The organism is Chromobacterium sp. IRSSSOUMB001, from assembly GCF_023507765.1.
Classification (GTDB): domain Bacteria; phylum Pseudomonadota; class Gammaproteobacteria; order Burkholderiales; family Chromobacteriaceae; genus Chromobacterium; species Chromobacterium haemolyticum.
In genome coordinates, this window is sequence record NZ_JALCYU010000009.1 from 1 (window position 1) to 225,586 (window position 225,586).

At 63.8% G+C, this 225,586-nt stretch carries 209 protein-coding genes and 1 tRNA gene (1 of these 210 cut by a window edge); 109 read left to right on the plus strand and 101 right to left on the minus strand.

Going from position 1 to position 225,586, the window contains the following annotated elements:
• Positions 1-51 precede the first annotated feature (51 nt).
• Positions 52-606 carry a TetR/AcrR family transcriptional regulator gene (locus MOV80_RS13175; protein ID WP_249605197.1) on the minus strand — a complete coding sequence of 185 codons (555 nt, stop codon included), beginning with the start codon at positions 604-606 and terminating at the stop codon, positions 52-54.
• Between the two features lie 99 nt (positions 607-705).
• Between MOV80_RS13175 and MOV80_RS13180 the strand changes: the two genes are divergently transcribed.
• Together MOV80_RS13180 and MOV80_RS13185 are read left to right on the plus strand one after the other, a co-directional pair.
• Entirely contained in the window at positions 706-1,350 is a 645-nt protein-coding gene (locus MOV80_RS13180; RefSeq protein ID WP_249605198.1) for a DJ-1/PfpI family protein, read from the plus strand.
• Positions 1,340-1,855 (plus strand): DUF2867 domain-containing protein, encoded by a 516-nt coding sequence (locus MOV80_RS13185; RefSeq protein ID WP_249605199.1) that lies wholly within the window; start codon positions 1,340-1,342, stop codon positions 1,853-1,855. Before MOV80_RS13180 ends, MOV80_RS13185 begins: the two co-directional genes overlap by 11 nt.
• A gap of 294 nt (positions 1,856-2,149) precedes the next feature.
• Here the strand turns inward: MOV80_RS13185 and MOV80_RS13190 are convergent, their stop codons facing one another.
• Complete coding sequence (locus MOV80_RS13190) at positions 2,150-2,353, minus strand: cold-shock protein (protein WP_019102093.1); 204 nt, start codon at positions 2,351-2,353, stop codon at positions 2,150-2,152.
• A gap of 472 nt (positions 2,354-2,825) precedes the next feature.
• Between MOV80_RS13190 and MOV80_RS13195 the strand changes: the two genes are divergently transcribed.
• The 7 genes from MOV80_RS13195 to MOV80_RS13225 all read left to right on the plus strand — a co-directional run bounded on the left by MOV80_RS13195 (position 2,826) and on the right by MOV80_RS13225 (position 14,216).
• Entirely contained in the window at positions 2,826-3,422 is a 597-nt protein-coding gene (locus MOV80_RS13195; RefSeq protein WP_019102092.1) for an HD domain-containing protein, read from the plus strand.
• Between the two features lie 356 nt (positions 3,423-3,778).
• Complete coding sequence (locus tag MOV80_RS13200; protein WP_249605200.1) at positions 3,779-4,303, plus strand: hypothetical protein; 525 nt, start codon at positions 3,779-3,781, stop codon at positions 4,301-4,303.
• A 390-nt stretch (positions 4,304-4,693) separates the two neighbouring features.
• The gene (locus MOV80_RS13205) at positions 4,694-5,398 is read left to right on the plus strand and encodes a hypothetical protein (protein ID WP_249605201.1); all 705 of its coding nucleotides are present in this window, start codon (positions 4,694-4,696) and stop codon (positions 5,396-5,398) included.
• Between the two features lie 64 nt (positions 5,399-5,462).
• On the plus strand, positions 5,463-6,158 hold the full coding sequence (locus MOV80_RS13210; protein ID WP_249605202.1) for a fimbria/pilus periplasmic chaperone: 696 nt from the start codon (positions 5,463-5,465) through the stop codon (positions 6,156-6,158).
• A 73-nt stretch (positions 6,159-6,231) separates the two neighbouring features.
• The gene (locus tag MOV80_RS13215) at positions 6,232-8,733 is read left to right on the plus strand and encodes a TcfC E-set like domain-containing protein (protein ID WP_249605203.1); all 2,502 of its coding nucleotides are present in this window, start codon (positions 6,232-6,234) and stop codon (positions 8,731-8,733) included.
• 6 nt (positions 8,734-8,739) lie between these two features.
• Complete coding sequence (locus MOV80_RS13220; protein WP_249605204.1) at positions 8,740-13,482, plus strand: hypothetical protein; 4,743 nt, start codon at positions 8,740-8,742, stop codon at positions 13,480-13,482.
• Between the two features lie 56 nt (positions 13,483-13,538).
• Positions 13,539-14,216 carry a hypothetical protein gene (locus MOV80_RS13225; RefSeq protein ID WP_249605205.1) on the plus strand — a complete coding sequence of 226 codons (678 nt, stop codon included), beginning with the start codon at positions 13,539-13,541 and terminating at the stop codon, positions 14,214-14,216.
• Positions 14,217-14,354: 138 nt separating this feature from the next.
• Here MOV80_RS13225 and MOV80_RS13230 read toward each other — a convergent pair whose 3' ends face one another.
• Positions 14,355-16,829 (minus strand): ATP-binding protein, encoded by a 2,475-nt coding sequence (locus MOV80_RS13230; protein WP_345944382.1) that lies wholly within the window; start codon positions 16,827-16,829, stop codon positions 14,355-14,357.
• Positions 16,830-17,441: 612 nt separating this feature from the next.
• Between MOV80_RS13230 and MOV80_RS13235 the strand changes: the two genes are divergently transcribed.
• Positions 17,442-18,125 (plus strand): response regulator transcription factor, encoded by a 684-nt coding sequence (locus MOV80_RS13235; RefSeq protein WP_043589616.1) that lies wholly within the window; start codon positions 17,442-17,444, stop codon positions 18,123-18,125.
• A 36-nt stretch (positions 18,126-18,161) separates the two neighbouring features.
• Here MOV80_RS13235 and MOV80_RS13240 read toward each other — a convergent pair whose 3' ends face one another.
• The 11 genes from MOV80_RS13240 to MOV80_RS13290 form a co-directional block, all read right to left on the minus strand.
• Positions 18,162-19,043 carry an oxaloacetate decarboxylase gene (locus tag MOV80_RS13240; RefSeq protein ID WP_019104516.1) on the minus strand — a complete coding sequence of 294 codons (882 nt, stop codon included), beginning with the start codon at positions 19,041-19,043 and terminating at the stop codon, positions 18,162-18,164.
• A gap of 19 nt (positions 19,044-19,062) precedes the next feature.
• Positions 19,063-19,254, minus strand: coding sequence for a hypothetical protein (locus tag MOV80_RS13245; RefSeq protein ID WP_118268411.1), 192 nt, complete (start codon positions 19,252-19,254; stop codon positions 19,063-19,065).
• Positions 19,254-19,643, minus strand: coding sequence for a tautomerase family protein (locus tag MOV80_RS13250; RefSeq protein ID WP_118268410.1), 390 nt, complete (start codon positions 19,641-19,643; stop codon positions 19,254-19,256). The genes MOV80_RS13245 and MOV80_RS13250 overlap by 1 nt, the downstream gene beginning before the upstream one ends.
• Positions 19,634-20,710 (minus strand): cell division protein ZapE, encoded by a 1,077-nt coding sequence (gene zapE, locus MOV80_RS13255; protein ID WP_162897146.1) that lies wholly within the window; start codon positions 20,708-20,710, stop codon positions 19,634-19,636. The genes MOV80_RS13250 and zapE overlap by 10 nt, the downstream gene beginning before the upstream one ends.
• Positions 20,703-21,335 (minus strand): FMN-binding negative transcriptional regulator, encoded by a 633-nt coding sequence (locus MOV80_RS13260; protein ID WP_162897145.1) that lies wholly within the window; start codon positions 21,333-21,335, stop codon positions 20,703-20,705. The genes zapE and MOV80_RS13260 overlap by 8 nt, the downstream gene beginning before the upstream one ends.
• Positions 21,332-22,633, minus strand: a complete 1,302-nt coding sequence (locus tag MOV80_RS13265; RefSeq protein ID WP_249605207.1) for an FAD-dependent oxidoreductase — start codon at positions 22,631-22,633, stop codon at positions 21,332-21,334. Before MOV80_RS13265 ends, MOV80_RS13260 begins: the two co-directional genes overlap by 4 nt.
• Positions 22,614-23,930, minus strand: coding sequence for a SidA/IucD/PvdA family monooxygenase (locus tag MOV80_RS13270; protein ID WP_107732068.1), 1,317 nt, complete (start codon positions 23,928-23,930; stop codon positions 22,614-22,616). Before MOV80_RS13270 ends, MOV80_RS13265 begins: the two co-directional genes overlap by 20 nt.
• 15 nt (positions 23,931-23,945) lie before the next feature.
• Positions 23,946-25,319 (minus strand): diaminobutyrate--2-oxoglutarate transaminase family protein, encoded by a 1,374-nt coding sequence (locus tag MOV80_RS13275; RefSeq protein WP_019099912.1) that lies wholly within the window; start codon positions 25,317-25,319, stop codon positions 23,946-23,948.
• Between the two features lie 13 nt (positions 25,320-25,332).
• Positions 25,333-26,379, minus strand: a complete 1,047-nt coding sequence (locus MOV80_RS13280; protein WP_249605208.1) for an aromatic ring-hydroxylating dioxygenase subunit alpha — start codon at positions 26,377-26,379, stop codon at positions 25,333-25,335.
• 23 nt (positions 26,380-26,402) lie between these two features.
• Positions 26,403-27,929, minus strand: coding sequence for a 4-hydroxyphenylacetate 3-hydroxylase N-terminal domain-containing protein (locus MOV80_RS13285; protein ID WP_205422961.1), 1,527 nt, complete (start codon positions 27,927-27,929; stop codon positions 26,403-26,405).
• Between the two features lie 300 nt (positions 27,930-28,229).
• Entirely contained in the window at positions 28,230-28,979 is a 750-nt protein-coding gene (locus MOV80_RS13290; RefSeq protein WP_043589632.1) for a sulfite exporter TauE/SafE family protein, read from the minus strand.
• Between the two features lie 141 nt (positions 28,980-29,120).
• On the opposite strand from MOV80_RS13290, the gene MOV80_RS13295 reads away from it, so the two are divergent.
• Together MOV80_RS13295 and MOV80_RS13300 are read left to right on the plus strand one after the other, a co-directional pair.
• Complete coding sequence (locus tag MOV80_RS13295; RefSeq protein WP_161524382.1) at positions 29,121-29,285, plus strand: hypothetical protein; 165 nt, start codon at positions 29,121-29,123, stop codon at positions 29,283-29,285.
• Entirely contained in the window at positions 29,282-29,623 is a 342-nt protein-coding gene (locus tag MOV80_RS13300) for an FKBP-type peptidyl-prolyl cis-trans isomerase (RefSeq protein ID WP_019101760.1), read from the plus strand. The genes MOV80_RS13295 and MOV80_RS13300 overlap by 4 nt, the downstream gene beginning before the upstream one ends.
• Positions 29,624-29,679: 56 nt before the next feature.
• Here the strand turns inward: MOV80_RS13300 and pyrC are convergent, their stop codons facing one another.
• Together pyrC and MOV80_RS13310 are read right to left on the minus strand one after the other, a co-directional pair.
• Positions 29,680-30,717 carry a dihydroorotase gene (gene pyrC / locus MOV80_RS13305; protein ID WP_161524381.1) on the minus strand — a complete coding sequence of 346 codons (1,038 nt, stop codon included), beginning with the start codon at positions 30,715-30,717 and terminating at the stop codon, positions 29,680-29,682.
• Positions 30,718-30,916: 199 nt separating this feature from the next.
• A complete protein-coding gene (locus MOV80_RS13310) occupies positions 30,917-31,147 on the minus strand; it encodes a sulfurtransferase TusA family protein (protein ID WP_043589636.1) in 231 nt (76 codons plus the stop codon).
• A 189-nt stretch (positions 31,148-31,336) separates the two neighbouring features.
• Here MOV80_RS13310 and MOV80_RS13315 point away from each other — a divergent pair, with 189 nt between their 5' ends.
• A complete protein-coding gene (locus tag MOV80_RS13315; RefSeq protein ID WP_019103133.1) occupies positions 31,337-32,116 on the plus strand; it encodes an NRDE family protein in 780 nt (259 codons plus the stop codon).
• A gap of 15 nt (positions 32,117-32,131) precedes the next feature.
• Positions 32,132-32,629: a CNP1-like family protein gene (locus MOV80_RS13320; RefSeq protein WP_019103134.1), complete on the plus strand. Its 498-nt coding sequence runs from the start codon at positions 32,132-32,134 to the stop codon at positions 32,627-32,629.
• Positions 32,630-32,634: 5 nt separating this feature from the next.
• Here MOV80_RS13320 and MOV80_RS13325 read toward each other — a convergent pair whose 3' ends face one another.
• From MOV80_RS13325 to MOV80_RS13340, 4 genes are all read right to left on the minus strand, one after another.
• Positions 32,635-33,051, minus strand: coding sequence for a type II toxin-antitoxin system VapC family toxin (locus MOV80_RS13325; protein ID WP_019103135.1), 417 nt, complete (start codon positions 33,049-33,051; stop codon positions 32,635-32,637).
• A gap of 3 nt (positions 33,052-33,054) precedes the next feature.
• The gene (locus tag MOV80_RS13330) at positions 33,055-33,267 is read right to left on the minus strand and encodes a hypothetical protein (RefSeq protein ID WP_019103136.1); all 213 of its coding nucleotides are present in this window, start codon (positions 33,265-33,267) and stop codon (positions 33,055-33,057) included.
• A 196-nt stretch (positions 33,268-33,463) separates the two neighbouring features.
• Entirely contained in the window at positions 33,464-36,550 is a 3,087-nt protein-coding gene (locus MOV80_RS13335; RefSeq protein ID WP_081575944.1) for an efflux RND transporter permease subunit, read from the minus strand.
• Positions 36,550-37,683, minus strand: a complete 1,134-nt coding sequence (locus MOV80_RS13340) for an efflux RND transporter periplasmic adaptor subunit (RefSeq protein ID WP_043589639.1) — start codon at positions 37,681-37,683, stop codon at positions 36,550-36,552. Before MOV80_RS13340 ends, MOV80_RS13335 begins: the two co-directional genes overlap by 1 nt.
• A 719-nt stretch (positions 37,684-38,402) precedes the next feature.
• Here MOV80_RS13340 and MOV80_RS13345 point away from each other — a divergent pair.
• From MOV80_RS13345 to MOV80_RS13375, 7 genes are all read left to right on the plus strand, one after another.
• Positions 38,403-40,019: a peptide ABC transporter substrate-binding protein gene (locus tag MOV80_RS13345; RefSeq protein WP_043589641.1), complete on the plus strand. Its 1,617-nt coding sequence runs from the start codon at positions 38,403-38,405 to the stop codon at positions 40,017-40,019.
• Positions 40,020-40,253: 234 nt separating this feature from the next.
• A complete protein-coding gene (oppB, locus tag MOV80_RS13350; protein ID WP_043589643.1) occupies positions 40,254-41,174 on the plus strand; it encodes an oligopeptide ABC transporter permease OppB in 921 nt (306 codons plus the stop codon).
• A 25-nt stretch (positions 41,175-41,199) separates the two neighbouring features.
• Positions 41,200-42,114 carry an ABC transporter permease subunit gene (locus tag MOV80_RS13355; protein ID WP_081575942.1) on the plus strand — a complete coding sequence of 305 codons (915 nt, stop codon included), beginning with the start codon at positions 41,200-41,202 and terminating at the stop codon, positions 42,112-42,114.
• A gap of 18 nt (positions 42,115-42,132) precedes the next feature.
• Complete coding sequence (locus tag MOV80_RS13360) at positions 42,133-43,134, plus strand: oligopeptide/dipeptide ABC transporter ATP-binding protein (RefSeq protein WP_019101722.1); 1,002 nt, start codon at positions 42,133-42,135, stop codon at positions 43,132-43,134.
• Positions 43,127-44,119 (plus strand): murein tripeptide/oligopeptide ABC transporter ATP binding protein OppF, encoded by a 993-nt coding sequence (oppF, locus tag MOV80_RS13365; protein WP_081554480.1) that lies wholly within the window; start codon positions 43,127-43,129, stop codon positions 44,117-44,119. The genes MOV80_RS13360 and oppF overlap by 8 nt, the downstream gene beginning before the upstream one ends.
• Positions 44,120-44,369: 250 nt before the next feature.
• Positions 44,370-45,215 carry a CDP-diacylglycerol diphosphatase gene (locus MOV80_RS13370; RefSeq protein WP_249605209.1) on the plus strand — a complete coding sequence of 282 codons (846 nt, stop codon included), beginning with the start codon at positions 44,370-44,372 and terminating at the stop codon, positions 45,213-45,215.
• A 175-nt stretch (positions 45,216-45,390) separates the two neighbouring features.
• On the plus strand, positions 45,391-46,134 hold the full coding sequence (locus tag MOV80_RS13375; RefSeq protein WP_019101725.1) for a M48 family metallopeptidase: 744 nt from the start codon (positions 45,391-45,393) through the stop codon (positions 46,132-46,134).
• Positions 46,135-46,198: 64 nt separating this feature from the next.
• Here the strand turns inward: MOV80_RS13375 and tcdA are convergent, their stop codons facing one another.
• Positions 46,199-47,002, minus strand: coding sequence for a tRNA cyclic N6-threonylcarbamoyladenosine(37) synthase TcdA (gene tcdA, locus MOV80_RS13380; RefSeq protein WP_161524378.1), 804 nt, complete (start codon positions 47,000-47,002; stop codon positions 46,199-46,201).
• Positions 47,003-47,232: 230 nt separating this feature from the next.
• Between tcdA and MOV80_RS13385 the strand changes: the two genes are divergently transcribed.
• Positions 47,233-47,457, plus strand: coding sequence for a hypothetical protein (locus MOV80_RS13385; protein WP_019101727.1), 225 nt, complete (start codon positions 47,233-47,235; stop codon positions 47,455-47,457).
• Between the two features lie 138 nt (positions 47,458-47,595).
• On the opposite strand, the gene MOV80_RS13390 is transcribed toward MOV80_RS13385, so the two are convergent.
• Positions 47,596-47,934 (minus strand): darcynin family protein, encoded by a 339-nt coding sequence (locus tag MOV80_RS13390; RefSeq protein ID WP_019101728.1) that lies wholly within the window; start codon positions 47,932-47,934, stop codon positions 47,596-47,598.
• Positions 47,935-48,084: 150 nt separating this feature from the next.
• On the opposite strand from MOV80_RS13390, the gene MOV80_RS13395 reads away from it, so the two are divergent.
• From MOV80_RS13395 to MOV80_RS13405, 3 genes are read left to right on the plus strand one after another with little or no spacing between them, the layout of a single operon-like run.
• Positions 48,085-48,699, plus strand: coding sequence for a TetR/AcrR family transcriptional regulator (locus MOV80_RS13395; protein ID WP_249605210.1), 615 nt, complete (start codon positions 48,085-48,087; stop codon positions 48,697-48,699).
• A 14-nt stretch (positions 48,700-48,713) separates the two neighbouring features.
• Positions 48,714-49,742: a low-specificity L-threonine aldolase gene (gene ltaE, locus MOV80_RS13400; protein ID WP_043589648.1), complete on the plus strand. Its 1,029-nt coding sequence runs from the start codon at positions 48,714-48,716 to the stop codon at positions 49,740-49,742.
• Between the two features lie 55 nt (positions 49,743-49,797).
• Positions 49,798-50,502 (plus strand): transporter substrate-binding domain-containing protein, encoded by a 705-nt coding sequence (locus MOV80_RS13405; protein ID WP_019101731.1) that lies wholly within the window; start codon positions 49,798-49,800, stop codon positions 50,500-50,502.
• Here MOV80_RS13405 and MOV80_RS13410 read toward each other — a convergent pair.
• Entirely contained in the window at positions 50,499-51,080 is a 582-nt protein-coding gene (locus MOV80_RS13410) for a TetR family transcriptional regulator (RefSeq protein ID WP_019101732.1), read from the minus strand. The genes MOV80_RS13405 and MOV80_RS13410 overlap by 4 nt on opposite strands.
• Before the next feature lie 106 nt (positions 51,081-51,186).
• Between MOV80_RS13410 and MOV80_RS13415 the strand changes: the two genes are divergently transcribed.
• Both MOV80_RS13415 and MOV80_RS13420 read left to right on the plus strand, forming a co-directional pair.
• Entirely contained in the window at positions 51,187-52,251 is a 1,065-nt protein-coding gene (locus tag MOV80_RS13415) for a saccharopine dehydrogenase NADP-binding domain-containing protein (RefSeq protein ID WP_107732061.1), read from the plus strand.
• 89 nt (positions 52,252-52,340) lie between these two features.
• Positions 52,341-54,380 (plus strand): prolyl oligopeptidase family serine peptidase, encoded by a 2,040-nt coding sequence (locus MOV80_RS13420; RefSeq protein ID WP_081575954.1) that lies wholly within the window; start codon positions 52,341-52,343, stop codon positions 54,378-54,380.
• Here MOV80_RS13420 and blaOXA read toward each other — a convergent pair.
• Both blaOXA and MOV80_RS13430 read right to left on the minus strand, forming a co-directional pair.
• Positions 54,362-55,198 (minus strand): class D beta-lactamase, encoded by an 837-nt coding sequence (gene blaOXA, locus MOV80_RS13425; protein ID WP_052051884.1) that lies wholly within the window; start codon positions 55,196-55,198, stop codon positions 54,362-54,364. The genes MOV80_RS13420 and blaOXA overlap by 19 nt on opposite strands.
• Before the next feature lie 101 nt (positions 55,199-55,299).
• A complete protein-coding gene (locus MOV80_RS13430) occupies positions 55,300-56,127 on the minus strand; it encodes an AraC family transcriptional regulator (RefSeq protein ID WP_043589651.1) in 828 nt (275 codons plus the stop codon).
• A 107-nt stretch (positions 56,128-56,234) separates the two neighbouring features.
• On the opposite strand from MOV80_RS13430, the gene MOV80_RS13435 reads away from it, so the two are divergent.
• Positions 56,235-56,768, plus strand: coding sequence for a carboxymuconolactone decarboxylase family protein (locus MOV80_RS13435; RefSeq protein ID WP_019103488.1), 534 nt, complete (start codon positions 56,235-56,237; stop codon positions 56,766-56,768).
• 247 nt (positions 56,769-57,015) lie between these two features.
• Here MOV80_RS13435 and MOV80_RS13440 read toward each other — a convergent pair whose 3' ends face one another.
• The 3 genes from MOV80_RS13440 to soxR form a co-directional block, all read right to left on the minus strand.
• Entirely contained in the window at positions 57,016-57,450 is a 435-nt protein-coding gene (locus MOV80_RS13440; RefSeq protein WP_176218507.1) for a CesT family type III secretion system chaperone, read from the minus strand.
• A 62-nt stretch (positions 57,451-57,512) separates the two neighbouring features.
• Entirely contained in the window at positions 57,513-58,508 is a 996-nt protein-coding gene (locus tag MOV80_RS13445; protein WP_081575934.1) for a hypothetical protein, read from the minus strand.
• Positions 58,509-58,718: 210 nt separating this feature from the next.
• Positions 58,719-59,213: a redox-sensitive transcriptional activator SoxR gene (gene soxR, locus MOV80_RS13450; protein ID WP_019103485.1), complete on the minus strand. Its 495-nt coding sequence runs from the start codon at positions 59,211-59,213 to the stop codon at positions 58,719-58,721.
• A gap of 72 nt (positions 59,214-59,285) precedes the next feature.
• Here soxR and MOV80_RS13455 point away from each other — a divergent pair, with 72 nt between their 5' ends.
• Positions 59,286-60,296 (plus strand): questin oxidase family protein, encoded by a 1,011-nt coding sequence (locus tag MOV80_RS13455; protein ID WP_081575933.1) that lies wholly within the window; start codon positions 59,286-59,288, stop codon positions 60,294-60,296.
• 1 nt (position 60,297) lies between these two features.
• Here the strand turns inward: MOV80_RS13455 and MOV80_RS13460 are convergent, their stop codons facing one another.
• From MOV80_RS13460 to MOV80_RS13505, 10 genes are all read right to left on the minus strand, one after another.
• Positions 60,298-60,822, minus strand: coding sequence for a hypothetical protein (locus MOV80_RS13460; RefSeq protein ID WP_019103483.1), 525 nt, complete (start codon positions 60,820-60,822; stop codon positions 60,298-60,300).
• Positions 60,819-61,514 (minus strand): oxygen-regulated invasion protein OrgB, encoded by a 696-nt coding sequence (locus MOV80_RS13465; protein WP_141113263.1) that lies wholly within the window; start codon positions 61,512-61,514, stop codon positions 60,819-60,821. Before MOV80_RS13465 ends, MOV80_RS13460 begins: the two co-directional genes overlap by 4 nt.
• On the minus strand, positions 61,471-62,058 hold the full coding sequence (locus MOV80_RS13470) for a type III secretion apparatus protein OrgA/MxiK (RefSeq protein ID WP_043589655.1): 588 nt from the start codon (positions 62,056-62,058) through the stop codon (positions 61,471-61,473). Before MOV80_RS13470 ends, MOV80_RS13465 begins: the two co-directional genes overlap by 44 nt.
• Positions 62,051-62,806, minus strand: coding sequence for an EscJ/YscJ/HrcJ family type III secretion inner membrane ring protein (locus tag MOV80_RS13475; RefSeq protein WP_081575931.1), 756 nt, complete (start codon positions 62,804-62,806; stop codon positions 62,051-62,053). Before MOV80_RS13475 ends, MOV80_RS13470 begins: the two co-directional genes overlap by 8 nt.
• On the minus strand, positions 62,803-63,108 hold the full coding sequence (gene sctI / locus MOV80_RS13480) for a type III secretion system inner rod subunit SctI (protein WP_019101638.1): 306 nt from the start codon (positions 63,106-63,108) through the stop codon (positions 62,803-62,805). The genes MOV80_RS13475 and sctI overlap by 4 nt, the downstream gene beginning before the upstream one ends.
• 42 nt (positions 63,109-63,150) lie before the next feature.
• On the minus strand, positions 63,151-63,399 hold the full coding sequence (locus tag MOV80_RS13485) for a type III secretion system needle complex protein (protein ID WP_107732058.1): 249 nt from the start codon (positions 63,397-63,399) through the stop codon (positions 63,151-63,153).
• 17 nt (positions 63,400-63,416) lie between these two features.
• Complete coding sequence (locus MOV80_RS13490; protein ID WP_249605211.1) at positions 63,417-64,598, minus strand: PrgH/EprH family type III secretion inner membrane ring protein; 1,182 nt, start codon at positions 64,596-64,598, stop codon at positions 63,417-63,419.
• A gap of 192 nt (positions 64,599-64,790) precedes the next feature.
• A complete protein-coding gene (locus MOV80_RS13495; protein ID WP_191186064.1) occupies positions 64,791-65,558 on the minus strand; it encodes a hypothetical protein in 768 nt (255 codons plus the stop codon).
• A complete protein-coding gene (gene iagB, locus MOV80_RS13500) occupies positions 65,555-66,019 on the minus strand; it encodes a type III secretion system invasion protein IagB (protein WP_051002580.1) in 465 nt (154 codons plus the stop codon). The genes MOV80_RS13495 and iagB overlap by 4 nt, the downstream gene beginning before the upstream one ends.
• Positions 66,016-67,710 (minus strand): HilA/EilA family virulence transcriptional regulator, encoded by a 1,695-nt coding sequence (locus MOV80_RS13505; RefSeq protein WP_052051886.1) that lies wholly within the window; start codon positions 67,708-67,710, stop codon positions 66,016-66,018. Before MOV80_RS13505 ends, iagB begins: the two co-directional genes overlap by 4 nt.
• A gap of 614 nt (positions 67,711-68,324) precedes the next feature.
• Between MOV80_RS13505 and MOV80_RS13510 the strand changes: the two genes are divergently transcribed.
• The 6 genes from MOV80_RS13510 (at position 68,325) to MOV80_RS13535 (ending at position 75,261) form a co-directional block, all read left to right on the plus strand.
• On the plus strand, positions 68,325-68,726 hold the full coding sequence (locus MOV80_RS13510) for a hypothetical protein (RefSeq protein WP_019101257.1): 402 nt from the start codon (positions 68,325-68,327) through the stop codon (positions 68,724-68,726).
• 57 nt (positions 68,727-68,783) lie between these two features.
• Positions 68,784-71,387: a hypothetical protein gene (locus MOV80_RS13515; RefSeq protein WP_249605212.1), complete on the plus strand. Its 2,604-nt coding sequence runs from the start codon at positions 68,784-68,786 to the stop codon at positions 71,385-71,387.
• A gap of 34 nt (positions 71,388-71,421) precedes the next feature.
• The gene (locus MOV80_RS13520; RefSeq protein WP_107732054.1) at positions 71,422-72,261 is read left to right on the plus strand and encodes a hypothetical protein; all 840 of its coding nucleotides are present in this window, start codon (positions 71,422-71,424) and stop codon (positions 72,259-72,261) included.
• A 317-nt stretch (positions 72,262-72,578) separates the two neighbouring features.
• Positions 72,579-74,108, plus strand: coding sequence for a hypothetical protein (locus tag MOV80_RS13525; protein WP_249605213.1), 1,530 nt, complete (start codon positions 72,579-72,581; stop codon positions 74,106-74,108).
• 359 nt (positions 74,109-74,467) lie between these two features.
• A complete protein-coding gene (locus MOV80_RS13530; RefSeq protein WP_249605214.1) occupies positions 74,468-74,848 on the plus strand; it encodes a hypothetical protein in 381 nt (126 codons plus the stop codon).
• Between the two features lie 23 nt (positions 74,849-74,871).
• Complete coding sequence (locus MOV80_RS13535) at positions 74,872-75,261, plus strand: hypothetical protein (RefSeq protein ID WP_249605215.1); 390 nt, start codon at positions 74,872-74,874, stop codon at positions 75,259-75,261.
• Between the two features lie 59 nt (positions 75,262-75,320).
• Here the strand turns inward: MOV80_RS13535 and MOV80_RS13540 are convergent, their stop codons facing one another.
• From MOV80_RS13540 to MOV80_RS13550, 3 genes are all read right to left on the minus strand, one after another.
• Entirely contained in the window at positions 75,321-77,957 is a 2,637-nt protein-coding gene (locus MOV80_RS13540; RefSeq protein WP_249605216.1) for a hypothetical protein, read from the minus strand.
• Between the two features lie 406 nt (positions 77,958-78,363).
• Positions 78,364-80,238, minus strand: a complete 1,875-nt coding sequence (locus MOV80_RS13545) for a GMC family oxidoreductase (protein WP_249605217.1) — start codon at positions 80,236-80,238, stop codon at positions 78,364-78,366.
• 10 nt (positions 80,239-80,248) lie between these two features.
• The gene (locus MOV80_RS13550; protein WP_051002535.1) at positions 80,249-82,699 is read right to left on the minus strand and encodes a hypothetical protein; all 2,451 of its coding nucleotides are present in this window, start codon (positions 82,697-82,699) and stop codon (positions 80,249-80,251) included.
• A 403-nt stretch (positions 82,700-83,102) separates the two neighbouring features.
• Here MOV80_RS13550 and invF point away from each other — a divergent pair, with 403 nt between their 5' ends.
• From invF to MOV80_RS13645, 19 genes are all read left to right on the plus strand, one after another.
• Entirely contained in the window at positions 83,103-83,882 is a 780-nt protein-coding gene (gene invF / locus MOV80_RS13555) for an AraC family transcriptional regulator InvF (RefSeq protein ID WP_019100065.1), read from the plus strand.
• Complete coding sequence (gene sctC, locus MOV80_RS13560) at positions 83,879-85,618, plus strand: type III secretion system outer membrane ring subunit SctC (protein ID WP_052051887.1); 1,740 nt, start codon at positions 83,879-83,881, stop codon at positions 85,616-85,618. The genes invF and sctC overlap by 4 nt, the downstream gene beginning before the upstream one ends.
• Positions 85,608-86,741, plus strand: coding sequence for a YopN/LcrE/InvE/MxiC type III secretion system gatekeeper (locus MOV80_RS13565; protein ID WP_345944383.1), 1,134 nt, complete (start codon positions 85,608-85,610; stop codon positions 86,739-86,741). Before sctC ends, MOV80_RS13565 begins: the two co-directional genes overlap by 11 nt.
• A gap of 106 nt (positions 86,742-86,847) precedes the next feature.
• On the plus strand, positions 86,848-88,911 hold the full coding sequence (locus tag MOV80_RS13570) for an EscV/YscV/HrcV family type III secretion system export apparatus protein (RefSeq protein WP_043640875.1): 2,064 nt from the start codon (positions 86,848-86,850) through the stop codon (positions 88,909-88,911).
• A 15-nt stretch (positions 88,912-88,926) separates the two neighbouring features.
• Positions 88,927-89,334 carry an SPI-1 type III secretion system chaperone SpaK gene (gene spaK / locus MOV80_RS13575; RefSeq protein ID WP_043589685.1) on the plus strand — a complete coding sequence of 136 codons (408 nt, stop codon included), beginning with the start codon at positions 88,927-88,929 and terminating at the stop codon, positions 89,332-89,334.
• Positions 89,331-90,620, plus strand: a complete 1,290-nt coding sequence (sctN, locus tag MOV80_RS13580; RefSeq protein WP_043589687.1) for a type III secretion system ATPase SctN — start codon at positions 89,331-89,333, stop codon at positions 90,618-90,620. The genes spaK and sctN overlap by 4 nt, the downstream gene beginning before the upstream one ends.
• Complete coding sequence (locus tag MOV80_RS13585; RefSeq protein WP_019103510.1) at positions 90,604-91,056, plus strand: hypothetical protein; 453 nt, start codon at positions 90,604-90,606, stop codon at positions 91,054-91,056. The genes sctN and MOV80_RS13585 overlap by 17 nt, the downstream gene beginning before the upstream one ends.
• Positions 91,044-92,096: a type III secretion system needle length determinant, SpaN/EivJ family gene (locus tag MOV80_RS13590; protein ID WP_161524362.1), complete on the plus strand. Its 1,053-nt coding sequence runs from the start codon at positions 91,044-91,046 to the stop codon at positions 92,094-92,096. Before MOV80_RS13585 ends, MOV80_RS13590 begins: the two co-directional genes overlap by 13 nt.
• Positions 92,096-92,989 carry a YscQ/HrcQ family type III secretion apparatus protein gene (locus MOV80_RS13595; protein ID WP_249605218.1) on the plus strand — a complete coding sequence of 298 codons (894 nt, stop codon included), beginning with the start codon at positions 92,096-92,098 and terminating at the stop codon, positions 92,987-92,989. The genes MOV80_RS13590 and MOV80_RS13595 overlap by 1 nt, the downstream gene beginning before the upstream one ends.
• Positions 92,979-93,638, plus strand: coding sequence for an EscR/YscR/HrcR family type III secretion system export apparatus protein (locus MOV80_RS13600; RefSeq protein WP_043589695.1), 660 nt, complete (start codon positions 92,979-92,981; stop codon positions 93,636-93,638). The genes MOV80_RS13595 and MOV80_RS13600 overlap by 11 nt, the downstream gene beginning before the upstream one ends.
• Positions 93,639-93,828: 190 nt before the next feature.
• A complete protein-coding gene (locus MOV80_RS13605; protein WP_019104573.1) occupies positions 93,829-94,089 on the plus strand; it encodes an EscS/YscS/HrcS family type III secretion system export apparatus protein in 261 nt (86 codons plus the stop codon).
• A gap of 5 nt (positions 94,090-94,094) precedes the next feature.
• Positions 94,095-94,871, plus strand: a complete 777-nt coding sequence (gene sctT, locus MOV80_RS13610; RefSeq protein WP_107731454.1) for a type III secretion system export apparatus subunit SctT — start codon at positions 94,095-94,097, stop codon at positions 94,869-94,871.
• A gap of 1 nt (position 94,872) precedes the next feature.
• Positions 94,873-96,036 carry an EscU/YscU/HrcU family type III secretion system export apparatus switch protein gene (locus MOV80_RS13615; protein WP_081548837.1) on the plus strand — a complete coding sequence of 388 codons (1,164 nt, stop codon included), beginning with the start codon at positions 94,873-94,875 and terminating at the stop codon, positions 96,034-96,036.
• 269 nt (positions 96,037-96,305) lie between these two features.
• On the plus strand, positions 96,306-96,809 hold the full coding sequence (gene sicA / locus MOV80_RS13620; RefSeq protein WP_019103389.1) for a type III secretion system translocator chaperone SicA: 504 nt from the start codon (positions 96,306-96,308) through the stop codon (positions 96,807-96,809).
• Positions 96,806-98,560 (plus strand): type III secretion system translocon subunit SctE, encoded by a 1,755-nt coding sequence (gene sctE, locus MOV80_RS13625; RefSeq protein ID WP_019103388.1) that lies wholly within the window; start codon positions 96,806-96,808, stop codon positions 98,558-98,560. The genes sicA and sctE overlap by 4 nt, the downstream gene beginning before the upstream one ends.
• Positions 98,561-98,576: 16 nt before the next feature.
• Positions 98,577-99,836 carry an IpaC/SipC family type III secretion system effector gene (locus MOV80_RS13630; RefSeq protein ID WP_118268392.1) on the plus strand — a complete coding sequence of 420 codons (1,260 nt, stop codon included), beginning with the start codon at positions 98,577-98,579 and terminating at the stop codon, positions 99,834-99,836.
• Between the two features lie 140 nt (positions 99,837-99,976).
• Positions 99,977-101,146 carry a type III secretion system needle tip protein SctA gene (gene sctA, locus MOV80_RS13635; RefSeq protein ID WP_118268391.1) on the plus strand — a complete coding sequence of 390 codons (1,170 nt, stop codon included), beginning with the start codon at positions 99,977-99,979 and terminating at the stop codon, positions 101,144-101,146.
• A 129-nt stretch (positions 101,147-101,275) separates the two neighbouring features.
• Positions 101,276-103,945 carry a hypothetical protein gene (locus tag MOV80_RS13640; protein ID WP_118268390.1) on the plus strand — a complete coding sequence of 890 codons (2,670 nt, stop codon included), beginning with the start codon at positions 101,276-101,278 and terminating at the stop codon, positions 103,943-103,945.
• A complete protein-coding gene (locus MOV80_RS13645) occupies positions 103,935-104,231 on the plus strand; it encodes an acyl carrier protein (RefSeq protein WP_162897139.1) in 297 nt (98 codons plus the stop codon). Before MOV80_RS13640 ends, MOV80_RS13645 begins: the two co-directional genes overlap by 11 nt.
• On the opposite strand, the gene MOV80_RS13650 is transcribed toward MOV80_RS13645, so the two are convergent.
• The 3 genes from MOV80_RS13650 to MOV80_RS13660 all read right to left on the minus strand — a co-directional run bounded on the left by MOV80_RS13650 (position 104,183) and on the right by MOV80_RS13660 (position 108,830).
• Positions 104,183-106,546: an ATP-binding protein gene (locus MOV80_RS13650; RefSeq protein ID WP_249605219.1), complete on the minus strand. Its 2,364-nt coding sequence runs from the start codon at positions 106,544-106,546 to the stop codon at positions 104,183-104,185. The two genes, MOV80_RS13645 and MOV80_RS13650, sit on opposite strands and share 49 nt — an antisense overlap.
• Positions 106,547-106,550: 4 nt before the next feature.
• Positions 106,551-107,243, minus strand: a complete 693-nt coding sequence (locus tag MOV80_RS13655; RefSeq protein WP_019102518.1) for a response regulator transcription factor — start codon at positions 107,241-107,243, stop codon at positions 106,551-106,553.
• Between the two features lie 573 nt (positions 107,244-107,816).
• Positions 107,817-108,830, minus strand: coding sequence for a zinc-binding alcohol dehydrogenase family protein (locus MOV80_RS13660; RefSeq protein ID WP_249605220.1), 1,014 nt, complete (start codon positions 108,828-108,830; stop codon positions 107,817-107,819).
• A 124-nt stretch (positions 108,831-108,954) separates the two neighbouring features.
• On the opposite strand from MOV80_RS13660, the gene MOV80_RS13665 reads away from it, so the two are divergent.
• On the plus strand, positions 108,955-109,860 hold the full coding sequence (locus MOV80_RS13665; RefSeq protein WP_019102520.1) for a LysR family transcriptional regulator: 906 nt from the start codon (positions 108,955-108,957) through the stop codon (positions 109,858-109,860).
• A 114-nt stretch (positions 109,861-109,974) separates the two neighbouring features.
• Here MOV80_RS13665 and MOV80_RS13670 read toward each other — a convergent pair whose 3' ends face one another.
• The 4 genes from MOV80_RS13670 to MOV80_RS13685 all read right to left on the minus strand — a co-directional run bounded on the left by MOV80_RS13670 (position 109,975) and on the right by MOV80_RS13685 (position 112,720).
• Positions 109,975-110,424, minus strand: a complete 450-nt coding sequence (locus MOV80_RS13670) for a hypothetical protein (protein ID WP_118268387.1) — start codon at positions 110,422-110,424, stop codon at positions 109,975-109,977.
• Positions 110,425-110,967: 543 nt separating this feature from the next.
• Positions 110,968-111,240, minus strand: coding sequence for a type II toxin-antitoxin system RelE/ParE family toxin (locus tag MOV80_RS13675; protein WP_200122986.1), 273 nt, complete (start codon positions 111,238-111,240; stop codon positions 110,968-110,970).
• Positions 111,237-111,521, minus strand: coding sequence for a hypothetical protein (locus MOV80_RS13680; protein ID WP_019102024.1), 285 nt, complete (start codon positions 111,519-111,521; stop codon positions 111,237-111,239). Before MOV80_RS13680 ends, MOV80_RS13675 begins: the two co-directional genes overlap by 4 nt.
• A gap of 284 nt (positions 111,522-111,805) precedes the next feature.
• Positions 111,806-112,720: a LysR family transcriptional regulator gene (locus tag MOV80_RS13685; RefSeq protein ID WP_043589705.1), complete on the minus strand. Its 915-nt coding sequence runs from the start codon at positions 112,718-112,720 to the stop codon at positions 111,806-111,808.
• A 128-nt stretch (positions 112,721-112,848) separates the two neighbouring features.
• On the opposite strand from MOV80_RS13685, the gene MOV80_RS13690 reads away from it, so the two are divergent.
• From MOV80_RS13690 to MOV80_RS13700, 3 genes are all read left to right on the plus strand, one after another.
• On the plus strand, positions 112,849-113,730 hold the full coding sequence (locus MOV80_RS13690; protein ID WP_043589989.1) for an MBL fold metallo-hydrolase: 882 nt from the start codon (positions 112,849-112,851) through the stop codon (positions 113,728-113,730).
• A 182-nt stretch (positions 113,731-113,912) separates the two neighbouring features.
• Positions 113,913-114,617, plus strand: coding sequence for a DsbA family protein (locus tag MOV80_RS13695; protein ID WP_107733028.1), 705 nt, complete (start codon positions 113,913-113,915; stop codon positions 114,615-114,617).
• Positions 114,618-114,656: 39 nt separating this feature from the next.
• Positions 114,657-115,079, plus strand: a complete 423-nt coding sequence (locus tag MOV80_RS13700) for a nuclear transport factor 2 family protein (RefSeq protein WP_052051917.1) — start codon at positions 114,657-114,659, stop codon at positions 115,077-115,079.
• Between the two features lie 218 nt (positions 115,080-115,297).
• Here MOV80_RS13700 and MOV80_RS13705 read toward each other — a convergent pair whose 3' ends face one another.
• Complete coding sequence (locus tag MOV80_RS13705) at positions 115,298-116,377, minus strand: ionic transporter y4hA (protein WP_019103142.1); 1,080 nt, start codon at positions 116,375-116,377, stop codon at positions 115,298-115,300.
• A gap of 263 nt (positions 116,378-116,640) precedes the next feature.
• The gene (locus MOV80_RS13710) at positions 116,641-118,017 is read right to left on the minus strand and encodes an MATE family efflux transporter (protein ID WP_161524356.1); all 1,377 of its coding nucleotides are present in this window, start codon (positions 118,015-118,017) and stop codon (positions 116,641-116,643) included.
• Between the two features lie 151 nt (positions 118,018-118,168).
• Between MOV80_RS13710 and MOV80_RS13715 the strand changes: the two genes are divergently transcribed.
• From MOV80_RS13715 to MOV80_RS13725, 3 genes are all read left to right on the plus strand, one after another.
• Positions 118,169-118,807 carry a TetR family transcriptional regulator gene (locus tag MOV80_RS13715; protein WP_052051889.1) on the plus strand — a complete coding sequence of 213 codons (639 nt, stop codon included), beginning with the start codon at positions 118,169-118,171 and terminating at the stop codon, positions 118,805-118,807.
• Between the two features lie 88 nt (positions 118,808-118,895).
• The gene (locus MOV80_RS13720; protein ID WP_052051890.1) at positions 118,896-120,293 is read left to right on the plus strand and encodes a cytosine permease; all 1,398 of its coding nucleotides are present in this window, start codon (positions 118,896-118,898) and stop codon (positions 120,291-120,293) included.
• A 1-nt stretch (position 120,294) separates the two neighbouring features.
• The gene (locus MOV80_RS13725; RefSeq protein ID WP_118268384.1) at positions 120,295-121,170 is read left to right on the plus strand and encodes a nitrilase-related carbon-nitrogen hydrolase; all 876 of its coding nucleotides are present in this window, start codon (positions 120,295-120,297) and stop codon (positions 121,168-121,170) included.
• Here the strand turns inward: MOV80_RS13725 and MOV80_RS13730 are convergent.
• Both MOV80_RS13730 and MOV80_RS13735 read right to left on the minus strand, forming a co-directional pair.
• Positions 121,064-121,876 carry an AraC family transcriptional regulator gene (locus MOV80_RS13730; RefSeq protein ID WP_232060433.1) on the minus strand — a complete coding sequence of 271 codons (813 nt, stop codon included), beginning with the start codon at positions 121,874-121,876 and terminating at the stop codon, positions 121,064-121,066. The genes MOV80_RS13725 and MOV80_RS13730 overlap by 107 nt on opposite strands.
• Before the next feature lie 210 nt (positions 121,877-122,086).
• Positions 122,087-124,336 carry a M9 family metallopeptidase gene (locus MOV80_RS13735; RefSeq protein WP_249605221.1) on the minus strand — a complete coding sequence of 750 codons (2,250 nt, stop codon included), beginning with the start codon at positions 124,334-124,336 and terminating at the stop codon, positions 122,087-122,089.
• A gap of 195 nt (positions 124,337-124,531) precedes the next feature.
• Between MOV80_RS13735 and MOV80_RS13740 the strand changes: the two genes are divergently transcribed.
• A tRNA-Tyr gene (locus MOV80_RS13740) sits at positions 124,532-124,616 on the plus strand.
• A 50-nt stretch (positions 124,617-124,666) separates the two neighbouring features.
• Here MOV80_RS13740 and fghA read toward each other — a convergent pair.
• Positions 124,667-125,500, minus strand: a complete 834-nt coding sequence (gene fghA, locus MOV80_RS13745) for an S-formylglutathione hydrolase (protein ID WP_176218463.1) — start codon at positions 125,498-125,500, stop codon at positions 124,667-124,669.
• Positions 125,501-125,519: 19 nt separating this feature from the next.
• On the minus strand, positions 125,520-126,632 hold the full coding sequence (locus MOV80_RS13750; RefSeq protein ID WP_345919927.1) for an S-(hydroxymethyl)glutathione dehydrogenase/class III alcohol dehydrogenase: 1,113 nt from the start codon (positions 126,630-126,632) through the stop codon (positions 125,520-125,522).
• Between the two features lie 142 nt (positions 126,633-126,774).
• Here MOV80_RS13750 and MOV80_RS13755 point away from each other — a divergent pair, with 142 nt between their 5' ends.
• The 5 genes from MOV80_RS13755 (at position 126,775) to MOV80_RS13775 (ending at position 133,998) form a co-directional block, all read left to right on the plus strand.
• A complete protein-coding gene (locus MOV80_RS13755) occupies positions 126,775-127,668 on the plus strand; it encodes a LysR substrate-binding domain-containing protein (RefSeq protein ID WP_019103150.1) in 894 nt (297 codons plus the stop codon).
• Positions 127,669-127,744: 76 nt separating this feature from the next.
• Positions 127,745-128,755, plus strand: coding sequence for a nucleoid-associated protein (locus tag MOV80_RS13760; RefSeq protein WP_232060432.1), 1,011 nt, complete (start codon positions 127,745-127,747; stop codon positions 128,753-128,755).
• Positions 128,756-129,612: 857 nt separating this feature from the next.
• Positions 129,613-130,866: an EAL domain-containing response regulator gene (locus tag MOV80_RS13765; RefSeq protein WP_107731466.1), complete on the plus strand. Its 1,254-nt coding sequence runs from the start codon at positions 129,613-129,615 to the stop codon at positions 130,864-130,866.
• A 94-nt stretch (positions 130,867-130,960) separates the two neighbouring features.
• Positions 130,961-131,617 carry a response regulator transcription factor gene (locus MOV80_RS13770; protein WP_081950253.1) on the plus strand — a complete coding sequence of 219 codons (657 nt, stop codon included), beginning with the start codon at positions 130,961-130,963 and terminating at the stop codon, positions 131,615-131,617.
• 2 nt (positions 131,618-131,619) lie between these two features.
• On the plus strand, positions 131,620-133,998 hold the full coding sequence (locus MOV80_RS13775) for an ATP-binding protein (RefSeq protein ID WP_249605222.1): 2,379 nt from the start codon (positions 131,620-131,622) through the stop codon (positions 133,996-133,998).
• Positions 133,999-134,230: 232 nt separating this feature from the next.
• On the opposite strand, the gene MOV80_RS13780 is transcribed toward MOV80_RS13775, so the two are convergent.
• The 8 genes from MOV80_RS13780 to hemF all read right to left on the minus strand — a co-directional run bounded on the left by MOV80_RS13780 (position 134,231) and on the right by hemF (position 142,510).
• Positions 134,231-135,130: a 4-deoxy-4-formamido-L-arabinose-phosphoundecaprenol deformylase gene (locus tag MOV80_RS13780; protein ID WP_043635256.1), complete on the minus strand. Its 900-nt coding sequence runs from the start codon at positions 135,128-135,130 to the stop codon at positions 134,231-134,233.
• Between the two features lie 163 nt (positions 135,131-135,293).
• Complete coding sequence (locus MOV80_RS13785; RefSeq protein ID WP_052051892.1) at positions 135,294-136,337, minus strand: bifunctional UDP-4-keto-pentose/UDP-xylose synthase; 1,044 nt, start codon at positions 136,335-136,337, stop codon at positions 135,294-135,296.
• A 68-nt stretch (positions 136,338-136,405) separates the two neighbouring features.
• Positions 136,406-137,308 carry a formyltransferase gene (locus tag MOV80_RS13790; RefSeq protein WP_107731469.1) on the minus strand — a complete coding sequence of 301 codons (903 nt, stop codon included), beginning with the start codon at positions 137,306-137,308 and terminating at the stop codon, positions 136,406-136,408.
• Complete coding sequence (locus MOV80_RS13795; RefSeq protein WP_019102860.1) at positions 137,305-138,252, minus strand: glycosyltransferase; 948 nt, start codon at positions 138,250-138,252, stop codon at positions 137,305-137,307. The genes MOV80_RS13790 and MOV80_RS13795 overlap by 4 nt, the downstream gene beginning before the upstream one ends.
• Positions 138,253-138,259: 7 nt before the next feature.
• Entirely contained in the window at positions 138,260-139,387 is a 1,128-nt protein-coding gene (locus tag MOV80_RS13800) for a DegT/DnrJ/EryC1/StrS aminotransferase family protein (RefSeq protein ID WP_043589717.1), read from the minus strand.
• Between the two features lie 14 nt (positions 139,388-139,401).
• Positions 139,402-139,773 carry an SMR family transporter gene (locus MOV80_RS13805; RefSeq protein ID WP_019102862.1) on the minus strand — a complete coding sequence of 124 codons (372 nt, stop codon included), beginning with the start codon at positions 139,771-139,773 and terminating at the stop codon, positions 139,402-139,404.
• 28 nt (positions 139,774-139,801) lie between these two features.
• Positions 139,802-141,472, minus strand: coding sequence for a glycosyltransferase family 39 protein (locus tag MOV80_RS13810; RefSeq protein WP_019102863.1), 1,671 nt, complete (start codon positions 141,470-141,472; stop codon positions 139,802-139,804).
• 126 nt (positions 141,473-141,598) lie between these two features.
• Entirely contained in the window at positions 141,599-142,510 is a 912-nt protein-coding gene (gene hemF, locus MOV80_RS13815; protein ID WP_118268378.1) for an oxygen-dependent coproporphyrinogen oxidase, read from the minus strand.
• Between the two features lie 99 nt (positions 142,511-142,609).
• Between hemF and MOV80_RS13820 the strand changes: the two genes are divergently transcribed.
• Complete coding sequence (locus MOV80_RS13820; protein WP_043589997.1) at positions 142,610-143,230, plus strand: glutathione S-transferase N-terminal domain-containing protein; 621 nt, start codon at positions 142,610-142,612, stop codon at positions 143,228-143,230.
• Between the two features lie 60 nt (positions 143,231-143,290).
• Here MOV80_RS13820 and MOV80_RS13825 read toward each other — a convergent pair whose 3' ends face one another.
• From MOV80_RS13825 to MOV80_RS13840, 4 genes are all read right to left on the minus strand, one after another.
• Positions 143,291-143,881: an outer membrane beta-barrel protein gene (locus MOV80_RS13825; RefSeq protein WP_043589720.1), complete on the minus strand. Its 591-nt coding sequence runs from the start codon at positions 143,879-143,881 to the stop codon at positions 143,291-143,293.
• Positions 143,882-144,340: 459 nt separating this feature from the next.
• The gene (locus tag MOV80_RS13830) at positions 144,341-145,162 is read right to left on the minus strand and encodes an alpha/beta fold hydrolase (RefSeq protein WP_019100922.1); all 822 of its coding nucleotides are present in this window, start codon (positions 145,160-145,162) and stop codon (positions 144,341-144,343) included.
• A gap of 314 nt (positions 145,163-145,476) precedes the next feature.
• The gene (locus MOV80_RS13835) at positions 145,477-146,823 is read right to left on the minus strand and encodes an ATP-binding protein (protein WP_019100921.1); all 1,347 of its coding nucleotides are present in this window, start codon (positions 146,821-146,823) and stop codon (positions 145,477-145,479) included.
• Positions 146,824-146,826: 3 nt separating this feature from the next.
• Positions 146,827-147,546, minus strand: coding sequence for a response regulator (locus MOV80_RS13840; RefSeq protein WP_019100920.1), 720 nt, complete (start codon positions 147,544-147,546; stop codon positions 146,827-146,829).
• 244 nt (positions 147,547-147,790) lie between these two features.
• Between MOV80_RS13840 and MOV80_RS13845 the strand changes: the two genes are divergently transcribed.
• Entirely contained in the window at positions 147,791-149,851 is a 2,061-nt protein-coding gene (locus MOV80_RS13845) for a carbon starvation CstA family protein (RefSeq protein ID WP_043589721.1), read from the plus strand.
• Positions 149,851-150,039, plus strand: a complete 189-nt coding sequence (locus MOV80_RS13850; RefSeq protein ID WP_118268377.1) for a YbdD/YjiX family protein — start codon at positions 149,851-149,853, stop codon at positions 150,037-150,039. The genes MOV80_RS13845 and MOV80_RS13850 overlap by 1 nt, the downstream gene beginning before the upstream one ends.
• A 71-nt stretch (positions 150,040-150,110) precedes the next feature.
• Here the strand turns inward: MOV80_RS13850 and MOV80_RS13855 are convergent, their stop codons facing one another.
• Positions 150,111-151,136, minus strand: coding sequence for a YeiH family putative sulfate export transporter (locus tag MOV80_RS13855; RefSeq protein WP_043589725.1), 1,026 nt, complete (start codon positions 151,134-151,136; stop codon positions 150,111-150,113).
• A 117-nt stretch (positions 151,137-151,253) separates the two neighbouring features.
• Here MOV80_RS13855 and MOV80_RS13860 point away from each other — a divergent pair, with 117 nt between their 5' ends.
• A complete protein-coding gene (locus MOV80_RS13860) occupies positions 151,254-152,138 on the plus strand; it encodes a LysR family transcriptional regulator (RefSeq protein ID WP_081549193.1) in 885 nt (294 codons plus the stop codon).
• Between the two features lie 7 nt (positions 152,139-152,145).
• Here the strand turns inward: MOV80_RS13860 and MOV80_RS13865 are convergent, their stop codons facing one another.
• From MOV80_RS13865 to paaN, 3 genes are read right to left on the minus strand one after another with little or no spacing between them, the layout of a single operon-like run.
• The gene (locus MOV80_RS13865; protein WP_107731473.1) at positions 152,146-153,780 is read right to left on the minus strand and encodes a cation/acetate symporter; all 1,635 of its coding nucleotides are present in this window, start codon (positions 153,778-153,780) and stop codon (positions 152,146-152,148) included.
• On the minus strand, positions 153,777-154,085 hold the full coding sequence (locus MOV80_RS13870; RefSeq protein WP_019101120.1) for a DUF485 domain-containing protein: 309 nt from the start codon (positions 154,083-154,085) through the stop codon (positions 153,777-153,779). Before MOV80_RS13870 ends, MOV80_RS13865 begins: the two co-directional genes overlap by 4 nt.
• A 59-nt stretch (positions 154,086-154,144) precedes the next feature.
• Entirely contained in the window at positions 154,145-155,812 is a 1,668-nt protein-coding gene (gene paaN, locus MOV80_RS13875; protein WP_107731474.1) for a phenylacetic acid degradation protein PaaN, read from the minus strand.
• Between the two features lie 202 nt (positions 155,813-156,014).
• Between paaN and paaG the strand changes: the two genes are divergently transcribed.
• The 13 genes from paaG to MOV80_RS13940 all read left to right on the plus strand — a co-directional run bounded on the left by paaG (position 156,015) and on the right by MOV80_RS13940 (position 167,716).
• Positions 156,015-156,812 carry a 2-(1,2-epoxy-1,2-dihydrophenyl)acetyl-CoA isomerase PaaG gene (gene paaG / locus MOV80_RS13880; protein WP_043589999.1) on the plus strand — a complete coding sequence of 266 codons (798 nt, stop codon included), beginning with the start codon at positions 156,015-156,017 and terminating at the stop codon, positions 156,810-156,812.
• A 2-nt stretch (positions 156,813-156,814) separates the two neighbouring features.
• Positions 156,815-158,329, plus strand: coding sequence for a 3-hydroxyacyl-CoA dehydrogenase (locus MOV80_RS13885; RefSeq protein WP_043589729.1), 1,515 nt, complete (start codon positions 156,815-156,817; stop codon positions 158,327-158,329).
• A complete protein-coding gene (gene paaI, locus MOV80_RS13890) occupies positions 158,322-158,753 on the plus strand; it encodes a hydroxyphenylacetyl-CoA thioesterase PaaI (protein ID WP_019101124.1) in 432 nt (143 codons plus the stop codon). Before MOV80_RS13885 ends, paaI begins: the two co-directional genes overlap by 8 nt.
• A gap of 131 nt (positions 158,754-158,884) precedes the next feature.
• Positions 158,885-160,198 (plus strand): phenylacetate--CoA ligase PaaK, encoded by a 1,314-nt coding sequence (gene paaK / locus MOV80_RS13895; protein WP_249605223.1) that lies wholly within the window; start codon positions 158,885-158,887, stop codon positions 160,196-160,198.
• A 121-nt stretch (positions 160,199-160,319) separates the two neighbouring features.
• The gene (paaA, locus tag MOV80_RS13900; RefSeq protein ID WP_043589735.1) at positions 160,320-161,303 is read left to right on the plus strand and encodes a 1,2-phenylacetyl-CoA epoxidase subunit PaaA; all 984 of its coding nucleotides are present in this window, start codon (positions 160,320-160,322) and stop codon (positions 161,301-161,303) included.
• Positions 161,304-161,315: 12 nt separating this feature from the next.
• A complete protein-coding gene (locus tag MOV80_RS13905; RefSeq protein WP_019101127.1) occupies positions 161,316-161,816 on the plus strand; it encodes a 1,2-phenylacetyl-CoA epoxidase subunit B in 501 nt (166 codons plus the stop codon).
• Between the two features lie 10 nt (positions 161,817-161,826).
• Complete coding sequence (paaC, locus tag MOV80_RS13910) at positions 161,827-162,609, plus strand: 1,2-phenylacetyl-CoA epoxidase subunit PaaC (RefSeq protein WP_081549183.1); 783 nt, start codon at positions 161,827-161,829, stop codon at positions 162,607-162,609.
• Positions 162,609-163,115, plus strand: coding sequence for a 1,2-phenylacetyl-CoA epoxidase subunit PaaD (gene paaD, locus MOV80_RS13915; RefSeq protein ID WP_039754569.1), 507 nt, complete (start codon positions 162,609-162,611; stop codon positions 163,113-163,115). Before paaC ends, paaD begins: the two co-directional genes overlap by 1 nt.
• Positions 163,116-163,148: 33 nt before the next feature.
• Positions 163,149-164,216: a 1,2-phenylacetyl-CoA epoxidase subunit PaaE gene (gene paaE, locus MOV80_RS13920; RefSeq protein ID WP_019101130.1), complete on the plus strand. Its 1,068-nt coding sequence runs from the start codon at positions 163,149-163,151 to the stop codon at positions 164,214-164,216.
• A 122-nt stretch (positions 164,217-164,338) separates the two neighbouring features.
• Positions 164,339-164,971 carry a TetR/AcrR family transcriptional regulator gene (locus MOV80_RS13925; RefSeq protein WP_081549181.1) on the plus strand — a complete coding sequence of 211 codons (633 nt, stop codon included), beginning with the start codon at positions 164,339-164,341 and terminating at the stop codon, positions 164,969-164,971.
• Positions 164,940-165,713, plus strand: coding sequence for an enoyl-CoA hydratase-related protein (locus MOV80_RS13930; RefSeq protein WP_019101132.1), 774 nt, complete (start codon positions 164,940-164,942; stop codon positions 165,711-165,713). The genes MOV80_RS13925 and MOV80_RS13930 overlap by 32 nt, the downstream gene beginning before the upstream one ends.
• A 15-nt stretch (positions 165,714-165,728) precedes the next feature.
• Entirely contained in the window at positions 165,729-166,943 is a 1,215-nt protein-coding gene (pcaF, locus tag MOV80_RS13935; RefSeq protein WP_107731475.1) for a 3-oxoadipyl-CoA thiolase, read from the plus strand.
• Positions 166,943-167,716 carry an enoyl-CoA hydratase-related protein gene (locus MOV80_RS13940; RefSeq protein WP_107731476.1) on the plus strand — a complete coding sequence of 258 codons (774 nt, stop codon included), beginning with the start codon at positions 166,943-166,945 and terminating at the stop codon, positions 167,714-167,716. The genes pcaF and MOV80_RS13940 overlap by 1 nt, the downstream gene beginning before the upstream one ends.
• Before the next feature lie 48 nt (positions 167,717-167,764).
• On the opposite strand, the gene MOV80_RS13945 is transcribed toward MOV80_RS13940, so the two are convergent.
• From MOV80_RS13945 to arsC, 5 genes are all read right to left on the minus strand, one after another.
• The gene (locus tag MOV80_RS13945) at positions 167,765-169,297 is read right to left on the minus strand and encodes a DHA2 family efflux MFS transporter permease subunit (RefSeq protein WP_039754557.1); all 1,533 of its coding nucleotides are present in this window, start codon (positions 169,295-169,297) and stop codon (positions 167,765-167,767) included.
• A gap of 12 nt (positions 169,298-169,309) precedes the next feature.
• A complete protein-coding gene (locus MOV80_RS13950) occupies positions 169,310-170,470 on the minus strand; it encodes an EmrA/EmrK family multidrug efflux transporter periplasmic adaptor subunit (RefSeq protein WP_019101136.1) in 1,161 nt (386 codons plus the stop codon).
• Between the two features lie 10 nt (positions 170,471-170,480).
• Positions 170,481-171,887, minus strand: a complete 1,407-nt coding sequence (locus tag MOV80_RS13955; protein WP_161524339.1) for an efflux transporter outer membrane subunit — start codon at positions 171,885-171,887, stop codon at positions 170,481-170,483.
• Between the two features lie 109 nt (positions 171,888-171,996).
• Positions 171,997-172,497, minus strand: coding sequence for a MarR family transcriptional regulator (locus tag MOV80_RS13960; protein WP_019101138.1), 501 nt, complete (start codon positions 172,495-172,497; stop codon positions 171,997-171,999).
• Between the two features lie 279 nt (positions 172,498-172,776).
• Positions 172,777-173,124: an arsenate reductase (glutaredoxin) gene (gene arsC, locus MOV80_RS13965; protein ID WP_043589741.1), complete on the minus strand. Its 348-nt coding sequence runs from the start codon at positions 173,122-173,124 to the stop codon at positions 172,777-172,779.
• 186 nt (positions 173,125-173,310) lie between these two features.
• On the opposite strand from arsC, the gene MOV80_RS13970 reads away from it, so the two are divergent.
• The gene (locus MOV80_RS13970) at positions 173,311-174,522 is read left to right on the plus strand and encodes a multidrug effflux MFS transporter (RefSeq protein WP_107731478.1); all 1,212 of its coding nucleotides are present in this window, start codon (positions 173,311-173,313) and stop codon (positions 174,520-174,522) included.
• Positions 174,523-174,541: 19 nt separating this feature from the next.
• Here the strand turns inward: MOV80_RS13970 and thrB are convergent, their stop codons facing one another.
• The 3 genes from thrB to MOV80_RS13985 are packed head-to-tail and all read right to left on the minus strand — an operon-like array spanning position 174,542 to position 176,572.
• A complete protein-coding gene (gene thrB / locus MOV80_RS13975; protein WP_107731479.1) occupies positions 174,542-175,480 on the minus strand; it encodes a homoserine kinase in 939 nt (312 codons plus the stop codon).
• Positions 175,481-175,490: 10 nt separating this feature from the next.
• On the minus strand, positions 175,491-175,817 hold the full coding sequence (locus MOV80_RS13980) for a DUF2782 domain-containing protein (protein WP_039755176.1): 327 nt from the start codon (positions 175,815-175,817) through the stop codon (positions 175,491-175,493).
• 26 nt (positions 175,818-175,843) lie between these two features.
• Complete coding sequence (locus tag MOV80_RS13985) at positions 175,844-176,572, minus strand: TIGR00730 family Rossman fold protein (protein WP_019101898.1); 729 nt, start codon at positions 176,570-176,572, stop codon at positions 175,844-175,846.
• A gap of 15 nt (positions 176,573-176,587) precedes the next feature.
• On the opposite strand from MOV80_RS13985, the gene polA reads away from it, so the two are divergent.
• From polA to MOV80_RS14015, 6 genes are all read left to right on the plus strand, one after another.
• Positions 176,588-179,356 carry a DNA polymerase I gene (gene polA / locus MOV80_RS13990; protein ID WP_249605224.1) on the plus strand — a complete coding sequence of 923 codons (2,769 nt, stop codon included), beginning with the start codon at positions 176,588-176,590 and terminating at the stop codon, positions 179,354-179,356.
• 181 nt (positions 179,357-179,537) lie between these two features.
• Complete coding sequence (locus MOV80_RS13995; protein WP_161524613.1) at positions 179,538-180,074, plus strand: GspH/FimT family pseudopilin; 537 nt, start codon at positions 179,538-179,540, stop codon at positions 180,072-180,074.
• Positions 180,058-180,504 (plus strand): hypothetical protein, encoded by a 447-nt coding sequence (locus tag MOV80_RS14000; RefSeq protein ID WP_043589750.1) that lies wholly within the window; start codon positions 180,058-180,060, stop codon positions 180,502-180,504. Before MOV80_RS13995 ends, MOV80_RS14000 begins: the two co-directional genes overlap by 17 nt.
• Positions 180,505-180,506: 2 nt before the next feature.
• Positions 180,507-181,358 (plus strand): prepilin-type N-terminal cleavage/methylation domain-containing protein, encoded by an 852-nt coding sequence (locus MOV80_RS14005; RefSeq protein WP_081575869.1) that lies wholly within the window; start codon positions 180,507-180,509, stop codon positions 181,356-181,358.
• On the plus strand, positions 181,355-182,038 hold the full coding sequence (locus MOV80_RS14010; RefSeq protein ID WP_081575868.1) for a hypothetical protein: 684 nt from the start codon (positions 181,355-181,357) through the stop codon (positions 182,036-182,038). The genes MOV80_RS14005 and MOV80_RS14010 overlap by 4 nt, the downstream gene beginning before the upstream one ends.
• Positions 182,035-182,460, plus strand: coding sequence for a type IV pilin protein (locus MOV80_RS14015; protein ID WP_081575867.1), 426 nt, complete (start codon positions 182,035-182,037; stop codon positions 182,458-182,460). Before MOV80_RS14010 ends, MOV80_RS14015 begins: the two co-directional genes overlap by 4 nt.
• A gap of 17 nt (positions 182,461-182,477) precedes the next feature.
• On the opposite strand, the gene MOV80_RS14020 is transcribed toward MOV80_RS14015, so the two are convergent.
• The 4 genes from MOV80_RS14020 to MOV80_RS14035 are packed head-to-tail and all read right to left on the minus strand — an operon-like array spanning position 182,478 to position 185,875.
• Positions 182,478-182,813 (minus strand): MliC family protein, encoded by a 336-nt coding sequence (locus MOV80_RS14020; protein WP_249605225.1) that lies wholly within the window; start codon positions 182,811-182,813, stop codon positions 182,478-182,480.
• Positions 182,810-184,078: an AmpG family muropeptide MFS transporter gene (locus MOV80_RS14025; RefSeq protein ID WP_249605226.1), complete on the minus strand. Its 1,269-nt coding sequence runs from the start codon at positions 184,076-184,078 to the stop codon at positions 182,810-182,812. The genes MOV80_RS14020 and MOV80_RS14025 overlap by 4 nt, the downstream gene beginning before the upstream one ends.
• A 52-nt stretch (positions 184,079-184,130) precedes the next feature.
• On the minus strand, positions 184,131-184,736 hold the full coding sequence (gene metW, locus MOV80_RS14030; RefSeq protein ID WP_019104002.1) for a methionine biosynthesis protein MetW: 606 nt from the start codon (positions 184,734-184,736) through the stop codon (positions 184,131-184,133).
• A complete protein-coding gene (locus MOV80_RS14035) occupies positions 184,733-185,875 on the minus strand; it encodes a homoserine O-acetyltransferase (RefSeq protein ID WP_107733030.1) in 1,143 nt (380 codons plus the stop codon). The genes metW and MOV80_RS14035 overlap by 4 nt, the downstream gene beginning before the upstream one ends.
• A gap of 220 nt (positions 185,876-186,095) precedes the next feature.
• On the opposite strand from MOV80_RS14035, the gene MOV80_RS14040 reads away from it, so the two are divergent.
• The 5 genes from MOV80_RS14040 (at position 186,096) to ybaK (ending at position 189,668) form a co-directional block, all read left to right on the plus strand.
• Positions 186,096-186,278 carry a hypothetical protein gene (locus MOV80_RS14040; protein WP_019100466.1) on the plus strand — a complete coding sequence of 61 codons (183 nt, stop codon included), beginning with the start codon at positions 186,096-186,098 and terminating at the stop codon, positions 186,276-186,278.
• Between the two features lie 232 nt (positions 186,279-186,510).
• A complete protein-coding gene (locus tag MOV80_RS14045; RefSeq protein WP_019100465.1) occupies positions 186,511-187,446 on the plus strand; it encodes a TIGR01212 family radical SAM protein in 936 nt (311 codons plus the stop codon).
• 46 nt (positions 187,447-187,492) lie between these two features.
• Positions 187,493-188,437 carry a protein-methionine-sulfoxide reductase catalytic subunit MsrP gene (gene msrP / locus MOV80_RS14050; RefSeq protein ID WP_232060430.1) on the plus strand — a complete coding sequence of 315 codons (945 nt, stop codon included), beginning with the start codon at positions 187,493-187,495 and terminating at the stop codon, positions 188,435-188,437.
• Positions 188,438-188,447: 10 nt separating this feature from the next.
• A complete protein-coding gene (locus MOV80_RS14055; protein WP_043589758.1) occupies positions 188,448-189,077 on the plus strand; it encodes a protein-methionine-sulfoxide reductase heme-binding subunit MsrQ in 630 nt (209 codons plus the stop codon).
• A gap of 108 nt (positions 189,078-189,185) precedes the next feature.
• Positions 189,186-189,668 carry a Cys-tRNA(Pro) deacylase gene (gene ybaK, locus MOV80_RS14060; RefSeq protein WP_039753797.1) on the plus strand — a complete coding sequence of 161 codons (483 nt, stop codon included), beginning with the start codon at positions 189,186-189,188 and terminating at the stop codon, positions 189,666-189,668.
• On the opposite strand, the gene MOV80_RS14065 is transcribed toward ybaK, so the two are convergent.
• From MOV80_RS14065 to MOV80_RS14095, 7 genes are all read right to left on the minus strand, one after another.
• On the minus strand, positions 189,652-190,413 hold the full coding sequence (locus MOV80_RS14065) for a transporter substrate-binding domain-containing protein (RefSeq protein WP_043589760.1): 762 nt from the start codon (positions 190,411-190,413) through the stop codon (positions 189,652-189,654). The genes ybaK and MOV80_RS14065 overlap by 17 nt on opposite strands.
• 73 nt (positions 190,414-190,486) lie before the next feature.
• Positions 190,487-191,935 carry a 4Fe-4S binding protein gene (locus tag MOV80_RS14070; protein WP_249605227.1) on the minus strand — a complete coding sequence of 483 codons (1,449 nt, stop codon included), beginning with the start codon at positions 191,933-191,935 and terminating at the stop codon, positions 190,487-190,489.
• Positions 191,932-192,756 (minus strand): FTR1 family protein, encoded by an 825-nt coding sequence (locus MOV80_RS14075; RefSeq protein ID WP_043589762.1) that lies wholly within the window; start codon positions 192,754-192,756, stop codon positions 191,932-191,934. Before MOV80_RS14075 ends, MOV80_RS14070 begins: the two co-directional genes overlap by 4 nt.
• Positions 192,757-192,800: 44 nt before the next feature.
• Positions 192,801-193,136, minus strand: a complete 336-nt coding sequence (locus MOV80_RS14080; RefSeq protein ID WP_019100458.1) for a cupredoxin domain-containing protein — start codon at positions 193,134-193,136, stop codon at positions 192,801-192,803.
• Positions 193,137-193,262: 126 nt separating this feature from the next.
• Positions 193,263-193,805, minus strand: a complete 543-nt coding sequence (locus MOV80_RS14085) for an iron transporter (protein ID WP_043589767.1) — start codon at positions 193,803-193,805, stop codon at positions 193,263-193,265.
• Between the two features lie 211 nt (positions 193,806-194,016).
• Positions 194,017-195,873, minus strand: a complete 1,857-nt coding sequence (gene asnB, locus MOV80_RS14090) for an asparagine synthase (glutamine-hydrolyzing) (protein WP_200122972.1) — start codon at positions 195,871-195,873, stop codon at positions 194,017-194,019.
• Between the two features lie 121 nt (positions 195,874-195,994).
• A complete protein-coding gene (locus MOV80_RS14095) occupies positions 195,995-197,191 on the minus strand; it encodes an MFS transporter (RefSeq protein ID WP_232060429.1) in 1,197 nt (398 codons plus the stop codon).
• A 101-nt stretch (positions 197,192-197,292) separates the two neighbouring features.
• Between MOV80_RS14095 and MOV80_RS14100 the strand changes: the two genes are divergently transcribed.
• On the plus strand, positions 197,293-198,066 hold the full coding sequence (locus MOV80_RS14100; protein ID WP_107731486.1) for a helix-turn-helix transcriptional regulator: 774 nt from the start codon (positions 197,293-197,295) through the stop codon (positions 198,064-198,066).
• An 82-nt stretch (positions 198,067-198,148) separates the two neighbouring features.
• Here the strand turns inward: MOV80_RS14100 and MOV80_RS14105 are convergent, their stop codons facing one another.
• On the minus strand, positions 198,149-199,219 hold the full coding sequence (locus MOV80_RS14105; protein WP_118268369.1) for an acyltransferase: 1,071 nt from the start codon (positions 199,217-199,219) through the stop codon (positions 198,149-198,151).
• A 124-nt stretch (positions 199,220-199,343) separates the two neighbouring features.
• Positions 199,344-199,967 (minus strand): NAD(P)H:quinone oxidoreductase, encoded by a 624-nt coding sequence (wrbA, locus tag MOV80_RS14110; RefSeq protein ID WP_107731488.1) that lies wholly within the window; start codon positions 199,965-199,967, stop codon positions 199,344-199,346.
• A gap of 128 nt (positions 199,968-200,095) precedes the next feature.
• On the opposite strand from wrbA, the gene MOV80_RS14115 reads away from it, so the two are divergent.
• Positions 200,096-201,298 (plus strand): YihY family inner membrane protein, encoded by a 1,203-nt coding sequence (locus MOV80_RS14115; RefSeq protein ID WP_081554562.1) that lies wholly within the window; start codon positions 200,096-200,098, stop codon positions 201,296-201,298.
• Here MOV80_RS14115 and MOV80_RS14120 read toward each other — a convergent pair.
• Positions 201,250-202,062: a DUF3025 domain-containing protein gene (locus MOV80_RS14120; RefSeq protein ID WP_081575873.1), complete on the minus strand. Its 813-nt coding sequence runs from the start codon at positions 202,060-202,062 to the stop codon at positions 201,250-201,252. The two genes, MOV80_RS14115 and MOV80_RS14120, sit on opposite strands and share 49 nt — an antisense overlap.
• A 35-nt stretch (positions 202,063-202,097) precedes the next feature.
• Positions 202,098-204,359, minus strand: coding sequence for a diguanylate cyclase (locus tag MOV80_RS14125; RefSeq protein WP_162897136.1), 2,262 nt, complete (start codon positions 204,357-204,359; stop codon positions 202,098-202,100).
• 151 nt (positions 204,360-204,510) lie between these two features.
• Between MOV80_RS14125 and cysG the strand changes: the two genes are divergently transcribed.
• From cysG to msbA, 10 genes are all read left to right on the plus strand, one after another.
• Positions 204,511-205,902 (plus strand): siroheme synthase CysG, encoded by a 1,392-nt coding sequence (gene cysG, locus MOV80_RS14130; RefSeq protein ID WP_019100448.1) that lies wholly within the window; start codon positions 204,511-204,513, stop codon positions 205,900-205,902.
• Between the two features lie 188 nt (positions 205,903-206,090).
• Complete coding sequence (locus MOV80_RS14135) at positions 206,091-206,498, plus strand: PTS sugar transporter subunit IIA (RefSeq protein WP_019100447.1); 408 nt, start codon at positions 206,091-206,093, stop codon at positions 206,496-206,498.
• Positions 206,485-206,754: an HPr family phosphocarrier protein gene (locus MOV80_RS14140; protein WP_019100446.1), complete on the plus strand. Its 270-nt coding sequence runs from the start codon at positions 206,485-206,487 to the stop codon at positions 206,752-206,754. The genes MOV80_RS14135 and MOV80_RS14140 overlap by 14 nt, the downstream gene beginning before the upstream one ends.
• A gap of 22 nt (positions 206,755-206,776) precedes the next feature.
• Positions 206,777-208,516, plus strand: a complete 1,740-nt coding sequence (gene ptsP, locus MOV80_RS14145) for a phosphoenolpyruvate--protein phosphotransferase (protein WP_019100445.1) — start codon at positions 206,777-206,779, stop codon at positions 208,514-208,516.
• 19 nt (positions 208,517-208,535) lie between these two features.
• Positions 208,536-209,618 (plus strand): putative lipopolysaccharide heptosyltransferase III, encoded by a 1,083-nt coding sequence (gene rfaQ, locus MOV80_RS14150; protein ID WP_249605228.1) that lies wholly within the window; start codon positions 208,536-208,538, stop codon positions 209,616-209,618.
• Positions 209,615-210,769 carry a glycosyltransferase family 4 protein gene (locus MOV80_RS14155; RefSeq protein WP_043589773.1) on the plus strand — a complete coding sequence of 385 codons (1,155 nt, stop codon included), beginning with the start codon at positions 209,615-209,617 and terminating at the stop codon, positions 210,767-210,769. The genes rfaQ and MOV80_RS14155 overlap by 4 nt, the downstream gene beginning before the upstream one ends.
• Positions 210,770-210,779: 10 nt before the next feature.
• Positions 210,780-211,901 carry a glycosyltransferase family 9 protein gene (locus MOV80_RS14160; protein ID WP_107731490.1) on the plus strand — a complete coding sequence of 374 codons (1,122 nt, stop codon included), beginning with the start codon at positions 210,780-210,782 and terminating at the stop codon, positions 211,899-211,901.
• Positions 211,894-213,213: an O-antigen ligase family protein gene (locus MOV80_RS14165; RefSeq protein WP_162897135.1), complete on the plus strand. Its 1,320-nt coding sequence runs from the start codon at positions 211,894-211,896 to the stop codon at positions 213,211-213,213. The genes MOV80_RS14160 and MOV80_RS14165 overlap by 8 nt, the downstream gene beginning before the upstream one ends.
• Positions 213,206-214,309, plus strand: coding sequence for a glycosyltransferase family 4 protein (locus tag MOV80_RS14170; RefSeq protein WP_043589777.1), 1,104 nt, complete (start codon positions 213,206-213,208; stop codon positions 214,307-214,309). The genes MOV80_RS14165 and MOV80_RS14170 overlap by 8 nt, the downstream gene beginning before the upstream one ends.
• A gap of 51 nt (positions 214,310-214,360) precedes the next feature.
• Positions 214,361-216,121 (plus strand): lipid A export permease/ATP-binding protein MsbA, encoded by a 1,761-nt coding sequence (gene msbA, locus MOV80_RS14175; RefSeq protein WP_043589778.1) that lies wholly within the window; start codon positions 214,361-214,363, stop codon positions 216,119-216,121.
• Between the two features lie 69 nt (positions 216,122-216,190).
• Here msbA and MOV80_RS14180 read toward each other — a convergent pair whose 3' ends face one another.
• The 8 genes from MOV80_RS14180 to MOV80_RS14215 form a co-directional block, all read right to left on the minus strand.
• On the minus strand, positions 216,191-216,574 hold the full coding sequence (locus tag MOV80_RS14180; protein WP_019103344.1) for a hypothetical protein: 384 nt from the start codon (positions 216,572-216,574) through the stop codon (positions 216,191-216,193).
• A 197-nt stretch (positions 216,575-216,771) separates the two neighbouring features.
• A complete protein-coding gene (gene aroB, locus MOV80_RS14185) occupies positions 216,772-217,851 on the minus strand; it encodes a 3-dehydroquinate synthase (RefSeq protein ID WP_249605229.1) in 1,080 nt (359 codons plus the stop codon).
• Between the two features lie 2 nt (positions 217,852-217,853).
• Positions 217,854-218,414: a shikimate kinase AroK gene (aroK, locus tag MOV80_RS14190; protein ID WP_081575855.1), complete on the minus strand. Its 561-nt coding sequence runs from the start codon at positions 218,412-218,414 to the stop codon at positions 217,854-217,856.
• A gap of 69 nt (positions 218,415-218,483) precedes the next feature.
• Positions 218,484-220,598 (minus strand): type IV pilus secretin PilQ, encoded by a 2,115-nt coding sequence (locus tag MOV80_RS14195; protein ID WP_043589785.1) that lies wholly within the window; start codon positions 220,596-220,598, stop codon positions 218,484-218,486.
• Positions 220,595-221,113: a pilus assembly protein PilP gene (locus MOV80_RS14200; RefSeq protein WP_039756086.1), complete on the minus strand. Its 519-nt coding sequence runs from the start codon at positions 221,111-221,113 to the stop codon at positions 220,595-220,597. The genes MOV80_RS14195 and MOV80_RS14200 overlap by 4 nt, the downstream gene beginning before the upstream one ends.
• A 12-nt stretch (positions 221,114-221,125) precedes the next feature.
• On the minus strand, positions 221,126-221,740 hold the full coding sequence (locus tag MOV80_RS14205; protein ID WP_043589788.1) for a type 4a pilus biogenesis protein PilO: 615 nt from the start codon (positions 221,738-221,740) through the stop codon (positions 221,126-221,128).
• Positions 221,737-222,327 carry a PilN domain-containing protein gene (locus MOV80_RS14210; protein ID WP_019103338.1) on the minus strand — a complete coding sequence of 197 codons (591 nt, stop codon included), beginning with the start codon at positions 222,325-222,327 and terminating at the stop codon, positions 221,737-221,739. The genes MOV80_RS14205 and MOV80_RS14210 overlap by 4 nt, the downstream gene beginning before the upstream one ends.
• A complete protein-coding gene (locus MOV80_RS14215) occupies positions 222,327-223,364 on the minus strand; it encodes a pilus assembly protein PilM (RefSeq protein WP_019103337.1) in 1,038 nt (345 codons plus the stop codon). Before MOV80_RS14215 ends, MOV80_RS14210 begins: the two co-directional genes overlap by 1 nt.
• A 292-nt stretch (positions 223,365-223,656) precedes the next feature.
• Here MOV80_RS14215 and MOV80_RS14220 point away from each other — a divergent pair, with 292 nt between their 5' ends.
• A protein-coding gene (locus MOV80_RS14220) for a penicillin-binding protein 1A (RefSeq protein WP_238537426.1) crosses the window boundary here: on the plus strand, positions 223,657-225,586 show its 5' portion. It continues 332 nt past the right edge of the window; the window shows 1,930 of its 2,262 coding nt (coding positions 1-1,930); it begins with the start codon at positions 223,657-223,659; its stop codon lies off the right edge, out of view.

Sequence of the window (225,586 nt, forward strand, 5' to 3'; positions counted from 1 at the left end):
GTCCAGGTTTTTGGACTGCTCTGGAGGTGTAGGCGGCGCACACCGCAAACCTCACGCACGCCGGTGAAAATGCATTTTTTCAAGGAACGAAAACGCACGCTGCACGAAGTGGTTGAACTGTTCGGCATCGCGCCTCAGTCCGGCCTGCTGGCCTCCAATGAGACATAGGTGTGCGGCCAGGCCCATCATCTCGGCTTCACCAGGGAAGAGCGCCAATCGGCGAGAGGTTTCAATCGCAAACGCCAGACGCTTTGCATCGACGCGCTGCTGGAACTCTGCCACCAGTGGGTCGTGCAAGGACCATGCACGGATCGCCACTTCGCATCCGGCTCTTTTCTTTGCCGCGATGCTCAGATAGCGCTTCAGGGTCTCGCCCACGCCACGACTGTTGGCCGCGTAGCAGAGCATGCGATCCGCATGCTCGTCTTCCCATGTGGTCAACAGCGTTCGGACGAAGTCTTCCCGGTTGCGGAAGTGGTGATAGAACGATCCCCGTGTCACGTTCAGCCGACGCGCGAGGCTCTCTGCAGAAATTCCTCCATAACCAACTTTGTCGAGGGTGTCGAAGCCCGCTTCGACCCAGTCGTGTCTATTCAGTGTGCGCATCGGCGTGCTCCATACAGGCTGTGTATGTCATGGGAAAAATTTGTACGATGAATTTTTTAGCATGTTATGTCATTTGCTTAATGCGTGGCGCTAATTCTCATGGAGATCATCGTGAAAGATATTGTTCTCGTGGCATTCGACCAATTCACCGACATTGACCTCTTTTTGATGTGGGACATTCTGGGCCGCAACATTGGAGACTGGCGCGTCCGGATCGTCGGCGCGCATCAGGGCTTGTCCTCCGCGCACGGATTGACCGTGTGTCCACACGGGCCGCTATCGGATGCCAATCAAGCCGACGCGGTCTTGTTCGTGAGCGGCCGTCAAGGCGTACCGGCTGCACTCGCCAGCCCTGATTTCCTGCCGTCTTTCAAGCTGGATCCGGCACGACAGCATATCGGGTCGATCTGCGGCGGGGCCTATATTCTCGAGCGGCTCGGACTGGTTCCGGATGGCCGGGTCACGACGCATCCTGATGCAAAAGACGGCTTGCTCGAGCTCGGGCTGCAGGTGCTTGAACAGCCGCTTGTGTGTCGGGGCAAGGTTGCCACAGCCGGTGGGTGCCTTGCGGCGCTATATCTGGCTGGATGGCTGGTGGAGTCGATGTTCGATGCGGACAAGCGCCGCGAGACGTTGCGGCCACTACTGCCCGCCGGGCAGCGGGAGATCTACGAGGATCTGATCGGGTTCAGTATCCGACAGGGCATGGAACTAGCGGAGGAGGGCTTAGTTGATGAGCAATGACCATAAAGCTTATGCGATACCGGTGCCCTCCGACAGCATCCTGGCGCCGCTGTATAGGAGCGCGGACCTGTTGGATGCTTATGCGGTTCAGTTGCCGGCGGGAGCCAGCGACGATCTAGAAATATTGGCGCGCGTTGGATTTGAGCGGCAGGCATGGTGGATTCGCGCGCTGACGCGGGTACGGGACATGATTATGGCGCCAGTCGGCGTCAAATCGTCTCGTGCAGTCGGTCTTGCTGCGGCGGCGCGGGGGCCGGTGATCGGTTTCTTTCCATTACTGTCGAAGAGCGCCGGGGAACTGGTGATGGGCGAGGACGATCGGCATCTCGATTTCCGGCTCTCGATCCAGCAGCGTGCTGGCGCGGCAGGCGGCAGGGAACTCGTCGTGGTGTCTGTTGTGCATTGCCATAACTTACTGGGGCGGACGTATCTCGCGGCAATCACGCCATTTCACCGTGTAATCGCTAGGGCTAGTCTGGAGCAGGCCGCACGACGTGCTGTCTGAACGCAATGTGGACGGCCCCGGCTTCGATAGGCCGGGTGAAGGAGGGCGGTGTCTGAAATCTGCGGTGAGCCAGCCATCGTCCATCCACTTGCCATGGCGCTGGTTTGGCGGACGAAAGTCCCCTTCGATTCCCATCCTTGCGAATCATCAAACCAAGCCAACTCAAATGAAAAGAGGCCCTTTCAGGCCTCTTTTCATTGCAAGCGGGTTTGCTGCCACTTTGGATTTATGCAACCCCGAGCCATTAAAATACAAAAAGCCCCGTGAGGGGCTTTTTCATTGCAGCGCTAATGCTTAGAGCGGCTGAATCGCGGTTGCTGCCGGGCCTTTTTGGCCCATTGCACGGGTGTAGCTTACTTTTTGACCTTCACTCAGAGACTTGAAGCCATCCGCGCGAATTTCGGAGAAGTGAGCGAACAGATCGTCGCCGCCATTGTCCGGGGTGATAAAGCCAAAGCCTTTTGCGTCATTGAAAAATTTAACGGTACCAGTTTCCATAATGCACTCCATGTGTCAGTTAAGGACAATAAAATTATCGTATGGCATGATAATCAAGGAATAGATAAGGAAACAAAGAAGACCAACTTGATGGGCAACGAGGTATCGATAGATATGACGCTTGAAAATCCTGCGCCGTTATTTTTAAAGGAAAGTTGCGCCGTTGTCAATAGTGGTTTTTAAAATTTCCCGCAAGATTGCCGGGAAAACACCCATAAGAGCCGCTCACAAGACCTCATGGAGAACCCGAGCCAAGGCGCGCCGACGCAGGCGGCGGCAGTGGTACGACAAGGAGGCGCAAGGCGGGATCAGGGGTCTTGTTAAATGCTCATGCACCACTCGTACATTCCGCTTCCCCGCTCGTTTTCGACTTGTCTCGCCCTTGCATGCGAGACTCTGAGCAGGGGCGAAGACCCGGGCTGCGGCTATAATCCCCCTCCGTGGCGTAACAGATCTGAATACGGGATAAGCGATGCAAGTATCGGCCTTGGAACGGCAACTGAATTTTCTGAGAGAGATAGACCGCTTGAAGTCGGTGTTGCGGCAATCGCCGTTGCTGGACCAGAGCCGCAGGGAGAACTCGGCCGAGCATTCCTGGCATCTGGCGATGTACGCCTTGCTGCTGGGCGACTACGCCAGCGGCCCGGTCAACACCGAGCGGGTGATCAAGATGCTGCTGCTGCACGATGTGGTGGAGGTGGACGCCGGCGATTTTCCCATCCACGGCCAGGCCGCGCCTGGGGCGCAGGCGGAAGCGGAGGCGAGGGCGGCGGAGCGTTTGTTTGGCTTGCTGCCGCCGGAGCAGGGCGCTGAGCTGCTGGCTTTGTGGCGGGAATTTGAGCGCGCGGAAAGCGCGGACGCCTGTTTCGCCAAGGCGCTGGACCGTTTCCAGCCTTTGCTGATCAATGTTTTCACCGGCGGCGGGACTTGGACGCAAAACGATGTTTCGCTGGAGCAGGTGCTGTCCCGTTACGGCCCGGTGATCCAGAAAGGCGCGCCGCAGCTTTGGTTGGTGTGCGAGCAGTGGGTGCGCCGGCATTTTGCGAAGCAGCCTGAACAGCCGATTTAACGCTCTTCCTAGCCCAAGCGATGGTTTGAATCCCCCGCGCGCAATGCGCCAGGCGCGGCTATTCCTTCCTGGCCGGATGCCGCCGGCTTGACGCTCTCCCGCTGCTCCCCAACAATAGCCCCCGCGCCGCAGCAATCGCGGCGCTCGGGATTGGTCTCCCGATAATGAATGCTTGTCGCGGATGCGCTGTTTCCACAGCGTATCCGTTGCCATTGCTTTGCCTATTCGGGTGGGCCGTGGCAAGTGGCGTCCTTATGGGCGCACCGGCTTGCGCAAGCATTCACCGGTAGACCAACTCTTGTCATGTGCCCGCCTTGCCGCTTTGCGGCCGGGCCCTTCTGCTCAGGAGGTTGCAAATGGTAAAGCTTGTCCGTCCGGTGCTAGGCATCGAACTTTCTCCGTCCGCTACTGAAACCCAAGACGTCCATCAGGACGCCTCTCTACTCCCACCGCTAGGGCCGCGCTCGCGCTACCGCTTTGCCGGTCCCCACGCCAAAGACCTCAGCCTGCCCTTCATCCGCCGTATCAAAGGCCGCACCTATCCGCATTACTGGCAGCCTGCCGAAGCCAAGGATGAATTTGAAGCTTGCGCCTTGGGCCGCCAGTACGCCGCCCATCTGGCGCAGATGCTGAAACTCAACCGCCAGCACTCGGCGCGTGGCCTGTTGTTCCGCATTGCCAGCGATATGGATTTCAGCCAACGCGGCCTCCGCCGCAGCATGTGCAAGAGCTTCTTCAACTATCTGGAGTTGTTGTTGAATCTGGGGGTGGAGCAGGTGGACCTGCCGAGGCATGTGGAGGCGGTGAACCGCCTCCATCTCAGCCTGGATGAGTTGGAAGCCTTGCCGCGCAAGTTGCGGCGCAAGAAGAAGAGGAGTTAAGAACCTGTTTACGATTTTGCGAGCTAGAGCGAGACAAGGCGAAAACGAGCGAAAAAGCGGAATGTACAAGGGGTACATGAGCATTTTGAGCTTGCTTTCAACGCTGTATCGCCGACGCGTAGCAGATCGTAAATAGGTTCTAAGCCGGGGAGGGGCAGCCGGCCCATGTGGGCTGGCTGTTGTAACCGGTTTATGGCCTGCTGTGTTTTGTGAGCCGCGGCAGGGTGAGCGCCACTTCGAAGTGCTCATATTCCACTTCTATATTTCGCTTTCTCCGGTGTTTTGCCTTGTCTCGCCCTTGCTCGCGAGACTTTGAACAGGCTCTCAGGTTCCAGCCCTCCGGGTATTTTGAGAGTGCTCTTATAGAGTTTGACCGGCGGCTTTTCGATAATGACAGGCCAGATACAGCTGTTGACTGTATTTACAGCTTTTATTTTCCGAATTGTCATTGAAAGCGAAATTATGAATAAAGTCGTGCTGCCTGCTTTGCTGGCTGCGGTATTCAGCGTCGGCGCTCATGCCGCCGACGCCGTTCCCGGTTCCACCCGCGCTTCCGCCGAATGGGATGTGACCGCGGATAAGGATAGCTCCCACGCTATCGAAATCACGGCTAAAAAGCCGAATGTGCATTTTGTGTACAGCCCGATTTCCAAAACCATCGAATCTAAAAACCTGGATTTTGATATCCGCATGCTGAATTCGGATGAATACACCATCAGCGGTTACAAGGTGAAAGCCTCTTCGGTGCAGCATCAACTGAGCCATACCGCTTCTATCGGTGAAATGGATTTCAATCTCAGCGTGACGGACCATGCCGGCAAACAGGTAAAGCTGACGGCGGAGCCGCAGGATTTGAACGGTTTGTCCGGATTTGGCGAGTTTGCGAAAGTCGCCGCCCTGGCCGGTGAGAATAAAGGCACTTCGCAGTTGAAGGCGGAGTTTGCCGGCGGCAAGGATGCCAATGGCGCCATCGTGACCGAGGCTTCGAAACTCAGCGATGGCCAGTATGTCGGCAAATTCGATTTGATTCTGGATGCCTCTTGGCAGAAAACCGTAAAAGGCGAAGACGAAAGCAGCCAAGTTTCCATTCGCTGATTTCAAATGGTAGCGCCAATAAAAGGGAGCCTGGCTCCCTTTTTATTTTGAGGAGTTCTGGCTTATGCCATGGTGGTTGAATTTTTGCGCTGCGCTCTATTTGCTATTGCCGGCCTTGGCCGGGGCGATTCAGGTTTCCGATATGACCTCGGCGATTCCGTCCAATAAAGCGGAAGTCAGCATCCATGTCAGGAACACCGAGCAGCGGGCGTCTTTGTTGTCGGTGAGCGTGACGCAGGTGGATTCGCCGTATGAGGGCGCGCGCGAGGTGAAGGCTGACGGGGCCAGCCTGCAATTCACCCCGGCGCGGGTATTGCTGGCGGCGGGGCAGGATCAGGCGGTGCGCTTCATTTACAACGGCCCCAAGGATGAGCGGGAGCGCTATTACAAGGTGACTTGGAAAAGCGCCTTGCTGGGTTTGGCGGACGAGGGCGCGGATTCCGAAAAAAGCGGCGATGTCGAGTTTTTGACGGGCATCAGGACCAATTTGTTGGTGCTGCCAAAGCGGCCGCGTTTCGCTTACGCCTATCGGCGCGGCCATTTGGAAAACCAGGGCAATGTGTCGTTTCAAGCGATTGCCTATGGGCCGTGCAAGGACAAACGGCTGGGCGAGGTATGCAAGGAGCGTTACTGGATTGGGCCGGGCTATGCGGTGAATTTCAAGACGATAGACAGCAGCGGCAATCAGGACAAAGTGATGTTGCAACAGGATGGGAAATTCATCGACGCGGAAAAAGACGCGCCGCGGAACGGCGTATGAGGGCGACGATGAAGGCAAGGCGTTTGGGTGAGACGAGATGATGTGTGCGCGGCGTATCGATCTTAAAAACTGGATGGCTTTTTTAAGTGCGCTGATATTGGCGGAGACGGCTTGCGCGGAGGGGGGGCTGACCGCGGAGGCGGAGTCCGCGCGCAGGCCGCTGGCGCGGCAAGTGCAGTTAAACAAGCTTGCCTTGTCGGCGGAGATCAAGGACATGTTGCGGCAAGGCGTGTCCATGCCGCTGGTGGCGCGCTCGGCGCTGCATGCCTCGGACGAGGGCGTGGTTTCGGCGACGCTGACGGTGAGATTGCAGGCCGATGGGTTGATGCGGCTGGAGAAGATCAATCCGCTGCTGGCCAATAACAAAAGCGTGTTGAGCCCGTCCGCGGTGCGGGCGTTGAAGGAGGCGGCGGGGCGGGCGTTTGGGCCGGACGGGGCGTTGAGCCTGGATGCCACTGAGCGTCTGCAATTGGACATGATGGCGATGCGGGTGGATTTGTTTCTCGATCCGGACGGTTTCGCCGCCGATAGCGCCCATCTGCGGGAATCGACGTTGCAAGCGCCGTCGTCGGGAGGGCTGTCCAGCGTGCTGAAGTACGCGTTCAACGGCTATAGCTCGCGTAATCAGGGCCGTGGGCATTCCTCAGGCTATCTCACCTTCGACAACACCACTTCCTTGGGCGTAGACCATGTCAATGTGATGGGCTCCGCTTATCTGGACGATGCCGCGGCGGATCAGTCCGTAACGCTGGATCGCATCATGTATGAGCGCGATATCGACGGCAAACGGCTGGCGCTGGGCATGGTGGACGGCTGGAATCTGCAGAGCCTGGGCAATGTGTCCACGCTGAACGGCAGCCGGATGTACGGTTTTTCCTACGGCAACGTCAGCCAGACTCTGAAGCTGGACGCCAGCCAGTCCTTGAATCCCATTGATGTCTATTTGCCGGCCACCGGCGAGGTGCGGGTCAAGCGCGAGGGCCGCTTGTTGAGCACGCAGCGGCTGGGCATGGGCAATCACCGGCTGGACACTTCGGCCTTGCAGGCCGGCGTTTACGATGTGGAGGTCGAGGTGCTGGTGGCCGGTCAGGTGCAGAGCCGCCGCGTGTACCGCATCAATAAGCCGGTGGGCGGCTCCAGCTTGCGCGACGGTTTGAACTGGCAGCTGTGGGGCGGCGCCGGCGAGGCGATGTCCCGCTACGGCGATCAGGGCGCAGCGGACGAGGGCGGTGCGTACCGGCCCTTGTTCGGCTTGTCGGTGGGCGCGCTCTGGCATGAGGTGGACTGGAATCTGACGCTGTACCAAAACGACAAGACCACGGTGGAGGAGGGGTTCGCTTCCTGGCAGTTGTCCGACGCCGTCCGCGCCAGCCTGCAAAACCTGTTGGCTAGCGACGGCACCCGGCGGCGGGTGGGCACGCTCAATCTGGCTTTGCCTCATGGCGTTGGCAGCGTGTGGCTGACCGGAGAGCGCGGCGCGAAGGGCCGGCGCTTGAATTTCTACGCCCGCGATTACGATTCGCTGGGGGCTAATTTCAATTTGCGCGGCTGGAACGTCGACGCCGGCTCGCTCAATCTCAGCTACGACCGGGACCGGGGCAGCGGCTACCAATACATGCGCGCCGATTATTCGCGGCAGGTGTACAACGGCAAATGGGGCGGCGCCCAGTTGCAGCTTGGCACCAGCCGCAATCTCAACGGCAAGGCCGCCGATCAGCAGTATTACGCGATGCTGACCTTCAACCTCGCCATCGACGGCAATGTCAGCGTGGGCATGTCGCACCGGGACGGCGGCGACACCCTGGACTTGTCGGCCAGCAAATCGTTTGAAAACAGCGTGATCGACGATGCGGGCGTCAATGCCAGCATCAGCCGCGAGGGCGCGGGCGGCCAGTCTTCCAGCTACGGCGCTTATGTCGGTTTCAACGGCCGCTACGGCCAGGGCAATGTGTCGGCGGATGTGGATCAAGACAGCCGCAGCGCCAGCGTCAATTTGCAGGGCGGCCTGGCCTGGGGCGGCGGCGTGCTTGCCGTCGGCGGCGGGCAGGAGGAGGCCGGGATTGTCGTCGACGTGCCCGAGACCCCGGACGGCGCGCTGGAGGCGGTGTTGAATGAGCAGGCCTACAGCTTGCGTCAGGGCCGCAACCTGATCGCGGTGCCGGCGTACAACACGTATCACTTTTACGTGCGCGACGCGGAAAGCGGCAAGGCCAGCTACGAGGTGTCCGATACCGACCGCGAGTACACGCTTTACCCGGGCAATGTGGTGCGGGTGACGCCCAAGGTGAAACCGATGGTGACGGTGTTTGGCCAATTGACCCGCGCCGACGGCGCGCCGCTGCGCCACGTGATGGTGCGCAACCACATTGGCCAGGCCCAGACCGACGAGCAGGGCAACTTCGCCATCGACGTGGACCAACGCTATCCGGAGGTCAGCGTCGAGCCGGAAGCCGAGGAGCGTTTGCGGGTCAATCTGGATTTGAAGGACGCCGGCGCCACGGCCTGGCTGGGCAAGATTGTCTATGGCCGGGACGCGGGCCGGGTCTATGCGCCGCTGCGCGACGAGGAAGGCTGAACCGGCATGCGCAATCACCTCATCACCCTATCCCAGCAGGACAGACGGACTGAAATGAAATACTGGATCTCAACTCTGATATTGATGGCCGGCATTGGTGCGGGGCTGGCGCAGACGGCGCAGGCTGGCGCTTTGCAAGCCGTGCCCTTGCCCGCGCCCGGCATGCGGCCGGAGCAGATTCCGGCGCGGCCGGTCCCTGCGCCGGCCCGGCAGGAGTGGCGCAGCCAGCAGGATCTGATCCTGATTGAAGACCGGCTGGCCGGTACCCAGTACCTGAGCACCTTGGGCAGCAGCGGCGGGGTCCTGCCCGGCAGCCAGGCCCAGGCTATTTTCGGCGCGCGCGCGCCGCGCGGCGGCGCTAAGAAAGTGGCCGTCTGGTACACCCACAAGCCGGACGCTCAGGTCCGGGACATCAGCCAATTGCAGCCGCTGCAAGCGTTTCGCGGCATGGCGGACGCGCGCGGCGCGGCCGTTGGCCTGAGCGGCGACGGTTTCAAGCCGACGCAAGGCCGCCAAGTCAACCCGGTGCTGAGCGAATTGGCTTTCGACACCATCGCCAAGGCGGCGCCCGGCGCGTCGCGCGAGTTGTCTTTTGTGGAAACGCTGGCGGGCGGCGGCGAGCGTCGCTTCGTCACTCAGGTGAGCAAGCGCGCCCATCTGATTCTCAACCCCGCTCCGGCCAATAGCTGTCGCGACGCCACGGTGGAGGGCGCGGCCGGCAAGCTGTGCGTGTTGCGCTCCATTTCCGGCCAAAGCAATGCCAACAGCGGCGGCGACCTGATGTTCACCGTGCGCGCCAAGATGATGGCGACGCCCAAGGCCCGTTTCCGGGTGGGCGGCGAATGGCGTCATATCAACGATAGCGTGCCCATCGCCGCTTTCGCCCACGCCAAGGCGGTGGAGGTGTTCTTTGTGCCGCCAGCGGCGGAGCAGTTGCAGTCCTTTATCGCCGCCCATCCCAAGATCCGCCTGGATAGCTTGATTGAGGCGGGCTTTTACTCGCGTTCGCGCTTGTTCAACGGCGATCGCTTTAATCTGCAATTGCCCGCGATGGGCGGCGGCAGGCCGCAAGTTCAGCGGCGTTATTCGCGGCTGGGCCTGTTGTTGATCGACGATCAGCCCAGCGGCCGCCAGTACGTGACCACCGTCAGCGGCAGCCAGGACCAAGTCATTTACGGCGAGCGCCATCCGCAAGACGGCAGCCGCGCCGCCGCCTGGTATCTGGAAAGCGGCAGTAGGCCGCCCTTGTTCGCGCTGCAACAGCTGGGGCATGCCAGCCCCGCCGGCGGTTTCGCCGGCTTTGCCGATGCTCAGGGCCAGGTGCGGGCCGGCCTCGGCGCCGCCGCTCCCTATCTCAACCCGGTGTTCAGCGAAGCCGCGTTCGCCGCTTTGCTGCGTCAGCCTATGGGCGGGCAGCAGCGCTTGACGGTGGAGGGCTTGCGCAGCGGCGGGGACGCAGTGAGCTATCAATTGAACGCCAGCCAGCAGGCCAGGCTGACGCTTGCCGCGCCGGAGGGGCAGGCGTGCCGGCCGGACACGGTGGACGGCGTGGCCGGCCAGCGCTGCGTGTTGCGCCGGATGACGGCGGGAATCCGGGCGAGCGGCGACATCCGCCTGTTGGTTCGCGCCAAGCGCCCGTTGCCGGCAAGCCGTTTTCGCGTGGGTCGGGAGTGGCATCGCTTGGGCGAGAGCGTGGCCGTCTCCGAGATCAGCGGAGCCCGCGAGTTGGAGTTGTTTCTGCCGGCCGTGGACGGCTTGCCGCGCGGGCCGTCGGCGCTTGCGGCCGGGCAGTCTTTGTCCACGCTGGTGGACGCTTATTTCTATTCCAATGGCCGCCAGCATCAGGGCGACCGCTTTGCGCTGAACTTGACGGCAAGCTCTCTGCCGGCGCCGCAATCCAAGATTGCCGCGCTCAAGCTGCTGACGATAGAGGATCAGCCTAGCCAGCAGCACTACATCACTACCTTGCAAGCCGAGCAAGGGCAAAGCCTGTACGGCGCGCGGCGGCCGCGGGCGGGCCAGCGCGCCGTCACCTGGTATGTGGAAGCCGAGGCCGGCGCCGCGCATGGCGGCGAGCTGCAAGCCCGGCAGGCGCTGCCGATGGCTTTCGTCGCCGGTTTAGCAGACCGCCAGGGGCGGGTCAGCGTCGGCCGCGCACAGCGGCAAGCGGGGCAGATCCATCCTGTGTTCAATGACCGCGCCTTTGCCGAGTGGCTGCGACAGCCCCTGGGCGGCCGGCAGCTGTTGACGCTGGAGGCGGAGCGCCGCGGTCAGCCGGCGACGGTTCAGGCGATGGCGGAGAAAAGCGCGATGCTGCGGCTGGGCCCGCCGCTAGCCGCTTGTCGCCGGGAAACGGTGGACGGCGTTGATGGGCGGGTGTGCGCGCTGCGCTCGGTGGAGGGCGAGTCCCAGGCCAAGAGCGGCGGCGGCGTCCGCTTCAGCGTCCGCAGCTCGCAGGCGCTGCCCCAGGCGCGTTTCCGGGTGGGCGCGCAGCCTTGGCATAGGCTGGGGGAGAGCGTGGAGCTGGCGCAGTTTGCCGGCGCCAAGACGGTGGAGCTGTTTTGGCCTTTGGCCGGAGGTGGCCGCCAGGCGCAGGGGATGGAGGCTGTGTTTTATTCCGGGGAGCGCGATGATGTCCTGGCGTTGCCGCTGGACGCGCCCAAGCCGCTTGAGGCGGGCGGGCAGGTGAGCTTCGTCTTCGGCACTCGCCACGAAGGGGTGATGAAGGAGCTGCCGGCCTCGATCAATTTGGTGCTGAACGAGCAGGTGGTGGCGGGCGGGCCGGATGAAATCGTGTTTGGCCAGGTGAGCGATTCGGTATTGGGGAAACAAGCGCATGTGAAGTTTTCGCCGGCCATCCTTGGCGAGCAAGACATCTCCTTGCTGGAGACGCTGAAACTGCCGGTGGGCACCCAGGCGCTGACCTTCGAGTTCAAGCATGCCTGCTTCGGCAATTCGAGCTGCACCATCGATCATGGCCCCGGCACCAAGGACGTTGGCGTGACCTTCAACGGTCACGCGGCACCGCAATGGTTCCGCTGGTTTGAGTATGACGCGGCGAGGATCAAGCATGTCAGCGTCAGTCCGGATATGGTGAGCACGGCTTTGGAGACCGAGGTGGAATTCGCGGTCGATATCATTGATGGCCCCGCGGTGTCTGGGCATGACCACACCTTGGAGTGCGATCTGAATCTTGCCAGCGGTCTGTTTGGCGACCCTGCATCCGTGGAGCTGAGGGATAACAGGGGCCAATACATCGGCATGCTGCCCTTGAAGTGGCGTCAAACGCTGGAAATCCAGCCCAGCCAATATCAGTTTCCGGTGAGGTTCAAACTCTGGACCAAGACTGGGGGTTATACCGGTCTTAAAACCGTTTCCTGCGAGTACAACTATTCCGGCTGGTCTTATGCCTCGGTGAATGCCGTGGAGAAGGATTTGAAATTGGTTTCCCTTGATGGCCCGGACGAAGGCCGGGTAGGGGAGGCGCTGGAATACAAAATTTTCACCGAAGGCGTATCGCTGGGCGAGCGGAACCTGACCGTTACCGTGGCGGGTCAAGGCGCGGCCTGGGGTTTGGAGCAACCGACGCTGCAAGTCTCGGGAGCGCAGATTCCGCCGCGCTGCGACAAGGATTGCGTATTTACTTTCCGGCCGGCCAAGGGCGACCAGGTGGCGTTGGCGCTGGGGGTCAAGGCCAAGTCAGTGAGCGGCGGCCGCGATGGCTACCGCGTCTCGGCCAGCCTGGAGGGGGATAAGACGTTGAACAAGGATTTCTCGATTGTGCCGAATTGGCGGCTGGAGTCGCTGGAGGCCGGCGACGATGTGGTGGTTGGCGCGCCGCTGCGCTACCGGCTGCGTTTGAACGCGCCGGCGCCCCAGGCGCTGACTTTGTGGCTGCGGACCCGGCCGCAGGATGGCCAAGCGCAGGACGATGGTTACGAGGGCGGCCGGGTGACGGTGACAGACGGGGAGCGCGTGCTGTCGTCGGGCTTGAATACCGGCGATTGGGGCGCGGTCACTCTGCCGCAGGGCAGCGAAACCATCATGGTGGAGGTGCCGACGCGTAGCTTTGACGATGGCGACCGCGCCACGCGCGCGCTCGAACTGGGCGCGGCCTTGAGTGAAGACAAGCCGGGCGCGTCGCCTCCGGCCGGGGCCAAGTACGCCACTGGCCGGATCTATCAGCCCAAGCCCAGCGTTTCGGTGCTGCCGGCCAGCGAGGGTTCGAATCGGGGCAGCGGCTGGGTGGGCGCGCCGGACGGGCGTATCCGGCTGGATTACCTGATCCGCGCGCAAATGGCCAATTTGCCGCCGTCGGGCACGTTGGAACGCGGCGCGGCGCGGCGGTATTTGAGCCAGCGCAGCCTGGGCGCGGTCAAGGCGCGTTTGTCGTTGGACAGCAGGCACGGCTCCGGCCAGCGGGAAGGAATGTGCCGCTTCGCGCTGCAGGCCGATGAGCGGCAAGGGGTGCTGTTTCCGGCCTGGGTCACGTTCGACGCCGCCGGCGGCGGCCGGCGCGAGCCGGACAATTGTTCCGGCACGGTAAGCCATGATCTGGGCGCCGCCGCCTGGCTGGACGACGGCAGCGATTCCGCCTTGGGGCTGGAGAAGCGGAAGCTGCCGTTCAGCGTGTGGTTCCAACTGGACGATCCGGCGTCGCTGCAGACAATCCTGGGCGCCCCATGGTACGGCCGCGCGTTGGGCGCGGGCACGGTGCGGGTGGAGATGGGCCTGGAGCTGGCCAAATAAGCAGAGGCGGTGCGCAGGGCCGTCACGGCCCCGCGCTCCGACGGAAGGAAACGAAGATGGCTATGAGTAGAGGCAAGACCTTGTTGGCGCTGCTGTGCGCGTTGCCGGCGCTGCCGGCCTGGTCTTTGCAGATGGCTCCCTTGCTTGAACTGGATGCCGATAAGAGCGAAATGCGGGTTGAGCTGAAAAACGATTCTCGTCAGCCGCACGACTATCGCGTCAGCTTGCGGCCTCTCGCCGGCCTGGAGTCGAGCTTCGGAGCGGCGGAGGATGTCGGCGCGGCCACAGTGGCCGTGGCGCCGGCGAGGCTGACGCTGCGGGCCGGGGCCAGCGGCGCGATCAAGCTGCGCTATCGCGGCGCGGCGATGGAGACGCGGGAACGCTACTACCGCTTGCTTGTGGAGGAGGCGACAACGGCAGCCGCCGCGCGGAACGTGCGCGGAGCCGGGGCGTGGACGGATTACCCGGTCTCGTTGGGAAGCGTGTTGATTGTCCGGCCGCGCGCGGCCTATCTGGATTTCCATTTGGAAGGCGGCGTTCTCCGCAATACCGGCAATGCGGCTTTCTGGCTGCTGCAGGACGAGGCCTGCGGCGGCAAAACCGGCAGCACCAAAATACAAGCGCCGGGCAGCGCGGCGCGGTTGGCGCCGCTGACGGGACGCTCGATGGTGCGGGTGGGCCTGGGCGACGAGATTCGGGTGGTGTTGGATCAGTGCGGCGGCAAGAGCGGCTAGAACCTGTTTACGATCTCGCGAGCAAGGGCTGGACAAGGCGAAAGCAGCTGAGCAAGCGAAATGTACAGGTGGTACATGAGCATTTCGAAGCCGGTTTCAAGGCCGTATCGCCGACGCGCAGCAGACTATGAACAGGTTCTAAGCGCCGTCCTCTGGCGCTTCATCCCGCCGCCACTGCGCCAAGGCCATCTCAAACTCCTGAAGCCAGGTCAGCAAGGCTTTCTCGCTAGGACGTTCGCCTTCCGCTTGCAGCGTTTGCTCCATCCGGGCGGCCAGCCGCGTCAAAGGCTCCGCGCCCACCGTCAACGCGCCGCCCTTGAGCCGGTGCACGTGGTGGAGCATGATTTCGGGCAGTTGGTCGGCGACGGCTTGCCGGAACTGGAGCAAATCCCGCTGCGCGCTCTGACTGTACAGCCGGGCAAGGTCCAGCGCCGAACCGGGCAAGGCCAGCGGTGTCGGCGCGAAGTCTTCCGTCATTAACCACAGACGTAAAATGTCCTCAAGATCCCGCAGGCTGAGCGGCTTGGACAGCATGCCGTCCATGCCGCTGGCGATGCAGCGGTTCTTATGCGCCAGATCGCTGATCGCGGAGACGGCGATGATGGGGGTGAAGGGCAGGTCTCGTTCGGACTCCAATTGCCGGATCCGCCTGGCGGTTTCGTAGCCGTCGATGCCGGGCAGATTACAGTCCATCAGGATCATCGCGAAGGTTTCGCCTTGTCGCAGCCGTTGCAAGGCGGTCTGGCCGTCTTCCGCGATGATGGCGACGCAGCCCAGTTGCGCGAGCTGTCGACGGATGGCCTGCTGATTCATCTCCATGTCCTCCACCACCAGCAGCCGATGAGGCGGCAAGGCGTAGGGCGCGGGACGGGGTGGGGGAGCCGGCGCGTCGGCGGCGGAGGCGGAGGCGGAGGGCTCGGCAACATCGACATGCAGAACAAAGCTGACGGCGGTGCCCTTGCCCTCGGCGCTCTCCAGCAGAATGCTGCCGCCCATCAGTTCGATCAGCTGTTTGCAGATGCTCAGGCCCAGGCCGCTGCCGCCGTAGCGACGGCTGGTGGAGCGCTCCGCTTGGCTATAGGCGCGGAAGAGTTTTTCCTGCTGCGCCTTGGCGATGCCGACGCCGGTATCGCGCACGGTGACCAGGAGCTTGCCGGATTTCGCGCTTTGCAGATTGAACTGCATCAAGAGCGCCACCTCGCCGCGATCGGTGAATTTGATGGCGTTGGAGAGCAGATTGGTCATGATCTGACGCATGCGCATCGGATCCAGAATCAACAGGCGGTTTTCCAGCCCGTCCGCCGCCAGGGTCAGTGCCAGCCCTTTGCGGCTGGCGCTCAGGCGCTGGCTGTCGCTGATCCCTCTGGCCAGCTCCAGCAGATCGGTGGGCAGTTTTTCCAGCGCCAAGTGCCGCGCCTCCAGCTTGGCGGTGTCCAGCACATCGTCCAGCAGTTCCAGCAGGTTGAGGGCGGAGGAGCCGGCCAGCGCGGCGAGCTCCTGTTGCTGCTTGCTTTGCCGGGTTTGTTGCAAGAGTTCGATAGCGGCGAGGATGGCGTTCATCGGCGTCCTGATTTCGTGGCTCATCATGGCGATGAATTTCGATTTCGCCTCTTCGCTGGCCACGGCCCGGCGCTTGGCCCAGCGCGCCTGGGTAAACAGGAAGAGCATGACCGACAGCACGCAGAGCACCAGCAGGATTTCGGGCAGGTAGTAGCGGCTGATCTGATGCATGGAGGGTTTGCCGAAGTCGATGTCGGCTACCCAATCGTCAAAAATCTCGTCGGTTTCGGATGGGCTGAGTTGCAACAGGGCTTTGTCGATGATGGAGCGCAGCTCCGGGTATTGCTGCGCCACTTTGATGTTCAGGCCGGTGAACATTTCCGGCATGGTGCCGGAGATTTGCAGCGTTTTGGGGAAGCGTCCTTGCAGCACCGGGCGAAAGACGATTTCCGCGCCGATGGCGGCGAACACTTTGTCGTCTGCGACGGCTTTCAAAGCCGCCACTGGGTCGTTGATCAGCACCAACTTCAAATAGGGGTAGTGCGCGCGCAGATACTGCTCGTAGCCGCCCCCTCCCTTGACCGCTACGGCTTTGTGCTCCAATTGGGACGGATTGAACAAGCCCTCGGCGCCGGCTTTGGTGATGATGATGGTGGCGGTGGAGGCATAGGGCTGGCTATTCAGCAGCGGGATGCCGTATTCCTTGGGAATCAGCTGCGTCGCGCCCATAGTGGCCAGATAGATCTGGCCGCTTTTCAATTTGCCTATCATGTCCTGAGTGTTTTTCGTCGAGACTAACTGAAACCGCAGGCCGCTTTTTTTGGCAATGGCTTTCAAATAGGCGCAACTCAGTCCCTTGTGGCTGCCGTTTTCAATATATTCCAATGGCCAGTAAGGGTCGATGGAATAGTATATGATGGGGTGCTGTTTGATCCAGGCGGTTTCTTCCGCGGTATAGGGCGGAGATTCCGCCCGGCTGGTCGCGCTGGACGCGCACAAGCAGAAAATAAGCAGCGCCGGCCAGGCTATGGCATACATCGTAGTATTAATGACATGGCGCAGAGGCATGGCGATAAAGAGTAGATTAAATCTGATGGTTGTGTTTTTTGCCATGCGATTGCCATGTTGAATGTGTTTGCTTGAGTATTATAGTCGGTCAGGCCGTTTTACGATGCATGCTCTCGAAAACATTGGATTGCAATACGACTAGCGTGGCGTGGGAATAGGCGCTAAGAGTGGATAATCGCGCGAAATAAGGCGAAACTACGGGGCAAGCAAAATGTAATCGCGGCGCATGGATATTAAGATACGGTTTCCAATACTGTGTTGTCGACGCGCGGCAGAATGTAAACAGGTTTTAGTGAACGCCATAGGTTTGAGAATGGTCTTGTTGACGCGAATTTATCAAGGAATTTAGCCTTTTGCAAAAAAAGATGTGGAAACGTAGCGGCACATGCATGGTATGGACTTGTCTTTTTTTATTTTTGAAAAATACCCATTTCGCTTGATTGCTTTTTTGCATGGCATTTGTTTATAAAATGCAGGGTTTTGCCATGCTTTACCCTTTATCACGGGCGGTTCTTGAAATGTTGTAGTGTGTTTTTGACGGAATAGAGACGGATGTGGCTGTGGCGCGAAGATTGCGCATGCTGCGTTTGAGTGTATTTTTAAAAGGGCGGATGTTTTAATTGATGCTGAAATGATTTTCATTGCCATGGAGGGGGGATGAAGAAAAGAAAAATCAAAGTGATGTTGTTGGACGATCATGAGGTGGTCAGGCAGGGGTTGGGCTTTAGGTTGTCGCAGGAGAGCGATATCGACTTGGCGGGCTGTTTTGGCGACAGCCGCTCTTTTCTGGCGGCGTTGAACCATGATAGGCCGGATGTGCTGGTGCTGGATTATGCGTTGCAGCCTCAGGACATGGATGGTTTGAACCTCATCCGCGCCATCCGTGCGCGTTTTCCGGAGGTGGCGATCTTGATCATGTCTTCTTATTACAATACCGCCACAGTGTCCTTGGCTTTGAGGGCCGGCGCGCGCGGCTTCGTCGGCAAGCAGCAGGACTTGAACGAACTGGTGAGGGCGATCCGGGTGACGGTGACCGGGCGCGTCTATTTGACGGCGGAAATGGCCTTGGAACTGGCGCAGGCTCAGCAGGCGGACAGTGTGCCCGCCGACAGTTCCACGCATGCGCCGGATGCGATGAACCGGGTGGTCCGCTTGTCCGCCTTGTCCCCTAGGGAACTGGAGGTGCTGCGTTGCTTTCTCGATGGGATGACCGTAAGCGAAATCGCCGATAAATTTTCGAAGAGCATCAAAACCATCAGCGGACAAAAGCAGTCCGCGATCAAGAAGCTGGGCTTGAAATCGGACCACGAGCTGTATTTCATCAAAGACGAAATCAAATAGAAGGGCGGGCCGCCCTTCGTCGCGGCCAGATCGCGTTCAATCCCGCCCGGCCGCGCCGTAGCGCGCGTCCAGTTCGTCGTAGAGCGGCTTGTTGACCAGGCGCTGACGTTCGGCGAACGGGGTCACCAGTTGCGGGTCTTCCTGCAGGATGCCGTCGCGGGAGAGCGCGCCCAGCGCCCGCTGCATGCCCAGCACCGCGCCTTGCAGCGCGGCGTTGGCGTAAAGTACCAGACCGTAGCCCAGTTCCTTCAGATCGGCGGCGCTCAGCGCCGGGGTTTTGCCGCCGATGACGATATTCATCAACAGGGGGCGGTCGAACAGCGCCGGCAGGCGGCGGATGTCGTCCAGTTCGCGCACCGCTTCGATGAACAGCACATCGGCGCCGGCCTCGGCGTAGCGGCCGGCACGTTCGATGGCGGCGTCTATGCCGTCCACCGCGCAGGCGTCGGTGCGGGCGATGATCAGCAGGTTTTCATCCTGGCGCGCCTCCGCGGCCGCCTGCAGCTTGCCGCACATCTCGGCGGCGCTGATCAGGTTTTGGCCGGCGAAATGGCCGCATTTCTTGGGGAGTACCTGATCTTCCAGCTGGATGGCGTCGGCGCCGGCGCGTTCCAGCACGCGCACGGTTCGGCGCACATTGAGCGCGTTGCCGAAGCCGGTGTCGGCATCGACGATGATGGGGATGGACACCGCGTCGCGGATGGCGGACACCTGGTCCGCCACTTCTTTCAGGCCGACGAAGCCCAGATCGGGCAGGCCCAGCTGCATATTGGTCAGGCCGGCGCCGGTCAGGTAAAGCGCGCCGAAGCCGAGGTCTTCAACGATGCGAGCGCTCAGCGCGTTGTAGGCGCCGGGCACCAGCAGGCCGGAGCGGCTTGCTATCAGGCTGCGCAGGACGTGTTTGCTGTTTTGCGTCATGTTTGCGGTTCCAGAGTGGCTAGGGGATGGGTTTGATGGTACTGGCCGCGCCGATCAGCGGCGCGCCGTGGCGTTCCTGCGTGAACGGTGCGCGCTTGCGCGCGTTTTCGCCTTGTCTCGCTCTTGCTTGAGGCTCTAGTCCCGAGGCGACGGCGACGCCGGTGGCGAAGCTGCCCAGCGTTTGGCGCAGGGCCTGCGGGTCCTGGCTCATCAGACGGCGATGGCGTAGCCGAAATCGATTTCGCTGGCGGCCTGGCCGCCGCGCATGCCCCAGTTTTCGGCCGGCTCTTCGCGCAGCAGGATCAGCACCGAGGCGGGCGGGATGTCCAGCAGCGCGGCCAGGTCGGCGGCCAGCTTGGCGTAGAGTTTTTTCTTGGTCTCCGGTTTGCGGCCGGCGAAGACGGTGATCTCGATGTGCAGGTAGTCCGGGTCGCCGCCCGGCGGCAGCAGATCTTCCGGCGCGAAGCGCTGGTAGCGCGCCTGCAGCTCTTCGTCGCTGACGCCGAACACGGCGCGCAGCGCGTCGTAGACGCAGTGGACGATGGCTTGGCGCTGGGCCGGCGTGCGCGCGGCGGCGTCTTCGATTCTGACTATTGGCATAGCGGGCTCATTTCGATGGGGGCGGCGGCGGCGAAGGAGGCGGATTGCATTTCGGCGAGCCGGCTCAGCGTGCGGTGGGTGTCCGCGGACAGCGTGACTTCGCGCAGCATGGTTTCGATGGGGCGTTCGGAAATCAGCAGCAGGCGCTGGCGGCGGTCGTAGAGCACGTCCACCAGCCAGATGAAGCGGCGCAGGCCGTCCGCCTTGTTCAACTGCGCCTGGGCGATGTCGGAGACGATGACGGTGTGCCAGCGTTCCGACATCTCCAGGTAATCCAGATGCGAGCGCGGGCCCAGGCAGATGGTTTCGAAGTCGAACCAGACGCAGTCCGGGCTTTGCGCCCGAGCGGGCAGCGGCCGGCCGGACAGCGAGACGGCGGCGGCGGGACCCACGGCCCGGCCCTGCTCTTGCAGCAGCCGGCGCAGGCGCTGTTCGGCTTCCGCGCCGCAAGGGTGCAGATAGTGTTCGCCGGCGGCGGCTTCGCGGTAGCGGTAGTCTCGCTCGCCGTCCAGGTGCAACACCTGCATGTGGCGCTGGATCAGCGCGATGACGCGCAGCGCGTAGCGGTGCAGTTGCGGGTCCGGCAGCAGTTGCTCCGGCGCGTAGTTGGAGGTCAGGATCACCAGCACCCGTTCTTCCAGCAGCACGGTCAGGAAGCGCTCCATCAGGATGGCGTCGGCGATGTCGTGCAGATGGAATTCGTCCAGGCAGAACAAGCGGCTTTGCGCGGCCACGCGCCGCGCCAGCGCGGGCAGGTAGTTGGCTTGCTCGCCGCCGGACTGGGCCAGGCCGCGGTGCAGGTCGCGCAGGAACTGGTGGTAATGGATGCGTTGCGCCGGCGCAGTGGACAAGGCGAACAGTCCATCCATCAGCATGGTTTTGCCGCGGCCGGGTTCGCCCCACAGATAGGCGCCGGTTTGCGGCGGCGGCCGGCGCAGCGGCCAGGCGGGGGCGGTCCGCGCTTGGAGGCGCAGCGCGTCCAGCGCGTCGGCGGCGCGGCGCTGGCCGGGGTCCAGCGCGACGCCTCTGTCGATGAAGCGCCGGGCCAGCGCGGAGGGCTCAGCCATGCGCCGGCTCCGCGGTTTCGGCGAAGCGCAGCAGTTCTTCCAGCAGCGCGCGCTCCGCGGCTTCGTCGCGGCGCAGCAGATGATCCAGCGCCGCCTGCTGGTCTGCCGGGGTCTTGTCCTGCGACAGCTTGAAGCGGCCTTCCTCGCGCAGCACATGAACGCGCAGGCCGAGGATGTGCGGCGCGTTGGCGATGACTCGGGGATCTGCGGCGTCGTACTGGAACGGCGCTTGGGGCGGCTGCAGCCGCTCGCAAGTGTCGCGCAGCGCGCGGCGGGCCGATTCCAGGTCGTCGAGGATTTCGATCTCGGCGTCCATGTGCACCGCAATGTAATTCCAGGTGGGCAGCAAGCGGCTGCGGTAGGCCTCCGGCGGGATATAGCTTTGCGGACCCATGAACACCAGGCGCGCGGGAAAGCGGCCACGGCCCTGGAATTGGGGGTTGCGGCGGTCGACGTGGCCGAACAGGTTGCGGTCGGCGACGCGGAACAGCGGGATGTGGCTGGCGTGGTGCCGGCCCTGGTGTTCGCTGCTGATCAGCGCCAGCGGGTAGCGGGCTATCATCCGGTCTATCAGCTCGGGGCGGCTACAGCAGTATTCCTGGTAATGGAAGGCGCATGAACTCACGGGGTAGCTTCCTTTTGCGAGCGAGGTTCGGCCGGCGTGAGCCGGGCGCGCCGGCGCCGGTCGTGGGCGATGACCGCTTCGGTCATCCACTTTAGCAGCGCGCGGCCGCGCAGCGGACGCGGATTGAACGGCAATAGGGCCGGGCCGGCGCCGATCAGTTGGCGCGCCAGGGTTCGGCCCAGCATGAAGGACAGCGCCAGGCCGCGGCCGTTGCAGCCGGTCCAGGCCAGAACGCCGTCGCCGACGCGCCGCAGGCTGGGCAGGCCGGACGGAGTGAGGCCGACTTGTCCGGCCCATAGCCGCGGGGCGGCGTCGAGCTCCAGGCCGAAGACGGCGCGGACGCGTTGGCGCAAGGCGGCGGCGTACTGTTCCGTTTCGGCGTCTGGCCTCAGCGCGAACAGGCCGGTCAGCAATTGGCCTTCCGGCATTTTGCGGAAAAACCACATGTCGCGGCGATTGTCGGAAAAGGGGATGTCGGCGGGTAGCACCCGCGCCTGTTGTTCCGCGCTCAGTTCGAACTGCCCGAGCGCCAGCGTCAGCGGCACGCTGTGGCGGGCGACGGCGGCGACGCCGTCGCGGCTGTAGGCGTTGCCGGCCATGAGCACGCGGCTGGCGCGCAGGCTGCCGCGCAGGGTGCGGATCACGTGCATGCCGTCTCTGCTTTCCCGTTCCACCAGCTTGGCCGGACAGCGTTCCAGCAGGATCACGCCGCGTTGGCGGCAGCGTTCGGCCAGGCCGCGCGCCAGCGCCAGCGGGTCGATCTGGCCGCCGTCCTCGAACAGCAGGCCGCCGTGATAGCCGGAGGCGGCGCTCAGGGCTTGCGCCTGTTCGGCGTCCAGCGCGCGGGCGCGCACGCCCAGCCGTCGCCAGGCCAGGGCGGAGGCCTGCGCGGAGCCGGGGGCGGAGAACAATTGCATCCAGCCTTTGCGGACCGGGCTGGCTTCCGGCAGCGCCAGCAGTTCGGCTGCGGCTTCGCTTAGACCGGCCAGATAGCCCTCGGCCTGCGGGCCCAGCCAGGCGCGCAGCTCCGGCGGGCCGCAGCGCGCCGGCACCGGCACCACGAAACCGGAGTTGCGCCCGGTGGCACCGCCGCCGACGGCGTCGGCCTCTAGCACCACCACCGAGCAGCCGGCTTCGGCGGCGGCCAGCGCCGCCGACAGTCCGGTGAGGCCGGCGCCTATCACCGCCAGTTCGCAACTGACCGGCAGCGCGTCGGCCTTGGCCGCCAGCAGCCGCGGCGCGCGCGCCTGCCAGCCGGTGGCGGCGCCCAGCAGAGCGTCAAGCGCGGACGCCGTCATGTCGCGATCCTTGTTCCAGCCGTTCCGTCAGCGATTGCACGATGGCTTGCGAGCGCAGCGCCAGCAGGCTGAAGGAGCCGGCGTCGCCCATGCCGTGAGAGGATTCGCACAGGCCGTTCAGGTACAGCGGCGCGCCGCGGTCGGCCTCGCCGCGCAGCCGCACGCGGTAGTCCAGCGCGATGTCCACGGTGTCGCGCTCGGCGCACAGCTGCGGCGACAGCGTTTCCAGCACGCGCGGCCAGGGCTCGCGCTTGGGGCCGCGGCCCAGGTCGAGGAAGCCGGTGGCCAGCACCACCAGGTCCACGGTTTCGCTGATCGCGTCGCCGCCCAGGAAGTGGCGCAGCCGCAGGGTGACGCCGTCGGCGCCGGGTTCGCAGGCCTCGGCTTCCATGCAGGTGAGCAGGGCCAGGCTGTCCTTGTCCTGCAGCCGGTTGGCGTATTGTTTGACGTAGAGCTGGTTGAGCACGTCGATGTCGGCGGCCGAGTAATTGGTGAATACCAGCTCCTGACGCAGCCTGGCCTTGTGTTCCGGGCTGGCGGAGAAGAAGGCGTCGACGAAGGCGGGGAAATAGACCTCGTCGGAGAAGGGGCTGGTGTCTTTCTGGCGGTAGCCGAAGTTGCGGGTGACGCCGACCACGCGCGTCAGCGCCGGCTCGGAACTGGCGTGCAGCAGGATTTCCACCGCGCTCTGGCTGCCGCCTATCACCGCCACCCGGCCGCCGCCTTTGGCTTTCAATTGTTCCAGCGCCGGCAGGTAGTGGTTGAGGTGGACCACGCGCGGGTCCGGCGCGCGCTGGAACGGTTCCGGAATGTTGGGGGTGCGGCCCGGCGCCAACACCACGCTGAGCGCTAGGTACTCGCGGCCGTCGGCGCACAGCACGCGGTAATGGTTGAGCGCGCCGTCGCTGTCGTTGACCGGCAGGATGTCGACGACTTCGCGCTGGTATTCCACCTGGTGCTGGAAGCAGCCTGCGACCCAACTGACGTATTGCGCGTACTCCAGCCGCAGCGGGTAGTGCAGCGGCAGGTTCAGGTGCTGATAGAGCCGGTTGTGCTCGTGCAGGAAGTTGGTGAAGGTGTAGCGGCTGCGCGGGTTGCGCGGGGTGACCAGGTCGCGCAGCGGGTGGTTCTGGATGTCCGAGCCTTCCAGCAGCATGCCGGGCTGCCAGACGGCGGAGGGACGCCGTTCCAGGAAGCGCACGGACAGCTGCGGCGCCAGTTCTTCCAGCGCGATGGCCAGCGCGATGTTGGCGGGGCCGAAGCCGATGCCGATGATGTCGTGTACGGTGTGCGTCATGTTGTCGCTCCAGGTTTAGAAGGCCATGGCGGCCGGTGCGTGCGCGGCGGCCGGGGCGGCGGGCCACAGGCTGGTCAGCGCGGTTTCAAAACGACGGACGATTTCTTCCGCGTCGTCGGCGCTGATGATCAGCGGCGGCAGCAGCCGCATCACCGCGCCGTGACGGCCGCCGCTCTCCAGGATCAGGCCGTGTTCCAGGCAGGCGCGCTTGAGCGCCTTGGCCAGCAAGCCGTTGGCCGGCGGGTGGCCCAGCGTGTCCGGCGCGCCGTTGGGGTCTATCAGCTCCACGCCCAGCATCAGGCCGCGGCCGCGCACTTCGCCGATGCAGGAGAAGCGCGTTTGCAGCGCTTGCAGCCTCTGGCGCAGTAGTTGGCCCACCTCCCGCACTTGCTCCAGCACGCCGGGCCGGCGCAGGTATTCCAGCGTGGCCGCGCCGCTGACCAGGGCGATCTGGTTGCCGCGGAAGGTGCCGGCGTGGGCGCCGGGCGCCCAGCTGTCGTATTTCTGGTGGTAGGCCACCAGGGCCAGCGGGTAGCCGCCGCCCACCGCCTTGGAGAGGACGACGGCGTCCGGCACGATGCCGGCCCATTCATGGGCGAACATGTCGCCGCTGCGGCCAAAGCCGGTTTGCACCTCGTCCATTACCAGCGGCACGTCGTGGCGCGCAGTGATTTCGCGCAAGCCGCGCAGCCAGCCGGCGCTGGCCGGGATGCAGCCGCCTTCGCCCTGAATGGGCTCCACCAGCAGCATGGCCGGTTTGCCGACGCCGCTTTCCGGGTCGGACAGCAGGTTTTCCAAATAGGCCAGCGACAGCCGCTCGGTCTCGGCGGCGTCTGCGCCGAAGGGGCTGCGGTAAGCGTAGGGAAACGGCAGGAACTGGATTTCCGCCGGGTAGCCGCTGACCGCCTGTTTCGGCCCCAGGTTGCCCATCATGCCCAGCGCGCCCATGGTCATGCCGTGGTAGGCGCCCTGGAAGGCCAGCACCGGGCGTCGGCCGGTGGCGGTCTTGAACAGCTTGAGCGCGGCTTCCACCGCGTCGGAGCCGGATGGGCCGCAGAACTGCACCTTGGCGTGTTCGGCGAAGCCGGCGGGCAGCGCCTGATATAGCTGTTCGACAAAGGCGAGCTTGGCCGGGGTGGCGATGTCCAGCGCCTGCTGCAGCTGGCCGGATTGCAGAAAAGCAGCCACCCGCTGTTGGACGAAGGGATGGTTGTGGCCCAGCGGCAGCGCGCCGGCGCAGGCCAGGCAGTCCAGGTATTCGCGGCCTTCGCTGTCGTAGACTCGGGCCAGCTCGCCGCGGCTGATCACGCGGTCTATGCCGCGCGCGTAGGTGCGTGCGTTCGATTCGCGCTCGGCCAGCTGGAGGCGGCGGGGTTCAAATGCATCCATCGCTTGCTCCCTGTCAGTTCAGCAAGGCCGCGGCGCGCGGCTCGGCGTGGTTTGGCGCGTCGGCGCGCAGGCCCAGTTCCTTGATCCAGCGCCGGTATTCGATGCCCAGCCGGTCGCTGCGAACGTGCATTTCCTGCTGGATGTCCAGCGGCAGCCGCGCCGGTCGCTGCGATTCCACGATCAGCCGGTCCTGCTCGAACACCATGTCCTGGCGGTAGAGGATTTTTTCCTCGCTCAAGTCGGCGCCGAAGTTGATGGCGACGATCAGCCAGATCACGCACTCGGCCTCGTCCACCGGGGTGGCGTTGAGGAAAGTGCAGAAGCGTTCGGTGTCGCCGGTCTTCTTGACGAAGTAGGCGGTGGTGGGGTTGAACACCGAGTAGGTGTAGCGCGCGGTGACCGGAATGCCGCGGTGGTCGCCGTAGGGCTGGAACACCGAGATTTCCGAGGTGCGCAGCCCGTGTTCGTCCTTGAACACCTTGTAGTCCGGCAGCGGTTCCGGCGCGTCCGGGTCTCCGTTGAGATTGGCGTGGACGAAGGGGAAGTGCGAGGCGTCGAGAAAGTTTTCCACCGAGCGCAAGGCGTTGCCCAGATAGCGGTAGGGGCCGGCGAAAACCTTGCGGAAGCTGTCGTCTTCCCATTCCGGGAACACCGGCAGCGGCCGCTGCGGCGCGTCCAGGCTGGCCCAGATCAGGCCGTAGCGTTCGGCCGCGTGGTGGCGGAAGATCAGCCGCGCGGACGAGGGCGTGGCCTGATCCGGGTGGGCCGGCACCCGCGTGCACTGGCCGCCGGCGTCGAAGCGCCAGCCGTGGTACGGGCATTCGATCTCGCCCTTTTTGACGCAGCCCAGCGAGAGCTTGGCGCCGCGATGGCCGCAATAATCTTTCCAGGCGTGGATCTGGCCGGCGCCGTCGCGCCACAGCACCAGTTCCTCGCCCAGCAGCCGCACCGCCTTGGGGCGTTCGGCGCTGACTTCGTCGGCGCGCGCCACCACATGCCATTGGTTCTTCAAGGCCTGGTAATCCAGACCGGCGCGGTCCCATTTGCCTGCGTACAGCATGCTTGCCTCCTTTCCGGTCCGGTTCAAACGCGGTCGCGGCAAGCGCCGTCGAACTGCCAGCCCGGACGCGCCCAGCCGTCCGTCGTGTAGTCGGCCATGCAGTCGTCCACCAGCGCGCGGCATTGCTCCAGCACGCCGCTGCTCTCGCAGTGGCGCAGCATGTCCAGCCGCACTTGCTCGTTGTTGCCGGCGTAATTGTGCTCGTACAACTCGTGGCGTCCGCCGAACTCGCTGCCCAGCGCGTCCCACAGCAGCTTGATCAGCTTGAGCCGGTCCACCGCCTCCTGGTCGGTGCCCTGGAAGTAGCAGCCGATCAGGTCCTTGAGCTCCGGATTGGCCAGGTCCAGCCAGCTGGACACCTGCATGATGGGCGAGCCGCCGAGTATGGTGTTGAACACCGGTTTGAGCTGGGACATCATCTGGGTGCCGAAATAGCGCACCGTGGCGGCGGCTTCCAGCCGCGGCACCACCGAGCCGTCGCGGCGCGGTTCCGGGTTGTGGCACAGCGATTCGGTCAGCGACCACATCAGGTTGCGCAGCGCCACGATGTCCGCCAACCGGGCGCGCACGCCGCGGAAGCCGTCGCTGCCGTTGGATTCCAGCACCTTGGCCAGCAGGCCGCAGATGAAGTCCATCTTGACCGCCAGCCGGGTGCCGGATTGCAGCGGGTAGCGGTTGAGGAAACCGGAGGCGGAATAGAAGCTGCGCGCGCGCTCGATATCGCGGTAGATCAGCACGTTTTCCCAGGGCACGAACACGCCGTCGAAGATCAGCACCGAGTCGTTTTCGTCGAAGCGGCTGGACAGCGGATTGTCGAATGGGCTGAGCGCCGAGGCTTCGTAGGAGCGGCGGCAGATGATTTTGAGGTTGGGCGCGTTCATCGGCAGGATGAAGCAGAGCGCGAAGTCCTCCTCGCCGCCGGGCTGGTATTGGGCGGCGCTGTTCTGGGCGACGAAGGTGGCGTTGGAGATGGCGGCGCTGGTGGCCACCATCTTGGCGCCGCGCACGATGATGCCGGCGTCGGTTTCCTTCTCCACGTGCAGGTAAAGATCACGCATCTCCGAGGCGGCGCGGGCGCGGCCCGCCGGCGGGTTCACCAGCACATGGTTGAGGAACAGCACCTTGCGCGCGCTCTGGCGATACCAGTTCAGCGCGTTGTCGTGGAATGGCGCGTACAGATGGGGGTCGGATTTCAGCGTGGCGGTGAAACCGGCCTTGTAGTCCGGGGTGCGGCCCATGAAGCCATAAGTCAGCCGCGACCAGTGGGCAATGGCGTCGCGCGCCTTGAGCAAGTCCTCACAGGAGCGGCTGGGCATGAAATAGCGGTGGGTGCGATAGCCTTCCGGGTCGATGTCGGTCATCAGCTCCTGGCTGTCCGGGTGGTGCAGCGCCTCGTACAGCCGCGACATCGAGTAGGCGCTGTTGCGGAAAGCCGGGTGCCGGCTGACGTCCGCCACCTTCTGGCCGTAGATGTAAACTTCGCGGCCGTCGTTGAGGCTGGCCAGATACTCTTCCGGCGTCATCATTTCGTTCAATGCAGCATGATTCACTTGGCACTCCTCATCATTGTAAGAGCAGCAAACACACTCCCGGACTGCGGGCGACAGCGGGCCCTCCCGTCAGGGATGAGAGAATCGGCGCCATGAGCGCGGCCGCGCGTGGTCGCGACCGGGGGATGGCTACAGCGGTATTGCGTAGTGGGGGCCGCTCAGCATCTGCTTACGATCGCTGCGCATTGGCGATACGGCGTTGGAAACCCCTTCGAAATGCTCGTGTACCATCTGTACATTCCGCTTTCTCAGCGGTTTTCACCTGATCTCGCCTTGGCTTGCGAGAGCGTAAACACATTCTCAGTGGCTGAAGTAACGGCCTAGCAGGACGATGCCGGAAAACAGGACGACGGTATTGATCACCCGGATGAATTGTTCACGTGTCAGCCGCAGGGTGATGTGGCGGCCGGCAAACACCCCGCACAGCATGGCCGGCGCCAGAATCAGCGCCAGCAGCAGCAGGGAGGCATCCATATAGACGCCGGCCAGCGCGAACAGCACGACCCGGGTCAGGGTGCTCAGGCCGATCAGCGTGGTTTGGGTGATGCGCAAGTGTTCTTTTTGTTCGATGCGGCCGGATAGGTAAATGGCGTAGATGAAGCCGCCGCTGCCGAACAGCGCGCTGAACACGCCGCCCACCAGGCCGAAGGGGACCGCCGCGCGGGGCTGGAATTGCCGCTTGGGACTGAGGCCGCTGAGCGAATAAAGAGAATAAGCCACCACAAACACGCCCAAAGCCAGCAGCAGCGCGTCCGGCCGTGTTTTCAGCAAGATGGCGGCGCCGATCAGGCTGCCGGCCACCATCAGCGGAATCAGGCGTTTCAGTTCGCCCAGGTCCGCCTTGCGGCCGTCGCGCAGGATATTGCTGAAGGCGGCGAACATGTCCATCAGCGCCAGCAACGGCACGATCTTGGATACCGGGATGAAAATGGCCAGCACCGGGCTGGCGACCAGGGCGGTGCCGAAACCGGCCACGCCGAAAATCACGTAAGCAATGGTGACCGCCGCAAAGATGGCGCTCAGGTCCTGCCATGGCAAATCCAGCAACATAGGGTTTCTCCTGGCCCGTCGGTCACGCGTACTCATGGGAGTTGACCCAACGGCTCCTGCTATTTCTCCGACGGCTATTTTGTATTGGACCAGCCGTTCTCAAGTGTTTGCATCCTACTGATTTGTCATGATGTATGTCAAATGGGAAAGTTTGCCCTTGCAGTATTTGAATTGCATTTAATGATTAATGTATTTGTAGAAAAAGTTTTACGCGCGACAACGGCGCTGGTCGGCGAGTCGGGCTCGTCGCGACGGGGCGAGTCGGCTATCATCCGCGGCGGATTAAAAGGCGAGGAAGCAAGATGAGCGATGAACTGCAAATCACCGATCTGGTGGAGGGCGCAGGCAAGGAGGTGGTCAAGGGCGCCTTGATCACCACGCAGTACACCGGCTGGCTGGAGGACGGCACCGAGTTCGATTCGTCCTACGCGAAGGGAAGGCCGTTCCAGTGTGTGATCGGCACCGGCCGCGTGATCAAAGGCTGGGACCAGGGGTTGATGGGCATGAAGGTGGGCGGCAAGCGCCGGCTGTACGTGCCGGCGCGCCTGGCTTACGGCGAGCGCCAGATCGGTGCCCGCATCAAGCCCAATTCCAATCTCTTGTTCGAGATCGAGCTGTTGGAAGTGCTGACCCGCGATGATTGAGGCGGCATGGCGAACAACACTCCGGCGCTGGGGCCAGGTGTTGTTCGCCATGGTTCTTAGTCCAGCAGTTTCCAGGCCATGCTTTCACCGGCGCGCAGCGGCACCAGCGCGTCGCCGTCGTAGGGCAACGCGTCCGGCACCGTCCATGCTTGCTTGGCCAGGGTCACGCGCTCCGCGTTGACCGGCAGACGGTAGAAGGCCGGGCCGTTGAGGCTGGCGAAGGCTTCCAGCTTGTCCAGCGCGCCGGCCGCCTCGAAGGCCTCGGCGTACAGCTCGATGGCGGCGTTGGCGGTGTACATGCCGGCGCAGCCGCAGCTGCTCTCCTTGGCGTGGCGCGCGTGCGGCGCGCTGTCGGTGCCGAGGAAGAACTTGGCGGAGCCGCTGGTGGCGGCCTTGAGCAGCGCCTGGCGGTGCAGCTCGCGCTTGAGCACCGGCAGGCAATAATGATGCGGGCGGATGCCGCCGACGAACAGCGCATTGCGGTTCATCAGCAGGTGGTGGGCGGTGATGGTGGCGGCGACGTTGTCCGGCGCGGCGGCCACGTATTCGGCGGCGTCGCGGGTGGTGATGTGTTCGAACACCACGCGCAGCGAGGGCAGTTTGGCCAGCAAGGGTTGGAACACCTGCGCGATGAAGGCCGCCTCGCGGTCGAACACGTCGATGGCCGGGTCGGTGACTTCGCCGTGAACCAGCAGCGGCAGGCCGGTTTCGGCCATGGTTTCCAGCGCCGGCATGGCTTTGTTGACGTCGGACACGCCGAAGTCCGAATTCGTGGTGGCGCCGGCCGGGTAGAGCTTGACCGCGTGGACGAAGCCGCTGGCCTTGGCCTTGCGGATTTCCGCCGGCGAGGTGTTGTCGGTCAGGTACAGCGTCATCAGCGGCTCGAAGCGGCTGCCGGCCGGGCGCGCGGCCAGGATGCGCTCGCGGTAGGCGGCCGCGGCGTCCACGGTGGTCACCGGCGGCTTGAGATTGGGCATGATGATGGCGCGGCCCATCTGGCGACAGGTGTCGGGTAATACGGCGGCCAGCGCCGCGCCGTCGCGCAGGTGAAGATGCCAGTCATCGGGGCGGATCAGGGTCAGGGTTTGCGTCATGGTCTTGCCTGCGGGTAGCGATGAAAAAGGCGGCGGCCAAAAAGAACCTGTTTACAAGTTGCTGCGTGTCGTGAAACGTGGCACGGTGAGTGCGTCTTCAAAATGCTCATGTACTGTGTATACATTCCGCTTCTTCAGCCGCTATCGCGCTGTCTCGCCTTTGCTTGCGAGCTTGTAAACAGGCTCTGAGCCATCGGGGTTATTTCCGTTTCAGCACCATGCGGAATTTGCCTTCCGCCGTGGTGTCCGAGGTCAACAGCGCGTTGCCGGTCTGACGGCAGAAGGCTTCGAAGTCCTTGGGCGCGCCGGGGTCCGTGGCGATCACCTCCAGCACCGCGCCGCTGTCCATTTCCGCCAGCGCCTTCTTGGCGCGCAGGATGGGCAGCGGGCAGTTGAGGCCGGAGAGGTCTATGGTTTTGTCGAAATTCATGGTCCGGCTTCCTCAGCCTTATCAGTTACAATGGAGAGAAGCCCGGCCGCTTGGAATCCGTTCGAGGCCGCATCGCCAACGCGCGGCGGACATTGAGCGGAATACAGGCCTGGTCGGAACTGTCCGTGGCTGCTCCCTAAACCCTAAGTTTACGCGAGTCGCCAAGCCATCCTCAAATCGGTCTTCATCATGTGCGTGATCGCTTTTGCCTACAAGACCCCCGGACTGGGCCAGCTGGTGTTGCTGGCCAACCGGGACGAATACTATGCGCGTCCGACCGAACCGCTGGATTGGTGGCCGCAATATCAGAATACGCTGGGCGGCCGCGACGCCGAGTCCGGCGGCAGCTGGCTGATGGTGGACGGCCGAGGGCGCATTGCCGCGGTGACCAATATCCGCGACGGCCATCCGGTCAAAGCGGAACGCTCGCGCGGGGAGCTGGTGGAGCGTTTCGTCGCCGGCGACGAGGATCCGTTCGCCTTCGCCGATTGGCTGCGCGCCGAGCAAGGCCGCTACGCGCCGTTTAACCTGCTGTTCGGCTATACCTCGGACCTGTTTCATTTCCACAGCCGCGGCGGCCAGATCGCCCGGGTGACGCCGGGCATCCACACCTTGTCCAACGCCACGCTGGACACGCCGTGGTTCAAGAGCGAGCGGCTGGCTGAATATTTGCGCGAGTTTCAGCGCGTGCCCACCGAGGATCAGGCTTTCGTCGCCCTGTCCGACGGCACGCCGGCACCGCCGGGACAGTTGCCGAACACCCGCATCGGCTCCGCGCTGGAGCGGGTATTGTCGCCCATCTTCATCAAAGGCCGCGACTACGGCACCCGCGCGTCCATGCTGCTGACGGTGTCGGCGCGCGGCGATATGCAGTTTTCGGAGTTGAGTTGGGGCTTGGCCGGCAGGGAAACCGGCCGTCGCCGTTTCACTTTGCGCCCGGGCCAGCCAAGCGCGGCCCCGGCGCGCTGAACGAGGAGTAGTGATTTGAAGACCTTTGCCGCCATCATCGTGCTGGCCCTTTGCGCCGCGCAGCCGGCGTTGGCCGACAACAAAATCAAGAAGAACATCGATTTCGCGCCGGAGGTGCCGTGGCAGGAGGGCGATTACCAGTTGCCGCCGTATCCGGCGCAACCGGACTGGATCGCCGTGAGCACAGATAATCTGCAGACCAACCAGTATTTCGTCGACGCCAAGACGCTGAGCGCGGGCGAGGACGGCGTGGTGCGGATGATCGTGCGGGTGAAGAGCCCGGCCGGCGCGGAGAATTTGAGCTTCGAGGGCCTGCTGTGCAATGAGGGCAGCTACCGCGCCTACGCTTTTGGCAACAGCATCGATAAAAACTGGATCCGCTCCAACAAGGCGGTGTGGCGCAAGATCGAACATGACGACAAGCTGCGCCGTTCGCTGCGCGACCTGGCCTGCCCGGATAAGCGCGCGCCGCGCGACGCCGAGGAGGCGCTCAAGCGTTTGCGTCAGGGCTGAGTTTTTTAGATCGGGTTGAACGGATTCAATAGTTTGACGCCGGTGCCGGCAAAATCGCCGCTATTGCGGGTCACGATCGTCAGGTCGTGGATCAGCGCGATGGCGGCGATTTGCTTGTCGACGGCGTTCTGGGGATGAGGGGACATCAACTTGCCCCATACCTGGGCGCAATCGGCATCGAAGTTCAGAATGCGTTGGGAAAATTCCTGGGTGATGGTGTCCAGCCATTGTTCCAGCAGGCCGGCCTGCTTGAGGTCGCCGCGATGCTTGAGATTCTCTATGCCGCGGCGAATTTCCCCCACGCTGATGGCGGACAGATAGAGGCTGTCCGCGTCCGCCGATCGCCAGAAGGCGAGCACGCCTGCATTGGCTTTGCCGCCTTTGCGAGCCTCGCTGACGATATTGGTGTCCACCAGATACACGGCCTATTCCCGGCTGCGTTCGAAGTCGGCGTCTTCGCCCACGTCGGGCATATTGGCCAGGACTTCGGCAAAGCTGCGGCGTTTGGGTTGGGCGAGCAAGGCGCTGCGCAGAATGCGGCGATGCTCGGCTTCGGCGCTGACGCCGTGGGCCGCCGCGCGACGCTTGAGCTCCGCGGCGACTTCATCGTCGATATTGCGCACGATCAGATTGGCCATGGCCTGCCTCCCTGTGTTTGATAGCAATGATTGCATTATGCCCGGCTAGAGGCGGATTGCAAGGAGGACGCGGCTTAAAGTGCTCATGTACCACTTATACATTCTGCTTTTTCGCTCGTTGTTGCCTTGTCTCGCTCTTGCTCACGAGATTTTTAGAGCAAGGCCCGCGCCGGAGTCCGGCGCGGGCCTTGTCGCGTCAGGCGCGCAGCGCGCGCCGTTTTTCCCGCCAGGCGGCGTGGCGTTGAGCCAGCGCGTCGAAGTACAGATAGAGCACCGGGGTGATGTAGAGCGTGACCACCTGTGAGAACACCAGGCCTCCCACTACCGCCAGGCCCAGGGGCTGCCGCAACTCGGCGCCGGCGCCCAGGCCCAGCGCAATGGGCAAAGCGCCCATCAAGGCCGCCAAGGTGGTCATCATTATGGGCCGGAAACGCAGCAGACAGGCGGCGTGGATGGCCTGCTCCGGCGACATGCCCTGCTTGCGCTGCGCTTCCAGCGCGAAGTCGATCATCATGATGGCGTTCTTTTTGACGATGCCGATCAGCATCAGGATGCCGATGCTGGCGATCACCGTCAGTTCCTGGCCGAACAGCATCAGCGTGCCCAGCGCGCCGATGGCGGCGGAGGGCAGGCCGGACAGAATGGTCAGCGGGTGGATATAGCTTTCGTACAGCACCCCCAACAGCACGTAGATCACCGCCACCGCGATGCCAAGCAGCAGGATTTGGCTGCCCTGGGTTTCCTCGAAGGCGGCGGCGTCGCCGCTGTAGCTGGTGGCGATGGACGCGGGCAGGGCGATGCGCTCTTTGAGCTGGCGCAAGTGTTGGTCCGCCTGGCTCAGCGGGATGCCGGGCGCCAGGTTGAAGGACAGCGTCACCGCCTGCAACTGGCCCTGATGGTTGACCGAGATCGGGCCGACGGTGCGCTCCACCGAGGCGATGCTGGACAGCTGCACCAGTTGGCCGTCGGCGGCGCGCACCCGCAGCCGCGAGAGGTCGAACTCGTTGACCTTGAACGGGTCGTCCGCCTGCAGGATCACTTGATAGTTGTCGCTGGGGGTGTAGATGGTGGAAATCTGCCGCTCGCCGAAGGCGCTGTACAGCGCGCTGCGTATGCTCTGGATGTCCACGCCCAGCAGGTTGGCCTTGTCGCGGTCTATGTTCAGCTTGGCTTGCAGGCCCTTGAGCTGGGAGTCGCTGGTGACGTCGCGGAAGATGGGATCGACTTGCATCCGCTGCAAGAGCTTGTCGGACCAGGTGTTCAGGCTCTCCGCCTGTATGCCTTGCAAGGTGTACTGGTAGCGGCTCTTGCTCTGACGGCCGCCCAGGCGCAGGTTCTGCGTCGGGTTCAGGTAGACGCTGAGCCCAGGCACCGCGCGCAGGTCGCGGCGCAGGCTTTCCATCGTCGGATCCAGCTTGGCGCGTTCGCCGCGCGGCTTGAGCTGGATGAACATGCGGCCGGTGTTGCCGCCGGACAGCGATGAGGTGGCGAAGGCGACGTTGGGGTTGGCCTGGGTGATGGCGGCGGCGCGTTGCTGCAGTTTGAGCATGGCGTCGTAGGAGATGTCCTGCGCCGCCTCGGTGCTGGCCATGATCTGGCCGGTGTCTTCGGTGGGGAAGAAGCCCTTGGGAATGCCGTTGAACATCAGCGCGGTCAGTACGAAGGTGGACAGCGCGCCGGCCAGGGTCAGCCGGCGATGCTTGAGCGCCAGATCCAGCGTGCGGCGATAGCCGGCCAGCACCGCGTCGAAACCGCCCTCCAGCGCGGCGGCCAGCCGGCCGCGCCGGGCCTGGTGTCCAACCGAATCGGCGCGGAGAAAGCGCGAGGACAGCAGGGGGATCAGGGTCAGCGACACCGCCGCAGACACCAGCACCGCCAGCGACACCACCACGGCGAATTCGTGGAACAGCAGGCCAATCACGCCCTGCATGAAGAAGATGGGGATGAAGATGGCCACCAGCGACAGCGAAATCGACACGATGGTGAAGGCGATTTCACGCGAGCCCCTCAGCGCCGCCTCCATCGGCGACAAGCCCTCTTCGATGTAACGGACGATGTTTTCCAACATCACGATGGCGTCGTCCACCACCAGGCCCACCGCCAGCGTGATGCCCAGCAGCGAGATATTGTCCAGGCTGTAGCCCAGCCAATACATCAGCCCTATGGTGCCGATCAGCGAGATCGGCAGCGATAGCGCCGGAATCACCGTGGCCGCCATGCGCTGCAGGAACATGAAGATCACCATGATCACCAGCGCGATGGTGAGCAGCAGGGTCAGCTTGACGTCGTGAATGGCTTCGCGGATGGACTGCGAGCGGTCGTTGAGCAGGTTCAGCCGCACCGAGCCGGGCAGCTGCGCCTGCAACTGCGGCAGCTCCTTGCGGATGGCGTCCACCACCGCCACGGTGTTGGCGTCGCTCTGGCGCATCACCGCCAGCACGATGGAGCGCTCGCCGTTGACCCAGCTGCCGGTCTTGAGGTTTTCCACGCTGTCTTCCACCGAGGCCACGTCGGACAGCCTCACTGGCAGGCCGTTGCGGCTGGCGATCACCAGATTGGCGAACTGGGCGGCGTTTTGCAGCTGGCGGTTGGCTTCCACCGTCATCAACTGCGATTTGCCCTCCAGCGTGCCCACCGGGGTGTTGACGTTGGCGGCGCGGATGCTGGCGGCCACGTCGTCCAGCGTCAGATTGCGCGAGGCCAGCTTGCCCGGATCGGCCTTGATCCGCACCGCGAAACGCTTCTGGCCGAAGATGTTGACCTGGGCCACGCCCTTGAGGGTGGCGATATTGGGCGAGATCCAGTTCTCGGCGTAGTCGTTGAGATCGGACAGCGACATCGCCGGCGAATTGAGCGCCAGCAGCAGCACAGGCGAATCCGCCGGGTTGACCTTGCGGTAGGACGGCATCGAGGTCATTTCCGTCGGCAGCGAGCGCTGCGCGCGCAGCAGCGCCGCCTGTACGTCCACCGCCGCCAGGTCGATATTGCGGTCGTTGTCGAACTCCAGCGTGATGGAGGTACTTCCCAGGGTACTGGACGAGCTGATCACCGCGATGCCGGGAATGGTGGAAAACTGCTTCTCCAGCGGCGCGGCCACCGAGGAGGCCATGCTGTCCGGGCTGGCGCCGGGCAGGCTGGCGGAGACGTTGATGGTGGGGGTGTCGAAGCTGGGCAGCGCGGCGATCGGCAGTTTTTGATAGGCGATCAGGCCGGCCACCACCAGCGACAGGCACAGCAGCACCGTCATCACCGGACGGCGGATGCAGAGTTCGGAGATTTGCATCACTGGCCTCCGCTGGCCGGGCCAGCCGCGGCCGCGCGCACCTTGTCGCCGGGGCGCAGATTGAGGCCCCCGTTGGACACCACGGCCTCGCCGACGCTTAGCCCTTTGACGACGGCCCTTTCCTTATGGATGGCCAGCAGTTCCACCGACACGCGCTTGACGCTGCCGTCGGCCTGCACCGCGTAGCTGAATTTGCCGTCCGGCCCGGTCAGCAGCGCCGCCACCGGGATGGTGGTGGCCTGCTGGTAACGGCCGGCGCCCAGCGAGACGGTGACGAACTGGCCCGGCCACAGCTTGCCGTCCTGATTGGAAAATTCGGCCTTCAGCGTCAGCGTGCCGTTGGCGCTGTCCACCGCGCTGTCGATGAAGACCAGTTTGCCGTCCACCTTGTCGCCGCTGTCCGGCAGCGTGGCGCGCACCAGCAGTTTGCCGGCGGTCTGGGCGGCGCGCACCGCGCCCAGCTCGCGTTCAGGCAGGGTGAAGGTGGCGTTGATCGGATGAATGCGGGTAATGGTCAGCATCGCCGCGGTCATGCCTGGCTGCACCAGGGTGCCCGGATAGACGCCGATCACGCCGATGCGCCCGCCGATGGAGGCGCGCAGCGTCTTGTAGTCCAGCGCCACCCGCGCCGCGTCCACCTGGGCGCGATCGGCGGCGACGGTGGCGCTGAGCGCGTCCATCTTGGATTGATTGGCGTCCACCACGCTTTGCGAAACGAAGTTCTTGACCAGCAGGTCGCGGCTGCGCGCCAGGTCGCGTTCGGCGTTTTTCAGCTGCGCCTGATCGCTGAGCATCTGCGCCTGGGCCTTTTTCAACTGGGCGGTTTCCGCCGCCGCGTCCAGCGTGAACAGCAATTGGCCCGGCACCACGTTTTGGCCTTCCTTGACATGGACTTTGGCCACCACGCCGGACACCTGCGGCTTGACCTCCACCTTTTCAATGGCGGTGACATTGCCGGTGGCGTTCAGCTCTATCGGCAGGTCCTCCGCCGCCACTTTGGCGATGCCAACGGCAACCGGCGGTCGCGCCGCGGTTTTTGCTGCTGCCGCGGTCGTTCTGGAGCCATACCAGCCGGCCAGACCGGTTGCAGCCAGAGCAAGCGCGGCAGCGCTTGCAACGACTCGTTTCTTCATCTTTTATTCTCGCTCTTGGGGCGGGCGCCTAACCCGCCGTGTGGATGCCAGGCGTCGTCCCATCGATACCTGTCGGCGCATGTCGGCGTCGCCGCTTGCCGCGGACATGAGTCCGGCGACGGGCCGCGTTTCCAGGGCGTTCCTCCGTCGCCGATCGCGCGGCCCGGGAGACCGGGCCGGACTCCGTCCGCTCATTGGAATGATAGGGCTGAATAAGCCTTGCGGATCAGTAAGATGCGTTGGCGGCGCGGTCTGGACGCCAGGGGATGCGGCCGGGGAGCCGGCGCGGCGCGCGGCATGCGACGGGTCGAGCTTACTCAAGCCCCTCCGTTTTCGCCAAGCGCAAAAGCGTTAATGATTTTGGAAAAAGCCGCCAAACAGAAAATTAGATTACGTTGATATGTCTTTGGATTAATTGTATAGGCTTATTCTGCCTAGCCATGAGCAATGTGTATGAGAGCCAATAATTTTTAGAATGCCATGACGAGTAAAGTGAAAAAACATCGCGAAATCAGAAGGCTGTGGCAGCTAATGCGGGCAAGGATAGTCAATTTGCGACTAAAACGTTAAATCGCTCGCCGTGGCGTCGTGCTTAGCACTTGAAGTATTCAAAATCCTCAGCGCATAATGGCCGCCAACCACTCTGGATACAATCGAGTGAAGATTCTGATCGTCCCGCGATATCGACGGGATCGACAATACTTAGGAGAGTAGGCGAGATGGCTGATAAGAAATCGCTACAGACAATCGCGGCCGCCGTGGCGTTGGCCTTGACTTCCGGCGCGGCCCTGGCCGCCATCGTGCCGCCGGGCACCAAACTGGCCGCCAAGCAGGAACTGGTGCGCTCCAACGGCTCCGAACCGGAATCGCTGGACCCGATGGTGGTGGAGGGCGTGCCCGCCAACATCATTACTCATGACCTGTTCGAAGGCCTGACCGCCACCGACAACGAAGGCAAGCTCCAGCCCGGCGTGGCCGAATCCTGGAAACAGACCGCGCCCACTACCTGGGTGTTCAAGCTGCGCAAGAACGCCAAATGGTCCGACGGCAGCGGCGTCACCGCCGACGATTTCGTCTACGGCATCCGCCGGCTGGTGGATCCCAAGCTGGCCGCTCCCTACGCCGGCACCTTCGGCATCTTCTTCCAAAACGGCGAGGCCATCGTGGCCGGCAAGAAGCCGGTGACCGCCATCGGCGTCAAGGCCCTGGACAAATACACCGTGCAAGTGGATACCGCCTTCCCGGTGTCCTACCTGCCGGAACTGATGTCCAACGCCCAACTGGGCCCCGCGCCCAAGGCGGTGATCGACAAGTTCGGCAAAGACTGGGTCAAGCCGGGCAAGATGGTCAGCAACGGCCCCTTCGTGCTGAAAGACTGGCAAGTCAACAGCAAGGTGGTGATCGAGAAAAACCCGCAGTACTGGAACGCCAAGAACGTGCAACTGACCCGCGTCAGCTTCCTGCCGATCGAAGACCAGAACGCGGATCAGAAGCTGTATCAGTCCGGCCAGACCGACATGACCTATGAGATCCCGCCGGGCAGCTTCGACAAGCTCAAGAGCTCCATGCCCAAGGACCTGAAAACTTCCACTATCCTGGGCCTGCGCTATTACAGCCTGAACAACAAGGATCCGCTGCTGAAGGACGTGCGCGTGCGCAAGGCGCTGTCCATGGTGGTGGACCGCGATCTGATGGCCAAGAAAATCACCGGCGACGGCCAACTGCCGTCCTACAGCGTGATGGTCAAGGGCGTGCACGGCGGCCTGCCCACCAGCTACGACTGGGCGCAATGGCCGATGGCCAAGCGCGTGGACGAGGCCAAGAAGCTGCTGGCCCAGGCCGGCGTCAAGCCGGGCACCACGCTCAAGCTGTCTTACAACACCAGCGACTACCACAAGAAGATGGCCATCTTCGTGGCCTCCGAGTGGAAGAGCAAGCTGGGCTTCAACACCTCCATGGAAAACATGGAGTTCAAAGTCTTCCTGAAGAAACGCCACGACGGCGACTACCAGGTGGCGCGCAACGGCTGGCTGGCCGACTATAACGACGCCACCACCTTCCTGGCGCTGGTTCAGTGCGGCAATACCCAGAACGACAACTTCAACTGCAACAAGAAAGCGGAAGAGTTGATCAAGCAGGGCAATGAAAGCACCGATCAGGCCAAGCGCACCCAATTGCTGACACAGGCCACCAAGCTGGTGATGGACGACTACCCGATGATCCCGGTGTTGCAGTACACGCTGCCGCGCCTGGTGAAACCGTATGTGGGCGGCTACTCGCTGAAGAACCCGGTGGATCGCTACCGCAGCAAGGAACTCTACATCATCCAGCATTGATCGCCGGCCCCGCGCCGACGCCTGAACGCCTCCAGTCCCGCGCGGGACCGGAGGCGCGCGGGCGGACGCGCGTCTGGCTCTGATCTGAAAACGGGGGCAACCCCGATGTGTTGAGCGGGCGGCCGTGGCAAACGGCGCCCGCCCGTGACTGTCGGTGTCAATCGCCGTTGGTCCGTCCGCAGCCCGCGCATCGCGCCGGCTCGCGTCGGGCGCGGCGAGTCGGAGTAATTTGCAATGTGGTCCTACACTTTACGACGCGTACTGTTGACGATCCCCACCGTGTTGGCCGTCATCACCGTCTGTTATCTGCTGCTGCACATGACCCCTGGCGGCCCCTTTGACGGGGAGCGCAAAGTTTCCGAGGCGGTATTGGCCAATTTGCAGGCCAAATACCATCTCGACCTGCCCCTGTGGCAGCAATATCTGTACTACCTGAAGAGCCTGCTGCAAGGCGATCTGGGCGCCTCCTTCCGTTATTCGGACTGGAGCGTCAACGACCTGGTGGCCAAGGCGTTGCCGGTGTCGGCGGCCATTGGCGGCAGCGCCATCCTGATCTCGCTGGTGATAGGCGTGGCGCTAGGCATCGTCGCCGCCTTGCGTCAGAACAGCGTGGTGGATTATCTGGTGATGCTGATCAGCAATATGGGCAGCGCCTTCCCGTCCTTCATCATCGGGCCGGTGCTAGTGCTGATCTTCGCCGTTACGCTGCAATGGCTGCCGTCCGGCGGCTGGAACGATTTCGATCCGCGCTACATGATTCTGCCGGTGGCGCTGCTGACCTTCATCAACGTGGCCACCATAGGCCGGGTGATGCGCGGAAGCCTGATTGAGGTGCTGGGCAGCAACTTCATCCGCACCGCGCGCGCCAAGGGCCTGCCGATGCGCACCATCATCGTCCGCCACGCCTTGAAGCCGGCTTTGATGCCGGTGGTGACGCTGCTGGGGCCGCTGACCATCTCCTCCATCACCTCCGCCGTGGTCACCGAGTCCATCTTTTCGCTGCCCGGCCTGGGCAAGCTCATCGTCAACGGCGCGGCCAACCGCGACTACACGCTGGTGCTGGGCCTGGTGGTGCTGGTGACTGTGATTGCCGTGCTGCTCAATCTGCTGGTCGACCTGGCTTATGCCTTCCTCGACCCCAAGATTCGCTACTGACGCGCGTGACCGCGAAGGATTTCCCATGTTGAGAAGCAAACAGAAGCAAGCGGCGATCGCGCTGGAGACCCGTCTGGACGATGCCGCCGTAGAAGGCCGCAGCCCGTGGCGCGATGCGCGCATCCGCTTTTTCCGCAATCGCGCGGCCGTGGTCAGTCTGATCATCCTGTCGCTGATCGTGCTGGCCTGCATCTTTGGACCGATGTTCCTGCCCCATACCTATGACGACACCGACTGGGACGCCATCAGCCTGGCGCCCACCTGGCAGGGCATGCACTGGTTCGGCACCGACGATCTGGGCCGCGACCTGCTGGTGCGCACCCTGATAGGCGGCCGCATCTCGCTGATGGTGGGCGCGTTGGCCACCGTCGCCGCGGTGATCATAGGCGTGTTGTGGGGCGCCAGCGCCGGCTTCCTCGGCGGCAAGATAGACAACCTGATGATGCGCATCGTGGACATGATGTACGCGGTGCCCTATCTGCTGATCGCCATCCTGATGGTGACCCTGCTGGGCCGCGAGTTTTATCTTGTGGTGCTGACCATCACCATCCTGGGCTGGATGGACATGGCGCGCGTGGTGCGCGGCCAGACGCTGTCGATCAAGTCCAAGGAGTACGTGGAGGCCGCGCGCGCCATCGGCGTGTCCACCGCCACCATCATCGCCCGCCACATCGTGCCCAATTTGCTGGGCATTGTGGTGATCTACACTACGGTAACGGTGCCGGGGGTGATTCTGACCGAATCGGTGCTGTCCTTCCTGGGCCTGGGCGTGCAAGAGCCGATGACCAGCTGGGGCGTCTTGATCGGCGACGGCACCAAGACCATGGAAACCCAGCCCTGGCAGCTGTTGTTCCCCGCCGGCATGTTGTCGCTGACGCTGTACTGCGCCAACTATATCGGAGACGGCCTGCGCGACGCGCTGGACCCGAAAGATCGATGAGCCCGAGGTAGAACCACTATGAGCATTTTGAAAGTCAGCAATCTCGGGGTCCAGTTCCAGACCAACGACGGCATGGTCAACGCCGTCAACGGCGTCAGCTTCGAACTGGACAAAGGCCAGACCCTGGGCATCGTCGGCGAGTCCGGCTCCGGCAAGAGCCAGACTGTGTTGTCCATCATGGGGCTGTTGGCCCGCAACGGTTCCACTAGCGGCGAAGTGCTGTTTCACGGTAAAGACCTGCTGACCATGGGCGCGCCGGAACTGAACGCCATCCGCGGCGACCGCGTGTCCATGATCTTCCAGGACCCAATGACCTCGCTCAACCCCTACCTGACGGTGGAGCGGCAGATGACCGAGGTGTTGGAACTGCACAAGGGCATGAGCCGGCGCGCGGCCAAGAAGCGCGCGATCGAGCTGTTGGAAGCGGTGCGCATTCCGGAGGCGGCGCGCCGCGTGGATATGTATCCGCATGAATTTTCCGGCGGCATGCGCCAGCGGGTGATGATAGCGATGGCGCTGCTGTGCGAGCCGGAAGTGTTGATCGCCGACGAACCCACCACCGCGCTGGACGTGACGGTGCAGGCGCAAATCCTGACTCTGCTGAAGGATCTGCAGCGCGACTTCGGCACCTCCATCATCATGATCACCCACGATTTGGGCGTGGTGGCGGGCCTGTGCGAAAAAGTGATGGTGATGTACGGCGGCCGGGTGATGGAATACGGCGACGCCGACAGTATCTTCTACCACCCCAGCCATCCTTACACCATCGGCCTGCTGGGCGCGCTGCCGCGGCTGGACCACGACGGCAGCGAGCTGGTCAGCATTCCCGGCAACCCGCCCAATATGGCGCACATGCCCAAGGGCTGCCCGTTCTCCGAACGTTGCCAGCACAGCACCGAGCGTTGCGCCGACGAACTGCCGCTGCTGCAGGCCAGCAGCCACAATCCGCAGGTGATCCGCGCCTGTCACAAGCCGGCCGTCGAGCTGGCGCAAGCAGCCCAGGAGGTGGCCCATGTCTGAACAAGCCAAACAGGCCATTCTCTCGGTGCGCGACGTCAAAGTGCACTTCCAGGTCAAGGGCAACGACAGCTGGCCGTGGAGCCCCAAGAAAACCCTGAAGGCGGTGGACGGCGTCAGCTTCGACCTCTACGCCGGGGAAACCCTGGGCGTGGTGGGCGAATCCGGCTGCGGCAAATCCACGCTCAGCCGCGCCATCCTGAACCTGATTCCCGCCACCGACGGCGAAATCGTCTGGATGGGCAAGGATTTGCGCAAGGGCAGCGACAAGGATTGGCTGGCGGTGCGCAAGGACATCCAGATGATCTTTCAGGATCCGCTGGCTTCGCTCAATCCGCGGATGACCGTGGCCCACATCATCGGCGAGCCGCTGCGCGTGCACAAGCCGGAGTTGGGGCCGGAGGAAGTGATGCGCCGGGTCAAGGCGATGATGGCCAAGGTGGGCCTGCGCGAGCAGATGATCAACCGCTATCCGCACGAGTTCTCCGGCGGCCAGTGTCAGCGCATCGGCATTGCCCGCGCGCTGATCCTGGAGCCCAAGCTCATCATCTGCGACGAGCCGGTATCGGCGCTGGACGTGTCCATCCAGGCGCAGATCATCAATCTGCTCAAGGAGTTGCAGCGCGAAATGGGTTTGGCGCTGATTTTCATCGCCCATGATCTGGCCGTGGTCAAACACATCTCCGACCGCATCCTGGTGATGTATCTGGGCCGCGAAATGGAGCTGGCGGAAAAGTCCGCGCTGTACGACGCGCCGTCGCACCCGTACACCCGCGCCTTGCTGTCGGCGATTCCCATCCCGGACCCGAAGCTGGAAAAGACCAAGGTGATTCAGATCCTGCAAGGCGATTTGCCCAGCCCGATCAACCCGCCGTCCGGCTGCGTGTTCCGCACCCGTTGCCCGCAGGCGGAGGCGCGCTGCGCTCAGCAGGCCACGCCGCTGCGCCGCGTCAGCGAGCAGAGCCAGTCCTCTTGCCTGTTGGCCTGAGCCGGACTTTCCCCTGCGACAAACCGCCCCTAGGGGCGGTTTTTTCGTCTCAGAACCTGTTTACGATCTGCTGCGCGTCGTGAGACGTGGCACGGCGAGCACCGCTTCGAAATGCTCATGTACCACTCGACCATTCCGCTGTCTCAGCTGTCTTAGCCTTGTCTCGCTCTTGCTCGCGAGATAGTAAACACGTTCTCAAGGCCCCGAGCTTCGCTATAGTGGCGAGGTGGCATCAAGTAAAAATCCAAACATGAAAACCACGTGCAAAATCGCCACCGGCCTGCTGGCCGCGTTGGCCTTGGGGTACTCGGCGCTGCTGTGGGCCGATTCCGACGCCTTGTGGAACATCGTCAACCGGCAGTGCGTGCCCAATCAGCAAGCCGCCGGTCAGCCGGCGCCCTGCGCCGAAGTGGACCTGAGCGGCGGTTACGCGGTGCTGAAAGACCGCAACGGCTGGCTGCAATACCTGCTGATTCCCACCGTCCGCCTCAGCGGCATCGAAAGCCCGGAATTGCTGAACGAGAGAGCGCCGGACTACTGGGGGGCGGCCTGGCGCGCGCGCAGCTTTCTGGAACAGCGCTATGGCCGGGCTATCCCGCGCGAACTGCTGTCGTTGACGATCAACTCCCAATACGGGCGCACCCAGAACCAATTGCACATCCACATCTCCTGCACCGACGCCACCGTGCGCCAGCAGTTGGACGATCTGAAGGACAGCCTGAACGAAGAGTGGCGGGAACTGCCGGTGGAGTTGCAAGGCCACGCCTACTGGGCGCGCACGTTGGCCGCCAAGGCTGACGGCGGCCCGGAAGTGGATCCGTTCAAGGCGCTGGCGGCCGGCCTGCCGGAAGCCGGCCTGGACATGGGGCGCTACGGCCTGGCGCTGGTGGCGACGCGCTTAGCCGACGGCCGCGACGGCTTCATTCTGCTGAGCAGCCGCGCCAGCCTGATCGGCGCCAACCGCGCCTCGGTCGAGGAGTTGCAGGACCACGCCTGCTCGGCGCTGCGCGCCGGCGAGCGGGGCGAGCCTGCTAATGGTTCGTATGCGTTGCGTCTCCGCGACAACCATTCGTATCCCGCTTCTCCACCAGGCTAGCTCGGTTCCGGAAAAACCTTTGCGCTGGCAAGGGCTTGCCGGTTAAGCGCCTTGGAGACCGTGAATCGGGAATGGCGGGTAGTTATGCCAATCGCTTTTCAAGCGGGGACAAAGCGGATAGCATCCGTCTGCTTTGTTTGTAAATTGAATTTGTAAACTAAATGAGACTGACAACATGAAAACATTCGCTCTGACAGTTCTGGCTGCTGCTTGCTTCTCCGCACCGGCGCACGCTTTCGATCTAGGCTCCATGATCAGCGCTGGTTCCGACCTGGTGAAATCCGCCACGCTCAGCGACGCCGACGTCAAAGCCATGGCGGCCGAATCCAGCGTGGTAATGGATAAGAAAAACAAAGTGGCTCCGGCCTCCAACGCCTACTCCAAGCGCCTGGCCAAGATGGTCAAAGGCCTGGACAGCGAAGACGGCACCAAGCTGAACTTCAAGGTTTATCTGACCAAGGAAGTCAACGCATTCGCCATGGCCGACGGCACCGTGCGCGTGTACAGCGGCCTGATGGACAAGATGAACGACGATGAAGTGCGCTTCGTCATCGGCCATGAAATCGGCCACGTGAAACTGGGCCACACCAAGAAAGCCATGCAACTGGCCTACGCTACCTCCGCTGCGCGCAAAGGCGCGGCCGGCAGCGGCAACGCCGTGGCCGCCAACCTGTCCGAATCCGAGCTCGGCGGCTTCGCCGAAGCCGTGGTGAACGCGCAGTTCTCCCAGTCTCAGGAAAGTGACGCCGACGCTTACTCGGTGGGCTTCCTCAAGCGTCACAACTACAATGTTCAAGGCGGCCCGGCCGCGCTGCGCAAGCTGGCTGACCTGTATGGCAACGACAGCAGCCTGTTGTCCAGCCACCCGGCGCCGGGCGACCGCGCGGTGAAGTTGGAAAAGCAGATCCAGAGCATGTAAGAGGCATTCGCCCGAAAGCAAACAGCACCGCCAAGGCGGTGCTTTTTTGTTGCCGGGACCGAGGCTAGTGGCGTTTGGCCTTGGGCGGCTTGGCCAGCTGCTTCAGCGCCTGCGCCACCGCCACCAGGCCGAAGCTGGCGGTGACCGTCATCGCCGCGCCGAAGCCGGCGCAGGACAGGCCCTGCGGGCCGCGCGCCGCTGTCGCGTCGCAAGCTTGTTGTTCCGGTGTGTCCGGATAAACCAGCTGTTCGGTGGAGAACACGCAGGGAACGTGCAGCTTCTTGCCGGGTTCGCGGCTGAACTGATGGTGACGGCGCAGGTTGTAGCGCAGCTTGGACAGCAGCGGGTCGTAAGTGACCTCGCCCAGGTCCGCGACCCGGATCAGCGTGGGATCGGTCTGGCCGCCCGCGCCGCCGGACACGATGAAAGGCTGGCGACGGCGCACGCACCAGGCGGCCATCGCGGTCTTGATGCGCAGGCTGTCGATGCAGTCGATGATGAAGTCGTAACCCTGGCCCAGCAGTTGCTCCAGATTATCCTCGGTGACGAAGTCCTCGATCTCTATTACCTGGCAGGCGGGGTTGATCGCGCGCGCGCGATCGGCCAGCGCGGTGACCTTGGCCATGCCGTAGTTGGGGTCCAGCGCGGGCAACTGGCGGTTGGTGTTGGACTCGGCGATATTGTCCAGATCTATCAGAGTCAGCTTGCCGATGGCGCTGCGCGCCAGCGCTTCCACCGCCCAGGAGCCGACGCCGCCGACGCCGACCACGCAAACGTGGGCGGCCTGGAAGCGGGCCAGCGCCTCCTGCCCGTAAAGACGGGCGATGCCGCCGAAGCGGCGTTCCAGATCTGCGTTGTGGGTGTCCATGCTTGCAATCGTCAACAATCAAATCGGCGAAGGATACTGCAAGCCCCGGCAACTGGCCAGTGCGTCGGCCATGGACGCGGGGCTTGCCAACGGTCAAAAAAACCACAGTTAAGTGGCTGATTGCTGGGAACCTTTCGTCGGCGGGGCTATCCTTCATTTCAGGTCGGCCATGAAGCGCTTCCTGCTCTTCCTCTGGCCGGCCGGCCTTTGTCACAGCAAGGGAGATTCCCATGAAGCAGCAAAGATTCGATATTGATCTGGACAAGCATTACAACGCCACCGTTGTGGTCGCCTGCGAGGAATGCGGCCATGAAATCCGTCATCATCTCAAGTCCCTGCACCCCGACAGCGTGTTGCGCTGCCATTGCGGCGCTCATGTGAGCATGAGTCCGCTGACCGTTCAACAGGCCGAGCGCCGCGTAAGCGAGATCAAGCAATCGTATCGAATCCATTAAGCCACTGCTGACAATCTGAGAGTGTTTCCACCGGCCGTTCCGGGCCGGATTCGCCGGGCATAACCCGGCCTCCCGCAGCAGCGACACGGCGACCGCAAGGTCGCCGTTTGTATTGCCCGGCCTGGCGGAGCGGGTGGTTCAGCCCGCGGACAGCTGCGCGTCGTAGTCGCGGAAGCCGTCTTCCACCGCCGGCAGAATGTCGACGAACTCGAAATAAGGCTCGGTGACGAGTTTGCTGTCGCGCAGCGCGTCGATCAGGTAATAGAAGTCCTTGATCGATTCCGTTTCAAAGAGCGCGATGTCGCTGCAGCGGGTGGTGAAGGCTTCGGCGTCGAACCAGCGCATGCGCACCGCCGGATAGCGCGCGTAGATCGGACGCAGGGTTTCCGCTTCGAATTGCCGGCGTTCGGGCCGGCTCAAGCGCAGCCAGTTGGGATGGACGCGCAGCAGCGCGAAGAAGGCGTAGCTTTGGCTCATGGTTCCGCTTTCAGGGTGGGTTGGAGTCGCTTTCAATGTATCCGCCCTTGTCAGCCGGCAAAACTCGTGTTCTGCTAAGCCTTTGTCGCCGTCTTCTCGCCGCAGGCCCCGTTGCCGCGGCGCAGGCCTCCCGCCCTTACGGACCGCCGCATGCCCATGATTCCGCAAGCCCGAAAACAACCCGGCCAAGCCCGCTCCCGCCACGTGGTGGCGGCGATTCTGGAGGCGGCTGCTCGCATTCTGGAGCGCGACGGCTATGCCGGGCTGACCACTAATAAGGCGGCGGAACTGGTCGGTGTGAGCATCGGCTCTTTGTATCAGTACTTTCCCAATAAACAGGCGCTGGTGGCGGCGCTGCATAGCCGCCACGGCGAAGAGACCCTGGCCACGGCGCGGGAGGCTTTGCGCCTGAGCGACGGCCTGCCGTGGCAGGCGCAACTGGAGTGTTTGGTGTCCGCTTGCTTGCGTCTGCATCTGGCCGCGCCCGGGCTGCACCGGGTGCTGGAGCGCGAGTGGCCGCAGTTCGACGCGCCGCCGGAGGACAATCCCTTGGACGCGGCGCTGCAGGACTGCGTGGCCGAATGGCTGGCCGGCGGCGGCCTGCCCGCCGAGCGCGCGCCGCGCCTGCTGCGGATGGCGGACAGCCTGATTCACGGTTTGGCGCTGGAGGACGCGCCGGACGAGGCGGAATTGACGCGCTGCGTCGCGGCGGCCTTGGCCGCCTACCTGACCTTGCCGCGGCAAGGGCCCGAAATTTCCACTTAGCGAAGGAGCTAATCATGCAATGGATTGATGTGCGCAGCGATACCGTGACCCAACCGACGCCGGCGATGCGCGAGGCGATGTTCAACGCCGAGGTGGGCGACGACGTCTACGGCGACGATCCCACGGTGCAAGCGCTGGAACAACTGGCCGCGGAGAAGCTGGGCAAGGAGGCTGCGCTGTTCGTGCCCACCGGCAACTTCGGCAACCAACTGGCCATCTTCACCCACTGTCAGCGCGGCGACGAGGTGATTCTGGAAGAGAGCTGCCACATCGTCTGGCACGAAACCGGCGGCGCGGCGGTGATAGGCGGCGTGCAGCTGCGCACCATCGCCGGCGTGGACGGCGTGATGTCGCCCGAGGCGATTGAACAGCGCATCCGCGTTGGCGAGGATATCCACTGGCCGCGGACCGGCTTGATCTGTCTGGAAAACGCGCACTGCAACGGCCGCGTGATTCCCTTGGAGGCGATGGCCGCCAGCGCTGAGGTGGCGCGTCGCCACCAGGTGCCGGTGCATCTGGACGGCGCGCGTATTTTCAACGCCGCGGCCCATTTGGGCTGCGATGCGCGAGACATCGCCCAATACGCCGACACGGTAATGTTCTGCCTGTCCAAGGGCTTGGCCGCGCCGGTGGGCTCCATCCTGGCCGGCCGCGCGGATTTCATCGCCCGCGCGCGCCGCAACCGCAAGCTGTTGGGCGGCGGCATGCGCCAGGCCGGGGTCATCGCCGCGCCCGGCATCGTGGCGCTGAACGAGATGGTGGACCGGCTCAAGGACGACCACGCCAACGCCCGCTACCTGGCCGAGCGGCTGGCCGTGCTGCCCTGCGTCGAGGTGAAGCTGGAAGACGTGCACATCAATATGGTCTGGTTCCGCTTTACCGCCGACATCGACGTGGCCGAGTTGATGGCCGCGTTGCGCCAGGCCGGCGTTAAGGCCAATCCGCCCGAAGGCGGGCTGATGCGCATCGTCACCCACTGGCAGGTGCGGCGCGAGGACCTGGACCGGCTGGTGGAGGCGTTGCAACGGGTGTTGTCCGACTGAACGGAAGCCCGGCGGCTATAAATTAAGCAGTTGCGGCGTGGAAAAAGGAGGCGGGATGAAACAATGGCTCAGCGCCTGCTGCGCCGCGCTGGCTTGCGGCGGCACTTTGGCGGGCTCTCTGGACGAGGTGAGGCTGTTCAGCAGCGGCGATCCTCCCTATGTGGAAGTGGGGCCGGATGGCCGGATCAGCGGCGGACTGGCGGTGGCGCCTGTTTTGGCCATTCTGGACCATCTCGGCCTGCCGCCGTCGCGCATCGAGACGGTGCCGTGGGCGCGCGCCTACGAGGAAGCCAAGACCCGGCCGGGCGCGGCGATCTTTCCCATCGCCAAGACCCGGGAGCGGCTCAAGCACCTGAACTTCGCCGTCAAGCTGTTGGATTCCGACGTGTATTTCTATCAGTTGGCGTCGCGCCGCGATATCCAGGCGCCGACGCTGACGGCGGCCAAGCGTTACTCGGTGTGCGTGGTGCTGGGGGATTACCGGCAAGAGTATCTGAAGACGGAAGGCTTTCCGAGATTGGATCCGACTTCCGATTCCAGCATCAACGTCAAGAAGCTGGTGTCCGGCCGTTGCGACCTGCTGCCCGCCACCGAGATCGGCATGCGCAGCAAGCTCAAGTCTCTGGGGCTGGACGCGGCGCTGGTGCGGCGCGGCATGAAGCTGGCGCAACTGGACAGCGCGCTCTACGCCGCCTTCAATCGCGGCACCGCGCCGGAGGTTATCGCCCGATTCAAGGCCGCCGCGCGGAGCGTGGATTAGGCCTTGGCGGCCGGCAGCGGCAAGGCCGTCAAGGCCAGCACGGCCTCTACGGCATGGCGCTGGGCTTGCGGCGCCAGCGTTTGTTCCCGGCCGTTGCCGCGCAGGATGGATAGGCCTTCGATCAAGGCGACGATGAGCACCGCGCGCTCCCTGACGACGCTGTCGGGCGCGTCCGCCGGAGCCTCGCGGCGCAGCAGCATGCAAACCCGGTCGGTATAGCCGGCGTAGAAAGTCTTGAGCGCCGCGTCGGCGGCCTCGTTGCGGCTGGACAGCGCCCACAGCTCCCAGAGCAAGGCGCAGCCGCCCTGCTGAAGCTGTGTCGCCAGCACAAAGTCCAGCGCGCCGACCAGGCTGGCGGGCGCGTCCAGCATCAGCTCATCCCAGTCTTCCAGATAGCGAACCATGACGCCTTCCATCACCGCGTCGATGTTCTTGAAGTAGTACTGGACATGGCTGATGCCCACCTCGGCTTCCGCCGCGATGGCGCGCATGCGGAAGCCCTGTCCGCCGTCGCGGGTCAATACCCGCATCGCCGCGCGCAAAATCGCCTCGCGTCTTTCTTCTCCTTTGGCCGACATCTTTTCTCCTCCGTGATCGCCTGGAATTGCTGGCCGCTATTTTAATTGTTCAAACGACCAAGTTCATGTTTAAATATTGGTCAATTGACCAAAACTGAGGTGAGGCATGACTTCTCCAAGCGTTGTTCTTGTTGGTGGCAGTGGCGTGGTGGGGGCGCAAGTGGCGTCTTTGCTGGCGCGGCGCAGGCCGGATCTCAATCTCGTCATCGCCGGCCGTCGTCTAGACGCGGCCCAGACGGTGGCGGCGCGGCATGGCGCCGAGGCGATGGCGATGGATGTGGACGCGCCCGTCTTGCCGGCGCATCTGAAAGGCGCGCTCATCGTCGGTTTGGTCAACGATGCGCATGACCGGCTGCTGCGCCTGGCGCTGACTCAAGGCCACGCCTACCTGGACGTCACGCGCTGGACGGAGAGACTGAAGCAGGCGTTGCTGACCGTGGCCGCCCATGGACGGCCCAGCGCGCCGGTGGTCCTGTCTTCGGCCTGGATGGCCGGCGTGGCCAGCCTGGCGGCGCGCGACGCGGCGAGAGCCATCGCCGAGGTCGAGCGCGTCGGCATCGACATCCTGTTCGCGATGGCCGATCAGGCGGGGCCCAACTCCACTGCCTACATGGATCGGCTGTCCGAGCCTTTCCACACTATGGAGCGAGGGGAGTGGGTTCAGCGCAGCGGTTTTCTAGATGGCCACGCCGCCGACTTCGGCGCCGGCGGCCGCCACCGGGTTTACCGTTTCGATACTCCGGATCAAGCGAATTTGCCCGCCATCATCGGGGCCGCGCAGGTGGACGCGCGCATAGGTTTCGACGACGGCAAAGCCACCGCCTTGCTGCATTTGCTGGTGCGCAGCGGCGTATGGCGGCTGCTGTCGCGACCGATGTTCAACAGCGCGCGGCGGGCGCTGCTCTACAATCCGGGGCCGGGCGCGGCTCACCGCATCCGCATTGCCGTTGCGGGCAAGGACGCCGCCGGCCGGCCGTGCGAAAAAACCGTGCAGTTGGCGGATCCCTTGGGGCAGTCGCACTTGACCGCCTTGGGCGCCGTCTTGCAGATTGAGCATTTATTGGGGGCGGACGCGCCGCCCGCCGGCGTCTATCTGGGAGAGGCGCTGCTGGACCCGGAACAGGCCTGTCGCCAGCTACGGGGGGAGGGGGTGGAGATCACCGCGGTCTGAACTTCGGGAGCAGCGGGTGTGGCGCATTTGGCGTTGGCGGCGCGGGGTGCTAACCTCGCGGCCATTGATCCGCAACCGTGATGACGCCGATGTCCGACTATAACGCTCCCGATCCCCACGCCTGGCTGGAAAACCTGGACGATCCCGCCGCCGCCGAATGGGTGGCCGCGCAGAACGCGCGCGCCCAGGCGCTGCTGGACGCCGACCCGCGTTTCGCCGGCCTGCGCGACGAAATCCTCGCCCATCTGCGCGACACCCGCCAGATCCCGTTCTGCGCCGAGCACGACGGCTGGCTGTACAACTTCCACCAGGACGAAGCGCATCCGCGCGGCATTTACCGCCGCACCACGCTGGCGGCCTACCGCGCCGCCGAGCAGGACTGGCAGATCGTGCTGGACATCGACGCGCTGGCCGAGGCCGCCGACGAGGACTGGTATCTGGACGGCGTGTCCCATTGCACGCTGGCGCCCTTGCAAGCCATGGTGCACCTGACCGCCGGCGGCGGCGACGCCGGCATCGCGCGCGAATACGATCTGGCCGCCGGAACCTGGCGGCCGGACGGTTTCAGCTTTCCGGAAGGCAAGAGCCATGTGGCCTGGCGCGATCCGGACAGCGCCTGGGTCTGCCCCGGTTGGCCGGGCGCGCCGCTGACCCGTTCCGGCTACCCGCGCGAAGTGTGGCTGGTGGAGCGCGGCGAGGAAGGCCGGCATGCCTGGAGCCAGGTGTTCGCCGCCGGCGAGGACGCGATGATGGTGGCCGCCTGGCGCTTCCTCGACGCCGACGGCGCGCCGCTGGACCTGATTGAGTGCTCGGACAGCTTCTACAGCAAAACCTACCATCTGATCGACGACGAACTGGAAACCCAGGCGCTGCCGCTGCCGGCCAAGGCCGAGCTGGAGGCTTATCTGCACGGTGATTTGATCGTCAAGCTGGCCGAAGACTGGGACGCCGCCGGAACCGTCTATCCGGCTGGCGCCTTGCTGGCGGTGGCGCTGGAGCCGTTGCGGCAGGGGCGGATCGCCGCGCAATTGCTGGTGGCGCCGCAGCCGCGCTTGGCGGTGGAGTCGGTGGAGACCACGCGCGCCAGCGTGGTGGTCAATCTGTTGGACCAAGTTAAAAGCCGGCTGCTGGCTTTCGACAAGGCGGACGGCGTCTGGCGCGAGCGCGCCCTGCCCACGCCCAGCGGCGGGGTGATCGAGTTCGCCGACCAGCCCTGGGACAGCGATATTCTGTGCTACAGCTTCAGCGATTTCCTGACCCCCACCGGCCTGTACCGGCTGGACGTGGCCAGCGGCGCGCAGGAATGCTTGCGCCGCCAGCCGGAGGCCTTCGACCCGGCCGATTTCGTCGCCGAGCAATGGCAGGCGCGCGCGCCGGACGGCGAAAGCATCCCGTACTTTGTGGTGCGCCGCCGCGACGCGCCGCTGGACGGCTCCACGCCCACCTTGCTGTACGGCTACGGCGGCTTCGAAGTGCCGATGATGCCTTACTACGTGGAGAACTTTGGCCCGCACTGGCTGCAGCGCGGCGGCGCCTTCGCGCTGGCCTGCATCCGCGGCGGCGGCGAGTTCGGCCCTGGCTGGCATCAGGCGGCGCAGGGGGTGAACCGTCAGGTGGGCTTCGACGATTTCATCGCGGTAGCGGAAGACATGGTGGCGCGCGGCCTGACCGCGCCGGCCAGGCTGGGCATCGAGGGCGGCAGCAATGGCGGCCTGCTGGTGGGCGCCTGCATGACGCAGCGGCCGGAGTTGTTCGGCGCGGTGGTGTGTGAAGTGCCGCTGCTGGACATGCTGCGCTATACCGAGCTGCTGGCCGGCGCCAGCTGGATAGACGAATACGGCGACCCGGACGATCCGGCGCAACGGCCGGCGCTGGCGGCGTACTCGCCCTATCACCGGCTGCGCGGCGATCTGGCCTATCCGCTGGCGCTGTTCACCACCAGCGCCAAGGACGACCGCGTGCACCCGGCGCACGCGCGCAAGATGGTGGCGCGGATGCGGGAATTGGGCCACGACGCGCTGCTATTGGAAACCGAGGCCGGCGGCCACAGCGGCAACGCCGGCCAGGAACAGACCGCGCAGGAACTGGCGCGGGTACTGGTCTATTTGTATCAGCGGCTGATGGATTGAGCGGGAGCAGGGGTTGCGGTCAGCAGTGTCGGCAACTCCTCCAGGAAGGCCGCGCGCGCGCGCACACCGGTGGTGCCCGGCTTTTTCTTGTCGTCCTGGATCAGGCGCACGAAGACCAGCGAGCGTTCGCCCTTATTGGCCCAGCCCACATACCAGCCGTAGGGGTGCTCCTCGTCGAACTCGCCGTCCGCCTTGCGCGGATAGGCCATGCCGGTTTTGCCGTGAGCCTGCCAGCCGTCCGCCGCCGCGCTGGTTTCCACGATCTTCATTGTCAGTTCCTGCGCGCGCTTGGACACCGGCAGTTCCAGGTTGACCAGCTTGCGCACAAAGGCCAGTTGTTCCCGCGGCGATACCTTCAGCGAAGAAGAGATCCAGGCGCGTTCCAGGCCGTTGTGCTTGCCCGGGTCGCCGCTGAAGTCGGCGTTGCCGTAGCCGAAGGCATCGGCGTAACGGCCCAGCCGCTCCTCGCCCAAGGCCTGGGCGATCTGCTGCGAATACCACACCACCGAATACTTCAGCCAGCGCACCGGATCGGTGGGCTGTTTCCAGTTATCGCCGCCCCAGTCCACATAGCCGTCCCGATAAGGCAGCGCCGGCTGGTGTTCGCCCTGAAGGAAGCCGGAGTCGAAGCCCATCACGCTGAGCGGAATCTTGAAGGTGGAGGCCGGGGTGTAGCGCTGTTCGCAGTTGCCTTGCTGCTGCAGGATGTCGCCGCTTTTGGCGTCGGCCAGTAGGGTGCACAGCGTGGCGGCGTGAGCGGGCAGGCTGAACAAGCCGGCGCAGATCAGGCCGGTGGCGGCGAGGCGTGGTGCATTCATGGTGTTTCCCTATGGTGGATTCGGCGCGGCGCGCCTATTGGATCGCCGCGGTCTGGAGTCAGATGGGGGGGCGGATTCCAAAGTTCCACGCGTGGCGCTGTTCAAATTGCCGCCTGTTGTTTCAACCAATCGCTGGGCGGCAGTCCCAGCCGTTGGGCGAAGACCCGGCTGAGCGCGGCGGGGCTGGCGTAGCCCACTTGCGCGGCGATGCGCTTGATCGGCTGTCCCTGGCGCAGCTGGTGGCGGACGACGGACAGCCGCCAGTCGGTCAGATAATCCAGCGGGGCGAGGCCGACTTGTTCGCGGAAGCGGGCGGCGAAGCGCGCGCGCGACATGCCGGCCTGTTCCGCCAGCAGTTCCACGGTCCACCCGCGCTCCGGGCGCGCATGGATGGCGTTGACGGCGCGCGCCAGCCTGGGGTCGGACATGGCGGCGAAGATGCCGCTGTGGATCTGGCCGGCGTCTATCACCACGCGTATCGCCTGGATCAGGAAGTATTCCATCAAGCGGTCCAGCGCCGCCTGGCGGGCGAAGCGATCGGAGAAGGCTTCGTCGAACAGCAGTTGCAGCGTGGGCAGCAGGTTGGGGGTGTCGTCCAGATAGAGCACCAGACACTCCGGCAACGCCAGCGCCAGCGGGCCGCCGGTCTTGAAGCCCAGGTCCAGCGTGGCGCAGACCAGATCGGCGCCGCGCTCCCCCACCGGCATCAGGGTATGGGCGCTGGGGCGCGGAAACAGCAGCGCGCAGGGACGGTCGGTGTCCAGCACCAGCGCGTCGCGCAGCGTGCAACTCAGGCGGCCGCCCTTGAGCAAGTGCAGGTGGCCGGCCGTTGCGCCGGGGTCGAAATCGACCAGATGGCATAGATTGCCATGGTGGAACACGCGCGCGGAAAACGCGCTTTGCTGCAACAAGGGCGTCAACAGGTCCATTTCGATACGATCTGCAAAGTTTTCGAGACGATAGACGTCTGATTGTATTGCAAGATGGCTTCTGTGCAGTCCCCATCGTCGTTCAACTTGAGATTCAGGAGTCAGTCATGTCCCGCATCCCCACCGTAAACCGCAATCAAGTCAGCCCGGAACTGGGCGCCACTCTGGACGCCGTCAAGGCCAAACTGGGCATGGTGCCCAATCTGTTCGCCACCTTCGCCCAAGCGCCGGCGGTGTTAAACGCCTATCTGGGCTTCTCCGAGGCCTTGACCAAGGGCAAACTCAGCGCGCGTCAGCGCGAAGTGATCGCCTTGGCCGCCGCCCAGGCCAACGCCTGCCAGTATTGCTTGTCCGCCCATACCTTGATGAGCAAGGGCGCCGGCCTGAGCGAGGCGGACATCCAGGCGGCGCGTGCCGGCCAGGCCGCCGACGCGCAGACCGACGCGATTGCCCGCCTGACCGTGCAAATCGTCAGCCAGCGCGGGGTGGTATCGGATCAGGACCTGGCCGCGGCGCGTGCCGCCGGCGTCGACGACGGCCTGCTGGTGGAGGTGATCGCCGCGGTGGCGCTGAACACGCTGACCAATTACGCCAATCTGATCGCCGGTACCGAGATCGATTTCCCGGTGGTGGCCTTGTAGGCGGCGCTTGACGCTGATTGAGCGAGGTCGAGGCTTGGCCGGTGTACTGGCGTATACCGGCGGCCTCGGCCTTTTTCCTTTTGGGCTTGCCGCGGTGTGGCTTAGAGCCAGTTCAAAATCTCGCGAGCAAGAGCGAGACAAGGCGAAAACCGCTGAGAAAGCGGAATGTACGAGTGGTACATGAGCATTTCGAGGTTGCACTCACCGTGTAACGCTCCACGCAGCGCAGCAGATTATGAACAGGCTCTCAGCAATGCAGCCGGGCGTGGCGTTGGCGCAGCGCTTGCGGCGCAAAGGCCGGCGCTGTTGGTTCCGGCGCGCGGCAGCACCGCTCGGCGCAGTCGCTGATGCGTTCCAGTTGCCGCTGGAGCGCCGCGGCGTCGCAATGCGCCAGCGGCTGGCGGTTCCACAGCACCCAGTCCTGGCTGTGCGCGGATTGGCCGATCACCGGCTTGAGCGGGTCGTCGCTGAACAGGTTCTGCCGCAGCGGCGACGCGTCCGCTTGTGCCTGCTGCGGAGACAGGCAGCAGAACATCAGCAGCTGACGCGCGGGCTGCTCGCTCAGGTGCACCGCGTGTTCGCCCACTTGCAGGGTGAAGAGGCTGTCGTCCATCTGATCCGGAGGCGGAAGCGACAGGGATTGGCAAAGTTCGACGACGGCGTGTTGGAAAGGCGTGGACATGTTTTTTTCTTCTTGGACGGGTGGATGGAAGCCGGCCGCGGGCGGCGGCCGGGGCATGGCGCTTATTCCGAGCGCTGTGGACGCTGGGTGAGCAGTTGCTTCATGACCGCGGCGTACTGAGCGCGCCACGGTTCCGCCGTGACGGGTTTATCCGCCGGGGAGGAAGGATGCTCGGCTGACGAGTCCGCAGGGGCGGCAGGCGTGTTCAGCCAACTTTGCAGGATGGCTTTGCGGATATTGGATTGAGTCTCCGAGCGCTGCGTGCCGAGCATCGAGTTTTCCAAAGGATCCAAGTTGCTATCGTAGTGGTAGTCGTCCGTGTGCAGGGTCAGGCAGGTCAGCAGAGCGGGGGCGGTGAAGGCGGGCTGAGGATGCGCTTCCGCCTCGCGGTAGGCATGGGCCAGCACCGTCATGGCGGCCTCGGCGCAGTCTTTCTCCGGGCCGTCGAGCTGCTTCAGCATCTCGCGGTGCAGTGCGCAAGGATCGTCACTCTGCTTGACGTGAGTCTCCAAGGCCGTGCCGCTGGGCAGCGGCAGTTGGTTCTTGACGATGTCCTTGATCAGCGCGGCCATTTGCACATTGGTCAAGGATGGGATATCGGCTTTGCCGTTCATCATCGCTTGTTTGAGGCTGTTCTGTTCCGTGAGGGAGTCGGATTTGCGGAAGGCGCCGCTCATGTCCTCATGCCGCGCCAGGCGTTGAGTGAATTCCGCGCACAGTTGCTGAAACTGGCCGGCGAAGATGGGGCTGGCGATAGGGGAGGTGACGGCCGTGGCCGCGTCGGCCGGCTTGGCCTGACCCGTCAGCTTGCGCACCCAGTCCGGGATCGCGCCGAAGAAGCGGGAGACCCGGCCGGTCAGCGGCTGGAAGAAGCGGCGTACGTCGGACAGGCATTCGCTCAAGACCGCGTGAGCCTTGCCGCGGCTTTCAGCGCTGTCGGCTATGCGCACCGGCTTGCCGTTAAGGCTGCCGGTCTGGGCGGCGGGGGTTTCGGGGGCCGGAGCGTGCGAGGGGCTGGCGTGGGGCCGGACGGAGGGAAAGCCGAGAGGCAATAGCATGATGGCGCTCCAGTGGCGTTGAAAATGGCCGCCATTACACCGCGCCGCGCCGGCGGCGGCTTTCAGGAAGCGCTCAGAACCTGTTTACGAGCAACTGAGCCCTTATGCGATGAGAGCCGTCTTCGAAATGCTCACGTGCCGCGCGCGCACCCTGCTTGTTCAGCCGCAACGCCTTGTCCTGCTCTAGCTCGCGAGATCGTAAACACGTTCTCAGCCGTCGTCTTGGTCGGCTGCCTCCGTCGGCGGTTCGCCTATCAGATAGCGCGGTCCTTCGCCCAGGCTGGCCGCGCGGTCGCCGGGGTTGTACAGCGCGCACTGGCTCAGCGACAGGCAGCCGCAGCCTATGCAGTTGCCCAGCCGGTCGCGCAGCCGGGTCAGTTCGTCTATGCGCTGCTGCAGGCGCGGCAGCCAGTTAGCGGACAGCGCCTCCCAGTCGCGCGGCGTCGGCGTGCGCTGGCTGGGCAGGGCGGCCAGCGAGCCGCGGATATCGTCCAGGCTGATGCCGACGATCTGGGCCGCGCGGATAAAGGCGACGCGGCGCAGCGCGTCGCGCGGGTATTGGCGTTGGCCGCCGGCGGAACGGGCGCTGTGCAGCAGGCCTTGGCTTTCGTAGTAGCGCAGGGCGCTGGCGGCCACGCCGGAACGGCGCGCCAGCTCGCCTATGCTGAGCCAGGGGAAGGGTTTAGCAGTGGGAGCGGCGGGCATGCGCGGACTCGCTTGACTTAAAGTTGACTTTAACTTTTATCGTAAGGTCATGATTTTTTCAAGGAGGACGCCATGAACGCGCCAAGCCGCCACACCGAACTGCATGCCTTGCTGGACGCCAACCATGAGTTTTCGCTGATGCACAGCGACACCACCAACCACTGCCCGATGGCGCTGACCGCCTTGGCGGAAATGGGGGCGGAGCCGCACCAGCTGCGCGCATTTTTCGATTTTTGGGAAAGCGAGCGCGCTCAGCCCGCGGAAGCGGCGGACTACGATATCGGCTGGGGACGTTGGGACGAGGCAGTGGGGCGGTTGGACGCTTTCCCGGCGCTGCTCAGGGTGATGGAGGAGAGAGTGGCGGCGCGCGGCGTGGAAGAAACCGCGCGCGAGGTGCTGGGCAGCCTGCCGTTTTCACCCGGCGGCGGCGCTTTCCACCCCTTGATCCGGCTGGCCTTCGCCCTGCGCGCCGGCCATGCCGGCGAGGCGGCGGCGGCCCTGGCCTATTATCTGAGCAGCTATCTGCGCCTGCCCGCCGGTTTGGACGCGAACGCGCCGACGGCCTCGGCGGAGGATGGGTTGGAGCGCTTGTCGCAGGCGCTGGCCGGCTGGAACAGTCCGGAGTACTGGATACAGGAGCGGTTCGAAGAAGTGCTGGCCGATTCGCGTTTCGCCGCAGCGCTGCCCGGCGCGCCGCAAACGCCGGACTGGCTGGACGCCTTGGCGCGGGCGGCGCTGCGGGTGTACTGGCAGACCGACAACTTCACCGCCCTGCACATGGTGACGGCGACGCTGGCGCTGCGCGACGTGCTGGAGCATCTGCCCGGCCTGCCGGCGGAGGAGTGGCGTCCCGCCTTGTGGCAGACCTTCTGCGTCGCCTATGTGTCCATCGGCGCGCCGGCGCTGGAGGCGGATGAATTGCCGGACGAGCAGCCGGCCTGGCCCTTATTGCTGCAGCGCGCGCTGAATGTGCGCAACGAGCATGTGATCAAGCTGGTGTACGCCTGCCGGCGGGAGTTCCAGCGCAGCGGCGACGTCTTCTATCACGCGGCGGCGGCGCGGGCCTTGTGGGACGCGGTGTGAATCACCAGTCTTCCATCTCCTTGGGCACGCCGCCGGACATGATCGCGTCCTGCATCCATTGCTGCATCATGCCGGCAACGCCGATATTGCCCACCAGCGAGGTCATCAGGGCGGTGTGCAGCGGGGAGGCGGCGTCAATCTGTTCCAGCGTGCGCTGGATCATGTCGTTTTTCTGCTTCAAGGTGGTGAAGGCCTGTTCGCCGGTGGCCGGGTCCTTGAACTCGCCCAGCAGCTTGCCGACGGCGTCGGCATAGCGCTGTTTGTCCTCTTGAGAGTCGGACGCCGGCGGCGGAAGCTCGCGTAGCGCCGCGAGGAAGGCCACCGCGACGGGGTCGGACTCGAAGTCCGGCCATTTGTGCGGTGGCGGCTCCACCGGCTTGGCGTCGTCGGCCTCCGGCGTTTCCGTTGGCGGCGGGGCGCCGTCGGCGTCTTGCGCCGCGGCCAGCAGCCGTTGCTGCAGCGGGATGAGGTCGTCGCCGGCCGCGGCGGCGCGGCCCAAGGCGGAGGGGGTCAGCGAGGGGATCATTCCGGGCTCCTGTCTGAGGCGGCCAAGGCCGCCAGATCTTGTTCCAGTTGCGCGATCAAGCCGCGCAGCGCCTGTTCCGACAAACGGCGGCAGTCTTGGGGCAAAGGCTCCAGGCATTGCAGCAGCTGGCGGCTGGCCGGTTCCACGTATTGCTCCGGCGAGAACTCCGCCGCCTGGTCCGCGCAGCGCATCATGAAGCGCGCGTCGGCGTGGTAGTCGATCTGGATGGCGCCGGGCCAGTTTTCCGCCAGCAGCGTCATCAGCTGCGGCTGCAGCGCGCGGGCGCGCTTGGGCAGTTGCAGGTAAAGAGTGGCGTCCGGCTGATCCAGGCCGCGCAGCCATTCGTCCAGCAGCAGCAGCAGCGTGTCCGGGTGGTCCACCGCCGCGGCCAGCATGGCGCGCGCCTCTTGCTCCAGCCGCTCGCGCCAGTTCCAAGCCATGGCCTGGCTGGCGGCCAGATGGGCGGCCGCGTGTTCCAGCGCGGCGAGCATGCCTTGCTGGTAGCCTTCCTGGCTGGCTTGCCGGCGCAAGGATTCGGCCTGGCGCTCGGCTTCGCGCAGCACGCGCTGCGCCTGTTGCCGCGCGTCGCGCTCCAGTTGGTCGGCGCGGGCGGCGCGGCGCAGCTGGCCGCGGCGCACCAGCACGCCTTCAGCGGCGATCGGCGGGCGGGGTGTGGGGATGTCTCTGGGCATGTTGTAGGGCCAAGGTCAGAATCAGGGCGTCGGCGGCCGGTTGCGGCGGCGCGGCGTCGGCCTCCGGCGGGAACTGCAGCGGCAAGCGTTGCGCCAAGGGGCGCGGCAGCCGCTCGCGCCAAGCTTGCAGGCGGCCGTAGCCGGTGAGCAGCAGCGCGCCGTGGCTTAGCGCCGGCCGTTGCGCGGCGGCGGCGTCCGGCGGCAGCGCCACGGCGGCGAATTCCTGCGCCCAGTCCGGCAGCCGCAGCAGGCCGGCCTGCCAGCCCAAGCCGGCGCGCAAGGCGTGGCAGCCCAGCAAATAGGCGGTTTGAGGCAGACGCCGCCAGTGGCGCAGCCATTGCCGCGCCAGCGGGTCCAACTGGGCGTCGGCGCAGTCGCTGTCCAGCCGATAGGCGGAAATCACCAGTTCATTGGCCGCCGCGCGCGCGGCGGCGGAGGCGGTCAGCGACGACGGCAGGACCAGCCTTCGCGGGTGCAGGTAGGCCAGCGGGTCGTACAGCAGCGCTTGCAGCGCCGGGGAACGGGCGGCGGGCGGCTTATTCATGTCCGGTCTGCGGCTCGGCGGCGGGCGGCGCTGCCGCGGGTTTGGGCGCGCGGCGTTGCCACAGCCAGGCCGCCGCGGCGCCCAAGAGCGCGATCAGCGCCACGCCGGCCATCAGCCAGCTCAGGCCGGAACCGCGCTCATCCGCCGGCGCGGTGGGCGCCTGCTGTTGCGCTTCGCTGCGCCGCGACAGCACCACCGAGATATTGTCGTAATCGATGTCGGCGAAGCTGTTCTTCAGGAAGCGCTTGATGTCGTTGACCATTTGCTCCGGATCCACATCGCGGTCGTACACCGCCAGCGCGGACAAATGGATGGGCTTGGCGGCGCGGCCGCCTTCGCCGGAATCCAGGTCGTAGCTGACGTGCACGCGCGCGGACAGCACGCCGTCCATGGTTTGCAACGACTGCTCCAGCCGTTGCTCGATGGCGGAGTACAGCCGCGCCTTTTCCGCGCGCGGCGAGGACACCAGGGAATCCGCCGGGAACATCTGCGCCACTTCCACCCGCGGCCGCGAAGGCAGGTTGTAGGCCTTCAGCCAGTCCACGGCGGCGGCAAAGTCCGGCTGCGCCACGGCGATGCTGAAGCCGGCCTTGCCGCGGTCGGTTTTGTCGGCCTCGATATTGTGGCGCTGCAAGACGGCGATCACTTCATTGGCCTGCTGCTGATCCAGGCCCTTGAGCAAGTCCTTCTGCTGGCAGCCTGTCAGCAGCAATGCCAGCAATACGGCTTTGAAACCATGGCGGATCATGAGCGCAGCAGGCTTTCTACCGCGCCCACGGTTTTGCGGGTGAGGGTGCTGATCATGGACACCTCCAGGTTGTAATTGGAGGTGCGCTGCTGCAGCTCCATCAGCACGGCCGGATTGCTCAATAGGCCCGGCTGTTCCAGCCGTTGAAGAATGGCGTCCTTCTCCATGCCTACGCCCACGGCGTTTTGCGAGAAGGCCTGGATGAGGCGGTCGTCCAGCGACACTAGATTGTGTTCGGAGCGAGTGATGTCGCTGACCTGAGCGGTCAGCGAATCCAGAGAGAGGGTGGAGATGGGGGTCATGGGCGGACTCCTGAAGCGCCGGCGCGTGGCCGGCGTCGGGGTTTAGCGGAAGTTCTGAATAATGGCCGCGTCGATGTCTTTGAACACTTTGACGGTGTTGGACTGCGCGTTGCGGTACAGGTTGTACTCGGACAGCTTGCTCTGGTAATCGGCCAGCAACTGGGGGTTGGACGGGTTGCCGTTCAACTTTTTCAGCGCGTCGGTCAGTTCGGTTTGGAGCTTGCTGGTGCCGGTGTCGAACTCCTTGGACATGTCGCTGAGGGTCCAATCCGGATTAGAGATAATTGGCATGGTGATTTTCCTTTGATTTACAGGGGTTTGGGGAAATACCAGTGGCCAGTCGCCATCTTGACGTAACCCTGGTTGCCGTACTTGAAGGACTTGCCCTTGAGCCAGTCGTCCTTCAATTCAATGGCGAATTGCACGTAGCGGCCGCCCCATTGGCGGTAGTAGTCGTCGACGAAGCGGCGTGCGCGCAATAGTTCGCCGTCGTCCAGCGAGCCCTGGATCACGAAGGTGACGCCGTTGGGCTGCTCGCTGCGCGTGAAGGGCAGCGCCTGGCGCGACAGGCCGGTTTCGGCCTGGCTCGCGGCTGCGGCGTCGTCCACCGGCACGATGTCCACCGCGTCGGCGTAGGGCATTTGTTCTGCCAGCCGCTGCGACAGCGCCTGGCTGGCCGGCCCGCCCAGCGCGGCGCGCTGTTGGCTGACCCACAGCTGCGGCCGGCGCGGGTTGTCCAGCTGCAAGCGGTAGTAGGGCAGGTGCGGGTAGTGATCCGCCAGCCAGCGGCCGACGCGTTCGTTTTCCTGCTGAGGGCTGAGCACCCGCGCCGGGCGGTTGTAGTCGCCGCGCGCCAGCACTTGCCGCGCCCAGGCGCTGTCGCGCTCATTGGCGGCGGAGACGTAAAACACGCCGTCGCGTCCGGGCAGCACCTGGAAGCGCTGGCTGTCGCGTCCCAGCAAGGCGTTCAATTCCGAGGCCTGGCGCTGGGGGGTGTTCCACAGCCAGTAGCCGCCGCCGGCCAGCAACAGCGCGGCGATCACCGCCAGCGCCACCGCGGCGGCGGCGTGGCGACGCGCCGGTTTTTGTTCCGGCGGGGGCGTGTCCTGGCCGTGACCCAGCACTTCCGGCGACCAGGACAGATGTTCCGGCCGCAACGCCAGTTCCAGCGCGCCGATGCGCAGCGGACGGTTGAATTCGGCCGGACGTTCGTCAATGCCGGCGTCGCGCAGTTCGCGCAAAGTCACTTGGTCAGGCTCGGCTCGATCGATCAGCACTTCGAAATTGACGCCCCCCTGTTCCAGCGGAATGAACAGAGCGTCGGCGGGCAATTCCGGCAACTGGCCTGCTTCGGTCAGGGCGGCGGCCGGGCCGACCAGAAACAAGGTCTTGCCCGGTTGCAACAGGAATTCGCAGCCGCGCAGCGGGCTGTTGAGCAGGCGGACCACGATGGGCGCCGGCGCGGAGAGAGTGATGTCTTCAGCTGCCATGGTGTCTGTCGGTGAGTGCGCAAGGTTCTGCGATGTTGGCATTCACTTTACGGACAAGCCGGAACGGATTCCTGATGGAAAACCGATGAAATCTCGGGAGGGGAATCAGATTCGGGGAGGAGGGAAAAAGCATGGCGGCGTGCCGCGGAAGCGGCGGCCGCCATGTAAAGGGGGATCGGGGATGGCGCGGGTTCAGCGCTCTTGGGCGCTATCGGCCCGCGCCGCTATTCTTTCTTTCAATTCATTGATGAGTTTCGTTCCTTCCGGCGTGGCGGTAGAGGGTTTTGAACTCGGCTCCTTGCGCAGTTTTTGGCTCTGCTCGTCGCGCAATTGCTGGATATCGGCCACGCTGGCCGCCGCGACCTTGTTCCAGGCGCGCGCCGGGCCGGCCGCCGGGGCCGCCGCGTTGACGGACGGCGGCGGTGGGGGAGGTGGCGGCGGTGGCGGCGGTGGAATCTGACCGGGCTGCGTTGGCTGCGGCGCGGCGCTCAGCACCGGAGCGGTGGGCGCGGTGGGCGCGGTTTGCACGACGGCGGCCGGCATTGGAGTCTCCTTGGCCGGCGCGCGCTTGCCGGCGCTGCCCTCCAGGCTTTTCTGAAAAGCCAGGAAGGTCTCGGGCGACATCTTCAACATGCGCTGTAGCGCCATCGGATCGCGCTTGGGCATCGGCGCGGCGTCGGCGCGTGCTGGCCCGCCGTTCACCTGTGCCATGGCCTGCCGCAGTTTGCCCATGGGCCGCGCCGATATTTCCGCGCGAGCCTGGGGCGCGGCTTGTTGAAAAGCTTGCCGCAGTTGGCTGACGGAGCGGCTGGGCTGAGCCGTGCGCGGCGCGGGCTGAGGCGAGGCCGCCTGGCTGACGCCGCGCAGCTGGGCGGTCCAGGCCGGCTGCGGACAGGTTCTTGGGGCGGCGACCGGGGCCGCGGCGGGCTGCGGGCGCGGCGGGGGAAGCGAGCGAATCATGAGAGCTCCTTGCTTGGGGGTGGGGCGGCTTGACGCAGTTTCTGGTAGCGCCGCCACACTTGCTCGGCGTAACGCATGCGCAAGGCGCGGCGGTTGGGCGCGGTGCCGGCGTTGTAGGCGCCCACCGCCTCCCAGGAATAACCGTAGCGTTTCATCATCTCGGCCAGGATGGAGGCGCCGACGACCACGGACAGGCAGGCGTCGCCCATCAACTGCGGTTCGGTGACGCCCAACTGGCGCAGTCGCGGCAGATGGACACTGTTGATCTGCATCAGGCCCAGGTCCCGGCTGCCGTCGCGGTTGCGTCCCACCGCGTCCGGCTTGAGCCCCGACTCTTGTTGGGCGATGGCGTAGAGCAAGTCCGGCGCGATATTGAACATGCGGCCGGCACGATCCCAGCAGTCCGCCCGCGCCGCGCCGGCGCATAACAATAGAGCGGACAGCAGACAGACGCGGATCACGCCGCCTCCGGCTGGCAAGGCTGGGCGTGTTCCGCCAGTTCGCTCAGACGCGGATCATGGCGCCAGGCCTTGATCCACAGATAGCCTTCGGCCTGCAACTGGCGCCAATGCTGGACTGCGGCCTCCGGGCCCTGCGCGGCCAGAATCAGCGGCAGCAGGCTGGAGCGCACCTGGCGGCTGTCCACCTTGGCGAGGAAGGCGCGCAGCGCCGGCAGCGCGGCGTCGCCGCGCCGGCAGTAGTCCACATAGCTGTGATTGAGGGCGAGCAGGCCGGCCTCCTCGCCGGAGTCGCGCACCGCCTGGACCAGTTCGTCGGCTTGCGCGTGCTGGCCTTGCAGTCCCAGCAGCAGCGCCAGCACGCTTTGCAGCACCGGGTGGTTCTGCCCGTATTGGCAGAGCTGGCGTTTGCCCAGCGATACCGCGTCTTCGATGCGGCGCTCGTAATAGGTCAGCCACAGCTTGAGAATGCTGGCGGAGATGCGCGAAGGGTCGCGTTCCAGGCAGGCGTCCAGCGCCTGCTGCGCCTGGGCCAGCTTGCCGGACAGGAATAAATGCCAGGCGTGGTAGTAATGGATGTCGACGGCGTCCGGCGCCAGCAGTCGCGCCTGTTCGAACAGGGCCTCTGCCACCGCCTGCTGAGAGCGCATGCTGCTGAGCAGGGCCAGCAAGCCCAGCGCCTGGGGGTTGGCCGCGTCCAGCTCCACCGCCTTGTTCACCGCCTGCTGCGCCTGGATCAGCGCCTGGGCTTGGTCGAACAGGCCCAACTGGGCCAGGGTCAGATAACACTCGGCCAAGCTGCAGTAAGGCAGTGCGTGGCTGGGGCCGGCGTTGACGCACTGGCGCAGCAGCATTAGCGCGCGGCGCAGGCTGGACGGGGTGTGTTGTTGCAGTTCGTGGCGGCCGTTCAAATAGGTGATGGCCATGTCAAGCGAGCCCAGCTCGTTGTTTTGGCCCTGATTCCAGCGCAGGCCGGGAATGCGTTGCGGCAGCAGGCTGGCCAGCCGGGTCTGCAGCGCGGTGATGGGCTGTTCCGGGCTCAGCTCTATGCTTTCATGGTGGATCAGTTGATGGCCGGCGGCGCGCACCAATTCCACCCGCAGCTTCCAGACGCCGCCTTGCTGCAGAGTCTGGCCGGCCAGGTAATAGTCCGGGCGCAGCTGGTCGATCATTGCCACGATGTCGGTGACGTCGCGGCAGTTCTCGGTGATGGTGGCCGGCAGCACGATCAGGCCGAACGGCGAGTAGCGCGACAGACATTGCACCAGAGCGTTGTGCAGACTGACCGCGTCCAGCTGTGGGTGAGTGCGGAAAGGCAGCACCGCCACCGAGCATTGAGCCGCCAGCGGCGTCGGTTTGGACACCATGGCCACTGGACGGCTGAAGCGATAGCCCTTGCCGTACACCGTGTCGATGTAGCGGCAGTCCTTGGTTTCCAGCAGGATGCGCCGCAGCGCGTAGATGCAGCGGGTCAGCGATTCTTCGTTGACTTCGCCATCCGGCCAGACGCGGTCCAAAAGCGCGTCCTTGCTGACCAGCTCTCCCGCTGCTTCCAGCAGGGTGGTCAGCACCGCCAATTCCTTGGGCGGAATGCTGATTTGCTGCTCGCGATGCAGCAGCATGCCGTCGAAGTGCAAGACGAAATCGCCAAATACAAATTGCCTGTTCATGAAGCCATCTTTATGTAACGCCATCTTCTAGTTCCTCTTGCGCGCACGGCGCAATAGCGCATGGCGGACCATGCGGATCGAGTCGACCAATGCCGCGACTTGTGTGCTATTCCCCGTAGCATCGCTGCATGTCGGCGTGTTTTTTGTTCGGTGGATCTGTTGGGTGATTTGCGCTGGTTCTTGGGGCCGGCTGCGGATTCGCATCGCGCGGCGTGTATCCGCCGCTTCCCGCCCGCTATCGCCTGGAATTGCCAGTGTCGTCAACTGACGCTCAAAGCCTTTATCCGGTCATAAAAACAGAGAGAGTGGATGGTACTTTTGCCGACGAGGGCCAGCTTGCAAAAAATGTTCAGCGAATGACATGGTGTTGTTTGTCCTGTTCTTATGCCATTGGATTGATAAGTAGGGTTTTGATTTCCTTCGCATAAATTTAGGGTATGTAGGAATACTACGTGAGGGAGTGCTTGCTACAAATGGGAAAACTCTCAAAAACGAGGGGGCGGCGGGAGCCGGGTCGCGGCCGATTTATGCAAGTTTGGACACGGGCGTTGGGGTAGTTTGACGCTGTCGCCGAGCATGCGCCGGCGGCCTCTCATCACCGTCGTTCTGGCCTCGCCGCCAAATCAGGAGCGTTTGAAATGTCTTTTAATGTTTCGTCGAAGCCGACCGCCAATCCCCCCAGTTTGGCGGGACTGTCCGAGCCGCAGCCAAGCGCGGCGTCCGCGCCGGCGCAAAGCCTGTTCGCGGCCGCGTTGCGTGGCGGCGGCATGACAGCGCAGGCGCCGGCTGTCGAACAGAAGCCGAGGGCCAGCGGCGCCGACGCTTGGCAAGCTGTGCAAGCCGGGCTGGCTCGGGACTGCGCCAAATATCGCGATTTGGCGGCCCAGGGCGTGAAAGACGGGACAGTCAGCCCTGAAACGCGCGGGCAATTGCAAGGGCTGCTGCTGCGTCTGACGGAGATGGGGCGCGAGTTGCAGTCGGAAAGGCCGTCGCCGCTGGCGCTGGCCGCGAACTTAAAGGCCGGAAACGGCGAAAACTAGGCAGACGCGCGGGCCAGGCCCGGCGTTTGAGCCGCGATGCGGCGCGAGGAGGCATCCATGTTGGACACAGTTGCAAGCGGGGCGGGTACGGTGCGGTTGCAGGGCTTTCGCCGTTTATCGGAATCTTCGGCCTCGCGGCCGGCACAAGGCCTGGCCGCGGCGTTCAACGGCGCTCGCGGCGCGGCGGAACGCAGCGTGGAAGACGCGCCGCCGGCGCGGGGCAGCCAGGTGGTGCTCAGCGATGACAAGCTGCGTTTGCGGCGCGAGGACCTGGGCCAGACCTTGCTGGCGATGAAACGCGAAGCCTACCGCCAGGCGGAGCCGGAGCGCTCGCGCTGGCCGCGCTGGGTGCAGGCGCTGAACATCCTTCCGCGCAGCCACGCAGTGACGCCCAAGACGGTGGCCATCGTGGAAAACTTGCGGCGGACGCTGGCGGCCGGCGATGCGCGGACGCCGCTGGACATCAAGGAATGCGCGCGGCTGTCGCTGGACATGGAGGCGTTGGCGCGCGCGGCGACGCCGGGCAGTCCGCTGGCGGAGCTGAGCCAGCGGCTGGCTCTGCTGGGCCAGGCGGCCTGGGCGCAATTGGCGCGGACGGAGGCGGAAGCGCAGCTGCTGCCGCAATTCCAGCGCTTTGATCAGCCGGGCGCCAGCCAGGAGCGCAGCGTCGGCGGTTCGGTCGGCGTCGGCCTGGGGCTGGGAGAAGCCGGAGCCGGGGCCAAGGCCACTCTCAGCGTGGGCCTGGCCTGGAGCCGCGGAATGGACAACGACGACGAAGGCTTCGTGTTCCAGAACCAAGGCAAGGCGGTGTCCGCGCGCGCCGGGGTTCAGGGCGGCGTCGGCGTCGCCTCCTTGTCCGGCGCGGTGGAAGGCCGCCGCCAGCGCACCGTGGCGACCGAATACGCCAGCGCCACCGCCTTCGTCAAACTGAAGGCGGACCAGTTGGCTCACGGCTCGCGCCGCGACACCTTGGGCCTCAGCGCCCGCACCGCGGTGGGGGCGCTGATCCGCCTGTTCCGCCCCAGCCACGGCAATGAATTGCGTCAGTACCAGCAACTGCAACAGCAGGCTGCGGATCAACAACAACGGCTGGGCGTGTTGCTGGGCTGGCTGGGGCAGCGCGACAGCGCGGCGTCCCTGCCCGGCGCGCAGGCACCCTATCTGCCGCCCAGCAAGGTGGACAGCGTCAAGGGCAGCGCTTCCGCCCGCGCCGAAGCGATCGGCGTCGGGGCCGGCGTTGGCGCGGCGGTGGAGCGCATCGACATTCAGGCCGACGCGCTGACGCCGATCTGGCAAGGCCTGCGCCAGGAGCAGGGCGCGGCGCGCAACGCGACGATCGCCCAGCAACGGCTGGCCGGCATCGAACAAAAAGCCGCCGCGCTGATGGGCGCGGACGCGCGCAATCATCCGCTAAGCGGACTTAGCGGCGCGCAGAACATGGCGGCGCTGCGCGAACTGGCGCCGGAGAAGCTGCGCGACGCGGCGGACGGTTTGCGCGCCGAATTCGAACATTTCTGCGCCGTTGCCCAGCAACTGGACGCCGGCATCGGCAAGCGCCAGGGCGGCGCGGCGGTGGAGCGCTCGATTCAGGCCGCCTGGCGCGCGGGAAGCCGCGAGGAAACGCTGGCCAATATGGCGTTGGCCCATGCCGCGTTGACGCTGACCGCGGCGGGCAAGGGCGACGAGACCCTGCTGCAAAGCCTGGACCAGTTGGCGCCGCGTTTGTACGCGCCGCCCATCCGCCACGACGCGGCGGCGCTGGCCAAGCGCACCAGCTTTCACGACGTGCTGCGCCTGCAGATCCGCGACCGCAGCGTCGCCTTGGACCTGGGCGGCGCGCTAGGCCCGCTGGGCCTGAAAGCGGAAGCCTCGCTGACCGAACGAACCCGGGTGCACCACAACCCGGTGAGAGCGGGGGATTACAAGGACGTGAGACTGAGCTTGTCCGGCAATTTGGGCGGCTCTTGGCCGCTGGACGCCTTGCGCGACGCGCTGAGCGCGCAGCTTGCGCCTCACGGCCTGGCCGCCGAAGTGCCGGCGGCGCTGGCCGGCTTGCAAAGTTCCGTGGGGCTGCAAGGCGGCGGCGCACTGACCCTGCTGCTGCGCTTCTATCGGCCGCAATACCAGACCCAGGCGGATTTCCCGGCCGAAGCCGTCGGCTTCCGGTTGCAACTGAGCCGGGTCAGCGCCAGCGGCAACCTCGGCGTGTCCGCCTCCGGCGGCGTGCCGCTGCAGCCGGGGGTATCGCTGGAACTGGGCCTTAACGCAGGCTCCTCCGCCACCGCGGTGCTGGGCGAGCGTTGGGGCGACAACAGCCTGAGCGCGCCGCTGATGCACTATTTGCACCTGAAGGCGGTGGATGAGAGCGAGCGCTGGCCGGCCATGAGAGAGGCGCAGCGGCCGGCGCTGGAAGCTCTATGCCGCAAGCTGGCCGAACCGGACTCCGCGGTGCGGCAAGAGGCCGGCTATTACCTGAAGCGCCAGGGCGTGGACGGCGCGGATTTCTTCGCCGCGATGGAGCGCTTCGCCGCCAGCGGCTCCAGGCGCGCCGGGGACGCCGCGCTGGACGCGCTGGATGCGATGATGGAGCGCCAGCTCCCCTTATGGCAGGCGGACAAGCAGAGTTTCGCCGGTTGGGAAGAACTGCCGCTGGCGCGCTAGCGGGCATGGACAACGAACAAGAGGACACATTCTGATGAAAATCACGGCAAGCGGCGCGGCCACGCCGCCGCCGCGCCCGGAAGCGCCGCCGGCGGCGTACAGCCGGCTGGCGCAAGCGGTCAAGGGCGTCGACAGTGTTTGCGAACCCGCGCCGCGCCCCTTGGAGCGTTTCCGCGACGCCGCCCGCTTCGTCGCCGCCCTGATGCCCAGAGAAGGCGAAACCGGACTGGTGGACGAAGAACTGCGTGAAGCGCGCGACCCGCGACATCGCTACCGGGAGTACGCGCAGCCGGCGCACCGGCAATGGGTGGCCAGCGGCGACAATGCCAGGGAAAACTTCTTCGCCTGGATGGATGCCCGCCCTCAGCTGGAAATCAATCTGGCGAGGCCGGGCCAGCCGCCGCGCATGGCGCGCCTGGGCGACGCGCCGCAAGTCAGCTATCTGAGCGACGCCGCCGCGCTCAAGCCCTATTTGGCCGAAGTGGTCGACGGCGTATGGCGGCGGCCGGACGGCGCGCTCATCGACACCGCCGGCTCCAACGGCAAGCTGGGCATGCCTGGCTACGCCATCCTGGTGCTGGATCGAGACGACAGGCTGTTCGTCCACGACGCGGTGCTGGGGCGCTTGCACCACACCAGCACCAGCGCCGGCAAGCCGGTGCGGGCGGCGGCGATGATAGAGCTGCGCGACGGCAAGGCCCGGTCGCTGGTGTTGTCGTCCGGCCACTATATGAGCGATCTGGACGATCTGGAACGGCTGCTGGCCTTCCTGGACGGCAAAATGGATTTGTCCAAGCTGGCGGTGCTGGCTCCGCACGAAGACAGGGCGGAACTGGCGGAGGTGATGGCGCCTTACCGCCAGGCCGGGCGTTGAAGACGGAATGTTCTCAGAGCTTGTTCAATGTCTGCTGCGCTTCGTGAAGCGTTGCAGGGTGAGTACAAACTCAACATGCTCATGTACCGCTAGACCATTCCGTTTTTTCGCTCGTTTTCGCCTTGCCTCGTCCTTGCCCGCGAGACTTTGAACAGGCTCTCACACGCAAGCGGCGCGCCAAATCGGCGCGCCGCTTTATTTTGACGGTGTTCAGCTTAGTCGTTGGCCTTCTTGTTACTGTGGTCTTTTTCTGAAAGTTTGGATTGGCGCTTGGTGGGAGATTGGCGGCTGAATTCAACCTTGAAAGGAAGCTCGCCATGTTTGTATCCAGATCAGGCGGTACGTTGAACGCGATATTCGGCATGGACGCCCAAGGCAAGCCGGAGACGACGGCCAAAAGCGGGCCGCAGGGCGTGGCCTTGTCGGCCGCCCAGCAGCAGGCGGTCAGCAACAGCAAGTTTTTTGAAGCGGGCGCCAGCATGTCCTTGCTGGACCGGCCGGGCAAGATGGGCGATGTGTTCGACCAGCACGCACGGCAATTGGCGGGCTTGCTGCGCCACATGCTGGAGGGGCAGGGAGAAGCCGCTGGCCGCACCGTGTATTTCCAGGGCCGCGAACAGACGCTGGGCGCGGTGTTGCAAGCGGCGATCAAGCCGCTGTCGGCGGAGTCGGACCAGATTGGCCGACAGATGAATGGCGGGCAGGACTTCCAGCCTTGGCTACTGGAGACGCTGAGCACCCCGCTGCAAGGCCGCGCCGATGGTTCCGGCAAGCAGGGGCACGCCGAACTGCTGACCAAGATCCGTACCTTGAGCGCGTTCGGCACCACGGTGTGGCAACTGATGAACCCGGTGGAAAACCAGGCCAAGCCGGAACTGTTCTCCCAGCACAAACAGGCCAACGCCGACGCCTGCGGCGCCTTGTTGCGCGAGGCGGGCCTGTCCGCGCAGGCGGATGACTTCGCCGCCCGCTTCAAGGAATTCGCCGGCAAGACCCGTACGCCGGGTTTCGATAATCCATTGAGCCGCGCGCGCAGCGAGCGCATGCCTATGGTGGCGACGGAAGAAGGCGGCGCGCGCGCGGTGAACGGGGTGTACGAGGATGCCGCCAAATATGGCCTGGGCTTTGGCCAAGTGGTGCAGCGCACCGTCGATGGGGCGGACGACGCGGCTTTGCGCCAGGCCTTGGGCGACCGCAACCAGAATATCAATGCGATTCCGCGCGAAGGCGCGCCTATCGCCGATCTGAGCCGCCCGTTCACCATGTCGGAGGCGGACATGGGCGCGGTGCCGGAGGCTTATGCACAGCTAGGCATCGGCAAGATGCTGGAACAGCATGCCATGACGCACGGCACCGGTATCAACCGTTGGCAGCCCTTCGGCGCGTTTGCGATGGAGAGCAATACGCAAGGCCTGCCTTCCGCAGGCGCTCAATCCGGTGGTACCTGCGATATTTTGCTGGCGCTCAATACCCTGGGCGAGGAACGGATTTACGGCAAGCCTGAGCTGGCGTTGGCGGCTGGCCTGGGGATCGCCGCCTTCATGAATTTTGGTGGCTATCACACCTTTGCTGAAACCTTCCCCATCGCCGAGGCCGCCGCCGCCAACCGCCCCTATGTGCCGACCAATCTAGCCGCGGTGAATCAGCCTGAACTGTATCAGCGCATGCAGGCGACGGCGGAAACGCATTGCCCCGAGGGCAGCGAGCAGATGGCGCGTTTCCTGAGCGCGCATGCGGATACGCTGGCGCCGCTGCTGAGCCAGCATCCCGACTTGGATCTGAGCCCGCGCGCGCATGATGTGGAGTTCCACGGTACGCCGGCGCAGATCGAGCAGTGGCGCGCCTGAGCGGCGACTTCTGCCACCGAAAGGCCGCGGCCTCCCCGCCGTGGCTTTTTCGTGCCGCGGGCGGGGGCAACCCCGTCCAGCGTTCTTGACGCCCTCTGCCAGCCTGTTTAGGCTTGGTCCCGCGTCGTGCTCAATCACACGGTGCCGGGCTGGCAAGCCTATTAATCATTCCTCCGCAGATACATCGGTGCGCTTTGGCACCGTTACGTCTGCTGCCACGCCGTACCCATTCGGGACGGGCCGTGGCAGGGAGTCCTATGGACTGCCGGTCTTTGTGGAATGAACCGGTCTTGCCACCTTGTCACGTGCCTGTCCTAGCCTCGCCTGGGCAGGTTTCCAAAGATGACATGGAGACCGTAATGACCTTCTCTACCTTTCCCCCCGCCATGCCGCCGCCCACCTGCCCCCATTGCGCAGGCCGACACCCCACGCCCGCCGCTGTGCCGGTGATGGAGCAGCTGCACCTTTGTTCCCAGCGCTTGTCCGCCGTTGCCGGCGATATGGTGCTGCTGGGCGAACTGGGCCAGCAGTTGAACCATTGCTATGTCGAACTGGACACCGCCCTGCTGCGCGGCGTGATGGACATGCGCGCCGCCCACACGGGCTTATTGGCCTTGATCACCCTGTTGGAACGCCGCGACGAGCCGCTGTTGTTTACCAGCGAGGACGCGCTGGCCTTGCTGGAACCGATACAGCAACGCTTGAAACAGGGGCTGGAACACTTTAACGGCGTGCTGTGATGGCTATCAGGGAGAGCATTGCCATGATGAAGCTGCTGATCCAGCAAAACCAGGCTCTCAAGCGCGCCGCCCGTTTGATCATTGCTTATGAGACGCGCCTGGGGGTGATTTCTCTGGCGGAGAACAACCCAATCCATCCGGCCAACACCGAACACATCCATCAGGAAATCAATCAGGCGTTGACGGCTTTCCACCTTTGGCGCAAATGGCGTGGCGAGTACGAGCCTGCCCGCGCCGCTTTATTGGAGATGTGGGCGTCCGGGAAATGGACCAACCGCGATACCTGTGTGCGGCAGTGTTATCGCCTGGCGGGGTTCAAAAATATGGTCACCGCCCGCCAGGCGCTGGTGGGCGCGCCGCCGCCGGAGCCTTTGGCGATTCAACGGCAACGCGCCATGTGGGCGGAGCCGTAGGCTGTCGCCGCCCAACGCGCGGCCGTTCCGCGGGCCGGGAAGGTCCGGCCTGCTTCCGTTTACGCGCCGCCGCCGTCCGCGGCCAGCCAGCCCGCGCCGTTGCGGTCCAGCTCGCGCACCGCTTGCTCGCCGATGCACAGCCCCAGTTTGCGGTAACTCTCGAACTGGGATTCGTCGAACCACTGATTGAGCGTGGACTGGTGCGGGAAGGTCGGATGTTCGGCTCGGTATTGCAGCACGTCCACCGGCTCCAGGCCATGGCCCTGCAGACAGGGTTTCAGATAAAGCAGGTGGCCGTTGGCGCCGGAGGCGTAGCGGATGTAGCCGACGGCGCAGGCGGATCGGCTGAGGCCGGTGGCCGGGTCCCGGCGGATGGCGTCCACGTCGATGTGGATTTCCGCGCCCAGGTCGATCCGGCATTTGCGGATAGCGTTGCCCAGATCCTCGAAAGTCATCTGCTCGTCCTGGCCGGCGTCGCTGATCACGATCAGCCGGCATTCCCGCCGCAGCAGCTCATACAAGCCCAGGTTTTCGAAGTGGCCGCCGTCGCTGAGGTAGACGAAGTCCAAACGGGCATTGGTCTGCCCCAGCAACTCCTTGAGCAGATAGACCCAGCCCTGCGGCGGGGACATCGCCTGCAGCGCGGCGCCGGGCTTGCCCGGATTGGGGCACCAGCGCCCCAGCCGCACATTGAACACCGTCAGCAGAAAAGTCACCGCCGGCGAGCTGTGATAGCCCTGGTTGGGGCTGACCGCGGCGCCGGACACCGCCATCAGCGAGCCCAGCATCGGCCCCTGCTCGGCGCCGGTGGCGTCATCGTGCATATAGTCGCGGGTGGGCACGAAGGCGTCGATGGCCTCCGGCGCGCCGTCGGGAAACTTGTAGCCGCAGTAGCGCGGGGTGAAGGTGAAGGAGGCGGCCTTGCGCTGCTGCCAGGCCAGGTCGTCGCCGGCCACCAGGTTGAGGGTGGTGTTGATCAGCGGGTAGGGCCGCTGCGGCGGACCGGAGGGCGCGCCGGCCAGTTCGGCCAGCGGCAGGTCGTCGCCGGCGTTGAAGCCGGTGAAGCGGTTGACCGTGTCCGCCCGTTGCGGCGCGCTGGCGCCCAGATAGCCGCGCGTCAGCCGGTTGCGGTAGAAGTTGTGCAGGGAGAACAGATTAATGTCGAAGCGCGAGGAGGCGAACACCGCCAGCCCCAGGCTGGCCAGGATCAGCGCCGCGTACAGCCCGCCGCCCATGCCTAGCCGCTCCGAGGCTGCGAAATGCAGCGTGGTCCAGTCGCCGAGGCCGCAGCTTTGAAAGCCGCACAGCTGCTGGCGCAGTTGCCAGCCGTCGGCGCGGATTTCCAGCGCGGCCAGCAGCCAGCTGAGGCCGGCGCTGAGCAGGATCAGCAGGCCGGCGACGAAGACGTAGGGCCCGATGCGGGCGACCAGGTCGCGCCAGCCGGCGGGCTGTCCGCCGCCGGTCTTGGCGGACTGCCCCTGCCAGACCGCCGCCAGCGTGGTCAGCAGCCAGGCCGGCAGCGTCAGCGCGCGAAGCCAGTCCGCGGCCACCGCCAGCAGCGGCAGCGACAGCGCCACCACGAGGAACAGCAGCACCAGCGCCAGGTCCAGCGCCAGCAGCAGGCCGCCCAGCCGGGACCACCATTCGCGCTGCAGGTCCGAGAAGCTGCGCTTGACCAGGCCGATGTGCAGCGCGGCGCTGAGGGCGAACACCGGCGGCAGCACGGCGAAGGCGCCGGCCACCACGTACCAGGCCTGGGCCAGCGGCGCGCGGATGCCCAGGCCGTAGTCCAGCGCCTGCAGCAAGAGCCACAGCTTGCCGCCGCCGGCCAGGCCGGCCAGCAGCGCCCACAGCACGCTGCGCAGATAGCCGTTGCCGCGCAGCTGGCTGAAGCCGCGCGCCAGCAAGGCCCAGTAGCCGGCGTAAGCCAGGCTGGAGACCAGGGCCACCCGCCACAGCGGCAGTTGGTGCCAGAAGTCGGCGCGGTTTTCCAGTTGCTGGAGGGTGAACACCGCCATCGCGTAACAGAAGAGCAGCAAGAGCGCGATGCTGCAGGCCGGGGCAGTGGGCGAGGCGGCGGTTTTGCCGTCGCGGGTGGTGGCGCGCGCCAGCAGCGCGGACAGCGCGGCGGAGGCGGCGGCCACGGCCAGCGCGGCGGTGCCCGCATAGGGCCAGTCGGCTAGATTGCGCGCCAGGCCCACCAGGAAATGAGGGCCCAGCAGCAGCGCCAGCAGCAGGCTTTGCAGCACGATCTGGTTGAGGATGAAGTTGCGCCAGTAGGTGATGACGGCGGACAGGGTGTCCAGGCTGAATAGCCCGGTCTTGGGGGTCAGGTAGTTGCTGTAGTCGCGCAGGAACTGGATGGCCGGTTGGCGGCCCTGATGGTCGCGCAGCGTCTGTTCCATGCCGGCGTTGCCGGCGCGGCGCTTGAGCGCGGAAAGCCAGCCGCCCAGATAGCCGCCGCCGGAGACGGTGGACAGGTAGTCGAATTCGCGCAGCCAGCGGCTGCTGGCCAACGCTTGCAGCACGCCCAGGTTGAAGGTGGCGCTGCGGATGCCGCCGCCGGAGAAGGCGAGGCCGGCTTGCGGCGCGTCGTCGCCGCCCGGCCGCTCCACGCCTTCCTTCGCGCGCGCGGCGGCCAGGCCGGCGCGTTCGTCGGCGTGGACTTGGGAGAAGGGCTGGGTGGGGGTGTTCATCGGCTTCTTTCCACAGGCTTAATGTTTGAGGTATGGAAGTTGCATCCTCCGCGCGAGCGAGGGTTTGGGTGTTGTTTTCCACGCGGATGTGGATATTTCGAGGCAAGCAAGAGGAAATCACGTATCCGATGCGCCCTAGGTCCCTTCAAGCCTGCCGTTGGGTGGCAGACCCGAGGTCTTAAGCGGCTGCTTTGTCTGAGCGATTTGACGTTAGCAAATCGCGAGTTCAGCCGCGCCTCGGGTCTGACGGGCCCCGACGGGAAGCCGCAGGCCAGGCTTGCAGGGCGGCCTTTGGGGTGAAGGGGAATTTGGCCGAGCAAATTCCCCTTCCTGCCCGCCGGGCAGCCCCGGCAATGAAACCCATCATCCGCGTAGCGGATACAAGACCCATACGCCAAGCGGCCCCTCAACGCCTGGCATCCTCCAGAATCGCCTCCGCCGCCTTCTCCGCGATCATGTACACCGCGGAGACGATGAAGAAGCCGGGGATGCGCGGAAACACCGAGGCGTCCACCACGCGCAGGCCGCTGACGCCGTGGACGCGGAAGCGGCTGTCCAGCACGCCGCCGGCTTCGCGCGCGCCGATGGCGCAGCTGCAGGAGGCATGGTGGCCCCAGGCGTTGTCGCGGACGAACTGACGCAGTTCGTCGTCGCTTTGCAGCGCCTCGCCGGGCAGTTCTTCTTCCGCGATCAGGTTCTGCTTTTTCAGGTCCGCTGTCAGGGTGCGCACGAACTTGATGCCTTCCACCACCGAGTCCAGGTCCTGATCGCCGCCGGCGCTGCCTTCCTCGAAGTAATGGAAGTTGATGTCCGGCGGGTCGCGCGGGTCGGCGGAACGCAGCGTCACCGTGCCGGCGCGGTTATTGGTGTGCGCCTTGAGAATGGCCCAGGTCAGGTAGTTCAGGTGTTCCGGAAACAGCCGCGAGTAGCCGGGGAAATAACCCTTGAACAGGCCCAGCAGCGCGAAGCAGAACAGGTCGGGCAGCGGGCGCTCTTGCGCCGAGCGGCGGATCACCGCCAGCACCGCGCCGTTGGTGGTGTAAACGCCCTTGCGTCCTTCCGCCCACTGCTTGTACTGCGGGTCGCCGGGCGCGAACTCCGCGCCTTTCAGCACTTCCCAATGCTTGAAGTTCATCCGGTTGACCACGCCCACTTCGTAGCGGTCCTGCAGGTTCTGGCCGACGCCGGGCAGGTCCACCCGCGGCGCGATGCCGTGCTCCTGCAAATGGGCTGCCGGGCCGATACCGGACAGCATCAGTAGTTGCGGGCTGTTGAAGGCGCCGCCGGCCAGGATCACTTCGCGGCTGCAGCGCGCCTCGCGGCGTTCGCCGGGGGCGTTGCTGACCCGGCCGCTGGCGCGGTAGAGGCCGGCGCCTTTCAGGTATTCCACGCCCACCGCGCGCAGGTTCTCGTCGAACAACACCCGGGTGGCCAGCGCGTCCAGTTCCACGCGCAGCCGGTCCGGGTGGCGCGCCGCCGCGTCCAGCACCCGTTCGCGGCTGCCGTTGCGCTGATGGTTGCGGGTGGCCAGCGGCGGGTAGCAGACGCCGACGGCGTTGTCGCGTACCAGCCGCCAGTCGTTGGGATCAGCCTGGCCTTGCAGCAGCCAGCGCCAGCTGCGGTGCGGCACGTCCACTTCGTCGAAGGCCTTGTCCGCCGACACCAGCAGGGTGTCCACCAGGCCGGCGTCGCCCAGCGCGGATTCCGGGATCGCCTTCTCGGTTTGCAGCCAGCCGCGCCAGCCGTGGCGGGTGGGGTTGACGCCGAGCAGGCCCAGCCAGCGGTAGAGCGGGCGGTGGTGGCAGTTTTCCAGCCGCTCGAAGTAGCCGCGCATGTGGTCCGCGCGCCAGCTGTCGTCGCCGGTGAGCTGGGCGATGCCGTCCCAGTCCGCGTTGTGCGGGTAGACGGTGATCATGGCGTTGTGGGCGGTGCAGCCGCCCAGCGCGCCGGCGCGCGGGTAGAGCACGCCGTCCACTTTTTGGCCGTTCCACTCCGCGCGGTATTTGGGGTCGCGCTTTTGCTGGGCGTCGTCGGCGTAGTGGCGGACGAAGTAGTCCAGCTTCATCGCCTCGTTTTCCGAGGCCAGCGCGTGGAACACCGGCACGTCGTAATCGTCGGGCAGCCGTTCGGCCTGGGGCTGCCAGGCGTCGCCGCCCTTGAGCGCGCGCGGGTCGCCGCCGGCCTCCAGCAGCAAGACCCGATGTCCGGCTTCGGCCAGCCGGGCCGCCAGGGTGCCGCCGCCGGCGCCGGAACCCACCACGATGTATTCGTATTCGTCCATGGCGCGCGCTTTAGAAGGTTTTCAGGAATTCGATCAGCGCGTATTTGTCGCTGTCGCTGAGGCCGGGCTCCTGGGTCTGGTAGCCGGTGCCGAAGTAATGGCCGCGGTTGACCACGAAGTCCGGGCAGGTGCTCAGTTCCAGCATCGGCTGCGCCAGGTTGGCGAACACCTTGCGCGCTTCTTCGTCGCTGGCGCCCGGCGGCAAGGCCTTGAGGTCGTGCTTGATCTTCAGCAGCAGTTCCAGCAGTTTCTTGTCGTGCTTGAGCCGTTCGCCCAGCGAGGGGTTGTCCAGTGTCACCTGCAGATTGGAGATCAGGTTGACCGGGGTGCCGGCCGGGATCGGCCCCAGCTCTACGCCGTCCTTGCCGAACAGCCAGGGCAGATAGCGTTGCAGCGGGCCTTGCAGTTCCTGCAGCGCGTCCGGCAGGTAGCCGGTGGGCACGCGCAGATAGCTGCGGGCGGTGGTGCGGTCGATCAGGCCGGGCACTTTGTCGCCCAGCACCTTGTCCTTCTCGCGTTTTTCAGGCCACAGCAGTTTCTGGATGGAGTCGTTGAAGGACTCCATGCGCGCGGCCACCGACGGGCTGGGGTTGAATTTGCCCAGGCTGTTGTTGAGCAGGAAGGGCGCGGTGGACCAGACGCTGATGAGCGAGGCCGGGCGGGTGAAGCCGCGGCCGCCGGCCGGCATCTTGTACTGCGAGGGGGCGCCGGTGAAGGGGTTGTGCACGGTGATTTCGCCGACCGAGGGCAGGTCCTTATAGGTTTTGGACGAGAAGTTGTCCCAGATATTGCCCTTGAGCGCGTTGGTGGCCAGTGGGCTGCAGGCGTTGGTCTGCAGCAGGGTCACCGGCACCCGCAGCTCGGTGGACAGGTAGTTGTCCTTCAGGAAGTCGTCGGCCTGGACGATCTGGCGCATTTGTGATTTGAAGTCCTCGGTCTTGGTCCAGTCCCAGTATTTGTTGAAGCAGGCCAGGTAGCCAGGGCCGGCGCAGCCGGCGGTGGGGTCCAGCGGCGGCACCTTGGGCGGCAGCTTGCTGGAGTGGCAGCGCGCGCAGTTTTCCGCGAACACGGTTTTGCCGCGGCTGAGTTGGGCGGCGTCGCGGCTCAGGTATTGCTCGCCGCCGGGGGCGTCCTTCAGCTTATGCGGGTCCGTGCTTTTCAGGAAGAACAGCGCCATGTTCACTGTCTGCTGTTCGGTGGACTGCCAGTACACCGAGTTCTTGCGCGCGTCGGCGATCTGGATCGGGGTGATGGTCTTGCCGCCCACCAAGGGGTTGAAGTGGAGCAGCCATTCTTCGCTGAACAGGCCGATATTCAGATAGACGCGGTTCAACGCGCCCAGCGCGCCCACCGAGTCCGAGCCGTCCTTCAACACTCGCGGCGTCCACACGGTTTTGGGCGGCTGGAAGAACTGAGTCAACGGGCCGTCTTTGACGAAGTCGTTGAACTGTTTGTTGTTGAGTCCGCCGCCGGCCAGGGTTTCCTTGCCCCAGCGTTTGGCGATGTCCAGCCGCGGCCCCAGGCCGTACACCGCGTTCATGGTGCGCGGGTTGTTGATGGAGTCGGTGGAGATCAGCGAGGTGTCCAGCGCGCCGGGGCGCGAGGTGTGGAACAGCTGGAAGGGGAAGCTGCTGGGGTCCGCCTGCCAGGAGAAGATGCGGTCCACCCAGAAATACTGGGCGCCGACGTTGGAGCTGAGGTTTTCCCACTTCGGATGTTCCGGGTCCGCCGGCGGTTTCACCGGATTGGGGCCGACGTGGCAGAACGCACAGGACATGCCCACGCGGTAGGGGCGGATCAGGTCTTTGTCGTTGTAATACGCCGGGTCTTCGTAATAGCGCTTGGCGTCCCATTTCTTGGCGGCGGCTTCGTCGAAGGCGGGGTTGGGGAACAGGCGCAGGCCCACCACGCCGGTGGCGTAGCCGTAGAAGGAGCCGGCGGGCAGGTTCTTGCCGCGCGCGCCTATGGCCACGCCCGGATATTTCTGCTCGTTCTCGAACGGGTCTTTCGGGCAATCGGCGCGGCGCTGGTCCAGCCACAGGCCGAAGCGCTTGTCGTCCGGGCCGCCGGCCTTGTCGAAACAGGGCTCGTTGACCAGGCCCAGGTAGTTCCAGCGGTTGTCGCGGCTGAACTTGAGGCTGGGATGGGAGGACAGGGTCTTGAGCAAGTCCAGATTGCCGACGCTGACGGTGGACAGTTTGTCCCACAGCCTGTCGTTGCCCCCGGTCCACACCAGCCAGGTGTTGCGCCCCTTCACTTCGGCGGGGTTCAAGGCCACCGCGCCGTCCATGTCCTTGAAGTAGTCCTCGTCGGCGGCAGGGAAGGATTCCACCGTGCGCTGAGCCAGTTTGGCCTCGTCCTGCACGGTGCCGGGTTTGGGCTGATCGTCCCGGCAGCCGGCCAGGCTCAACAGCAATAGCAACGCCGCTCCCCGGCGCAAGGTGAGGTTCATCCTAGCCATCGCATTTTCTCCAGTGGGCATCGCGGCGTTTTTGGTTTTAGGAATTCATTTGGCATGTCAGGGCCTATCTCTGCCTATAGCACGGCGGCGGCAGCGCCGACGGCTGCGTAGCTTTGCTCAGCGTTCTTACTGATGGCGAAAAGCGACGGTCGTGGTCGATAGTTGAAAGTTGCCCGCGGCGGGGAAAAGGATAATCACGACGCTGATTAAAGCCGCGGGGGAGGCGTGAGCGTGCTCGTGGCGGCTTTTGTCGCGCGGGCGCCGCAGCGGCGGGCCTGTTCTTTATGTCTGGCGGGCGCTGGAGCGAAAACTCGGGTTCCCATCAGATTTGCATCAGGATTCGCCCGCGGCGCTGGGGGACACTTTCCCGGTCCAAGCACGAGCCCGGCAGGGCGTTTGACCGATGACCGATAACGATGTGTTGCTCCCGCTGGAGACTTTGGAGGCCGCCGCCAAGCGCTGCGCGCCGGCCCAGGACGTCTGGCTGCTGCCGCCGCGCCGGGAAGAGGCGCGGCTGGAACTGAGCTGGGAAGAGGGCGTGGAAACGCTGACCTTGGCGGCGGATTGGCAGGGCTTGCTGTTGCTGGACCGCGTGGAAGTGAGCGTGGTTGCCGGCGCGTTGCCGTTTCAGCCTGTCCGGCTGGAGGCGTTCAGCAAGCTGCTGGCCTTCGTCGACGAAGCCAAGGCCGACGAGGCGCGAGACGCGGACGCGCCTGCAAGCGAGGCGCGCTGCGCGCAATTGCCGCTGGTCGATCTGATGGCCTGGCAGGACCGCAAGCGCTGCGAGTACTGGTTCTTGCTGCAGGTGTTGACGCCGTCCCCGGCCTTCGCCGCCTTGCTGGCGCTGCTGCGCCGCAGCGAGAGCTATTGGCTGGTGCGCTTCCTGCTGGCCCAGTCCGTCTGCGGCGACAAGTTGCAGGCGCTGGGCGAGCGCTACGGCGTGTCTTACTCCCACTTCCGCCGCTTGTGCCGCCATGCGCTGGGCAACGCGGCCAAGACCGAGCTGCGAGACTGGCGCATGGCCCGTTCGCTGCTGGACGTGGCGGAGGGACGGGAAAACCTGACCCAGGTGGCGCTCAAGCACGGCTACGCCTCGTCGTCGCATTTTTCCAATGAAATCAAGGGACTGATCGGCGTTTCGCCTCGCGGTCTGTCCAACATCATTCAACTGGCCACCAAATGAATCGAAGCTTTTTATCCGCCGCGCTGCTGGCCGCGGCGCTGCTCGCGTCCGTGCCGGCCGCCGCCGCGCCGGAACCGGCGCGCGCCGCCGACTCCGCCGGTTACGTTGCCAAGAAGGAGGGCCTGCGTTCTTTCTTCGACGCGATTTCCTCGCGGCTGAAAAAGCCGGTGATCGTCAGCAAGCAGGCGGCGCGCAAGCAGATCAGCGGCGATTTCGACCTGGCCAACCCGCAGGCGCTGCTGGATAAGATGACCCAGCAGTTGGGCCTGATCTGGTATCACGACGGCCAGGCCATCTATGTCTACGACGCCAGTGAAACCCGCAATGCGGTGGTGTCGCTGCGCAATGTGTCGCTCTCCGCCTTCAACGACTTCCTGCGCAAGTCGGGCCTCTACGACAAACGCTATCCGCTACGCGGCGACAACCGTAGCGGAACCTTCTACGTATCCGGGCCGCCGGTCTTCGTGGACCTTGTGGTCAACGCCGCCGGCTTCATGGATAAGCAGAGCGACGGTATCGAACTGGGCCGGCAAAAGATTGGCGTGGTACGGCTCAACAACACCTTCGTCAGCGACCGCAGCTATGAATTGCGCGACCAGAAAATCGTCATCCCCGGCATGGCCACGGTGATCGAGAAGCTGCTGCAAGGCGAAGACAAACCCTTGCAGACCGCCGGCGTCAATCCGGCTCGGCCGCCGGCGCGGAGCAGCGACATCCCGGCGATGCCGGACTTTCCCGCCGGCGGAGAGACCAAGGCGCCGGCCTATCAGGCCGGCCTCAGCCTGCCGGACGCGCTGAAGCAGGACGCGGCGGCCGGCGACATCAAGGTGATCGCCTATCCGGACACCAACAGCCTGCTGATCAAGGGTACGGCCGAACAGGTGCGCTTCATCGAGAACCTGGCGCTGGCGCTGGACGTGGCCAAGCGCCACGTGGAGCTGTCGCTGTGGATCATAGACCTGGACAAGGGCGATCTGGATCAGTTGGGGGTCAACTGGAGCGGCAGCGCCACCGTGGGCAACAAACTGGGCGTGACGCTGAACCAGACCTCCTCCCTCAGCACCCTGGACGGCACCCGTTTCATCGCCTCCGTGATGGCGCTGTCGCAGAAGAACAAGGCCAATGTGGTGTCGCGCCCGGTGGTGCTGACCCAGGAAAACGTGCCGGCTATCTTCGACAACAGCCGCACCTTCTACGCCAAGCTGGTGGGCGAACGCAATGCCAGCCTGCAACACGTGACCTACGGCACCCTGGTCAGCGTGTTGCCGCGCTTCTCCGCCGACGGCCAGATCGAAATGTCGCTGAACATCGAGGACGGCCGCGAGGCCAAGACGCCGGATTACGACAAGGACCCGCAGGACGCCCTGCCCGAGGTGGGACGCACCCGCATCAGCACCGTGGCGCGCGTGCCGCAGGGCAAGAGCCTGCTGATAGGCGGCTACACCCGCGACGCCAATATCGAACAGAACAACAAAGTGCCGTTCTTGGGCAGCCTGCCCTTGGTGGGCGGCCTGTTCCGCTACCGCAGCCAGAACCAGAGCAATACCGTGCGCGTGTTCCTGATTCAGCCGCGCGAGATCGACGACCCGCTGACGCCGGACGCCAGCGATCTGTCGGCGGAGGTGGCCAAGCAGGGCGGCATCGACAGCGACCCGTTGCAGCAATGGGTGCGCAATTATCTGGACCGCGAGCAGCGCGCCGACGGCGCGGCCAAGGGCGCTACGCGTGGACATTAGCGGCCGTCCGCCGCCGGTCTTCGGCGTCCGTTCGCCCAAGCACCAGGCCAAGCTGGACGCTCAGCGCGACGCCCAGCGTCAGGGCGAGGCCCGACAGGCGGACGCGCAGCAGGTGGAGGACGCCAGCCCGGCGGCCGAGGTGCAGCGCTTCGTCCAATCCACCGATGAAATGTCGGCGGCGCTGACCCAGTTCCGCAACCGCCGCGATTACGACAAGAAGCTGGGCCATCTGGCCGACAGCTTCGAACGGGTGCTGGACGAGGAGGCCCAGCCCAAGGCGCAGCAGATCGTGAACGTGGCCAAGTCCCACGGGGTCAGCGCCGAGGAGTTGCTGCGCCAAGCGCGGTCCTTGTTCCCGGACGACAGCGATCTGGTGCTGGTGCTGCGCGAACTGCTGCGCCGCCGTCAGCTGGACGAGGTGGTGCGCAAGCGCCTTCAGGCCCTGCTCAAGCAGGTGGAGGACCAGGCCGAGGCCAAGCCTTTGAAGGCCGGCATCAATTGCGCGCTGAAGGCGAGGCTGTTCGGCAAGGCGCTGTCGCTGAGCCCCGGCCTGCTGCGCGCCAGCTACCGCCAGTTTCTGGAGAGCGAGGCGGCGGAAGCGGAGATTTACGCTGATTGGGTGGGCAGCTACGGCTACCAGCGCAGAGCGGTGGTGTTGGACTTCATCGAAGGCGCGTTGCTGGCCGACATCGATTCGCTGGACGCCAGCTGTTCGCGGCTGGAGTTCGGCAATCTCCTGGGCCGGCTGAGCCAGCTCAAGCTGCTGCGTTCGGCCGACGCGCTCTTCGTCGGCCGCATGTTGAGCAATCCGCAGGTGTGCGCCTTCAACCCCAGCGAGGCGGATTGGTTGTTGTTTCTGCTGTCGCTGCTGCAACAGCCGCAGCAACTGGACGGCTTGCTGGCGGAGACGGTGGGCGACACCGCCTTGCTCAGCCGCCACAGCGAGCATTCCACCTTGCTGCAGGCGCTGTACCAGGCCTGCAAGGCGCTGCCGCCGCAGTTGTTCGTCGACGAACGCTGGCTGGACGCCTTGCAGGAGGAATTCCGCCGTTTGGCCGCCATCGCTTACCGCCACGAGTTGGCCGAGCGCCGGCGCGAGGCCGAGGGCGGAGGCGCGGAGTAAACGAGAGCCGCCAGGCAAGGCGGGGGGACGCGTCCCGTTTTGCCTGGCTGTTTTTTCCGGCGGGCCGCGGCCCGTCGTCAATATCGAATCGCTTGGATGACTAACGGTGTTTAACTCCCTGCTCAACGGCGCGCGCTCGCGGCCGGAATTGCTGATCCTGCTGTTGATGGTGATGATCATCGCGATGCTGATCATCCCCTTGCCCACCTATTTGGTGGACTTCCTGATCGGCCTCAACATCGTGATCGCCGTGCTGGTGTTCATGGGCTCGTTCTACATCGACCGCATCCTCAGTTTTTCCACCTTTCCCTCGGTGCTGCTGATCACCACGCTGTTCCGGCTGGCGCTGTCCATCAGCACCAGCCGCCTGATCCTGATCGAGGCAGACGCGGGCGAGATCATCAACACCTTTGGCCAGTTCGTCATCGGCGACAGCCTGGCGGTGGGCTTCGTGGTGTTTTCCATCGTCACCGTGGTGCAGTTCATCGTGATCACCAAGGGTTCGGAACGGGTGGCCGAGGTGGCGGCGCGCTTCTCTCTGGACGGCATGCCCGGCAAACAGATGAGCATCGACGCCGACCTCAAGGCCGGCATCGTGGACGCCGACGGCGCGCGCGAACGCCGCAGCGTGCTGGAACGCGAAAGCCAGCTTTACGGCTCCTTCGACGGCGCGATGAAGTTCATCAAGGGCGACGCCATCGCCGGCATCATCATCATCTTCGTCAACTTCATCGGCGGCATCGCCGTGGGCATGACCCAGCACGGCATGGACCTGTCCACCGCGCTGTCCACCTACACCATGCTCACCATCGGCGATGGCCTAGTGGCGCAGATTCCCGCGCTGCTGATCGCCATCAGCGCCGGCTTCATCGTCACTCGCGTCAACGGCGACAGCGACAATATGGGCCGCAACATCATGAGCCAGTTGCTGGGCAACCCGTTCGTGCTGGTGGTGACCGCGGTGCTGGCATTGGCGGTGGGCATGCTGCCCGGCTTCCCGCTGATTGTGTTCCTGATCCTGGCCGCGGCCTTGGGCGGCCTGTTCTATTACAAGCGCCGCATGGCACGCAAAGGCCCGTCGGGCGCGGCCCAGACTCCCGCGAGCGCGGCCGCCGGCGCAACGCCGGCGGGCGGCAAGGACAGCACCCTGGGCCTGATAGGCAACCTGGACAAAGTGGCGGCGGAGACCGTGCCGCTCATCCTGCTGGTGCCCAAGGCGCGCCGCGCCGCGCTGGAACAGGCTCAGCTGGCCGAGCGGCTGCGCAGTCAGTTTTTCATCGACTACGGCGTGCGGCTGCCGGATATGCTGCTGCGCGACGGTGAAGGCCTGCCGGACAACCGGGTGGCGGTGCTGATCAACGAAATCCGCGCCGACGAGTTCGAGCTGCATTTCGATCTGGTGCGCGTGGTCAATTACTCGGACGAGGCCGCCGCGCTTGGGGTGCGGCCGGTGTTCAGCACCCAGGGCGCCAGCCAGTGCGCCTGGGTGCGTCCGGCCGACGGCGACAAGCTGACCAAGCTGGGTTACCAGCTGCGCCCGGCGCTGGACGAACTCTACCTATGCCTGGCCGCGCTGCTGGCGCGCCACGTCAACGAATACTTCGGCGTCCAGGAAACCAAGCACATGCTGGACCAACTGGAAGCCAAATACCCGGACCTGCTCAAGGAAGTGCTGCGCCACGCCACGGTACAGCGCATCGCCGAAGTGCTGCAGCGTCTGCTGGCCGAACGCATCTCGGTACGCAATATGAAGCTGATCATGGAAGCGCTGGCGCTGTGGGCGCCGCGCGAGAAGGACGTGATCAATCTGGTGGAGCACGTGCGCGGCGCGCTGGCGCGCTACATCTGCCACAAGTTCGCCAGCGGCGGCGAACTGCGCGCGGTGATGATGTCCGCCGAGGTGGAGGACATGGTGCGCAAGGGCATACGCCAGACCTCGGCCGGCGCCTTCCTCAACCTGGAGCCGGCGGCTTCGGACGAACTGATGGACTTGTTCGCGCTCGGCCTGGACGGCATGGGCATCGCGCACAAGGATCTGGTGCTGCTGGCCTCGGTGGACGTGCGGCGCTTTATCAAGAAACTGGTCGAAACCCGCTTCCGCGACTTGGAAGTGGTGTCCTTCGGCGAAATCGCCGACAGCGTGTCGGTGAACGTGATCAAAACCATTTAAAAAAGGATTCCGCCTATGTTCGCCATGGATATCGCCCAATTGGTCCGCTCCGCCTTGGAAGAAAGCGGCTGCGATCCCGCCCTGCTGGGCGAACTGGACAGCCATTCCACCATCGCGCTGGACTTGCACGATCTGCCCAGCATTCACGTCAGCGCTCAGGATGGCGAGGTGTGGTTGTGGTCGCGGTTGGGCGAGCACAACGAGGCGGTGCTGGCCCAGCGCGCCGCCCAGCTCTTGCAGGACCTGATGCAGGGCTGCCATTTCGCCCGCGGCGGCCAACTGCAACTGGCCGCCAATGAGGGCTATCTGGAACTGAAGGCGATGGCGCACCCGGATTATCTGGCCGACGGCAAGCGCTTCTCCGAGGCGCTGAACGGCTTCTTCGACGCGCTGGAGCGCTTCAGCGAGTCGCTGCTGCGATGAAAGCGCCGCGCCTGCTGCGCCGGCTGGCGTATCCGCAACGCCTGTCCGGCCCCATTCTGGAAGCCGCGCTGCCCGAGGTGGCGATAGGCGAGCTGTGCGACATCCGCCGCAGCTGGCAAGACCGCGACGTGGTGGCCCGCGCCCAGGTGGTGGGCTTTCAAGGCCCGCGCGCGGTGCTCAGCCTGATCGGCAACGCGCGCGGCCTGTCGCGCGAGGCAGTGTTGCAGCCCACCGGCCGCGCCTTGGCCGCCTGGATCGGCGAGTCGGCGCTGGGCGCGGTGCTGGACCCCACCGGCCGCATCGTCGAGCGCTTCGCGCCCGAGGCCGGCGTGGGCGGCGAGGAGCGCGGCATCGATGCCGACCCGCCGCCGTACTCTCGGCGCGTGGGCATACGCGAGCCGCTGGCTACCGGGGTGCGCGCCATCGACGGCCTGCTGACCTGCGGCGTGGGTCAGCGCGTCGGCATCTTCGCCTCCGCCGGCTGCGGCAAGACCATGTTGATGCACATGCTGATCGAGCAGAGCGACGCCGACGTCTTCGTCATCGGCCTGATCGGCGAGCGCGGCCGCGAAGTGACCGAGTTCGCCGAATCGCTGCGCGCCTCGCCTAAGCGCGAGCGCTGCGCGCTGGTGTTCGCCACCTCGGACTTCTCCTCGGTGGACCGCTGCAACGCGGCGCTGCTGGCCACCACGGTGGCCGAATACTTCCGCGATCAGGGCAAGAAAGTGGTGCTCTTCGTCGACTCCATGACCCGCTACGCCCGCGCGCTGCGCGACGTGGCGCTGGCCGCCGGAGAACCGCCGGCGCGTCGCGGCTACCCTGCCTCGGTGTTCGACAGCCTGCCGCGGCTGCTGGAGCGCCCCGGCGCCACCCGCGGCGGCAGCATTACCGCCTTCTACACCGTGCTGCTGGAAAGCGACGACGAGCCGGACCCGATGGCGGACGAGATCCGCTCCATTCTGGACGGCCACATCTATTTGAGCCGCAAGCTGGCCGGCCAGGGCCATTACCCGGCCATCGATGTGCTCAAGAGCGCCAGCCGCGTGGCCGGCCAGGTGTGCGACGGCGGCCATCTACAGGCGGCCTCGGCGCTGCGCGCCTTGATGGCGCGGCTGGAGGAGCTGCAAGTCTTTATCGACCTGGGCGAATACCGCCCGGGCGAGAACGCGGACAACGACCGCGCGATGAACGCGCGCGACGCGCTGCGCCGCTGGCTGCGCCAGCCGGTGGACGAGGGCGCGGGGTTCGCCGACACCCTGCGCAGCTTGCATGAGCTTGTTGCCTAAGCTGGGCGCGCTGCTGCGCCGTTGTCAGGCGGCGCAATCGCGTTGCGAGGCCGAGCTGGCTCAGTTGGCGCGCCAGGACGGCGCGCTGGCGGCGGAGCAAGAGGCCTTGGCCTCGCAGGGCCAGGGCCTGCGCCAATTGCTGCTGGCGCAACGGCCGGCCGGGGCGATGAGCCGCGGCCAGCTGTTCGCGCTGCAGCGCAAGCAGGCGGTGCTGCGACGCCAGTTGCAAAACCTGGACCTGCAAAGCGGACAGCTGGAAGAACAGCGCCAAGGCCTGGCCGGCCGGCGCGAGGAACAACAGGTCTTGCGCCGGCAATGGCTGCGCAAGGAAGACAAGTATCAACGCTGGGCCAAGTTGCAGCGCCGTCAGGAACGCATGCGGCGTTTGCGGCTGGACGAGGCCGAGCAGGAAGAGAGGACGATATGGAAGCGATGACGCCCATTCCCGCGCCGAGCGCGGATACCCGGCCGGCAACCGCGGCCGACGCGGACGGCGCCGCCGAGGCCTTTGCCCGCGAAGCCCAAAGACAGCGGAGAGACGCCGCCGATCCGGACCGCGACGGCGAGGACGTGGCCGGCGAACGCGAGCAAGACCGCTTCCGTCTGCCGGCAGGAGCGCTGTGGCAGCCGCCGCTGCCGCCGCACTGGAACGCGGCGCGGTTGAACGCCGGCGGCCGCCATGCGGCGGAAGCCGCTTTGTCGGCGCCGGGCAAGCGGGGGCAGACGCCTTTGGGCGACGGAGAACGTTCGGCAGCCGCCGCACGCGGCAAGACCGTCGTCGGACCGCAGGGTCTGCATGCCGCCGCAGCCGCGCTGGCGGCTAAGCACGCGGCCAGCCTGGCGCCGGCGGCCGAGGCCAGGCTCAAGCCGGTATCGTCGATGTCTGCCGCGCAGCACAAAGCCGAGCACACGCCGGGCAAGGGCGAGACTGCGCTTCCAGGGGCCGCCGCGAGCGCCGAAGCGTCTATCGCGATGCCGCTTGCCACATCGACACCGCATGGAAGGGCGAAAGTGGACACCGCCGCGCCGGCTTCCGCGTCGACGCCGGCCGTCGCGCGCGAAGGCGGCGAGGCGCGCAAGAACGAGACCGCGCCGGCCGCCGCAGCGGCGGTTGCGCCGCAGCAGGCCCAAGCGTCCGCGCCGGCGACGCCGCCGCGCGACACCGCGCCGCCGGCGCGGCCGCGCCAGGACCCGGCCCAGGCTCAGGCCCAAACGACTTTGTCCGCGACCAGCGCGCCGGAACCGGCCCAGCCGGGCCTGACCTACCGCTTCCAGCGCTGGGGCGGCGAGCACACGGTGAACGTGCAAAGCCAGCCCGGCGGCGTGCTCAGCCTGCAGCCGTCGGACAGCCTGGTGCAACAGCGTTTGGGCGAGCAATGGCAGTCCGGCAACCCGCAGCAATGGCAGATGGCCCGCGACGACGGCCGCGAGCAGGGCCGGCAGCAGCCGCAGCGGGATGAGGAGGAGGACGCCTGATGCTGGCGCTCAGACAAATCGACGCGCGAGAGCGCGCTTTGCAGCGCGCCGCCGCGGCTTGGCGGCGCCAGGGTTGGGACGCGACGCTGGAAACGCCGCCGCGCGACGGCCTGTGGTTGTCGGTGGCCGACGCGGAACAGCGCTGGCGGGGCTGGCTGCAACCGCGCGCCTGGTTGGAGAGCGCCGCGCCGGAACTGGCGCGGTTGGCGCTGTCCGCCGGCGTGGAGGCGCAGGCGGCGCAATGGCTGGCGGCGGCGGAACGGCCGTTGACGCCGCCGATGCCGGAGCTGGCCTATCAGCGCTTGAGCCTGGGCGAAGCGGGGCCGGGCGACGCTTTGCCGCGTCAAGCGCTGCTGCGGGTGATGTGCACGGAGGGGCCGCTGTGGCTGGAGCGCGCGCCGGAATTCGAGGCGGGAGACGCGCTGGACCCGGCGCCGTTGCTGAGTTGGCCGCTGCGCTTCGTCATCGGCGACAGCCGCCTCAGCCTGGGTCTGCTGCGAGGAGTGGCGCGCGGAGACGTGCTGCTGATCCGCGAGCCGACGGCGGCGGTGCGCTGCCACGACCGCGCGCTGGGCACTTATCAATCGTACGAGGAAGGAATCGTCATGGAGTGGGATGAATCGCAACAGGCGACGGAGCAGGAAGCGCCGGCGCAAGACATGGGGCAGCTGCCGGTGGAACTGGAGTTCGTGCTGCATCGCGGACGGGTGACGCTGACGGAGTTGCAGGACTTGTGTCGTGGCCGGCTGTTGAACCTGCCGGCCGATGTTGAGCGGCGGGTGGAAGTGCGCGCCAACGGCGCGCTGCTGGGACGCGGGGAGCTGGTGCAGCTGGCCGGTCATCTGGGGGTGGAAGTGACGGAGTGGCTGGGCGGAGCCGCCGATGTCGAATGATATTTCGCTGATCGCGCTGCTGGCTTTCGCCACGCTGCTGCCTTTTCTGATCGCTTCCGGCACTTGCTTCATCAAGTTCTCCATCGTGTTTGTGATGGTGCGCAACGCATTGGGTTTGCAGCAGGTGCCGTCCAATATGACGCTCAACGGCATCGCGCTGATGCTGTCGATGTTCGTGATGCTGCCGATCGCGCAGCAGGCCTACAGCCATTACCAGGAAGAGCAGGTCAGCTTCAACAGCGTGGAGTCGGTGAGCAACTTCGTCGAGAACGGCCTGGACGGCTATCGCGGCTATTTGCAGAAGTATTCCGATCCGGAACTGGTGAGCTTCTTTGAAAAAGCCCAGGCACAGCGCACCGAACGCGAAACCGGCAATGCGGCCGAGGACGAACAGCCGTCCATTTTCGCCTTGCTGCCGGCCTACGCGCTCAGCGAGATCAAGAGCGCGTTCAAGATCGGCTTTTATCTCTACCTGCCCTTCGTGGTGGTGGATTTGGTGATCTCCAGCATCTTGCTGGCGCTGGGGATGATGATGATGAGCCCGGTGACGATTTCGGTGCCGATCAAGTTGGTGCTGTTCGTGGCGCTGGATGGCTGGACTTTGTTGTCGAAGGGCTTGGTGTTGCAGTACCTGGACCTGGCGACGTAATGGGCGGCAAAACCGCCAATGCTGCGTTGCGCCTCCTTGCCGTGCTAGATGCACTGTCTGCGTCGGCGCGCCTTGCCTTGGCCGCTGCGCTCGGTTTTGCTTCCCGAGTCTTGGAGAGCTGAATGGCTTTAATGGCGCGGGCGGAGTGCCGCGCTGTCCATGCCGCCCGCCTCAATTTTGGAGTTTTGCTATGAATGATCTGGTGTTCGCCGGCAACAAGGCGCTGTACCTGGTGCTGCTGATGTCGGCCTGGCCCATCATCGTCGCCACCGCCATCGGCCTGCTGGTGGGCCTGTTCCAGACCGTGACCCAGTTGCAGGAACAGACGCTGCCCTTCGGCATCAAGTTGTTCGGCGTCAGCCTGTGTCTGTTCCTGCTGTCCGGCTGGTACGGCGAAACCCTGCTCGGCTTTGGCCGGGAGGTGATGCGCATGGCGCTGGCCAGGGGCTGAGGCGGATGCAGTTTGGCCTGTTCTTCGAAATCCACGGCTGGGTGGCCTCGGCCGCGCTCGGTTTCGCCCGCGTGGCGCCGGTGTTTTTCATCCTGCCTTTCCTGAACAGCAATGTGCTCAGCGGCGTGGTGCGCACCTCGGCCACCATGCTGGTGGCGCTGGGGCTGTGGCCGCATCCGGTGGAGGCGCTGCCGGCCTTTCAGGCGCTGCCCTTCCTCGCGATGATCGCGCGCGAGGCCGCGGTGGGCCTGCTGCTGGGCTGCCTGCTGGCCTGGCCGTTCTGGGTGTTCCACGCACTGGGCAGCATCATAGACAACCAGCGCGGCGCCACCTTGAGCAGCAGCATAGACCCGGCCAACGGGGTGGACACTTCGGAATTGGCCAATATGTTCAATCTGTTCGCCGCCGCGGTTTATCTGCAAGGCGGCGGCATGAGCCTGATGCTGGACTTGTTCCGTCAGAGCTATCAGCTGTGCGACCCGCTTGGCGTTTGCACGCCGGCGCTGCAGCCGACGCTGAGCCTGCTCAATCAGGTGATCAGCAAGGCGGTGGTGCTGGCCAGCCCGGTGGTGGCGGCCTTGCTGCTGTCCGAGGTGGTGCTGGGCCTGCTGTCGCGCTTCGCGCCGCAGATGAACGCCTTCGCGGTGTCGCTGACGGTGAAGAGCGCGGCGGCGCTGCTGATCATGTTGATGTATTTCGGCCCGGTATTGCCCGACACGGTGATGCGGCTGGCCTTCCCGCCGCAGGCATTGCCCGGCTGGTTGAGCGCGCCGGTGCCTTGAGATGTCGAACAAGACTGAACAACCGACGCGCAAACGCCTGCAGGACGCGGCCAAGAAAGGCCAGTCCTTCAAGAGCCGCGACCTGGTGGTGGCCTGCCTGACCCTGTGCGGCGTCGCCTATCTGGTGTCCTTCGGCTCGCTGGTGGAATTGATGGGCGCTTTCCGCCAGGTGATCGCCGGCGGCTTCCAGCAGGATATGCAGGGCTACGCCCAGGCGGTGGTCTGGCTGGGCATCAAGCTGCTGCTGCCCATCTTCCTGCTGTGCATCGTCGCCTCCGCCTTGCCGTCCCTGCTGCAAAGCGGCTTCGTGCTGGCCAGCGAGGCCTTGAAGCTCAATCTGGAAGCCTTGAATCCGGTCAACGGCTTCAAGAAGCTGTTCAGCCTGCGCACGGTGAAGGAGGCGGTGAAGGCGCTGCTGTACTTGACCAGTTTCGTGGTGGCGGTGCTGGTGCTGTGGCACAAGCACAAGGCGCTGCTGTTCGCCCAGCTCAACGGCGACCCGATGGGCATGGCGGCGATCTGGCGCGAACTGCTGCTGGCGCTGGTGCTGACCTGCCTGGGCTGCATCGTCGCGGTGCTGGTGCTGGATGCGATCGCCGAGTACTTCCTGTTCATGAAAGACATGAAGATGGACAAGCAGGAGGTCAAGCGCGAGATGAAGGAGCAGGAGGGCAATCCGGAGATCAAGTCTCGCCGCCGCGAGGCGCATATGGAAATCCTGTCCGAGCAGGTGAAGTCCGACATCGAAAACTCGCGCTTGATCGTGGCCAACCCCACCCATATCGCCGTCGGCATCTATTTCAAGCCGGAGCTGCTGCCCATTCCCTTCATCTCGGTGATGGAGACCAATCAGCGCGCGCTGGCGGTGCGGGCCTACGCGGAGAAGGTGGGCGTGCCGGTGGTGCGCGACATTCCGCTGGCGCGGCGCATTTTCGCCAGCCATCGCCGCTATTCCCTGGTCAGCCTGGACGAGGTGGAGGAAGTGCTGCGCTTGCTGATGTGGCTGGAGCAGGTGGAAAACGCCGGAGCGGAGGCGTCTGAGCCAGCACCGGAGCCGCCGCCGCAGGCGGAGCAGGGGAAGGGCGCGAGCGCCGCCGGCTCTGTTGTGGATAAATCCGCCGGCACGCCCGCTTCTGTGGATAAGCGGGATGGTCAGGAGGGCTGAGCGCATTCACGTCCTCAAAACACGCGGGACCGTGAGCAGGCCCTCGCCTGGCTAAGCCAGCCTCTTCCCTGGCCGCTGCGGTCCCAAAGCCGGCAGGACCGTATTGAACAAGCCCGGATATCCGATGCGCCCCCGTCATGAGCGATTCCTGAATGTTTCCCCCCGTCGGTCGCTGTTAAATGACAGCGACGACGGTCATTTCACACCCAAGACAACCGTCGTCTCTAGCCAGCTCTGCCGGGTTGGTGACAGCGACTAGGAGATGTTTGATGAACCCTGAAGACAGTGTCAGCGACGACCGCCTGGCAGAGATGGTCTGGGAAGCGGTAAGCGCAGGCGCCACCCTGAAAGACGTGCACGGCATTCCGCCGGACATGATGGAAGGTCTGTACGCCCACGCTTACGATTTTTACAACAAGGGAAGGCTCGACGAAGCGGAAACCTTCTTCCGCTTCCTATGCATCTACGACTTCTACAACCCCGACTACATTATGGGGCTGGCCGCAGTGTGCCAGCTCAAGAAACAGTTCCAGAAGGCCGCCGATCTGTACGCGGTGGCTTTCGCCCTGAGCAAGAACGACTACCGGCCGGTGTTCTTCACCGGACAGTGCCAGTTGTTCATGCGCAAGGCGGCCAAGGCCAGGCAGTGTTTCGAGCTGGTGTGCGAGCAGAGCGACGACGAGTCGCTGCGCGCCAAGGCCCAAGTGTATCTGGACAGTTTGCAGGAGACGGAGGCCGAGCAATCCCGTCAGCAGGAAAAGGAGCAAGCATGAGCGGTAACACTATCGGTCAAAGCTTCAATCTTGGCAGTGCCGAGCTGGCGAAAGCGCTTTCGGGCAACACCCAGGCGAGCGAGAAATTCGTCGACGCCGCGCAGAAGTCTGCGCAAGCGCTGTTCACGATGCGCGTCAGCGACGACGCAGGCGCCGCCAAGCCGCGCAGCGACTTGAACACGCCGCCGCTGACCCAGCCCACGGCCAAGGCCAAGGAAGAGCTGGACGGCGCGGGCAAGCTGACGCTGCTGCTGGGACAGTTGATGTCCTTGCTGGGCAACGTTTCGCTATCGCAGCTGGAAAGCCGTATCGCCACCTGGCGCGCAATGATGGACGCGCAAGCGGCGATGGGCCAGAAGCTGTCGGATGAGTTGCAGCAGGCGATAGGCGAGGCGGAACAAGCCACCGAAGCCTACCAGACGGCGCTGGGCGATTTGAAAACGGCCAAAGAAACGTTGGAAGCGGCCAAGCAGAAACTGGCCCAGGCCCAGGCCAAGCTGGATGGCTTGACGCCGGAAGACGCCGGCTATCAGCAGGCTCTGGCGGCGCGTGATCAAGCCGCCAACGAGGCGCAGGCCGCCAAGCTCAAGGCCGACAAGGCGGAACAGGCCGCTACCGACGCGCACAATCTGGCCAAGGACAAGACCGCCAAGGCCGACTCGCTGTTGACCCAGGCTCAGGGGCTCAATACCAAGGGCGGCGCGGTGCAGCAAGGCGCGGAAGACCACCTGACCGGCGTGGCCAAACTGACCATGCTGATGGCGATGTTCGTCGAGATGGTGGGCAAGAACAGCGAAGAAAGCCTGAAAAACGATCTGGCATTGTTCCAGGCCATGCAGGAAGGCCGCCAGAAGGAAATGGACAAGAAATCCGCCGAGTACCAGGAAGAAGTGCGCAAGGCGGAAGAACTCAATCGCACCATGGGGTGCATTGGCAAGATTCTAGGCGCGGTGCTGACGGTGGTCAGCGTCGTGGCCGCAGTATTTACCGGCGGCGCCAGCCTGGCGCTGGCCGCGGTGGGCCTCGCGCTGATGGTGGCGGACGAGGTGGTCAAGGCCACTACCGGCGAATCCTTCATGGAAAAGGCCATGAAGCCGATCATGGACGCCGTCATGGCGATGTTGAAACCGCTAATGGACCTGGTGGGCAAGATCGTCAGTGAAACGCTAAAGGCATTCGGCGTGGATAAAAGCCTTGCGGATACCATCGGCTCCATCGCCGGCATGATTTACGCCGCGGTTGCCATGGTCTTTGCGGTGGTGGCGATCTCCATGGTGGGCAAGGGCGTCGCTAGCAAGCTGGGCGGCGCTCTGAGCAAGATGATGGGCGATTCGATGCGAAAGATGGTGCCCACCCTGCTCAAGGAAATGGCCAAGAACGGCAGCAAGGTGTTGACCCAGGGCTTCCAGCGCCTGGCCAACAGCCTGGGCCTGCCCAAGGACGCCGCGGCCAAGCAACTGATGGCCAACACCCTCAACCGCGTGGTGGTGGGCGGGGAAGTGGCGCAAGCCGCCACCCAGGCCGGCGGCAACGTGGCGCAGGGCGTGTTCATGAAGAACGCCAGCGACATGTTGGCCGATTTCACCCTGGCGCGCGCCGCGATGGAGCAGATCGAACAATGGCTGAAGCAGGCGGTGGAAGTCTTCGCCAGCACCCAGAAAGTCACCCAGGACCTGACCACGATGATGTCTTCCGCGTTGCAGCAGAACGCGGAAGCCGGCCGTTTCGTGCTGCGTCAGAGTCACGCTTGAGTTAGGAGAGAATATTATGGCAACTATTATCGGCAGTATTTCCACCCACAATCCGTTTCCGGCGGCGCTTGAATCCGGCGCGGCTGAAAAATCCTCCGTCGCCAAGTCCTTGGTGGACATCAAGGACATCCTGCCCATCCTGAACAGCGCCGGCCGCGACGGCAAGGCGCTGGCCGAAGTGATGAGCGGCCCGCAACTGCGCCCGCCGTCCGCCGAGGTGAGCAAGCAAGTGACCGACGCGCTGAAGAGCTATTTGAGCGAAAAAGCCCAGGACCCGGCTTTTGTTCAGGACCTGGGCGCGGTGTATCAGAAGGTGGAGTCCGGCGTCAGCAAGCTGGTGGACGACAAGGTCAAGGAGCAGGCTGAACAGGGCAAGCCCTTCGACATCAGCGGCATGGCGCCCAACGGCGCGGCCTTGATGGTGGCCGCCATTGTGCTGATGTCGGCGCTGCGCACCGCCGACAACACCTTGAGCAGCAAGCTGTCGCTGGTGGGTTTCGATGCCACCAAGGCCACTGCCGCCTCCATGGTGCGCGAGGGCGTGGCCAATCTGTCCAGCAGTGTTGTCCAGGGCGTGGGCCAGATGGCCATTACCGGCGTGGGCGCCAAGAAGAGCCTGAGCGGTTTGAACACTGAGCGCGGCGCGCTGAAGAACAACGCGCCCAAGCTGGCCAAGCTGAGCGACGAGGCTCGTAAGATCGATACTACCTTGCGCAGCCAAAACACTATCAAGCTGGGCACCGACGCCGACAGCCTGAAGCAGGTGGGCCTGAAACCGCAGCAGCCGGGCGCGGCCAAGCCGGGCGCGGGCGAGTTGAACATGCAGTCCAATGCCGCCGGCAGCGTGGCGGACGGCATGGCTGGCGACAAGATCAGCTTGCAGCCCAGCAACCAGCGTTTGTCCCAGGAGCATGAAGCGGAACTGGCCAGCACAGGTGATAAGCTGAGAGGGAAGATCCAGGCGGAACAACTGGCCATGGACGTTAACAAGAACAAGGCCGCGGCCAAGCAGACTACCGGGCGGGCCATCATGGACTTCTCGTCCCCGGTCAGCAATATCGCAGGCGGTTCCGGCCGCTACGCCGCCACGCTGGAGCAGTCCGAGCAGCAGATCAGCCAGGCTTCCAGCCGCGTGGCCAATACGGCCTCCGAGGAAACCCGCGAGAGCAGCCGCAAATCCGACAGCGTCATCCAGGAGCTGCTGCGCACCTTGGACAGCATCAGCCAATCCAAGAACGCGGCCATGGGGGCGGTGGCCGGCAACATTCGCGCCTGATTTGCTAGCCCGGAACCGGACGGGACCATCTAAGGCTCCGTCCGCCGGCCCGGCCATCCTGGTCGGGCCGGCCTTCCATACCATTCATCCCGCCAGCGCCTGGGCGCCTGCCTCGGCGCTGGCCATGCAGGGGAACCCCCATGAACGGCATTCAAACCACTCTTTCCACGCCGCTGACGCGGCCACAGCTTGCTGAAACCCCGGCCGCCGCGCCGCGCTCCGATGTCGCCGGCGTTGCCGTCGAAACCCGCGCCGCCGCATCGCAGGGACCGGAGCTGTCCGCGCTCAATACCGCTCAGAACAAGGCCGACGCGTTGCGCCAGGCGAATGAGGCTGCCCGCCGCACCGTCGAAGGGCAGACCGCGTATGAAAGCAAGCTGGCGGATCAGCGCTGGCAGGCGGCGATTGCCGGCGGCGAACAGCCGCCGGCCGAGCGCGTGGCATTCCAGCGCGGCGCGCTGACGCGGGCCTTGGACGAGGCCCGCGACATGCAGACCTTGGCAACCCAACAGTTCGTTGGCGCGCTGAAGAGCGTGGGAGATAGCGGCTATGTGATGTCCATCGAGCAAAAGTCGAAGCTGCAAGCGGATATCGCCGACGTGTTCGCCGACGCACCGCCCGCGGCGCAGGAGTTTGCCGCGCGGATGTCGGCCCCGGCGCCGGGCGCGGCCAAGGACATGATCTCCGACCGCGAACTGTGGGAAATGATCAGCGAGTCCATCGGCAACATCAAGGACGGCTACTTGGGCGTATATGAGAACGTGGTGGGCAAATACATCGAGTTCTACCAAGAGTTCAGCGACATCCTGTCCCAGATGGCCGGTTGGATCTCATCCAACGACAAGGGCGACAAAGTCACCCTGAGTGCGGGCAAGCTGTATGCAGCGCTGAAGGCATTGAAGGAGAAATACCAGAACACGGTGTTATTCCCCACCAGCGGCACCACGACCGAGGCCGAGGCGAAAAAATGGGCCAAGGAGCTGGGTCTGCCGGAAAGCTGTGTGCAAAAAAAAGGCGACGGCTACGTTGTCGTCATCGACACCGGTCCGGTGCAGAAAATGATGGACGCTTTGAAAGGGTTGAATCCGTTAGTTGAGCTCTTTCCTGACACTAAAGTTGAAATGGACAACGCCAAATTCCAGGCCTGGCAGTCCGGCTTCAAGGCGCAGGAGGAAAGCCTGAAGAATACCTTGCAAACGCTGACCCAGAAATACAGCAACGCCAACTCGCTGTTCGACAATCTGGTTAAGGTGCTCAGCAGCACCATCAGCAGCTGCACGGAAACCGCCAAATCGTTCTTGCAAGGCTAAGAGCGGCAGACAAAACTCCCGCGATGCCGCGCGCCGATTTGCCGTACGACGGCTACCGTCGGCGCGCCTTGCCTCAGCCGTAAAACCGACTTCTGTTAGCCGCTCTATAAGGCTAAGGAGAACCACACCATGACCATTACTGGAGCATCATCTCCTCGACTGACGCGCTCGCTGTCCGTGCCGGCGGACGCGTTGCGGCGGCCGGCCACCCCGCTCTCGGAGAGTTACAGCGGCGGGCGCAGCAGCGCCGCCACGCCGGCGCGCCGCCACTCGGTGAGCGATCCGGCCAGCTTCAAGGCCCAGCACACCCGAGACAGCGTGGCGTCCTTGTTCTCCGCATCGCCGCAAGCCAAGGCGCTGTACCAGCTCTATCGGGCTTCGCCCAATGTCCACGCCAAAGGGGAAATCGAGGAGTTCGCCAAGGTTTACGCGAAGCTTAAGCAACAGCCGGACCTAAGTCCGCAGGACGCTAAGTCCCTGGACGATCTGGCGCGGCAATACACCGCCCGAATCCTGAAAGACGGCCTGGGCGTCGAATCCGCCTTCGGCCCATGGCTTGATAGCTGCAAGCAGCAATACAAGCTGCGCAGCGAACTGGAACACAAGCTGGCGGTATTGGCCAATGAGCATTGCGGCGGCGACACCATGAAGCTGGGCAATGCCTTCATGCTGCGCGAGGTCAGCACCTTCATCCTGTCCTATGTCGAGACCCAATTAGGTCGACCATTGGATGTCGCCACCGGCAAGCAAGTGTTGGAACTGGTGGATAGCGCGGCGCGGCAGGCCTTCGACGCGCTGCGTCAGAGCCGCGACGAGATGCTGAGGCAGAGCGGCCCGAGCCTGGGCCGGCAGGCGCGAGACCTCGACACCGTGGCGATTCTGCCGCAATTGCTGCGCAGCGTGCTGGCGGGACTGGGTCAGGAAGCGCCACCGCAGGCGAAGCCGGATCTTCCCGACGAGCCCAAGGGGCCGGACGCTCCCAAACCCGATCCTTCCGCCGCGCCGGCGGGCGGGCCCAATATCACCATCAATGTCGGTGGCATCACCATCGATAACAGCGTGAATATCACGGATAGCGGCAATACCTCCGATAGTGGCAACAGCAGCCGCAGCCAGCGGCCCGCCCGAGGACGGCGAGATCCGAGCAGGCTGGTGCAACGTTTGAATCTGAAGATGCATCAGCAGCAAGGCGCTCAGCGCGGGTCGGAGAGCGGCGATGGGCAGACCCGCCGCGCGGCCGCCTCTGGCGATGGCGCAGGGCGTTCGTTCCGCTCCATGGAGACGCAAACGGAGGCAACCGGCGGTCGCGATGGAACGTCGCGTACGACCGAAGTGCAAACGCCGGTGACGGATCTGGACACCTCGCGCATCACCGTCAGCTCGACGGATGCCGAGCGCGTGGTGATCCCCGCGGATGCGTCCACGCAGGCTGACGACACCACCGCAGCTTCCCCGCTGTCTTTCAAGCTTTGGCGCAGCAGTTTCCCCGAGGTGGTGTTGAAGTCCGTCATTTACCAGTCCGATGCCAACAAGGCGGCCGGCGCGTTGGCGCAGGACATTCGCACCGCCATGCTGCTGGACAGCCGCGGCGAACTGGACCGCGGCCCCCTGGTACAGGCGCGAGATGCTTTTTTACCCAAGCCCGGCTCAAGCGAGGACGAAAAACTTTATGGTGCGGCCATGTCGGAAACAGCGTGGCAGCATTTGCGGCAGGGACTGGAACAGCACCCGCAGCAGGCGCAGCTGCGCGGCCAGATCCTGAAAACAGCGCGCTTGACCAGCATCGGCAAGTTCGAGGGCGACAAGGACTGCGTGATCCGGCGCTTGCTGAACTGGGCGTCCGTCCAGGCGCCGACGGCCGGTCAAGCGACCACTGGCGCCGGCCGGCGCGTGGAAGGGGTGTTGCGGAGAGATCCCTTCAATGTCCAGAATCTGTCCAGCCAGCCGGTAGCCCATGCGGCCACGGCGCAACGCAGCCAGCCGTTGACGACGCCGACGCGGACGGATACGCCGCCGGTTCTGGCCGATGGCGGCGCGGAAGCGGCGCACACAGAGCCCAAGGCGATGGATCTGCGCCGGCAAGCCTTCCTGCAAGGGATGCTGAACGGCAACGACGCCCAGCCGAGCGAGCTCGAGAACCCTGCCGCATCGTCTCCCAGCGGCACGCCGCCGCCGCTTCAGTCGGCCGCGACAGCGCAAGCCGCGACACCGGCCGATACCCGGCCTGCCGGCGGTTTCAATCTGCTGCGCTTCGGCAATATGCCGACCCTGCCGACTTTGAGCTCCCTGCGCCAGCAAGGCATGGCCTTGAATGGCGAGGTCGAGTTATTGCGCGCGGCGCGCAGCGTGCTGGCTCCGGAGTGGAACCCGAGCGCGCAGCAGCGTGAATTCGATGCTTTGCGCAAGCAGGCCTTGCCGGACGCCAGAAGCGGGCAAACGGGTTTGTTGTCCGCGTTCGCCAATGGCACGCAGACGGATGCCCAGGCCAAGGCGGCGGAGCGCTTGCAGCAGGTGCTGGCCACGCACCAGGGGCTGGCGGGACGACGCGAAGCCTTGAACCGCTTTGCGGGCAATTTGATCAAGGAAGGCTATCTGCTGGCCAATGGCCAGAAAGAGAATCCGCTGGTGCTGGGCTTGCTGGATGCAGTGGGGCTTGACGCCGCCACTCAGCGGCAACTCCGCGATGACGGCAATGCACAGCGTAAAACGCAACGCAGCGCCGACTCGGAGATCACCCTGACCACCGATGGCCTGCATCTCGATCCCAGCCGCATCCGGGAGCGCAACCGTGTCCGTTAGTCTTGAAGACAAAGTGGTGGCGGTAATGGCCTGTTGCCTGTCGGTGGAGGAGTCCAAGCTGCAGCCTCAGGCCTTGCTGGTGGACGAGTTGTACGCGGACTCGATGGAGCTGCTGGACATGGTGTTGCTGTTGAACGACGCGTTCGGCATCGAGATCGGCGTCGACGACATCGTCGACATCAAGACCGTGGCCCATGTCTGCCAGGTGGTGGAGCGGCAGCTGGCGCGCCGCGTCGCTCAGTCGCCGCTAGGCTCTGCTTGCGGCAACGCGGCCTCCAGCGCCTGAAGCAGATCCCGCAGCCGGGCGGAGTCCGGCTGCGGCAGGCGCAGCGCGGTTTGCATTTCCGCCGCTAGGGCGGGCAAGCGCGGCAGGCCGGCGCTGAGGGCCACGCCGTGCAAGCGGTGCGCGTAATGTTCCGCTTGCGGCCAGTCCCGCGCCTGCAAGGCTTGGCGCAGCGCGGCGGCGTCGGCGTCGCAGCTGTGGCTTAGCAACTGCGTCAGCTCGCCGTCGGGCGGGGCCGGCGCGGCGGGCGCCGGACCGGGACGGTGATCCAGCCACAGCGTCATGATCTGTTCCAGCTGGGCCAGCCGCAGCGGCTTGGTCAGGCAGCTGTCTATGCCGCTGTCCAGGCACCGCTGCTGGTGTTCTATGCCGGTAGTGGCCGAGATGGCGATGATGGGCAGATAGGGCTGCCACTGCAGCGCCGGGTGGCGGCGCAGCCGCAGCGCCAGTTGATAGCCGCTGATGCCGGGCAGGTTGCAGTCCAGCAGCGCCATCGCAAAGCGCTGTCCCTGATCCAGCAAGGCCAGCGCGGCGGCGCCGTTGTCCGCCGTCACCGCGCGGTAGCCCAGTTGCAGCAGCTGCTGGGCGATGATGAAGCGATTGGCCGGCTGGTCCTCCACCACCAGGATGGGGTCGCAGGCTTCCTTGAGCGCCGCCGGCGCGCTGACGGCGTCCGGTTCTGCCTCCGCGGCGGCTTCGGCCGGCGCATGGCGCACCGGCAGCCACAGCGTGACCGTGGTGCCGCGCTCCGGCTGGCTGTCCAACGCGATGCGGCCGGACATCAACTCAACCAGTTGCCGGCAAATCAGCAAGCCCAGCCCGGTGCCTCCGTAGCGCTGCTGGGTATTGTCCGCCTGCGCGTATTCTTGAAACAAGCGGGCCTGCTGTTCCGGCGCGATGCCGATGCCGGTGTCGCTGACCTGGATGCACAGCAGCGCCCGTTCCTTTTCTATTTCCTGCAGTTCCAGCCGCAGGCTCACCTTGCCCTGACGCGTGAACTTGACCGCGTTGCTGAGCAGATTGCTCAGAATCTGGCGCAGGCGCACCGGGTCCACCACTAGCAGGCGGCTGCACAAACCCAACATTTCCTGCTGTAGTTCCAGCCCTTTCTTTTCCGCGCAGGCGCGATAGATCGCCGCCACGCCGCTGGCCAGCGCCGCCGCGTCGGTGGCCAGCGGCTCCAGGCGCAGCCGCCGGGCGTTGAGCTTGGACACGTCCAGCACATTGTCCAATAGCTCCAGCAAATTCACCGCAGAGGCGTTGGCCAGCGCCGCCAGCTCGCGTTCGCGCGGCGGCAGCTCGGCCTGGCGCAGCAGTTCCACCGAGGCCAGCACCGCGTTCATCGGCGTGCGGATTTCATGGCTCATCACCGCCAGAAACGTCGATTTCTCCGCCTCGCTGCGCTGGGCGGCGCGGCGCGCGGCGTGGGCGCGCTGAGCGAACGCCAGCAGCAAGAGCAATACCAGGCTGACGCCGGCCAGCTCCAGCGCGTAGTAGCGGGCGATGGAGCGCCAGGAGGGCGCGCCGTAATCGGTGGTTTGCAGCCAGTCTTCCAGCATTTGCTGGGTATCGTCCGCGGTCAGCTGCGCCAGCGAATCATTGATGATGGACAGCAGTTGCGGCTGCTCCTTGTTCACCGCCATCGACACCAGTCTGGGCATTTCGCTGACGCTGCCGGCAATGCGCAGCGAGCCGTAATAGCGGCGGCGGATCACGGACTGCATCACCGCGTCCAGCCCCACCGCGGCGTAGGCCTTGCCGTCCGCCACCGCGTCCAGCGCCGCCAGCGGCGTGGGCGTGGCCACGATGTCCACGGCGGGAAAATTCTCGCGCAGGAAGTATTCGTAAGGGTCGCCGCTTTCCACCGCGATGGTCTTGTCGGACAGCTTGGAGGTGCTGAACACGATGGGCTTGTCCGGCTGGGTGACCAGCACGGTGCTGCCGGAAAAGTAGGGGTCGCTGAAGCGGATGCGCCGGCCCACCTCCGGCGGGATCAAACCGGAGGACAGCGCGGTGAGCAGATCGATGCGGCCGCTGAGCATCATGTCCACCGCTTGCTGGCGGTTGGCCACCGGCACCAGCTCAAAGCGCAGGCCGCTGATCTCGGATATGCGGCTCAGATACGCCTGGGTCAGGCCGCGGTGCTCGCCGTCCTCCATGTATTCGATAGGCCAGCCGTGCGGGTCTATCGCATAACGCACCACCGGGTGCTTGGCCAGCCAGGCGCGTTCCGTCGGATTGAGGCCGGCGCGGCAGAAGCCAGCCGGGAAGCAGAACGCCAGCAGCAGACAGGAGAACAGCAAGAGGCGCGCATGCATGGTTTTAGTGGCTGGCCAGCCGGCTTTGCAGTTTGAACAGCTCGTTGTCGCTGCGCAGGCCCAGCTTTTTCAGCGCCGATTGCTTCTGGTTGCTGATGGTTTTGATGCTGCGGGAGAACTTGACGGCGATGTCGCTGACCGTCATGCCGTCCAGGCAGCAGCGCAGCACCTCGCGTTCGCGAGGGGACAACTCAGGGTGATCCAGCAGGCTGCGCAGCATGGCTTTCTGCGGCGGCGGCAGGCTGGCGCAGCTCTCGTCCAGCGCGGCGCTCATATCCGGGCTCAGATAGCCGTGGCCGTCGGCCAGCAGGCGAATGGCCGCCACTAGCTCGTCCAGGCTCTGTTCCTTGCCGATGAAACCGTGCGCGCCGCAGCGCAGCGCCAGCGCCACCGTGGCCGGGGTGTAGTAGGCCGACATCACCAGAATGCGCACTCGGGCGAAGCGCCGGCGCAGGCCGCGGATCAGGCTGAAGCCGTCGATGTCGCCGGGGCTGAGCGCGTAGTCGGTAACCACGACGTCGACGCCGTCATGCTGCTTCAGATGCTGGATCAGCGGCGCGCTGCTGGTGAATTGTCCAGCCACGTTCAGGTCGGTTTCATCGGCTAGGCGGCCGGCCAGGCTGTTCAGCACCATCAGGTGATCATCCAGCAAGGTGATCTGTATCGGCTGGCTCCGCAATGATTTGGCATCAGGCATATGAGTATCCCAACAGATGGCGGCGCGGTTGCGCCTTGCGCCATGGTTATGTCTCTGAACCTGTGTACTCTGTTGCGCGGGCGGCGGCTCCGGTTTCGCTCCGGCATCAGGCTTGGTATAGGCCATTACGCAAAGGTTTGGCGGCTTGGAACGCTTGCGCCGCCGGTCTGGCCGGTTGAGGGAACGGAGAGTGGAATGGCGGGACGGGCCAGGCGCTGCGGCGCGGCCGGCGTTGCCTGCGGCGGGGCCGGAGGCGAAAGCGTGCGCATTCGTGATCTCGTTCCCCGGATTGTTAAAGACAGCCAGCAGGCCATTATTCCGCGCCGGCTGCGCCTTGTGAAGCGATTTCGATGCCTGTCGGCGACGATTAGCGCGCCGGCATGGAGTCGGCGGCGAGGACCGCCGCCGGAGTAGGGGGACGCGCTGATTAGAACGCGTTGACGATCTCGCGAGCTAAGGCGAGACAAGGCGAAAACCGCTGAGAAAGCGGAATGCACAAGTGGTACATGAGCATTTCAAAGCGGCACTCACCGTGTCACGCCTCACGAAGCGCAGCAGATTATGAACAGACGCTTAGAAACCCGAGAGCACGATCTTGCCCTTGGCCCGGTTGCTCTCCAGCAAGGCGTGGGCGCGCTTCAGGTTGGCGGCGTCGATGCGGCCGAAGCGCTCGGCCACTGTGCTGCGGATCAGGCCGGCGTCCACCAGCTCGGCCAGCCGGTTCAAGAGCAGATGTTGTTGAATCTGGTCGTCGGTGCCAAACAGCGAGCGGGTGTACATGAACTCCCAATGCAGCGACACGCTCTTGCGCTTCAGCTCGCGCACGTCCAGCGCCGCCGGGTCGTCAATCAGCGCCAGCTTGCCTTGCGGCGCGATGGCGGCGGCGATCTCCTTGAAGTGGGCGTCGGTTTGATTCAGGCTGGCCACGTAATCCACCTGGGCATAACCGATGCGCTTGAGCTCCTCGCTCAGCGGGAGACGGTGGTCGATCACATGGTGAGCGCCCAGCTCTTTGACCCAAGCCTGGGTTTCCGGCCGCGAGGCGGTACCGATCACGGTCAGACCGGTCAACTGGCGAGCCAACTGAACCAGGATGGAGCCGACGCCGCCGGCCGCGCCCACCACCAGCAAACTCCGGCCGCTGGGCGCGCGGTTGTCCAGCACTTGCAGCCGGTCGAACAACAGCTCCCAGGCGGTGATGGCGGTCAGCGGCAAGGCGGCGGCCTGCTCGAAGTCCAGGCTGTGGGGCATGCGACCGACGATGCGTTCGTCCACCGCGTGCAGCTCGCTGTTGGCGCCGGGACGGTGCAGCGCGCCGGCGTACCATACCTTGTCGCCGGGTTGGAACAGGCTGACCTTGCCGCCCACCGAGCGCACCACGCCGGCGGCATCCCAGCCCAGCACCTTGGCTTGGCCAGCCTCCGGCGCCGCGCCGGCGCGGACCTTGGTGTCCACCGGATTGACCGAGATGGCCTTAACCTCCACCAGCAGATCATGCTCACCGATGACGGGCTCGGGCAACTGCACGTCCCGCAGCGATTCCGGATGCTCGATCGGCAGGTTCTGGTAATAAGCGACGGCTTTCATATTCGTATTCTCCATAGTGCGGGGGCCGATAGGGCCCAGTGTTGATGGAGTGGATGTTATTCCTGTTTTTACGGGCGAAAAGCCGGCTAAAATTCGATTCAGTTTCAAAGAAATTTTGACAATCATGGTCCGTTTCGAAGATTTGCAGGTATTCGTCCGCGCTGCGGACAATGGCAGCCTGTCCGCCGCCGCACGCCAGCTGGACCTGAGCCCGGCGGTGGCCAGCGCGGCGCTGAAGCGGCTGGAAAAAACCGTGGGCGCGCAATTGCTGGCGCGTTCCACCCGCAGCCTGCGGCTGACGCTGGCCGGAGAGCGCTATCTGGCCCATGCGCGCGCGGCGCTGGAGGCGGTGGAAGCCGGCGGCCAGGCGCTGGCCTTGCAGCGGCAGGCGCTGAGCGGGGAGCTGTCGCTGTCCATGCCGTCGGACCTGGGGCGCAGCCGGCTGCGCGGCTGGTTGGACGCCTTCCTTGAGCGGCACGCCGGCCTGCGTCTGCAATTGCGGATCAGCGACAGGGTGGCGGATTTGTACCGGCAGCCGGTGGACGTGGCCCTGCGCTACGGCGTGCCGGAAGACTCCAGCCTGGTGGCCCTGCCGCTGGCGCCGGACAACCGCCGGGTGTTGTGCGCGTCGCCGGACTATTTGGCGCGCCACGGCCGGCCGCAGTCGCCGCAGGAGCTGCGCCGCCATCAATGCCTGCGGTTGGTGCTGGGCGCTGCGCTGCACGAGCGTTGGAGTTTCAGCCAGGGCCAACAGCGGGAGCTGGTGACGGTGGACGGCCGCAGACAGAGCGACGACGGCGAAGTGGTGCGGCGCTGGGCGCTGGAGGGTTTGGGGATTGCCTATAAATCGCGGCTGGACGCGCTGGACGACTTGCGCGCCGGCCGTCTGCTGCCTTTGCTGGAAGACTGGCAGACCGAAGCCGCGCCGCTGTGTCTGGTGGTCCCGCATCGTCTGATGTTGTCGCCGGCGGTGGCGGCGCTGCGCGAGCATTTGCAGGCTTGCTTACAGGATTACCTGGCTGCGCCTTGAGCGTTGGTTTTCGGTGGGGGTGGGTATCGCCTGCGGCTCCACCCACCCTACAACTACCCCGACAAACCATCCGCCGTAGGGTGGGTGGAGCGTAGCGATACCCACCAGCTTAGGTCAGCGGTTTCTCAGGCGGATGCGACGGAAACGCGCTTCCAGGCTGAGCCGTTGTCCCAGCGCCAGATAGAGCTGATGTTGGCTATCAACATGGCGATAGACCCGGACCCGATCCGCGCCCAACAGCATCATGATTTCCAGATAGTTGAAGAAACCCATCCACTGGCCGCGACCATCGCGGTCGTCAAAATCGATGTCGCGGGCTACGCGGCTGAGCAGGCCCTTGCCGACATATTCACGGTTGTCCTTCATCCATTGCAGCAAATGGGCCGCGCATTCGCGGCCGTAGGCGCTGTCGGCGGGGTAATCCTTACGGGGCGTGGGCATTTGCCAGTAATGCCGATAGGTGCGGCCGGGGCAGAGGCGGACGAAGGGGAGCAAGGCTTCCTGCTGTTCCAGCGAGTGCAGTTTGTAGCGGCGACGACGGGGGAAGTTTTGAGCGTGATGCATGGTGTTTCTCCTGCTGTGACACAAGATAAACCACCTGCCGGGGAGGCTGAGGTATTAGGCAGGCGCGTGGCAGGATTGGCGTAACCGAGTTGACAGATCCGGTTGAGTGCAGGGCACTCTCCCACCACGAGCCTGCCAAGTCGCACGCCCATGGTAAAACCAGACTCGCACCGGGAAGTGTGAGCCCTCTGTCAACTTACGGGACGCCAATCCCGTGTGCCGCTTGTTTTGGCGGCAACGGGGGGATTGTTGCCGAGGGGGCGGTTGGGGTCAAGGTGGGGTGGTCAGTTTTGAATCCGCTGCGCGGATGATGATTTAGGTGCCGCTTTCCGCGCTGACCGAGCGAGGCAAGCGCAGCGTCGCGAGGGAATAAGGCAGGGAAAGGATAGTTGTTTGGCCAAATATCCTCTCCACTTTTAACGAACGCATCAACGACGAAGAAGTGGCAATGATGCGCGACTACCGCAGTGCTCAACGCCTACGCGAGAATTGCCATCGATAAGCTCGATTTGGCGCAATGCTAAACGGAATCGCCGGGTTTGATTAAGGCCGTTGTCGGGCAACATGTAAAATCCGAAGCACCCGGAGTTGATCAGTTACTAAATCGTAAACGCAGACATAGTTGCGATGAAGAACCCACTCTCTAGTGCCGGCAACACGTCCTGCCCGGCCCAACTCAGGATGCAGAAGCAGCCGGGAGGCCTGCTGCTCAAAAAGCTCATCAAGAGCAAGAGCCGCTGCTGGGTTATCTGCTGCAATGTATTCAAAAATGGCTTCGCGATCCGCCACCGCATCAGGCGTCCAAGCCAGCTTCATCGTTCAGCCATTCTCCGGCGCAACTCCGCCCTCTTGGCAGCAAAATGCGCCTCTACCTGATCGCCAGGAAGCAGTTCACCCGCATTCGCTTGGTCCAGCCCCTGTTGGACCTGGCTACGGAACCACTGATCATACTCAGCGGCCTCCTCATTCTTTCGCACCACTTCGCGCATAAAGTCACGGAGTAGCTGGGCGCCCGTGCGATCCTGCAATTTGGCCACCTTGGCAAACTCCTGCTTCAGAGACTCATCGACACGGAAAGTAAAAGTCGACTCGCTCATGGCGTTCTCCTATGTGTTACAAAGCACTTAACAAATAATAAAATCATACGCATCAGAGTGCTACCTAGCAAACTGGACGATCAACGCCACTGGCATTGTCACTCTCATTCGTGAGAAAAAAAGACAAGCTTTGTCCAATCGCTCTGCAAGCCAGCACTGGCGCACCTTTGGGTGACAGTATCTGCCCGCCGCGCTGAACGGTTGAATGGAGGCACCCTCTCGTCTGCATGTCAATGGAATGCCGAAACCAGTTTAACGGCTGACCCGTTGTCCCGCGAGCAAGCTCAGCCGCCGGCCGTGCGCGCCTGCCAAGCCGGATCGCTGGCGAACCGCTCCACCAGAAAATCCAGCATCGCCCGCAAAGTCGCCGGCATCTGCCGGCGCGAAGCGTAAATACCGTAAATGCCCAACTCCTGCGGCTGATACTCCGGCAACAAAGCCACCAACTGACCGCTGGCGATTAGCGGCGCGGCGGAATACAAGGGCTGCAAGGCGATACCCGCGCCGGCCGCTGTGGCGGACAACAACACCATGGACTCATTGGCGCTCAGATTGCCGCTGACCGGCACCGCCAACTGCTCTCCGTGACGCTGAAAACGCCACAGACTCTTGCCAAAGTACGAGTAAGTCAGACAGTTGTGCAGAGACAAATCCTCCAGCCGTTTGGGCGCGCCGTGGGCGGCCAGGTAGGCGGGAGAGGCGCAGATCACCGACGCGCAACTGGCCAGCGGCCGGGCGATCAGACTGGGGTCCAGCGCGTTGGTGATGCGGATGGCCAGATCAATTCTTTCTTCCACCAGATTGACCGCGCGGTTGCTGATCTGCAAATCAATGGCGGTTTGCGGAAAGCGGCGCAGAAACTCGGTCACCGCCGCCGCCAGTGCGTCCTGCGCCAGCGACTGCGCGCAACTGATGCGCAGCAGCCCTTGCGGCTGGCCTGGGTCCGCGCTGTTGGCCGCCGGCATCTGACCGGCGATTTCCAACATCTGCCGGCAACGCGCCAGCGTCTCCTCGCCGGCCGGGGTCAGGCTCAGCCGCCGCGTGGTGCGGTGCAGGAGCCGAGTGCCGGCCCATTCCTCCATCTCCGCCAGATAGCGGGTGATCATCGCCCGCGACATGTCCAGAGTCTCCGCCGCGGCCACCAGGCTGCCGCGTTCGGTAATGGTCACAAACACTTGCGCGGCGGTGATCCTATCCATGATTCGCTCGATTTATGCAACTAACCATTGCTTATTATCCGGTTTTTGATTCGAAAATAGCAATCTATGATTCACATCAGGCTTGCTACCAAGCCGACCGATCTCAAATTCACCAAATGGAAACCATCATGATCCAACACCGCATTTCCGGCAGCTTTGTAGCAGGCGCCCTGTTGATGTCCGCCGCCTTCGCCCAAGCCGACGCTTTGAAAGTCGATGTCTACAACCCCGGCGCCAAGAGCCTGTTCCCGGTGTCCTCGGAACTGGTCACCGGCAAGAGCGAGGCTGTGCTGATCGACGCTCAGTTCCAGCGCAACGACGCCGAGGCCCTGGTGGCCAAGGTCAAGGCCAGCGGCAAGAAGCTGACCACGGTGTTTATCTCCCATCCGGACCCGGACTTCTACTTCGGCCTGGACGTGATCAAGGCCGCCTTCCCGGACGTCAAGGTGCTGGCCACCGCGTCCACCATCGAGTCGATCAAGGCCACCAAGGACGGCAAGATGGCTTACTGGGGCCCGATCCTGAAGGACAACGCGCCCAAGACCGTGATCGTGCCGGAGCCCATCCAGGGCGACACCCTGAAAGTGGACGGCCAGAAACTGCAGGTAATGGGTCTGAAAGGCCCGACTCCGGACCGCACCTATATCTGGGCGCCGTCGATCAAGACCGCAATGGGCGGCGTGCTGACCTACGGCAATATGCATGTCTGGACCGCTGACACCCAAACTCCGAAAGACCGCGCGGATTGGCAGAAGTCGCTGAAGAACCTGCAGGCGTTGAAGCCCAAGGTCGTTGTGCCGGGCCATTTCCTGAACAATGCTCCGCACACCCTGGCTTCGGTGAAGTTCACCAGCGACTACCTGAAAACGCTGGAAGCGGAACTGCCCAAGGCCAAGAACTCGGCCGAGCTAGTGACGGCGATGAAGCAGCGCTATCCGAAGCTGGAAGGCGTGGCGGATCTGGAGCTGAGCGCCAAGGTGCTTAAGGGCGAGATGAAGTGGCCGCAATAAGGCTCTGAGGGCAGCCGAGGAAAGTCCTGAGATTGCGCGACGCCGACATGCCGTACTCGATGTGCTGTCTGCGTCGGCGCGCCGTGTCTCAGGACTGGTTTGCCGCCCTTCGTGCTTTCTACGCTTGATGATTTGAATGTATGGCCGCCCGCGCCGCGGGCGGCGCAAGAAAGGAAACCGCCATGTCCGGCATTATTTTGCACACTATTTTTGATCCGCTCTGCGGCTGGTGCTACGGCGCCGCGCCCTTGCTGGAAGCCGCGCGCGGCGTGCCGGGCTTGACGGTGGCGCTGCACGGCGGCGGCATGATGGTGGGCGCCAATCGTCGCCAGGTCAGCCCGGAGTGGCGCCAATTCGTATTGCCGCACGACCGCCGCATCGCGGAAGTCTCCGGCCAGCCTTTCGGCGAAGCTTATTTCGACGGCCTGCTCAAGGATCACGGCGCGGTGATGGATTCCGCGCCGCCCACCACCGCGGTTCTGGCGGCGGAGGAAACGGCCGGCAGCGGCTTGGAACTATTGCATCGCATCCAGCGCGCCCACTTCGTGGAAGGCCGCCGCATCGCGGAATTTCCGGTGCTGGCCGAGCTGGCCGCCGACATCGGCCTGGACGCGGACGCTTTCGCCGCGGCTTACCATCGTTTGGAGGGCGCGGCCACCGACGCCCACTTCCAAGAAAGCCGCCGGTTGTTGGCCCAAGCGGGCGGCCAGGGTTTTCCCACGTTGGCGTTGGAGGAAAACGGCAGCTTGACGGTGCTGGACCTGGGCGCTTACCTGGGCCGGCCGGACGCCTGGCGCGCCCGCCTGAGCCAGGCCGCGTCCAGCGCGGCCCCGGCTGCGACGCAGGTGTTGGCCTGCGGCCCGGACAGCTGTGTGTTGCCGCAATGAAGGAAGGGCATGAGCAAACCGATTTTTGGATGGAACAACATGAACGCTAATCACACCCCGGGCCAGGGCCACCTGAGCAATGTGGACATCGTCCGCGCCACTTACGAAGGCGATTCCGAGGCCAACGGCCGCAATCTCTTGGCCGCATTGGCGCCGGACGCGGAGTGGACAGAAGCCGCCGGCTTCCCCTACGCCGGCACCTATGTGGGCGCGGAGTCCATCGTCAAGAACGTGCACGAGCGGCTGGGCCGCGAGTGGGAAGGCTACCGCGCGGCGGTGGACAGCTTTTACGACGCAGGCGAACACGTGATCGCCCAAGGCTTCTACCATGGCGTCTACCGCGCCACCGGCAAAGGCTTTGTCGCCTCTTTCGCCCACATCTACACGCTCCGGGACGGCAAGATCGTCAAGTTCGTGCAGATTGTGGACAGCGCCAAGGTGCTGGAAGCGATGCGGGCCTGAGAACCTGTTTACGATCTGTTGCGTGTCGGTAGAGACATTGTGCGATGAGTGCCGGCTTCGAAATACTCATGTACCGTGTGTACACTCCGCTTTCTCAGCCGTTTTCGCCTTGTCTCGCCTTAGCTCGCGAGATCATGAACCGGTTCTGAGAACCAGGTCCGCCAATGAAAAACCGCCAGCCGGCAACGGTTGGCGGTTTTTTTGCGTAGAGCAGGCGCTCAGGGGCTGATGGCGAAGAACACGAAGGACGCGAAGATCACCAGGTGGACGATGCCCTGCAAAATGGTGGTGCGGCCCACGGCCAGCGACATCGAACTGACCAGCAGGGTCAGCACCAGGAAGATGGTTTCCTTGTTTTCCAGGCCCAGGATCAGCGGTTCGCCCATCACCACGAAGATCAGCGCCACGGTGGGGATGGTCAGGCCGATGGAGGCCAGTGCCGAACCCAGCGCCAGGTTGAGGCTGGTCTGCACCCGGTCCGCGCGCGCGGCGTTGGCGGCGGCCAGGCCTTCCGGCAGCAGCACCAGCGCGGCGATGATGATGCCCACCACGGCGGCAGGCGCGCCGGCCGCTTCCACGAAGCCTTCGATAGACGGCGACAGCAGCTTGGCCAGGCTGACCACGCCCACCAGGCAAACCAGCAGCAGGGCCAGGCTGATCATCGTGACTTTGACGGACGGCGGCGGCGCGTGTTCGTCCTCGCTATGGCTGCCTTCCAGCAAGAAGTAGTCGCGGTGGCGTATGGTTTGCACAAAGACGAAGGCGCCGTACAGCACCAGGGACACCACGCCGGTGAACGCCAGTTGCGAGGAGGACAGCAGCGGGCCGGGCTCGCTGGTGCCGTAGTTGGGCAAGACCAGCGCCAGCACCGAAATGGCGGCCAGCACCGTCAGCGCCACCTTGGCGCCGCTGAGCTGGAAGTTCTGTTCGCGATGGCGCAGGCCGCCCAGCAGCAGGCAGATGCCGACGATGCCGTTGCAGGTGATCATGATGGCGGAAAAGATGGTGTCGCGCGCCAGCGCCAGCTTGCTTTCTCCACCGGCCAGCATGAAGGAGACAATCAGGGCGACTTCGATCACTGTGACCGCCAGCGCCAGGATCAACGTGCCGTAAGGCTCGCCCACCTTGTGCGCCACCACTTCAGCGTGGTGGACGGCGGCGAAGACGGTGCCGGCCAGTAGCACCGCCAGCAGGGCGATGAACAGCGAGGAGGCGGCAAAGGTGGGCGCGGCCACGATTGCGGCCCAGGCGACAAGCGGGGCGGCGACGGTCCAGTGGGGAATGGTTTTCAGAGACATTGTTTTCCTTGTTATTGACGGGTTGGAGTCAAGCCGCGGCGCGGGCGCCAACAGACGGGTGCTATCACTATACGAATCGGCCCGCGTTCCCGCGACCCCAAAGCAAAACGGGGCGCGAGGGCGGCCGGGAGCCGGCCGGGGCGCGAGAGCAAGGAGGCGCGGCGCTTGCGCGGGAAGGGAATAGACAATGGCAATTGGAACCGGTTCGCCAATGCCTAAAAAAAATGGCCGGAAGTCCGGCCATTGGTTGAGAACGGTGGCGATCAGGCTGCGGTTGCCAGGTCCTCTTGACGTTTCAGGCGCTGGAAGGCCCCCCACAAGGCCAGCGCGGCCGCCGTGCCCAGCAGCAGGTTGACCAGCGGCATCGCCAGCCAGACGCCGTCCAGCTTTAGCCACAGCGGCAACAACCACAAGGCGGGCAGCAGCAGTATGGTTTTGCCTATGGTCAGCAGCAAGGCCGCCCGCGTCAGCGCCATCGCTTGCAGGGCGATGATGCCGATGATCACCAGACCGTCGAAAGGCATGGCCAGCAAGTGCAGGCGCAACGCGTGGCTGCCGGCGGCGATCAACGCCAGGTCTTCGCTGTTGTACATCCGCACGATCAGCGTGGGGAAGAGCTGCACCGCCGCCAACGCCGTCAGACCCAGCAGCATGGTGACGCGCAATCCGTAGCGCAGCGCTTCGCGGGTGCGTTCCGGGCGGCCGGCGCCGGTGGAGTGGCTGAGCAAGGGCTGAAGGCCCACCGCCAGCCCGTGCACCACTAGGGTGAACAGCGCTTCGCTGTAGCCGGCGGTGGCGTAGGCCGCCACGCTGAGATCCGTGCCCCAGCGCAGCAGCTGGAAGTTGTGGGCGAACATCAGCAAGGCCAGGTTGAACTCCATCAACAGGCTGGACAGGCCCAGGGCCAGGACGGGGCCGCAACAGCGCCAATCCAGCCGCCAGTTCGCCAGCCGCAGGCGCAGCCGCGCGTGGCGGGTGAAAAAATAGCCTAGGCCGGCCAGCATCACGACGGATTCGGACAGCAAGGTGGCCTGGGCCGAGCCGGCCAGGCCCAGTTTGAGCACGCCGACGAACAGGTAGTTAAAGACCACGTTGAGCAGCGAGCCTATCACCATCAACAGCGTGGCCAGCCGCGGGCGGCCGTCGTTGCGAAGCAGATAGGTGGCCACCATTTGGCCCATGGTGAACAGCGCGCCGCCCAGCATCCATTGCAGATAGTTGCGCGCTTCCGCCATCACGATAGGCTGCTTGTCGGCTTGCAGCCATTGCAGCAGGGTGTCCAGATACGTGAGGCCCAGCAGCGGGATGGCCAGGCTGATGAGGGCCAGCAGCGCCAGCGCCGCCACTAGGGTGGCGCGCGCGCGTTCGTAGTCGCCGCCGCCTTGCAAGATGGCGATGCGGGTGGCCGCGCCCATGCTCAGCATGGCGCCCAGGCCCACTTGCATCATCACCAGCGGATAGGCCAGCGCGATGGCCGCCAAGCCGTGGCTGCCGACGAAGTGGCCGACGAAGATGCCGTCGATGACCACGTAAAGGCCGGTGGCCAGCATGCCGGCGAGGGAGGGAATGGTGTATTGCCAGAACAGTTTGGACACCGGCAACGTGTCCAGGTCGCGGTGGTTTGTTGTTGTGTGTGACATGGTAGTGCCTAAGGAGAGTTTCAAAAGATCGAGGGACGACAGGGCGGCGCGCCTTGCCTGGGCGGGCCGGGTGTTGTCCATTCAATTAATCAATCACGGTTGATTAATTAATTCTTTGAGGTAGCATCTGGGGAAAAGTTCAGAGGCGGATATGGCCAGGAAAACCAAGGAAGAATCGCAAAAGACCCGGGATGCCATCCTGGACGGAGCGGAGCGGGTGTTTCTGCTGCAAGGCGTCGCCAATGCCACCATGGCGCAGATCGCCGACGCGGCCGGCGTGTCGCGCGGCGCGGTCTACGGTCATTACGACAACAAGATGGAAGTGTGCCGGGCCATGGTGGACCGCGTGTTCGAACTGGACGCGCTGCGTTTCCCGGCGGAGCAGGCGTCGGCGGGCGAAACCCTGGTGGCGGTGGGCATGTATTATCTGCGCCAGTTCCACGAGCCCGGCCCGGCGCAGCGGGTGACGGAGTTTCTATATCACAAGTGCGAGCGCAATGAGGAAAACCGGGGCATCCTGCGCCGCCGCGAGCTGATGGACCGCGCCACCATGCATTATGTGCGCCGCCAGTTGAGACGCGCCATCGCCCTGGAAGAGCTGCCGCGGGACATCGAGGTGGGCATCGCCGCCGAGTTCCTGGTGCGCTTGTTCGAGGGCATGTACGGGATGATGGACGGCGGCAAGGCGCCGTTCGCGGCTTGTGAGCGTATTCTGCGCGGGGCCTGGCTGAGCCTGGCGACGGTGCCGGCCTGGCGGGCCGGAGGCTCGCATTCATCCGCATCAATATGAACATTGGGCATTAGGTATGGGTTGCCGCTGCGCGGCCATCTAGACTGGCTCCTCACCCCGGCCGGACCGGGGAACACAGGAGGAGACCATGCAACAAGATCACAAGCGGGAAAGGCGCGCGCAGCGCTGGTTGGAAACGCGCTCCATCGATTATGTCCCGGCGGAGGAGCGGCGCGGCAAAGCCTGGCAGCAGGCGCCGTTCTGGTTTGCCGGCAATTTCGTGCTGACCACCATGATGGTCGGCTTCGCCGGGCCACTGCTGGGCCTGGGCGTCGGTTGGTCGATTCTTGCCATTGCGCTGGGCGTTGGTTTGGGCACCATGTTGATGGCCTGCCACGCCAATCAGGGGCCACGCCTGGGTTTGCCGCAGATGATTCAGTCGCGTGCCCAGTTTGGCCGCCGCGGCGCCATACTGCCGTTCATGGCGGCGTTCTTTGTTTATATCGGTTTTAATGTGTTCGACGTGATCCTGGCAACCGATGCCATCGCCGTGGTGTTTGAAGCGCCGCGGCCGGCGAGCTATGCGGTCTTGATCGCCGCGGCGGGCATTGTGTCCATCGTAGGTCACGATCTGCTGCATGTGGTGCAGCGCTGGCTGACCTGCCTGCTGATTCTGATATTCAGTGCGCTGAGCATTGCCTTGTGCGTCAGGCTGGCCGCCGGCGGCGGCGTGGCGATGGGCGTTTTCGCCTGGCCGGCCTGGCTGGCGCAGATGTCGGCGGCGGCGGGCTATCAGCTCAGCTACTCGGTGTACGTGTCGGATTATTCGCGTTATTTGCCGGAGGAGACGCCGGCCGCGCGGCTGATCGCTTGGACTTGGCTGGGCGCAGCCGGCTCGGCTTTGTGGCTGATGTCGTTGGGCGCGGTGCTGGCGGGGGAACTGGGGCAGCCGGACGCCATCCAGGGCCTGCGACAATTGGGCGAGGCGCTGGCTCCGGGTGTTGGCGCTTTAGCCGTGCTGATTGCCGCGCCAGCCTTGGTGGGCATCATGGCGGTGAACTTCTACGGCGCCATGCTGACCGGGCTTAGCGCATTGGACGCGATGCGGCCTGTGCCGCGTGGGCTGATTTTCCGCGTGAGCGGAATAACGGTTTCCGCCGTGGTGGTGTGGTTGTCGGCGCTGGGCTTGTCGGAGGATTACCTGGCCAGCTTCAATGTCTTTGTGTCGTTGATGCTTTATCTGCTGGTACCCTGGAGCGCGGTCAATCTGGTGGATTTCTATTGGGTGCGACGCGGGCGCTATGCGATCCGCGACATCTGTCTAGCCGACGGCGTTTATGGGCAATGGTCGCGCCCTGGTCTGTTGTCCTATCTTGGCGGTCTGCTGGCCATGTTGCCCTTTGTGGTGCTGGGGGCCTATGCCGGGCCGGCGGCGAGGGCTTTGGGCGGTGTGGATTTGTCATGGGTGGTGGGGCTGCTGGTGTCCGGCTGCGCTTATTGGGTGTTGAGCCGCCAAGAGGCGGCCCAAGCGGCATGGGAGCGGTGAGATGAACAAGATCAAAGTAGCCTGTTGCCAGGTGGCACCGGTATTTGGCGATGTCGATGGCAATCTGGCGCGCGCCGAGCGGGCGCTGGAGTCGGCGGCGGCGCTAGGCGCGCAAGTGGCGGTCTTGCCGGAACTGGCCAATACCGGCTATGTATTCGCCAGCCGCGAGGAGGCGCAGGGCTTGGCCGAGGCGGTTGATGGCCGCAGCGTGTCAGCCTGGGCGGCGCTAGCGCGGCGGTTGGGCATGGTGGTGGCGGCGGGTTTTTGCGAAGCCGGCGCGGGCGGAGGGGTGTACAACAGCGCGGTGCTGCTGGGGCCGGATGGCGAACAGGCTTGCTACCGCAAGGCTCATCTGTGGGATGCCGAAAAGCTGATCTTCGATTTGGGCGACCAGCCGCCGCCGGTGCTGGATACCCGCTTTGGCCGGCTGGCCCTGATGATCTGCTATGACCTGGAAATACCGGAGTGGGTGCGCTTGCCGGCCCTGGCCGGCGCCGAACTGCTGTGCGCGCCGGTCAATTGGCCTGTGTTGCCGCACCCGCCGGGAGAGCGCCAGGCCGAGCGTTTCAAGGCTCAGGCCAATGCGGCGTTCAACCGCTTGCCGATCGCGGTGTGCGACCGCCATGGCCGCGAGCGTGGCGTGGACTGGAGCGGCGCTTCGCTGATCGTCGACGCTAACGGCTATCCGCAGGCGCTGGCCGAGACGGGGTTGAAGTCGGACCAGTTATTGCTGGCGGAGCTGGACCTGGCGGCCAGCCGGGACAAGTTCATCAGTCAGCGCAATCATGTGCTTGATGACCGGCGGCCCGGATTGTACCGGGCACCGCAAGATGAGGACCGCCGGGCGGTGTCCGCAGGCGCAATTGGCGCGGGCTGAGGCCGAACATCTGCCGGCACAGCCGGGTTAGCGCGCTTTGATCGGAAAAGCCGCAGCTTGCGGCGATGTCGGCCAGCGGCCGGCCGCTGTGCTGGATGGCGTGACAGGCGGCTTCCATTCGTGTGAGGCGGATGAACTCGCCTACGCTGGCCTGAAACACCCGCTTCATGCGCCGGTCCATCTGGCCGACGCTGAGACCGGACAGATCGCACAATTCCTCCAGGTGCAAGGGTCGGTCGTAATGGGTCTGGATATGGTCGACGCAGGCGGCGAAGCGTTCGTCCAGCAGCTTCTCGCGGGTGAGCTCGGTCAGGTCCTTGGAAATGCAGACCAGTCCGATCAAGCGTCCGTCAGGATCGTGCAGCGATTGTTTGTTGGTCAGACACCAGCCGGGCGCACGATCATGGTAGACGGTGAGGTCCAGCCGGTTGCGCACCGGCCGGCGCTCCAAGAAGACCTGCAGATCCTGGCTGCGGTAGCGGTTGGCCATGGCGTTGGGAAACAACTCGTGCGCGGTCAATCCTTCCGCCTGCCATTTGTTGCGCAGCGCGCAACGTCCCACGCAACCCTCGCTCAAGGCCAGGTAGCGGCTGTCCAGATCTTTGACCGCGAACACCACATCGGGCAACTGATCGAACAAGACGGCCATCGCCTGCATGGCGTTCAGGTCGCTGACGATGTAGGGGCGTTGCGGCGGCATGGGCATGGCGGGAGGCCTTATAAGCGGTTTACGGTGTGTTGCGCTCCAAAGAAACAGCCGGCCGCCGACGGCGGACCGGGCTATCTAATCTTCATGTCATTCATTAATCATTTTTTGAAAACAAAGTGCATTAATTCAACCCGTTTTGCAAGTCCGCCGCGGACCGGCCGCGGCGGCTTGGGTTGACGTTGCTAGCGCGAGGCTTTTAACCGCTTGCTAATCGTAGCTGGCGCTGACGCTGACATTGGCGAACGGTTGCCGCGCTTGCAGCGTCAGGTAGTACCAGCGTCCGGTCTGCGGGGCGGCGATGGCCACTCTTTCCTCGTTGCCTGACCCGGCGGATGCGTAGTCGTAATTGCCGGGGGTGGGGTAGCGATCCAGCGCTATGTAGAGATCGACGTCCCCGCTGCCGCCGCTGGTCCACAGTTTGAGGTTGCGCGCGCCGGCCGGCAGCATGATGGTGGCGTAGGCCGCGCCGGAAGCGGAGGCTGAGAGGCCGCTGATTGAGCAGTTCTTGCCCAGGTAGCTGGGAGAGGCTTCCTTGCACGGCGGCAGGCCGGTGTCCGACGGCATCGGCGGTTGGCCTGCGGTGGTGGCGCTTTGCGCCCAACTGGCGAATTCCGCGTCGTAACGGGCGCCTATCTGCTGGATCTGGTTGCGATAGCCGTTGTAATCGCCGCTGCGGAAGCGGGTGAGGAAGCCGTCCACATCGCCGCGGTGGCGCTCCATCATGAAGCGGGTGGCCATATAGCCCCAGCGGTAGGCGCGGGTGACGTAGTCCGTCATGTCGTAGGTGTTGCCGAAGATCTGACTCAGCGTGTAAGTGCCGCTGCGGGCGGCGTCAATGGCCGGCTGGTTGCCGTTGCCCAGCGACAGGTATTCGGCCAGCCCTTCTATCCACCATACCGTGGGCAGGCGGGTGCTGGCGCTGAAATCGCCATACATGTCGAAGCGGCCGTCCAGGTAGTGGATGTATTCGTGTTCCAGGTTCCAGACCTTGAAGGTTGGGCGCAGCCAGGAGGCTTCGTGAGCGATGAAGCGCGCCTGGTTGCCGGCCGCGGCCGGGTCGCCTTCCAGATACATGCCGCCGTTGTCGGTGCTGATGCCGTAGATGATGGAGGCGTACTTGGCGTAGTTGTTGTAATCATCGAACACCACTACTTCCAGCGAGGTATTGTTATCGTTGGCTACCGGCTGTTTGCGGGTCTGCAGCATCTGGTGGAAGTAAGATTCCTCTTTTTGCAGCAGCGCGCAGGAAGACTGCAGCTGTTCGGCGCTCATTTCCTGGGCGCGGATGCGGATGCTGGCGCTGCAGGTGTAGCGGTTGACCAGGATGGCGTCGGCGAGCCGGGTTTCGAAATTGCAGGTGCCGTAGTCGGCGCAGTTGGCGGCGTCGTAATACTTGACCGCTTCGGCGGCGGCCAGCCACAGCTCGTTGTCGTTGCCGCTCATGCTGCTGCCGGACAGTATGGCCTGGGCCTGCGGCTTGATCGCCGGCTTCAGCGCTGGGTATTGCATGAAGCGCAGCCCTTCGCGGGTGGCGTCGCCCAGCTGGAAGGCGCTCTCGGTGCCGAGCAGGCTGCTCTTGTTGGCCAGGGCGAAGCGGGTCAGCGCCGCCGAATAGCTGCCGTCGTTCTGCAGCAGCGGCGCGGCGTTGGCGCGGCCGTGGGCGTAGAAGAACACGGTCAGCGCGCCGGTGAAGCCCTGGTTGGCGGTGGTTTCGCGCAGGGCCTGGGCGGCGTTGGGCTGGCTGGCGCTATTGGTGTAGCGCTGCACGATGGCGCGCATGCTGGGCAGGTAATAGGCCTCGTCCGCCATATTGGTGATCAGCTTCATCACCTCGCCGGCGGTGGTGGAGGCCTGGGCGTTGGCGGAGAACAGCGCGTTGCCGTCGGCCAGTTGCTTGATGCCGGGGCGCAGCACGGCGAGCAGATTGGGGTCCAGCGCCGGCAAGGCGCCGCCGCTGGCCAGGTAGTAGCCGGCGCGCAGGTAGAGGGTGAGGTTGACCAGAGTCATCGAGCCTGCGTTGTACGCCGCGGCTTCTTGGGCGAAGCGTCCGGCGACGGCGTTGAGGTTGGCCGCGCTGTAAAGCGTGGCGGCCAGCTTGCTGTCCAGCGAGAACAGGCCGTAGGTGCAGGTGTAGTCGGGCAGGCCGGCCAGGTAGTTGGCCAAGGCCGCGCCGCTGTAGCCGGCCATGGCGCCGACATCCGGGCATTGCGCGACGGCGGCGCGTCGGATCAGCTTGCTTTTGGGCTTGCCGATCACGGTGCGGTCGTCCGGCAACTGGTAGCGGGATTGAGCGTCGCTTGGCGGACGCTGTTGCCATTGCCGCGGCGGCGGCGCTTGTTTCGGCCGGGCTTGCGCCTGGTGCGGTGTTTTTTGCAGCTTGGGCGCGGCCAGCGCCGGCTGCGCCAGCAAGGCGGCGGCCAGGCTCAGGCATAGCGCGGCGAGTGGGAGCTTGGACATTGTTGTCTCCAGAGGTCAGGGCGAGTCCCTGATGGCGAGATCATGCCAATGGCACGGCGTGCTTTCTTGGCGCGCTTGAGCGTCCGCGCGCACAGATTTGCCAAATCCGCGGTTGGCACGGGCGCGTCGACGGAGGGGGGCCGCGCGTCGGCGATTGACGCGGCGATCGAGTAGCTATATCATGCGCATCTCTCTGGAGGGGTTCCCGAGCGGTCAAAGGGATCAGACTGTAAATCTGACGGCTCTGCCTTCGAAGGTTCGAATCCTTCTCCCTCCACCAGATTCAACAAAAAAGCCAGGCTCTGCCTGGCTTTTTTGCGTTCCGCGGTCTCATAGACCAAGGTGGCGCGCGTGGAAACGCAGCTGTTCCTCAATCAGGCTGGCGACGAAGTAATAGCTGTGGTCGTACTCGGCGTGGCGGTGCAGCTCCAGCGGGTAGCCGCAGTCCCGCGCCGCCCGTTCCAGCGTCTCCGGTTGCAATTGCACGTCCAGAAAGCTGTCGGCTAGGCCAATGTCCACGCGCAGTGGTAGCTGCTGCTGTGCGTGTTTGAGCAATAGGCTGGCATCCCAGGCCTCCCAGGCGGCGCGGTCTTCGCCCAAGTAGGCGGCGAAGGCCTTCTGGCCCCAAGGCGCGTTGACCGGATGGCAGATCGGGCTGAACGCCGATGCCGAGACATAGTCCTGCGGCCGCTTCAGCGCGCAGATCAGCGCGCCGTGACCGCCCATCGAGTGGCCGGCCACGGCGCGTTGCTCGGTGACGGGGAAGTTGGCTTCGATCAGCGCCGGCAGTTCCCGGCTGACGTAGTCGTACATCCGGTAATGACGGTTCCACGGCGCCTGGGTGGCGTTCAGGTAGAAGCCGGCGCCCTGGCCCAGGTCGAAAGCTTCGTCGTCCGCCGCTTCCGCGCCGCGCGGGCTGGTGTCCGGCGCGACGATGGCCAGTCCCAGTTCCGCGGCGACGCGTTGAGCGCCGGCTTTTTGCATGAAGTTCTCATCGGTGCAGGTCAGGCCGGACAGCCAGTACAGTACCGGCACGCGCCGGTTGGCCCCGGCTTGCGGCGGCAGGTAGACGGCGAAGCGCATCCGACAGCCCAGCGTCTCCGAATCGTGCAGATACTGCCGGTGCCAGCCGCCAAACGATTTGTTGGCGCTGATGTTTTCCAGGTTCACGAGCGTCTCCGGCTCAGTAGTGGATCACGGAACGAATGCTCTTGCCCTCGTGCATCAGGTCGAAGGCTTCGTTGACGCGCTCCAGCGGCATGGTGTGGGTGATGAAGTCGTCAAGGCGGAATTCGCCCTTCAGATAACGTTCCACATAGTCCGGCAACTCGCTGCGGCCGCGCACGCCGCCAAAAGCGGAGCCGCGCCATACTCGGCCGGTGACCAGCTGGAACGGGCGAGTGGAGATTTCCTGCCCGGCCCCGGCCACGCCGATGATCACCGATTCGCCCCAGCCCTTGTGGCAGCATTCCAGCGCCGCGCGCATCACCTTGACGTTGCCTATGCACTCGAAGGAAAAATCGACGCCGCCGTCGGTCATCTCCACGATCACGTCTTGGATGGGCTTGTCGAAATCATTGGGGTTGACGCAATCGCTGGCGCCCAGCTTCTTCGCCAGTTCGAACTTGCTCTCATTGATGTCGATGCCGATGATGCGGCCGGCGCCGGCCATGCGCGCGCCGATGATGGCGGACAGGCCGATGCCGCCCAGGCCGAAGATGGCCACGCTGTCGCCGGCCTTGACCTTGGCGGTGTTGATCACCGCGCCCATGCCGGTGGTGACACCGCAGCCCAGCAGGCACACTTCTTCCAGCGGCGCGGCCGGGTTGACCTTGGCCAGCGAGATTTCCGGCAACACCGTGTATTCGGCGAAGGTGGAGGTGCCCATATAGTGGTAGATGGGCTTGCCGTCCTTGGAGAAGCGGGTGCTGCCGTCCGGCATCAGGCCCTTGCCCTGGGTGGCGCGGATCTTCTGGCACAGATTGGTCTTGCCGGACAGACAGAATTTGCACTCGCGGCATTCCGGGGTGTACAGCGGGATCACGTGGTCGCCCACCGCCACGCTGCTGACGCCAGGGCCGACGGATTCTACGATGCCGCCGCCTTCATGGCCCAGGATGCAGGGAAACACGCCTTCCGGGTCTTCGCCGGACAGGGTGAAGGCGTCAGTGTGGCACACGCCGGTGGCCACCATTTTCACCCGCACCTCGCCGGCGCGGGGCGGCTGCACTTCCACTTCTTCAATGCTCAGCGGCTGACCGGCGGCCCAGGCCACGGCGGCCTTGCACTTGATGATGTCCTGGCTCATGAGCCCTCCTTGGTGTTGGATCGACGCCGTCGGCGGTTTTTGGCCGTCGGCGGCAAAGTTTCAATTGTATTTCTCGTGTTTGAATAGATAATCGTGGCAATTGGTAAATGATTTTTTCCGAGGTGGAATAATGTTGGGTTGGGAAGGCATTTGCGAATTCGTCAGCGTGGCGGAACAGGGCAGTTTCACCAAGGCGGCGCAGGCGTTGGGGATTTCCGTCGCTCAGGTCAGCCGTCAGGTCACGCAGCTGGAGCAGCGGCTGGGCGCCAAATTGCTGTATCGAACCACCCGCCATCAGGCGCTGACCGAGATCGGAGCGTTGTATCTGCGCCACTGTCGGCAGCTGTTGGATTCGCTGGCGGAGGCGGAGCAGGCGATTTCGCGTCATCAGGCGCAGCCGCAGGGCAAGCTCAAACTCACCGCGCCGCTGGCTTACGGCGAAAGTCATATCGCGCCGCTGCTGACTCGGTTTCTACAGCGCCACCCGCAGCTGGAGGCCAGCCTGAACCTGTCCAACCAAGTGCTGGATCTGGTGCAGGACGGCTACGATCTGGCGATCCGCATCGGCCATCTGAGCGATTCCACGCTGATGGCGCGACGGCTGGCCTCGCGCCGCCATCATGTCTGCGCCGCGCCGGCCTATCTGGAGCGCTGCGGCACGCCCCTGGAGCCGGCGGACCTGGAGCGCCACAACTGCCTGTCTTTGGGAGGCGAGCACTGGCATCTGCTGGAAGGCGGCCGCAGGCGGCAGGTGAGGATCAAGGGCAGCTTGCGTTGCAACAGCGGCCACGCCTTGGCGCACGCGGCGCGCTTGGGCTTGGGGCTGGCGCAATTGCCGGATTACTACGTCGCCCGCTTTTTGTGCAGCGGAGAGCTGATTGAGGTGCTGGCCGATTACCGCGAGCCGGAAGAGGGTATCTGGGCCTTGACGCCGCACAACCGCCAACTGTCGCCCAAGGTCCGGCTGCTGATGGACTTCCTGGCGGACTCCCTGACCGACGATCCGCTGGCCTTGCCGGAATAGCAGGCTGTTTTCGCGGTTGCCAAGCCAGGGCGCAGTGGCAATAATCGCGCATTCGATTTTAGGCGGGAGCGCGGAAATGTTGGCGATTGGCGAATGCAGGGTGGAGCGGTTGGTGGTGCACCGGGTGGGCAACGCCGCGCGCGGCGAGGGCGCGCGCTTGTCCGAACGGACCAGCTCCGTGGACGAGGAAGTGTCCTCCTTGTTGTTGGGCGGCTATTTGAAGAACATCGTGTCGGACAAGCGCCAGCATCAGTTTTTCCACGAGTCCGATCTTAATCTGAACGAGATTTACCACTATACCCGCCAGTTTTTCCGCGGAGAGCTGGACTTCCTGGCGGTGTCCCAGCGCATCGCCAAGCATCTGTACGCGCGTTCGCAGCATCCCAACATCAATGCCGGCGACCTGCTGGTGATCTTGTTTTCCGGCCTCAACGACGGCGACCGCGAGCTGCGCGCGCTAGGGGTGTTCAAATCCGAGATCCGCGATGATTTCCTCACCGTGGTGGAGTCCGGCGACGTATTCGACATCAGCCATGCGTCCGGCATCAACCCGCGCTTGATCGACAAGGGCGCGTTGATTTTGGAGCATGGCCCCACGGTGTACGCGGTGGACCGGCTTAGCCGCGAGGCCAAGTTCTGGCTGGACGATTTCCTGAAAGCCATGCGGGTGCCGGACAAGGCGTCCAGCAGCAAGATGATGGCCAGCGTGGTGGAGCAGTTGTCGGAGGAGATAGAAGACCCGCTGCAACAGGCGCGCTTCAAGGATGAGTTCCTCAACCTGGTGAGCAGCGAGGAAGACGTGTCGGCCAGGCAACTGGCCAGCGCCGCCGAAAAGTTCGTCCCGCGCGAACAGGTGGATCAGGCCATGGGCTCCGCCGCGGAGTCCTATGGTTTCGCGCTGGACGAGGAGGCTAAATTGCCGGCCAAGGGGATGGCGCGGCAGTTGGAAAAAACCTTGTCCAAGTACGGCGTCGGCCACGGCATCAGCGTGCTGCTGCCCAGCGGCATTACCTTGAAGAACATCCAGTCGCAAAATGATGGCGAAGGCGAACTGACCCTGACCCTGCGTCTCAACAAACGGGGCTGATCGCCACCCGCGTTTGTGTCTTGCCGCGCCGGTTGGGTGACCGGCGCGAGATCTTTTGTCGTGTTTCCGCATGAAGCAGGGAGGCGTTATCGCCTTGTCTCGTCCTAGCTTGCGAGATCGTAAACAGGTTCTTGGAATCGCTGACAAAGCCCTGACTCTCCTTGTCGTTCGATCTGTGCCGCCCACGACGGCGCGCCTTGGCCCCAGCGGTTTTCGGGGTTTTGTTTATCTTACTCTCCCTTCTCGTCACTATTCTCTGCACCGCCATGTCTGATGGTTTAGGCCGTATGATCTTCTTATTATCTATTGATCACCGCCAATAATGTTGTCGTTGTTATTTATATTTTCAAATATTTTTTAATTTGTATATTAACAATGTATTTAAAAAACAATTATGCATAACGAATTGGATTTTAAGATAAATCCTATATTTGATTGTGCATTATTTTTTTATCATCGAGTTTTAAAGCCTAAATAAAGCAGCATTATTTCGTTTTGTTCTTCACGAGAATAGCCGACGTGGGCCCGACGGCTATGTATGCGCGGTCGTGATGCGTGCGGTGAGGCGTGGCTGGAACAAATTGTTTTATAAGGGCGGACCTTGCATGGCCATGTTAAATCCATTATGGCGTGAGGATTTGACGGTGGGGGGGAACCTTGAATGATTCTTTGAGATTCATTGACTTGGTGGGACGCTGCCGGCAATGTGCCTGCCACATTGTCATGAGTTAATTAGATAAGGTAGAGCCATAATTAAGCTTGTTAATAGTATGCGTTTTGGGATTTTAAAAATAATGGCGCATCAAGGCGAGCGTGGCGGATATTAAGCTGTCAGTATTCCAAACGGTAGGAAATCCATGGAAAATCTTAATGTTATGGTGGTGTCCGGATCGTCGCGGGAAAATGACCGTTTTCAGCGCATGTTGTTTCGGGCCGGCATCCACAATATTCGTCGTTGCGGCCATATTCGCGAGGCGGAACAACAATTGCTGCGCGAGCCGGTGGATTTGCTGGTATGCGATATCCAAATGCCGGACGGCGGCGGCGCCGAACTGATCGCCAAAGTGCATGCCGGCGTGCGCCGCGGCGAGTTGGCGGACACGCCGATGCTGCTGTGGCAGAGCGCGGCGGGAAAACTTCTGCAGGAGTCGCATGTCCGGCTGGCGCGCGAAGCCGGTTTCAACTATGTCTGGGTGACGCATCCCGCCATGGATGACGGCGAATGCTCGCAGTTTCTGCGCCAGGTCGAGTTGGCGCGGGAGGCGATGGCCGAGGCCGCCCGGGTCAACGGCGTGCCGGGGCGTTTGGGAACTCGGCCGTTCAGCGAGCAGGAGGTCATTGAAGCCCTGTGCTCCAAAGGCAATATCTCGATCGATCTACAGCCGCAGGTGCGGCTGCGCGATGGGGCGGTGGTCGGCGCGGAGGCGCTGGCGCGTTGCATGCATCCGACGCGGGGGAATATCCGCCCATCGGTGTTTCTGCCTGTGGTAAGCAAGTTGGGCCTGGATTTGCTGCTGTTCTTCCATGTGCTAAGCGGCGTGATCGCCACCCAGCAAGCATTGAACGAGGAGGGCGTGCGCTTGCCGATTTCCATCAACGCGTCGGCGGCCACCCTGGCGTCGCCCAACCTTGTGCGCGAGATCACCATGCGTTGGGACAAGACCAAGCTGGCCCGGTCGTTGCTGGTGATCGAGCTGACGGAAAACATTGAGCCGGAAATCGGGCTCGATTTGATGGTGGCGTTGAATCAGTTGCGCGCCAACGGCTTCGATATTGCCTGCGACGACTACGGTATCGGTATTTCATCGTTGAAGATGTTGTCCGCCATGCCTTTCTCCTCGCTGAAACTTGATCAATTGTTCGTCGCTTCGATGCTGGAGAGCTCGCGACATTACGAAATCGTCCGCTCTTCCATTCTGTTGGGCAAAGAGTTGAATTTGCAGGTGATCGCCGAAGGGGTGGAGAGCGCTCGCCACGTCAAAGCTTTGCGGGAAATGGGCTGCGAGACCGGCCAGGGCTTTGGTCTGTACCGTCCGATGGCGCCGTCTCGCTATATCGAACTGGCGCGGCGGGCGCCGGTGGAGTGCGATGAGAGAAGCCTGGACAGTTAGGCGCGGCGGCGGGGAGGCCGGGCGGGAAAGGGGGCGGATGCATTCTCGCTGGAAGCGACGGTAAGCGGATTGGTCAATTTTAAATGAGAACGGCATGAGAAAAAGAATATCGCTGATGATTCTGGATGACCATGACGTGGTCAGGGTGGGGTTGGAAGCCAGCCTCAAGCAATACCAGGAGTTCGAGATCGTCGGAAGTTTCGCGCAGAGCACCCAGTTGCTGGCGGTTTTCCGCAAGCAGTTGCCGGATGTCCTGCTGATGGATTTTTCCTTGGGCAGCAATGAAGTAGACGGGCTGAACCTGATTCAGTCCATCAATGTCCGTTATCCGGAGTGCAAGGTCCTAGTGCTGTCGTCGGTGGACTTGGTGGGAACGGTCAACCTGATGCTGCGCGCGGGCGCCCGCGGCTTTTTCAGCAAGTCGCAGCCGGTGGACGCATTGGCGGGAGCGATTCACAGCGTTTATGCAGGACGGGTGTATCTGACCGTCAAAATGATGAGCGAGATGAATCTTTTGCTGTCGGGCGACATCAAGCTGGAGGAGGGCAAGGTGTTGGATCCGTATTCGCGTCTGTCGCCGCGGGAGCGAGAGGTGGTGCGCTGTTGCCTGGACGGCATGAGCACCAGCCAGATTGCGGAGAAATTCTCACGCAGCATCAAGACGGTCAGCACCCAGAAAAAGGCGGCTTTCCAAAAATTGGGGATCAATACGGACAGGGAACTGTTTTTATTGAACTCCAAATTGGAGTAGCGGTGCGACTTCGATATTTGAGCTGCCTGATCGTCCTGTGCGCCCTCCTGTCCGCTTGCGCGGATCAGGGCAGCAAGATCCAGTTGAGCCGGGAAGAGGCGGAGTGGGTAAGCCTGCATCCGGTGGTGGATGTGTACGTACTCAGGTCAAAACCGGCGCTCAATCGCAAGAACAGCAATATCCAGTACAAGGGGGTTGAAGCTTTCTTTTTGCAGTACGTAGGCAAGAAGAGCGGCTTGCGTTTCAATATCGTGCAAGTGAATTCGGCGCAGAGTCTGATCGAGGCCAGCAGGGGCGGACGGGCGATGATGCTGGCCAGCATCAATCAGGACGCGATAGGCGAATTGAACCTTAACAAGGATTACTACTTCACCCAACCGTACTCCTCGCAGCCCTTGATGGCGATCACGCGTCGCGACCACCCGGTGGTATACGACTACAACAATCTGCATGGGCGGAGGCTTGCGTTCATCTTCAATGACAACTCCCGTTCCTGGCTGTTGGGGGACCAGGCCAATCTGGACCTGCTTGTGGTGGAAACGCCGACTCAGGCCTTGACGGCGATCCAGGACCGGCGCGCGGATGTCGGCCTTGTGCCGGAAAGCTATGCCCGCTTTCTGCTGAATTATCGTTTTCCCGATTTGACTAGCTCCGGCGCGCTTCCAGGGTATTACGCGATCTACAGGATGGGGGTCAGCAAAAGCCAGCCCCTGCTCTATGCGATTCTGCGGCGCAGCCTGGAACAGATGTCGGCCGACGACGTCGACGCCGCCCGTCTGGCTTGGGAAGAGCAGGTGGCGGCCCGGCCGTCGGTATACAACGTGTTCAGAAACTATGCCGGAGAGGGCACCGTGCTGGTGCTGCTGTTCTTCGTCTTGCTGCTGGCGATGCGCTCCACCACGCAGCTGCTTCGCAAGGCGCGAATGGGCGAAGCGGCCAAGAGCGAGTTCTTGGCGGTGGTCAGCCATGAAATCAGAACGCCAATGAACGCTATCATCGCCGCCGGCGAAATGTTGCAGGCCATGCCCATGGGCGAAAAGCAGCGCGAGCTGGTGTTGCAGTCCAATCTGGCGGCCAACAGCCTGCTGCAGCTGCTCAACAATATTCTCAACGCTTCAAGGCTGGACGCCGGTCAGGAAAGCCTGGAGCCGTCCTTCGTCAATGTCGGCTCTATTCTGGAAGAACTGGTGAAACTGTATACGCTGGCGGCGCGAATGAAAGGGCTGGAGCTGCGCTATGTCTGCGAGCTGCCGGAGCGCGCGCTCCGGCTGGATCCTTCACACCTGCAGCGGGTGTTGCACAACCTGATCTCCAACGCGATCAAGTTTACCGACAAAGGTTCGGTCACGCTGCGGGCGAGCTTGCAGTGTGGCCGCTCGGGTGGAAAACGCGGCGTGCTGGTGTGCCAGGTGATCGATACCGGCATTGGCGTGCCGCTGGCGGCGCAGAAAACCATTTTCGACGCCTTCGTGCAAGCGGACTCGGTCGTCACTCGCAAATTTGGCGGTTCAGGGTTGGGGTTGACCATATGCAAACGCCTGGTGGGCTTGATGAAGGGGCGCATCACGCTGGACAGCGACGGCGCGACCGGCACCACGCTTACCATCAAGTTGCCGGTGCGTCTGGGGCCGGCGCTGGTCAAAGAGGAGACGGCGATGGAATCATCCGGCCCGCCTCAGGCTGTGGGGCAAGGGCAGCGGGTGCTGGTGGTGGAGGACCATCCCGCCAATCAACGGATGATTTGCGAGCAACTGAGTCAACTGGGCTGTCGCCCCATCGTGGCCGGCACAGGCACGGACAGCCTGTTCATTCTGCAGCAAAGCCAGGATATCCGGCTGATCCTGATGGACTGCAGCCTGCCGGACATCAGCGGTTACGAGGCGGCGCGGAGGATACGCGCGTGGGAGGAGGCAAAGGGGCGCGTTCTCCTGCCCATCGTGGCGATCTCCGCGGCCAGCGACGATCAGCACCGGGAAAAGTGCATGGACAGCGGCATGAACGGGGTGCTGGTCAAGCCTTTGCGGCTCAGGGACCTGCAGCACATGCTGTTCATGTGGCTGCCGGAAACGGTTCCTGTTTCCGACTCCGCCGGATCGCAGCTTCAGGGCAGCGGGCTATGGGAGATGTTTATCGAACACAATGAGCGCGATTATCGCCAGGCGGTGAGGGCCGTTCAGCACGCTCATTGGTCCACGGCCAGCCAGCATCTGCACCGGATCTACGGCGCGGCCTTGACCATGGAGCAGCGGGAGCTGGCGGAGTTGGCGCGCGAACTGGAAGGGACGCTGTTGCGGGGCGATGCGGAGGGTTTGAACGAACTCATGGACGCGCTGCGCGCGATGCTGGATCGGTTGGCAAGCCAGACCCCGCCGGCCGGATAATGAAGCCGGGCGGCGGCTGAGTGGGCTATCGTTTCAGCCCTATAAAGATAGAGCACTGGTTCCTAGAATGTGTTTACGATCTAGCGAGCTAAGAACGTGTTTACGCTCTCGCGAGCAAGAGCGAGACAAGGCGAAAACCGCTGAGGAAGCGGAAGGTACCAGTGGTACATGAGCATTTCGAAGCGGGTTTCAACGCCGTATCGCCGCAGCGCAGCAGATCGTAAACAGGTTCTTAGGCTTGCAGCGCCAGCGTGCCGCTGCGGCCGGGAATCTCTCCCATCACTACGCGGCCGGCAGGCAGCGCGGCCGTGTCCAGGCTGCTGAATAGCTCGATGCAGCTGCATAATTGGTAGCCTTGGGCTTTCCAGCCCACCAGCAGATGCTCGAAGGTATAGCCCAGGCGCAGGCCTTCCAGTTCGGCGTGCAGCGTGTAGACATGACCGGTGGCCGGGGCTTCTTCCGTCAGCGCCAGAATATGGTGATGAACATTGTCGGCGGTAAGTCCGTCCAGGCCTATCAACTCGTCCAGTGTAGGCAGCGTGGTGGGCAATTGCGGCACGCCCAGCGGCTGGCCGGCGGCGTCCACTGGCTGGAACGGGTGGGTACCGCGGCCGTCGGACGCGTATAGCATGCCCAGCTCGCGTTCATAGGCCAGCGCCGCGTCGTTGATCTGCCAGCCGGCCGCGCCGTGGGTGCGCGCCGGTTCGCCGAAGATCTGTTCGAAGCGTTCGGCCGCCTTGCGCATTTCGGCGCGGGTCCAGGCGGCGTCCTTGCCGGCGACATAGTCCTGCCACTTGATGTGGTCCCAAGTGTGGATGCCGACTTCGAAGCCCTGCGAGCGCACTTCGCGCATCAGCTCGGCTTCGCGCTTGCCGATGTCAGGGCCGGGCAGCACGGTGCCGTACAGCAGGGTGCGGATGCCGTAGTGTTCCACCACCGAGGTGCGCGACACCTTGGACAGGAAGCCGGGGCGGAACACCCGTTTGATCGCGCGGCCGGTATGGTCCGGGCCCAGGCTGAACAAGAAGGTGGCCTTGGCGTGGTGCTGCTGCAGCATGTGCATCAGCCGCGGCACGCCGTCGCGGGTGCCGCGCCAGGTGTCGACGTCGATTTTAAGAGCGAGTTTTCTCATGGGGGATCTCTAAGAGCCTGTTTACGATCTCGCGAGCTAAGGCGAGAGAAGGCGTTGCGGCTGGGAAAGCGGAATATCCGCGTGGTACATGAGCATTTCGAAGCCGGTTTCAACGCCCTTCTCTATCCATCCAGCCGACGCGCAGCAGATCGCTAACAGATTCTTACTCGGACAGGTCGCGGCTGGCGGCCACTTGGTCGCGGTAGTAGTCGTAAATGCCGCGCAGCGCGTCGGCCATGGTCACGCTCGGCTTCCAGTCCAGGTCCGTCATGGTGTTGGCGATCTTGGGCACGCGGTTTTGCACGTCCTGATAGCCCTTGCCATAGTAAGCGCCGGACGTGGTTTCCTCGATCTTCACCTTGTCGGCGTTCAGTTGGTATTCCGGGTAGACGCGGGCCAGGTCCAGCATCATCGCGGACAGTTCGCGGATGGAATAGTTGTTGGCTGGGTTGCCGATGTTGTAGATCTGGCCGGAGGCCTTGCCGTCTTTATTCTCGATGATCTTCATCAGAGCGCTGATGCCGTCGTCCACATAGGTGAAGGCGCGTTTTTGATGGCCGCCGTCCACCAGCTTGATGGTCTCGCCGCGCACGATATGGCCCAGGAACTGGGTGATCACGCGGCTGGAGCCTTCTTTCGGGGTATTGATGTTGTCCAGTCCGCCGCCGATCCAGTTGAATGGACGGAACAGCGTGTAGTTCAGGCCTTCTTGCATGCCGTAGGCGTGGATCACGCGGTCCATCAGCTGCTTGGAGCAGGAGTAGATCCAGCGCGGCTTGTTGATCGGGCCGCAGATCAACTCGGAGTTCTCCGGATCGAACTCTTCGTCATGGCACATGCCGTAGACTTCCGAGGTGGACGGGAACACCAGGTGTTTCTTGTACTGCACGCACTGGCGAACGATGGGCAGGTTGGCTTCGAAGTCCAGCTCGAACACGCGCAGCGGGTTGTTCACATAGGTGGACGGAGTGGCGATGGCCACCAGCGGCAGCACCACGTCGCATTTCTTCACGTGGTACTCGATCCACTCCTTGTTGATGGTGATATCGCCTTCGAAGAAGTGGAAGCGCGGGTGGTCTTTCCACTCGGCCACGCGGTCATCGTGCATGTCCATGCCGTAGATGTGCCAGTCGGTGGTTTCGATGATGCGCTTGGTCAGGTGGTGGCCGATAAAGCCGTTGACGCCGAGGATCAGTACTTTTTTCATTGAGATTTCCTTCATCGTCCCCTGGAGGGGGACTGTGATTTGCATGTGTATTCCGTGAGTGCGCCGCTTCAGGCCAGCGTCAGCGTCTGTGTTGTCGCCGGATCCAGCGCCGCGCCGTCCAGCGTGGCGGATAGTACCTTCAAGCGGCCGCCGTCCACGGCGTCCAGCCACAGCGCGCCGTTTTCTGAGTGTAGCCGGGCCGTTTGCAATTGCTGACTGTGGCCGCCTGCGCGCAGGGTTTTCCAGATTACCAGCCGGCCGCCGTCGATGTCGGCGAAGGCGCCCGGGAACGGGTGGGTCAGCGCGCGCACGAAGTTGTGCAGATCGGCGGCGCCGGCTTGCGGGTCAATGCGGCCATCCTCCGGTTTGCGGCCGCCGAAATAGCCGCCTTGGCTCAAATCCTGTTGGCGGAATTCGGCCTTGCCGGCAAGCAGCGCCGGCAGGCTGCGGGCCAGCACCATTTCCGCGGCCACGGTGACCTTGGCGAACACTTCGTCGGCATTATCATCCGGCAAGATGGGCACCGCCATCTGATCGACGAGGGGGCCGTTGTCCGGCTTGACGTTCATCACGTGCAGGGTGGCGCCGGTTTCGGTTTCGCCATGGATGATGGCCCAGTTGATCGGCACCCGGCCGCGGTATTTGGGCAGCAGCGAGCCATGCATATTGAAGGCGCCGCGCGCCGGGCATTCCAGCAGCGGGGCTTTGAGCATGTGACGGTAATAGAAAGAGAACAGGAAGTCCGGCCGCACCGCTTGCACTTGGGCCAGCACTTCCGGCGTGTTCGGGTCGTCCGGGGTGATCACTGGTATGCCGTAGTCGCGGGCCACCTGCTCCACGCTGGCGAACCAGATGTTTTCATTGGGGTTGTCACGGTGGGTGACCACCAGCGCCACATCCACGCCGCCGCCGATCAGCGCTCTCAGGCAGCGCACGCCGACATTGTGATAAGCGAAGACCACGGCTTTCATGGTTTGTCCTTTTGCTCCAGCACCGCGCCGATCACATAGCGCGGCCTATCCCGCACTTCTTGGTAGATGCGGCCGATGTATTCGCCGAGCAGGCCGATGCCGAACAGCGCGATGCCGATCAGCAGGAAGGCGATGGCGAACAGGGTGAACAATCCGCCCACTTCCGGGCCGACGATGAAGCGCCGCAGCACCAGGTAGACCACCAGCACGCCGGAGCCGGCGGAGACCAGCATGCCCAGCAGCGAGAACAGCTGCAGGGGCACGATGGAGAACCCGGTCATCAGGTCGAAGTTCAGGCGGATCAGGCTGTACAGCGAGTACTTGGATTCGCCGGCGAAGCGCTCTTCATGGCCGACGGTGACTTCGGTCGGGTTCTGCGCGAACTGATAGGCCAGCGCCGGGATGAAGGTGTGCAGCTCGTTGCACTGATTGATGGTGTCGATGATGCGGCGGCTGTAGGCGCGCATCATGCAACCCTGATCGGTCATCTTGATGCGGGTCAGCTTTTCGCGCAGGCGGTTCATCGCGCGGCTGGCCAGGTGGCGCCACAGGCTGTCGTTGCGCTGGCGGCGGATGGAGCCGACGTAGTCGTGGCCCTTGTCCATTTCCGCCAGCAGCAGCTTGATGTCCTCCGGCGGGTTTTGCAGGTCGGCGTCCAGCGTCACCACCCGATCGCCGCGGCTGTATTCGAAGCCGGCCAGAATGGCGCGGTGCTGGCCGAAGTTGCCGTTGAACAGCACCACTCGGGTCACGTCTGGGCGCAGGTCGAACTGCGCGGCGAGCATGGCAGGGCTTTTATCGCGGCTGCCGTCGTTGACGAAGACGATTTCATAACGCACGCCCAGCGCGTCCAGCGCGGGGTAGAGGCGGTCGAACAGCGCCGGCAGCACGTCCTGCTCGTTGTATACCGGGATGACGACGGAAAGATCGATTACGCTTTTCATAGATGTTTTATACGCTCAGCACGGGCTTCAGCACGCCGCTCACGGCGGCGCACACGCGTTCCACGTCCTCGTCGGCCATGGCCGGGAACAGCGGCAGGGTGACGGTGCGGCGGCCGATGTCTTCCGCCACCGGGAAATCTCCCGGCTGGAAGCCCATCTCGCGGAACAAGGTGAACAAATGCATGGCGGGGTAGTGCACGCCCACGCCTATGCCCAGGTCTTTCATCCGGGCGATGAATTCGCCGCGGTCCATGCTCATTCGGTCCAGCGGCAACAGCGGCTGGAACATATGCCAATTGCTCTGGGCCATGTCCTCTAGCGGCAGTTCGCAGCCCAGCTGGCGGTCGAAATGGCGGAAATACAGCGCCGCCAGCTCGCGGCGGCGGGCGTTGAACCCCTCCAGCCGCGGCAACTGGCCCAGGCCGATGGCGGCGGCGATATCGGTCATATTGGCCTTGCCGCCCAGCACGTCCACGTCCATGCCGCCGTCGGCGTGGCGGGTCACGCCCTGTAGCCGAAGCTTCTCGAACAGACGGGCTTCGTCCTCGTCGTTCAGCACCAGGCAGCCGCCTTCGCCGCTGGTCATGTTCTTGTTGGCGTGGAAGCTGAAGGACACCAAATCGCCAAAGCTGCCGATGCGGCGGCCGCGCCAGTTGGCGCCCATGGACTGGGCGGCGTCCTCGATCACGCGCAGCCGATGGCGCTTGGCGATGTCGTAGAGGCGGTCGCGGTCCACCGGCAGGCCGGCCAGGTCCACCGGGATGATGGCGCGGGTGCGCGGGGTGATCGCCCGCTCCGCCAGGTCCAGGTCGATGTTGCGGCTGGCGCGGTCGGCGTCGACGAATACCGGTTTGGCGCCCACTTTCAGAATCACGTTGGCGGTGGCCACCCAGCTCAGCGGGCAGGTAATCACCTCGTCGCCGGGGCCGACGCCGGCCACTTGCAAGGCCATTTCCAGCGCGGCGGTGGCGGATGCCACCACTCGTACCGGACGGCCGCCGACATGGGCGGACAGCTCGGCTTCCAGTTGACGGGATTTGGGACCGGTGGTGATCCAGCCGGAACGCAGCACCTCGCCGACGGCGGCGATGGTGGCTTCGTCGATGTTCGGGCGGGTGAAGGGCAGGAAATCCATTTTAGCCTTTCTGCTTAGCTGCGGGCGACCAGCACCACGCCGATGATGATGACGCCGATGCCGATCAGTTTCTGAGCGCTCAGCGCTTCGCCGAACAGCCAATAGGCCAGCAGCGCGTTGACCACGTAGCCGATGGACAGCATAGGGTAAGCGATGCTGACCTCCACTCGCGACAGCGCCATGATCCATACCACCACGCTGACGACATAGCAGGACAGGCCCCCGACGATGGGCAGATTGGTGGCCAGCGACCAGCCTATCGGCAGTACGTTGGAGGCGGAAAAGTCAAAGTGGCCGATCTGGCGCACGCCGGCTTTCAAGCATAGCTGGGCGGCGGCGTTGAGCAGCACGCCGAGCAGAATCAGGCCGAATTCGATCAACTTCATAGTAGAGCGGGTCCAAAGGTTGGCGGTTTCACGGCTTGGCCACCACCAGGCGGCGCGGATCTTGGTAGACCACCCGCATCGGCAGGCCCTGGGCTTGCAGTTCCTGATAAGTGGCGGGGTCGGTCATCGCCAGCGCGCGCGGGGCGGCGTTCCAGGCGGCGACGAATTGTTCCAGTCGCGGCATCCAGCGCTGCGGCTCCTGGCTCTCGCCGAATTCAAACTCATCGACAAACTGCACCAGGGTGACCGGGCGGCCCAGATAGAAGGGGAAAGTCTGGTCGTAATAACGGACCGAGAACACCGGCGTGTCCGCATTGAGATAAGGCTGGATCTGGCGGACGATTTCCTTGCTGCCCTTCAGCCGGCCATAGCTGTCGTGGCCGGCGGCGGCGACGCTGACGGCCAGCAAGCTGCCGAAAGCCAGCCAGCACAGCGCGGCCAGCTTGTGTTCGCGGCCCAGCAAGCGCCAGGCGACAACGGCGCAGGCCAAGAACAGCAGCGCGGCGGCAGCGACGAAATGGGCGAAGCCGTGCAGTACGTCGAGCGGGATGTCCTCGGACGCGAAACGATCAACAAAGGGATAGAGAGCAAGCGCGGCCAGCCACAGCAGCAGCGCCGGCAGCAGGTGCTTCTTCAGCGCGGCGGAGGGCAAGCGCTGCAAAGTCGGCGCCAATAGCAACGCCAGCGCCGGGAACATCGGCAGGATGTAGGATGGCAGCTTGGAGCTGGACTTGCTGAAGAAGGCGAAGATAAAGACCGACCAGATCAGCAGTAGGCGGCCGACGCGCAGCCGCGCGCCAGGTTCGCGCCAGCCGTCGCGGCACAGCGTCGGCAGCAGGCTGGTCCAAGGCAGCAAGCCAAGCAGCAGATAGGGCACGAAATACCACGGCGCGCCGGTGCGTTTGTGCTCGGTGGTGAGGAAGCGTTCCAGGTGTTCGCGGATGAAGAAGAAATGGGCGAAGTCCGGGTTGCGCTGGGACACCAGAATGAACCACGGCGCGGTCAACAGCAGGAACAAGGCCAGGCCGCTCAGCCAATGCATGCGTTTCCAGAATGCCCATTGCCAGTTGAGCAGGCTGTACAGCACTAGGGTGGCGCCGGGAATCAGCAGGCCGATCAAGCCTTTGCTCAGCGTGGCGGCGGCCATCGCCGCCCAGGTGACCCACATCCAGTTACGGGTAGCGCGGGCGTCGGCGCCGTCGTGTTGTGCCAGCAGGAAGCCGCATAGCGCCACGGTCAGGAAGAAGCTCACCCCCATGTCCAGCGACAGGAAGTGGCTGTTGGCCACGATCCAGGCGCAGCTGCCGGCGGCCAGCGCAGCGTAGCGGCCGGCGTCTACGCCCCAGAGCCGGCGCGCGGTGAAGCCGCACATCGCCACGGACAGAAAGCCAGTCAGGCCCGGCCAGAAGCGGGCGGCGAACTCGTTGACGCCGAAGACGGCGAAGCTTAGCGCGCCCATCCAGTATTGCAGCGCCGGTTTTTCGAAATACAGCAGGCCGTTCAGTCGCGGAGTGATCCAGTCGCCGCTGTGCAGCATGAACAGCGACAGCGTCGCGTAGCGGCCTTCGTCCGCGTGAATCAGCCCGCGGTAGCCGAGGGTGCCGAACCAGACGACGGCGAACAGCAGCCATAGCGCCGGCTCCTGCCAGGGGCGGGCGGCGCGGCCGGAGAGCCCGGCCGAAAAATGGGGTTGATTCATGCGGAACGGATGGTCATGGGATTGTTATGGGCAGCTGCGCAAGGATACCCGATTTCGCCGTTCTTGTGATTGGCTAAACTCATGTGCGGGCTGGGGAAAACGCGGTATCCGGCTTGGCTTCGGCTCTCAGGCCAGCCAGTCGCGCGGGGTCAGGAAACGCTCGGTCAGCTCGGCTTCCGGGCTGCCCGGTTCCGGTTGGTAATCGTATTCCCAGCGCGCCAGCGGCGGCATCGACATCAGGATGGATTCGGTGCGTCCCCCGGACTGCAGGCCAAACAGGGTGCCGCGGTCCCAGACCAGGTTGAATTCGACGTAGCGGCCGCGGCGATAAAGCTGGAACTGGCGTTCGCGGTGGCCCCAGCTATCGCCTTTGCGGCGTTCGACGATGGGCAAGTAGGCGTTGGTGAAGCCGTCGCCCACCGCCTGCATGAAGCGGAAACAGGAATCGAAGCCCCAGGCGTTCAAGTCGTCGAAGAACAAGCCACCGACGCCGCGCGCCTCCTGGCGGTGCTTCAGGAAGAAATACTCGTCGCACCAGCGCTTGTAGTCCGGGTACACCTGTTCGCCGAAGGGCCGGCACAAATCGCGGGCCACGCGGTGCCAGTGCACCACGTCGGCTTCCACGGCATAGAACGGGGTCAGGTCGAAACCGCCGCCGAACCACCACACCGGCGTCTCGCCGTCCTTCTCCGCGATGAAGAAGCGGACATTGGCGTGGCTGGTGGGGATGTGCGGGTTTTCCGGATGGATCACCAGCGACACGCCCATGGCCTGAAAGCCGCGGTCGGCCAGTTCGGGACGGTGGGTGGTGGCGGAGGCGGGCAGCGCGTCGCCGTGGACATGCGAGAAATTGACGCCGGCCTGTTCGAACAGCGCGCCCTTGGCCAAGACCCGGCTGCGCCCGCCGCCGCCGCCCGGGCGCTGCCAAGCGTCCTCGACGAATTGAGCGCCGCCGTCGGCCTGCTCCAGCGCCGCGCAAATGCGGTCTTGCAGGTCCAAGAGAAAGGCTTTGACATCATTGACGCGCGGCTGGCTCATCGCAGTATCCTGAAGGCTTGAAATGGGCTGCATTGTAGCAGACGGGGCGGCGCGCGCAGGCGCTAGCCGCCCAAGCCTTGAACAAGGGAGATGCGCATCATGATTGATCTGTATACCTGGGGCACGCCCAATGGGCGCAAGATTTCCATCATGCTGGAAGAGCTGGAGTTGCCGTACGCCGTGCACGCGGTGGACATCGGCAAGGGCGAGCAGTTTGCCGAATCTTTTCTGGCCATCAGCCCCAACAACAAGATTCCGGCCATTGTGGACAGCGACGGGCCGGACGGGCGGCCGCTGGCGATGTTCGAGTCCGGCGCCATTCTGCAATATCTGGCGGAAAAGCACGGCCGTTTGTTGCCGGCTGCGGGCGCGGCGCGCTACGAGGCGCTGCAATGGCTGATGTTCCAGATGGGCGGCTTCGGGCCGATGCTGGGGCAGGCTCACCATTTTCTGCGCTACGCGCCGGAAAGCCTGCCTTACGCGCAGAAACGCTACCACGACGAGGCTTTGCGCCTGTACGGGGTGCTGGACCGACAGTTGGAAGGGCGAGATTACGTGGCCGGCGAGTACGGCGTCGCCGATATCGCGCTTTATCCATGGGCGGCGCGTCACGAATGGCATCAGGTGGATCTGGCGGCGTTTCCCCGAGTCTGGGACTGGTTCCAGCGGCTGGGCGCTCGCCCGGCGGTGCGGCGCGGCATGGCGGTGCCGGCGGTCTGAAACGCAAAACCAGCCGCGAACGCAGGGGGCGCGGCTGGCGAGTGCTGGCACGACGTGAGATCAGAAGTGGTAGCTGATGCCGGCTTTCAGCACGCTGGTGCCGGAGGTCTTGATCACGCTTTGGCCCGCCATTTGGAAGTCATTGCCGGCGATGTATTCGTATTCGCCACGCAGCGACAGGTTTTTGTGCAGCTGATACTGCGCGCCGAAACCAAGACCCAAGCGGGTGTCGTTGAAATTCTTGTTGCCAATTTGGTCGATCTTGAACTTGGTATGGACATTGTTCAGGCTGGCCTTGCCGAAAACCTCCAAATCCTGGGTCACCGGCAGAATGCCCAATACGGCGATGCGTTCGGCCTTGGTGCCGACAGAGCCGTTGCCGGTGAGGCCGTTGAAGGAGCCGTTGGCCTTGGATTTGCCGAAATCGGCGTAGGACAGTTCGGTGGCCAGGTATTGGTTGAAGCGGTAACCGGCGCCTAGTTCCCATACCGTGCCGGCGGCCTTGGCGTTTTTCAGGATGATGTCGCGGTTGCCGGACTCCGGCTTGGAGAAGTTATAACCAGTGTTGCCGAAAACGTAGAAGCCAGGATCGGCTGCATGCGCGGACAGAGCTGCCAGGCTCAACACGGAAGCGGTGATTAGTTTTTTCATTTTTGCGACTGTTTGCTTTGTTGATAACTGCAATATTGTGCGAATAAGAAGCAAGTCAGTCTGTTGAGCTTGTAAGCGCTCTTTGTGTGAAGGGTGAGGGGCTTGTGTAACGATTTGTAACAAAACAGCGCGGGCATTTGAAAGAAAAGATGCCCGCCGAAGCCGGCGGGCACGCAAAGTCACACAAAGGGAAGAGAACGGAACCGTTGCAAGACCGGCTGGGGGCCGATCCGGCTCGTGCAAACAGTTTGATTCAGTTGGTCCTGGCCTTCCATTGTTGCTCTGTTCTGGCTTGATGACGGTTGGTGACGAGGCGGCTTGGAAGTTTGCGCAGCTGTTAAATTCGGTTTTTAGTTGTGATTGCTTGCAACTTTAATTGATGGCGAGGAGGCCGGTGGGCTGGCGCGGGCAAGAAAAAAGGCAAGCGGGAAGCTTGCCTTGATTGTGAGTGCGCGGCGTTCAGGCGGCGGCGAACAGGGCCCAACCGTTTTGCTCGGCGGCGGTGGCCGGCGCTTGAGCGCGCTGGTTGAAAAACTTCAGGCTGCGCTTGAGCACTTCGCCGCGTTCATTGTCCACCATGACCATATGGTAGCTGTTGGACAAAGGCATGAAATCGACCTTGCCGCCCAGGTGGCGCTGCAGGTGATGGGCGGAACGCGGGCTGGTGATGTCGTCCTCGTCGGCATGCACGATCAGCGTCGGGCAAGTGATCTGCTCCAGCCGCGACATCAGCTGGCGGCGCAGCCCATCCACCTGGCGGATGCAGGCCAGCGGGATGTAGGCGTAGTGGAATCGTTCGCCGCGTTCGAAGCGCTGCTGGATCGCTTTGCGGATGCGGGCGTTTTTGATGCCGAAAGGTTCAACCTCCGGCACGCGCATCTTCTTGGCCAGGCCGGGAATGCGGTAGACGATGTGGCGGGCCCAAGTCAGCTTGGGCAGGCTCCAGCCGTCGAGGAACAGCGGCGGCGCGTACAGCGCGAGCCCGTCCTTGTGGTTTTCCAGCCGCGCCACTTCCAGCGCCACCAGGCCGCCCAGGCAAACGCCGGCCAGATGCACTACCTTGTGGCGCGTCTTCAGCTCCAGGTATTCCTTGCGTATGGTTTCCACCCAGTCCTGCCAGCGGACGGACAGCAGATCTTCCGGCTCGCCGCCATGTCCCGGCAGCAGCGGGGTGTGCGTGACGATGTCAGCCTCCTCCAGAGTGCGTCCAAGCGCGCCAAGGTCGTATGCGCTGCCGCCCAGACCGTGTACCAGCAGGGCGGCCGGTCGTGAAGAAACCATGGGAAATACCCGAATCCAAGTTGAGATGCTGGCATTATCCCGGCGCTTCGGTCCTGGGTCTGTTGGCTTCCTGTCCCCGCTTTGTGACGGAGCGTGACCCAATTCAGATTGCTTAACAAACTGTGGCTTTACTTTTTGCCGGCTCTGGCATCTGCGTTCCGGCACCTTTATGGAGCCAGTTCATGATCTTGCGAGCTGAGGCAAGACAAGGCGAAAACGGCTGAGAAAGCGGAATGTACGGAGGGTACACGTCCATTTATAAGCGGTACTCGCCGTGTCACGCCTCACGGCGCACAGCAGATCTTAAACAGTGCTTATTGCTGCGGCTGCATGATGCGTAGAGTAAAGCGCGCGCCGCCTAGTTCACTGGCGGCCACGCTGGCCTGGCCGCCGTGGTGTTCGGTGATCAGTTTGACGAAGGACAGGCCCAAACCGTAGCCGCCGGTGGCGCGGTCGCGGCTGCGGTCCAGGCGCAGGAAGGGTTCGAACACTTTGTCGCGCTCAGCCTCGGGGATGCCGCAGCCGTCGTCGTCGACATGGATCAGCAACTGGCCGGCGGCGTTGTGACATACCGTCAGCCGCACTTGGGCGTTGGCGTATTTGAAAGCGTTGAGCAAGAGGTTGCGGCTGGCCACGTACATCAGTTTGCGGTCGAAGGCGCCGTTGCCCAGCGCGCAGTCCAGCTCCAGCTTGATGCCGGGCGGTTTCAGCGGCGTGACCAGATCGACCAGATCGTCGAACCAGTCGTAAAGATCAACGGTTTCCCAGTGCAAGGGCACTTCGTTGCGATTGAGCTTGGCGAACTCCATGCTGGTGTTGAACAGTTCTTCCAATTCCTGCATATCGCGCTCCATGCCTTCGCGGTAGCGCCGCCACTCCTGCTCGTCCTCTTCTTCCTCCAGCATGGTCAAGCCGAAGCGCAGCCGCGCGATCGGGGTGCGTATCTCGTGGGCGATGGCGTGAGACAAGGCCTGGCGGGTTTCCATCTGCCGCTCCAGGCGGGCGGCCATGCTGTTGAAAGCCAGGGACAAAGGCGCCAACAGCCTGCTTTTAGAAGGCTGAGCGCGGGCGCTGAAGTCGCCGTCGGCGAACACCTCCGCCTTGCGGCGCACTTCCAGCAAGTCTTTCCACAAGGGGCGCAGGCTGAAGTAGATCAGGGTGCCCAGCGTGGAGCCGGTCAGCAAAATCCACAGCAGCAGGATTTCCATGTCTTCGCTGATCCAACTGCTGTTGCTGGCCGGGGCCTCCAGGGGACCCAGCAGCAACAGGCGCGGATCACGGGGTAGCGGCACGTAAAGCAATTGATTGTCGAAGTCCAGATAGGGGCGGCCGCTCAGCAGCGCGGCGTGGCCCTCCTGCTCGAAATCGTCGGGAGGGTGGGCGATCAGTTTGACCGGATAGCTGAAGGCGCGGGCGATATCGGCCAGCTTGCCGTCCCAGTCCTTGTGCGGCGTTTGGGCCAACTGCTGGCGGATCAGCGTCACGGTGCCGTTCATGAACTGCAGCTTGCCGTCGCGGTCGCTGTTTTCGTACAGCTTGGTGACCAGGAAGCCGAAGCCGATGATGATGATCAGCTCCACCAGCATGGTGGCGAAGAAATAACGGGCAAACAGGGTGCCCAGCGACGGTTTGAGCCAGCCGCGCAGACGACGGGTGCTCATTGCTTATTCCCAGTCGCTGCGTGAGAACAGATAACCTTTGCCGCGCACGGTCTTGATCCGGGCCGGCGCGTCCGGATTGTCGCCCAGTTTGCGGCGCAGCCGCGAAATGCGCGCGTCTATCGAGCGGTCCAGTCCGTCGAAGCCTATGCCGCGCAATTCGCTCATGATGTCGTCGCGCGACAACACCTGGCCGGCGTGGGAGGACAGCAGCCACAGCAGGTCGAATTCGGCGGTGGTCAGATCAATCAGCTCTCCGTTCAGCGTGGCCTCGCGCGTGGCCTGGCTGATGCAAAACTGGCCGAAAGTGAAGCTGTCTTCGTCGGCGGCCTCGCCGTCCGCCTGCGCGCCCGGCCCGCCGCGGCGCAGCAAAGCGCGCACCCGCGCCAGCAGGCGGCGGGGTTCTACCGGCTTGGCCAGGTAGTCGTCTGCGCCTAGTTCCAGCCCCAGGATTTCGTCCACGTCCTCGTCGCGAGCCGTCATGATCAAAACCCTGCCGTTATAGCGCGGGCGGATTTCGCGGCAGACGTCGAAGCCTTCCTTGCCTGGCAGCATGATATCCAGGATCACCAAGTCCGGCTTTTCTTCCAGAATGATGGCCGGCGCGGTGTCGCCGCGGCCGTGCTGGGAGATGCGATAGCCGTGCTTGCTCAGATAGGCGCCTATCAATTCGGCTAGTCTCACGTCGTCTTCGACAATGAGAATATGGGGGGTATCGCTGTTCATGTCCGTCGACGGGATTCGGTGGTTCAAATCAAAATATTAGCACGCGGGGTTTGCCGGCGACTTTAGCATTATCGTGACTGCTATTCGTCATAAACCATTGATAGTTTTTACAAATGGCAAGGCTTGCTTGATTTTCCGGAACTATCAATCCAGAATCGGTCAGGCAAAAAAAGCCGGCCGTGGCCGTTGTCGTCGCCAGGGACCGGGGAATTAAAACGGGATAAAGAGAATAGGAACTTGCCATATGCAACAGATAAGAGAATGGGCCGTGTGGCTGGCCGTCGCCCTGGCCGGCGCAGCGGCCTTTGCCGTTGTGGCCCTCAATCGCGGCGAACCGGTCAACGCTGTGTGGCTGATTGTGGCGGCGGTGTCGGTCTACTCCATCGCCTATCGCTTTTACGGTCGCTTCATCGCCCACAAAGTGTTGGAACTGGACGCCCGTCGGCTGACCCCGGCGGAAAAATACAATGACGGCCTGGATTACGTGCCCACCAATAAATGGGTGTTGTTCGGCCACCACTTCGCCGCCATCGCCGGCGCCGGGCCGCTGGTGGGGCCGGTGCTGGCCGCGCAGATGGGCTATTTGCCGGGCACGTTATGGATCTTGGTGGGGGTGATGCTGGCCGGCGCGGTGCAGGACTTCCTGATTCTGTTCTTGTCGGTGCGCCGCGACGGCAAATCGCTGGGCGAGATCATCCGCACCGAACTGGGCGCCATTCCCGGCGTTATCGCCTCCATCGGCATTCTGATGATCATGGTGATCCTGCTGGCGGTGCTGGCCCTGGTGGTGGTCAAGGCGCTGACCGGCAGTCCCTGGGGCACCTTCACCATTGCGGCCACGATACCGATTGCCCTGTTCATGGGCATCTACACCCGCTACATCCGGCCGGGCAAAATCGGCGAGATTTCCGTCATCGGCTTTATCCTGCTGATGCTGGCTATTGTTTACGGCGGAGACATCGCCAAGAACGAAACCCTGGCTCCGTTGTTTACCCTGAGCGGCACCGCGCTGGCCTGGACGCTGATCGGCTATGGTTTCGTCGCCTCGGTGCTGCCGGTGTGGCTGCTGCTGGCGCCCCGAGATTATCTGTCCACCTTCCTGAAAATAGGCACCATTGTCGGCCTGGCCATCGGCATCATGATTGTGGCGCCCAATATGCACATGCCTGCGGTGACCAAGTTCATCGACGGCAGCGGCCCGGTATTCTCCGGCAATCTGTTCCCCTTCCTGTTCATCACCATCGCCTGCGGCGCAGTGTCCGGCTTTCATGCGCTGGTGGCCTCCGGCACCACGCCCAAGATGCTTGAGAACGAAACCCATGCTCGCATGATCGGCTACGGCTCCATGCTGATGGAAAGCTTCGTTGCCATCATGGCCTTGATCGCCGCCTGCGTGCTGGATCCGGGTGTCTACTTCGCGATGAACAGCCCGGCGGCGGTGATAGGCAAGACCGCGGAGGAAGCCGCTCAGGTGATTTCCAGCTGGGGCTTCGTCATCACGCCGGATATGCTGACCCAGATGGCCAAGGATGTGGGCGAGAGCACCATCCTGTCGCGCGCCGGCGGCGCGCCGACCTTGGCGGTGGGCATGGCGCACATTCTGTCCAATGTGATCGGCGGACCGGGGATGATGGCCTTCTGGTATCACTTCGCCATCCTGTTTGAAGCGCTGTTCATCCTGACCACTATAGACGCCGGCACCCGCGTGCTGCGCTTCATGATCCAAGACCTGCTGGGCCTTGTGGTCAAGCCGATGGCCAACACCGAGTCCTGGGCCGCCAACTTGATCGCCACCGGTCTGGCGGTGACCGGTTGGGGCTACTTCTTGTATCAGGGGGTGGTGGATCCGCTGGGCGGCATCAATACCTTGTGGCCGCTGTTCGGCATTGCTAACCAGATGCTGGCCGGCATTGCGCTGATTCTGGCCACCGCGGTGCTGATCAAGATGCAGAAAACCCGCTATATCTGGGTTACCGCGGTGCCCACGCTGTGGCTGCTGGTCGTGACGCTGACCGCTGGTTGGCAGAAGCTGTTCCACGCCAGTCCCAAGATCAGCTTCCTGGCGCACGCCGACAAATTCTCCGCCGCCGCGGCCAAGGGCGAGCTTTTGGCGCCGGCCAAGAATATGGCGCAAATGCATCAGATCATCTTCAATGACTATGTGGACGCCACTTTGACGGCACTGTTCATGGCGGTGGTGATCGCCATGCTGGTGTTCGCGCTGAACGTGATGCGCAAGTCGCTGGCGGTGAAGTGGTCCACCGCCAAAGAGGTGCCGGCGGTGTTCCGTGAGGAGGGTGCGTAATGAACAAGCTATGGCAGCAATGGGCGAAAACCGCCCGGTTGATGGTGGGCGTCAAGGATTACGACGCTTACGTCGCCAGCCGCCGCCGTTTCAATCCCAATGCGGAAGTGATGAGCCGTGAGGCCTTCTTTCGCCGCTGCCAGGACGAGCGCTATGGCGGCCAGAGCATGAAGAAGTGTCCATGCTGAGTCGGGTCTGATCCGACGGCAAAAAACCGCCCGGCGCAAACCGGGCGGTTTTGTTTTGGCTTGCGCGGCGTTTAGTGCAACAGATGGCTGACGCCGAAGTTGATCAGGCCGCCGCCGACGATCAGCCAACCAAACAGGATGGAAGCAAGCAGCATCGGTTTGGCGCCGGCCTGGCGGATGGCGGAGAAGTGGGTGGTGATGCCCAGCGCGCCCATTGCGGCGGCCAGCAGCAGGTTGTCCAGCGAGACGATGGCGCTGACCCACGCGGCCGGCAGCAGGTTGAAGGAGTTGAAGGCGGCCACGGCCAGGAAGGCGACGGCGAACCAGGGGATGGCGATGCCGCTCTTCTGTTGGCGGCTGCCGTGCGGCTTGGCGGCCAGCCAGCTGGACAAGGCGATCAGGAACGGCGCCAGCATCATTACGCGTATCATCTTGGTGATCACCGCAGTGGTCATGGCCGCCTCGCTGACCGATTTGCCGGCGGCAACGGCTTGCGCCACCTCATGGATGGTGGAGCCGGCGAACACGCCGTAGTTGAACTCGGAAATGCCCAGGTGGCTAGTCCATTGATACAGCATCGGCCACAGGAACATCGCCACGGTGCCGAACACCACTACGGTGGCGACGGCTACGGCCACTTTTTCCGCATGAGCTTTGATTACGGGTTCCGTGGCCAGAATCGCGGCCGCGCCGCAGATGGAACTGCCCGCGCCGATCAGGATTACGCTCTGCTCGTCCATGCCCAAGTATTTGCGGCCGATGCGGAAAGCCAGCAGAAAGGTAGTGCACAGCACCAGGGTATCGATCAATACGCCGGCGAAGCCGACGGCGGCGATGTCCTGGAAGGTGAGTTTGAAGCCGAACAAGATAATGCCCAGGCGCAGCAGCTTCTGCTTGGAGAACTGGATGCCGTGGTGGCTGGCGACGGCGAAATAGCGGTAAACGGTGTTGCCTATCAGCATGCCGCCCAGGATGGCGAGGGTGAGCGCGGAGAAGCCCAGATGCTTCATCGCCGGCAAGTCCGCTGCGTACAGCGAAGCGACGGCGAGGGCGATGGCCAACGCCAGGCCCGGCAAAATTTGGCGAAGGTTTGTCATAAGTAAATGCCTGTTTGGTCTATGGCGAATGGTGCTAACGATACGCCCCTCGTTTTCAGTAGAGAAACGGATAAAATGGATATATATCAGTAGTAAAATCGATATTAAGGAGGCGGTATGGGCTTGAAGCTGACCCTGCGCGAACTGGAGGTTTTCGTCGCGGTGGCCGAATACGGCACCGTCACCCAGGCGGCCAACCATGTCGCCCTGACCCAGTCCGCGGCCAGCCAGGCGCTGGACAAGCTGGAAACCGGGCTCGACGTGCGCCTGTTCGACCGCATCGGCAAGCGCTTGAGCCTGAACGAGCATGGCCGGCTGCTGTGGCCCAAGGCGCGGGCGATGCTGGATGCGGCCCAGGACATGCAAAGCCTGTTCAACGCCGGAGCGATGTCTTTGAAGATAGGCGCCAGCAGCACGGTGGCGAACTATTTATTGCCACAGCAACTGGCGGCTTTCCGCGCCGCCTGGCCGCTGGCGCGGCTGGAACTGGACGTGGCCAATACCCGCGACATCGTCGACGCGGTAGCGGCGCTGCGGGTGGACTTCGGTTTCATCGAAGGGCCTTGCCACCACCCGGACTTGATTGCTCAGCCCTGGCGTCAGGACGAACTGGTGGTGTTCGCCGCCGCCGATCATCCCTTGGCGCAAGGCGAAGCGGCGCGCCAGGACCTGGCTAAGGCCGAATGGATTCTGCGTGAAGCCGGCTCTGGCACGCGCGAGGAAGTGGACCGTCTGCTGTTGCCGCACCTAGCCATGCTTAACGTGAGCATGGAGTTGGGTCATTCCGAGGCGATCAAGCACGCGGTGGCGGCCGGCCTTGGCGTCAGCTGCCTGTCGCGGCGGGTGGTGGCCGATCTGTTGCAGACCGGCGCGGTAGTGGAAGTGAGCGCCGGCCTGCCAACGCTGACGCGCACCTTGTATCAGGTGCAGCACCGCGACAAGACGCTGACCCGCGGCATGGCCGCGTTCCAGAACATGACGATGGCGGCGCTGCTGGCCTGAGCCGTGGTTAGTGTTTGCCGGTGCCTGTGCCGGCTCCCAGCCCGGTCAAAGCGCGAATATATTGCGCCGGGAAACGGCTGCGTTCCAATTGCCCCTGGGACGAGCGGTCGCAGACTGACAATAGCCAGGCGCAGGCGAAGGCCGCGCTCATGGAAAACAGCGCCGGGTTGGCGTAGGGGAAGATAGCTCGTGGATGGCCCAGGATGTCCACCCACACCATAGGCCCCAGCACTAGCAAGGCGATGGCGGAGACCAGGCCGGCCAGGCTGCCGGCCACCGCGCCTCGGGTGGTGAGCCGGGGCCAGAACATTGCCAGAAACAGCACCGGAAAATTCACCGAGGCGGCAATCGCCAGCACCAGGCCGGACAGGAAGGCGATGTTCTGCTTTTCGAACAACAGCCCCAGCAGGATGGCCAGCAGTCCTATCACCAGCGTCGCCAGCCGCGACACCCGCATTTCCTCCGCATTGCTCACCTTGCCCTGGCGCAGCGCCACCGCGTACAGGTCATGAGACACCGCCGACGCGGCCGACAAGGCCAGGCCGGCCACCACGGCGAGAATGGTGGCGAAGGCCACCGCCGACACCAGACCGAGGAACAGATTGCCGCCCACCGCCTGGGCCAGGTGCACCGCCACCATATTGGCGCCGCCGACAATGCCGCCGCCTTCGTCGCGAAAGCCGGCGTCGCCGCCGACGATGAGGATGGCGCCAAAGCCCACCAGGATCAGCAGCAGGTAGAAATAGCCGATGAAACCGGTGGCGTAGAACACGGACTGGCGCGCGGCGCGGGCGTCGGCCACGGTGAAGAAGCGCATCAGCACGTGGGGCAGGCCGGCTGTGCCGAACATCATGCCCAAGCCCAGGGAGACTGCGTCCACCGGATTGGACACCAGGCCGCCAGGCGCCAGGATGGCCTGGCCGCGAAGCTCGGCGGCGGCGGCGAACATCGCCTCGCTGCTGTAGCCGAAGCGCCGCCAGACCATGAAGGCCATGAAACTGGTGGCCGACAGCAGCAGCACCGCCTTGACGATCTGCACCCAGGTGGTGGCCAGCATGCCGCCGAACATCACGTACAACACCATCAGCACGCCGACGATGACGACGGCGCTCAAATAGCTGGCGCCGAACAGCAACTCTATCAACTTGCCGGCGCCCACCATCTGCGCCACCAGATAGAGTAGCGCCACCGTCAGCGTGCCGCAGGCGGCGGTGATGCGCACCGGTGTCTGGCTCAGCCGGTAGGACACCACGTCGGCGAAAGTGAAGCGGCCCAGGTTGCGCAGTCGTTCGGCGATCAGGAACATGATGATGGGCCAGCCGGCCAACACTCCCAGCGCATAGATCAGGCCGTCGTAGCCCTTGCTGAACATCATTGCGGAGATGCCGAGGAAGGACGCGGCGGAGATCATGTCGCCGGCGATGGCCAGGCCGTTCTGCAGCGGGCTGACGCCGCCGCCGGCGGTGTAGAAGTCGGAGGCGGAGCGGGTGCGGCGCGCGGCCCAGCCGGTGATGAACAGGGTCAGCGTCACGAACAGCAGGAACATCAGGATGGCGTTCCAGTTCAAGGGGCGCTGCGCGCCGGCCTGGGCCCAGGCCGGGAAGGCCAAGGTCAGCGCCGATATGGCGAGGAGGGCTCTCATGGCTGGCACTCCCGCAGGACTTCGTCGTTCAGCGGGTCCAGCCGCTTGTTGGCCTGGCGCACGTAGATCCCGGTCAGCGCGAACGCGGCCAGGATGATGGCGACGCCCACCGGCATGCCCAAAGTGGTGACGCCGGCGCCTATGGGCCGGGCCAGCCACTGCGGCGCGAAGGCCAGCACCAGAATGAAGCCGTAATAGAGCAGCAGCATGACGGCGGTCAGGCTCCAGCCCAGCCGCGTCTTGCGGCTGGCCAGTTGTTGAAAGGCGGGGTGGTTCAGAATCGCTTGCTGTTGTTGTGGTGTCATGACGCGGCTCCGTTCGTGAGTCTGGCGGGCGACGCCCCGGCCATGGCCGGGGCCGGGGATCAGCCGAAGCTGCGGGTCTGCGCCACGCGGAAGCGGTTGGCGACGAAAGCGCTGTCCGACAGGCTGGCGTTGGCCGCCGGGTTGCCGCCGCTGCCGTGGAAGTCGCTGAAGGCCGCGGACTGGTTGACCATCACCGCGCCGGTGAAGTTGAGCGCCAGCGACACGCAGGCGTTTTCCGCCGCCTGCCGGGCCTGTTCCCGCACCTGCTGGTCCGTGCTGTAGACCGAGAAGCTCAGAGCGCCGCAGCGGCGCATGAGGTCTTCCGCCTGACGCAGCGCGGCGGCGCTGTCCGGCGCCTGGATCAGGAAGCTGATCGGCCCGAAGTGTTCCTGCTCGTAAATGGCGCGGTCTTCCATCGACAGCTGGCGCAGCAACGGAGTGCGCACTTCGGCTTCCGGGTAGTGCGGGTGGCTCAGCCTCCGGCTGTCCAGCGCCGGCTGGCCCAGCGCGCGCGCCGCCTCCAGCCTTTGCAGCACGCCGGGGTTCTGGATCGCGCCCAGCAGCTCCACCGCCTTGGCCGGCTCAGCGCACAGCGCCTCCAGCGCCGCGCACAGGCCCGCCACCGTCTGCTGGTAGGACAGTTGGCCTTCGGGAGTGTGGATGCCATCGGCCGGGATGAAGATGTTTTGCGGCGCGGTGCACATCTGGCCGCTGTACAGCGCCAGCGATAGCGCGAGATTGCGGCACAGACCGGGGAAGTCGGCGGTGGAGTCCAGCACCACGCAGTTGACGCCGGCTTTTTCGGTGTAGACCTGGGCGTGACGGCATTGGCTCTCCAGCCACTCGCCGTGAGCGCTGCTGCCGGTGAAGTCGATCAGCTTCACCTCCGGCCGTTGCGCCAACAGGCTGGCCAGCGGCTCGCCGTGTTGATTCGCCGCCAGCAGCACGGTATTGGGGTCGAAGCCGGCTTCGGCCAGCACCTCGCGGGCAATGCGCACCGTCAGGGCCAGCGGCAGCACCGCGCCGGGATGCGGCTTGACGATCACGCTGTTGCCGGTGGCCAGGCTGGCGAACAGCCCGGGGTAGCCGTTCCAGGTGGGAAAGGTGCTGCAGCCTATCACCAGGCCGACGCCGCGCGGGATTACCTTCCAGTTTTTCTCCAGCACCAGCGGCTCGTGCTTGCCTTGTGGTTTGCTCCAACGGCAGCGATCGGGAATGGCCGCCATTTCGCGCCATGCGTAGGCCACCGCTTCCAGCGCGCGGTCCTGCGCATGCGGGCCGCCAGCCTGGAAGGCCATCATGAAGGCCTGACCGGTGGTGTGCATCACCGCGTGGGCGATTTCAAAGCTGCGGCGGTTCAGCCGCTGGAGTATCTCCAGGCAGACGCCCACCCAGGCCTGCGGGCCGGCTTGCCGCCACGTTTGCAGCGCCGCGGTGGAGGCGCTCAGCAAGGCGTCGGCGTCGTGGCGCGGATAGCGGATGCGCAAGGCGCCGCGATAGGGGGAGCGCTCGCTGCCCACCCAGCCCTGGCTGGGCGGCAGACCATCCAGTGAGAAGTCTTGTTGCAATAAAGCCTCAAACGCCGCCTGACCGTCGGCGGCTGCGGTTTCGCCGTAGCTCCTGGGGCTGGGCATTTCCGGGTACGGCGACCAGTACTGGCGTTCACGCAAGGCCTGTAGGGCCTGGTCTAAGGTGGCTTGATGCTGCTGGAACAATGGGTGAGACATGGAGCTTCTCCTCGGGCGGAGGGATGAGAGGCCGGCCTGAGCCATGCCAGCGACAGGACCGGGTGCGGCAACAACAGTTTTAGCGCGCTGTCATTGATGTGGGTCAGCTTATAATTGATTTTCCGGTCGGTCAATGATAGCGTTTGCCGCATGTGAAGGCTTGGCCGGTTGCGCCATGGCCGCGATCAAAAAGGGGGCATGCATGCAGACAACGGAAACGAGCGTTGAATTGAGCCTGGAGGCCGGCGTGGCGACCTTGACTCTGAACCGGCCGCAGCGCCTGAACAGTTTCAATCCGGCGATGCATCAGGCTTTGGCGGCGGCGCTGGACCGCCTGCGCGACGACGTAGAGGTCCGGGTGTTGGTGTTGACCGGTGCCGGGAGGGCATTTTGCGCCGGCCAGGATTTGAGCGACCGGGCGGTGCTACCTGGGCAGCAGGCGGTGGACCTGGGGCAGTCCATCGAGGACTACTACGCGCCGCTGGTGCGGCGGCTGCGCGACATGCCCAAGCCGGTGATCGCCGCGGTCAACGGCGTGGCCGCCGGCGCCGGCGCTAACATCGCCTTGGCTTGTGACTTGGTGATCGCCGCGCGCTCGGCGCGTTTTACCCAAGCGTTCAGCAAGGTTGGCCTGATGCCGGATTCAGGCGGCAGTTACTGGCTGCCGCGCCTGCTGGGCCAAGCTCGGGCGATGGGATTGGCGCTATTGGCCGAGCCATTGCCGGCGGAACAAGCAGAGGAATGGGGGCTGATCTGGCGTTGCGTAGACGACGAGGACTTCCCCGCAGCGGTGAGGCAACTCGCCGAACAGCTGGCCGGCGGGCCGACGCTGGCCTACGCGCGGATCAAGCGGGCGCTGCAAGCATCCGAGGGCAACAGTCTGGAACAGCAGCTGCAACTGGAGCGCGATACGCAGCGCGAGCTGGGCTTCAGCGCCGATTACCGCGAAGGCGTGGCGGCCTTCCTGGCCAAGCGGCCGCCGCGCTTTGGAGGGCAGTGATCATGCAACAGGATAGCGAACAGCGGGTGGCGGTGATAGGCGCCGGCGCGATGGGGCGCGGCATCGCCGCGGTGGCCGCCGCCGCCGGACATGAAGTGTATTTATACGATCAGGACGCCGGCGCCGCGGCGGCGGCGCCGGACGTGATCGCCGCCGACTGGGCCGGCCTGGTCCAGCGCGGCAAATGGAGCCAGTCGCAACTGGACGCCGCGCGCCGCCGGCTGCGGCCGGCCTCTTGTCTGGAGGAGCTGGCCGACGCCGCCTTGGCGATAGAAGCCATCGTCGAGCGGCAGGACGCCAAGCAGGCGCTGTTGCGGCAGCTGGATGCGCTGTTGCCGGCCACGGCCATCCTGGCCAGTAATACCTCCTCCCTGTCCATCACCGCGCTGGCGGCGGGCCTGCGCCATCCCGAGCGAGTGCTGGGCCTGCACTTCTTCAACCCGGCCACGCGGATGAAGCTGGTGGAAGTGGTGAGCGGGCTGGCGACCGCGCCGGCGCTGGCGGACCGTCTGTGCACGCTGATGCGCGCCTGGGGCAAGACCCCGGTGCCGGCCGCGTCCACGCCCGGCTTCATCGTCAACCGGGTGGCGCGGCCGTTTTATGCCGAGGCCTTGCGTTTGCTGCAAGAAGGCGCGTGCGCGCCGGCCACGCTGGACGCCTTGCTGCGCGAAGCCGGCGGTTTCGCGATGGGACCGTTGGAGCTGATGGATCTGATTGGCCACGACGTGAATTTCGCGGTGACGCAATCGGTGTTCCAGGCGATGCAGCAAGACCCGCGTTTCCGGCCGTCGCCGCTGCAGCAGGAACTGGTGGCGGCCGGCCGCTTGGGCCGCAAGAGCGGCCGCGGTTTTTACGATTACGGCCAGGCTTTGCCGGCGGCGGATGCCGCGCCGTCGCGGCCCGCGCCCGCCGTACTGCGGGTGCACGGCGGGCTGGGCGCGGCCGAACCGCTGCTGGCGCGCTTGCAGGCCGGCGGCGTGCGGCTGGAGCGCGAGCCGGGGCCGGCTCAAGGCTGGCTAAGCTGGGACGGTTTGCGGCTGGCCTTGTCCGATGGCCGCAGCGCCACCCGCCGCGCCGCCGACAGCGGCCACGCCGGCTGGGCGGTGTTCGATCTGGCGCTGGATTACGCCAGCGCGCAGCGGCTGGCGCTGGCGGTGGCGGACCAGGCCGCGCCGGAGCTGGCGGCGCAGGCGGAGGGCGTGCTGCAGGCGGCCGGCCTGCAGGTGTCGCGGCTGGACGACGCCGCCGGCATGGCGGTGTTGCGCACCGTGGCGATGCTGGCCAACGAGGCTGCCGACGCGGTGGGGCAGGGCGTGGCGGCGGCGGACAGCGTGGACCAGGCCATGTGCTTGGGTGCCGCTTATCCCCGTGGACCGCTGGCTTGGGCTGATCGGCTAGGCAACGAGTATGTGGCGCAAGTTCTGGACGCCCTGCACGCTCAATACGGCGACGAACGTTATCGGGTTTCGCCGCTATTGCGGCGGCTGGCGCTGTCTGGAGGACGATTCCATGACTGAGACCGAGTCCGCCGGGCGGCTTGCCGAGCACAGCGCGCTGGAAATGCTGAGCAAGGACCGAGCGTCGGCCAGCCTGGGCATGGAGTTGTTGGAAGTCGCGCCGGGCCGCGCCCGGATGCGCATGCGGGTGCGTGACGATATGCTCAACGGCTTCCAACTGTGCCACGGCGGCCTACTGTGCGCGTTGGCGGACACCGCTTTCGCCGTCGCCTGCAATAGCTGGGGCCCGCGCGCGGTCGGCGTGGCCATCAGCATGGAATACCTGCTGCCGGCGCATAGCGGTGATTGCCTGCTGGCGGAGGCCGAGTGCCAGCACCAGGGCGGCCGGCAAGGTCTTTACGATGTGAGGGTGAGCAATCAGCGCGGCGAAACCCTGGTCCTGCTGCGCGGCCGCTCGCACCGGTCCGGCCCGAAGGCGGAGTGAAGGGCCGTATACCTTCGCTCCGTCCCCTGCCACCCGCTAAGAGTCCATCAAGGAGAGCAAGCCAGCCCTACTGTTTCCAGCAGCAGCAAATGGCCGCAGAGCCAGCCCCCAATCCACATAGGAGAAGCACCATGTCCGCCAGCCGCCCTTCGTCCAGCGAACTGGACGCGATGGAAACCGCCAGCCGCGATGAGTTGTCCGACTTGCAACTGCGGCGTTTACGCTGGTCCTTGCAACATGCTTACGACAATGTTGCCCCGTTTCGCGCCAAGTGCGTCCAAGCGGGCGTTCACCCCGAGCAATTGCGGCAGCTGGAGGACCTCAGCCGCTTTCCGTTCACCAGCAAGGCGGATCTGCGCGACAACTATCCGTTCGGCCTGTTCGCGGTGCCGCGGGATCAGGTATCGCGCATTCACGCCAGCAGCGGCACCACCGGCCAGCCGACGGTGGTGGGCTATACCCGCAAGGACATCGACAGTTGGGCCACGGTGGTGGCGCGCTCCATCCGCGCCGCCGGCGGCCGGCGCGGCAGCATGGTGCACATCGCTTACGGCTACGGCCTGTTCACCGGCGGCCTGGGCGCGCACTACGGCGCCGAGCGGCTGGGCTGCACCGTAGTGCCGATGTCCGGCGGTCAGACCGAGCGCCAGGTGCAACTGATCCAGGACTTCCGCCCGGACATCATCATGGTCACGCCGTCCTATATGTTGAACATCCTCGATGAAATGGAGCGCCGGGGCATGGAGTCCGCCGCCTGCTCGCTGCGGGTCGGCATCTTCGGCGCCGAGCCGTGGACCGGGCTAATGCGGCAGGAGATCGAGCGCCGCGCCGGCATCGACGCGGTGGACATTTACGGCCTGTCCGAGGTGATGGGGCCGGGCGTGGCCAGCGAATGCGTGGAAAGCAAGGACGGCCCGGTGATCTGGGAGGATTTCTTCTACCCGGAAATCATCGATCCGTTCAGCGGCGAGGTGCTGCCGGATGGCGAGGAAGGCGAGCTGGTGTTGACCTCGCTGACCAAGGAAGCGATGCCGGTGATCCGCTACCGCACCCGCGACCTGACCCGGCTGCTGCCGCCCAGCAGCCGCTCGATGCGGCGCATCGGCAAGATCGTCGGCCGCTCCGACGATATGCTGATCATCCGCGGCGTCAATGTGTTCCCCACCCAGATCGAGGAAGTGATTCTGCGACAGCCGGGGTTGGCGCCGCATTTCTACCTGGAAGTCGACAAGGACGGCCACCTGGACTGCCTGTCGGTCTTCGTCGAACGCGAGCTCAGCGGGCCGGCGCGCGACGACGCCAGGCAACTGGCGGAGCGGCAGCTGCAGCACAGCATCAAGAGCCATGTGGGTGTGACCGCCACCGTGCGGGTGGTGGAGCCGATGACGATAGAACGTTCTGTGGGCAAGGCGCGGCGAGTGGTGGACAAGCGGCCGCGCGGCTAGGCGGCGGCTGGTGGGTATCACTAACGCTTGTATTTTAATTGAACGAACGGTAAATTAATTAATAAGCCGTTTCCGCGCCCCAGACGCTTGGTCCGGCGGCGCTCACCAAGGAGGATACGCGATGTACACCCAAGCCCTGGATCAGCCGGACATCGCCGCGGCGGCGACCGAACCGTCGCAGCGCCTGCAGGCTTTCGACGCCAAGCTGCGGGCCGACGACAAGATAGAGGCGCGCGACTGGATGCCGGACGCCTACCGCAAGACCTTGTTGCGGCAGATCTCCCAGCATGCGCATTCCGAAGTGGTGGGCATGTTGCCGGAAGGCAACTGGATCGGCCGCGCGCCCACGCTCAAGCGCAAGGCCATCCTGCTGGCCAAGGTGCAGGACGAGGGCGGGCACGGCCTTTATCTGTACGCGGCGGCGGAAACCCTGGGCCGCCCGCGCGACGAGATGGTGGCGGCCTTGCTGTCCGGCCGCGCCAAGTATTCCAGCATCTTCAACTACCCAACCTTGTCCTGGGCCGATATCGGCACCATAGGCTGGCTGGTGGACGGCGCGGCGATCATGAACCAGATTCCACTGTGCCGCTGCTCTTACGGCCCATACGCTCGCGCCATGGTGCGCATCTGCAAGGAGGAAAGCTTCCATCAGCGCCAAGGGTACGACCTGCTGTTGACGATGATGAGCGGCAACGTGGAGCAGCGGGCCATGGTGCAGGAGTCGGTGAACCGTTGGTGGTGGCCGGTGTTGATGATGTTCGGCCCGCCGGACCGGGATTCGGTGCACAGCGCCAGCAGCATGCAATGGGGCATCAAGCGCATCTCCAACGACGATCTGCGGCAGAAATTCGTCGACGCCATCGTGCCGCAGGCCGAGGTGCTGGGCATCGCGCTGCCGGACCCGGCGCTGGCCTGGAACGCGGAACGCGGGCATTACGACTTCGGCGAGCCGGACTGGGAGGAGTTCAAGCGGGTGCTGGCCGGCGACGGCCCCTGCAACCGCGAACGCATGGCCGCGCGCGTCCGCGCGCATGAAGAGGGGGCCTGGGTGCGCGCCGCCGCCCAAGCCTATGCAGACAAACAGGCGGCGCGCGCCGCCGCCTAATCAGGAGCCTCCATGTCCGAGTCCACCAACGCCTGGCCGCGTTTCGAGGTCTTCGTCCTCGGCCGCAACGCTTTGCAATACAAGCACTCCAGCAGCCTGCATGCAGCCGATGCGCGCCATGCGCTGCTGCTGGCCCGCGATATCTATTTCCGTCGCCAAGAGGGCGTCAGTCTGTGGGTGGCGCCCAGCGACAGCCTCGACGAAAACGGCGAGCCGCCCTCCGCGGGGGAGTCGGCCACGGAGTCGCAACAATACGAAGTATTTCTGCAGCTCAAGCCGGGCCTGGACCACCTGCACGTCGCCAGCCTGCTGGCCGCGTCGGCATCGCAGGCCTTGCAGCGGGCGGAGCGTGCCTTTGGCGAGTTCCCGCCCGGCGCGGTCTGGGCGCTGCCCAGCGCGGCGCTGAGCTGTAGCGAGCCGGACGAACGGGAAATGCTGTTCGAACCCATGGCCGGAAAGACTTATCGCCTGCCCACCTTCTTCCAGTTGCCGGAAGCCGTGAACCATATGTGAGGAGTGCGCGATGTCTGTGCAGAGAGTTGTGCAAACGCAGCCGCCGGTGACGGCGGACCTGATCGAATACGCGCTGCGGCTGGGCGACAACACCTTGTTGCTGGGTCAGCGTCTGGGTGAATGGTGCGGCCACGCGCCGGAGCTGGAGGACGACATCGCGTTGAGCAATATCGCGCTGGACCTGATAGGCCAGACGCGCTTGCTGCTGAGCCTGGCCGGCGAATGGGAAGGACGGGGCCGGGACGAGGACGCGCTGGCCTATCTGCGCGACGCGCCGGAGTTCCGCAATCTGACCTTGCTGGAGTTGCCCAACGGCGACTTCGGCCAGACCGTGCTGCGCATCGCCCTGTTCAGCGCCTACCAGGTGGCCTTGTGGCGGGCGCTGCGCGACGGCGCGGAGCCGCGGCTGGCGGCGATCGCCGGCAAGGCGCTGGCGGAAAGCCGCTACCACCTGCGCTACGCGGCGGAATGGGTGGTGCGGCTGGGCGACGGCACCGATGAATCGCGGCGGCGCATGCAGCGGGCGCTGGCGCATTGGTGGCCGTATCTGGCCGAGATGTTCGACAACGACGCGCTGGAGCGGCGCCAGGGCGGCATTGCGCCGCAGGCGGCTCTTCTGCGGAAGGAATGGGAGGCGCTAGTGCTGCCGGTGCTGGCGGAAGCCACGCTGCGGCTCCCGGCGGACACCGGCTATCGCTCCGGCGGCAAGCGCGGCGAACACAGCGAGTCCTTGGGCCATGTGCTGGCGGAGATGCAGTTCCTGCAGCGCGCCTATCCCGGAGGGTGCTGGTGATGCGCGCCGCGCGGCTGAGCGTGGCGCAAGCCTGGCGGGTACTGGATCAGGTGCCGGATCCCGAGGTACCTGTGGTGTCGCTGTGCGATCTGGGCATCGTGCGCAAGGTGGCGCGGGTGGGAGAGGACCTGGAGGTCACGCTGACTCCCACATATTCCGGCTGTCCGGCCACCGAGGCCATCGCCGCCTCGGTGCGGCAGGCGCTGAGTCGGGCGGGCGAGGCGCGGGTGGTGCTGCGCACCCAGTTGAGCCCGGCCTGGAGCAGCGACTGGATCAGCGCCGACGGCCGCGACAAGCTGCGCCGCTACGGCATTGCGCCTCCGGCGTGCGCGAGCGCGGCCGAGGACAACTGGCAGCCGTTGCGCTTCCAATCGACGGCGCCAGCCTGCCCGCAATGCGGCTCCGGTCGCAGCCGGCGGCTGAGCCAATTCGGCTCCACCGCTTGTAAGGCGCTCTATCGCTGCGAGGCGTGCCTGGAGCCATTTGAGTATTTCAAGCCGATCTGAGTCCGCGGAGAGGACCGGAGTAAGGAGACTGGAATGAGACTAGCTTTTCATCGCCTGCGCATCGTCGAACGCCGCCAGGAAACCGACGATGCCATTTCCTTGATGCTGGAGCCGCCGGCGGAGCTTAGGGAGAGCTTCCGCTTCACCCAGGGCCAGCATCTTGTGTTCCGCGAACAGATTGACGGCGTGGAGCAGCGGCGCACTTATTCGCTGTGCTGCGGTGTGGATGAGGACATCTTGCGGGTGGCGGTGAAGCGAGTGGACGGCGGCGTGTTCTCCAGCCACGTCCATCAGCATTGGCAGCCTGGGCGCGAAGTGGAGGCGATGCCGCCGGAGGGGCGTTTCTTCACGCCACTGGCGGTGGAGCAGCGCAAGCACTATCTGGGCATCGTCGCCGGCAGCGGCATCACCCCCTTGCTGTCCACCTTGAAAACCACCTTGCGGCGAGAGCCGCACAGCCGTTTCACCTTGCTGTACGGCAATCGGAAGCGCGGCGGGATCTTGTTCGCAGACGAACTGGCGGCACTGAAGTCGCGCTATCCGGCGCGCCTGGCGGTGTATCACTTCCTCAGCCGCGAAGCGCAGCAACCGGAGTTGTTCCACGGCCGTCTCGATGGCGAACGGCTGCAAAGGGCGCTGGCAGCGTTGCTGCCGGACAGCGCGGTGGACGAAGCCTTCGTTTGCGGACCCAACGATATGATAGATCAGTCCCGCGCCTGCCTTGAGCGCGCGGGACTGGCCGCCGGGCGCATTCATTACGAACGCTTCGGCGTGCCGGAGCGCGGCGAGGCCAAATCGGCAGCAGCGATCGAGGACAGTCCGGCGGCCAGCGTCACCATCATCATCGATGGTCAGCAGCGGCTGCTGGAACTGGGCGCGGGCGAGCGCATCCTGGAAGCGGCCACGGCGGCCGGAGTCGACCTACCTTACTCTTGCCAAGGTGGGGTATGCTGCACCTGCCGGGCCAAGGTGCTGTCCGGCCGGGTTGCCATGGACAAGAATTTCGCCCTGGAACCGGCCGAGGTGGAACAAGGCTTCGTGCTCGCCTGTCAGGCGCGTCCACGGACCCAGCAAGTGGTGCTCAGTTTTGATGAGCGTTGACGGTTGCTTGTCTAGAACCGCTGGCAAAACCCAGTTTCATCGGGGTTTGCCTGGCGGCTCGTAGTCATCGGGGAGGTTCGCTGGTGCCGCGTCTGGTCTTTTCATTCAACCGATATGCGGATATGGCCAGAACTAAATCTCCCAATTACGAGGCGCAGCAACAAAACATACTGGAAAACGCGGCCCGTCTGTTTGCCGAGCAGAGTTTTCCCAGTGCTTCGATAGCCCAACTGGCTGAGTTGTGCGGCATGTCCAAGCCGCTGCTGTACCACTACTATCGTGATAAATCGCATCTGCTGTTCGACATCGCCGACACCTATGTGGACCGGCTGGTCGGCATCGTCGACGAGGCGGCGCGGCAAGGCCTGCCGGCGGAGGCGCATCTGCGGCTGCTGATCGAGCGCTTCATGGAGGAGTACGCGTCCTCGCGCCACTACCACATGGTGTTGGTGCAGGACGTCAAATTCCTGGGCGAAGCGGACCGGCGGCAGGTGAAGGCCAAGCAGGCCGGCGTGGTGGCGGCCTTCGCCGAACTGATCGCCCGCTTGCGGCCGGAGCTGTCGACGGAGCAGGTCAAGCCGGTGACGATGACCTTGTTCGGCATGATGAATTGGACCTTTACCTGGTTCCGCGCCGACGGCGCGATTGATAGGGCGGGCATGGCACGGATAGTCAGCCAGTTGTTTCTTCACGGCGTGTATGGATGTGGAGAAGGAACTGACCATGAGCGAGCATTTGAGGGAGCGCCGCGCTGAGCGGATCTGCCACCTGGAGATTCACCGGCCGGCGCAGCACAATGCGCTGAGCCCCGAGTTGATGCGGGAGCTGGAGGCCGCGCTGGACGCGGCGGACAGCGACCCCGACATCAGCGTCATTCTGCTGTCCGGCACCGAGCAGGCTTTCGCCGCTGGCGCCGACATCGGCCGCATGGCCGAGTGGGATTATCAGCAAGTCTTTCTCGACGACTACGTGAGCCGGCATTGGGAGCGCGCGCGCAGCGTGCGCAAGCCGCTGATCGCGGCGGTGCGCGGCCTGGCGATAGGCGGCGGCTGCGAGCTGGCGATGATGTGCGATGTGATCATCGCCGGCGAGTCCGCCCGCTTCGGCCAGCCGGAAGTCAAACTGGGCACGCTGCCTGGAATGGGCGGCACTCAGCGCCTGCCGCGCGCCATCGGCAAGGCCAAGGCGATGGAGTGGTGCTTGAGCGGTCAGCTTTACAGCGCCGACGAAGCCGAGAGGGCCGGCCTGGTGTCGCGGGTGGTTGCGGACGCCGAGGTGTTGGCGACGGCGCGGGCGCTGGCTGCACGGATGGCCGGCTACTCGATGCCGGCGCTGATGCTGATCAAGGAGTCGCTGAACCGAGCCTTCGAATCCAGCTTGGCCGAAGGTCTGCTGTTCGAGCGACGCGCCTTTCATGCCAGCTTCTCTCTGGCCGACAGGAAGGAGGGCATGCAAGCCTTTCTCGACAAGCGGTCGCCGCAATTCCAACACCGTTGATCCAGGAGGTTTTCCATGCCCCATGCCTATATTTGCGATGGCATCCGCACCCCGTTTGGCCGTTACGGCGGCGCGCTTTCCGGCGTGAGGGCCGACGATTTGGCGGCGTTGCCACTCGCCGCGCTGATGCGGCGTCAGCCGCAGCTGGACTGGTCCTGCCTGGACGAGGTGATTCTGGGCTGCGCCAACCAGGCCGGCGAGGACAACCGCAACGTGGCGCGGATGGCGGCGCTGCTGGCGGGCCTGCCGCAATCCACGCCGGGAATCACCGTCAACCGCCTGTGCGCGTCTGGTCTGGACGCGGTGGGCCTCGCCGCGCGCGCGATCGCCGCCGGTGAAGCCGACCTGATTTTGGCCGGCGGCGTGGAGAGTATGTCGCGCGCGCCCTTCGTCATGGGCAAGGCCGACAGCTCGTTTGCGCGCAATGCGCGGATAGAAGACAGCACCATAGGCTGGCGCTTCGTCAATCCGGCCTTCCAGCGTCAGTTCGGCATCGATTCGATGCCGGAAACCGCGGAAAACGTCGCGCGGCAATTCCATGTCTCCCGCGCCGATCAGGACGCCTTCGCGCTGCGCAGCCAGCAGCGTTACGCCGCGGCGCGCGAGCGCGGCTTTTTCGACGTGGAAATCCTGGCGTTGGAGTTGCCGCAGCGCAAGGGCGAGTCGCTGCGGGTAGTTCAGGACGAACACCCACGGCCGGCTACCACGTTGGCGGAGCTGGCTCGGCTCAAGAGCGTGGTGGCGGATGGATCGGTTACCGCCGGCAACGCCTCCGGCGTCAACGACGGCGCGGCGGCTTTGCTACTGGCCAGCGGCGCCGGGCTCAAGCGTCACGGCCTGCGACCACGGGCGCGGATTCTTGGTATGTGTTCGGTAGGGCTGGAGCCGCGCATCATGGGCTTGGGGCCGGCGCCGGCGGCGGAAAAGCTGTTGCGGCGGCTGGGCCTGAGCGTGGCGGATCTGGACGTGGTTGAGTTGAACGAGGCTTTTGCTTCGCAATCGCTGGCGGTGTTGCGTCAGTTGGGCTTGGCGGACGACGACGCCCGGGTGAACCCCAATGGTGGCGCGATTGCGCTGGGCCATCCGCTGGGCGCTTCTGGCGCCCGGCTGGTCTTGACCGCCTTGCGCCAGCTGGAAGCCAGCGGCGACCGGTTGGCTCTGTGCGTGATGTGCGTCGGTGTGGGTCAGGGGGTGGCCTTGGTGCTGGAGCGGGTGAAGGAGCTTGCGTGATGGATGAACTGGTTGTGCTGGATTATCCGGCCGCCGGCGTGGCGCGGCTGCGCTTGAACCGCCCGCAGGCGCTCAATGCCTTGAACATGGCGTTGCGACGGGAGCTGGCGCGGCATTTCCAGACGCTGAGCGCCTCGGTCGATGTAAGAGTGATTTTGCTGTGCGGCGACCGCCGCGCCTTCGCTGCCGGCGCGGATCTGGCCGAGCTAGTGGACTGCGACAGCATCGAGTTGATGCAGTGCCAGGTGCACATGCTGTGGCAGGCGATTGCGGACTGTCCCAAGCCGGTGATCGCCGTGGTGGCGGGCTACGCCTTGGGCGGCGGCTGCGAGCTGGCGATGCATGCCGACATCATCGTCGCCGCCGAGTCCGCGCAGTTTGGCCAGCCGGAAGTCAAAGTGGGCGTGATGCCGGGGGCCGGCGGCACCCAGCGCCTGCTGCGGGCGGTGGGCAAATTCCGCGCGATGAAACTGCTGCTGAGCGGCGAGCGCATCGGCGCGGCGGAGGCGCTGGCGATGGGGCTGGTCAGCGAGGTGGCTGCGGATGAGGCGCTGGAAACGCGCGCGCTAGAACTGGCGACGCAGATCGCCATGCTGCCGCCGCTGGCGGTGGCGCAGATCAAGGAAGTGGTGCTGGCCGGCGCCGACGCGCCGTTGGCGACGGCGCTGATGCTGGAGCGCAAGGCCTACCAGCTCTTGTTCGCGTCGCGGGATCAGAAGGAGGGCATGCGGGCTTTCCTGGACAAGCGCGCGGCGGTGTTTCGGGGAGAATAGAAAAACCGGGCGGCGATGTCGTCGCCGCCCGGCCCGCTCAGGCTATTTTCAATGCGCGCCGCTGTCGCTGCCGGAGGCGGTGAACGGCGGCTTGGCGAACCACACCAGGCCGATCAGCAGTACGAACAGCACGCCGGACAGCCAGAAAATCTCGTTGGCCGCCATGATGTAACCCTGCTTGGTGATCTGCAGCGAGGTCAGCGCCGCCTGCTGCCCGGAGGACAGGCCGGCCATGTCCAGCAGCCGGAACCAGGCGTTGGAGGCCTGATCGTAGAGGCTGACATGCTCGGTCAGGCGCGCGTGGTGCATCGCCTCGCGACGGTCCCACATCGTGGTGGTGATCGAGGTGCCGATGCTGCCGGCCAGAATCCGCAGGAAGTTGGACAGGCTGGACGCGCTGGCGATCTGGCTCGGGTGCAGGCCGGATAGCGTGATCGTGGTCAGCGGCATGAAGAAGCAGGCCACGCCAATGCCTTGCACTACCTGTGGCCACACCACGTAGGCGAAGTCCATCTGGGGGTTGAAGGTGCTGCGCCAGAAGAAGCAGACGGCGTACACGCTGAAGCTCACCGTCACTACCCAGCGCATGTCCAGCCGCTGCGCGTACTTGCCGATGATGGGAGACAGCACCACCGGGATCAGCCCGATGGGCGCCGCGGCCAGGCCGGCCCAGGTGGCGGTGTAGCCCATCTGGGTCTGCAGCATCAAGGGCAGCAGCACCACGGTGCCGAAGTAGAGCATGAAGCCCAGGCTGATGGCGATGGTGCCGACGGTGAAGTTGCGCTGTTTGAACAGGCTCAGGTCGACGATGGGATGCTTCTCTCCAAGCTCCCAGATCACCAGATAAACCAGCGCCAGTACCGCGATCACCGCAAGGGTGATCACCTCGGTGGAGTTGAACCAATCCAGCTCCTTGCCGCGGTCCAGTACCATTTGCAGCGCGCCTACGCCTATCACCAGCAAGGCGAGGCCGATGCGGTCGATCGGCAGATCGACGGTTTCGGTTTCGCGCGGCTTGAGGATGCGCCAGGAAATGAAGGCCGCCGCCAGTCCCACCGGCACGTTGATGAAGAAGATCCAGCCCCAGTGCCAGTTGTCGCTGATCACCCCGCCCAGAATCGGGCCGAACACCGGCGCGACGATCACCGTCATCGCCCATAGCGCCAGCGCCATGCCTTTCTTCTCCGGCGGATAGCAGGACAACAGCAGGCTCTGCGACAGCGGAATCATCGGGCCGGCCACCGCGCCTTGCAGCACGCGGAAGAAAATCAGCATTTCCAGGCTGCTGGACATGCCGCACAGCCAGGAGGTGAGCACGAACAGCAGGGTGGAGGCGGTGAACAACTTCACCTCGCCCAGGCGTTTGGCCAGCCAGCCGGTCAGCGGCACCGCGATGGCGTTGGCCACCCCGAATGAGGTGATCACCCAGGTGCCCTGGCTGGTGGCCGCGCCCAGGTTGCCCGAGATGGTGGGCAGCGCCACGTTGGCGATGGTGGTGTCCAGCACTTGCATGAACACCGACATCGACAGCGCCAGCGTGATCCAGACCAGCTTGGAGCCGGTCAATGGTGGATGATTCATGGTCCGGCCCCCTTATTCGGCCTTGCCTTCACCCGCGTTGGCCGCCAGCAGCGTCCGCACCAGTTCATCGGCCTGTTTCAGGTCCGGCAACTGGCCGGAGACGTCCTGGTGGGCGACGAAGGGCTGGGCTTCGGCCACGGCCTTGCCGTCGGTGCTGGAGGTGTCCACCACCACATCCATCGACAAGCCGACGCGCAGCGGGTGCGATTGCAGGTCTTTCGGGTCCAGCTGGATGCGCACCGGCACGCGTTGCACCACCTTGATCCAGTTGCCGGTGGCGTTCTGTGCCGGCAGCAGCGAGAAAGCGCTGCCGGTGCCGGCGGACAGGCCCACCACCTTGCCGTGGTACACGATCTTGCCGCCGTAGAGGTCGGATTTCAGTTCCACCGGCTGGCCGATACGGATCTTGGCCAGTTGGCCTTCCTTAAAGTTGGCGTCCACCCACAGGTTTTGCAGCGGGATCACCGACATCAGCGGAGTGCCGGCGGCCAGGCGCTGGCCAACCTGCACATTGCGGCGGGCGACGGCGCCGTCCAGCGGCGCCTTGATCTCGGTGCGCTGCAGCGCGAGCCAGGCTTCCTTCAGCCGGCTGGCGGCGGCCTTGACCGCGGGCTGCTGCGCCAGCGCGTCCTTGCCCAGCAGCGCGGCGCTGGCTTTTTGCTGTTCGCGCGCGGCGTCCAGCGCGGCCTTGGCGCCGGCGACGGCGTCGTTGGCGTGGCTCAACTCTTCCGCCGACAGCGCGTCGGTGCCGGCCAGCTGTTTGCGACGCTTCAGATCGGCGTCGGCGCGGGCTAGTTCGGTTTCGCGCAGCGTGACTTGAGCGGCCAGTTGCTGGGTGTTGCTCATCAACTGCCGAGTCTGGCGCACGACTTGAGCGAATTCATTGCGGGCGCGGTCGAAGTTGAGCTGTGCGTCGTTCTTGTCCAGGCTGACCAGCAATTGGCCGGCCTTGACGTGCTGGGTGTCGTCCACCAGGACTTTGGCGACGGTGCCGCCCACTTCCGGGGTGACTTGCACCAGATGGCCGCTGACATAAGCGTCGTCGGTGCTTTCCTGGTGGCTGAGCACCAGCGCCCAGTACGCCCCATAGCCGATGGCGATGGCGGCGAACAGGGTGGTGGCGATGATCAGATTGCGTTTGCGGCCTTGCGCGGTTTTGGTTTTCTTGTCCATGGATGCGTTCTCAGTGGGTGGCGGGCGCAGCGTTGAAGCCGCCGCCCAATGCGGTGTTCAGGGAAGCCCAGGCCAGTTTGCGGCCGGCTTCGGCGTCGATGCGCGCAGATTGTTGCGCCAGCGCGCTGTCTTGGGCGTCCAGCAGGTTCAGCTTGTTGATGATGCCGGCCTTGAAGCGGGCGGCGGCGGAGTCGGCGGCGCGACGGCTGCTGTCTTGCGCTTGGCGGGCCTGTTCCAGTTGCTTGCCGCTTTGCTGCCAGCCGCTGACGGAGTCGGCGGCGTCGCGGAGCGCGTCCAGCACGGTCTGGTTGTAGCTGTGCACGGCGATGTCGTAGCCAGCCCGCTGTTTGCCCAAATTGGCCTGGATCGCGCCAGAGTGGAAGAGGGGCAGGCTGATCGCCGGCATGAAGCCCCAGAAGGTGGAGTCGCCGTTCATCAACTTGTTGAATTCCAGCGAGGTCTGGCCGGCGAAGGCGGTTAGCTTGATATTGGGATAGAACTCGGCGCGCGCGGCTTTGACCGCGCCGGCGGTGGCTTCCACCCGCGCGCGTTGGGCGGCGATGTCTGGGCGCTTGCCCAGCAGGTCGGCGTTCAGTCTGTCGGCGTCCATGGCCGGCACCGTCAGCGTCTTGCCGGGCTGCAAGTCACGCAAGGCTTCCGGGCCTTGGCCGGTCAGCGCCGCCAGCGCGTGACGGGCGCGGTCGCTGTCCTGAGTCAGCGCGCTTTGCTGCTGGCGCAGGCGATGCAGCGAGACTTCGTTGCCGCGCTGGTTGTCGCCCGGCAGCAGGCCGGCGTTGATGCGGGCCTGGGTTAGCGTCTGGCGGCTTTCCGCCAGTTGGATGCGCTTGGTCAGCACCGCGCTTTGCGCCTGCAGCCGTTGCAACTGGGTGTATTGGGCGATGACGGCTTGAGTCAGCGTCAGCCGGGTTTGCGCGCCTTCGAAGGCGATGGCTTGCTGCTGGCCGACGGCTTCGTCGATCTGGCCGCGGTGCTTGCCCCAGAAGTCGAACTCCCAGCTACCCATCAGCATCGCGGTGTAGGCGTTGACGTAGTCGCGCGAGATCGGCGCCGGGAACTCGTAATGCAGCTGCGTCATATTGGCGCTGAAATCGAGTTTGGGGCCGCTATTGCCTTCGACGATGCCGACTGCGGCGCGAGCTTGGCGCAGCCGGGCCTCGGCCAGTTTCAGCGAGGGCGCGTCCTGCAGGGCCTTGGCCACCAGCTGGCTCAGCGCGGCGTCGTTCAGTTGCGTCCACCAATCATTGGCGATCTGTTCGCCCTGGCCATCGGTCAGCCGTAATTGTTCGGCTTTGAGCTCAGATGCGGGGACGTTGTCAGGGCCGAAGCTCGCGCAGCCGCCCAACAGGGCGCTGAGCAGCAGGGCGCTGACGCCGTGCTGCCATTGAGTCTTTTTCACCTTGTGGGACTCCCGTGTTCACTTGCTGTATTAGCAATTGGTAAAGTGATTGATGATGTGATAGTCACGCAGGTTATTATAAGGACGAAAAAAAGCCGGTTGCCCAGCTTCAACCGCCCAGGCTGCAGAGCAGCTTGCGCAATAAGCGTTCGAACTCCTGTTTTTCCGCGGCGTCGAAATCCGACCACAACTCGCGGTGGCATTCGCGGGAAATGGGCAGCAGGGATTCCACGAGTTGAACGCCGCCCGGCGTCAACTCAAGCAGGATCTTGCGCCGGTCTTCCGCGCTGGGCGAACGAGCCGCCCAACCGTTTTTGACCAGTTCGTCGGCAATGCGCGTGGCGTTGGTGCGCGATGAATCCAGCGTGTCGCTGATTTCAGACGGATAGAGCGCTTGTTGTGGACAGGCGTATAGCGCCAGCAGCGCCATCCACACCGTCTCGTTGAGGCCGTGATGCTTCAGCTTGTCGCACAGGTGGGCGGACAGCCGCGGCAGGATGTGGTACAGCAAGCGCGCCAGAATGACTTCCTGGCGCGGCACGCCGGGAAAACGCGCTTCGATCCGGTTGACGGCCTGCTCTAGCGTTTGAAATGACTTGGTTGGATTCATAGTCGTTATTTTAATAACGTGAGTTACTATTCCGCAAGTGATAATTTTGAGGGGGATGGGACGAGTGCAGGTTGGCGGGACGCTGAATGCAAAAACGCCCAAGAGCGATTGCCTTGGGCGCTGGAGGGCGGAGCCCGCTAGGCTTAGGAAGCTGTTCACGATCTGCTGCGCGTTAAGGTGGACACACCTTCGAAATGCTCATGTACCGTATGTACATCCCGCTTTCGCAGCGGTTTTCGCCTTGTCTCGCTCTAGCTCGCGAGATCGTGCACAGGACTCTTAGTCCAGAAGCTGCAGCACCCGTTCCGGCGGCCGTCCCACCACGGCGCGTTCGCCGCAGACGGCGATAGGGCGTTCGATCAGCTTGGGATTGTCTATCATGGCGGTAATCAGATGCCGGGGTTCCAGCGTGATGTCGTCCAGATAGAGTTCGGTGTATTCCTCCTCCTTCTGGCGAATCAGGTCGCGCGGCTCCATGTTAAGCAGCGTCAGCAGGCGCTCCAGTTCTTCGTAGCTGGGCGGGTGCTTCAAGTACTCTACGACTTCGACTTCCGCGCCGGCGTTTTCCAGCAGGCTCAGCGCCTCCCTGGACTTGGAACAGCGCGGGTTGTGGTACAGGCGAATCATGCTGGTCTCTCCTTGTTATGGCTGGCGTGGAGTGGATTGATCGTGGCACGAAATCGGAGCCGGCGCCAGCGGCGCGCGCTTGAAAAGCGCGATATGAGGCTATGACGTTTTATTTACATCAGTCCGGTTTGGCAAGTGCTGGCCTAACCGTTAACATGCATTGACTCTCATTGTTATTTATCCGCCATGCATCCCTCCACACGCAGCCACTTCGGGCTGGCAATCCTGCTGGCGGCCCTGTCCACGCTGGGGCCGTTTTCGATCGACACCTTCCTGCCGGCGATGAGCGCGATCGGGCAAAGCCTGGCGGTCTCTCCGTTGCAGATGCAGCAGGCGTTGACGGTATATCTGCTGTCTTACGCAGTGATGATGCTGTGGCACGGCTCGATCTCGGACGCGGTGGGACGCCGCCCGGTGGTGTTGGTCACCACCTTGTTGTTCAGCCTGGCGTCGATAGGCTGCGCCTTGGCCGACAGCCTGGGCCAACTGCTGTTGTTCCGGGCGCTGCAAGGCTTCTGCGGCGGCGCTGGCCTAGTGGTGGGGCGCGCCATCATCCGCGACAAGCTGGACGGCGCCGATGCCCAGCGGCTGATGTCGCAGGTTACCATGTTGTTTTCGCTGTCGCCTGCCATCGCGCCGGTGGTGGGCGGCTGGCTGTTCGGCGCCTTTGGCTGGCACTCCATCTTCGTGTTCATGGCGTTGATTGGCCTGGCGCTCTTCCTGATGAGCTGGTTCGCCTTGCCGGAAACCCATCATGAGTCCGCGCGCCAGCCCTTGAAGATCAAATACCTGTTGGCTAATTACTGGCAGGTGGGACGCAAGCGAGAATTCCAATTGCTGACCGCGGCGGTGTCTTTCAATTTCGCCGGTTTCTTCTTGTACATCCCGTCGGCGCCGGTCTTTCTGATGCAGCATCTGCACCTGGGGCCAGGGCAGTTCCTGTGGATGTTCGGCCCGGCGGTGTCCGGCATCATGTTCGGCGCCTACCTGTCCGGCAAGATGGCGGGGCGGGTATCGCAGAAGGATATTGTGTCTCGCGGCTATGTGGTGATGTTCATCGCCGCCGGCTGGAACTTGCTGTACAACCTGCTTGCGCCGGAAGCCGCGATGCCGTGGGCGGTGTTGCCGCTGGCCCTGTACACCACCGGCATGTCGATCGCCGCGCCGTCCATCACCCTGAACCTGATGGACCAGTTTCCGTCTTTGCGCGGCACCGCCTCGTCCTTGCAGGGCTTCTTCCAGACCATGATGTCCAGCGTGGTGGCCGGTTTGATCGCGCCGCTGGTCTGGGGCAGCCCGCTGAGCCTGGCGGCCTGCATGATGGTCATGCTGGTGCTGGGCTTTGTGTTCAGGATGGGGTACCGGCGGCGGGTGACCGGTGCCCATCTTGAGCGCTAGCGAGTCGCGTAACGTAGCCTCATAGCCAGTGGTGTTGCTGTAGACGGTGTCGTTTCAATACGGCTTGAAAAACACCAGGATCTTTGGTGTAAGTCATTTCCCCGCTCATCGGAAAATACATATCCTGCAGCCGTGAAACCCAGAAGCGCAGCGCGGCGGCGCGCAGCATCAGCGGCCAGGCCTTTTTCTCTTCCGAGGTAAGCTTGCGTTCCGACTGATAGCCGGAGAGCAAGGCGGCGGCGCGTTCGTCGTCTATGTTGTGCTCATCGTTTCGTGCCCAGTCATTGACCGCGATGGCCAAGTCGTACAGCAGTATGTCGTTGCAGGCGTAGTAGAAGTCGATGAAACCGGCGATGCGATCGCCGTTCAACAGTACATTGTCGCGGAACAAGTCGGCGTGAATCACACCCGAAGGCAGGTGATCGAAGCGGTGGCTGTCCTGGAACTGCACCTCCTCGCGCAGCAAGGCGGCGGAGTCTTCGTCCATGTGGGGGTGGACCTGGCGCGCGGTTTCGCTCCACCAACGCGGGCCGCGGGGGTTTGCCATCTTGCCGGGGAAGGTGGCGCCGGCGATATGCATTTGCGCCAGCATCTCGCCGACGGCGCGACATTGCGCCGGGGTGGGCTGCGCGACGTCGGCGCCGTCCAGGCAACTGACCAGGCAGGCCGGTTTGCCGGCCAGCATCGAGGCGAACTGGTCTGTATTGTCGGCTACCGGCGCCGGGCAGGCTACGCCGTGGCGCGCCAAGTGGCTCATCAGCGTCAGGTAATAGGGCAGTTCCTGCAGTTTCAGCGCTTCGAACAGCGTCAGCACGTAGCGACCATGCGTGGTGGTGACGAAGTAGTTGGTATTGGTGATGCCGGAGGCGATGCCCTGCAAGTCCAGCAGCTGGCCCAAGGTGTAACGCTTGAGCCATTCCTGCATCTGGTCATGGCTGACCGTGGTGTAAACAGACATGGTTGCCCTCTCAGAACCGGATCAGCACCCAGCGCGGGATGATGATGCGGTTGGCGGGATCGATCTGTTTCATGGAGCCGGAGCCGTTATCGTCCATCAGGTAGTAGGGCACGCCGTGCGACGGTGTCACCTTGACCATGTACAAATGGCCGTTGAGCCGGTATTCCTCGATCTTGTCTTCACCCTTCTGAATGATGCGCACCTCAGGTTCCGCGGTGGCGGCGTTTTGTTCGCTGATCGCCGGCGGCGGCGGCACTGGGGTCTTGGCGGGAGGGGGCGTATCGGCCCAGGCGGCTGTCAATGGCAGCAGGGCGAGGGCGGCGAGCAGGCGGCGCATGGCGTGGTCCTTGATTGTCATCGGTTTTAAAGATGCAGCAGTTGTTCGCGCTCTTCTGGCAGCGCTTCAAAACCGCGGGTTTCGTAATGTTTGAAGATAGTTTCGACGATTTGCCGCGGATCGTCGATCAGTTGGATCAGATTCATGTCGTCGGGGTTGATCATGCCTTCGCTGATTAAGCGGTCCTTGACCCAGTCCAGCAGGCCTTCCCAGAACTCCCTGCAGCACAGAATAATGGGGATCTTGCGGCTCTTGCCGGTCTGGATCAGCGTCAGCGCCTCGAACATTTCGTCCAGTGTGCCGAAGCCGCCCGGCATCACCACGTAGGCGATGGCGTGTTTGACGAACATGACCTTGCGGCTGAAGAAGTGGTTGAACTTGATGCTCAGGTCTTGGTATTCATTGGGTTTCTGTTCATGTGGCAGCACGATATTCAGCGCCACCGACGGGCTTCTGCCGTAGAATGCCCCCTTATTGGCGGCTTCCATGATGCCGGGGCCGCCTCCGGAAACGACGGAGAAGCCGGAGTCCGACAGCAGGCGCGCGACTTCTTCGGTCAATTTGTAATATTTGTGGTCGCGCGGCGTGCGCGCGCTGCCAAAAATGCTCACCGCCGGCATGATGCCTTGCAAGGCTTCCGCCGAATCGACAAACTCCGACATGATCTTCATCACATGCCAGGCTTCGCGGGAACGGAAACGCTGCATCATCGCGTGACGATCGCTGGTTTGCGGTAATTTATCGGACAAGCTCATATTCTGCCTCTTTTTATGAAAACACTGTTATTGATCGACGGCTCTTCTTATTTGTACCGCGCCTTTCACGCGATGCCCGATTTGCGCTCTCCGGATGGCCGCCCGGTGGGGGCTGTCTACGGCATGGTGAACATGCTCAGGCGGCTGGAGAAGGAAGTGCAGTTCGATTATAGCGCCTGCGTTTTCGACGCCAAAGGCAAGACGTTTCGCGACGACCTTTACCCCGAATACAAGGCCAATCGCCCGTCGATGCCGGAGGAACTCGCCTCCCAGATTACGGCGGTCCATGAGGTGGTGCAAGCCTCGGGCTGGCCGATGTTGGTGGTGCCGGGGGTGGAAGCCGACGACGTGATCGGCACGCTGGCGAGAACCGGCGCGGCAGCCGGCATGAGGGTAATCATTTCCACTGGCGACAAGGACATGGCGCAATTGGTGGATGGCCTGGTTTCCATCGTCAACACCATGACCAATGAAACCTTCGACCGGGACGGGGTCAAGGACAAGTTCGGCGTGCCGCCGGAATTGATCGTCGACTATCTGACCCTGATCGGCGACAAGGTGGACAATGTGCCGGGCGTCGACAAGTGCGGCCCCAAGACCGCGGTCAAGTGGCTGGAGCAATACGGCAACCTGGACGCCATCATCGCCCAGGCGGCGGAGGTGGGCGGCAAGGTGGGCGAGAACCTGCGCGCGGCGCTGGACTGGCTGCCCAAGGGCCGCGAGCTGATCACCATCAAGTGCGATGTCGACCTGAACGCGGATATGCCTTACGGCCTGGACAGCCTGCAACATGGCGTCAAGGATAAGCCGCGGCTGGCCGAGTTGTACCAAGGCCTGGGCTTCCGCACCTTCTACCGCGAAGTGACCGAGGGCGAGGACATGCCGGCGGTGGCGCAAACCGCGGCAGGCGCGCAGGGCGACGATCTGTTTGCCATTGAGGCGGCGCAGGACAGCCCGGCCTTGCCGGAGGCGGTGGCGGAGCGGCGCTATGAAACCATTCTGGACGCGGTGCAGCTGGACGCCTGGCTGGCCAAGCTGGCGGCAGCGGAGGTGGTGTCGCTGGATACCGAGACCACCAGCCTGGACCAGATGCAGGCGCGTATTATCGGCCTCAGTTTCTCGGTGCGTTCCGGCGAGGCCGCCTATTTGCCGTTGGGTCATCACTATGCCGGAGCGCCTGAGCAATTGGATCTGGAGCAAAGCCTGTCCAAGCTCAAACCTTGGCTGGAGGACGCCGACAGGAAAAAATGCGGCCAGAACCTGAAGTACGATCGTCATGTATTCGCCAATCACGGCATTCGCCTGGCGGGCGTGATCGACGATTCCCTGCTGGCCTCCTATGTGGTGGAAAGCCATGAGCGCCACAATATGGACGATCTGGCGCGCCGTCACCTGGGCGAATCCACGGTCAGTTACGAGGAGATTTGCGGCAAAGGCGCCAAGCAGATCGGTTTCGGCGAGGTGGACGTGGACACTGCGTCCAACTACGCGGCCGAGGACGCCGACATCACGCTGCGCTTGAATCAATACTTCTCCGGCTTGCTGACAGGACGCTTGCGCGAGGTCTACCGCGACATCGAGCTGCCGGTGGCCGAGGTGTTGTTTGCGATGGAGCGCCATGGTGTGTTGATAGACCGCGACCGGCTGGCGGCGCAAAGCCATCAATTGGGCACGGCAATGCTGCGGCTGGAGAACCAGGCTTATGAATTGGCCGGCCAGCCGTTTAATCTGAACTCGCCCAAGCAGTTGCAGGAAATCCTATTCGGCAAGCTGGCCATTCCCACCAAGGGAGTGAAGAAGACTCCATCCGGCGGTTATTCCACCGATGAGTCGGTGTTGGAGGCCTTGGCGCTGGATCACCCGTTGCCCAAGTGCATCCTGGAATACCGCGGCCTGGCCAAGCTCAAGTCCACTTACACCGACAAATTGCCGCTGCTGATCAATGCTGCCACCGGCCGAGTGCATACCAATTACGCGCAAGCGGTGGCGATCACCGGGCGCTTGGCCAGCTCGGACCCCAATCTGCAGAACATTCCAGTGCGAACACCGGAAGGGCGTCGAGTGCGGGAGGCCTTCATCGCGCCGCCGGGGCACGTGATCGTCAGCGCCGATTATTCACAGATTGAGCTGCGCATCATGGCTCATTTGTCCGACGACGCCGGCATGCTGCAGGCCTTCGCCAGCGGCGAGGACATCCACCGCGCCACCGCCGCCGAGGTGTTCGGCGTGGAATTGTCCCAAGTCAGCCCTGATCAGCGGCGCGCCGCCAAGGCGATTAACTTCGGCCTGATCTACGGCATGAGCGCCTTCGGCCTGGCTGCGCAGCTGGACATAGAGCGCAGCGCCGCCCAGCAATACATTGACCGTTACTTCATGCGCTATCCGGGCGTGGCGGAGTATATGCAGACCACGCGCGAAACCGCGCGCGAGCAAGGCTATGTGGAAACCGTGTTCGGTCGCCGCCTGTACCTGCCTGAGATCAAGTTGTCGAACCCGGCGCGACGCGCCGGCGCGGAACGCGCGGCGATCAACGCGCCGATGCAGGGTACGGCGGCGGATCTGATCAAACTGGCGATGATAGCGGTGCAGAACTGGCTTCAGGACGACGCCATGGGCAGCAAACTGATCATGCAGGTGCACGACGAACTGGTGCTGGAAGTGCCGGAAGCCGAGTTGGAGCGGGTTAAGCGGCGTTTGCCTGAGATCATGGCCGGCGTGGCCAAGCTCAAGGTGCCGCTGTTGGCGGAGGTGGGCGCGGGGGAAAGTTGGGAAAGCGCGCACTGAGCGGGATTTGCATCGTAATCTGAAAGCCAGCCGGGTAGGCTGGCTTTTTTCATGCCCATGTCGTTTTGTTGGCCCTGGCCTAAATGCCTGGTTGGTCTGGCGTTTTCGGGAACAAGATCGGTTCCGTTAGCCTCGCTTTGCTCAATATATTGTCCAGACTCCCAATGAGACGGGGTCTGACATGCGAACTCAGATCGGTTTCACCCTGATTGAGGCCATGACGGTTCTGGCGATCATCTTGCTGTGCTTGGCGATCGCCGCGCCGGGACTGAGCCGTTTGTTGTTGGCCCAGCAATTGCGCAGCCACGCCCAAGCTATGGCCAATCTCTTGCACTTTGCCCGCAGCGAGGCGCTGCGTAGCAACCGTCCGGTATACGTGTGCGCGGCCAACCTGAAGCGGAACCTGCAATTGCAAGGCTGTGCCAAGCAGAGGCAGGTGTGGGACCGTGGCGCTCTGGTTTACGCGGATAAGGAGGGCGGCGTCCAAGCGGGTTACGACAGTCAGGAGCGCTTGCATCTGCTGGTGTTCGCCGTGGGCAAGGTGCGAATGCGCGCGGAGCGGGACCAGTTGCAATTCATGCCGGACGGACGGCTGGCGCGCGGGAAGGGGGCTCGCCTGGTGCTGGAAAGTCCGCGCGCGGGTCTGTGTTTGATTCTGACGGTCAGCGGCTATGGCCGTGCGGAAGTCGGCAAGGCGGATCATGCTTGCCCGGCCTGAGTCCGCCTTGCGCGGCGGCGCTTTGCTGGAAACCATGCTGGCCTTGTTCGTTGTCATGGTTTCAATGTTGGCGCTGTCCTCTGTGCAGCTACGTGCCCTGCTGCATGGCCGCGACGCCATGTTGCGAGCGGAGGTGATCGCGGCAGCGCTGGAGCTGGGCGAAGCGGCGCTGTTGTGGCCGGAGACGGAAGCGGCGCAGGCGGCTGCGCAACAGCAGGCGGATTGGTCGCGCTTGCGGCAGCGGCTGGAAGGTTTGGGGGGAAACGCCATTGAGGCGCGGCAGTGCCGCGGCGCGTTGAATGCGATGACGGAGCTGTGCGAGCAGCAGGGCGATGTCGTCTATGTGCGGTTGACTTGGGACGAGAGAGCGGGCGGAGATGGCCCTGGTCGTTTTGCTCGTCGTTACGTGCTGGCATTGGAAGCGCCTTAGCCGTGGCCGCCGGTGTGCGTGACCAGGGTTTTTCCCTGGTGGAGATGATGGTGGCGATGAGCCTGGGCCTGCTGGTGTTGGCGCTGGCCTTGCAAGGCGCGTTGACGATGCAGGGTAGCCTGCGAGCGCTCGAGAGCCGTTTGCGGCGACACCAGGACGGGCAGTTTGCGCTGGCGCAACTGGCGGAGAGCTGGCGCAGGCATGGACGCTTCGCGTGCGCGCAAGCTGCGGAATCGCCGGGGCGCGGGTTCGAGGCGCCGGAAGGCATGCGCTTTCGCTACGGCGTTAGCGCTGCGACGGTATCGGTGACGGAGGAGGCGACGCAGACCATGTTGCGTTGGCACAGCGAGGCGGATTGGGAAGAAGCGGCGTTGGCCAGTTGCTCTAGTCTGAGGCTGTTGACGCAGGGTGAACCGGGCTTGCAATGGCGGCGGGAGTCCGGCGCGCATGTGCTGGCCTGGCAGGGGGACGCTGCGGCGGGGCCGTTGCGCGGCGCGGATAGCGCCTCCTTGGAGGTATTGGCCATCGCTTCGCAGCGTTACGTCCTGCGTAGAGAGGGCGAAGGCGATGCCTTATGGTTGGAGGAAAGCCGGCCCGGCCTGGCGGCGGAGCCGCCGCAATTGCTGGCAACGGGCGTGGCGGCGTTGCGGCAGCGCTTTGGCGTTCGCCGCGCTTGCCGGCCGCTGGAGCTGACCTGGCGGGAACAAGCGGAGCAACTGAGCGTTGAGGATTGGATGCGTTTGTCGCGGGTGGAGCTGTCGCTTGAGATTCAGTCGGACGGCCGCCGGCAGGGATGGACCACCGTGGTGGCGTTGACGCCGGCCCTGCCGTGCGCATTGGAGCCGAGCGGATGAGAGGCTCCCGGCCGCACGGCGCCGTGTTGTGGCTGATCCTGCCGCTGCTCAGCCTGTTGACGGCGCTGGCCATGGGAACCGCCCGTTCAGTGGCGGTGGAACAGCGCGCCACGCGCAATCTGGCGGAACAGCGGGCGCTGCGGCTGGCGGCGCTGCAGGCCTTGCGGGCGGCGGAGCGGCGAGTTTTGGACTTGAATCTCCGCTTTGAGGATGGCTTGGCGGGCGAAAGCGGCATTCCCTGGCACGGCGACGCCCGTGGCTTGGGTTGGTTCATGCCGGACTGTCTGTCCACCGTTGACGGCGTCGGTTACGGTTTGTGTTCGACCGAGCCAGATTTATGGCGGCGCAGCGTGCAGATCAACGGCGCGCGGTGGCCGCTATTGCATCCTTGCGGACCCAGTCGTCCGCTTGAGCCGACGCCGGGCCGTCCGCCGACATCGTGCTTGCCGGCGCGGGTGCGAGTTGGACAGCGTTGGAGCCCGCCGCGCTATGTGTTGGAGCTGCTCAACCCGGCGTTTCGGTTCGTTGGCGTCGATGGTCGTCTGTTCCGGATCAGCGTGAGGGTTTGGGGCGAAAGCGAGCGTAGCGCGCTGACTGTGCAAAGTTGGTTCTGGGCCGGAGCGGGCGAGCAGGCCGGCCGCGGCGGGCGCTTGAACTGGCGGCAATTGGAGGAGGAATGAGAACGCAAGTCGGGATGACCTTGCTGGAGTTGCTGGCGGCGATGGCGGTGACGGCCATCCTGGCCGCGATGGCCTGGCCGGCTTATCAGCAGCAGATATTGCGCGGGCAGTTGGCAGAGGCGCGCGCGGCCTTGTTGGAGAATCTCCATTTCGTCCAGCGTTGGCATTTGGAAAACCGTTCACAGTCCGGGTCGTGGCCGCCGTTGCCGCGGCCGGGCACGAGCGAGTTTGAAATCAGGCTGGGCAGCGCCAGTCTTGCGGCGGACAGCGCCGGACAAGCCAGTTTCCGTTTGTTGGCCAAGCCCAGGGCGGGGCACCGGTTGGCCGGCCGTTTGCAGTTGAGCCTGGATCAGGATGGCAATCTATCGCAATGCGGGCCGGATGAGTCCGGCCCGCAGTCATGCGGGGCCTGGGGTGATTAAGCGTCGTCGGCCGTCGCTTACAGCTGGATCTTGCGGCAGCTTTGAGCCAGTACGCGGCCGCCGCGGGTGGTCAGGCGCGCTTGTTCGTCCAGCAGCGACCAGATCAGTTGTTGGCTTATATAACGCTCACCTTGAGCAACCTTGGTTGGAGTTAGCCGATAGCGGTGGTTATTCCAGCTCAGGCGGATAGCGGCGTCGCTGTTCTGGATTGGATACTCCACCACTACCATTTTGCTGCCGTTGCAGCGGTATTTGACGGTTTGCATGGCCGTGTCGGCGGAGGCCGACGCGGCGGCGGCGCAGGCTGCGCTCAGCAGCGTTGCGCCTAGCAACGCTGATTTCCATGCCTTCATGCTCCCTCCTTTTCCCTCCATGGGGCGACTTTCAGCAACAACACCATGCCGGGCAGCGCCAGCGCGGTGCACAACAGGAAAAAATGGGTCCAGCCTATGGCGTCGATGATATAGCCGGTAGAGGCGTTGGCCAGGGTGCGGGGCACCGCGGCCAGGCTGGTGAACAAGGCGAACTGGGTGGCGGTGTAGGCCGGGTGGGTGCTCTTGGCGATGAAGGCGACGAAGGCGGCGGTGCCGAGACCGACGCCCAGCGCTTCGAAGCCGATGACCACGGCCAGCATGCTCAGTTCATGCGCGCCGATGGAGGCGAAACGTCCATAGCTGGCCAGCCAGGCGAAGCCCAGAATGGACAGTACCTGAACCACGCCGAAGGCCCACAGCGCCCGGTTGATGCCCAGTTTGATCATCCACAGGCCGCCGAGCAGGCCGCCTATCACCGCCGGCCATAGCGCGGCGTGCTTGGCCACCAGCCCGATCTGGGACTTGGCGTAACCCATGTCCAAGTAGAACGGCGTGGCCAGCGAGGTGGCCATGCTGTCCCCTAGCTTGTACAGGAAGATGAAGCCCAGAATCCAGGCGGCGCCTTGCCAGCCCTGGCGGGTGATGAACTCATGGAAGGGCTCCACCACGGCTTCTCGCAGCGTTTTGGGCGCTTGGCCCGCCAGTTTGGGCTCGCTGACTTTTAGCGTCATCAGTACGCCCGGAATCATGAACAAGGCGGTGATCAAGAAGACGCGGTCCCAGGGGATGTAATCCGCCAGGATCAAGGACAGCGAGCCGGGCACCAGGCCGGCCAGCCGGTAGGCGTTGATGTGCACGGTGTTGCCGAGCCCCAGTTCGTTGTCGCTGAGAATTTCGCGGCGATAGGCGTCCAGCACGATGTCCTGGCTGGCGGAGAAGAAGGCCACGCCCACCGCCAGCGCGGCGATGCTCCAGATGTGCTGGGCCGGATTGAACAGGCCGAAGCCTGCCATGGTGACGATGAGCGCCAGTTGGGTCAGCAGCATCCAGCCGCGGCGGCGGCCCAGCAGCGGCGGTACGTAGCGGTCCATCAACGGGGACCACAGGAATTTCCAGGTATAGGGCAAGCCGATCAGCGCGAACAAGCCGATGGCCTTGAGGTCGACGCCTTCGCTGCGCAGCCAGGCGGGCAGCAGGTTGATCAGGGTGTACAGCGGAAGACCGGATGCGAAGCCGGTGAAGACGCAGATCAGCATCGTGCGCGAGAAGACGTCGCGCCGCCAGTCGATGGTTGTGTTGCTCATGGGCAGGCCAGTTTCTACGGATCGCGCGGCGGGACCGGCCCGCCGCTTGTTGTTATTGGCGCGCCACCCGGTAGAACGCCAGGCTGCCGCGCAAGTTGGGCATGAAAGTCACTCGTTTGACCCCATTCATCACCACGCGTTCCACCACGCGCAGCCGATTCTTGGCGCACAGCGCTTCAAAGTCGCCGAGCATGCACCAGTGAATGTTGGGCGTATCGTACCACTGGTAGGGGATGGTGTCGGAAACCGGCATGTGACCCTGCAAGATTTGCCAGCGGTTTTCCCAGAAGCCAAAGTTGGGAAAAGTGACGATGGCTTCGCGGCCTACTCGCAGCATTTCGTTGAGAATCTGCTCGGTTTCGCGCATCGCCTGTATGGTTTGCGACAGCACTACGTGATCGAAGGCGTCGCTGTCGAATTCGGCCAATCCGGTTTCCAGGTTGCCTTGCAGCGCGTTGACGCCGGAGGCAACGCATTTGACGACATTGCTCACATCCAGGTCCACGCCGTAACCCACCACTTGTTTGTTGCGGCCCAGCCAGGACAGCAGCGCGCCGTCGCCGCAGCCTAGATCCAGAACCCTGCTGCCGGGCGTGATCCAGTCGGCGATCAGGCGCAGGTCGGCGCGCAGCGGCGCCGTGGTTTGCGGGGCGTTCATGCTTGCACCTCCCGCGCCACGCGGTCGAGGTAGGCGCGCATCAATTGGACATAGGGTTCGTCGGTCATCAAAAAGGCGTCGTGGCCGTGTACGGACTCGATTTCGGCATAAGACACCGGCCGGTTGGCGGCCACCAGCGCCTTGACGGTTTCGCGCGATCGCTCCGGCGAAAAGCGCCAGTCGCTAGTGAAGCTGGCTACCAGGAATTGGGCGCTGGCCTTTTTCAGCGCAGCGACCAGATCTCCGCCAAAGCTCTTGGCCGGGTCGAAGTAATCCAGCGCCTTGGTCATCAGCAGGTAGGTATTGGCGTCGAAGGCGTCGGAGAATTTGTCGCCCTGATAACGCAGATAGGATTCGATCTCGAACTCCACGTCGTAGCCGAAGCGATAGTCTCCGGAACGCAACATGCGGCCGAATTTCGCGCCCATGCCGTCGTCGGATAGATAGGTGATGTGACCGAGCATGCGCGCCAGCCGCAGGCCGCGCCGCGGCAGCGCATTATGGGCGTAGAAGTCGCCGCCGTGGAATTCGGGGTCGGTGATGATGGCTTGGCGCGCCACGTCGTTGAAGGCGATGTTCTGAGCCGACAGCTTGGGGGCGGATGCGATTACCAGCGCGTGGGCAATGCGCTCCGGGTAGTCGATGCTCCATTGCAAGGCCTGCATGCCGCCCAGGCTGCCGCCTATCACCGCCGCCCAGCGTTCTATGCCCAATCGGTCCGCCAAGCGCGACTGGCTGTAGACCCAGTCGGACACGGTGACGACGGGAAAGGCGGAGCCCCAGGGCTGGCCGGTGGCGGGATTGATGCTGGAGGGGCCGGTGCTGCCATGACACCCTCCCAGATTGTTGACGCCGACCACGAAGAAGCGGCGGGTGTCGATGGGCTTGCCGGGACCAACCATATTGTCCCACCAGCCGGCGGCCTTGTCGTCCGCCTGGTAGCGGCCGGCTACATGATGGTGGCCGGACAGGGCGTGGCAGATCAGGATGGCGTTGCTCTTGGCGGCATTGAGTTCGCCATAGGTCTCGAAGCGCAGCTGGTAGCCTTGCAGTATGGCGCCGCTATTGAGCGGCAAGGGGGTATCGAACACGGCGGTTTGAGCCGTAACGATGCCGACGGAGTCGTGGGAGTCGGACATGATGACTTGAGTGCCTCTTTTGCTATTTTCGGCATGCGCGGCGTTGGCCATGCTCATGCTGTCGCTCCACCGGCGGCCGGTCTGTGCCGGCCATTCTCGTCGCGGAGCCTCCTGTAGGCTACAGTCAGGACTTTAGCATGTCTTGAGCCGCCGGCGACAGCGTCTTGCCAGCCGCGGCGGCGCGCCGGATAATCGGGCGACTTTCCTTCTCTGGCCCGCCATGCTCGGTCGTCTCTTCAAGTTCTTCGTGCTGTGCGGCGTGCTGCTGATGTTGGCCCGCTGGCTGCTCAACCGTCGTCAGCGGCAGAGCCTGCACGAGCTGTTCAGCACGCTGGCCCTGGCGCTGCTAGTCAGCGCGGGGCTGTTTTCGGTGCTGTATCTATTGGGCTGGCACCGTCTTTAAGACCTGTTTACGATCTGCCACGCGTCGTGAAACCTGGCTCGGTAAGCGCACTTTCAAAATGCTCATGTAGCGTGTGTGCACTCCGCTTTTTCAGCCGTTCTCGCCTTGTTTCGTTCTTGCTAACGAGACTATGAACTGCTTTACAGAGAGCCATTGCGCCCATCCTTGATCCCGCTCAGCGCCTCCTGCCCGCTCGCTGGCTAGACTGCCCGGCTTTGGGCGTTGTTTGGCAATGGACCTGACCCGGCATCTGCATACCTTTGGTTATTATCTGAAGCGCCGTTTTGGCGAGCCGGTGCATAAATTATCGCTGGCGGGCGACTTCACCTGTCCCAACCGCGACGGCACCTTGGGGCGCGGCGGCTGTACCTTTTGCAATGTGCGCAGTTTCGGCCGCGATCCGGCGGCCTTGTCGATCAGCGAGCAATTGGCGCGGGAGAAAATCAAGACTGACCGCGCGCGCCGTTATCTGGCTTATTTCCAGGCTTATACCAGCACCTACGCCGAAACCGAGCAACTGCGCCGCTTGTACGACGAGGCGCTGGCCGGCGCCGATGTGGTGGGTTTGTGCGTGGGTACCCGGCCGGACTGCGTGCCGGACGCCGCGCTGGCCTTGCTGGCGGAATACCAGCAGCAAGGCGGCGAGGTATGGCTGGAACTAGGACTACAGACCGCGCACGACCGGACCCAGGCCCTGATCCGGCGCGGCCACGGCTTGGCTGAGTATCGCGATGCGGTGCGGCGAGCGCATGGCCACGGGCTCAAGGTGTGCACTCATTTGATCGCCGGCCTGCCCGGAGAGGACGCTGCCGCTGTCCATGCCTCGCTGAACGCGGTGTTGGACATCGGCGTGGAAGGGTTGAAGTTGCATCCGCTGATGGTGGTGCGCGGTTCGCGGATGGCGGCGCAATACCGGCGGGGCGAAGTGGCGCCGTGGAGCTTGGACGATTACGCGGAAGCGGCGGCCAGCCTGATCCGCCATACCCCGCCGCAAGTGGTGTACCACCGAGTGTCGGCCACCGCGCAGGCGCCAACCCTGATCGCGCCGGACTGGTGCGGCCCGCGCTGGACCGCCTTGCAGGCGATAGGCCGGCTTCTGGCGCGTGACGGCGGCCAGGGCAGCGCTTTGGGGCGCGCCTGGCGGGCGGATGAGGAACCACTTGCGTAAATTATCTGCGTGAACGATTGTCAGATTCAGGAGCCGCTCCCGACTCATGGGGGTAGAGACCGGAGACACCGCCATGCTGATCAAGAAACCCGCCGATATTTCCTCGTCGGACATCACGCCGGAAGGCGTATATCTGAACCGCCGCCATTTCATGCTGGGCAGCGCGGGCCTGCTGCTGTCCGCTGAGACTTTGGCGGCGCTGGCCGCCAAGAAAAGCCCGCTGTCGACCCTGGCCGGCAACGACAAAGCCAATAGCCTGAAAGAGATTACCGGCTACAACAATTTCTATGAATTCGGCACCGACAAGGCCGATCCGGCGGCAAACGCCGGCAGTCTGAAAACCCGACCCTGGAATGTGTTGGTGGACGGGGAGGTGGCCAAGCCGCGCAGCTTCGGCATCGAGCAGCTGTTGAAATTTCCGCTGGAGGAGCGGATTTACCGGCTACGTTGCGTTGAAGGCTGGAGCATGGTGATTCCCTGGGTAGGTTTTCCGCTGGCCAGTCTGCTTAAACAGATGAATCCGACCTCGCGCGCCAAATACGTGGCCTTCGAAACTCTGCAGCGGCCGGCGGAAATGCCCGGCCAGCGCGGCCGGGTGCTGGACTGGCCCTATCGCGAGGGTCTGCGTATCGATGAAGCGATGCATCCGTTGACCATTCTGGCCGTCGGCCTCTATAACGATGTCTTGCCCAATCAGAACGGCGCCCCCATCCGCTTGGTGGTGCCGTGGAAATACGGCTTCAAGAGCATCAAATCCATCGTGCGCATCCATTTGCAGGAAACTGTGCCGGCCACCAGCTGGAATCTGGCGAATGCGCGCGAGTATGGTTTCTATTCCAATGTGAATCCGGAAGTGGATCACCCGCGCTGGAGCCAGGCCAGCGAGCGCCGCATCGGCGAATTCTTCAAGCGCAAGACTTTGATGTTCAACGGCTACGGAGAGCAGGTGGCGGGTTTGTACCGCGGTCTGGATCTGCGCAAGAACTATTGATGGAGCGGGGATGACGACTTTGCGCCTTAAATCCGCTGCCGCCTGTCCTGCCGACCGCGTGTTGGCCGGGTTCAAATGCCTGTTGTTTGTGGCCTGTCTGTTGCCGCTGGCGCGCGCCGCCTGGATCGTGTTGTCCGGAGAAGCGGTGAACCCGGTAGAGTTCATCACTCGTTCCACCGGCACCTGGACCCTGGTTTGGTTGTTGGCGACGCTGGCGATGACGCCGTTGCGGCGCTTTGGCGTTGGCGGCTGGCCGCTTAAGTGCCGGCGCATGCTGGGCCTGTTCGCTTTTTTCTATCTGAGCCTGCATTTCCTGACCTATCTATGGCTGGATCAGTTTTTTGATTGGGCAGGCATCGTCAGGGATATCTACAAACGCCCCTTCATCACCGTCGGCTTTGCCGCGCTGTTGTTGATGACGCCGCTGGCGTTGACCTCGACCCAAGGTTGGATGCGCAGGCTCAAGCGCAATTGGGGCCGGCTGCATCGGCTGGTGTACCCGACGGCGCTGCTGGCGGTGGTGCATTACTGGTGGCTGGTGAAGAAGGACTTGAGCCAGCCCTTGATCTACGCCGCGGTGCTGGCCCTACTGCTTGGGCTGAGGCTGTGGTGGCGTTGGCGTCGGCCGAGCGGCGTTTGATCTCGGGCAAGCTCGCTGCCGACATCGGCGACGTGGCGCGGATTGGGGTTTGCCTCGCGGCGCGCAAACTTCTACAGTGGCGTTTTGTTTTTTCAGGCTGTGAAGATCATGTCCAAGGGAAAGGCCCCGGTCACTCAGGCGATCCGGGTATTGCGCGAGCATCATGTCAGCTTTAGCGAGCATGTGTACAAGTACGAGGAAAAGGGCGGCACCACGGTGTCGGCGCGAGAGTTGGGCGTGGACGAGCACTGCGTGATCAAGACCTTGATCATGGAGGACGAGAACAAACGACCGTTGATCGTGCTGATGCACGGGGACCGCGAAGTGGGCACTGGCATGCTGGCCAAGCAGATCGGCGTCAAGAAGGTGCATCCCTGCGATCCCAAGACTGCGGACAAGCATAGCGGCTACCAAGTGGGCGGCACCAGCCCGTTCGGCACCCGCCATGAGATGCCGGTGTATATGGAAGCCAGTATCTTGGAGTTGGAGCGCATCTATATCAACGGCGGCAAGCGCGGTTTCCTGATCGGCGTCGATCCCAAGGACGCCGAGCAGGTGCTGAAACCGACTCTGGTCAGCGCCGCGGCTTGAGTTCGGGGAAGTTGCGCTGGTAGATGGCGTGAAGGCTGCCGTCGGCCTGCATTGCTTGCAAGGCTTGATCGATTGCCGGCCGCAGCTTGGCGATGTTTGGGTAGCTGCGTGAATACATCAGGGACAGCGAGGTGGCTTTGTCCAGCGGAGTGGGAATATAGGCAAAGTCCTGTTCATGGCCGGCGGCCTGGGTGCGGATCAGGAATAGGCCGCGCTCCAGCGTCAGCGGCGCCAGGTCCAAGTGGCCTGCGCGCAGCAGCTTGATCGCGCTTTCCTCGTCGCTGGTGTTCAGCGTGTTGAGCCGGTATTGCCGGAACAGCGGTTGATACCAATAGCCCAGCTGCACGCCGATGCGGTAGGCGCGCAAGTCGGCCAGGCTGCGGAAGTCGGCGGGGGGATGGGCGAGCCGGGGCTTGTAATAGAAGAAGTAGCTGCTGCTGTGTATTAGCGGCGGGGAAAAGTCGAAACTGAGCGCGCGTTCCGGCGTCGGCCGATAGGGAAAGGCCGCCGCGGCACGGCCGGCCTTGATTTCGGCTTCCGCGCGAGGCCAGCTCATATAGTGAAAACGTGCTATATAGCCGGCGCGCCGGCAAGCTTGGCGCACCATGTCGGCGAAGACGCCGTCGGCGGTGAAGCTGCGCGACACATAGGGCGGCCACTCGCCCGTAGCGAAGTCTATCGCCGGTGTTTCGGCGCGGGCGGGCGCGGCCAGGCAATAGAGAACAAGCAGCAGCGGACGCCACATGGTGCGACTCCAGGATCAGGGTGGGAGCATGCTTTGTTATCGCACAGCGCCCACCCCGTCGCCAGCGGGACGGCTACCACCACCAGAACATGAAGCCCCAGGCGGCGTCCACCAAGGCCAGCGCCGCCAACAATGGCATCAAGGCGAGCGCCAGGCGCGGGCCGGAGCTCCAGCGCGCGAGAATGGCGCGCCCCAGCCATAGCGACCACAGATTGGCTCCGGCTAGCAAGGCCAGCCGCGCGTCGTTGGCCCAGAACATCGGCACCCCTTCCGCCTTCAGCAGCGTCACCGTCAGCGCGGACAGGCCAAGGAACACGCCGCAACCGGCCAGCGGGATCAGGCTTTGGGCCAGGTGGTGCAGCCGTTGAGTCCGCCAAGGGCCGGCGATGCGCACGCCGGCGGCCAGGCAGAGCAACAGGCCGCTGCCCAGCGCCAGGGCGGTGGCCAGCACGTAGCTGATTAACGCCGCGCCATCCAGCCAGGAGAACACGTCGTTGTGCTGCGGATAATGAGTCAGCAGCCACCACGGCGCCTCGGTATCCAGCGGCCACAGGATGTCATGGTCCACCAGCCATTCCGCCGCCGCCTGTTTCATGGCCACGAACCAAGGACTCATGGTCCAGTGGAAGGCGCCCATCGCCACGCCCAGCAAGCCATAGACAATCAAGGCGGTTTGCCAGCCATCGGCCTCTTTGGCTGCGACCTTGACCACTTCTTCAGTGGGCGAGCGCAGGCTCAGCTCGATGGCGTCGCGATGGCCGCTGCAGCGGCCGCACATATGGCAGCCGCTGCCGCCTTGCATATGGCGCAGCGGTTGCAGCGGCGCGCAATCCACCGCCTGTATCGGGATGGTTTTGCCTTGCTGCGAGGCTTTCCAGGCGGCCTCATCCACTCGGTAATACATTGGCGCCAGCTTGGACAGCAGGCCGAACACGCCGTTGACCGGGCACAGGTGGCGACACCAGGCGCGTTTGCCGCGGGTATAGATGAAGCCGACGATCACCGCGGCCACGGTGGAGCCGCCTAGCACCAGCAACGCGGCCTTAGGGTATTGGTAGACGCTGACCAGTTGGCCGTAGATGGTGGTCAGAGCGAAGGCGACGAAGGGCCAGCCGCCCCAGCGCATCCAGCGCGGGATAGGGCGGCCCAGGCCTTTTTTGGCCGCCCACTCGGACAAAGCGCCTTCCGGGCAGAGAACGCCGCACCACAGCCGGCCGAACAACACCATGGACAACAGCACGAACGGCCACCAAATGCCCCAGAACACGAATTGGGCGAAGATGGTCAGATTGTTCCAGATCCGGGCGCTGTCTTCCGGCAAGTCCAGGCAGGCCGGCACGATCAGCAGCGCGGCGTAGACCAGCACCACGCCCCATTGCAGCGCGCGCAGCAGGCCGGCGTGATCCCGCAGCCACAAGCCGACGGCGGCCATGAAACCCTGGGCCGTCGGCTGGCGACAGGAACCGCCGGCGCGCGCGGCGACGTCGGCGGAATGGGGAAGCGGCGGGCGGGCGGATTTCATACGGCCAGTGTCTGCTTGCGGTTGCGCCACTGGAACAGCGCCCAGATCGTCGCCCAGAACAGCGCGTAGGCGATCAGGCTCATCAGGGCGGGGTGGGCGCGGTAGCCGGTGAGAGAGGCGACGACACCGCCAGCCGGGCTCATGTCGTCAAGCAGCGCGGAGCTGTCCCACAGCGGGTCGACCAGCGCCGGTAGAATGTCCATCGAGATCAGCTTCTCCACGCCGCTGAGGAACAGCGAGGCGCCGAGCAGGAGCAGCATGATTTCGGTGATGCGGAAGAACAAGCGCCAGGATAGATATTTGCCGCCCAGCTGCAATAGATAGAAGGTCAGAAAGGCCAGGCCCAGGCCTATTATGGCGGCAAAGCTCATGCTGGTCAGCGTGGAGCCGTCAGCCTCGGCCAACATGCCGTAGAGGAAGACCACGGTTTCGCTGCCTTCGCGGGCGATGGCGATGGCGGCCAGCAGGGTGACGCCCCACCAGTTGGCATTGCTGGCGTTTTCGCGCAGGCCGGCCTCCAGTTCTTTCTTCAGCGTGCGGCCATGCTCGCGCATCCACAGCACCATGTGCACGATCAGCGCCGCGGCGGTGAACACCATCACTGTCTGGAAGATGTCCTGAGCGCCGGCCATCAGGCTGCTGGCGGCGAACAGGGCCACGGCCAGGCCGACGGCGGCGAGCAGGCCCAGCGCCACGCCGGCCCACAAATAGCGTTTTCCGGCGGCGCCGGCCGGGTTCTGGTTCATCCAGGCATTGAGGATGCCCACGACCAGCAAGGCTTCGACGCTTTCGCGCCAGACGATGAATAGGACTTGTCCCATGAGGTCTACTCCTGAATACGGCTTACACAGCGGATGGGCCGCGTTTACTTGGCGACGATGACGCCTTGGCCGGTCTTCATGTGAAATTCGTCAAAAAACTTGTATTCGCCGGGGGACAGCGGCTGGAAAACCAGGAAGGACTCCGCGCCGGGGCCGAGCACCTTTTCCTTGCGCAGCGGCGTGCTTTCGAATTCGGCCGGGGTCTTGCCGGCATTGATCACTTCAACCTTGAACTTCTTGCCGGCGGGGACCACCAGGCGGGCGGGCGTGAACACGCCGTCCTTCATCACCAGTTTGAACACCGGCATGTCGTCGGCTATGGCCGACATGGACAACAGGCAGGCCGCGGCGGCGGCCAGGGTCAAGGGCGCGAACTTCATCGGAATGGGTCTCCGGATAGAAAACAGCGCAGGCGGAAGGCATGCGCTGTCTTATTTTAACGCATGAGAATGGCTTGCGTTTACATTCTCATTCGCATTAATCCTGTTTTTGTAAGAACAACGGGATTAATAGCCGCCTTTTTTGCCGATGCCGGCATAAGTGAATTCGTAGTTCAGTTCAAAGGGCTTGAACCACGGGCCTACGCCTGTTTCCTTGTCGATGTGGCGGCCGAAGTGGGCGTGTTGATTGGCCGACGGCGGCAGGATGGTGTATTTCAGCTTGTACTTGCCCGGGCCTTGCAGCTTGATGTTGTCGCCGTAGTGCGGACCGTCGTTGGCCACCATCGGCATCAGATCGCCCTTGAGCACTTCCTTGCCGCCCACCTTGCTCAGTTCGTACTTAACCACCAGATAGGGCATCCATGCGCCTTCTTCGAAGCCGTTGGGATTGTTTTTGGTGGCGTGGATGTCGGCTTCCAGGTGGATGTCGGATTCTTCCGCCTTGCGCATCATGCCTTCCGGTTCCATCTTTGTCGGCTGCAGGTAGACCGCGCCGATCTCCATGCCGTTCTTCAGGGCCGGCTTGCCGATCGGGTATTCCTTGGCCATGGAGGCGGCGGAAGCGGTGAGTGCTGCGGTGGCGATAGCCAGTTGGACAAAGCGACGCATATTGTTTCCTTTTGGTTTCAATTGAATAGGGCACTGCTTGGCGGCGAAGGACGCCGGCCGGGCGGATAAGCGCTTTATTATTGGTTTGCTTGGCCTGCCTAAAAATACTAATGCTAATCATTATCGTTTTCAAACGAAAATGTGGTGTCGAATGTAGCAGATGCGACGTCGGGCGGTGCTGGCCATAGGAATGGCATGCACCGCGTGGCGTTCAGATTTGCGTCGACAGCCGGCTGAGCTGTCCCAGGCTTTCGTCCAAAATCAGCAACTGCAGCATCTGCTCGGCCAGATGCTCGGCCCCGTTTCGGTAGGCGGCGGCGAAGGCGTCCACTGCCGCTGCGTCGAGCTGGCCGCGGCTGAGCCGCGCCAGACGTTCGCCCAGGCCGTCCATGCGCGGGGCCAGGCTGGTCTTTAGCCAGCCGGACAAGGGCGGGTTGAAGCCGCGCTTTTTGCGCTGGAAGAAGTCCGCCGGCAGCGCCGGGTGGATGGCGCGGCGGAAGATCAGCTTGGCCGGCTGGGTGAAGCGTTGTTTGCCGTCCACCGCCAACAAGGCTTGATAGAAGCGGTGATCCACCAGCGGGGCCCGGCCTTCCAGGCCGTGGGCCATGGTGCACAGGTCCGACTTTTGCAGGATGTAGTCCGGCAGGTAGTTGGCGAAGTCTATCGCCAGCAAATGATGCAGGCCGGCTGGCGCATTGGCCGGCGGCGGGCCGATGTCGTCGGGCGCGCGCCAGTGGCAGAGCCGCGTCAGCGGCCGGTTGCCTTGCAGGAACAGGCGTTGGCCGGGGGTGAAGCCGGAAAAGCGCAGCGAGTAGGCGTCCTGCCAGCTCATCGCCAGCTCGGTGGCCAGCTTGCCGGCACCCTTGCCGTCCAGCGAGGGCTGGATCGCCAGAGGCAGCTTGAGCAAGCTGCGCCAGCGGGTGCGCAGATGCTTGTTGACGCGCTTGTACCCAGCCAGCAATTCATCGCCGCCGTCGCCCAACAGCACCACTTTGACGTGGCGGCTGACTTCGCGCGCCAGATACCAGGTGGGGAAGCTGGACGGATCGGCGAAGGGTTGGTCGAGGTCGGCGACGATGCGTTCGAAGTCGGCCGCCAGATTGTCCGGCATCTGCACCGCCAGGTTGGCCAGGCCCATTCTGCGCGCGGAGTCGGCGGCGTCGGCGGCCTCGTCCAGCTTGGAGCCGGAGAAGGCGGCGGTGAAACTGCTGAATTGCGTCAACTGTTGCATGGCCAGCCGGCTGGCGATCACGGTGGAGTCGATGCCACCGGACAAGAGCACGCCGAGCGGGCGGTCGGCGACGGTGCGCATCGCCACCGCGCGGTCCAGCTCTTGCAGCCAGTCGCCACTGTCCTTGGCTGGCTGCCAGTAGCGCAGCTTGCGCAGCGAGCGGGTGTCTAGGTCAAACTCAAGCCGGTGGCCGTTTTCCAGGCGCTGTATGTGGCTGAACAAGGTGGCGGGCGCCGGGATGTAGCGGTGCGCTAGATAGGCGTCGATGGCGTCGGCGGAGAAGTCTCGCCGTTGCGGCGGCAAGAAGGGTAGCACCGAGCGCACCAGCGAGCCGAAGGCGAAGTTTCCGTCCAGCAGCGAATAGACCAGCGGTTTCTCGCCCATCCGGTCGCGGGCCAGATGCACTTTGCGTTGTTTCAAATCCAGGATGGCGAAGGCGAACATGCCGCGCAGCCGCTGCAGCAGGGTTTCAATGCCCCAGGCCTGGTAGCCGCGCAGGATGAACTCGGTGTCGGAGTGCGTGGCGAAGCGCGCGCCGCCGGCTTCCAATTCGGCCTTGTCGGCGGCCCAGTCATAGACTTCGCCGTTGTAGCAGATCCAGACCTGGCCATCGTCGCTGGCCATCGGCTGGTTGGCGATGGGCCGCGGGTCGATGATGGACAAGCGCGCGTGCAGCAGCGCGTTGTGGATGTCGCCGTCCGTCGCCGCTTGCCAGTCGGCGTTCAGCAATAATTGATTGGCCGCGTCGGGTCCGCGCCGGCCCAGCTCCGTCAACATGGCCTGGGCGGTGGCCGCGGCGGTGGGGCGTTGAGAGAAGAAACCGGCGATTCCACACATGATTTTCCGTCCGAATGGGCAACGCGCCCGGCAAGCCGCGTAACGCAGAGCGTTCAGACGGCGCCGCAGGCGCGTTGGAAAAATTGAATGGCGGAAGTATCCGGGCAGGGCGGCGCCAGTGTCAAACCTTGTCGCCGCGTAGATCCGGCAGCAGTGCGGCCACTAGGCCCAGCAGCGGCAGGAAGGCGCATAGCTGATAGACGAATTCGATGCCGCGGCTGTCGGCCAGTTGGCCCAGCACAGCGGCGCCGATGCCGCCGATGCCGAAGGCGAAGCCGTAGAACATGCCTGACACCATGCCCACCCGGCCCGGCAACAGTTCCTGCGCGTAAATGATGATGGCGGGGAAGGCAGAGGCCAGCACGAAGCCGATGCCCAGCGACAGCACGCTGGTCCAGAACAGATTGACGTAGGGCAGCAGCAAGGTCAGCGGCGCGATGCCGAGGATGGAGAACCAGATCACCCGCTTGCGACCGATGGCGTCTCCGATCGGCCCGCCGAAGATGGTGCCCAGCGCGACCGCCAACAGGAACAAGAACAGATGGAACTGCGCGGCTTGCACGCCCAGGCCGAAGTGCTTGATGAGATAGAAGGTAAAGTAGCTGGTGATGCTGGCGGTGTAGAAGTATTTGGAGAACAGCAGCACCAGCAGGGCGAACAGCGTCAGCTTCACTCGCGCTGGCGACAACTGAGGCGGCGTCGCGATGGCGGCGGTTTTGGCCTTGCGCTGCTGATGGCTGTACCACTGGCCGATCTTGAACAGCACCGCCATCGCCAGCAAGGCGGCCAGGCCGAACCAGGCGATGCTGCCCTGGCCCAAGGGGATGACGATCAGCGCCGCCAGCAGCGGCCCGCTGGCGCTGCCTGCGTTGCCTCCCACCTGAAAAATGGATTGGGCCAGGCCGGGGCGGCCGCCGGAGGCCATGCGGGCCACCCGCGACGATTCCGGATGAAATACCGAGGAGCCTGTGCCCACCAGCGCCGCGGCCAGCAGGAGGAGGGGGAAGCTGCCGGCGCTGGACAGCAGCAGCAGGCCGCACAGGGTGGCTCCCATGCCCAGCACCAGCGAGTATGGCATCGGTTTCTTGTCGGTGTAGAGCCCCACCAGCGGCTGCAGCAGCGAGGCGGTGCATTGGTAGGTCAAGGTCATCAGGCCGATTTCGGCGAAGCTGAGCTGGTAATTGCCTTTAAGCAGCGGATAGATCGCCAGCAGCAGCGACTGCAGCATGTCGTTGAGAAAATGGGAGAAACTGATGGCGCCCAGCACGCGGAAACGAGTGCTGTCTTGATCAGGCGCGGCGGCGGTGGCGGTGGTCATGGGCTTGAGAATCATTCAGCTAGTGGGTGAATGTCATACTAACGAGCAAAATAGCGTCCGTCCTGCCAAAATAAGGCAGTTATCTTCGCAAAAGAGGCATTGTGGCGGACTTCGACCATTTGCATGACTATGACGGCGGCGCGGCCCCGGTGGTGGGCAAGGCGCGCGATTACGCGGCCGGCGGTGTTTCGCCGCGCCACGCCCACCCCACGGCACAGCTGCTGTACGCAGTGGAAGGCGTGATGATGGTCACCACCGATCAGGGCCGCTGGATTGTGCCGCCGACGCGCGGCATCTGGCTGCCCATCGCTACTTGGCATCAGGTGAATATGCTGAGCCGGGTTCGGATGCGAACGGTATATGTGCGCGGGGACGCCTTGGCCGGCCTGCCGGCGGAGTGTTGCGTGCTGGCGGTGTCGCCCTTGTTGCGCGAGCTGATTCAGGCCGCAACCGGCATTGCGGTGCCTTACCCGCCGGATAGCCGGGCGGAACGGGTGATGCGTTTGATTCTGGACGAGATCCGCAGCCTGCCGAGTTTGGCTTTGTCCTTGCCGCAGCCGGCGTCGGCGGCGCTGGACCAATTGTGTAGGCAGTTGCTCAGCCACCCCGGCGACGCGCGCGGCGTAGCCGAGTGGGCGGCGCAGGCGGCGATGGATCCGCGCACATTGCAGCGCCGCTTCCAGCGCGAGACCGGGCTGAGCTTCGGGCAGTGGCGGCGACAAGCGCGGCTGATCGCGGCTTTGGAGCGTCTGGCGCGTGGCGCCAGCGTGTTGGAGGTGGCGCTGGATCTGGGGTATGCCAGCCCCAGCGCTTTCTCGACGATGTTCAAGCGCGAATTGGGCGCGTCTCCGAGCGCTTTTTTTGATGTGAGTTAGGTGTTTGGTATGATTTGGTTTAATGAAGTAATGGTTTGGTAGTGTAGAGATTATTTTTGTTGATTAAGAGGGGTGATCTAATTTAAAAAGAGGCTGGAGGTTGGACTTTGGCGAGGTGATGAGGGGTAAGTTTGCTTTTTAGACGTAAAGAGGGTTTTTCTATATGGCGCCAGGATAATATGGCAAAAATAAATGTAATGATGCAGGAGAGGGTGAGGGCGTAATAAAATGGCAGTCGATTGGCTGTGCTCCAAATAATGCCTTGTTGAATTGGAAATGCGTAAATATATACGCCGAAAGAAAAATCGCCAAATTCTCCAGTGCGATTTAGAAGTTTTGTTGATGCCGATCCAGTAAGAATGGCGAGTGGGGGTATGCAGGTTAATATAGAAAGATAGGATTGATTTATGATGTTTAGAATAATGAATGCAATTGATATGGTTGCATATATTATTTTTCTGTGGCTTTGCCATTTTGATTTTGTTTTTTGTAAGAAAATGCCATAGCAAAAAAAGAGTCCAAACTCGTGGATGTAGTGTCCTGAATCGTGCCATTTGTTGTTTATTTTGTAAATAAAAATTAAATAGATGATGTAAAAGAAAATAGTGAGAAAGAGTAGGGGGGGTCTTTTTAATATGCCTGTAACTCCAAGTAGAGATAGAATGAGGTACCATTTTATCTCAAGAGGGATGCTCCAAAGCGAGCCGTTGATGGCATGAGGAAAAGGGTTGTTGATAAAAACTCCCGGTAGTCGATCGGATAGCTTCATTCTTAGTATGGAAAAGTAGTTGTACAGCTCGGTAGACGAAAAATAATCCTCAGGCGTGTTGGTGGAAAGATAGGGCCCGGCTAGCAGGGCAATAAATAAACAAGATGCAGCGAGTCCTGGCCAGATTCTTAAAATGCGCCTAGCTATAAATCTCATGAAATTCGGATCATTTTCCCAGCTTTGGGATGTTAGGTACCCACTGATACTAAAGAAAATGAAGAGGGCGAGGGTTCCATAGCTGATTCCAGGTAGTGGGGTTGGCTCTGTTAACCCGCTTAGTGTAAATTGATGACTGTAAAGAACCATGAAGGCGGCAAAAAGTCTAATGAAATCAAAATTGTTTTTGTGTAAATAATCTGCATGCATTTTGGTTGTTTGCTTCATGGCTTTTTGTGGGGGCGAGTTTTTTAGGCTCAGATTGTTAGGGTCTTCCGTTTGTAGATAATGTTGGTCAATGTGATGTTTTGGCTTTATGGGTTGAGTCGCAAGTGAGTCATCGTTTTATCGGTTATGTTTTGGCGAGTGTTTGATATTTTGGCCGACTTTGAAGTTTCAACGCAATCTCAGCCAGCCGGCGCCCCTGCGCCAGCGCCAGTTGTTTCTCGTCGTCGCTGATGGCTTGTTCATTGCGCACGCCTGCGACATGGCTGACGCCATAAGGCGTTCCGCCGGTGCTGGTCCGGGTCAGCGCGGTTTCCGTGTAGGGCAGGCCCACCATCAGCATGCCGTGGTGCAGCAAGGGCACCATCATGGTCAACAGGGTGGATTCCTGCCCACCGTGCAGCGAGGCGCTGCTGGTGAACACGCAGGCGGGTTTGCCGGCCAGCGCGCCCTGCATCCATTCCGGGCTGGTGCCGTCCAGAAAATATTTCACCGCCGCCGCCATATTGCCGAAGCGGGTGGGGCTGCCCAGCGCCAGGCCGATGCATTCGACGAGATCCGCGGCCTCGACATAGGGCGCGCCGGCCTCGGGGACGGCGGCCTCGGTGGCTTCGCAGACCGCGGACACCTTGGGCACGGTGCGCAGCCGGGCCTGGCAGCCAGGCACGCTTTCAATGCCGCGGGCGATCAGCCGGGCCAGTTCGCGGGTGGCGCCGTGCTGGCTGTAGTAGAGCACCAAGAGGTCTTGCATGGGTTTGGGGCCTTCCTTGTGAGATCAAAAACGATAGGTCGCGCGCCGCCGCGCAAGCGGATGCATGATAAAGCAACTCTGTGCGGCTTGCCTGATCCGCGCTTTGCCATTATTTTGCCGAGATGCAAATGAGTCGAATCGAACCGTATCTGGGCTTTGCGCGCTTTCTTGCCCGGCGCATGGGCAGCCATCGCGTCGCGCAAGTGTCCGGTAGCCTGACCTTCACCACGCTGTTGGCGCTGGTACCCTTGTTCACCATCGCCTTGACGGTGATTTCCGCGTTTCCGGTATTCTCGGATCTGAGCACCCGTTTCAAGATCATGCTGTTGTCCACGCTGGTTCCGGAGTTCGCCGGCAAGGTGATTACCGTCTACATGCGCCAGTTCGCCGACAACGCAGAGAAGTTGACCGCCGCCGGCATTGTGATGCTGGGCGTTACCGCGTTGATGCTGATGTCCACCATAGACCGTACTTTCAACGCCATCTGGGGCGTGCGCCGCGGGCGGCCGTTATTGCAGCAGAGCATGGTGTATTGGACGGTGCTGACGCTGGGGCCGCTGGTGCTGGGTGGCAGCCTGCTGGCTTGGCGCAGCCTGTTCAAGGTCAGCAAGTTCGATCACGCGCTGCCGGTATTGGCCAATATGGTGGAAGCCGGCGGGTCCATCTTGCTGACTGCCCTGGTGCTGTCGCTGTTGTACCGCATCGTGCCCAACCGTTTTGTGCCGATCAAGCACGCCAGCGTGGGCGCCTTGCTGACCGCGATCTTGCTGGAGGCCACGCGCGCCTTGTTCGGCTTCTACATCGGTCAGGTCGCTAATTACCAATTGGTGTACGGGGCCTTCGCCAGTATCCCGATTTTCCTGTTGTGGGTGTATTGCCTGTGGATGGTGGTGCTCAGCGGCGCGGTGTTCACGGCATCGTTGTCTTATTGGGAGGGCGACGCATGGCGGCGTCGCTTCGAGCCTAGGCGGCGTTTTCTCGATGCGGTGGAGGTGTTGCTGCTGCTGGACGAGGCGCAGAACCGCGGCGAACTGCTGAGCCCGGTGCAGTTGCGCAGCCAGGTGAAGGTGGGCTACGACGAGCTGGGCTGGGTGCTGGACATGTTGAGCTCCCGCGGTTTTGTTCAGAAAAGCCAGCGCGACGGTTGGGTTCTGGGCAAGAAGTTGTCGGCCATCTGCATGGTGGAGCTGTTCGAACTGTTCGTGTATCGCAGCGACAACTACCGCGACGACGATGTCGGAGCCGGAGTGGAAACCCTATTGGGGCCGATGACGGCCGAGCTTCAGTCCGTGACGCTGGAGGATTTCGCCCGCCGCGTTGGCCGGAAATAATCGCGGTTGGCGTAGAAGGCCGGATCTTCATTGTCCGGCCACCAGCCGGGAATGCCTAGCAGCGGCAGCGGCCACAGCGAGCGTGGGGCCGGCATGAAACCGTCGTCGTCCAGTCGCCGCGCCAACTCCGTGTCCAGATGGTCCCGCCGGCGAGCTTCGTCCCAGCGGAAGAAGGCTTCCGGCACCGCCAGCGGCAGCGCCTTGCCGCACCAGCCGATATGCGGCCGCAGGCCGACTTCGAACAGCGCGTGGCCGATGGCGTGAACGCCGATGCGACGGTCCCAATCTTGGCGATGTTCCAGAAACAGACGCTGCCATTCCATATCGTCCAGCATCCGGCTGAAAGCCGGATCGGCGACGGCGACGATGACGCCGCATTCGTCCAACAGCGTGGCCGCGTCGCGCAGCGGGCCGCGCTTGGTCTCTCCGCGGGCGATGGCGCGCAGGTGGCGGCGGTTCAGCGCTTGCTTGCTCCGCGGCCAAGCCAGCCAGGCCAAGGCGTTGAACCAATCGTGCCAGTTGCCGCTGCGGGTGGGGATCTCTCCGGTGTGGCCGATGTGCATCTCGTAATAGGCTTCCGGCTCCAGATCGCAGGCAAAGCGCAGTGCCGGGGGCAGCGCGTTCGGGCGTTGTTGCCGGTAGCGCCGCAGCAGCAGGTCGTAGTCCTCTTGCTCCGGCCAGGAGGCGGGAGCGATCAGCTCGGCGGCGTCGCGTACGGGCCGATATAGAGGGTGGGAGAGATAGTCGGTTTGCCAGGCGCTCACGGTGGACATCTTGGAAAAAGATTCAGGCCGGCATTTTAGCGCAATAGCAGCAATTCCTCGCCGCTGATGCAGTTGCGGCCATTGTGTTTGGCCTGGTACAGCTGTTTGTCCGCCCGGCCCAGCACTTCGTCGATTTCAGTCTCGTCGGCGCGCAGCACGGCGACGCCTATGCTGACCGTGTATTGCAGAGTGCCGGCCTCGCCGTCCGGCAAACGGGCTTCCGCGACGACGCGGCGCAGGCGCTCCGCCGCCAGCAGCGCGTCTTCCATCCGCGTGTCCGGCAGCACCGCGGCGAACTCCTCGCCGCCCAGGCGGCCGCAAATGTCGGTGCTTCGCAGCACGTTGCGGCAGCTTTGCGCGAAGTGGACGATGACTTCGTCGCCCTTGGCGTGGCCATGACGGTCGTTGATGTTCTTGAAGTGATCCAAATCCATCATCAGCACGGTCAAGGACAATTGATAACGCCGGTTGCGTTCGATTTCTCGGCTGGACAGCGCGATGAACTGGCGGCGGTTGCACAGGCCTGTCAGTTCATCCAGGGTGGCGAGCTGATAGAGTTTCTTTTCGTGGGCGTCGCGTTGCAGCGCGATGGCGATCAGGTGGGTGCTGCGTTGAGCCAACTGCAACTCTTCCGGCTCGGGTTGGCGCGGATCCGGGTGATAGATGGCGAAAGCGCCGAGCAGTCGGCGGTCGCTGGAGAATATGGGCGTGGACCAGCAGGCGCTCAGGCCGAAGGGGGCCACCAGGTCGCGGTAGCCGGCCCAAAGCGGGCTGTTGGCGATATCGTCGACGATCACCAGGCTTTTGCGGTGGACGGCGGTGCCGCAGGAGCCGGCCTCCGGGCCCACCGGCACTTGTTCCAGCAGCTTGCGATATCCAGGCGGCAGGCTTTGGCCGGCCGCCAGCCGCAAGGTTTCTCCGGCGGCGTCCAACAGCATGATGGAACAGACGCCGCGGTTCAGCTGCGACTCCATCATTCGACAGATCTGGTTAAGCGTGTCTTGCAACGGCGCATTGCCGGCAATCATCTCCATCACGGCGTTTTCTTCCGCCAGCAGACGTTCGCTCTGGCGACTGTGGGTGATTTCGCGCTCTACCGCCAGAATGCTGCGCAGCTCGCCGCCCAGCCCGAATTCGGGGAACAGCCTCACCTCGAAAATAAAGCGCCGGGTGCCCATGCTCAGCTCCAGCTCGAAGCGGCGGGCCTCGCCGCCGGCGATTAGAACCTCGCACTCCTCGGCAAAACGCGCGCGCGCGGCTTCCGGCCAGGTTTTGTCGTGGACGCTGCGGCCGAGGTGCTCCTCGCGCGTCAGCGTTGAGTAGCGGCTGACGCTGCGGTTGATGAATTGGCAGCGCAGGTCCAGATCGTAGCGGGCAATGACGTCTTCCGAGTTTTCCACCAGAGTGCGGAACTCCTGTTCGCGCCGTAGCATCGCGGACTCGGCTAGTTTGCGCGCTGTGACGATCTGGCACAGCGCGTGGATATGGCTGATGCGGCCCACTTCGTCTTTATGAAACTGGGTGCGTTGCTCCAGCCATTCCCAATGACCGTGAGCGTGGCGCACGCGGAACTCCATGCCGCAGGCGCTTTCTTGTCTTTGCTCCGGGTGACTGAGCAAGGCGGTGAACAGCGAGCGGTCTTCCGGATGAAGCAGCTCCAGCCAGCGTGAAAAAGCCATGCGCTCGGCGTCCGCCGGCAGACCCAACAGGGCGTGCAGCGTTTGAGGCGCGCCGCGCACCGCTTGGCCGGCCAGATCGAACTCCAGCAAACCCAGCCGCGCGTCCTGCAGCGCCTGGCGCCAGCCGCCCAAGTCGCCTCCGGGGCCGTGAGCGGCGGGAGGCTGCAGGCGCAGCAAAAGATGACCGGGAAGCGAGCAGGGCAAGGGAAAGGCCAGCAAATCGGCACGGGCCGCCAGCAGGCCGTCGCGATGACTAGGGTGGGTAGGGTCCAGCAGCAGCGCGAGGTCGTGCCGGCTGAAGCCGTAACCGGCCAGACCGCTGTCTTGGCGCGCGGGCGCAGGCGCATGGCCGGAGACGGCGAGAAGGCTACCGTCGGCGTCGGCCAACGCCAGCGGCTGCCTGCTGTCCCGAACCTGCCGGCTTAGCGTGGCCAGCTGTCGTCGGCGTCGCCATGGCGTCAGGCCTAGCAGCGCCAGCAAGGGGATGAACAGCGGCCAGCCGGCGAGCCAATCCGGCGTCGCGGCTTGCGCGTAGTCGGCCCCGAACAGGCACAGCGAGCCCGCGGCGGCGAACAGTCGACAGTGCGCACTGGCCGGGCGGCGTAAGGCTGGGTTCAAGCGGTTCTCCGGAGGCGCGACGGCGCGCAAAGCTGCAATGATGGCACCTGGCGCAAAGCAGGGCGCTTTTCGTAATATTGATAGCATTCGCCAGCGTCGTTTTTATGCAACAAATGCAGTATGCTGCAAACATTGTTGTGGAGCTGGCCAAATGGATTACTTCCCGATCTTCCTTAAATTACAAGGCGCGCCCTGTTTGCTGGTGGGCGGCGGCGAGGTGGCGCTGCGCAAAGCGCGCCTTTTGCTGTCCGTTGGAGCGGAACTGACAGTAGTGGCGCCGGAGTTGACACCGGAATTGGCCGAGATGGCGAAGCAGGGCCAACTGACGCATTTGCGCGCCTGTTTCGAGCCGGCCCAACTGAGCGGCAGGCGCTTGGTGGTGGCTGCCACCAACGAGCGCGAGGTCAACCGCCAAGTTTCCGTGTCCTGTCAGACCTTGAATATTCCCGTCAATGTGGTGGACGACCCTGATCTGTCCAGCTATATCACCCCGTCCATTGTGGATCGTTCGCCCTTGGTGATCGCCGTGTCCACCGGCGGCGGAGTGCCGGTGTTGGCGCGGTTGATCCGCGGCCGGCTGGAAAGCCTGATTCCCAGCGGGTTTGGGCGATTGGCGCGTTTTGCCGCCGGTTTCCGTGACCGGGTCAAAGCCGGCATTCCCGACGTTGAACGTCGTCGGACGTTCTGGGAGTCGGTGCTGGAGGGGCCGCTGGCCGAAGCGGTGATCAACGGAGACGAGGCTGCCGCCGTGCAGGCGATGGAGCGACGGCTGGAGGACGCCGGCAAGCAGACTGCGCAGGGCGCGGTCTATCTGGTGGGGGCGGGACCGGGCAATCCGGATTTGCTCACCTTCCGGGCGCTGCGGCTGATGCAGCAGGCCGACGTGGTCTTGCACGACAATCTGGTGGCGCCGGAGCTGCTGGAACTGGTGCGACGCGACGCCGAGCGCATTTATGTGGGGAAGGCCAGAGCCAACCATGCGCTGCCGCAAGGCGACATCAATCTCTTGATGGTAGAACTGGCGCAACAAGGCAAGCGGGTGTTGCGGCTCAAGGGCGGAGATCCGTTTACTTTCGGCCGTGGCGGCGAAGAAATCGAGACGCTGGCGGCGCATGGCATCGCCTTCGAAGTCGTGCCCGGCATCACTTCCGCCAGCGGTGCGGCGGCGTACGCCGGCATACCGCTGACCCATCGGGATTACGCGCAGTCGGTGACCTTCGTGACCGGACACAAGCAGGACGGAAGCATTCACCTTGACTGGCCCGCGTTGACGCGGCCGGCTCAGACCGTAGTAGTCTACATGGGCGTGTCCACTGCTCAGGAACTGTGCCTCGCTTTCATCGAGCACGGCAAGCCGGCGACGACGCCGGCCGCCGCGGTGGAATGGGCGACCACCGAACGGCAGCGAACGGTGGCGGGCACGCTGCGGGATCTGCCGGAACTGATGTCCAAGCATCATATTGCTTCGCCCGCCTTGATCATTGTCGGCGAGGTGGTGGGATTGGCGGACAAACTGGGTTGGTACCGGACCCGAGTCTGTTGACGTTTGTTTTACCGTTGCGCTGGCTGGGAAAAGCGCGCTATACAAGGCGGAAGGACGCGGGTAAATAAGATGTCGACAGACCCTCGGAGAATACTGCTGATACAATGGCAGACTGACGTGTTGATCAACCTTTTTGCTTCAGCGTCCCGGCCCCGCGCCGACGACGCTGCCAACATGAAGAATCAGGCATGGTAGGTGTATTGATAATCGCGCATGGCGACTTGGGGCGCAGTCTGGCGGATTGCGCCAGGCATATCCTGGGTCGTGAGCCGGAAAATCTGGCATTGATGGCGGTCGACAAGACCGATGACCCGGAAAGCAAGCAAGCCGAAGCCCAGTTGCTGGTGGACAGGCTGGACGTGGGTGACGGGGTGGTGATCCTGACCGATATGTATGGCGGCACGCCGTCCAATATCGCCAGCCGGTTGATCCGGCCGGGGCGAGTGGAGGCGGTGGCGGGGGCGAGTCTCCCCATGGTAGTCCGAGCCTTGTGCTATAGCAGCCAGCCATTGGAAATCGTCGTGAGCAAGGCGATCACCGGCGGCCTGGAGGGCGTGCTTTATATTATTCCGGGGGAAGGCAATGCTGCGAATTGAAGTGGAAATCATCAACAAGCTCGGCCTGCATGCCCGCGCCTCCAGCAAGTTCACTCAGCTGGCCAGCCGCTACAAAAGCGATATTTTCATTGCGCGCAACAATCGCCGGGTCAACGGCAAAAGCATCATGGGCGTGATGATGCTGGCGGCGGCCAAGGGGGCGACCGTGGAGTTGGAGGTGAGCGGGGAGGATGAGCAAGTGGCGTTGGACGCCCTGGTGGCCCTGATCAACAACCGATTCGACGAAGCCGAATAAGCCGGAGCCTAAGGACGGGACGATGAGCATCATCCTGCACGGGGTGGCCATAGGCGGCGGCATTGCCATTGGCCGCGCCCATTTGATTTCGCGCAGCATGGACGATGTCGCGCACTATCTGCTGGAGGACGAGGAAGTCCCGGCGGAATTGGCGCGCTTCGATGAAGCCATCCGCGATACTCGCAAAGAGCTGGAAATGTTGTGGGGCAGTATTCCGGAGAACGCGCCGGCGGAGCTGGGCGCCTTCCTGTCTTTGCACATCATGCTGTTGGGCGACGTCACCATCTCGCGCGAGCCGCGCGAAATCATCGAAAAACAGCGTTGCAACGCCGAGTGGGCGCTGAAGCTGCAATGCGAGTCCTTGGTCGAGCAGTTCGACGCGATCGAGGAAGATTATCTGCGCGAACGCAAGAACGATGTGCTGCAAGTGGTGGAGCGCATCTTCAAGAACCTGGACGGCGACGTGCCGCAACTGCCTGCGCCGGAAGACTTGGTCGACGACCACATTCTGGTGGCGCATGATCTGTCCCCGGCCGACATGGTCTATTTCAAGGATTCCAACTTCGCCGCCTTCGTCACCGACGTCGGCGGCGCCACCTCCCATACCGCGATTCTGGGGCGCAGCCTGGATCTGCCGTCGGTGATCGCCTTGCACCACTCGCGCGAGCTGATCCGCGAAGACGAGTTGATCATCGTCGACGGCTTGCAAGGCGTGGTGATCATCAATCCTGACGAGTTAGTTCTGGCTGAGTACCGCCGCCGGCTGCGCGCCTGGCGCGATGCCCGGCGCAAGCTGTCGTCTATCCGCAAGTCCAATGCCAAGACCCAGGACGGCACCGCGATCGAACTGCTGGCCAATATCGAGTTGCCGCAGGACGTGGAGGACGTGCGCAAGTCCGGCGCGGTGGGCGTGGGTCTGTTCCGCAGCGAATTCCTGTTTCTGGGCCGCGATACTTTGCCGGACGAGGACGAGCAGTACGAAGCCTACCGGCATGTGGCGGAAACCATGAAGGGTTTGCCGGTGACCATCCGCACGATGGATCTGGGCGCGGACAAAAACCCCAAGTGGCTGAACCACGCGGTGGCGGACAATCCGGCGTTGGGCCTGACGGGCATTCGACTATGCCTGGCCGAGCCGTTGATGTTCCGCGCGCAGCTGCGGGCCCTGTTGCGCGCCTCGGTGCACGGCAAGATCAAGGTCTTGTTCCCGATGGTGAATTCGCTGCCGGAGCTGAAGCAGGCGCTGGCGCAGTTTGAATACGCCAAGCAGGAGCTGCGCGAGGAGAAGATCGCCTATTCGGAAGAGATCGAAGTGGGCGCGATGATTGAAATCCCGTCGGCGGCGCTGGTGGTGGGCAGCTTTCTCAAGCATATCGACTTCCTGTCGGTGGGCACCAACGATTTGATCCAGTACACGCTGGCGATCGACCGCAACGACGATTCGGTCAGCCATCTGTATGATCCCATCCATCCGGCGGTGTTGAAGCTGATCCTGCACACCATCAAGGCCGGCATCAAGGGCGGGGTGCCGGTGTCGGTTTGCGGTGAGATGGCCGGCGACGCCAGACTGACGCGTTTGCTGCTGGGCATGGGCTTGCGCAAGTTCTCCATGCATCCAGCCAACCTGCTGGCGGTCAAGCAACAGGTGCTCAATACTCACCTGGATCAGATCGCGCCGATTGCGGCGCGCATGCTTAGAACCGAAGACCCTGATAAAATCGCCGATCTTTTGCAACAACTGAATGCCGAGCCGGGTGTCTGATCCGGCTTTTTCCTTTCTTATGCTGAACGATCCCATCGACCTGAACGCCGTGCGTCGGGTGCTGGTCATCAAGCTGCGCCACCATGGCGACGTGCTGCTGACTTCGCCACTGTTTTCCGCGCTGCAGCAGCAGGCGCCGCATCTGGAGATCGACGCGCTGGTCTACCATGACACCCGTGAGATGCTGAGCCTTCACCCGGCAATTGCGCAACTGCACACCATAGACCGCAACTGGAAAAAACGTGGGCCGCTGGGTCAGGCTCGGGCTGAACTGGCTCTGCTGAGCCAGTTGCGCGCCCGCGGCTACGATCTGGTGATTACGCTGACCGAGCATAATCGCGGGGCATGGCTGGCGCGCTTGCTCGCGCCGCGCTGGTCGGTGGGGCCGCAGGGCCCTTACGGGCGCTTCTTTAAGAAGAGCTTTACTCACCGCTATCTGCAGGTTCCGGGCAACCGCCGCCACACCATTGAAATCCATTTGGACGCTTTGAGGCGGATTGGCGTTTATCCGAATGAAAGCCAGCGTGAGCTGGTGTTGGTGCCGGGGCACAACGCAGAGGCCACGCTGGCGGCCAAGCTGGTCGAGCGCGGTTTGCGGCCGGGCGCCTACATTCTGGTGCACCCGACCTCCCGCTGGTCGTTCAAGAGCTGGCCGGCGGAGAAAATGAGCGCGCTGATCGACGCCTTGAGCGCGCGCGGCGAACAACTGGTGCTGTCGGCCGCGCCGGGCGAGGAAGAAATGGCGATGATCGCCGACATCGAAGCGCGGCTGGAACGGCCGGTGGCCAGCCTGGCCGGCCAGCTGAGCCTGAAGGAGCTGGCGGCGGCGATAGATCAGGCGCGCTTGTACATCGGCGTGGATTCGGTGCCCATGCATATCGCCTCGGCGATGAAGACGCCTTGCGTCGCCTTGTTCGGTCCGTCGGGGGATGTTGAATGGGGGCCGTGGCAGGTGCCGCACCGGGTGGTGTCGGAGCCGGTGCCCTGTCGCCCCTGCGGCAACGCCGGCTGCGGCGGAGGCTGGCAGAGCGAATGTCTGCAGCGCATCAAAGTGGACACAGTGCTGGCGGCGGTGGACGCGGTCTTGAAGGAGAGCGCATGAAGCGGCTGGCGATTATCCGGCAGAAATACAACCCGGCGGGCGGCGCGGAGCGCATCGTCAGCGCCATCGTCAAGCAATTGCAGGCCGGCGGCGAGTTCAGCCCGCTGTTGATCAGCCGCAATTGGGAAACCCTGCCGGGCGTGGAAACGGTAGGGATCAAACCATTCTATTTGGGTAGTGTTTGGCGCGACTGGAGTTTTGCCCGCGCCGCCCGTGCCGCGTGGAAGAAGGCCGGCGCCGACCTAGTGCAATCGCACGAGCGCATTCCCGGTTGCCATGTGTTCCGCGCCGGCGACGGCGTGCACGCCGCCTGGCTGGACGCGCGGTTGGAAGGCGCGTCCTGGTGGCGGCGGCTGAGCACCTTTTGCAACCCTTACCACCATTTCATGCTACGCACCGAGCGCGCGATGTTCCGGCATCCGGCGTTGCGGGCGGTGATTTGCAATTCGGAGTTGGTGCGCGACGACGTGGTGGGCCGTTTCGGCGTGGACCCTAGGCGTTGCGCGGTGATCCGCAACGGTGTGGATAGCGACTTTTTCAATCCGGCGGCGGCGCGCGAGCAGCGGGAAGCGCTGCGCGAGCGATACGGCATTCCGCAAACGGCGCCGGTGCTGGTCTACGTGGGCTCGGGCTTCGAGCGCAAGGGCGTGGCGCAGGCGCTGCGTGCCATCGCGCCGCACGCGGCCGTGCATCTGGTGGTGGTGGGCGGCGACAAGAAGCTGGCGCGCTATCAGAGCCTGGCGGCGCGCTTGGGGGTGTCCGAGCGCGCGCACTTCACCGGTCCGCAGCGCGATGTCCGCAGCTATTACGGCCTGGCGGACGGCTTCATCCTGCCTACGCTGTACGAGCCGTTTGGTTCGGTGGTGATAGAGGCGATGGCCTGTGGCCTGCCTGTGCTGACCAGCACCCGTTGCGGCGGAGCGGAGTTGCTGGAGCCGGGCGTCACCGGCTGGCTGGCCGCGGCGGGGGATGCCGCCGCCTGGCAAGACAATGTGGCGGCCTGGCTGGCCGCGCGCGCGGATTGGCCGCGCAGCGGCGAGCTTGCGCGCGCGCGGGTGGCGGGCTTGAGCGAGAGCAATATGGTGGCGCAGATGCTGGCCTTGTACCGGGAGCTGTCGGCCGTCGGCGGCGGGCGCGGAGCTGGCGAATGAGGGACTGGCGATGAGGCCGGGACGCTTTCCCGGACGCTTGCTGATTTTCGCGGCGCTGTTGTTGCGGCTGCCCTGGCAGTGGCTGCGCCGCAAGCCGGACCCCGAGAGCGCGCGCCGGATACTGATTCTGCACCAGTTTCTGCTGGGCGACGCCTTGATGGCGACCAGCCTGCTAGCCAAGGCGCGTGAGCGTTTTCCCAAGGCGGAGATCGTGCTGGCTTGTCCGCCGGGACAAGCGCCGCTGTATGAAACGCGCCCCTATGGTATTCGGCCGTTGCCCTGGCAGCCGCGCGATTTTGCTTCAATCCGGCGTTTGTTCGCCGAGGAGCGTTTCGATATCGCCTACCTGATGGGCGAAAACCGGCTGAGCTTTCTGGCGCGCGCGATCGGCGCCCGCTGGATTGTCGGCTTCGCCGGGGAAACGCCGCGCTACAAGAACTGGCTGCTGGACGAGGCGGTGCCGTACGCCGGGCAGCCGGAAGCCTGGACCGATACCGCGGCGCGCTTGATCGACGGGCCCGAGCCCCAACCGTTTCGTTTGCAGGATTGGCAGGTAGCGGCTGAAGGGGTGCCGCCCTTGCCGCCGCGTTTCGTCGTTTTGCACGTCGGCGCGAGTTCGGCGACCCGCTTCTGGCCAGTGGGAAGTTGGAACCGGGTTGCTGCCACTGTCCGGGATTGCCGGTGCACGGTTGTGTGGTCGTGTGGGCCGGGGGAGCAGCATTTGCTGTCGGCCATTGATGTGGAGCCTGACGATATCGTCATGGCCGGCACGCTGAGCCTGGCGCAATTGCGCGCCGTCTTGAGCCGCGCCCGTGCCTGCGTGTGTCCGGACACCGGCATCGCACATCTGGCCAAAGTGGCGGGCGCACCCTTGCTGATGCTGTTCGGACCGGGCAGCGAGACCTTGTTCGGCGCGAGCCGTTTTTTCGCCGGCTTCACCTGCGTCGGCGTCGGCCCCGCATGGTTTCCTTGCCGCAACCAGCGCAGCGTGCATTATCGCGATGTCGATTGGGCTTTGCGTTGTTTCAGAAAATTTGGCGATCAGGCCGGCGAATGCCGTCAGGCGCAGTGCATGGCCGCTGTGCCAGCCGGGCAGGTGGCCGAGACCTTGGAAAAACTTCTGCATGAATGATCATCTGAGTATCGAACCCCGCTGGCATGGCCGCTTGGCGGTTGGCCTGTCCCTGGCGTTTTTGACCTTGGCCAATGTGTCCCACACGATTGCGCTGCGCTATGTGATCTTGCTGGTGATGTTGATCCTGGTGGCGAAAGACTATGCCGGGCTCAAGCGCCAATGGCGCGAGCAGCGCGGGCCTGTTGTCGCCGTAGGCGCGTTCTTGTTATATGCATTGCTGCACACCCTATTGCTTTCAATGTGGCCGGAAGCCTCCGCCAGCGAATTCCGCAGCCAGCTATTGATCGGCGGCTTGTGGTTTGCGGCTGGCCTGGCTTTGTTCCGCACGCCTCGGCGCTGGACGATTTCGGACTTGGTCATCGTCGCCGGCTGCGTATTGGCCTTGGCGGAGTTCGGCCATGGCGCTTATGTCTATCTGACTACGGGTTCGTGGCCGTATAACGAGGTGTACACCACCGCCACCAAGCTGGAATTCACCTTCTTCATGAACTTTGTGCTGGCCTTCATCGTGGCTGCGTTTTGCTTCGGGCAACGTACCCAGCCGCTGACGCGCTTTCCCCGCTGGATTTTGGGCTTGGCTGCGGCTTTGATTCTGTTTGTCAGCCTCAAGGCGGGGGCGCGCAATGGCATGATCGGTCTTGTCTACCTGATGTTGTCCATGCTGCTGGTTTATTCCGTGTTTGAAGGGCTGAAGATAGGCTGGGGCAAGACTTTGCTTATTGCCGGCGTGGTCCTGGCCGCGGCGGGCAGTATCGCCGCGTATACGATCAAGCAGGATAGCCGGAATCAGGTATTTGTAGAGTCGGCGGCTGCCGGATGGCACTATGCCGGCACCAAGGCCTGGCTGCGGATGGAGCCCTATCCGAAGATGGCCAATGGTCAGTCCGTGGACCCGTCCGCCTACGAACGAGTGGCCTGGATTCACAGCGGTCTTGACCTCATTGCGGCCAAGCCCATGGGTTATGGCTATAGCCGCAATGCTTTCACCAATGCCTTGACGGCGACGGGCCATCCCAATCAAGTAGGCCACAGTCATAGCGGCTTCATCGATCTGGGCGTGGGCTTGGGCGTGGTCGGCATCGCCCTATGGCTGGCGTTTTGCGGCGTGTTGATCTGGACCGGCTACCAAGCCTTCCGTCTGCGCCGCGATACGCTGGGGCTGGTGCTGATGCTGGTGAGCTGCGGTTTCCTCGGGCGCATGTTGTTGGAAAGCGTGAACAAGGATCATATGCTGCATATCTTTCTGTTCACCGCCGCCGCCTTGTTGGCGGAGCTGAGACAGCGGGAGAAAGGCGCGGCGCATGAGTGATTGGGTGTTGTTCACCGAGTCCTCCCCCAATGTCGGCGGGCAGGAGTTGCAGCTGATGCAGCAGATGCGCCTGTTGGGGGAGCGCGGTTTTCGTCCGGTGCTGGCCTGCCGGCCGCAGACGCGGGTGATGGAGGAGGCTTGCCGGCGCGGCTTGGAAGTATTGCCGCTGCGTTTTCGCAACAGTCTCCACCTGCCGTCTATTTTGGCCTTGAGCGCCTGGATGCGGCGTCATCGCCCGCGGCTGGCCATCTGCCACAGCGGTCACGACAGCAATAATCTGGCCATTGCCGCGCGACTGACGGGGCGGGGCCGGCCCTTCCTGCTGCGTTCGCGCACTTATCAGCCCGGCCAGGCGTCGGCCTGGAGCTATAACCAGCTGATGGACGCGACCATGTTGCCCAGCGCTTATCTGAAGCGCTGTTTGCTGGAGAATCCGGCGATCCGAGCCGACAAGCTGCACGTAGTCTATCCCGGCATTGATTTCGACGCTCTGGACCAGGCCGCCGCGCTGCCCTTGCCGCCAGAGCTGGAACAGTGGCTGTCCCGTTCCGCAGGCCCCTTGCTGGTGCAGGCGGCGATGTTGCGTGGTGAAAAAGGACATAGGACGGTGTTGGCGGCCTTGGGCTTGCTGAAGAACAAATGGCCGGACGCGCGTTATGTGATTGCGGGGGAAGGGCCGGAGCAGCAGGCGATCGCCGAACTGGCGCGGCAATTGGGCTTGCAGCACAGAGTCTTGCTCGCCGGCGTGGTAAGCCCGGTGGCGGCTCTACTGGCGCGTGCCGATCTGGTGTTGATGCCGTCCAGCTATGAGCCGCTGGGCATGTCGCAGATCGAGGCGTTGGGCCTCAGCGTGCCGGTGATCGCCAGCGATACCGGCGGCATTCCCGAGACCATGCGCCACGGCGAAACCGGCGTGTTGGCGCCGCCGGGCGACGCTGCCGCCTGGGCCGAGGCGATCGACCAGGCGCTGAGCCAGCCGGCAATGATGAAGGCCTGGGCTCAGGCCGGGCGCGTCGATGTACGCTCGCGCTTCGCGCCGGAACAGAATTTGCGGCGCATCCTTGAACTTGGCGGTTTGAACGCGCCGGGGTTGTGAGGCTCTGATTCATGACCGCCCGCGGACGCGGGCGTTGGACGATAGGAACGAATGAAGAATTCTTTGCATAGCAACTGGGCGATCTACCGCCGCTTGCTGGGATATTTGGGCCGTTATTGGAAGGTTTTTCTGATCTCGCTGGTGTCGATGACGGTGGCGGCCTTGACCGAGCCGGCCTTCGCCCGCCTGATGAAGCCCTTGATCGACAACGGTTTCGTCAACCGCGACCCGCATGCGATCGCCTGGGTGCCCTTGGCCATCATCGGCGTGTTCGCGGTGCGCGGCGTTACCAGCTTCATCAATGAATACACCTCCAGCTGGCTGACCGGGCATCTGGTGCAGACGCTGCGCGAACAGATGTTCGCCAAGATGCTGCGCCTGCCGGTGCAGTACTATGCCGACAACCAGTCCGGCCGTCTGGTGTCGCGGATTTCCTACGACGTCAACCAGGTCACCGAAGCCGGCTTCAGCGTGATCACGGTCACGGTCAAGGACGGCGTCACCGCGATCAGCCTGCTGGCCTGGCTGCTGTACATAGACTGGCAGTTGACGCTGATCTGTCTGCTGGTGCTGCCGGTGGTGTCGTTCTGCATGCGGGTGGTGGGCAAGCGCCTGCGCAATCTGTCGCGCGAGAACCAGCAGAATATGGCCTTGTTGACCCAGGTTTTGGGCGAGGGCATCAGTTGCCAGCGCGTGATCAAGGTCTACGGCGGCGAAGCGCGCGAGAGCGAGCGCTTTCACCAGGCGGCGGCGGCCATCCGCCGCAACGCGGTCAAGCAGAGCGCGGCGACCTCCGCCAACACCGGGGTCACTCAGCTGATGATCGCCTGCGCCTTGGCCGCCATCCTGTATTTCGCCACGCTGCGCGCGCAGGGCGGCGCGTTCACCGCCGGCGACTTCATGTCCTTCTTGACCGCGATGATGCTGCTGTTCGCGCCGGTGAAACGCATCACCGGCATTGCCCAGGCGATGCAGCGCGGCCTAGCGGCGGCGGAGTCGGTCTTCGATTTCCTCGACTTGCCGGAAGAGCCCGATCACGGCCGCACCGCCTTGCCGCGCACACGCGGCAAGTTGCAGCTGTCGGGGGTGAATTTCCGCTACCCGGCGGCGGAGCGGCAGGTGTTGCGAGACATCAACCTGCAGGTCAATCCCGGCGAAACCGTCGCCTTGGTCGGTTCGTCCGGCAGCGGCAAAACCACCCTGGTCAGCCTGATTCCGCGATTTTACGATCCGGACGACGGCGAAATCCGTTTGGACGACGTGCGCTTGCAGGACATGCCCTTGAACGATCTGCGCCGGCATATCGCCATGGTCAGCCAGGACGTGCTGTTGTTCAATGACAGCGTGGCGGCCAATATCGCCTACGGCGAAGCCTCGCACAGCCGCGAAGCAGTGGTGGAAGCCGCGCGCGCGGCCAATGCGCTGGAGTTCATCGAGGCGATGCCGGAGGGCTTTGACACCCTGATAGGCGAAAACGGCGTACGCCTGTCCGGCGGTCAGCGTCAGCGGCTGGCGATTGCTCGCGCCCTGCTGAAGAACGCGCCGCTGTTGATTCTGGACGAGGCGACTTCGGCACTGGACACGCAGTCAGAAAGACTAGTGCAAAGCGCGCTGGAAAACCTGATGAAGAATCGCACCACTATCGTGATCGCCCATAGACTGTCGACGATTGAAAGCGCCGATCGTATCGTGGTGATGCATCACGGCGAGATCGCCGAGGAAGGCTCGCACGCGCAGCTGCTAGCGCGCGAAGGACTCTACGCCAAGCTGCACAGCCTGCAGTTCAAGGACGAGGACGGCGAGGCGGGCTGAGCGGTTATGGCGGTGAACGCAAATCGGCCAAGGCGGATGCCTTGGCCGATTTGTTGTGTGGACTGTGATTCAGAGCTTGGCTTCAAACAACGGGTCTTGCGGCGCTAAGCGGCGGCCGTTCTCCTGAATGGTGTGCCAAACCGGCTGGCCTTGCACTTGCGACTGAACATCGCGCGCCAGCAGGCAATAGGCTTCGCGATTGCATTCGCTGGAATAGGCCCGCAACAAAGTGACTTTGGCCGGAAGGTTGTCCGGATTGTCGCGCAGCGAATCTTTCAGTACCCGCACCGCGTCGCGGGTACGGCCGTAGGCGAGGAAAACTTCCGCCTCGCCAACAGGATCAATGCCGCGCTGGCACGGCTTGGTATAACGTACTTTCTTCCAAAAGAATTGCAGGGCGTAATATCCCGCCATCAGTCCAAAACTGGCGGCAAACGCGCTCAACGCTACCATGTGGCTTCTCCCCTTCCGCTTTGCAACGACTTGGCCTCGCCGGCGGTTCCCCGATATTGTGCGCTCGGGCTTCAAGCTTTGCGCGGGGCTGACCTGCCGGCCTTCTCCATCTCCGGTAGATTCATTATTCTGATGAAGCGGCGCAAGCGGCAATCCGTAGAAATCCTTATCGGATCTGTACCGATACCGTTTGAGCGTTAACTATTTCTGTCCAGTATTTTCTCGAGTATTGCAGAAGGCAGGCCGGCCTGAATAGTGGCGCGTCCCAGTTGTTGCAATAGCACAAATCGGATGGTGCCCGCTTCCACCTTCTTGTCGTGGCTCATTAACTCCTGCCAGCGCGTCAGCGGCATCCGCGGGCTTTTGACCGGTAGGCCGGCGGCGGCCACCAGGCCGCGCACGCGTTCGACGTCCGAGGAGGATAGCCAGCCCAGTTCGGCGGAGGCGGCGGCAGCCAGCACCATGCCGGCGCCGATGGCTTCGCCATGCAGCCAGGCGCCGTAGCCCAGGCCGGCTTCGATGGCGTGGCCGAAGGTGTGGCCCAGGTTGAGCAGGGCGCGCACGCCTTGCTCCTTTTCATCCTGGCCGACGATGTCGGCCTTCATCTCGCAGCTGCGCTTGACCGCATGCTGCAACGCGTCGGGGTCGCGCGCGCGCAGGCGCGGCATGTTTTCCTCCAGCCAGCCTAGGAAGGCCGCGTCGCCCAGCAGACCGTACTTGATCACTTCGGCGAGGCCGGCGGACAACTCGCGCTCCGGCAGCGTGTCCAGCAGCGACATGTCGGCGATCACCGCTTTGGGCTGGTAGAACGCGCCTATCATGTTCTTGCCCTGCGGATGATTGATCGCGGTCTTGCCGCCGACAGAGGAGTCGACTTGCGCCAGCAGAGTGGTGGGAATCTGGATGAAGGGCGCGCCGCGTTGATAGCAGGCGGCGGCGAAGCCGGTCATGTCGCCGACGACGCCGCCGCCCAGCGCGATCAAGGTGGTCTTGCGTTCGGCGTTGCGCGACAGCAAGGCGTCGAAAATCAGGTTCAGCGTATTCCAGTCCTTGTGCTGCTCGCCATCCGGAAGCACAACGCTGAAGGACTCGATCCGATGTTGGGCCAGCGCCTGTTGCAGCCGGGCCAGATAGAGCGGCGCCACGGTCTCGTTGCAGACGATGGCGACCTTGGGCAAGGGCAGGTGGGGAAGCAGCAACTCGACCTGTTCCAGCAAGTCCCGGCCAATGTGAATCGGGTAACGGGTGTCGGGCAGGATCAGGTCGAGGGTAATCACAATCAGCTTCCTTGTGCGGGTCTGTGTTTGGGGGGGAGGCCGGCGAGTTGCTCCATCAGGCGGGCAACCAGCAGGCTGACATTCTGCTGCGTGGTGTCGACGACGATGTCGGCCACCTCGCGGTATAAGGGGTCGCGCTCCTGGAACAGGCTTTCCAGCTTGGCCCTGGGGTCGGCGATTTGCAGCAATGGACGGTTTTTGTCGTGCAGGGTGCGGGCCAGCAGATCGTCTATGGTGGCGCGCAGATAGATCACGGTGCCGTGAGCGGCCAGGCAGGCGCGGTTTTGCGGGCGGATGATGGCGCCGCCGCCCGTGGCCAGAACGATGTTGTCCAAGCGGGCGAGGTCGGCGATGACCGAGGTTTCCCGGTCGCGGAAGCGCAACTCCCCCTCGATGTCGAAGATGGTCGCGACGCGCACGCCAGTCCTGGCCTCGATCTCGTGGTCAGAGTCGTAAAAGGTTTTGTCGGTGCGCCGCGCCAAAGCTCGGCCCACCGTGGTCTTGCCCGCGCCCATCAAGCCGACCAGAAAAAAATTGCCTGCCGGTTTCTCCATGGCAGGCATTGTAGCCGAGCTTGGCCGCGCTGTCTTTCGGCGTTGCAGCAGCGCCAAGGGCGCTGCGCGGCCGGGGTTTTACTGATTATTGCCGCTCAGGTCCTCCACCACGCGCGGTGTGATGAAAACCAGCAATTCCGTGCGGTTGTCGTACTTCTGCGAACTGCGGAACAGCGCGCCCAGGAAGGGAATGTCGCCTAGCAGCGGCACTTTGTTGACGATGTCGCTGATCTGCTGTTGGTAGATGCCGCCGATCACCACGGTGCCGCCGTTCTCCACCAGCACTTGAGTGGTGACCTTCTTGGTGTCCAGCGCCGGAGTGCCGCCCACGGTCAGCGTTGGGCTGACGCTGTCCTTGTTTACCTTGATGTCCAGCATCACGTGGTTGTCCGGCGTGATCTGCGGCTTGACGTTCAGGCTGAGCACCGCTTTTTTGAACGAGGTGGAGGTGGCGCCGCTGGACGAGGCTTCCTGATAGGGAATCTCGGTACCCTGTTCTATGGTGGCTTCCTGCCTATCCGCGGTCATGATGCGCGGACTGGAAATCACCCGTCCCTTGTTCTCGGTCTGCAGTGCTTGCAACTCCAGGCCGATGATGGCGGATTTGCCCACGGTGTAAAGCGCGGTTAGCGAGCCGGCGGGGTTGGTAATGGGCAGATTGATGCCGGGCTTGATGACGTAGGGGCTGGCGGTGGCGTTGTTTAGACGGCCATTGGCGTTGGTGATGGCGTTGTCCAGTCCGCCGCCGGAAATGATGCCGTTGCTGGTAAAACGGTCATAGGACAGCTTGACGCCCAGATTGCGGCTCCAGTTGTCGGTGGCTTCGACGATTCGCGCCTCGATCAGCACCTGCTTCACCGGCACATCGGTCTTGCCTATGATGTCGCGGATCTTGTCTATGGTGCTGCCGGTGTCGTTGATGATCAGGGTATTGGTTTTGGGGTCGATCAGCGCGCTGCCGCGCTCGGTCAGAATGCTTTCCTTCTTGCCGGTGGTGTTCGTGCCGTCCAGCACCTTCTTGAAGTCTTCCGCCGAGCGGTAGCGCAGCACAAAGGTTTCCGAGCGCACCGGCTCCAGCGTGGCCAGCTGCTGCCTGGCTTCCTGCACCTGCTTGTCGCGCGCCAGCAATTCTTCGCGCGGCGCAATCTGAATGATGTTGCCGGCGCGGCGTTGGTCCAGGCCCTTAGTCTGCAGGATCAGGTCCAGCGCCTGGTCCCAGGGCACGTCTTTCAGCCGCAGCGTGATATTGCCGTTGACCGAGTCGCTGGTGACGATGTTGAGGCCGGTGAATTCGGCAATCACCTGCAAGACGGTGCGCACTTCGATGTTCTGGAAGTTCAGCGACAGCTTGTCGCCCTTGTACTGCGGTTTCTGATTGCTGTCGGCGCTGGCGGCGGATTCCGGCGCCGGCCGGCGGATTTCGACGACCAACTGGCCGTCGGTCTGGTAGGAGGAGAAATCCCAGTCGCCCTGCGGCTGAATCTGGATGCGGCTGTTGCCGCCCTGATTGCGGGCGTCGATCTTGGACACCGGGGTGCCGAAGTCGGAAACATCCAGGCGTCGCTGGTTCTGCCTGTCTAGTTGGGTGCCCAGCACGTCCACCAGCAATTGTTTGCCTTCGCGGCGGATATCGACCGGGGTATTGGCGGACGGCAGCTTGATCTCCACCCGGCCTTCGCCGTTCTTGCCGCGGCGGAAGTCCAGCGCCAGCGGCTGAGCGCTGGCGATCTGAGCCTGGCTTGGGCGCGCGGCGGTTTGCGGGCTTGCGGCGGGGCGCTCTACCGGCGTGGCGGCTTGAGCGGCATTGCCCAGATTCGGGTTCAGCGTGACCCGCAGCGTGTTACCGGCCACGCTGCTGCTGTACAGCGCGTTGCGGCTCAGGCTCAGCACCAGCCGGGAGCGGCCGTTGGCTTCCACCGCCACCGCCGATTTAACCAGCGGGCCGCCGAAGTCTTGCTGCGGCTTGGCCATCTTGACGCTGGCGCCCGCGAAGTCGAAGGCGATGCGCGGAGGGTTGGCGATGGCGAAGCTGTTGGGCTGGACGGCGGGGCCGTCAAAGCTGACTTGCAGCACCTGTTGGTCGCCGTCGCCGTTGGCGAGCTGGATCGCGGTGATCGCCGGGCCGGCGTCGGCGAAACTGAACAGCAGGGACAGGCCCAGCCCGGACAACAGTTTGATGGAGTGCTTGCTCATTTGTTTTGCCCTTGTTCGTCCAGGTACATGCTGGTGTTGCGCTGCACCCATTCTCCGTTCAAATCTTCCACGGTCTCGGTCAACTGGATGTCCGTGTCGCCGACTTTCTTGATCTGGCCGAAATTGGGCCCGACGAAATTACCGGCCTGAACGCGGTAAATCGCGCCTTCCGGCGTGCGCACCAAGCCGTAGTTGGCGCCGCCGCGGCGGATGACGCCGACAATCTTCAACTTGTCCAGATCGTAGTTTTCCAGCGCTTCGCGCGGCCGCTTCATGTCCGGCGCGTTTGCCAGGTTCTGGTTCTTGGCCGCGGCGAGTTTCTGCGAGTTGAAGGGGTCTAGCAGGTCAAAGGCCTGATAGGCGAACGGCCGGTAGGGCTGAGCCTGAGGCAAAGGCTCGATCTGGCCGCGCAGGCCCTGGGTGCTGGTTTGCATCCACTGGCGCAGATCATCGGTATCGCTGCTGCCGCAGGCGGCGAGCAGCAAGGGCAGTAAGCAAGCGAGAGTTCTTGTCATGGGTTTTGCGGCTCACTTGTTGGCGGGGGCCGGCTGTATGGCCCGCTCCTCGGGCTCCAGCGCCCGGAAGGTCTTGGCGGTGGCGTCCATGGTCAGGCGCGCGCCCTTGGCGTCCGGCGTCAGGCTGATGTCGACGATGGTGACGATGCGGGACAGCTGTGCCACATCGCTGACGAAGGCGGCCAAGTCGTTATAGCTGCCAGTCAGGCGAATGGTGATCGGCACTTCCGCCATTTCGGCCGTCTTGATTTCCGGATTAGGCCGGAACAGCTCGAACTGTAGTCCGCGGCCGATGCCGGCTTGGTTGATCTCGGTCAGCAGCGTGTCCATGTTGGATTTGGTCGGCAGCTGTTTGAGCAGGGCGCCGAAAGAGGCGTCGATTTCCTTCAATTGCTGTTGCAGCGCGTCCAAGTTGACCGCCTGGCGTTTCTTGTCGACGTAAGTCTGCTTGAGCTGTTCTTCCTGCTGCTTGGCGCCGTTGAGGCGGTCCAGTTCATCGCTGAGCACGAAGAAATATCCGAGGCCCACGAAGCAGGCGACCAGCAGCGCCAGCGCGATGGCCTGACCCTGCAGCGGCCAGTTGGCGATGTCCTTGGGGTCCAGCGTGCGCAATTCGTCCAGCGTCATGGTTTGGCTCCGTGGGCGGCGGCGGGCTGGCCGGTTTTGGGCGGGGCGGCTTCGCGCAGGCTGCAGTTCAGGGTGAATTCGTTGGCGCGCTGGCCGTTGATGTTTGAGGCCTTCACTTCGACCAGCACCGGCGCGTCAAAAACATTGGATTGGGCCAGGCTGCGCATATAGTTGGAAACCCGCGCGCCGGACAGCGCGTAGCCGGACAGCGTGAATTGGTTGCCGGCTTGCTTGAAGCTTTTTAGATAGACGCCGTCCGGGGTCTGGCGCACCAGCTGGTCGAAAACGTGGACGCCCTCGTTGCGGCCCTGTTCCAGCCGTTCCACCAGTTGCTTGCGCGACAGCAGATCGTCGCGTTGCTTTTTCAAGGTGCCGATATTCTTGATTTGGCTGTCCAGCTTGGAGATTTCGCCTTGCAGGAAATCGTTGCGCTGTTGTTGATGAGACAGGCGGCCGCCGATGATCAGATAGCTGAGCACCACCAAGGCCAGCGAGGCCACCAGCGTGAGTCCCAACATCACCTGGAAGCGCAGCCGATGCGCCGCTTTTTTCTGTTCGCGGTGCGGTAGGAGGTTGATGCGTATCATCAGTCGAACCTCCGCATGGCCAGGCCACAGGCCACCAGCAGCGCCGGCGCGTCCATCAGCAGCTCCTTCAGGCGGATATGGCTGGATTGCACCATGGTGCTGAACGGGTTGGCGATCATGGTGCTGATCTGGGTGCGGCCGGCCACCGCGTCGTCCAGCCCCGGCAGCATGCTGCAGCCGCCGGCCAACAGGATGTAGTCGACGCGCAGGTATTGCGACACGCTGACCGTGGTGTAGAAGAACTGCAGCGCGCGCTGTATCTCCTGCGCTAGCGAGTCGACGAAAGGATGCATCAGTTCGGACTCATAGCCGTCCGGCAGGCTCATCCCGCGTTTGCCGCTTTCCGCTTCTTCGTAGCTGATGCCGTAGCGGCGCTGGATGTCGCGCGTCAATTGCTGGCCGCCGAACACCTGCTCGCGGTAATAAACTTGCTGGTTGTTGCGAATGACGTTGCAGTGGATGCGGGTGGCGCCGATGTCGAACAGGGCGAAGGTTTGGTTCATGCCTTGTTCCGGCAACTGCTGCTCGACTTGTTCAAAGGCCGTCATCATGGCGAAGGACTCGACGTCCACCACCTGAGCGCGCAGGCCTGCCATCTCCACCACCGCTACGCGTTCTTCCACTTTTTCCTTGCGGGCGGCGCAAAGCAGTACTTCCAGATCGTCGATGCTGGACGGAGCCGGCCCCAGTACCTGATGGTCCAGATTCACCTCTTCCAGCGGGAAGGGAATGCTCTGGTTGGCTTCGGATTCGATCAATTCCGCCAAGTTGTCGGTCTGGCTGACCGGCACCAGCAGCTTCTTATAGATAGCCATCGCGGTGGGAATGGCGATGGCGACGTGGCGGGTGGGGCTGCCCAGCCGCTTCCAGGCGCGGCGCAGGGTTTCCGCTATGCCTTCGATGTCCACCAGGTTGCCGTCGCTGATCGCGTCTTTGGGCAAGGTTTCAATCACATAGCGCTCAACCTGGCAATTTTTACCCGAGCGGGATAGCTCCACCATTTTGACGGCGGTGCTGCTGATATCCAGTCCCAACATTGGAACATTTTTAGCCTTCCCCAATCCAAGTTGTTCTAGCCAGGGAGGGGCGGATTTGAGTTTGTCGATAAGCATCAGGTGCCTCGATTGGTCCTATGCGACAGTTTTTTGGCCTGTCGCTGCCATTGTTTGTCTTGCCTGCTTTCACAAGACGTTATAATCCGGTTTCCAGTGAAAGCCCATTGTAAATATGCTAAGACGAATCCTCGCAATACTTGCAGGTCTGTTTCTAGGTGGAGCCGTATTGGTTGCTGGCGCAGGCGCCATTGCAATCATCATAACCTACCCGCGCTTGCCGAGTCTTGATGTACTGACGGACTATCGTCCGAAAATTCCCCTTCGCGTATATTCCGCCGACAATCAACTGATAGGCGAATTCGGCGAAGAGCGTCGTTCTTTCTCCCGCATCCACGAAGTGCCGCAGCTCATGAAGCAGGCGGTGATGGCGGCAGAGGACGAGCGTTTCTACCAGCACAGCGGCGTTGATTACGTTGGCGTGGTGCGCGCGGCAGTTGGCAATCTGGTGTCCGGACATGCTCGTTCCGGCGCCAGCACCATCACCATGCAGGTGGCAAAGAACTTCTTTCTGTCCAGCGAGAAAACCTTTACCCGCAAGTTCAACGAAGCGCTGCTGGCCTTCAAGATCGAACACACGCTGACCAAGGATCAGATCCTGGAGCTATACTTCAACCAGATCTATCTGGGGCAGCGCGCCTACGGCTTCTCCGCCGCGGCGCAGGCCTATTACGGCAAGCCGCTGGCGGACTTGTCCGTGGCGGAAATGGCGATGCTGGCCGGCCTGCCCAAGGCGCCGTCCGCCTACAACCCCATCGTCAACCCGGACCGCGCCCGTCTGCGCCAGCAATACGTGCTGCGCCGGATGCGCGAGCTCAACTTCATCACTCAGGAGCAATACGACGCAGCCTTGGCGGAGCCGATGAAGCTGGCCAGCCAGAGCGCGGACAGCAGCAGCCAGCCGGCGCAGTATGTGGCGGAAATGGTGCGCCAGGCGATGTATGAGCGCTATCGCGAATCGGCGTACACCGAAGGCTTCAAGGTTTACACCACGCTGGACAGCCGCCACCAGAAATGGGCGTACGACGCCTTGCGCGCCGGCCTGGTGGATTACGACCGCAAAATGGGCTACCGCGGCCCCGAGAGCACGGTGGAACTGTCCGGCGCCGAAGGCGAACAGCAGACCGAGGCGCTGGACGACGCCATTAGCGAGCTGCGCGATAGCGGCGACATGCTGCCGGCCATCGTCTTGTCCGCCAGCCCGGCGGAAGTTCGCGCCTATATGCGCGGCGGCAAGGTGGCGGTGATCAAGGGCAACGGCCTGGACTTCGCCCGCCGCTCGCTGGGCGGCAAGGTCAGCGCGGCGCAGCAGATCCGCCGCGGTTCGGTAATCCGCATCCGCGCGCATGAAAAAGGCTATTGGGAAATCGTGCAGATGCCGGAAGTGGAGGGCGCCTTCGTGTCCATGGACACCCGCACCGGCGCGATCCGCTCGCTGGTGGGCGGTTTCGACTTCAACCGTCGCAGCTTCAACCATGTGACCCAGGCCTGGCGCCAGCCCGGCTCCACCTTCAAGCCCTTTATCTACTCCGCCGGCATCGAACGCGGCCTGACTCCGTCCACGATGATCAACGACGCGCCGCTGTCGGTGGTGGGCGCGGACGGTCAGCGCTGGGAACCCAAGAACGACAACGGCAAATTCGCCGGCATGATCACCATGCGCAGCGGCCTGACCCAGTCCAAAAACCTGGTGTCCGTGCGGGTGCTGATGGCCACCGGCACCGATTACGCCCAGCAATACATCCAGCGTTTCGGCTTCGCCGCCAAGCAGCATCCGGCCTACCTGACCATGGCGCTGGGCGCCGGCGCGGTGACGCCGCTGCAAATGGTGGAGGGCTACTCGGTGTTCGCCAACGGCGGCTACCGCAGCAAGGGCTATTTCATCGACCGTATCGAAGACCAGTCCGGCCGCGTGTTGGCCAAGACCGTGCCCACCGTCGCAGGCCAGAACGCGCCGCAGGCCATAGACCCGCGCAACGCCTTCATCATGAGCTCCATGCTCAAGGACGTGGTGCGCTACGGCACCGGCTACCGAGCGATGAGCCTGGGCCGCACCGATCTGGCCGGCAAAACCGGCACCACCTCGGATTGGAAGGACGCCTGGTTCGTAGGCTACAACCCCAACCTGGTGGCCGCCGCCTGGGTGG

Bases quoted from the DNA above. Each gene is read 5' to 3' on its own strand.
- MOV80_RS13175 (WP_249605197.1), bottom strand. From the start codon at position 606: ATGCGCACACTGAATAGACACGACTGGGTCGAAGCGGGCTTCGACACC.
- MOV80_RS13180 (WP_249605198.1), top strand. From the start codon at position 706: ATGGAGATCATCGTGAAAGATATTGTTCTCGTGGCATTCGACCAATTC.
- MOV80_RS13185 (WP_249605199.1), top strand. From the start codon at position 1,340: ATGAGCAATGACCATAAAGCTTATGCGATACCGGTGCCCTCCGACAGC.
- MOV80_RS13190 (WP_019102093.1), bottom strand. From the start codon at position 2,353: ATGGAAACTGGTACCGTTAAATTTTTCAATGACGCAAAAGGCTTTGGC.
- MOV80_RS13195 (WP_019102092.1), top strand. From the start codon at position 2,826: ATGCAAGTATCGGCCTTGGAACGGCAACTGAATTTTCTGAGAGAGATA.
- MOV80_RS13200 (WP_249605200.1), top strand. From the start codon at position 3,779: ATGGTAAAGCTTGTCCGTCCGGTGCTAGGCATCGAACTTTCTCCGTCC.
- MOV80_RS13205 (WP_249605201.1), top strand. From the start codon at position 4,694: ATGACAGGCCAGATACAGCTGTTGACTGTATTTACAGCTTTTATTTTC.
- MOV80_RS13210 (WP_249605202.1), top strand. From the start codon at position 5,463: ATGCCATGGTGGTTGAATTTTTGCGCTGCGCTCTATTTGCTATTGCCG.
- MOV80_RS13215 (WP_249605203.1), top strand. From the start codon at position 6,232: ATGGCTTTTTTAAGTGCGCTGATATTGGCGGAGACGGCTTGCGCGGAG.
- MOV80_RS13220 (WP_249605204.1), top strand. From the start codon at position 8,740: ATGCGCAATCACCTCATCACCCTATCCCAGCAGGACAGACGGACTGAA.
- MOV80_RS13225 (WP_249605205.1), top strand. From the start codon at position 13,539: ATGGCTATGAGTAGAGGCAAGACCTTGTTGGCGCTGCTGTGCGCGTTG.
- MOV80_RS13230 (WP_345944382.1), bottom strand. From the start codon at position 16,829: ATGGCAAAAAACACAACCATCAGATTTAATCTACTCTTTATCGCCATG.
- MOV80_RS13235 (WP_043589616.1), top strand. From the start codon at position 17,442: ATGAAGAAAAGAAAAATCAAAGTGATGTTGTTGGACGATCATGAGGTG.
- MOV80_RS13240 (WP_019104516.1), bottom strand. From the start codon at position 19,043: ATGACGCAAAACAGCAAACACGTCCTGCGCAGCCTGATAGCAAGCCGC.
- MOV80_RS13245 (WP_118268411.1), bottom strand. From the start codon at position 19,254: ATGAGCCAGGACCCGCAGGCCCTGCGCCAAACGCTGGGCAGCTTCGCC.
- MOV80_RS13250 (WP_118268410.1), bottom strand. From the start codon at position 19,643: ATGCCAATAGTCAGAATCGAAGACGCCGCCGCGCGCACGCCGGCCCAG.
- zapE (WP_162897146.1), bottom strand. From the start codon at position 20,710: ATGGCTGAGCCCTCCGCGCTGGCCCGGCGCTTCATCGACAGAGGCGTC.
- MOV80_RS13265 (WP_249605207.1), bottom strand. From the start codon at position 22,633: ATGACGGCGTCCGCGCTTGACGCTCTGCTGGGCGCCGCCACCGGCTGG.
- MOV80_RS13270 (WP_107732068.1), bottom strand. From the start codon at position 23,930: ATGACGCACACCGTACACGACATCATCGGCATCGGCTTCGGCCCCGCC.
- MOV80_RS13275 (WP_019099912.1), bottom strand. From the start codon at position 25,319: ATGGATGCATTTGAACCCCGCCGCCTCCAGCTGGCCGAGCGCGAATCG.
- MOV80_RS13280 (WP_249605208.1), bottom strand. From the start codon at position 26,379: ATGCTGTACGCAGGCAAATGGGACCGCGCCGGTCTGGATTACCAGGCC.
- MOV80_RS13290 (WP_043589632.1), bottom strand. From the start codon at position 28,979: ATGTTGCTGGATTTGCCATGGCAGGACCTGAGCGCCATCTTTGCGGCG.
- MOV80_RS13295 (WP_161524382.1), top strand. From the start codon at position 29,121: ATGGGAAAGTTTGCCCTTGCAGTATTTGAATTGCATTTAATGATTAAT.
- MOV80_RS13300 (WP_019101760.1), top strand. From the start codon at position 29,282: ATGAGCGATGAACTGCAAATCACCGATCTGGTGGAGGGCGCAGGCAAG.
- pyrC (WP_161524381.1), bottom strand. From the start codon at position 30,717: ATGACGCAAACCCTGACCCTGATCCGCCCCGATGACTGGCATCTTCAC.
- MOV80_RS13310 (WP_043589636.1), bottom strand. From the start codon at position 31,147: ATGAATTTCGACAAAACCATAGACCTCTCCGGCCTCAACTGCCCGCTG.
- MOV80_RS13315 (WP_019103133.1), top strand. From the start codon at position 31,337: ATGTGCGTGATCGCTTTTGCCTACAAGACCCCCGGACTGGGCCAGCTG.
- MOV80_RS13330 (WP_019103136.1), bottom strand. From the start codon at position 33,267: ATGGCCAATCTGATCGTGCGCAATATCGACGATGAAGTCGCCGCGGAG.
- MOV80_RS13335 (WP_081575944.1), bottom strand. From the start codon at position 36,550: ATGCAAATCTCCGAACTCTGCATCCGCCGTCCGGTGATGACGGTGCTG.
- MOV80_RS13340 (WP_043589639.1), bottom strand. From the start codon at position 37,683: ATGAAGAAACGAGTCGTTGCAAGCGCTGCCGCGCTTGCTCTGGCTGCA.
- MOV80_RS13345 (WP_043589641.1), top strand. From the start codon at position 38,403: ATGGCTGATAAGAAATCGCTACAGACAATCGCGGCCGCCGTGGCGTTG.
- oppB (WP_043589643.1), top strand. From the start codon at position 40,254: ATGTGGTCCTACACTTTACGACGCGTACTGTTGACGATCCCCACCGTG.
- MOV80_RS13355 (WP_081575942.1), top strand. From the start codon at position 41,200: ATGTTGAGAAGCAAACAGAAGCAAGCGGCGATCGCGCTGGAGACCCGT.
- MOV80_RS13360 (WP_019101722.1), top strand. From the start codon at position 42,133: ATGAGCATTTTGAAAGTCAGCAATCTCGGGGTCCAGTTCCAGACCAAC.
- oppF (WP_081554480.1), top strand. From the start codon at position 43,127: ATGTCTGAACAAGCCAAACAGGCCATTCTCTCGGTGCGCGACGTCAAA.
- MOV80_RS13370 (WP_249605209.1), top strand. From the start codon at position 44,370: ATGAAAACCACGTGCAAAATCGCCACCGGCCTGCTGGCCGCGTTGGCC.
- MOV80_RS13375 (WP_019101725.1), top strand. From the start codon at position 45,391: ATGAAAACATTCGCTCTGACAGTTCTGGCTGCTGCTTGCTTCTCCGCA.
- tcdA (WP_161524378.1), bottom strand. From the start codon at position 47,002: ATGGACACCCACAACGCAGATCTGGAACGCCGCTTCGGCGGCATCGCC.
- MOV80_RS13385 (WP_019101727.1), top strand. From the start codon at position 47,233: ATGAAGCAGCAAAGATTCGATATTGATCTGGACAAGCATTACAACGCC.
- MOV80_RS13390 (WP_019101728.1), bottom strand. From the start codon at position 47,934: ATGAGCCAAAGCTACGCCTTCTTCGCGCTGCTGCGCGTCCATCCCAAC.
- MOV80_RS13395 (WP_249605210.1), top strand. From the start codon at position 48,085: ATGCCCATGATTCCGCAAGCCCGAAAACAACCCGGCCAAGCCCGCTCC.
- ltaE (WP_043589648.1), top strand. From the start codon at position 48,714: ATGCAATGGATTGATGTGCGCAGCGATACCGTGACCCAACCGACGCCG.
- MOV80_RS13405 (WP_019101731.1), top strand. From the start codon at position 49,798: ATGAAACAATGGCTCAGCGCCTGCTGCGCCGCGCTGGCTTGCGGCGGC.
- MOV80_RS13410 (WP_019101732.1), bottom strand. From the start codon at position 51,080: ATGTCGGCCAAAGGAGAAGAAAGACGCGAGGCGATTTTGCGCGCGGCG.
- MOV80_RS13415 (WP_107732061.1), top strand. From the start codon at position 51,187: ATGACTTCTCCAAGCGTTGTTCTTGTTGGTGGCAGTGGCGTGGTGGGG.
- MOV80_RS13420 (WP_081575954.1), top strand. From the start codon at position 52,341: ATGTCCGACTATAACGCTCCCGATCCCCACGCCTGGCTGGAAAACCTG.
- blaOXA (WP_052051884.1), bottom strand. From the start codon at position 55,198: ATGAATGCACCACGCCTCGCCGCCACCGGCCTGATCTGCGCCGGCTTG.
- MOV80_RS13430 (WP_043589651.1), bottom strand. From the start codon at position 56,127: ATGGACCTGTTGACGCCCTTGTTGCAGCAAAGCGCGTTTTCCGCGCGC.
- MOV80_RS13435 (WP_019103488.1), top strand. From the start codon at position 56,235: ATGTCCCGCATCCCCACCGTAAACCGCAATCAAGTCAGCCCGGAACTG.
- MOV80_RS13440 (WP_176218507.1), bottom strand. From the start codon at position 57,450: ATGTCCACGCCTTTCCAACACGCCGTCGTCGAACTTTGCCAATCCCTG.
- MOV80_RS13445 (WP_081575934.1), bottom strand. From the start codon at position 58,508: ATGCTATTGCCTCTCGGCTTTCCCTCCGTCCGGCCCCACGCCAGCCCC.
- soxR (WP_019103485.1), bottom strand. From the start codon at position 59,213: ATGCCCGCCGCTCCCACTGCTAAACCCTTCCCCTGGCTCAGCATAGGC.
- MOV80_RS13455 (WP_081575933.1), top strand. From the start codon at position 59,286: ATGAACGCGCCAAGCCGCCACACCGAACTGCATGCCTTGCTGGACGCC.
- MOV80_RS13460 (WP_019103483.1), bottom strand. From the start codon at position 60,822: ATGATCCCCTCGCTGACCCCCTCCGCCTTGGGCCGCGCCGCCGCGGCC.
- MOV80_RS13465 (WP_141113263.1), bottom strand. From the start codon at position 61,514: ATGCCCAGAGACATCCCCACACCCCGCCCGCCGATCGCCGCTGAAGGC.
- MOV80_RS13470 (WP_043589655.1), bottom strand. From the start codon at position 62,058: ATGAATAAGCCGCCCGCCGCCCGTTCCCCGGCGCTGCAAGCGCTGCTG.
- MOV80_RS13475 (WP_081575931.1), bottom strand. From the start codon at position 62,806: ATGATCCGCCATGGTTTCAAAGCCGTATTGCTGGCATTGCTGCTGACA.
- sctI (WP_019101638.1), bottom strand. From the start codon at position 63,108: ATGACCCCCATCTCCACCCTCTCTCTGGATTCGCTGACCGCTCAGGTC.
- MOV80_RS13485 (WP_107732058.1), bottom strand. From the start codon at position 63,399: ATGCCAATTATCTCTAATCCGGATTGGACCCTCAGCGACATGTCCAAG.
- MOV80_RS13490 (WP_249605211.1), bottom strand. From the start codon at position 64,598: ATGGCAGCTGAAGACATCACTCTCTCCGCGCCGGCGCCCATCGTGGTC.
- MOV80_RS13495 (WP_191186064.1), bottom strand. From the start codon at position 65,558: ATGATTCGCTCGCTTCCCCCGCCGCGCCCGCAGCCCGCCGCGGCCCCG.
- MOV80_RS13505 (WP_052051886.1), bottom strand. From the start codon at position 67,710: ATGGCGTTACATAAAGATGGCTTCATGAACAGGCAATTTGTATTTGGC.
- MOV80_RS13510 (WP_019101257.1), top strand. From the start codon at position 68,325: ATGTCTTTTAATGTTTCGTCGAAGCCGACCGCCAATCCCCCCAGTTTG.
- MOV80_RS13515 (WP_249605212.1), top strand. From the start codon at position 68,784: ATGTTGGACACAGTTGCAAGCGGGGCGGGTACGGTGCGGTTGCAGGGC.
- MOV80_RS13520 (WP_107732054.1), top strand. From the start codon at position 71,422: ATGAAAATCACGGCAAGCGGCGCGGCCACGCCGCCGCCGCGCCCGGAA.
- MOV80_RS13525 (WP_249605213.1), top strand. From the start codon at position 72,579: ATGTTTGTATCCAGATCAGGCGGTACGTTGAACGCGATATTCGGCATG.
- MOV80_RS13530 (WP_249605214.1), top strand. From the start codon at position 74,468: ATGACCTTCTCTACCTTTCCCCCCGCCATGCCGCCGCCCACCTGCCCC.
- MOV80_RS13535 (WP_249605215.1), top strand. From the start codon at position 74,872: ATGATGAAGCTGCTGATCCAGCAAAACCAGGCTCTCAAGCGCGCCGCC.
- MOV80_RS13540 (WP_249605216.1), bottom strand. From the start codon at position 77,957: ATGAACACCCCCACCCAGCCCTTCTCCCAAGTCCACGCCGACGAACGC.
- MOV80_RS13545 (WP_249605217.1), bottom strand. From the start codon at position 80,238: ATGGACGAATACGAATACATCGTGGTGGGTTCCGGCGCCGGCGGCGGC.
- MOV80_RS13550 (WP_051002535.1), bottom strand. From the start codon at position 82,699: ATGGCTAGGATGAACCTCACCTTGCGCCGGGGAGCGGCGTTGCTATTG.
- invF (WP_019100065.1), top strand. From the start codon at position 83,103: ATGACCGATAACGATGTGTTGCTCCCGCTGGAGACTTTGGAGGCCGCC.
- sctC (WP_052051887.1), top strand. From the start codon at position 83,879: ATGAATCGAAGCTTTTTATCCGCCGCGCTGCTGGCCGCGGCGCTGCTC.
- spaK (WP_043589685.1), top strand. From the start codon at position 88,927: ATGTTCGCCATGGATATCGCCCAATTGGTCCGCTCCGCCTTGGAAGAA.
- sctN (WP_043589687.1), top strand. From the start codon at position 89,331: ATGAAAGCGCCGCGCCTGCTGCGCCGGCTGGCGTATCCGCAACGCCTG.
- MOV80_RS13585 (WP_019103510.1), top strand. From the start codon at position 90,604: ATGAGCTTGTTGCCTAAGCTGGGCGCGCTGCTGCGCCGTTGTCAGGCG.
- MOV80_RS13590 (WP_161524362.1), top strand. From the start codon at position 91,044: ATGGAAGCGATGACGCCCATTCCCGCGCCGAGCGCGGATACCCGGCCG.
- MOV80_RS13595 (WP_249605218.1), top strand. From the start codon at position 92,096: ATGCTGGCGCTCAGACAAATCGACGCGCGAGAGCGCGCTTTGCAGCGC.
- MOV80_RS13600 (WP_043589695.1), top strand. From the start codon at position 92,979: ATGTCGAATGATATTTCGCTGATCGCGCTGCTGGCTTTCGCCACGCTG.
- MOV80_RS13605 (WP_019104573.1), top strand. From the start codon at position 93,829: ATGAATGATCTGGTGTTCGCCGGCAACAAGGCGCTGTACCTGGTGCTG.
- sctT (WP_107731454.1), top strand. From the start codon at position 94,095: ATGCAGTTTGGCCTGTTCTTCGAAATCCACGGCTGGGTGGCCTCGGCC.
- MOV80_RS13615 (WP_081548837.1), top strand. From the start codon at position 94,873: ATGTCGAACAAGACTGAACAACCGACGCGCAAACGCCTGCAGGACGCG.
- sicA (WP_019103389.1), top strand. From the start codon at position 96,306: ATGAACCCTGAAGACAGTGTCAGCGACGACCGCCTGGCAGAGATGGTC.
- sctE (WP_019103388.1), top strand. From the start codon at position 96,806: ATGAGCGGTAACACTATCGGTCAAAGCTTCAATCTTGGCAGTGCCGAG.
- MOV80_RS13630 (WP_118268392.1), top strand. From the start codon at position 98,577: ATGGCAACTATTATCGGCAGTATTTCCACCCACAATCCGTTTCCGGCG.
- sctA (WP_118268391.1), top strand. From the start codon at position 99,977: ATGAACGGCATTCAAACCACTCTTTCCACGCCGCTGACGCGGCCACAG.
- MOV80_RS13640 (WP_118268390.1), top strand. From the start codon at position 101,276: ATGACCATTACTGGAGCATCATCTCCTCGACTGACGCGCTCGCTGTCC.
- MOV80_RS13650 (WP_249605219.1), bottom strand. From the start codon at position 106,546: ATGCATGCGCGCCTCTTGCTGTTCTCCTGTCTGCTGCTGGCGTTCTGC.
- MOV80_RS13655 (WP_019102518.1), bottom strand. From the start codon at position 107,243: ATGCCTGATGCCAAATCATTGCGGAGCCAGCCGATACAGATCACCTTG.
- MOV80_RS13660 (WP_249605220.1), bottom strand. From the start codon at position 108,830: ATGAAAGCCGTCGCTTATTACCAGAACCTGCCGATCGAGCATCCGGAA.
- MOV80_RS13665 (WP_019102520.1), top strand. From the start codon at position 108,955: ATGGTCCGTTTCGAAGATTTGCAGGTATTCGTCCGCGCTGCGGACAAT.
- MOV80_RS13670 (WP_118268387.1), bottom strand. From the start codon at position 110,424: ATGCATCACGCTCAAAACTTCCCCCGTCGTCGCCGCTACAAACTGCAC.
- MOV80_RS13675 (WP_200122986.1), bottom strand. From the start codon at position 111,240: ATGAAGCTGGCTTGGACGCCTGATGCGGTGGCGGATCGCGAAGCCATT.
- MOV80_RS13680 (WP_019102024.1), bottom strand. From the start codon at position 111,521: ATGAGCGAGTCGACTTTTACTTTCCGTGTCGATGAGTCTCTGAAGCAG.
- MOV80_RS13685 (WP_043589705.1), bottom strand. From the start codon at position 112,720: ATGGATAGGATCACCGCCGCGCAAGTGTTTGTGACCATTACCGAACGC.
- MOV80_RS13690 (WP_043589989.1), top strand. From the start codon at position 112,849: ATGATCCAACACCGCATTTCCGGCAGCTTTGTAGCAGGCGCCCTGTTG.
- MOV80_RS13695 (WP_107733028.1), top strand. From the start codon at position 113,913: ATGTCCGGCATTATTTTGCACACTATTTTTGATCCGCTCTGCGGCTGG.
- MOV80_RS13700 (WP_052051917.1), top strand. From the start codon at position 114,657: ATGAACGCTAATCACACCCCGGGCCAGGGCCACCTGAGCAATGTGGAC.
- MOV80_RS13705 (WP_019103142.1), bottom strand. From the start codon at position 116,377: ATGTCTCTGAAAACCATTCCCCACTGGACCGTCGCCGCCCCGCTTGTC.
- MOV80_RS13710 (WP_161524356.1), bottom strand. From the start codon at position 118,017: ATGTCACACACAACAACAAACCACCGCGACCTGGACACGTTGCCGGTG.
- MOV80_RS13715 (WP_052051889.1), top strand. From the start codon at position 118,169: ATGGCCAGGAAAACCAAGGAAGAATCGCAAAAGACCCGGGATGCCATC.
- MOV80_RS13720 (WP_052051890.1), top strand. From the start codon at position 118,896: ATGCAACAAGATCACAAGCGGGAAAGGCGCGCGCAGCGCTGGTTGGAA.
- MOV80_RS13725 (WP_118268384.1), top strand. From the start codon at position 120,295: ATGAACAAGATCAAAGTAGCCTGTTGCCAGGTGGCACCGGTATTTGGC.
- MOV80_RS13730 (WP_232060433.1), bottom strand. From the start codon at position 121,876: ATGCCCATGCCGCCGCAACGCCCCTACATCGTCAGCGACCTGAACGCC.
- MOV80_RS13735 (WP_249605221.1), bottom strand. From the start codon at position 124,336: ATGTCCAAGCTCCCACTCGCCGCGCTATGCCTGAGCCTGGCCGCCGCC.
- MOV80_RS13755 (WP_019103150.1), top strand. From the start codon at position 126,775: ATGTTGGGTTGGGAAGGCATTTGCGAATTCGTCAGCGTGGCGGAACAG.
- MOV80_RS13760 (WP_232060432.1), top strand. From the start codon at position 127,745: ATGTTGGCGATTGGCGAATGCAGGGTGGAGCGGTTGGTGGTGCACCGG.
- MOV80_RS13765 (WP_107731466.1), top strand. From the start codon at position 129,613: ATGGAAAATCTTAATGTTATGGTGGTGTCCGGATCGTCGCGGGAAAAT.
- MOV80_RS13770 (WP_081950253.1), top strand. From the start codon at position 130,961: ATGAGAAAAAGAATATCGCTGATGATTCTGGATGACCATGACGTGGTC.
- MOV80_RS13780 (WP_043635256.1), bottom strand. From the start codon at position 135,130: ATGAGAAAACTCGCTCTTAAAATCGACGTCGACACCTGGCGCGGCACC.
- MOV80_RS13785 (WP_052051892.1), bottom strand. From the start codon at position 136,337: ATGAAAAAAGTACTGATCCTCGGCGTCAACGGCTTTATCGGCCACCAC.
- MOV80_RS13790 (WP_107731469.1), bottom strand. From the start codon at position 137,308: ATGAAAGCCGTGGTCTTCGCTTATCACAATGTCGGCGTGCGCTGCCTG.
- MOV80_RS13795 (WP_019102860.1), bottom strand. From the start codon at position 138,252: ATGAAAAGCGTAATCGATCTTTCCGTCGTCATCCCGGTATACAACGAG.
- MOV80_RS13800 (WP_043589717.1), bottom strand. From the start codon at position 139,387: ATGGATTTCCTGCCCTTCACCCGCCCGAACATCGACGAAGCCACCATC.
- MOV80_RS13805 (WP_019102862.1), bottom strand. From the start codon at position 139,773: ATGAAGTTGATCGAATTCGGCCTGATTCTGCTCGGCGTGCTGCTCAAC.
- MOV80_RS13810 (WP_019102863.1), bottom strand. From the start codon at position 141,472: ATGAATCAACCCCATTTTTCGGCCGGGCTCTCCGGCCGCGCCGCCCGC.
- hemF (WP_118268378.1), bottom strand. From the start codon at position 142,510: ATGAGCCAGCCGCGCGTCAATGATGTCAAAGCCTTTCTCTTGGACCTG.
- MOV80_RS13820 (WP_043589997.1), top strand. From the start codon at position 142,610: ATGATTGATCTGTATACCTGGGGCACGCCCAATGGGCGCAAGATTTCC.
- MOV80_RS13825 (WP_043589720.1), bottom strand. From the start codon at position 143,881: ATGAAAAAACTAATCACCGCTTCCGTGTTGAGCCTGGCAGCTCTGTCC.
- MOV80_RS13830 (WP_019100922.1), bottom strand. From the start codon at position 145,162: ATGGTTTCTTCACGACCGGCCGCCCTGCTGGTACACGGTCTGGGCGGC.
- MOV80_RS13835 (WP_019100921.1), bottom strand. From the start codon at position 146,823: ATGAGCACCCGTCGTCTGCGCGGCTGGCTCAAACCGTCGCTGGGCACC.
- MOV80_RS13840 (WP_019100920.1), bottom strand. From the start codon at position 147,546: ATGAACAGCGATACCCCCCATATTCTCATTGTCGAAGACGACGTGAGA.
- MOV80_RS13845 (WP_043589721.1), top strand. From the start codon at position 147,791: ATGCAACAGATAAGAGAATGGGCCGTGTGGCTGGCCGTCGCCCTGGCC.
- MOV80_RS13850 (WP_118268377.1), top strand. From the start codon at position 149,851: ATGAACAAGCTATGGCAGCAATGGGCGAAAACCGCCCGGTTGATGGTG.
- MOV80_RS13855 (WP_043589725.1), bottom strand. From the start codon at position 151,136: ATGACAAACCTTCGCCAAATTTTGCCGGGCCTGGCGTTGGCCATCGCC.
- MOV80_RS13860 (WP_081549193.1), top strand. From the start codon at position 151,254: ATGGGCTTGAAGCTGACCCTGCGCGAACTGGAGGTTTTCGTCGCGGTG.
- MOV80_RS13865 (WP_107731473.1), bottom strand. From the start codon at position 153,780: ATGAGAGCCCTCCTCGCCATATCGGCGCTGACCTTGGCCTTCCCGGCC.
- MOV80_RS13870 (WP_019101120.1), bottom strand. From the start codon at position 154,085: ATGACACCACAACAACAGCAAGCGATTCTGAACCACCCCGCCTTTCAA.
- paaN (WP_107731474.1), bottom strand. From the start codon at position 155,812: ATGTCTCACCCATTGTTCCAGCAGCATCAAGCCACCTTAGACCAGGCC.
- paaG (WP_043589999.1), top strand. From the start codon at position 156,015: ATGCAGACAACGGAAACGAGCGTTGAATTGAGCCTGGAGGCCGGCGTG.
- MOV80_RS13885 (WP_043589729.1), top strand. From the start codon at position 156,815: ATGCAACAGGATAGCGAACAGCGGGTGGCGGTGATAGGCGCCGGCGCG.
- paaI (WP_019101124.1), top strand. From the start codon at position 158,322: ATGACTGAGACCGAGTCCGCCGGGCGGCTTGCCGAGCACAGCGCGCTG.
- paaK (WP_249605223.1), top strand. From the start codon at position 158,885: ATGTCCGCCAGCCGCCCTTCGTCCAGCGAACTGGACGCGATGGAAACC.
- paaA (WP_043589735.1), top strand. From the start codon at position 160,320: ATGTACACCCAAGCCCTGGATCAGCCGGACATCGCCGCGGCGGCGACC.
- MOV80_RS13905 (WP_019101127.1), top strand. From the start codon at position 161,316: ATGTCCGAGTCCACCAACGCCTGGCCGCGTTTCGAGGTCTTCGTCCTC.
- paaC (WP_081549183.1), top strand. From the start codon at position 161,827: ATGTCTGTGCAGAGAGTTGTGCAAACGCAGCCGCCGGTGACGGCGGAC.
- paaD (WP_039754569.1), top strand. From the start codon at position 162,609: ATGCGCGCCGCGCGGCTGAGCGTGGCGCAAGCCTGGCGGGTACTGGAT.
- paaE (WP_019101130.1), top strand. From the start codon at position 163,149: ATGAGACTAGCTTTTCATCGCCTGCGCATCGTCGAACGCCGCCAGGAA.
- MOV80_RS13925 (WP_081549181.1), top strand. From the start codon at position 164,339: ATGGCCAGAACTAAATCTCCCAATTACGAGGCGCAGCAACAAAACATA.
- MOV80_RS13930 (WP_019101132.1), top strand. From the start codon at position 164,940: ATGAGCGAGCATTTGAGGGAGCGCCGCGCTGAGCGGATCTGCCACCTG.
- pcaF (WP_107731475.1), top strand. From the start codon at position 165,729: ATGCCCCATGCCTATATTTGCGATGGCATCCGCACCCCGTTTGGCCGT.
- MOV80_RS13940 (WP_107731476.1), top strand. From the start codon at position 166,943: ATGGATGAACTGGTTGTGCTGGATTATCCGGCCGCCGGCGTGGCGCGG.
- MOV80_RS13945 (WP_039754557.1), bottom strand. From the start codon at position 169,297: ATGAATCATCCACCATTGACCGGCTCCAAGCTGGTCTGGATCACGCTG.
- MOV80_RS13950 (WP_019101136.1), bottom strand. From the start codon at position 170,470: ATGGACAAGAAAACCAAAACCGCGCAAGGCCGCAAACGCAATCTGATC.
- MOV80_RS13960 (WP_019101138.1), bottom strand. From the start codon at position 172,497: ATGAATCCAACCAAGTCATTTCAAACGCTAGAGCAGGCCGTCAACCGG.
- arsC (WP_043589741.1), bottom strand. From the start codon at position 173,124: ATGATTCGCCTGTACCACAACCCGCGCTGTTCCAAGTCCAGGGAGGCG.
- MOV80_RS13970 (WP_107731478.1), top strand. From the start codon at position 173,311: ATGCATCCCTCCACACGCAGCCACTTCGGGCTGGCAATCCTGCTGGCG.
- thrB (WP_107731479.1), bottom strand. From the start codon at position 175,480: ATGTCTGTTTACACCACGGTCAGCCATGACCAGATGCAGGAATGGCTC.
- MOV80_RS13980 (WP_039755176.1), bottom strand. From the start codon at position 175,817: ATGCGCCGCCTGCTCGCCGCCCTCGCCCTGCTGCCATTGACAGCCGCC.
- MOV80_RS13985 (WP_019101898.1), bottom strand. From the start codon at position 176,572: ATGAGCTTGTCCGATAAATTACCGCAAACCAGCGATCGTCACGCGATG.
- polA (WP_249605224.1), top strand. From the start codon at position 176,588: ATGAAAACACTGTTATTGATCGACGGCTCTTCTTATTTGTACCGCGCC.
- MOV80_RS13995 (WP_161524613.1), top strand. From the start codon at position 179,538: ATGCGAACTCAGATCGGTTTCACCCTGATTGAGGCCATGACGGTTCTG.
- MOV80_RS14000 (WP_043589750.1), top strand. From the start codon at position 180,058: ATGCTTGCCCGGCCTGAGTCCGCCTTGCGCGGCGGCGCTTTGCTGGAA.
- MOV80_RS14010 (WP_081575868.1), top strand. From the start codon at position 181,355: ATGAGAGGCTCCCGGCCGCACGGCGCCGTGTTGTGGCTGATCCTGCCG.
- MOV80_RS14015 (WP_081575867.1), top strand. From the start codon at position 182,035: ATGAGAACGCAAGTCGGGATGACCTTGCTGGAGTTGCTGGCGGCGATG.
- MOV80_RS14020 (WP_249605225.1), bottom strand. From the start codon at position 182,813: ATGAAGGCATGGAAATCAGCGTTGCTAGGCGCAACGCTGCTGAGCGCA.
- MOV80_RS14025 (WP_249605226.1), bottom strand. From the start codon at position 184,078: ATGAGCAACACAACCATCGACTGGCGGCGCGACGTCTTCTCGCGCACG.
- metW (WP_019104002.1), bottom strand. From the start codon at position 184,736: ATGAACGCCCCGCAAACCACGGCGCCGCTGCGCGCCGACCTGCGCCTG.
- MOV80_RS14035 (WP_107733030.1), bottom strand. From the start codon at position 185,875: ATGTCCGACTCCCACGACTCCGTCGGCATCGTTACGGCTCAAACCGCC.
- MOV80_RS14040 (WP_019100466.1), top strand. From the start codon at position 186,096: ATGCTCGGTCGTCTCTTCAAGTTCTTCGTGCTGTGCGGCGTGCTGCTG.
- MOV80_RS14045 (WP_019100465.1), top strand. From the start codon at position 186,511: ATGGACCTGACCCGGCATCTGCATACCTTTGGTTATTATCTGAAGCGC.
- msrP (WP_232060430.1), top strand. From the start codon at position 187,493: ATGGGGGTAGAGACCGGAGACACCGCCATGCTGATCAAGAAACCCGCC.
- MOV80_RS14055 (WP_043589758.1), top strand. From the start codon at position 188,448: ATGACGACTTTGCGCCTTAAATCCGCTGCCGCCTGTCCTGCCGACCGC.
- ybaK (WP_039753797.1), top strand. From the start codon at position 189,186: ATGTCCAAGGGAAAGGCCCCGGTCACTCAGGCGATCCGGGTATTGCGC.
- MOV80_RS14065 (WP_043589760.1), bottom strand. From the start codon at position 190,413: ATGTGGCGTCCGCTGCTGCTTGTTCTCTATTGCCTGGCCGCGCCCGCC.
- MOV80_RS14070 (WP_249605227.1), bottom strand. From the start codon at position 191,935: ATGAAATCCGCCCGCCCGCCGCTTCCCCATTCCGCCGACGTCGCCGCG.
- MOV80_RS14075 (WP_043589762.1), bottom strand. From the start codon at position 192,756: ATGGGACAAGTCCTATTCATCGTCTGGCGCGAAAGCGTCGAAGCCTTG.
- MOV80_RS14080 (WP_019100458.1), bottom strand. From the start codon at position 193,136: ATGAAGTTCGCGCCCTTGACCCTGGCCGCCGCCGCGGCCTGCCTGTTG.
- MOV80_RS14085 (WP_043589767.1), bottom strand. From the start codon at position 193,805: ATGCGTCGCTTTGTCCAACTGGCTATCGCCACCGCAGCACTCACCGCT.
- asnB (WP_200122972.1), bottom strand. From the start codon at position 195,873: ATGTGTGGAATCGCCGGTTTCTTCTCTCAACGCCCCACCGCCGCGGCC.
- MOV80_RS14095 (WP_232060429.1), bottom strand. From the start codon at position 197,191: ATGACCACCGCCACCGCCGCCGCGCCTGATCAAGACAGCACTCGTTTC.
- MOV80_RS14105 (WP_118268369.1), bottom strand. From the start codon at position 199,219: ATGAAGCAAACAACCAAAATGCATGCAGATTATTTACACAAAAACAAT.
- wrbA (WP_107731488.1), bottom strand. From the start codon at position 199,967: ATGCAAGACCTCTTGGTGCTCTACTACAGCCAGCACGGCGCCACCCGC.
- MOV80_RS14115 (WP_081554562.1), top strand. From the start codon at position 200,096: ATGAGTCGAATCGAACCGTATCTGGGCTTTGCGCGCTTTCTTGCCCGG.
- cysG (WP_019100448.1), top strand. From the start codon at position 204,511: ATGGATTACTTCCCGATCTTCCTTAAATTACAAGGCGCGCCCTGTTTG.
- MOV80_RS14135 (WP_019100447.1), top strand. From the start codon at position 206,091: ATGGTAGGTGTATTGATAATCGCGCATGGCGACTTGGGGCGCAGTCTG.
- MOV80_RS14140 (WP_019100446.1), top strand. From the start codon at position 206,485: ATGCTGCGAATTGAAGTGGAAATCATCAACAAGCTCGGCCTGCATGCC.
- ptsP (WP_019100445.1), top strand. From the start codon at position 206,777: ATGAGCATCATCCTGCACGGGGTGGCCATAGGCGGCGGCATTGCCATT.
- rfaQ (WP_249605228.1), top strand. From the start codon at position 208,536: ATGCTGAACGATCCCATCGACCTGAACGCCGTGCGTCGGGTGCTGGTC.
- MOV80_RS14155 (WP_043589773.1), top strand. From the start codon at position 209,615: ATGAAGCGGCTGGCGATTATCCGGCAGAAATACAACCCGGCGGGCGGC.
- MOV80_RS14160 (WP_107731490.1), top strand. From the start codon at position 210,780: ATGAGGCCGGGACGCTTTCCCGGACGCTTGCTGATTTTCGCGGCGCTG.
- MOV80_RS14165 (WP_162897135.1), top strand. From the start codon at position 211,894: ATGAATGATCATCTGAGTATCGAACCCCGCTGGCATGGCCGCTTGGCG.
- MOV80_RS14170 (WP_043589777.1), top strand. From the start codon at position 213,206: ATGAGTGATTGGGTGTTGTTCACCGAGTCCTCCCCCAATGTCGGCGGG.
- msbA (WP_043589778.1), top strand. From the start codon at position 214,361: ATGAAGAATTCTTTGCATAGCAACTGGGCGATCTACCGCCGCTTGCTG.
- MOV80_RS14180 (WP_019103344.1), bottom strand. From the start codon at position 216,574: ATGGTAGCGTTGAGCGCGTTTGCCGCCAGTTTTGGACTGATGGCGGGA.
- aroK (WP_081575855.1), bottom strand. From the start codon at position 218,414: ATGCCTGCCATGGAGAAACCGGCAGGCAATTTTTTTCTGGTCGGCTTG.
- MOV80_RS14195 (WP_043589785.1), bottom strand. From the start codon at position 220,598: ATGAGCAAGCACTCCATCAAACTGTTGTCCGGGCTGGGCCTGTCCCTG.
- MOV80_RS14200 (WP_039756086.1), bottom strand. From the start codon at position 221,113: ATGACAAGAACTCTCGCTTGCTTACTGCCCTTGCTGCTCGCCGCCTGC.
- MOV80_RS14205 (WP_043589788.1), bottom strand. From the start codon at position 221,740: ATGACGCTGGACGAATTGCGCACGCTGGACCCCAAGGACATCGCCAAC.
- MOV80_RS14210 (WP_019103338.1), bottom strand. From the start codon at position 222,327: ATGATACGCATCAACCTCCTACCGCACCGCGAACAGAAAAAAGCGGCG.
- MOV80_RS14215 (WP_019103337.1), bottom strand. From the start codon at position 223,364: ATGTTGGGACTGGATATCAGCAGCACCGCCGTCAAAATGGTGGAGCTA.